This window comes from Mycolicibacterium sp. 624, from assembly GCF_040548615.1.
In the GTDB taxonomy this organism is placed as follows: Bacteria; Actinomycetota; Actinomycetes; order Mycobacteriales; family Mycobacteriaceae; genus Mycobacterium.
The window spans coordinates 113,171-341,541 of the sequence record NZ_JBEPRZ010000002.1; the positions used below are offsets into that span (position 1 = coordinate 113,171).

223 protein-coding genes and 1 pseudogene (1 of these 224 cut by a window edge) are annotated in these 228,371 nt (G+C 66.9%); 99 read left to right on the forward strand and 125 right to left on the reverse strand.

From position 1 onward, the window contains the following. Positions 1–1,637: the 3' portion of an NAD(P)-binding domain-containing protein gene (locus ABIA65_RS07675; protein ID WP_354523160.1), read on the forward strand. 202 nt of this gene lie to the left of the window's left edge; 1,637 of the gene's 1,839 nt are visible here — the last part of the coding sequence; the start codon falls outside the window, past its left edge; the stop codon is at positions 1,635–1,637. Between the two features lie 100 nt (positions 1,638–1,737). Further along, the gene (locus tag ABIA65_RS07680) at positions 1,738–2,208 is read left to right on the forward strand and encodes a DNA-deoxyinosine glycosylase (protein ID WP_502919537.1); all 471 of its coding nucleotides are present in this window, start codon (positions 1,738–1,740) and stop codon (positions 2,206–2,208) included. On the opposite strand, the gene ABIA65_RS07685 is transcribed toward ABIA65_RS07680, so the two are convergent. Continuing rightward, positions 2,205–3,404, reverse strand: a complete 1,200-nt coding sequence (locus ABIA65_RS07685) for an MFS transporter (RefSeq protein ID WP_354523162.1) — start codon at positions 3,402–3,404, stop codon at positions 2,205–2,207. The two genes, ABIA65_RS07680 and ABIA65_RS07685, sit on opposite strands and share 4 nt — an antisense overlap. 134 nt (positions 3,405–3,538) lie before the next feature. Between ABIA65_RS07685 and ABIA65_RS07690 the strand changes: the two genes are divergently transcribed. After that, positions 3,539–3,976 carry a MarR family winged helix-turn-helix transcriptional regulator gene (locus tag ABIA65_RS07690; RefSeq protein ID WP_241405538.1) on the forward strand — a complete coding sequence of 146 codons (438 nt, stop codon included), beginning with the start codon at positions 3,539–3,541 and terminating at the stop codon, positions 3,974–3,976. Positions 3,977–4,008: 32 nt separating this feature from the next. On the opposite strand, the gene ABIA65_RS33470 is transcribed toward ABIA65_RS07690, so the two are convergent. Next, the gene (locus tag ABIA65_RS33470; RefSeq protein ID WP_241403871.1) at positions 4,009–4,287 is read right to left on the reverse strand and encodes a ribosomal protein L7/L12; all 279 of its coding nucleotides are present in this window, start codon (positions 4,285–4,287) and stop codon (positions 4,009–4,011) included. An 87-nt stretch (positions 4,288–4,374) separates the two neighbouring features. On the opposite strand from ABIA65_RS33470, the gene ABIA65_RS07700 reads away from it, so the two are divergent. Next, positions 4,375–5,328, forward strand: coding sequence for an alpha/beta hydrolase (locus ABIA65_RS07700; RefSeq protein WP_241403870.1), 954 nt, complete (start codon positions 4,375–4,377; stop codon positions 5,326–5,328). On the opposite strand, the gene ABIA65_RS07705 is transcribed toward ABIA65_RS07700, so the two are convergent. Next, positions 5,321–6,712 (reverse strand): amidase, encoded by a 1,392-nt coding sequence (locus ABIA65_RS07705; RefSeq protein WP_241403869.1) that lies wholly within the window; start codon positions 6,710–6,712, stop codon positions 5,321–5,323. The two genes, ABIA65_RS07700 and ABIA65_RS07705, sit on opposite strands and share 8 nt — an antisense overlap. An 18-nt stretch (positions 6,713–6,730) precedes the next feature. After that, entirely contained in the window at positions 6,731–7,543 is an 813-nt protein-coding gene (locus ABIA65_RS07710; protein WP_241403868.1) for an AraC family transcriptional regulator, read from the reverse strand. Between the two features lie 86 nt (positions 7,544–7,629). Here ABIA65_RS07710 and ABIA65_RS07715 point away from each other — a divergent pair, with 86 nt between their 5' ends. Then, complete coding sequence (locus tag ABIA65_RS07715; RefSeq protein WP_241403867.1) at positions 7,630–8,109, forward strand: VOC family protein; 480 nt, start codon at positions 7,630–7,632, stop codon at positions 8,107–8,109. A 22-nt stretch (positions 8,110–8,131) separates the two neighbouring features. Next, positions 8,132–8,557, forward strand: coding sequence for an HIT family protein (locus tag ABIA65_RS07720; RefSeq protein WP_354523163.1), 426 nt, complete (start codon positions 8,132–8,134; stop codon positions 8,555–8,557). 22 nt (positions 8,558–8,579) lie between these two features. Here the strand turns inward: ABIA65_RS07720 and ABIA65_RS07725 are convergent, their stop codons facing one another. Genes ABIA65_RS07725 through ABIA65_RS07755 form a run of 7 tightly spaced genes read right to left on the reverse strand, consistent with a single transcriptional unit; the run spans position 8,580 to position 14,660 of the window. Continuing rightward, positions 8,580–9,014: a cupin domain-containing protein gene (locus tag ABIA65_RS07725; protein ID WP_354523164.1), complete on the reverse strand. Its 435-nt coding sequence runs from the start codon at positions 9,012–9,014 to the stop codon at positions 8,580–8,582. Positions 9,015–9,029: 15 nt separating this feature from the next. Further along, positions 9,030–10,244, reverse strand: a complete 1,215-nt coding sequence (locus ABIA65_RS07730) for an FAD binding domain-containing protein (protein ID WP_241403864.1) — start codon at positions 10,242–10,244, stop codon at positions 9,030–9,032. Further along, the gene (locus ABIA65_RS07735) at positions 10,237–11,229 is read right to left on the reverse strand and encodes an amidohydrolase family protein (RefSeq protein ID WP_354523165.1); all 993 of its coding nucleotides are present in this window, start codon (positions 11,227–11,229) and stop codon (positions 10,237–10,239) included. Before ABIA65_RS07735 ends, ABIA65_RS07730 begins: the two co-directional genes overlap by 8 nt. Beyond that, positions 11,226–11,963, reverse strand: coding sequence for an ABC transporter ATP-binding protein (locus ABIA65_RS07740; RefSeq protein ID WP_354523166.1), 738 nt, complete (start codon positions 11,961–11,963; stop codon positions 11,226–11,228). The genes ABIA65_RS07735 and ABIA65_RS07740 overlap by 4 nt, the downstream gene beginning before the upstream one ends. 26 nt (positions 11,964–11,989) lie before the next feature. Continuing rightward, the gene (locus ABIA65_RS07745) at positions 11,990–12,781 is read right to left on the reverse strand and encodes an ABC transporter permease (RefSeq protein WP_354523167.1); all 792 of its coding nucleotides are present in this window, start codon (positions 12,779–12,781) and stop codon (positions 11,990–11,992) included. After that, complete coding sequence (locus tag ABIA65_RS07750; RefSeq protein WP_354523168.1) at positions 12,778–13,614, reverse strand: ABC transporter permease; 837 nt, start codon at positions 13,612–13,614, stop codon at positions 12,778–12,780. The genes ABIA65_RS07745 and ABIA65_RS07750 overlap by 4 nt, the downstream gene beginning before the upstream one ends. Then, complete coding sequence (locus ABIA65_RS07755; protein ID WP_241403859.1) at positions 13,611–14,660, reverse strand: ABC transporter substrate-binding protein; 1,050 nt, start codon at positions 14,658–14,660, stop codon at positions 13,611–13,613. Before ABIA65_RS07755 ends, ABIA65_RS07750 begins: the two co-directional genes overlap by 4 nt. A gap of 112 nt (positions 14,661–14,772) precedes the next feature. On the opposite strand from ABIA65_RS07755, the gene ABIA65_RS07760 reads away from it, so the two are divergent. Together ABIA65_RS07760 and ABIA65_RS07765 are read left to right on the forward strand one after the other, a co-directional pair. Further along, positions 14,773–16,491: a helix-turn-helix domain-containing protein gene (locus ABIA65_RS07760; protein ID WP_354523169.1), complete on the forward strand. Its 1,719-nt coding sequence runs from the start codon at positions 14,773–14,775 to the stop codon at positions 16,489–16,491. A 15-nt stretch (positions 16,492–16,506) separates the two neighbouring features. Next, positions 16,507–16,953 (forward strand): nitroreductase family deazaflavin-dependent oxidoreductase, encoded by a 447-nt coding sequence (locus ABIA65_RS07765; protein ID WP_241403857.1) that lies wholly within the window; start codon positions 16,507–16,509, stop codon positions 16,951–16,953. On the opposite strand, the gene ABIA65_RS07770 is transcribed toward ABIA65_RS07765, so the two are convergent. Both ABIA65_RS07770 and ABIA65_RS07775 read right to left on the reverse strand, forming a co-directional pair. Next, entirely contained in the window at positions 16,950–17,999 is a 1,050-nt protein-coding gene (locus ABIA65_RS07770) for an LLM class flavin-dependent oxidoreductase (RefSeq protein ID WP_241403856.1), read from the reverse strand. The genes ABIA65_RS07765 and ABIA65_RS07770 overlap by 4 nt on opposite strands. Positions 18,000–18,091: 92 nt before the next feature. Further along, on the reverse strand, positions 18,092–18,913 hold the full coding sequence (locus ABIA65_RS07775) for a uracil-DNA glycosylase (protein WP_354523170.1): 822 nt from the start codon (positions 18,911–18,913) through the stop codon (positions 18,092–18,094). A 74-nt stretch (positions 18,914–18,987) separates the two neighbouring features. Between ABIA65_RS07775 and tap the strand changes: the two genes are divergently transcribed. Both tap and ABIA65_RS07785 read left to right on the forward strand, forming a co-directional pair. Beyond that, positions 18,988–20,241, forward strand: coding sequence for a multidrug efflux MFS transporter Tap (gene tap / locus ABIA65_RS07780; RefSeq protein ID WP_354523171.1), 1,254 nt, complete (start codon positions 18,988–18,990; stop codon positions 20,239–20,241). Between the two features lie 16 nt (positions 20,242–20,257). Continuing rightward, complete coding sequence (locus ABIA65_RS07785; RefSeq protein WP_354523172.1) at positions 20,258–21,622, forward strand: FAD-binding oxidoreductase; 1,365 nt, start codon at positions 20,258–20,260, stop codon at positions 21,620–21,622. An 81-nt stretch (positions 21,623–21,703) separates the two neighbouring features. Here the strand turns inward: ABIA65_RS07785 and ABIA65_RS07790 are convergent, their stop codons facing one another. The 6 genes from ABIA65_RS07790 to ABIA65_RS07815 form a co-directional block, all read right to left on the reverse strand. Next, positions 21,704–21,928 carry a hypothetical protein gene (locus ABIA65_RS07790; protein WP_241403853.1) on the reverse strand — a complete coding sequence of 75 codons (225 nt, stop codon included), beginning with the start codon at positions 21,926–21,928 and terminating at the stop codon, positions 21,704–21,706. A gap of 172 nt (positions 21,929–22,100) precedes the next feature. Then, positions 22,101–23,840 (reverse strand): ABC transporter ATP-binding protein, encoded by a 1,740-nt coding sequence (locus tag ABIA65_RS07795; protein WP_354523173.1) that lies wholly within the window; start codon positions 23,838–23,840, stop codon positions 22,101–22,103. Beyond that, on the reverse strand, positions 23,837–26,458 hold the full coding sequence (locus tag ABIA65_RS07800) for an ABC transporter ATP-binding protein/permease (protein ID WP_354523174.1): 2,622 nt from the start codon (positions 26,456–26,458) through the stop codon (positions 23,837–23,839). The genes ABIA65_RS07795 and ABIA65_RS07800 overlap by 4 nt, the downstream gene beginning before the upstream one ends. A gap of 139 nt (positions 26,459–26,597) precedes the next feature. After that, complete coding sequence (locus tag ABIA65_RS07805) at positions 26,598–26,837, reverse strand: hypothetical protein (RefSeq protein WP_241403850.1); 240 nt, start codon at positions 26,835–26,837, stop codon at positions 26,598–26,600. Between the two features lie 313 nt (positions 26,838–27,150). Beyond that, positions 27,151–27,651 (reverse strand): OsmC family protein, encoded by a 501-nt coding sequence (locus ABIA65_RS07810; RefSeq protein ID WP_241403849.1) that lies wholly within the window; start codon positions 27,649–27,651, stop codon positions 27,151–27,153. After that, positions 27,648–28,295 carry a GntR family transcriptional regulator gene (locus ABIA65_RS07815; RefSeq protein ID WP_354523175.1) on the reverse strand — a complete coding sequence of 216 codons (648 nt, stop codon included), beginning with the start codon at positions 28,293–28,295 and terminating at the stop codon, positions 27,648–27,650. The genes ABIA65_RS07810 and ABIA65_RS07815 overlap by 4 nt, the downstream gene beginning before the upstream one ends. A 98-nt stretch (positions 28,296–28,393) precedes the next feature. Here ABIA65_RS07815 and ABIA65_RS07820 point away from each other — a divergent pair, with 98 nt between their 5' ends. Continuing rightward, complete coding sequence (locus tag ABIA65_RS07820) at positions 28,394–29,632, forward strand: cytochrome P450 (RefSeq protein WP_241403847.1); 1,239 nt, start codon at positions 28,394–28,396, stop codon at positions 29,630–29,632. Then, on the forward strand, positions 29,632–30,207 hold the full coding sequence (locus ABIA65_RS07825) for a TetR/AcrR family transcriptional regulator (protein ID WP_354523176.1): 576 nt from the start codon (positions 29,632–29,634) through the stop codon (positions 30,205–30,207). Before ABIA65_RS07820 ends, ABIA65_RS07825 begins: the two co-directional genes overlap by 1 nt. 4 nt (positions 30,208–30,211) lie before the next feature. Here the strand turns inward: ABIA65_RS07825 and ABIA65_RS07830 are convergent, their stop codons facing one another. The 7 genes from ABIA65_RS07830 to ABIA65_RS07860 form a co-directional block, all read right to left on the reverse strand. Further along, the gene (locus tag ABIA65_RS07830; RefSeq protein ID WP_502919538.1) at positions 30,212–32,587 is read right to left on the reverse strand and encodes a sulfatase-like hydrolase/transferase; all 2,376 of its coding nucleotides are present in this window, start codon (positions 32,585–32,587) and stop codon (positions 30,212–30,214) included. Between the two features lie 123 nt (positions 32,588–32,710). Continuing rightward, positions 32,711–33,433 (reverse strand): siderophore-interacting protein, encoded by a 723-nt coding sequence (locus tag ABIA65_RS07835; protein ID WP_354523177.1) that lies wholly within the window; start codon positions 33,431–33,433, stop codon positions 32,711–32,713. Positions 33,434–33,505: 72 nt separating this feature from the next. Next, positions 33,506–35,119, reverse strand: a complete 1,614-nt coding sequence (locus tag ABIA65_RS07840) for an amidohydrolase (protein WP_354523178.1) — start codon at positions 35,117–35,119, stop codon at positions 33,506–33,508. Beyond that, positions 35,116–36,366 (reverse strand): M24 family metallopeptidase, encoded by a 1,251-nt coding sequence (locus tag ABIA65_RS07845; RefSeq protein ID WP_241403843.1) that lies wholly within the window; start codon positions 36,364–36,366, stop codon positions 35,116–35,118. The genes ABIA65_RS07840 and ABIA65_RS07845 overlap by 4 nt, the downstream gene beginning before the upstream one ends. Next, positions 36,363–37,493, reverse strand: coding sequence for a polyamine ABC transporter substrate-binding protein (locus tag ABIA65_RS07850; protein WP_354523179.1), 1,131 nt, complete (start codon positions 37,491–37,493; stop codon positions 36,363–36,365). The genes ABIA65_RS07845 and ABIA65_RS07850 overlap by 4 nt, the downstream gene beginning before the upstream one ends. 16 nt (positions 37,494–37,509) lie before the next feature. Further along, complete coding sequence (locus ABIA65_RS07855; protein WP_354523180.1) at positions 37,510–38,313, reverse strand: ABC transporter permease; 804 nt, start codon at positions 38,311–38,313, stop codon at positions 37,510–37,512. Next, entirely contained in the window at positions 38,306–39,169 is an 864-nt protein-coding gene (locus ABIA65_RS07860) for an ABC transporter permease (RefSeq protein WP_354523181.1), read from the reverse strand. The genes ABIA65_RS07855 and ABIA65_RS07860 overlap by 8 nt, the downstream gene beginning before the upstream one ends. Before the next feature lie 31 nt (positions 39,170–39,200). Between ABIA65_RS07860 and ABIA65_RS07865 the strand changes: the two genes are divergently transcribed. Next, complete coding sequence (locus ABIA65_RS07865) at positions 39,201–39,830, forward strand: Lrp/AsnC family transcriptional regulator (RefSeq protein ID WP_241403839.1); 630 nt, start codon at positions 39,201–39,203, stop codon at positions 39,828–39,830. 11 nt (positions 39,831–39,841) lie between these two features. On the opposite strand, the gene ABIA65_RS07870 is transcribed toward ABIA65_RS07865, so the two are convergent. The 3 genes from ABIA65_RS07870 to ABIA65_RS07880 form a co-directional block, all read right to left on the reverse strand. Further along, a complete protein-coding gene (locus ABIA65_RS07870; RefSeq protein WP_502919553.1) occupies positions 39,842–40,987 on the reverse strand; it encodes an ABC transporter ATP-binding protein in 1,146 nt (381 codons plus the stop codon). A gap of 441 nt (positions 40,988–41,428) precedes the next feature. After that, positions 41,429–42,568 carry an acyltransferase family protein gene (locus tag ABIA65_RS07875; protein ID WP_354523182.1) on the reverse strand — a complete coding sequence of 380 codons (1,140 nt, stop codon included), beginning with the start codon at positions 42,566–42,568 and terminating at the stop codon, positions 41,429–41,431. A gap of 10 nt (positions 42,569–42,578) precedes the next feature. After that, the gene (locus tag ABIA65_RS07880) at positions 42,579–44,249 is read right to left on the reverse strand and encodes a DEAD/DEAH box helicase (RefSeq protein ID WP_354523183.1); all 1,671 of its coding nucleotides are present in this window, start codon (positions 44,247–44,249) and stop codon (positions 42,579–42,581) included. Positions 44,250–44,322: 73 nt separating this feature from the next. Here ABIA65_RS07880 and ABIA65_RS07885 point away from each other — a divergent pair, with 73 nt between their 5' ends. From ABIA65_RS07885 to ABIA65_RS07900, 4 genes are all read left to right on the forward strand, one after another. Then, positions 44,323–44,889 (forward strand): LppP/LprE family lipoprotein, encoded by a 567-nt coding sequence (locus ABIA65_RS07885; protein WP_354523184.1) that lies wholly within the window; start codon positions 44,323–44,325, stop codon positions 44,887–44,889. Between the two features lie 44 nt (positions 44,890–44,933). Then, entirely contained in the window at positions 44,934–48,389 is a 3,456-nt protein-coding gene (locus ABIA65_RS07890) for a TM0106 family RecB-like putative nuclease (protein ID WP_354523185.1), read from the forward strand. Positions 48,390–48,397: 8 nt separating this feature from the next. Then, positions 48,398–49,762 (forward strand): FAD-binding oxidoreductase, encoded by a 1,365-nt coding sequence (locus ABIA65_RS07895; protein ID WP_354523732.1) that lies wholly within the window; start codon positions 48,398–48,400, stop codon positions 49,760–49,762. Between the two features lie 152 nt (positions 49,763–49,914). Then, positions 49,915–51,450, forward strand: coding sequence for an HNH endonuclease signature motif containing protein (locus ABIA65_RS07900; RefSeq protein ID WP_354523186.1), 1,536 nt, complete (start codon positions 49,915–49,917; stop codon positions 51,448–51,450). Between the two features lie 42 nt (positions 51,451–51,492). Here ABIA65_RS07900 and ABIA65_RS07905 read toward each other — a convergent pair whose 3' ends face one another. Together ABIA65_RS07905 and ABIA65_RS07910 are read right to left on the reverse strand one after the other, a co-directional pair. Beyond that, complete coding sequence (locus ABIA65_RS07905; RefSeq protein ID WP_354523733.1) at positions 51,493–53,544, reverse strand: MFS transporter; 2,052 nt, start codon at positions 53,542–53,544, stop codon at positions 51,493–51,495. Between the two features lie 283 nt (positions 53,545–53,827). Then, a complete protein-coding gene (locus ABIA65_RS07910) occupies positions 53,828–55,123 on the reverse strand; it encodes a multidrug effflux MFS transporter (protein ID WP_371746984.1) in 1,296 nt (431 codons plus the stop codon). Between the two features lie 161 nt (positions 55,124–55,284). Between ABIA65_RS07910 and ABIA65_RS07915 the strand changes: the two genes are divergently transcribed. Both ABIA65_RS07915 and ABIA65_RS07920 read left to right on the forward strand, forming a co-directional pair. Beyond that, a complete protein-coding gene (locus ABIA65_RS07915) occupies positions 55,285–56,028 on the forward strand; it encodes a hypothetical protein (RefSeq protein WP_354523187.1) in 744 nt (247 codons plus the stop codon). A 182-nt stretch (positions 56,029–56,210) separates the two neighbouring features. After that, entirely contained in the window at positions 56,211–59,975 is a 3,765-nt protein-coding gene (locus ABIA65_RS07920) for a multifunctional oxoglutarate decarboxylase/oxoglutarate dehydrogenase thiamine pyrophosphate-binding subunit/dihydrolipoyllysine-residue succinyltransferase subunit (RefSeq protein ID WP_354523188.1), read from the forward strand. Between the two features lie 84 nt (positions 59,976–60,059). Here the strand turns inward: ABIA65_RS07920 and ABIA65_RS07925 are convergent, their stop codons facing one another. After that, on the reverse strand, positions 60,060–60,443 hold the full coding sequence (locus tag ABIA65_RS07925; RefSeq protein ID WP_354523189.1) for a DUF732 domain-containing protein: 384 nt from the start codon (positions 60,441–60,443) through the stop codon (positions 60,060–60,062). 106 nt (positions 60,444–60,549) lie between these two features. Between ABIA65_RS07925 and ABIA65_RS07930 the strand changes: the two genes are divergently transcribed. After that, on the forward strand, positions 60,550–61,380 hold the full coding sequence (locus ABIA65_RS07930) for an SDR family NAD(P)-dependent oxidoreductase (protein ID WP_241403830.1): 831 nt from the start codon (positions 60,550–60,552) through the stop codon (positions 61,378–61,380). A 9-nt stretch (positions 61,381–61,389) separates the two neighbouring features. Here the strand turns inward: ABIA65_RS07930 and ABIA65_RS07935 are convergent, their stop codons facing one another. Both ABIA65_RS07935 and ABIA65_RS07940 read right to left on the reverse strand, forming a co-directional pair. Further along, entirely contained in the window at positions 61,390–62,220 is an 831-nt protein-coding gene (locus tag ABIA65_RS07935) for a glycine betaine ABC transporter substrate-binding protein (protein WP_354523190.1), read from the reverse strand. Between the two features lie 8 nt (positions 62,221–62,228). Continuing rightward, a complete protein-coding gene (locus ABIA65_RS07940) occupies positions 62,229–63,431 on the reverse strand; it encodes an NAD(P)-dependent malic enzyme (RefSeq protein WP_241403828.1) in 1,203 nt (400 codons plus the stop codon). Between the two features lie 140 nt (positions 63,432–63,571). Here ABIA65_RS07940 and corA point away from each other — a divergent pair, with 140 nt between their 5' ends. Continuing rightward, positions 63,572–64,675: a magnesium/cobalt transporter CorA gene (gene corA, locus ABIA65_RS07945; protein ID WP_241403827.1), complete on the forward strand. Its 1,104-nt coding sequence runs from the start codon at positions 63,572–63,574 to the stop codon at positions 64,673–64,675. Between the two features lie 18 nt (positions 64,676–64,693). Here the strand turns inward: corA and ABIA65_RS07950 are convergent, their stop codons facing one another. From ABIA65_RS07950 to ABIA65_RS07975, 6 genes are all read right to left on the reverse strand, one after another. Continuing rightward, positions 64,694–65,287 (reverse strand): suppressor of fused domain protein, encoded by a 594-nt coding sequence (locus ABIA65_RS07950; protein ID WP_241403826.1) that lies wholly within the window; start codon positions 65,285–65,287, stop codon positions 64,694–64,696. Then, entirely contained in the window at positions 65,287–66,456 is a 1,170-nt protein-coding gene (locus ABIA65_RS07955) for an ABC transporter ATP-binding protein (protein WP_354523191.1), read from the reverse strand. The genes ABIA65_RS07950 and ABIA65_RS07955 overlap by 1 nt, the downstream gene beginning before the upstream one ends. Before the next feature lie 3 nt (positions 66,457–66,459). Next, entirely contained in the window at positions 66,460–67,284 is an 825-nt protein-coding gene (locus tag ABIA65_RS07960) for a carbohydrate ABC transporter permease (RefSeq protein WP_241405530.1), read from the reverse strand. A 73-nt stretch (positions 67,285–67,357) separates the two neighbouring features. Next, positions 67,358–68,272 carry a carbohydrate ABC transporter permease gene (locus ABIA65_RS07965; RefSeq protein WP_354523734.1) on the reverse strand — a complete coding sequence of 305 codons (915 nt, stop codon included), beginning with the start codon at positions 68,270–68,272 and terminating at the stop codon, positions 67,358–67,360. A 38-nt stretch (positions 68,273–68,310) separates the two neighbouring features. Next, entirely contained in the window at positions 68,311–69,654 is a 1,344-nt protein-coding gene (locus ABIA65_RS07970; RefSeq protein WP_354523735.1) for an ABC transporter substrate-binding protein, read from the reverse strand. A gap of 232 nt (positions 69,655–69,886) precedes the next feature. After that, entirely contained in the window at positions 69,887–70,387 is a 501-nt protein-coding gene (locus ABIA65_RS07975; RefSeq protein WP_241403824.1) for a YflT domain-containing protein, read from the reverse strand. A gap of 129 nt (positions 70,388–70,516) precedes the next feature. Here ABIA65_RS07975 and ABIA65_RS07980 point away from each other — a divergent pair, with 129 nt between their 5' ends. The 3 genes from ABIA65_RS07980 (at position 70,517) to ABIA65_RS07990 (ending at position 71,652) form a co-directional block, all read left to right on the forward strand. Further along, complete coding sequence (locus ABIA65_RS07980) at positions 70,517–71,212, forward strand: DUF4190 domain-containing protein (RefSeq protein WP_354523192.1); 696 nt, start codon at positions 70,517–70,519, stop codon at positions 71,210–71,212. Further along, positions 71,212–71,346: a hypothetical protein gene (locus ABIA65_RS07985; RefSeq protein ID WP_354523193.1), complete on the forward strand. Its 135-nt coding sequence runs from the start codon at positions 71,212–71,214 to the stop codon at positions 71,344–71,346. The genes ABIA65_RS07980 and ABIA65_RS07985 overlap by 1 nt, the downstream gene beginning before the upstream one ends. Positions 71,347–71,424: 78 nt before the next feature. Next, entirely contained in the window at positions 71,425–71,652 is a 228-nt protein-coding gene (locus ABIA65_RS07990) for a DUF4190 domain-containing protein (RefSeq protein ID WP_354523736.1), read from the forward strand. A 12-nt stretch (positions 71,653–71,664) separates the two neighbouring features. Here ABIA65_RS07990 and ABIA65_RS07995 read toward each other — a convergent pair whose 3' ends face one another. After that, a complete protein-coding gene (locus tag ABIA65_RS07995; protein ID WP_354523194.1) occupies positions 71,665–72,621 on the reverse strand; it encodes an HpcH/HpaI aldolase/citrate lyase family protein in 957 nt (318 codons plus the stop codon). Positions 72,622–72,646: 25 nt separating this feature from the next. Here ABIA65_RS07995 and ABIA65_RS08000 point away from each other — a divergent pair, with 25 nt between their 5' ends. The 4 genes from ABIA65_RS08000 to ABIA65_RS08015 all read left to right on the forward strand — a co-directional run bounded on the left by ABIA65_RS08000 (position 72,647) and on the right by ABIA65_RS08015 (position 77,075). After that, the gene (locus ABIA65_RS08000) at positions 72,647–73,954 is read left to right on the forward strand and encodes a magnesium transporter MgtE N-terminal domain-containing protein (protein ID WP_241403820.1); all 1,308 of its coding nucleotides are present in this window, start codon (positions 72,647–72,649) and stop codon (positions 73,952–73,954) included. Next, positions 73,951–74,502, forward strand: a complete 552-nt coding sequence (locus tag ABIA65_RS08005) for a DUF1003 domain-containing protein (protein ID WP_241403819.1) — start codon at positions 73,951–73,953, stop codon at positions 74,500–74,502. The genes ABIA65_RS08000 and ABIA65_RS08005 overlap by 4 nt, the downstream gene beginning before the upstream one ends. Before the next feature lie 94 nt (positions 74,503–74,596). Next, positions 74,597–75,889: a lytic transglycosylase domain-containing protein gene (locus ABIA65_RS08010; protein ID WP_354523195.1), complete on the forward strand. Its 1,293-nt coding sequence runs from the start codon at positions 74,597–74,599 to the stop codon at positions 75,887–75,889. Positions 75,890–75,932: 43 nt separating this feature from the next. Continuing rightward, on the forward strand, positions 75,933–77,075 hold the full coding sequence (locus ABIA65_RS08015) for an Mrp/NBP35 family ATP-binding protein (RefSeq protein WP_241403817.1): 1,143 nt from the start codon (positions 75,933–75,935) through the stop codon (positions 77,073–77,075). Between the two features lie 34 nt (positions 77,076–77,109). Here ABIA65_RS08015 and tatB read toward each other — a convergent pair whose 3' ends face one another. From tatB to sigE, 4 genes are all read right to left on the reverse strand, one after another. Next, a complete protein-coding gene (gene tatB, locus ABIA65_RS08020; RefSeq protein WP_354523196.1) occupies positions 77,110–77,520 on the reverse strand; it encodes a Sec-independent protein translocase protein TatB in 411 nt (136 codons plus the stop codon). A 2-nt stretch (positions 77,521–77,522) separates the two neighbouring features. Continuing rightward, positions 77,523–79,019: a serine protease HtrA gene (gene htrA / locus ABIA65_RS08025; RefSeq protein WP_241403815.1), complete on the reverse strand. Its 1,497-nt coding sequence runs from the start codon at positions 79,017–79,019 to the stop codon at positions 77,523–77,525. Between the two features lie 86 nt (positions 79,020–79,105). Next, on the reverse strand, positions 79,106–79,501 hold the full coding sequence (gene rseA / locus ABIA65_RS08030; RefSeq protein WP_241403814.1) for an anti-sigma E factor RseA: 396 nt from the start codon (positions 79,499–79,501) through the stop codon (positions 79,106–79,108). A 90-nt stretch (positions 79,502–79,591) separates the two neighbouring features. Then, positions 79,592–80,395: an RNA polymerase sigma factor SigE gene (gene sigE, locus ABIA65_RS08035; RefSeq protein WP_371746983.1), complete on the reverse strand. Its 804-nt coding sequence runs from the start codon at positions 80,393–80,395 to the stop codon at positions 79,592–79,594. 178 nt (positions 80,396–80,573) lie between these two features. Here sigE and ABIA65_RS08040 point away from each other — a divergent pair, with 178 nt between their 5' ends. The 7 genes from ABIA65_RS08040 to ABIA65_RS08070 all read left to right on the forward strand — a co-directional run bounded on the left by ABIA65_RS08040 (position 80,574) and on the right by ABIA65_RS08070 (position 86,109). After that, positions 80,574–81,233: an O-methyltransferase gene (locus ABIA65_RS08040; protein ID WP_241403813.1), complete on the forward strand. Its 660-nt coding sequence runs from the start codon at positions 80,574–80,576 to the stop codon at positions 81,231–81,233. 81 nt (positions 81,234–81,314) lie between these two features. After that, complete coding sequence (locus tag ABIA65_RS08045; protein ID WP_241403812.1) at positions 81,315–81,968, forward strand: TetR/AcrR family transcriptional regulator; 654 nt, start codon at positions 81,315–81,317, stop codon at positions 81,966–81,968. Then, a complete protein-coding gene (locus ABIA65_RS08050) occupies positions 81,968–82,894 on the forward strand; it encodes an ABC transporter ATP-binding protein (RefSeq protein ID WP_241403811.1) in 927 nt (308 codons plus the stop codon). The genes ABIA65_RS08045 and ABIA65_RS08050 overlap by 1 nt, the downstream gene beginning before the upstream one ends. Next, entirely contained in the window at positions 82,891–84,537 is a 1,647-nt protein-coding gene (locus ABIA65_RS08055; RefSeq protein ID WP_241403810.1) for an ABC transporter permease, read from the forward strand. The genes ABIA65_RS08050 and ABIA65_RS08055 overlap by 4 nt, the downstream gene beginning before the upstream one ends. 10 nt (positions 84,538–84,547) lie before the next feature. After that, entirely contained in the window at positions 84,548–85,222 is a 675-nt protein-coding gene (locus ABIA65_RS08060) for a methyltransferase family protein (RefSeq protein ID WP_241403809.1), read from the forward strand. Positions 85,223–85,258: 36 nt separating this feature from the next. After that, a complete protein-coding gene (locus tag ABIA65_RS08065) occupies positions 85,259–85,432 on the forward strand; it encodes a hypothetical protein (protein WP_241403808.1) in 174 nt (57 codons plus the stop codon). Between the two features lie 92 nt (positions 85,433–85,524). Then, complete coding sequence (locus tag ABIA65_RS08070) at positions 85,525–86,109, forward strand: DUF4126 domain-containing protein (protein WP_354523197.1); 585 nt, start codon at positions 85,525–85,527, stop codon at positions 86,107–86,109. A gap of 21 nt (positions 86,110–86,130) precedes the next feature. Here the strand turns inward: ABIA65_RS08070 and glgC are convergent, their stop codons facing one another. Continuing rightward, positions 86,131–87,345, reverse strand: coding sequence for a glucose-1-phosphate adenylyltransferase (glgC, locus tag ABIA65_RS08075; RefSeq protein WP_241403806.1), 1,215 nt, complete (start codon positions 87,343–87,345; stop codon positions 86,131–86,133). A 137-nt stretch (positions 87,346–87,482) separates the two neighbouring features. On the opposite strand from glgC, the gene glgA reads away from it, so the two are divergent. Then, the gene (glgA, locus tag ABIA65_RS08080) at positions 87,483–88,646 is read left to right on the forward strand and encodes a glycogen synthase (RefSeq protein ID WP_241403805.1); all 1,164 of its coding nucleotides are present in this window, start codon (positions 87,483–87,485) and stop codon (positions 88,644–88,646) included. A 52-nt stretch (positions 88,647–88,698) separates the two neighbouring features. Here glgA and ABIA65_RS08085 read toward each other — a convergent pair whose 3' ends face one another. The 5 genes from ABIA65_RS08085 to folP form a co-directional block, all read right to left on the reverse strand. Further along, a complete protein-coding gene (locus tag ABIA65_RS08085) occupies positions 88,699–88,866 on the reverse strand; it encodes a DUF3117 domain-containing protein (RefSeq protein WP_127782270.1) in 168 nt (55 codons plus the stop codon). A gap of 179 nt (positions 88,867–89,045) precedes the next feature. Continuing rightward, positions 89,046–89,645, reverse strand: coding sequence for a DNA-3-methyladenine glycosylase I (locus ABIA65_RS08090; protein ID WP_371746982.1), 600 nt, complete (start codon positions 89,643–89,645; stop codon positions 89,046–89,048). After that, positions 89,642–90,073 (reverse strand): DivIVA domain-containing protein, encoded by a 432-nt coding sequence (locus tag ABIA65_RS08095; RefSeq protein WP_241403804.1) that lies wholly within the window; start codon positions 90,071–90,073, stop codon positions 89,642–89,644. Before ABIA65_RS08095 ends, ABIA65_RS08090 begins: the two co-directional genes overlap by 4 nt. 78 nt (positions 90,074–90,151) lie before the next feature. Beyond that, positions 90,152–91,093, reverse strand: coding sequence for a glucosyl-3-phosphoglycerate synthase (locus tag ABIA65_RS08100; RefSeq protein ID WP_241403803.1), 942 nt, complete (start codon positions 91,091–91,093; stop codon positions 90,152–90,154). Further along, on the reverse strand, positions 91,090–91,965 hold the full coding sequence (folP, locus tag ABIA65_RS08105) for a dihydropteroate synthase (protein WP_241403802.1): 876 nt from the start codon (positions 91,963–91,965) through the stop codon (positions 91,090–91,092). Before folP ends, ABIA65_RS08100 begins: the two co-directional genes overlap by 4 nt. A gap of 137 nt (positions 91,966–92,102) precedes the next feature. Between folP and gdhA the strand changes: the two genes are divergently transcribed. Next, positions 92,103–93,452, forward strand: coding sequence for an NADP-specific glutamate dehydrogenase (gdhA, locus tag ABIA65_RS08110; protein WP_354523198.1), 1,350 nt, complete (start codon positions 92,103–92,105; stop codon positions 93,450–93,452). On the opposite strand, the gene fadD6 is transcribed toward gdhA, so the two are convergent. Together fadD6 and log are read right to left on the reverse strand one after the other, a co-directional pair. Further along, complete coding sequence (gene fadD6 / locus ABIA65_RS08115) at positions 93,453–95,264, reverse strand: long-chain-acyl-CoA synthetase FadD6 (protein ID WP_354523199.1); 1,812 nt, start codon at positions 95,262–95,264, stop codon at positions 93,453–93,455. A gap of 33 nt (positions 95,265–95,297) precedes the next feature. After that, positions 95,298–95,888: a cytokinin riboside 5'-monophosphate phosphoribohydrolase gene (log, locus tag ABIA65_RS08120; protein ID WP_241403799.1), complete on the reverse strand. Its 591-nt coding sequence runs from the start codon at positions 95,886–95,888 to the stop codon at positions 95,298–95,300. A gap of 159 nt (positions 95,889–96,047) precedes the next feature. Between log and ABIA65_RS08125 the strand changes: the two are divergent. Next, positions 96,048–97,280: pseudogene (locus ABIA65_RS08125) on the forward strand (AAA family ATPase); the annotation flags it as partial. A 4-nt stretch (positions 97,281–97,284) separates the two neighbouring features. Here ABIA65_RS08125 and ABIA65_RS08130 read toward each other — a convergent pair. Continuing rightward, the gene (locus ABIA65_RS08130) at positions 97,285–97,503 is read right to left on the reverse strand and encodes a hypothetical protein (protein ID WP_354523200.1); all 219 of its coding nucleotides are present in this window, start codon (positions 97,501–97,503) and stop codon (positions 97,285–97,287) included. Between the two features lie 127 nt (positions 97,504–97,630). Between ABIA65_RS08130 and ABIA65_RS08135 the strand changes: the two genes are divergently transcribed. The 4 genes from ABIA65_RS08135 to ABIA65_RS08150 all read left to right on the forward strand — a co-directional run bounded on the left by ABIA65_RS08135 (position 97,631) and on the right by ABIA65_RS08150 (position 102,709). Next, complete coding sequence (locus ABIA65_RS08135; RefSeq protein WP_354523201.1) at positions 97,631–99,910, forward strand: TPR repeat domain-containing protein; 2,280 nt, start codon at positions 97,631–97,633, stop codon at positions 99,908–99,910. Between the two features lie 193 nt (positions 99,911–100,103). Beyond that, complete coding sequence (locus tag ABIA65_RS08140; protein ID WP_354523202.1) at positions 100,104–100,829, forward strand: hypothetical protein; 726 nt, start codon at positions 100,104–100,106, stop codon at positions 100,827–100,829. A 4-nt stretch (positions 100,830–100,833) separates the two neighbouring features. Next, positions 100,834–101,772, forward strand: coding sequence for a hypothetical protein (locus tag ABIA65_RS08145; protein ID WP_354523203.1), 939 nt, complete (start codon positions 100,834–100,836; stop codon positions 101,770–101,772). A gap of 97 nt (positions 101,773–101,869) precedes the next feature. Continuing rightward, positions 101,870–102,709: a type VII secretion target gene (locus ABIA65_RS08150; protein WP_354523204.1), complete on the forward strand. Its 840-nt coding sequence runs from the start codon at positions 101,870–101,872 to the stop codon at positions 102,707–102,709. Here the strand turns inward: ABIA65_RS08150 and ABIA65_RS08155 are convergent. Next, positions 102,698–104,311, reverse strand: coding sequence for an ABC-F family ATP-binding cassette domain-containing protein (locus ABIA65_RS08155; protein WP_354523205.1), 1,614 nt, complete (start codon positions 104,309–104,311; stop codon positions 102,698–102,700). The genes ABIA65_RS08150 and ABIA65_RS08155 overlap by 12 nt on opposite strands. A gap of 159 nt (positions 104,312–104,470) precedes the next feature. Further along, complete coding sequence (gene dapE / locus ABIA65_RS08160) at positions 104,471–105,538, reverse strand: succinyl-diaminopimelate desuccinylase (protein ID WP_354523206.1); 1,068 nt, start codon at positions 105,536–105,538, stop codon at positions 104,471–104,473. A gap of 34 nt (positions 105,539–105,572) precedes the next feature. Here dapE and dapD point away from each other — a divergent pair, with 34 nt between their 5' ends. Further along, positions 105,573–106,517, forward strand: coding sequence for a 2,3,4,5-tetrahydropyridine-2,6-dicarboxylate N-succinyltransferase (gene dapD, locus ABIA65_RS08165; RefSeq protein ID WP_354523207.1), 945 nt, complete (start codon positions 105,573–105,575; stop codon positions 106,515–106,517). Between the two features lie 93 nt (positions 106,518–106,610). Here the strand turns inward: dapD and ABIA65_RS08170 are convergent, their stop codons facing one another. Next, complete coding sequence (locus ABIA65_RS08170; RefSeq protein WP_354523208.1) at positions 106,611–106,961, reverse strand: VOC family protein; 351 nt, start codon at positions 106,959–106,961, stop codon at positions 106,611–106,613. Beyond that, on the reverse strand, positions 106,958–108,358 hold the full coding sequence (locus ABIA65_RS08175) for an acyl-CoA synthetase (protein WP_354523209.1): 1,401 nt from the start codon (positions 108,356–108,358) through the stop codon (positions 106,958–106,960). The genes ABIA65_RS08170 and ABIA65_RS08175 overlap by 4 nt, the downstream gene beginning before the upstream one ends. An 87-nt stretch (positions 108,359–108,445) precedes the next feature. Here ABIA65_RS08175 and ABIA65_RS08180 point away from each other — a divergent pair, with 87 nt between their 5' ends. Both ABIA65_RS08180 and ABIA65_RS08185 read left to right on the forward strand, forming a co-directional pair. Further along, entirely contained in the window at positions 108,446–108,946 is a 501-nt protein-coding gene (locus ABIA65_RS08180) for an NUDIX domain-containing protein (protein ID WP_502919554.1), read from the forward strand. 14 nt (positions 108,947–108,960) lie between these two features. Continuing rightward, positions 108,961–109,359 (forward strand): YybH family protein, encoded by a 399-nt coding sequence (locus tag ABIA65_RS08185; RefSeq protein ID WP_354523211.1) that lies wholly within the window; start codon positions 108,961–108,963, stop codon positions 109,357–109,359. 6 nt (positions 109,360–109,365) lie between these two features. On the opposite strand, the gene ABIA65_RS08190 is transcribed toward ABIA65_RS08185, so the two are convergent. Both ABIA65_RS08190 and pruA read right to left on the reverse strand, forming a co-directional pair. Continuing rightward, complete coding sequence (locus ABIA65_RS08190) at positions 109,366–110,328, reverse strand: proline dehydrogenase family protein (protein ID WP_354523212.1); 963 nt, start codon at positions 110,326–110,328, stop codon at positions 109,366–109,368. Then, on the reverse strand, positions 110,328–111,959 hold the full coding sequence (pruA, locus tag ABIA65_RS08195) for an L-glutamate gamma-semialdehyde dehydrogenase (protein ID WP_354523213.1): 1,632 nt from the start codon (positions 111,957–111,959) through the stop codon (positions 110,328–110,330). Before pruA ends, ABIA65_RS08190 begins: the two co-directional genes overlap by 1 nt. 84 nt (positions 111,960–112,043) lie before the next feature. Between pruA and ABIA65_RS08200 the strand changes: the two genes are divergently transcribed. The 4 genes from ABIA65_RS08200 (at position 112,044) to ABIA65_RS08215 (ending at position 117,064) form a co-directional block, all read left to right on the forward strand. Continuing rightward, positions 112,044–113,621: a PucR family transcriptional regulator gene (locus tag ABIA65_RS08200; protein WP_354523214.1), complete on the forward strand. Its 1,578-nt coding sequence runs from the start codon at positions 112,044–112,046 to the stop codon at positions 113,619–113,621. Positions 113,622–113,714: 93 nt separating this feature from the next. After that, positions 113,715–115,220, forward strand: coding sequence for a carotenoid oxygenase family protein (locus tag ABIA65_RS08205; protein ID WP_241403787.1), 1,506 nt, complete (start codon positions 113,715–113,717; stop codon positions 115,218–115,220). Between the two features lie 10 nt (positions 115,221–115,230). Further along, positions 115,231–116,409 carry a sensor histidine kinase gene (locus ABIA65_RS08210; protein ID WP_354523215.1) on the forward strand — a complete coding sequence of 393 codons (1,179 nt, stop codon included), beginning with the start codon at positions 115,231–115,233 and terminating at the stop codon, positions 116,407–116,409. A 31-nt stretch (positions 116,410–116,440) separates the two neighbouring features. After that, positions 116,441–117,064 carry a response regulator gene (locus ABIA65_RS08215; protein ID WP_354523216.1) on the forward strand — a complete coding sequence of 208 codons (624 nt, stop codon included), beginning with the start codon at positions 116,441–116,443 and terminating at the stop codon, positions 117,062–117,064. Here the strand turns inward: ABIA65_RS08215 and dapC are convergent. Together dapC and fdxA are read right to left on the reverse strand one after the other, a co-directional pair. Beyond that, the gene (gene dapC / locus ABIA65_RS08220) at positions 117,061–118,167 is read right to left on the reverse strand and encodes a succinyldiaminopimelate transaminase (protein WP_354523217.1); all 1,107 of its coding nucleotides are present in this window, start codon (positions 118,165–118,167) and stop codon (positions 117,061–117,063) included. The genes ABIA65_RS08215 and dapC overlap by 4 nt on opposite strands. Before the next feature lie 8 nt (positions 118,168–118,175). Beyond that, positions 118,176–118,499 carry a ferredoxin gene (fdxA, locus tag ABIA65_RS08225; RefSeq protein WP_241403784.1) on the reverse strand — a complete coding sequence of 108 codons (324 nt, stop codon included), beginning with the start codon at positions 118,497–118,499 and terminating at the stop codon, positions 118,176–118,178. Positions 118,500–118,802: 303 nt separating this feature from the next. Between fdxA and ABIA65_RS08230 the strand changes: the two genes are divergently transcribed. Together ABIA65_RS08230 and ABIA65_RS08235 are read left to right on the forward strand one after the other, a co-directional pair. Beyond that, positions 118,803–119,387, forward strand: coding sequence for a PadR family transcriptional regulator (locus ABIA65_RS08230; RefSeq protein ID WP_354523218.1), 585 nt, complete (start codon positions 118,803–118,805; stop codon positions 119,385–119,387). Beyond that, positions 119,384–121,405, forward strand: a complete 2,022-nt coding sequence (locus ABIA65_RS08235; protein WP_354523219.1) for an oxidoreductase — start codon at positions 119,384–119,386, stop codon at positions 121,403–121,405. The genes ABIA65_RS08230 and ABIA65_RS08235 overlap by 4 nt, the downstream gene beginning before the upstream one ends. Before the next feature lie 59 nt (positions 121,406–121,464). Here ABIA65_RS08235 and ABIA65_RS08240 read toward each other — a convergent pair whose 3' ends face one another. The 3 genes from ABIA65_RS08240 to ABIA65_RS08250 form a co-directional block, all read right to left on the reverse strand. After that, positions 121,465–122,013, reverse strand: a complete 549-nt coding sequence (locus tag ABIA65_RS08240; protein ID WP_241403781.1) for a YceI family protein — start codon at positions 122,011–122,013, stop codon at positions 121,465–121,467. A gap of 102 nt (positions 122,014–122,115) precedes the next feature. Beyond that, positions 122,116–122,580, reverse strand: a complete 465-nt coding sequence (locus tag ABIA65_RS08245; RefSeq protein WP_354523220.1) for a DUF2231 domain-containing protein — start codon at positions 122,578–122,580, stop codon at positions 122,116–122,118. Between the two features lie 111 nt (positions 122,581–122,691). Further along, positions 122,692–125,274, reverse strand: a complete 2,583-nt coding sequence (locus ABIA65_RS08250) for a bifunctional FO biosynthesis protein CofGH (RefSeq protein WP_354523221.1) — start codon at positions 125,272–125,274, stop codon at positions 122,692–122,694. A 181-nt stretch (positions 125,275–125,455) separates the two neighbouring features. Here ABIA65_RS08250 and ABIA65_RS08255 point away from each other — a divergent pair, with 181 nt between their 5' ends. Together ABIA65_RS08255 and ABIA65_RS08260 are read left to right on the forward strand one after the other, a co-directional pair. Then, the gene (locus ABIA65_RS08255) at positions 125,456–126,691 is read left to right on the forward strand and encodes a hypothetical protein (RefSeq protein ID WP_354523222.1); all 1,236 of its coding nucleotides are present in this window, start codon (positions 125,456–125,458) and stop codon (positions 126,689–126,691) included. A gap of 188 nt (positions 126,692–126,879) precedes the next feature. Further along, the gene (locus tag ABIA65_RS08260; RefSeq protein ID WP_354523223.1) at positions 126,880–128,055 is read left to right on the forward strand and encodes an NADH-quinone oxidoreductase subunit E; all 1,176 of its coding nucleotides are present in this window, start codon (positions 126,880–126,882) and stop codon (positions 128,053–128,055) included. Here ABIA65_RS08260 and ABIA65_RS08265 read toward each other — a convergent pair. Together ABIA65_RS08265 and mshB are read right to left on the reverse strand one after the other, a co-directional pair. Next, positions 128,052–128,480, reverse strand: a complete 429-nt coding sequence (locus tag ABIA65_RS08265) for a hypothetical protein (protein ID WP_241403776.1) — start codon at positions 128,478–128,480, stop codon at positions 128,052–128,054. The two genes, ABIA65_RS08260 and ABIA65_RS08265, sit on opposite strands and share 4 nt — an antisense overlap. Before the next feature lie 110 nt (positions 128,481–128,590). After that, positions 128,591–129,472 (reverse strand): N-acetyl-1-D-myo-inositol-2-amino-2-deoxy-alpha-D-glucopyranoside deacetylase, encoded by an 882-nt coding sequence (gene mshB / locus ABIA65_RS08270; RefSeq protein WP_241403775.1) that lies wholly within the window; start codon positions 129,470–129,472, stop codon positions 128,591–128,593. A 22-nt stretch (positions 129,473–129,494) separates the two neighbouring features. Here mshB and ABIA65_RS08275 point away from each other — a divergent pair, with 22 nt between their 5' ends. Beyond that, positions 129,495–130,748 (forward strand): chloride channel protein, encoded by a 1,254-nt coding sequence (locus ABIA65_RS08275; protein WP_354523224.1) that lies wholly within the window; start codon positions 129,495–129,497, stop codon positions 130,746–130,748. Here ABIA65_RS08275 and ABIA65_RS08280 read toward each other — a convergent pair. Beyond that, the gene (locus tag ABIA65_RS08280; protein WP_502919539.1) at positions 130,732–132,666 is read right to left on the reverse strand and encodes an ABC transporter family substrate-binding protein; all 1,935 of its coding nucleotides are present in this window, start codon (positions 132,664–132,666) and stop codon (positions 130,732–130,734) included. The two genes, ABIA65_RS08275 and ABIA65_RS08280, sit on opposite strands and share 17 nt — an antisense overlap. Before the next feature lie 632 nt (positions 132,667–133,298). Then, on the reverse strand, positions 133,299–135,197 hold the full coding sequence (gene typA / locus ABIA65_RS08285; RefSeq protein WP_354523226.1) for a translational GTPase TypA: 1,899 nt from the start codon (positions 135,195–135,197) through the stop codon (positions 133,299–133,301). A gap of 55 nt (positions 135,198–135,252) precedes the next feature. Between typA and ABIA65_RS08290 the strand changes: the two genes are divergently transcribed. Both ABIA65_RS08290 and ABIA65_RS08295 read left to right on the forward strand, forming a co-directional pair. Further along, positions 135,253–135,420 (forward strand): hypothetical protein, encoded by a 168-nt coding sequence (locus ABIA65_RS08290; protein ID WP_241403771.1) that lies wholly within the window; start codon positions 135,253–135,255, stop codon positions 135,418–135,420. Between the two features lie 60 nt (positions 135,421–135,480). After that, on the forward strand, positions 135,481–135,753 hold the full coding sequence (locus tag ABIA65_RS08295) for a hypothetical protein (protein ID WP_241403770.1): 273 nt from the start codon (positions 135,481–135,483) through the stop codon (positions 135,751–135,753). Between the two features lie 27 nt (positions 135,754–135,780). Here ABIA65_RS08295 and ABIA65_RS08300 read toward each other — a convergent pair whose 3' ends face one another. Both ABIA65_RS08300 and ABIA65_RS08305 read right to left on the reverse strand, forming a co-directional pair. Continuing rightward, on the reverse strand, positions 135,781–137,037 hold the full coding sequence (locus tag ABIA65_RS08300) for an HNH endonuclease signature motif containing protein (protein WP_354523227.1): 1,257 nt from the start codon (positions 137,035–137,037) through the stop codon (positions 135,781–135,783). A gap of 92 nt (positions 137,038–137,129) precedes the next feature. Further along, entirely contained in the window at positions 137,130–137,570 is a 441-nt protein-coding gene (locus ABIA65_RS08305) for a (deoxy)nucleoside triphosphate pyrophosphohydrolase (RefSeq protein ID WP_354523228.1), read from the reverse strand. A 26-nt stretch (positions 137,571–137,596) separates the two neighbouring features. Between ABIA65_RS08305 and ABIA65_RS08310 the strand changes: the two genes are divergently transcribed. Further along, complete coding sequence (locus ABIA65_RS08310; RefSeq protein ID WP_354523229.1) at positions 137,597–137,881, forward strand: 4a-hydroxytetrahydrobiopterin dehydratase; 285 nt, start codon at positions 137,597–137,599, stop codon at positions 137,879–137,881. Here ABIA65_RS08310 and ABIA65_RS08315 read toward each other — a convergent pair. After that, positions 137,859–139,004, reverse strand: coding sequence for a mannosyltransferase (locus ABIA65_RS08315; RefSeq protein ID WP_354523737.1), 1,146 nt, complete (start codon positions 139,002–139,004; stop codon positions 137,859–137,861). The genes ABIA65_RS08310 and ABIA65_RS08315 overlap by 23 nt on opposite strands. 188 nt (positions 139,005–139,192) lie before the next feature. Between ABIA65_RS08315 and ABIA65_RS08320 the strand changes: the two genes are divergently transcribed. Continuing rightward, on the forward strand, positions 139,193–139,819 hold the full coding sequence (locus tag ABIA65_RS08320; protein ID WP_241403766.1) for a hypothetical protein: 627 nt from the start codon (positions 139,193–139,195) through the stop codon (positions 139,817–139,819). 47 nt (positions 139,820–139,866) lie between these two features. Further along, entirely contained in the window at positions 139,867–140,871 is a 1,005-nt protein-coding gene (locus tag ABIA65_RS08325) for an Rv1157c family protein (RefSeq protein WP_354523230.1), read from the forward strand. A 94-nt stretch (positions 140,872–140,965) separates the two neighbouring features. On the opposite strand, the gene ABIA65_RS08330 is transcribed toward ABIA65_RS08325, so the two are convergent. Beyond that, positions 140,966–141,115 (reverse strand): DUF1059 domain-containing protein, encoded by a 150-nt coding sequence (locus tag ABIA65_RS08330; protein ID WP_241403764.1) that lies wholly within the window; start codon positions 141,113–141,115, stop codon positions 140,966–140,968. A gap of 33 nt (positions 141,116–141,148) precedes the next feature. On the opposite strand from ABIA65_RS08330, the gene ABIA65_RS08335 reads away from it, so the two are divergent. Then, complete coding sequence (locus tag ABIA65_RS08335) at positions 141,149–141,808, forward strand: nitroreductase family protein (protein WP_354523231.1); 660 nt, start codon at positions 141,149–141,151, stop codon at positions 141,806–141,808. 29 nt (positions 141,809–141,837) lie between these two features. On the opposite strand, the gene ABIA65_RS08340 is transcribed toward ABIA65_RS08335, so the two are convergent. Then, positions 141,838–142,413 carry an HhH-GPD-type base excision DNA repair protein gene (locus tag ABIA65_RS08340; protein WP_241403762.1) on the reverse strand — a complete coding sequence of 192 codons (576 nt, stop codon included), beginning with the start codon at positions 142,411–142,413 and terminating at the stop codon, positions 141,838–141,840. Between the two features lie 139 nt (positions 142,414–142,552). On the opposite strand from ABIA65_RS08340, the gene ABIA65_RS08345 reads away from it, so the two are divergent. From ABIA65_RS08345 to ABIA65_RS08390, 10 genes are all read left to right on the forward strand, one after another. After that, the gene (locus ABIA65_RS08345; protein ID WP_354523232.1) at positions 142,553–142,849 is read left to right on the forward strand and encodes a DUF732 domain-containing protein; all 297 of its coding nucleotides are present in this window, start codon (positions 142,553–142,555) and stop codon (positions 142,847–142,849) included. 57 nt (positions 142,850–142,906) lie between these two features. Continuing rightward, positions 142,907–144,118 (forward strand): sensor histidine kinase, encoded by a 1,212-nt coding sequence (locus ABIA65_RS08350; protein WP_241403760.1) that lies wholly within the window; start codon positions 142,907–142,909, stop codon positions 144,116–144,118. After that, the gene (locus ABIA65_RS08355) at positions 144,115–144,921 is read left to right on the forward strand and encodes a LytR/AlgR family response regulator transcription factor (RefSeq protein ID WP_241403759.1); all 807 of its coding nucleotides are present in this window, start codon (positions 144,115–144,117) and stop codon (positions 144,919–144,921) included. Before ABIA65_RS08350 ends, ABIA65_RS08355 begins: the two co-directional genes overlap by 4 nt. Beyond that, entirely contained in the window at positions 144,914–145,279 is a 366-nt protein-coding gene (locus tag ABIA65_RS08360; RefSeq protein WP_241403758.1) for a hypothetical protein, read from the forward strand. Before ABIA65_RS08355 ends, ABIA65_RS08360 begins: the two co-directional genes overlap by 8 nt. 10 nt (positions 145,280–145,289) lie before the next feature. Beyond that, positions 145,290–147,026 carry a sodium/solute symporter gene (locus ABIA65_RS08365; RefSeq protein WP_241403757.1) on the forward strand — a complete coding sequence of 579 codons (1,737 nt, stop codon included), beginning with the start codon at positions 145,290–145,292 and terminating at the stop codon, positions 147,024–147,026. 145 nt (positions 147,027–147,171) lie between these two features. Then, positions 147,172–147,534: a DUF485 domain-containing protein gene (locus ABIA65_RS08370; protein ID WP_354523233.1), complete on the forward strand. Its 363-nt coding sequence runs from the start codon at positions 147,172–147,174 to the stop codon at positions 147,532–147,534. Continuing rightward, positions 147,531–149,159 carry a monocarboxylic acid transporter gene (locus ABIA65_RS08375; protein WP_241403755.1) on the forward strand — a complete coding sequence of 543 codons (1,629 nt, stop codon included), beginning with the start codon at positions 147,531–147,533 and terminating at the stop codon, positions 149,157–149,159. The genes ABIA65_RS08370 and ABIA65_RS08375 overlap by 4 nt, the downstream gene beginning before the upstream one ends. 118 nt (positions 149,160–149,277) lie before the next feature. Continuing rightward, on the forward strand, positions 149,278–150,306 hold the full coding sequence (locus tag ABIA65_RS08380) for an SGNH/GDSL hydrolase family protein (RefSeq protein ID WP_354523234.1): 1,029 nt from the start codon (positions 149,278–149,280) through the stop codon (positions 150,304–150,306). A 152-nt stretch (positions 150,307–150,458) separates the two neighbouring features. Continuing rightward, positions 150,459–151,604: an MFS transporter gene (locus tag ABIA65_RS08385; protein WP_241405522.1), complete on the forward strand. Its 1,146-nt coding sequence runs from the start codon at positions 150,459–150,461 to the stop codon at positions 151,602–151,604. Positions 151,605–151,653: 49 nt separating this feature from the next. After that, positions 151,654–152,976 carry an acyltransferase family protein gene (locus ABIA65_RS08390; RefSeq protein ID WP_354523235.1) on the forward strand — a complete coding sequence of 441 codons (1,323 nt, stop codon included), beginning with the start codon at positions 151,654–151,656 and terminating at the stop codon, positions 152,974–152,976. On the opposite strand, the gene ABIA65_RS08395 is transcribed toward ABIA65_RS08390, so the two are convergent. Beyond that, a complete protein-coding gene (locus tag ABIA65_RS08395; RefSeq protein ID WP_354523236.1) occupies positions 152,906–154,351 on the reverse strand; it encodes a serine hydrolase domain-containing protein in 1,446 nt (481 codons plus the stop codon). The two genes, ABIA65_RS08390 and ABIA65_RS08395, sit on opposite strands and share 71 nt — an antisense overlap. Further along, positions 154,351–155,769, reverse strand: a complete 1,419-nt coding sequence (locus ABIA65_RS08400; protein WP_241403751.1) for an APC family permease — start codon at positions 155,767–155,769, stop codon at positions 154,351–154,353. Before ABIA65_RS08400 ends, ABIA65_RS08395 begins: the two co-directional genes overlap by 1 nt. 182 nt (positions 155,770–155,951) lie before the next feature. Between ABIA65_RS08400 and ABIA65_RS08405 the strand changes: the two genes are divergently transcribed. Continuing rightward, entirely contained in the window at positions 155,952–156,650 is a 699-nt protein-coding gene (locus ABIA65_RS08405) for a TetR/AcrR family transcriptional regulator (protein ID WP_241403750.1), read from the forward strand. 28 nt (positions 156,651–156,678) lie between these two features. Here the strand turns inward: ABIA65_RS08405 and ABIA65_RS08410 are convergent, their stop codons facing one another. Both ABIA65_RS08410 and ABIA65_RS08415 read right to left on the reverse strand, forming a co-directional pair. Next, positions 156,679–156,858: a DUF5302 domain-containing protein gene (locus ABIA65_RS08410; protein ID WP_241403749.1), complete on the reverse strand. Its 180-nt coding sequence runs from the start codon at positions 156,856–156,858 to the stop codon at positions 156,679–156,681. A 41-nt stretch (positions 156,859–156,899) separates the two neighbouring features. Next, the gene (locus ABIA65_RS08415) at positions 156,900–157,343 is read right to left on the reverse strand and encodes a PPOX class F420-dependent oxidoreductase (protein ID WP_241403748.1); all 444 of its coding nucleotides are present in this window, start codon (positions 157,341–157,343) and stop codon (positions 156,900–156,902) included. 68 nt (positions 157,344–157,411) lie between these two features. Here ABIA65_RS08415 and ABIA65_RS08420 point away from each other — a divergent pair, with 68 nt between their 5' ends. The 3 genes from ABIA65_RS08420 to ABIA65_RS08430 are packed head-to-tail and all read left to right on the forward strand — an operon-like array spanning position 157,412 to position 159,624. Then, entirely contained in the window at positions 157,412–158,233 is an 822-nt protein-coding gene (locus ABIA65_RS08420) for a class I SAM-dependent methyltransferase (RefSeq protein WP_354523237.1), read from the forward strand. Further along, on the forward strand, positions 158,230–158,754 hold the full coding sequence (locus ABIA65_RS08425; protein ID WP_241403746.1) for a DUF1697 domain-containing protein: 525 nt from the start codon (positions 158,230–158,232) through the stop codon (positions 158,752–158,754). The genes ABIA65_RS08420 and ABIA65_RS08425 overlap by 4 nt, the downstream gene beginning before the upstream one ends. 36 nt (positions 158,755–158,790) lie before the next feature. Further along, a complete protein-coding gene (locus tag ABIA65_RS08430; RefSeq protein ID WP_354523238.1) occupies positions 158,791–159,624 on the forward strand; it encodes a class I SAM-dependent methyltransferase in 834 nt (277 codons plus the stop codon). Positions 159,625–159,651: 27 nt separating this feature from the next. Here the strand turns inward: ABIA65_RS08430 and ABIA65_RS08435 are convergent, their stop codons facing one another. Further along, positions 159,652–160,017, reverse strand: a complete 366-nt coding sequence (locus tag ABIA65_RS08435) for an Rv1152 family transcriptional regulator (RefSeq protein WP_354523239.1) — start codon at positions 160,015–160,017, stop codon at positions 159,652–159,654. A gap of 37 nt (positions 160,018–160,054) precedes the next feature. On the opposite strand from ABIA65_RS08435, the gene ABIA65_RS08440 reads away from it, so the two are divergent. Next, positions 160,055–160,768 (forward strand): NAD-dependent deacylase, encoded by a 714-nt coding sequence (locus tag ABIA65_RS08440; RefSeq protein ID WP_241403743.1) that lies wholly within the window; start codon positions 160,055–160,057, stop codon positions 160,766–160,768. 21 nt (positions 160,769–160,789) lie between these two features. On the opposite strand, the gene ABIA65_RS08445 is transcribed toward ABIA65_RS08440, so the two are convergent. Genes ABIA65_RS08445 through ABIA65_RS08455 form a run of 3 tightly spaced genes read right to left on the reverse strand, consistent with a single transcriptional unit; the run spans position 160,790 to position 164,432 of the window. Beyond that, positions 160,790–161,443, reverse strand: coding sequence for a class I SAM-dependent methyltransferase (locus ABIA65_RS08445; RefSeq protein ID WP_354523240.1), 654 nt, complete (start codon positions 161,441–161,443; stop codon positions 160,790–160,792). Continuing rightward, the gene (locus ABIA65_RS08450; RefSeq protein ID WP_241403741.1) at positions 161,440–162,120 is read right to left on the reverse strand and encodes a TetR/AcrR family transcriptional regulator; all 681 of its coding nucleotides are present in this window, start codon (positions 162,118–162,120) and stop codon (positions 161,440–161,442) included. Before ABIA65_RS08450 ends, ABIA65_RS08445 begins: the two co-directional genes overlap by 4 nt. Continuing rightward, positions 162,117–164,432, reverse strand: a complete 2,316-nt coding sequence (locus ABIA65_RS08455; RefSeq protein ID WP_354523241.1) for an MMPL family transporter — start codon at positions 164,430–164,432, stop codon at positions 162,117–162,119. Before ABIA65_RS08455 ends, ABIA65_RS08450 begins: the two co-directional genes overlap by 4 nt. A gap of 134 nt (positions 164,433–164,566) precedes the next feature. On the opposite strand from ABIA65_RS08455, the gene ABIA65_RS08460 reads away from it, so the two are divergent. Both ABIA65_RS08460 and ABIA65_RS08465 read left to right on the forward strand, forming a co-directional pair. After that, a complete protein-coding gene (locus ABIA65_RS08460) occupies positions 164,567–165,112 on the forward strand; it encodes a DoxX family protein (RefSeq protein ID WP_241403739.1) in 546 nt (181 codons plus the stop codon). 83 nt (positions 165,113–165,195) lie between these two features. Continuing rightward, the gene (locus tag ABIA65_RS08465; RefSeq protein WP_090363461.1) at positions 165,196–165,318 is read left to right on the forward strand and encodes a hypothetical protein; all 123 of its coding nucleotides are present in this window, start codon (positions 165,196–165,198) and stop codon (positions 165,316–165,318) included. A 222-nt stretch (positions 165,319–165,540) separates the two neighbouring features. Here the strand turns inward: ABIA65_RS08465 and ABIA65_RS08470 are convergent, their stop codons facing one another. The 3 genes from ABIA65_RS08470 to ABIA65_RS08480 all read right to left on the reverse strand — a co-directional run bounded on the left by ABIA65_RS08470 (position 165,541) and on the right by ABIA65_RS08480 (position 168,491). After that, complete coding sequence (locus ABIA65_RS08470) at positions 165,541–166,536, reverse strand: NAD(P)H-dependent flavin oxidoreductase (RefSeq protein ID WP_354523242.1); 996 nt, start codon at positions 166,534–166,536, stop codon at positions 165,541–165,543. Between the two features lie 28 nt (positions 166,537–166,564). Further along, positions 166,565–167,317, reverse strand: a complete 753-nt coding sequence (locus ABIA65_RS08475; protein WP_241403737.1) for a 3-hydroxyacyl-CoA dehydrogenase — start codon at positions 167,315–167,317, stop codon at positions 166,565–166,567. Positions 167,318–167,396: 79 nt separating this feature from the next. Beyond that, positions 167,397–168,491 carry a CaiB/BaiF CoA transferase family protein gene (locus ABIA65_RS08480; RefSeq protein WP_354523243.1) on the reverse strand — a complete coding sequence of 365 codons (1,095 nt, stop codon included), beginning with the start codon at positions 168,489–168,491 and terminating at the stop codon, positions 167,397–167,399. 108 nt (positions 168,492–168,599) lie between these two features. Here ABIA65_RS08480 and ABIA65_RS08485 point away from each other — a divergent pair, with 108 nt between their 5' ends. Continuing rightward, positions 168,600–169,409, forward strand: a complete 810-nt coding sequence (locus ABIA65_RS08485; protein ID WP_354523245.1) for an enoyl-CoA hydratase — start codon at positions 168,600–168,602, stop codon at positions 169,407–169,409. Between the two features lie 135 nt (positions 169,410–169,544). Beyond that, positions 169,545–170,828, forward strand: a complete 1,284-nt coding sequence (gene tet(V), locus ABIA65_RS08490) for a tetracycline efflux MFS transporter Tet(V) (protein ID WP_354523246.1) — start codon at positions 169,545–169,547, stop codon at positions 170,826–170,828. Positions 170,829–170,831: 3 nt separating this feature from the next. Here tet(V) and ABIA65_RS08495 read toward each other — a convergent pair whose 3' ends face one another. The 3 genes from ABIA65_RS08495 to ABIA65_RS08505 are packed head-to-tail and all read right to left on the reverse strand — an operon-like array spanning position 170,832 to position 173,321. Further along, a complete protein-coding gene (locus ABIA65_RS08495; protein WP_241403733.1) occupies positions 170,832–171,527 on the reverse strand; it encodes a CPBP family intramembrane glutamic endopeptidase in 696 nt (231 codons plus the stop codon). Next, positions 171,524–172,672: an NAD(P)H-binding protein gene (locus ABIA65_RS08500; protein ID WP_354523247.1), complete on the reverse strand. Its 1,149-nt coding sequence runs from the start codon at positions 172,670–172,672 to the stop codon at positions 171,524–171,526. Before ABIA65_RS08500 ends, ABIA65_RS08495 begins: the two co-directional genes overlap by 4 nt. A gap of 52 nt (positions 172,673–172,724) precedes the next feature. Continuing rightward, the gene (locus tag ABIA65_RS08505; RefSeq protein ID WP_354523248.1) at positions 172,725–173,321 is read right to left on the reverse strand and encodes a TetR-like C-terminal domain-containing protein; all 597 of its coding nucleotides are present in this window, start codon (positions 173,319–173,321) and stop codon (positions 172,725–172,727) included. Positions 173,322–173,411: 90 nt separating this feature from the next. Between ABIA65_RS08505 and ABIA65_RS08510 the strand changes: the two genes are divergently transcribed. After that, positions 173,412–174,443 (forward strand): aldo/keto reductase, encoded by a 1,032-nt coding sequence (locus ABIA65_RS08510; protein WP_241403730.1) that lies wholly within the window; start codon positions 173,412–173,414, stop codon positions 174,441–174,443. Here the strand turns inward: ABIA65_RS08510 and ABIA65_RS08515 are convergent. Both ABIA65_RS08515 and ABIA65_RS08520 read right to left on the reverse strand, forming a co-directional pair. Next, complete coding sequence (locus tag ABIA65_RS08515) at positions 174,440–174,964, reverse strand: gamma carbonic anhydrase family protein (protein ID WP_241403729.1); 525 nt, start codon at positions 174,962–174,964, stop codon at positions 174,440–174,442. The two genes, ABIA65_RS08510 and ABIA65_RS08515, sit on opposite strands and share 4 nt — an antisense overlap. 55 nt (positions 174,965–175,019) lie before the next feature. After that, on the reverse strand, positions 175,020–175,976 hold the full coding sequence (locus ABIA65_RS08520; protein ID WP_354523738.1) for a GlxA family transcriptional regulator: 957 nt from the start codon (positions 175,974–175,976) through the stop codon (positions 175,020–175,022). A gap of 82 nt (positions 175,977–176,058) precedes the next feature. On the opposite strand from ABIA65_RS08520, the gene ABIA65_RS08525 reads away from it, so the two are divergent. Together ABIA65_RS08525 and ABIA65_RS08530 are read left to right on the forward strand one after the other, a co-directional pair. Next, on the forward strand, positions 176,059–177,360 hold the full coding sequence (locus tag ABIA65_RS08525; RefSeq protein WP_354523249.1) for an MFS transporter: 1,302 nt from the start codon (positions 176,059–176,061) through the stop codon (positions 177,358–177,360). A 138-nt stretch (positions 177,361–177,498) separates the two neighbouring features. After that, complete coding sequence (locus ABIA65_RS08530; protein ID WP_354523739.1) at positions 177,499–178,227, forward strand: fasciclin domain-containing protein; 729 nt, start codon at positions 177,499–177,501, stop codon at positions 178,225–178,227. 74 nt (positions 178,228–178,301) lie between these two features. Here the strand turns inward: ABIA65_RS08530 and ABIA65_RS08535 are convergent, their stop codons facing one another. The 3 genes from ABIA65_RS08535 to ABIA65_RS08545 are packed head-to-tail and all read right to left on the reverse strand — an operon-like array spanning position 178,302 to position 181,410. Next, positions 178,302–179,444: an acyl-CoA dehydrogenase family protein gene (locus ABIA65_RS08535; RefSeq protein WP_241405519.1), complete on the reverse strand. Its 1,143-nt coding sequence runs from the start codon at positions 179,442–179,444 to the stop codon at positions 178,302–178,304. 20 nt (positions 179,445–179,464) lie between these two features. Then, positions 179,465–180,268 (reverse strand): crotonase/enoyl-CoA hydratase family protein, encoded by an 804-nt coding sequence (locus tag ABIA65_RS08540; protein WP_241403727.1) that lies wholly within the window; start codon positions 180,266–180,268, stop codon positions 179,465–179,467. Then, positions 180,265–181,410 carry a thiolase family protein gene (locus tag ABIA65_RS08545; protein ID WP_354523250.1) on the reverse strand — a complete coding sequence of 382 codons (1,146 nt, stop codon included), beginning with the start codon at positions 181,408–181,410 and terminating at the stop codon, positions 180,265–180,267. The genes ABIA65_RS08540 and ABIA65_RS08545 overlap by 4 nt, the downstream gene beginning before the upstream one ends. A gap of 216 nt (positions 181,411–181,626) precedes the next feature. Here ABIA65_RS08545 and ABIA65_RS08550 point away from each other — a divergent pair, with 216 nt between their 5' ends. Next, the gene (locus ABIA65_RS08550; RefSeq protein WP_241403725.1) at positions 181,627–182,424 is read left to right on the forward strand and encodes a FadR/GntR family transcriptional regulator; all 798 of its coding nucleotides are present in this window, start codon (positions 181,627–181,629) and stop codon (positions 182,422–182,424) included. On the opposite strand, the gene ABIA65_RS08555 is transcribed toward ABIA65_RS08550, so the two are convergent. The 15 genes from ABIA65_RS08555 to ABIA65_RS08625 all read right to left on the reverse strand — a co-directional run bounded on the left by ABIA65_RS08555 (position 182,414) and on the right by ABIA65_RS08625 (position 198,550). Further along, positions 182,414–184,150 carry a DUF3556 domain-containing protein gene (locus ABIA65_RS08555; protein WP_241403724.1) on the reverse strand — a complete coding sequence of 579 codons (1,737 nt, stop codon included), beginning with the start codon at positions 184,148–184,150 and terminating at the stop codon, positions 182,414–182,416. The two genes, ABIA65_RS08550 and ABIA65_RS08555, sit on opposite strands and share 11 nt — an antisense overlap. 102 nt (positions 184,151–184,252) lie before the next feature. Beyond that, the gene (locus ABIA65_RS08560) at positions 184,253–184,786 is read right to left on the reverse strand and encodes a DoxX family protein (protein WP_354523251.1); all 534 of its coding nucleotides are present in this window, start codon (positions 184,784–184,786) and stop codon (positions 184,253–184,255) included. 71 nt (positions 184,787–184,857) lie between these two features. Further along, complete coding sequence (locus ABIA65_RS08565) at positions 184,858–186,138, reverse strand: DUF1298 domain-containing protein (protein ID WP_354523252.1); 1,281 nt, start codon at positions 186,136–186,138, stop codon at positions 184,858–184,860. An 8-nt stretch (positions 186,139–186,146) separates the two neighbouring features. Next, complete coding sequence (locus ABIA65_RS08570) at positions 186,147–187,049, reverse strand: alpha/beta fold hydrolase (RefSeq protein WP_354523253.1); 903 nt, start codon at positions 187,047–187,049, stop codon at positions 186,147–186,149. A 4-nt stretch (positions 187,050–187,053) separates the two neighbouring features. After that, the gene (locus ABIA65_RS08575) at positions 187,054–187,689 is read right to left on the reverse strand and encodes a hypothetical protein (RefSeq protein ID WP_354523254.1); all 636 of its coding nucleotides are present in this window, start codon (positions 187,687–187,689) and stop codon (positions 187,054–187,056) included. Beyond that, entirely contained in the window at positions 187,686–188,354 is a 669-nt protein-coding gene (locus tag ABIA65_RS08580) for an Rv1363c family protein (protein WP_241403719.1), read from the reverse strand. The genes ABIA65_RS08575 and ABIA65_RS08580 overlap by 4 nt, the downstream gene beginning before the upstream one ends. Then, entirely contained in the window at positions 188,318–189,820 is a 1,503-nt protein-coding gene (locus tag ABIA65_RS08585) for an MCE family protein (RefSeq protein WP_241403718.1), read from the reverse strand. Before ABIA65_RS08585 ends, ABIA65_RS08580 begins: the two co-directional genes overlap by 37 nt. 1 nt (position 189,821) lies before the next feature. Beyond that, positions 189,822–190,976 (reverse strand): virulence factor Mce family protein, encoded by a 1,155-nt coding sequence (locus ABIA65_RS08590; RefSeq protein WP_241403717.1) that lies wholly within the window; start codon positions 190,974–190,976, stop codon positions 189,822–189,824. After that, positions 190,973–192,316: an MCE family protein gene (locus ABIA65_RS08595; protein ID WP_354523255.1), complete on the reverse strand. Its 1,344-nt coding sequence runs from the start codon at positions 192,314–192,316 to the stop codon at positions 190,973–190,975. Before ABIA65_RS08595 ends, ABIA65_RS08590 begins: the two co-directional genes overlap by 4 nt. After that, positions 192,313–193,662 carry an MCE family protein gene (locus ABIA65_RS08600; protein ID WP_354523256.1) on the reverse strand — a complete coding sequence of 450 codons (1,350 nt, stop codon included), beginning with the start codon at positions 193,660–193,662 and terminating at the stop codon, positions 192,313–192,315. The genes ABIA65_RS08595 and ABIA65_RS08600 overlap by 4 nt, the downstream gene beginning before the upstream one ends. Continuing rightward, on the reverse strand, positions 193,659–194,699 hold the full coding sequence (locus ABIA65_RS08605) for a virulence factor Mce family protein (protein ID WP_502919540.1): 1,041 nt from the start codon (positions 194,697–194,699) through the stop codon (positions 193,659–193,661). Before ABIA65_RS08605 ends, ABIA65_RS08600 begins: the two co-directional genes overlap by 4 nt. A 35-nt stretch (positions 194,700–194,734) precedes the next feature. Beyond that, positions 194,735–196,186, reverse strand: coding sequence for an MCE family protein (locus ABIA65_RS08610; RefSeq protein ID WP_354523741.1), 1,452 nt, complete (start codon positions 196,184–196,186; stop codon positions 194,735–194,737). Positions 196,187–196,188: 2 nt separating this feature from the next. Further along, entirely contained in the window at positions 196,189–197,043 is an 855-nt protein-coding gene (locus ABIA65_RS08615; RefSeq protein WP_354523257.1) for an ABC transporter permease, read from the reverse strand. Continuing rightward, positions 197,040–197,807 (reverse strand): MlaE family ABC transporter permease, encoded by a 768-nt coding sequence (locus tag ABIA65_RS08620; protein ID WP_354523742.1) that lies wholly within the window; start codon positions 197,805–197,807, stop codon positions 197,040–197,042. The genes ABIA65_RS08615 and ABIA65_RS08620 overlap by 4 nt, the downstream gene beginning before the upstream one ends. A gap of 269 nt (positions 197,808–198,076) precedes the next feature. Further along, a complete protein-coding gene (locus ABIA65_RS08625) occupies positions 198,077–198,550 on the reverse strand; it encodes a VOC family protein (protein WP_241403713.1) in 474 nt (157 codons plus the stop codon). Between the two features lie 122 nt (positions 198,551–198,672). On the opposite strand from ABIA65_RS08625, the gene ABIA65_RS08630 reads away from it, so the two are divergent. Genes ABIA65_RS08630 through ABIA65_RS08645 form a run of 4 tightly spaced genes read left to right on the forward strand, consistent with a single transcriptional unit; the run spans position 198,673 to position 203,668 of the window. After that, a complete protein-coding gene (locus tag ABIA65_RS08630; RefSeq protein WP_502919541.1) occupies positions 198,673–199,527 on the forward strand; it encodes an alpha/beta fold hydrolase in 855 nt (284 codons plus the stop codon). Further along, entirely contained in the window at positions 199,524–202,445 is a 2,922-nt protein-coding gene (locus ABIA65_RS08635) for an aminotransferase (RefSeq protein WP_354523258.1), read from the forward strand. Before ABIA65_RS08630 ends, ABIA65_RS08635 begins: the two co-directional genes overlap by 4 nt. Before the next feature lie 20 nt (positions 202,446–202,465). Further along, positions 202,466–202,840 carry a nuclear transport factor 2 family protein gene (locus tag ABIA65_RS08640; RefSeq protein WP_354523259.1) on the forward strand — a complete coding sequence of 125 codons (375 nt, stop codon included), beginning with the start codon at positions 202,466–202,468 and terminating at the stop codon, positions 202,838–202,840. A gap of 39 nt (positions 202,841–202,879) precedes the next feature. Beyond that, positions 202,880–203,668, forward strand: a complete 789-nt coding sequence (locus ABIA65_RS08645) for an adenylate/guanylate cyclase domain-containing protein (protein ID WP_354523260.1) — start codon at positions 202,880–202,882, stop codon at positions 203,666–203,668. Between the two features lie 15 nt (positions 203,669–203,683). Here the strand turns inward: ABIA65_RS08645 and ABIA65_RS08650 are convergent, their stop codons facing one another. After that, a complete protein-coding gene (locus tag ABIA65_RS08650; RefSeq protein WP_354523261.1) occupies positions 203,684–203,845 on the reverse strand; it encodes a hypothetical protein in 162 nt (53 codons plus the stop codon). A gap of 42 nt (positions 203,846–203,887) precedes the next feature. On the opposite strand from ABIA65_RS08650, the gene ABIA65_RS08655 reads away from it, so the two are divergent. After that, on the forward strand, positions 203,888–204,565 hold the full coding sequence (locus ABIA65_RS08655) for a guanylate cyclase (protein ID WP_354523744.1): 678 nt from the start codon (positions 203,888–203,890) through the stop codon (positions 204,563–204,565). Between the two features lie 101 nt (positions 204,566–204,666). Here the strand turns inward: ABIA65_RS08655 and ABIA65_RS08660 are convergent, their stop codons facing one another. Then, the gene (locus tag ABIA65_RS08660; protein WP_241403707.1) at positions 204,667–205,122 is read right to left on the reverse strand and encodes a lipoprotein LpqH; all 456 of its coding nucleotides are present in this window, start codon (positions 205,120–205,122) and stop codon (positions 204,667–204,669) included. Positions 205,123–205,246: 124 nt separating this feature from the next. On the opposite strand from ABIA65_RS08660, the gene ABIA65_RS08665 reads away from it, so the two are divergent. Together ABIA65_RS08665 and ABIA65_RS08670 are read left to right on the forward strand one after the other, a co-directional pair. Beyond that, the gene (locus ABIA65_RS08665; protein WP_354523262.1) at positions 205,247–205,615 is read left to right on the forward strand and encodes a heme-binding protein; all 369 of its coding nucleotides are present in this window, start codon (positions 205,247–205,249) and stop codon (positions 205,613–205,615) included. 11 nt (positions 205,616–205,626) lie between these two features. Continuing rightward, the gene (locus ABIA65_RS08670) at positions 205,627–205,923 is read left to right on the forward strand and encodes a hypothetical protein (RefSeq protein WP_241403705.1); all 297 of its coding nucleotides are present in this window, start codon (positions 205,627–205,629) and stop codon (positions 205,921–205,923) included. Positions 205,924–205,987: 64 nt separating this feature from the next. On the opposite strand, the gene ABIA65_RS08675 is transcribed toward ABIA65_RS08670, so the two are convergent. The 4 genes from ABIA65_RS08675 to ABIA65_RS08690 form a co-directional block, all read right to left on the reverse strand. After that, complete coding sequence (locus tag ABIA65_RS08675; protein ID WP_354523263.1) at positions 205,988–207,073, reverse strand: S-(hydroxymethyl)mycothiol dehydrogenase; 1,086 nt, start codon at positions 207,071–207,073, stop codon at positions 205,988–205,990. Positions 207,074–207,201: 128 nt separating this feature from the next. Further along, positions 207,202–207,534, reverse strand: coding sequence for a cupin domain-containing protein (locus ABIA65_RS08680; RefSeq protein ID WP_241403703.1), 333 nt, complete (start codon positions 207,532–207,534; stop codon positions 207,202–207,204). A gap of 31 nt (positions 207,535–207,565) precedes the next feature. Continuing rightward, positions 207,566–208,657, reverse strand: a complete 1,092-nt coding sequence (locus ABIA65_RS08685) for an LLM class flavin-dependent oxidoreductase (RefSeq protein ID WP_354523264.1) — start codon at positions 208,655–208,657, stop codon at positions 207,566–207,568. 16 nt (positions 208,658–208,673) lie between these two features. Continuing rightward, positions 208,674–209,198, reverse strand: a complete 525-nt coding sequence (locus tag ABIA65_RS08690) for a flavin reductase family protein (RefSeq protein WP_354523265.1) — start codon at positions 209,196–209,198, stop codon at positions 208,674–208,676. A gap of 201 nt (positions 209,199–209,399) precedes the next feature. On the opposite strand from ABIA65_RS08690, the gene ABIA65_RS08695 reads away from it, so the two are divergent. Next, on the forward strand, positions 209,400–209,987 hold the full coding sequence (locus ABIA65_RS08695; protein ID WP_241403700.1) for a TetR/AcrR family transcriptional regulator: 588 nt from the start codon (positions 209,400–209,402) through the stop codon (positions 209,985–209,987). Positions 209,988–210,046: 59 nt separating this feature from the next. On the opposite strand, the gene ABIA65_RS08700 is transcribed toward ABIA65_RS08695, so the two are convergent. Continuing rightward, positions 210,047–211,567 (reverse strand): APC family permease, encoded by a 1,521-nt coding sequence (locus ABIA65_RS08700; RefSeq protein ID WP_241403699.1) that lies wholly within the window; start codon positions 211,565–211,567, stop codon positions 210,047–210,049. 454 nt (positions 211,568–212,021) lie between these two features. Here ABIA65_RS08700 and ABIA65_RS08705 point away from each other — a divergent pair, with 454 nt between their 5' ends. From ABIA65_RS08705 to ABIA65_RS08715, 3 genes are read left to right on the forward strand one after another with little or no spacing between them, the layout of a single operon-like run. Then, on the forward strand, positions 212,022–212,855 hold the full coding sequence (locus tag ABIA65_RS08705; RefSeq protein ID WP_354523266.1) for a mycofactocin-coupled SDR family oxidoreductase: 834 nt from the start codon (positions 212,022–212,024) through the stop codon (positions 212,853–212,855). 34 nt (positions 212,856–212,889) lie between these two features. Then, the gene (locus ABIA65_RS08710) at positions 212,890–213,963 is read left to right on the forward strand and encodes a 3,4-dihydroxy-2-butanone-4-phosphate synthase (protein ID WP_354523267.1); all 1,074 of its coding nucleotides are present in this window, start codon (positions 212,890–212,892) and stop codon (positions 213,961–213,963) included. 47 nt (positions 213,964–214,010) lie between these two features. Further along, a complete protein-coding gene (locus ABIA65_RS08715) occupies positions 214,011–214,787 on the forward strand; it encodes an SDR family NAD(P)-dependent oxidoreductase (protein WP_241403696.1) in 777 nt (258 codons plus the stop codon). Positions 214,788–214,795: 8 nt separating this feature from the next. Here the strand turns inward: ABIA65_RS08715 and ABIA65_RS08720 are convergent, their stop codons facing one another. Continuing rightward, positions 214,796–215,689 (reverse strand): LysR family transcriptional regulator, encoded by an 894-nt coding sequence (locus ABIA65_RS08720; RefSeq protein ID WP_241403695.1) that lies wholly within the window; start codon positions 215,687–215,689, stop codon positions 214,796–214,798. A gap of 124 nt (positions 215,690–215,813) precedes the next feature. Between ABIA65_RS08720 and gabT the strand changes: the two genes are divergently transcribed. Genes gabT through ABIA65_RS08740 form a run of 4 tightly spaced genes read left to right on the forward strand, consistent with a single transcriptional unit; the run spans position 215,814 to position 221,132 of the window. After that, positions 215,814–217,145 (forward strand): 4-aminobutyrate--2-oxoglutarate transaminase, encoded by a 1,332-nt coding sequence (gene gabT / locus ABIA65_RS08725; protein ID WP_241403694.1) that lies wholly within the window; start codon positions 215,814–215,816, stop codon positions 217,143–217,145. Continuing rightward, a complete protein-coding gene (locus tag ABIA65_RS08730; protein ID WP_354523268.1) occupies positions 217,142–218,419 on the forward strand; it encodes a Glu/Leu/Phe/Val family dehydrogenase in 1,278 nt (425 codons plus the stop codon). Before gabT ends, ABIA65_RS08730 begins: the two co-directional genes overlap by 4 nt. Continuing rightward, a complete protein-coding gene (locus ABIA65_RS08735) occupies positions 218,416–219,864 on the forward strand; it encodes an NAD-dependent succinate-semialdehyde dehydrogenase (RefSeq protein WP_354523269.1) in 1,449 nt (482 codons plus the stop codon). The genes ABIA65_RS08730 and ABIA65_RS08735 overlap by 4 nt, the downstream gene beginning before the upstream one ends. Positions 219,865–219,869: 5 nt before the next feature. Further along, complete coding sequence (locus tag ABIA65_RS08740; protein ID WP_354523270.1) at positions 219,870–221,132, forward strand: ATP-binding protein; 1,263 nt, start codon at positions 219,870–219,872, stop codon at positions 221,130–221,132. A 15-nt stretch (positions 221,133–221,147) separates the two neighbouring features. On the opposite strand, the gene ABIA65_RS08745 is transcribed toward ABIA65_RS08740, so the two are convergent. Continuing rightward, entirely contained in the window at positions 221,148–222,368 is a 1,221-nt protein-coding gene (locus tag ABIA65_RS08745) for a cytochrome P450 (protein WP_354523271.1), read from the reverse strand. Positions 222,369–222,560: 192 nt separating this feature from the next. On the opposite strand from ABIA65_RS08745, the gene ABIA65_RS08750 reads away from it, so the two are divergent. Then, entirely contained in the window at positions 222,561–223,109 is a 549-nt protein-coding gene (locus ABIA65_RS08750; protein WP_354523272.1) for a TetR/AcrR family transcriptional regulator, read from the forward strand. 14 nt (positions 223,110–223,123) lie between these two features. Here the strand turns inward: ABIA65_RS08750 and ABIA65_RS08755 are convergent, their stop codons facing one another. From ABIA65_RS08755 to ABIA65_RS08790, 8 genes are all read right to left on the reverse strand, one after another. Beyond that, positions 223,124–223,516, reverse strand: coding sequence for an SRPBCC domain-containing protein (locus tag ABIA65_RS08755; protein WP_241403688.1), 393 nt, complete (start codon positions 223,514–223,516; stop codon positions 223,124–223,126). Between the two features lie 17 nt (positions 223,517–223,533). Continuing rightward, positions 223,534–224,163 carry an FMN-binding negative transcriptional regulator gene (locus ABIA65_RS08760; protein ID WP_241403687.1) on the reverse strand — a complete coding sequence of 210 codons (630 nt, stop codon included), beginning with the start codon at positions 224,161–224,163 and terminating at the stop codon, positions 223,534–223,536. A 64-nt stretch (positions 224,164–224,227) separates the two neighbouring features. Next, positions 224,228–225,025 carry an SDR family oxidoreductase gene (locus ABIA65_RS08765; protein ID WP_354523273.1) on the reverse strand — a complete coding sequence of 266 codons (798 nt, stop codon included), beginning with the start codon at positions 225,023–225,025 and terminating at the stop codon, positions 224,228–224,230. After that, the gene (locus tag ABIA65_RS08770; protein ID WP_354523274.1) at positions 225,022–225,858 is read right to left on the reverse strand and encodes a MerR family transcriptional regulator; all 837 of its coding nucleotides are present in this window, start codon (positions 225,856–225,858) and stop codon (positions 225,022–225,024) included. The genes ABIA65_RS08765 and ABIA65_RS08770 overlap by 4 nt, the downstream gene beginning before the upstream one ends. Positions 225,859–225,870: 12 nt before the next feature. Next, positions 225,871–226,236: a nuclear transport factor 2 family protein gene (locus ABIA65_RS08775; RefSeq protein WP_354523275.1), complete on the reverse strand. Its 366-nt coding sequence runs from the start codon at positions 226,234–226,236 to the stop codon at positions 225,871–225,873. Positions 226,237–226,462: 226 nt separating this feature from the next. Continuing rightward, the gene (locus tag ABIA65_RS08780; protein WP_354523276.1) at positions 226,463–227,017 is read right to left on the reverse strand and encodes a GNAT family N-acetyltransferase; all 555 of its coding nucleotides are present in this window, start codon (positions 227,015–227,017) and stop codon (positions 226,463–226,465) included. A 29-nt stretch (positions 227,018–227,046) separates the two neighbouring features. Beyond that, positions 227,047–227,709, reverse strand: coding sequence for an AAA family ATPase (locus ABIA65_RS08785; RefSeq protein ID WP_354523277.1), 663 nt, complete (start codon positions 227,707–227,709; stop codon positions 227,047–227,049). Between the two features lie 100 nt (positions 227,710–227,809). Further along, positions 227,810–228,355, reverse strand: coding sequence for an OsmC family protein (locus ABIA65_RS08790; RefSeq protein ID WP_354523278.1), 546 nt, complete (start codon positions 228,353–228,355; stop codon positions 227,810–227,812). Positions 228,356–228,371 lie beyond the last annotated feature (16 nt).

Sequence of the window (228,371 nt, forward strand, 5' to 3'; positions counted from 1 at the left end):
TCGCGGCCATGCTCACCGAGCGGTTGGCGCCGACCGATCCGGCCCGCCTCCGCACCAGGGAGGCCCCTAGCGACGACGGTGACGGCGTGGTGTCGGCGTTCATCGAGTTCGAGACCGCCGTTGGCCGCGGTGTCGGGCACCTTCGGCTCAGGAGCGACGCCGACGGGGACACAGCGTGGACGCTGCTCACCACCATGCAGGAGCTCAAGGGCCACGAGGAGCGCAAGGGTGCGTCGCGTGTGTTTGGCGCGGTGCACGGCAGCGACCCCGACACTCGGTCGTGGGCGCAGAAGCGGGCCGATGAGGACGCCGCCCTCGGCTACACCGAGCAGCCCTATGTGGTGGTTGTCGGCGGTGGTCAGGGCGGTATCGCACTCGGTGCGCGGCTGCGCCAGCTCGGCGTGCCCGCCATCGTCGTCGACAAGCACGAGCGGCCCGGCGACCAGTGGCGCAAGCGGTACAAGTCGCTGTGCCTGCACGACCCGGTCTGGTACGACCACCTGCCCTACCTGCCGTTCCCGCAGAACTGGCCGGTGTTCGCACCCAAGGACAAGATCGGCGACTGGCTCGAGTTCTACACCCGTGTCATGGAGGTGCCGTACTGGTCGAAGACGTCGTGTCTGTCGGCGGCGTACGACGAGGCCGAGAAGCGCTGGACAGTTGAGGTCAACCGCGACGGCGAGCGCGTCACGCTGCGGCCCGCGCACCTCGTGCTCGCGACCGGCATGTCGGGCAAGCCCAGCGTGCCGACCCTGCCCGGGCAGGACGTGTTCCGCGGCGAACAGCACCACTCGAGCGCGCACCCGGGACCTGACCGCTACGTCGGCAAGCGCGCCGTCGTGATCGGCTCGAACAACTCCGCGCACGACATCTGCAAGGCGCTCGTCGAGACCGGCGTCGACGTGACGATGGTGCAACGGTCCTCGACGCACATCGTGAAGTCGGACTCGCTGATGGAACTCGGGCTGGGAGACCTGTACTCGGAGCGTGCGCTGGCCGCGGGCATGACGACGGAGAAGGCGGACCTGACATTCGCGTCGCTGCCGTACCGGATCATGCACGAGTTCCAGATCCCGATCTACGACGCGATCCGAGAGCGGGACAAGGACTTCTACGACCGGCTGACCGCGGCGGGATTCGACCTCGACTGGGGCGATGACGGCTCCGGACTGTTCATGAAGTACCTGCGACGGGGTTCGGGCTACTACATCGACGTCGGCGCGTGCGACCTGATCGCCGACGGATCGATCAAGCTTGCGCACGGCCAGGTCGATCGCCTCACCGAGGACTCCGTGGTGCTCGCCAACGGCACGGTGCTGCCCGCTGATGTGGTCGTGTACGCGACCGGCTTCGGATCGATGAACGGCTGGGCGGCCGACCTCATCGGCCAGGACGTCGCCGACAAGGTCGGCAGGGTGTGGGGCCTGGGATCGGAGACGACGAAGGACCCGGGACCGTGGGAGGGCGAGCAGCGCAACATGTGGAAGCCCACCCAGCAGGAGAACCTGTGGTTCCACGGCGGCAATCTGCACCAGTCCCGGCACTACTCGCTGTACCTGGCACTGCAGCTCAAGGCGCGTCACGCGGGTATCCCCACTCCCGTGTACGGCCAGCAGGAGGTGCACCACCTCAGCTGAGTGCCATGGCGATCTCGTGGAGCCACACCCGCCTCCCCCGGGTGTGGCTCCACCAGTTGCTTTGGTAGACAGTGGTGTGCGCGCACCCGAGGTTGCGGGGTTGCCTCCGATCGTCGGCGGGCGGCCCACGGTGCTCATTCTCGGCAACGCACCCAGCGTGCTGTCGCTACAAACCCAGCAGTACTACGGCAACCCACGCAACGCGTTCTGGCGTATCGCGGGCGAGTTGTACGGATTCGATCCGGCCGCCCCGTACGCCGAGCGCACAGCCGCCCTGGTGGAGCGCGGCGTCGCCGTGTGGGATGTCCTGCAGCACTGCCGACGAGTCGGCAGCCTGGACTCCGCTGTCGAACGGGACAGCATGGTGCCCAACGACTTCGAGTCCTTCTTCGATTCACATCCGGAAATCTCCCGGGTCTTCTTCACCGGTGGCGCAGCCGAGACCAACTACCGGCGCCTGGTCCGCGTGAGCGCCCGCGTGACGTATGCGCGGCTGCCGTCGACGAGCCCGGCACACACCAGGCCGGTGGCCGCCAAGCTGGCCGCGTGGCGGGAGATCCTTGAACTCTAGAGCGACGCCGGAACGCCTGCTGCGGACGCCGATTCCGGTCGGTTTGACGCCCGCCTGGCGCTCAGGGCGGTCGCGGTGAGGATAACGAGAAGAGCGGTGGCGGTCAGTGCGGCGCCGGCCCAGATGGGTGAGGTGTAACCAAGCCCGGCGGTGATCGTCAGACCACCTATCCAGGCGCCGAGTGCGTTACCGAGGTTGAAGGCGCCGATGTTGGCCGCCGACGCCATCGTTGGCGCGTCGTCGGCGAACGTCATGACACGCATCTGCAGTGCAGGGACACTGCCGAAACCGGCGGCTCCCATCAACAGCAGCGCGACGATCGTGGCGGGTCGGCTGTGCGCGGTGAGCGCAAACGCCACCAGGATGACAATCAGGGCACCGATGAACACGATGAGGGTTCGGTCGACCGACCGGTCGGCAGCCTTGCCGCCGAAGACATTTCCGACGAAGAGCCCCACGCCGAACAACACCAGCAGCCACGGCACGGTCGAGGATGCGAAGCCCGAGACCTCGGTCAGGGTGTAGGCGATGTAGGTGAACGCGCCGAACATGCCGCCGAACCCCAGGATAGTCACCGCGATCGACAGCCACACTTGAAGGCGTGTGAAGGCTCGCAGCTCACGTCGCAGACTGGCTGGTGCCTCCGATGATTCATCCCTTGGCACCAGAGCGGCGATGCCGACTACGGCGAGCACCCCGATAAGCGTGATCGCCCAGAACGTCGCCCGCCAGCCGAACTGCTGACCCAGCAGGGTGCCAAACGGCACACCGAGGACGTTGGCCGCGGTGAGCCCGGTGAACATGATGGCGATCGCACCCGCCTTGCGGTGGGCGGGAACCATATTCGCCGCGACCACCGATCCAATGCCGAAGAACGCGCCGTGGCACAGTGCGGCCAGAACGCGACCGCTCATCAGGACCGAGTAGCTCGGGGCCAGGGCCGACAGGAGATTTCCGGCGATGAACAACGCGAGCAGCCCGATGAGCACTGGTTTGCGGGGAAGGCGTGTCACCGCGGCTGTCACGATCAGCGCGCCGACGACGACCGCCAGCGCATAACCGGAGATCAGCCAGCCGGCGACGGCCTCGGTCACCGCGAACTCCGTGGCGATGTCCGGCAGCAGTCCCATGATGACGAATTCGGTCAGGCCGATGCCGAATCCGCCGATCGCCAGCGCTATCAGTCCCTTGGGCACCGGGCCCCTCCTTCGGTAGCGTCGCACGCCTCTATAGCGCGTGTGCAACTATCTTCGGTGATCGATAGTTGCACACGCGTGATATCGGCGCAAGCTGGTAGTGTGTGACGTGGTCAACACAGCTGGAGGACTCAATGGGCATCGCCGATGACGCCGTCGAGATCCGTGCTCGGGGATGGCGAACACTGGCGGCGCTGCACGGCCATCTGGAAGCAGCGCTGGAGAAGGTGTTACAGGCCGAGCACGGGCTGTCCGTCGTCGAGTACACGGTCCTGGATGCACTGAGCCGACAGGACGGCTGGCACATGAGAATGCAGCAGCTGGCCCGCGCGACGGCGCTGAGTTCGAGCGCGACGACGCGGCTGGTCAATCGCCTCGAGGAGCGTGGGCTTCTCGGGCGCTACCTATGCCAGGACGACCGGCGCGGCATCTACACCGAGCTGACGCCCGAGGGGCGGCAGCTTCTGGACCTGGCCCGTCCGCACCACGACCGTGTGCTGAAACAGGCACTCGGGGAGGCCGCCGAACAACCCGAACTCGCGCCGCTCGTCGACGCATTGCACAGCCTGTAGCGGCTTACCGCCGATCCACTAGAGCTGATCCCCTAGAGCTGATCCACGATGTCCTTGGCTTCCTTGAGACCCAGCCCGGACTGCTCGCGCAGCATCTTGATCGCGTTGATCTTCTTCCCGCTGGCGGCCAGGATTCGGACCTCGTCGCTGACCCACCCCTCGTGAAACTCACCGGTGGGCGCGGGCCGCGCAGGTTGGCCGGGCGCCGGCTGGCCTGACCGCAGCGCCGCGTGCTCGAGGGCCGCGACGCGCCGTTCGAGGGCATCGATGCGCCGCTGCAAGTCAGAGTCCGAGTTTCCGAAAAGTGCCATGCCGCACAGTGTCGCGCATCGCTGATGACCAACTTCGGTGTTCATACCGGTTTCGTTGTCCAGGGTTTGCGGGTAAGAACGAATGACATGACCAGCTTCCTCAGGAAACTGCTGGGCATCGGCCTGGCAATCACAGTCATGATCGGTCTGGCCGGCATCACCGGCCCAGGCGCCGCACAGGCATACTCCCGACCGGGTCTACCGGTGGAATACCTCGACGTACCGTCCGCCGCGATGGGCCGCAATGTGCGGGTCCAGTTCCAGCCTGGCGGCTCGCACGCCGTCTACCTGCTCGACGGCCTGCGCGCGCGAGACGACTTCAACGGCTGGGATATCGAGACCCCCGCGTTCGAGTGGATGCACGACTCCGGGCTGGCGACGGTGATGCCGGTCGGCGGCATGTCGAGCTTCTACGTCGACTGGTACCAACCCGCCGTCGGCAATGGCACCACCCAGACCTACAAGTGGGAGACCTTTCTGACACGAGAACTGCCTGCCTGGCTCGCGGAGAACAAGGGTGTCTCGCAGAGCGGCAACGCCGCGGTCGGTGTGTCGATGAGTGGGTCGACGGCGTTGAACCTCGCGACCTACTACCCCGAGCAGTTCCGGTACGCGGCTTCGCTGTCGGGATTCCTCAATCTCTCTGATGGCTTCTGGCCGACGCTGGTCGGACTCGCGATGAACGATGCCGGCGGGTTCAACGCAGGCGCCATGTGGGGGCCGCCGGGCGATCCGGCGTGGGCCCGCAACGATCCGACGGTCAACGTGGCCAAGCTGGTCGCCACGGGTGCACGCATCTGGGTCTACTGCGGCAGCGGCACCCCCAGTGATCTGCCGGGCGCCGTGGCGGGTATGCCGCAGCAGTTCCTGGAGAACTTCACGCTGGGATCGAACACGAACTTCCAGAAGGCCTACGTCGCCGCGGGCGGCACCAATGCGACGTTCGACTTCCCGCCGGACGGCACGCACTCGTGGCCCTACTGGGGCCGGGAACTCCAGCGCATGCTGCCCGACATTCAGCGCACGCTCGGCGCTAGCTGACCGGCGGGCGACGCTGCGCCCACGGGCGTGCGGTCTCGATCTGCGCGCCCAGCGACAGCAGCGTCGCCTCGTCGAACGGCCTGCCGACGAGCTGGACGGAGGTCGGGATGCCGTCGCCGTCGAGGGCCCACGGCACGACGGCGGCGGGCTGGCCGGTGACGTTGAACATGGCCTGGAACGGCGTCCGCGCGGCGACGAGCGCGAGGGTCGAGATCGCGCCGCGCCGCTGGTAGGCACCCACCCGTGACGGGCCGATCGCCGTACCTGGGGTGATGACCACGTCGACGTCGTCGAAGATCGCGTTGACCCGGGCAGTCACGTCGGACTCCCCCGCTCGCATCGCCGCCAGGCGCCGGTCCGACACCAGCGAGCCGATCCGGGCGAAGGCCCTGGTGCGGCGGTCCAGTCGTTTGGGATGTGGCAGCGCCCGAACGTCGTCGTACACGCCGCGGAAGTAGCGCGGCAGAGCCTGGCTGGAGACCGCGGAGGCCGGGTAGTCGAAGTCGCGCTCGATGACGGTGTGTCCGAGATCGCGCAGCAGGGCACCGGCCTCGGCCACCGCACCGCGCTGCGACCGGCCGACACGGGCCACCAGGGGCGGGGGAACCTTGGTGGTCAGCGCGATCCGCAGCCGTCCCGGATCCCTTGTGGCGGCGCCGACGAACCCGCCGTCGGGTGTCGGGAGGGTCGAGGTGATGTCGAGGAACAGCGCCGCGTCCTCAACGGTGTGGGCCAGCGGACCCATGACCTCCAGGCCGCACCACGCCCCGGTGTGCGGGTGGATTGGCACGCGATCACGCTGCGGCTTGATGCCGAACAGGCCGTTCCATGTGGATGGGATCCGGATGGAGCCCATGCCATCGGAGCCGAGCGCCATGGCGGCCAGGCCCGCACCCACGGCGGCGCCGCTACCCCCGCTGCTTCCGCCGGGCGCGAAGTCGGGGTTCCACGGGTTGCGCGTGGCGCCGAAGGTCACCGTCTCGGTGAACGGCCAGATCATCATCTCGGGAACGTTTGTCTTGCCCAGGATCACCGCGCCCGCCTCCCGCAACAGACGCACCACCTCTGAGTCCGAGGTGCGGGCCGGTCCGTGGGCGCTGCTGCCGAACGTGGTCACCTCGCCTGCGACGTCGGAGTCATCCTTGATCGCGATCGGAACGCCAAGCAGCGGTGAGCGCTCCCCCGAGTCCAGCCGGTCCTGTGCCAGTGCGGCGTCGCGACGGGCGGCGTCGGCGAGAACGACGCGGTACGAACGCAGTTCGCCGTCGAACCTGTCGATGCGATCGAGGTAGAGGTCGACGAGTTCCATCGCCGTGACGGTGCCCGCCGCCAATAGGCGGGCCTGTTCGGCTGCGCCGGCGAAGGCGAGGTCACGAGGGTCCATCTCGGTCAGCGTAGTGAGCTAACCGTGCCTCGTGGCGTATTCACCTGGCGTGCATCCGAGCATCGACCGGAAGTCGTTGATGAAGTGCGCCTGGTCATACCAGCCGCATCGCACGGCCAGATCGGCGAAGTCGGCGGTCGGGTCCGTCTCGATCGCGAGCGCCGCGTGCTGCAGTCGGTAGCGACACAGCACCCACTTGACCGGCACCCCGACGTAGCGGCGGAAAACCCGCTGGGTGGTGCGCGCGCTCCACGGCGAGAGGCGCATGACCTGCTCGACGCGGTGCAGTCGGTCGTCATCGCGGATGCGGTCGACCAGTGCCGTCAGCGCCCGGTAGGTCTCGTCGGGTCCGTGGTCACATGCCGAGATCACCTCGTCCAGGCGGCTCGCCGCGGCGGCGATATCGTCCTCGAAAGTCACTGGCTCGTTGAACAACTCATCAACGGTGGGCGTGACGAGCCCCGTGTACGAACTCGCGTCGCGGCCGAAGCGGGCGGCGAAGCCACCGGGACGGAAGCGCACGCCGACCACCGAACCTCGGCCCGACAGCGTCGTCGTGAAGACCTCGTCAACCACACCGTGAATGAGGGTGTTGGGCAGCGGAAACCCGTGCCGCGGCGAGTCGGTGCCCCACTCGTGGGTGATGTGCATGGCGGGGAAGGTGATGACCGCGCTGGTGTGTGAGGGCCGGCCGGTCAGATCCCAGTCGACCGACCAGAAGTGCTCGATCCACCTCGAGGCATCGGCCGACGGCGCCCACCGTGCGATATCGAACAGCGACGTCGTGTGGGCCCGCCCCACAACGCCGAGTTCAGGCGCGCTCTTGGCCATGTGCCAACCCTACGATGGCCACGGGTCGTACCGCGTGTCGCGTTTTTCCAAGCGTCCGCAGCGGGGCCAGCGCGACAGTGGTGGTCATGAGCGTTAAGCCAATTCCGGAGGGCTACACCAGCCTGACCCCCTTCATCGTCATCGACGGCGCCGCGGCGGCCATCGACTTCTACGTCGAGGTCTTCGGCGCGAAACTCCTGGAGAGGATGGACATGCCCGGCGGTGCGCGCGGCGATGAGATAGCGCACGCCGAACTCGACTTCGGCAACGGACGGTTACAGCTGTCGGACCCCAACACCGACTACGGCCTCGCGGCCCCGGCACGCGGCGAGACGGTCACGCACTCGATCGTGCTGTACTGCCCCGACGTCGACGATGTGGTGGCAGGGGCCGAGGCGGCGGGCGCGACCATCCGCGAGGCCGTGCAGACCTTCGTCACCGGCGACCGGTTCGCCTCGATCGTCGATCCGTTCGGGCAGCGCTGGGCGGTGATGACGCGCGTCGAGGATGTCGACCCGGCCGAGCGCGACCGCCGGCTGGCGCAGTGGGCAACGGAGAACGTCTGAGGTTGCCCGCTACGGTGGCGACATGTCATGTGTGTTCTGCGCCATCGTCGCCGGTGAGGCGCCCGCCATCCGGGTGCACGAGGACGACGACTACCTGGCGATCCTCGACATCCGGCCCATCGTCCGGGGCCACACCCTGGTGATTCCCAAGCGCCACACCGTCGACCTCACCGACACGCCACCATCGACGCTCGCCGACATGGTGCGCATCGGCCAGCGCATCGGCCAGGCCGCCCGGGCCTCAGAGCTGCGGGCCGATGGCAACAACATCGCCATCAATGACGGCAAGGCGGCCTTCCAGAGCGTTTTCCACGTCCACGTGCATGTGACGCCGCGGCACAACGGCGACAAACTGGCACTGGCCAAGGGCCTAGTGGTGCGTCGGGACCCGGACCGCGAGGCCACCGGGCGCATTCTGCGCGAGGCCTTGGCGGCCCTCGAGGCCTAGCGGCTCGGTGAGTCCGGAGCGCTCAGAGCGGCAGTGGCGGGTTCGCCGAGTCCACGTGCTCGACGGTGGTGAACACCAGGTCGCCACCGCCGACGTTCTCGATGTCGTGCAGCAGGTACTCACCGGCGCCGAATGTGAAGTGCCGCGTCTCACCCGCACCGTAGGACACCTCACGCGTCGTGCCGTCTGAGGTGTGCTGCCTGCTCCGCCCCGCGTTGATGGCGGTCCAGAAGTAGTCCAGCACGTGCCGGTGCGCGTGGAACCGCTCCCCCGGCGCCAGCCGGATCTCCCACACCCGCACGCGGTCGTTCTCGCTCAGCAGGCGCGAACCGACGTGACCGTCATGCGAGTGCGCATCGAACTCGGCACGCAGGTCCTCAGTCCATCCCTCGAAGTCCGTGCCGACCAACTCGCCCGCGAGCGGCGCATCGGTCAGGAAGTCAGGAGTACTGGTCATGTCATTCCTCCACTACTAGTGGCCCGGGCCGTACAGGCCGAACCGGTTGTCGGGGTCACCGGGCCACCAGGTGCAGTCCACCTGGGATCGCGTGCCCATGTCCTTGACGCGCTGCAGAAGCCGTTGGCCGAGTTCGAGCTGTCCGGGCTCCCACTTCGCCAGCGCCTCGGCGATATCACCGCTGTCGGACAGCGCGTCATACAGCGCCCACGCGTTCGCGGCGGCCTTGGCGGTACCCGCCGCGGCGTGCGGCCGAGCGGCGCTGGCCGCATCCCCGACCAGCGCGACGCGGCCCAGCGCCATCCGCTGCGCTCCGGCGTCGTACACGGCCTGCAGGTAGGGCTGCTCGGTGCGCAGCACCACCTCGGCAGCCGCCGGTGCGAGTAACTCGGTTGCTGCCGAGCGCATCTCGTCGACGAAGCGATCCTGCACCTGACCGGGGTGCAGCGACACTCCCGCCAGGAAACCGCGCTTGTCGGTCATCAGCTCGTCCAGTTCGTGACCCTCGGCCACGTTTCGATACCACACGTAATTCAGCAGTCGCTCGCCCACCGCGAGGCCGCCGTCGGTCGACGGAATCGGATACACGTTGATGTGCGTGTGAGGACCCACGCTGTACGTGATCGAGTCGTGCAGCAGCTCGAAGGTCTCCGGCGACACCTCGCGCTCGGGCACCGTGCCGCGCCAGCCGACGTATCCCGAGTACTCCATGCGGGTGCCCGGAGAGATGCGCCGCCGGCTCGGCGAGCCGATCCCGTCGGCGAACACCACGAGTTCGGCGCGCTCTCGGCGACCCGAGGTGAAGCGCACCTCCACACCGTCGGCATCCTCGTCGAAGCCCGCCGCGTACTCACCGAGGTGGTAGTCGTCCATCCCGAAGTCGGCGAGTAGCGCCCGGTAGAACGTCCCCCACGAGGTGTAGCTCCACGGCGCGTCGTCGCGGTGCACGATCCGGTTCGACCGATCCAGATACTGCACGTAATGCGTTGATGTACTGACCTGTTCGGGGTGCTGGTCGCTGCACTCGACGAACCAGCGCAGCGTGTCGGGCTGCAGGACAATGCCGCCGCCACGGCCGTCGAGGTTGGTCGGCGTGCGCTCGAACACCGAGACGTCGAACCCCAGCCGGCGCAGCAGAAGTGCCGTCGTCAGCCCACCGATCGATCCGCCGATCACCAGCGCGCGATGCCCCGACCAGTCCTGCCGAGTGTTCATGTGTCCGTCACTCATGCTTCTCTCCTAGGTCCAGGCCCAGAAAGGCTCGGGCGTTGCGCTCGAGGGCGACGTCGTCGATACCCCCGTCATGCGGCAGGTCGAGGGGGCGTGCCACCCCCATATCGAACGGATAGTCACTGCCGCACATCAGATGCGATGGGTCGGAGTGCGCACGCAGAAGATCGAGTGCAGGGCCGTCGTGAGTGAGGGTGTCGAACCACAGTGCGGCGAAACCCTCTCGCGGCGCGCGGGTCTGCCCACTGCGCACGTCCGCGCGCTGCTGCCAGCCGTGCTGCCAACGACCCACCAGCGCGGGCGCGCAGCCACCGCCGTGCAGCAGACAGATCCGCAGCCCGGGCAGTTCCTCGAGCACCCCGCCGAGCACCAGTGCCGCTGCCGCCGTGGCAGTTTCGACCGGATTGCCAATGAGGTTGGCCAGGTAGTAGGACGACCACTCGGGGCGCGGCAGCTGCATCGGGTGCACCAGCACCGCCAGGTCGCTCTCGACGGCGAACCGCAGCAGGTCGCGCATCGGCTCGACGTCGAAGGAGGTGTGCCCAAGCAGCGGTGGCACCGCGATGCCGCGCACCGACCCCGAACGAGCGAGCGCGGCCATCTGCTGTCGCGCGGCGTCGGGATCGTGCAGAGTCACCAGACCGAGCCCGAGCAGTCGGCCCGCGCTGTCACTGCACACCTTGGCGAGTTCCGCGTTGAACGCACCCACGTAGTCGTCGACGCCTGGGGCGGCCGCGACCGGGAAGGCGAACGGGGGCGCCGAGAGCACCCGGGAGCCGAGCCCGGCGGCATCGGTGTCAGCGATCACGCGGTCGATATCGCACATGGCGGCCGTCTCGATCGACAGCGGAAGGCCACCGAGGTGCAGTTGACCGTCGCGACCGTTCAGCGGCGGCACCGGAGAGCCCGGCGGCAGCCCGAACAGATCCTCGGGCAGCCAGTGGGCGTGGACGTCGATGGGGCCCTGCCGAATACGGGATGTCACGCCGCCGCCTCCAAAGTCTCGAAGCGAGCCAGCACCTCGGCCTGCAGAACCGCGACGGCCGGATCGGAGGCCCGGCGCGGCCGCGGGAGATCGACGTCGATCACCTCGTGCACCCGGCCACCAGGAGCGAGCACGACGATCCGGTCGGACAGTTGCACGGCCTCCGTGACGTCGTGGGTCACGAACATCACGGTGCGTCGGGACTCCAGCCAGATCCGCTCGAGATGCTCGCGCAGTGTGCGCGACGTCATCGCATCGAGGTGGCTGAACGGCTCGTCCATCAGCAGCACATCGGGTTCCACCGCGAAGGCCCGAGCGATGCCGATGCGTTGCTGCTGGCCACCCGAAAGCTGGGAGGGGAAGCGGTCCGCGCAGTGGCTCAGCCCGACCAGGTCCAGATAGTGCCTCGCACGTTCCTGCCAGCCCTCCCGCTCGTGCTGGACGAAGCCGAGATTCGCCATCACCGTGCGCCACGGCAGCAGCCGCGGATCCTGGAAGACGTACCCGACACGGGCGTCGCGGCCACCGGATTTCAGCGCCACCGTGCCCGACGTGTGCGTCTCAATACCCGACACTATGTTGAGCAGTGTCGTCTTTCCGCTGCCCGACGGGCCGACGACCGACACGAACGTCTCACCCGAGATCGTCAGGTCGATGCCGTCGATGACGCGGGTCGCGGACCCGCTGCGGTCGTGGAAATCCTTCACCAGGTTTCGGATCTCTATGGAAGCCATGGTTTCTCGCTCTCGTTGTAGTGGGTTTAGGCGGAGCGCCAGCGGGTGACGTAACGCTCGATGGGACCCAGGAGTAGTAGGTCGGCCACAACGAGCACGACGATGAAGACCAGCACCCAGGCGAAGAAGCCGTCGAGTTGGTTCGCGTCGTACCAGTAGCGCGACCGCCACCCGACGCCCGAGGTGGAGCCGAACCACTCCGCTAGCAGGAGCCCGTTCCAGGCGCTCATGATCGCGAACCGGACGGCAGCCACCGTCGAGCCGGCAACCGCTGGCGCGACGATGTGGCGCAGCACGTTTCGTCGGGGCACTCCGAAGGCGCGAGCCATCATGACCAGGTCGGCGGGTACCGCACGCGTCGCCTTGGCAATGTTGACCACCACGAACGGCAGCCCCGACAGGAACACCGTCACCACCGGGGTGAGCCAACCGAAACCGAACCACATGGTGGTCAGAAGTGCCCAGATCACGGCGGGGATCGCCAGAGCCGCCGCATTCAAATCCGAGAACGCGAGATCGGCCCACCGAGAAAGGCCCATCCAGACGCCGACGGCAGCCCCCACAACGAGGGCGAGTGCCAGGCCAAGGACGAAGCGGTTCATGCTGATGGCCAGGTTGTGCCACAGCTCGCCGATCGCGGCCTCCGATACGAGGCTGTCGACGGTCTGCGCAGGCGACGGTATGCGGTTGCCCACCACGACGGCCAGCTGCCAGGCACCGAGAATGGTGAGCAGCGCCGCGACGACGGCCAGCGCCGACGAGGTATGGCCGCGAAGTTGGCGTCGCCAGGTGGAGGACGTCGAGGTCACGGTGGTCATGCGATTTCCTTCCGCCATGCGAAGAAGCGGTTCTCCAGGTAGGCCAGGCCGCGCTCGATCAGCACCATGGCGACGATGAAGAGCGTCGTCCAGGCGAGCATGTCGTCGACCTGAAACTCCTGATAAGCCTTGCGAATCATGAAGCCGACGCCGTCGCTGGCGCCGAAGACCTCCGTGAGCGCCTCCACCTTCCACGCCATGGCGAAGCCGTAGCGCACACCGGCGAATACGAAGGTCACCAGGGCAGGCAGGTAGAGGTGGCGCAGCACGTCGCGCCTGTTGCGTTCGAAGGCACGGCACATCGCGAGCAGGTTGCCGTCGACCGAGCGCACGCCCTCGGCGACGTTCATCGCGATGAATGGCAGCGCCACCAGAGCCGACACCACGATGGGGCCGCCGGGGCCGACACCGAAGATCAGCAGCCCGAACACCGCGTACGTCAGGCCGGGCATGCTTCCGAGCACGAACAGCGGGAGCGAGAAGTACGCAGTCATGAATCTGCTTCGGCCCATGACGAATCCGATGATCAGCCCGCCGACCATCGCGATCGCGAAGCCCGCGGCGATCTTGCCGATGCTGGAGGCGAAGTTGGTGAGCGCCTCCCCCGACACGATGATGTCGACGACGCGTTCGAACACGTTGAGCGGCTGGGGCAGGATCGGGTCGTTGACCCACGCGGCGACGACCGCCCAAGCGGCGACGGCTGTGATCAGTGCGACACCGGACACGATCCACCGGCGCGGCCCCGCCGCCCGTGTCTTCCGCCTCCTCGAACCCGTGACTGGGTTCCGCGGTGCCGGTTCGGTGTCCGGCGGGACGATGGTCTGCGTCACTGACGGACTCCTTCGGTCGGGAGGAACTGAGGATCGGAGACGTCGTCGCCGATGACTCCGGTCTCCCGCATCAGGTCGAATATCGAACTCTCGTCATCGGCCCACTGCTGGTCGAATCGAACGTCCTCGACCACCCAGTCATGCTGAGCGACATAGTCCTTCATGAACGCGATGTCCTCGGGTGTGTCTACCGCGAAGTGCTGTGGATATCGCTCGATCATCTCGTCGCGGTGCTGCTGCCATTCGGTGAGACCGCGTTCCCACAGATCGAGGAAGGCCGAGACCTCGCCGGGATGTTCGTCGACCCAGTCCTTGCGAGCCACGAAGACGTTGCCCATGGGTCCGTCATGGCCTGGTGCCTCGAGTTCGGCGAACAGCTCGGCTGAGGACTTACCGTCATAGAGCGGTCGCACCGTGCCCTCGCGCAGATCGCGGGCCGACAGGTCCGGGTAGCAGATACAGGCGTCGATCTCACCGCGGGCCAACAGGTTCGAGAGGTTCTGGATGTCGGCGACGACGACTTGGTAGTCGTTCGCGAGGTCGATGTCGTGCATCTTCGCCAGTAGTGCGCTCCAGACCAGGGTTCCCGACACCGTGGTGAACACGCCGAGACGCCTGCCCTTCAGATCGGCGAGCGTCTGCGCGGGTTCGTCTGCGCGGACCAGGATTCGGCTGCGCTCGGCGTTGTAGCGACCGATGATGACCGTCTCGCGCCCTGTCTGCTCCTCGAGGCCGGGCACCTCGAATGACGCCGTCGAGATGATGTCGGCATGACCGCCTGCGAACAGGCCGAACTCATCCCACGTGGCGCTGGTCTCGATGGTGTAGCCGGTGTCGCGCTGCCACTGGTCGACGATGCCCGCGTCGTGCATGTAGTCCCAGATGGGGTCGGGCGCGAAGGTGAACCGGATGACGCCGTCGCGGGCGGCCCGTGATGACGCGGGCCCGCCGAGGCCGGCCGCGCACCCGGTGGTGAACGCGAGTGTTACCACCGCGATCAACACGAGCGCCGTCCGGATGAGCCGACGGCTTCGTGGGCTGTGCACTGGTGAGCCTCCTCGCTGTACTGCTGTGACGGCCCTCACCGTCCGAACAACACCATGCGTGGTGCGGGCCATATCAGGCAATGTCCTGCGAAACATACATATGCTGATCCCTATGTCATCAGGAACACTGCTCGAGCGGTGGCTCGATGGACTGGCGGACATCGGCGAAGCGGTCGGCGGCGACGAACCCGTGCCAGACCTGCTGGATCGCGTGGCCCGCACCGCCTGCACGCTGCTCGACTATGACTTCTGCGCGGTGTTCCTGCCCGACGAGAGCCGCCGTGCACTGACCATCGTCGGGGCACACGGTCTCTCCGGCGACTACATCGCGCAGGTCAACGCCGACCGGCCGATCCTGCTCGACGTCCGCGGCGAGGACGAGGCGCCGACCAGCGTCGCCTTCCGCGGCGGAGAGGTGGTGACGCTCGAGGACATCGACCTGACCCCCGGTATCGGGCCATGGGGCGGGGTCGCCCACGAACAGGGCTACCGCGCGCTCATCTCGGTGCCCCTGCGCCGCGCCGGTGTCGTCGTCGGCGCACTCAACGGTTACCGCAAGAGCGCCCACCGGTTCGACCAGGCGGAGATCAGCCTGGTGACCACGCTCGCCACCCAGGTGGCCATCGCACTGGGAACCGCGCAGCTGCGGGCCAGTGAGCAGAACACCATCCGGGAACTGCGTCGCGCCGAGGAGGTGCACGCCCTGTTGACCGCGACGGCGTTGCGCGGCGAGGGTGTCGCCGGCGTCGCCGTTGCTCTCGCCGAATTGCTGGGCCACCCGGTGGCGATCGAGGACGTCTACGGGGAGGCTCTGGCCGCTGCGGGTTGGGGCGACCGAGGCCACCCGACCGTGACCGATGACCAGATCGGCAAGGGAGAGGTCATTGCGAACGACTCCGTGACCACGGCCGGCGTCGTCCTCGACGGTGAGGTGGTCGCCCGCATCCACGTCGATGTCGAGCGAAACACGTTGTCCGGGATCGATATCCGTGCTGTCGAGCACGCCTCGGTGGTCACGGCGCTTGAGCTGTTGCGCGCCCGCACTGCCGCCGAGGTCGAGCAACGACTGCGTGGGTCACTCGTCGCGGACCTGCTCACCAGCGGGGCGGCCGATGTCGCAGACCTGCTCGACCGCGCCCGTCGGCTCGGCTGGGACCTGTCCGGCGGACAGGTGCTGCTCGCCATCCGCTGTGTGGACGAGCGTCGGGTGGACGGACCAGCGACCGAGCGGCTGCTCGCGACAGTCGACCGCTCGGTGGCAGGCGTCACGCCACGACCCCTGGTGTCGGTGTACCACGGCGATCTGGTGTTGGTCTGGAACCGCGGACGCGCCGAGACCTCGAACCTGGCAGACCGATTGGTGCAGGCGCTCACGGCCAACGGTGCGCTCGAGTACGCCGTCGCCGCCATGGCCTCCGCGCCGTCGGCCATCGGTCTTCCCGCCACGTTCCGCACCGTCCGAGGGGCGCTCGACCTCGGCGCGCAAGCAGGCGCCTCCACCGTGATCGATCTGCACGACCTCGCGATCGATCACCTGCTGCTGCAACTCGACGACCCAGTCCGATTGCGGGACTTTGCCGAATCCGTCCTCGGCCCGGCGATGCGCAACGACCGCGACCACGCGACGGAGCTGATTCACACCGCGCGGGTGCTCCTCGAGCATGACCTCGACCGGGCAACGACCGCCACCGCGCTGCACCTGCACGCCAACACCGTGCGCCAGCGGATCCGCCGGCTCGAGAGCCTCACCGACCTGCAACTTTCGCGACCACGCGACCTGCTCACGTTGACCGCGGCGTTGACGGTCTCACGAATCGCCGGTCTCGGGTGAGGGACACTGGATGGCATGAGCAATATGCCCCTATGGGAGCGCTACATCGGCGTCCCACTACTGCAGGTGCACGACGCGATCTACAAGAAGACCAATGGCCGCATCGGGCATCGCATCCCCGGCGCACCGCCGAGCCTGCTGCTGCACACCGTCGGCGCGAAGACCGGCATCCAGCGCACCAACACACTGAGCTACGCCGAGGACGGTGGCTCGTATCTGGTGGTGGCGTCCAAGGGCGGAGATCCGAAGGCACCGGGCTGGTACTTCAACCTCAAGGCCAACCCGAAGGTCGAGATCAACATCGGGCCCAAGCGGATGCCCGCAACGGCGCGCATCATCGGCGCCGATGATCCCGACTATCCGCGGCTGTGGAAGTTGGTCAACGACAACAACTCCAATCGCTACGACGGGTATCAGAAGCGCACGACGCGCAAGATCCCGATCATCGCGCTGACGCCCTAGAACAGCTCCTTGGCGAGCAGTTCCAGCGTCGCCTCGCGTGCGGGCGCCGTCGCGGGGTCCACACCGCGGCGTGCCGACCCGACGGGGTTGATCATCACCTCGTCGACGTCGAAGTCCTGCGCGATCTGCCTGACCTGCTCGGCAGCCTCGACAGGATCGCCAAGGACTGCGCTGTCGCGGCCCGCCTCGATGACTGCCTGCTGGTGGGGTGTCATCGTGAGGGCTTGCGCATCCTCGACCAGGTCCAGCGCCCGCAGCGGCTGGCCGGTGCGCAGCAAGGCCATCATGTGCAGGTTCGGCAGCATCAGCGCCTCGGCCTCGGCGCGGGTGGCGGCCACCGACGCGTTGACGGTCATGAACGTCGTCGGCACGGGCACGACGCCGGGCCGGAACTCCTCGCGGTAGACGGCAAGCGCCTCCTCGGTGCCGCGGCCCGCGAAGTGATGCGCGAAGACGTAGGGCAGCCCCTTGGCGGCGGCCAGATGTGCCGAGTACATCGAGGATCCCAGCAGCCACAGCCGGGCCTCACTCGCCGCCGCGGGTGTCGCCTTGAGGATGTAGTTCTCGTCGAACATGTTGCGTCCCCGGACCGCGACCGAGACGCCCGTCGCGCTCATCAGTGCGGCGACGTCGTCGAGGTACTGCGGGAACTTCTCGATGTCGGTGTCGTCACGGCCCGCGGCGCCGCGCAGCGCCATTGACGTGACGGGGTCGCTGCCCGGTGCGCGACCCAGGCCCAGATCGATGCGCCCAGGTGCGGCCGCCTCAAGCAGGGCGAACTGTTCGGCCACCGCGAGCGGCGCGTGGTTGGGCAGCATCACCCCGCCCGAGCCCAGCCGGATACGCGTCGTCTGCGCCGCCAGGTAGGCGATCAGGACGGGTGGACTGGTGGCGGCGACGGCGGGCATGTTGTGGTGTTCGGCCAGCCAGTACCGCGTATAGCCGAGGTCGTCGGCGGTCCGCGCCAGGCGCACTGTCGCTGCGAGTGCATCCGCCGTGGTCTGGTCGCTTCGGACGGGGACGAGATCGAGAACCGAGAGTCGCACGTCAGGGTCAACGCGATGAGCCCCTCGAACGTTCCTCACTGCCGTGATTTCGGCGCGCTTTCGCCCGCTCAGCGCTCCTTAGCGCGCCGAAATCACACGTGGGCGATGCGTTTGGCCTCGGCGAACACGTCATCGAGCATCGCCGGGGTCAATCGGCCGGTGAAGGTGTTCTGCTGACTGGGGTGATAGCAGCCGATCAGCGTGACGGCGCCGATCGGGGCCGTCACGAGGTGGCCGAACTTCGGCATCGGCTTGGGCACCGCCACACCGCCGGCCCGGAGCATGTCCAGCGCCGCCCGCCAGGCGAACCCGCCGAGGACGACGATCGCCTTCACGCTCGGCGCGAGCAATCGCCACTCGGCGTCGAGCCACGGCGCGCACGTCGCCCGCTCATCCGGCGTCGGCGCGTTATCGGGCGGCGCACATCGCACCGCCGCGACAACGCGGGTGTCGTTGAGCGACAAGCCATCCGCGGCGTCGACACTGTCCGGCGCGCTCGCCAGCTCGGCCCGGTACATCGCCGCGAACAGGAAGTCGCCACTGCGATCGCCGGTGAACACCCGGCCCGTCCGATTCGCGCCATGCGCCGCGGGCGCCAGACCGAGGACCAGAATTCCCGGTTCGGCCGCACCGAATCCGGGGATTGGCCGACCCCAGTACGGCTCACCCGCGAAGGAGCGACGCTTGGCCAGTGCGACGTCCTCGCGCCACGTCACCAGCCGTGGACAGGCCCGGCACACGCTGACCAGCGCGTCGAGGTCCTCGAGGCTGCGCGTCCGCCTGGCCAACGATCGCGCCCGCGCCGCCGTCGACGCCACCACGGTGTCGGGCGTCGCCGGATCCCCCGGCCAACCGGTCCCGGCGGGCACCGGCGAGTCGAAGTACTCGCCGGTTCGGACATGCGGCAGTCTCACCCCACCACTGTGCACGCCGGATAAATCTCTCGCGGCTCGGGCGGGCCCGCTGTTACATTCAGCCGCGATACCCCATGAACACAAAGAAGCGCCAGCCGCTGTTTCTGATCTTCTTCGCGGCGCTGACCGCCGGTGCGGGCAACGGGATCTCCATCGTGGCATTCCCGTGGCTGGTGTTGCAGCGCAACGGCTCGGCGGTCGAGGCCTCGATCGTGGCCATGGCGGGGACGCTGCCACTTCTGGTGGCCACCCTGATCGCGGGTGCGGCCGTGGACTACCTCGGCCGCCGGCGGGTCTCGATGATCTCCGATGCACTCTCGGCGCTCTCGGTGGCCGCGGTGCCGGTGATCGCCCTGACCTTCGGCGTCCATGCCGTCAACGTCGCAGTGCTGGCCGGTCTGGCAGCTCTTGGCGCGTTCTTCGACCCTGCCGGCATGACCGCCCGCGAGACGATGCTGCCGGAGGCCGCGCAGAGTGCGGGCTGGTCACTGGACCGCGCCAACAGCGTGTACGAGGCGAACTTCAACCTCGCCTACATCGTCGGCCCGGGTATCGGCGGCCTGCTCATCGCCACCGTCGGCGGCGTCAACACCATGTGGGTGACATCGGGATTCTTCGTGCTGTCCATCCTGGCCATCTCCGTACTGCGACTGGAGGGGACGGGAACTCCCAACCGCGAGCATCTGCCCCAGGTGTGGGCGGGCATCGTGGAGGGTCTCAAGTTCGTCTGGAACACACCGGTACTGCGCACGCTGGCGATTGTCGATCTCACCGCCACCGGTCTCTACATGCCGATGGAGAGCGTGCTGTTCCCGAAGTACTTCACCGACCGCAACGAGCCGGAGCAGCTGGGCTGGGTGCTGATGGCGTTGGCCGTCGGCGGGCTGGTCGGCGCGCTCGGTTACGCCGTGTGGTCGAAGTACTCGAACCGGCGGACGATCATGCTGATCGCGGTGATCACCCTCGGCGTCGCGATGACGGTGATCGCGTTCCTGCCACCGCTGCCCGTGATCCTGGTGCTGTCGGCGATCGTCGGCCTGGTGTACGGGCCGATGGCCCCGATCTACAACTACGTGATGCAGACGCGGGCGCCGGCGCACCTGCGGGGCCGGGTGGTCGGCGTCATGGGTTCGCTGGCCTACGCCGCCGGTCCGCTCGGACTGATCGTGGCGGGACCACTCGCCGACTACGCGGGGCTGCACACCACGTTCCTCGCACTGTCGCTGCCGATGCTGCTGCTCGGCGTGGTGGCGATCTTCCTGCCCGGGCTGCGACACCTCGACCATGCGGTGGAGACCGATACCGTCCCAGACGCCCGGGCGGGCTGACGCCTACGATCGTGCGATGGACTCCGCCCTGGACGCCCTGATCACCCAGTTGCCCGACGGCACTGTCATCACCGACCCCGACATCCTGGAGTCCTACCGCCAGGATCGCGCCGCCGACCCCAGCGCGGGCATGCCGTTGGCCGTGGTCCGACCCGTCCGCACCGAGGAGGTGCAGGCGGTGATGCGGTGGGCGACCCGACATCGCGTGCCGGTCGTGCCGCGCGGTGCGGGCACCGGGCTGTCGGGCGGGGCGACGGCGCTGACCGGTGGTTTGGTGCTGTCCACCGAGCGCATGCGCGACATCGTCGTTGACCCGGTGACGCGCACCGCCGTCACCCAGCCGGGCCTGTTCAATGCCGAGGTCAAGAAGGCCGTCGCAGCGCACGGTCTCTGGTATCCGCCGGACCCGTCGTCGTTCGAGATCTGCACCATCGGCGGCAACATCGCCACCAACGCGGGCGGCCTGTGCTGCGTGAAGTACGGGGTCACGACCGACTACGTACTGGGCCTGCAGGTGGTGCTGGCCGACGGCACTGCGGTGCGTCTCGGCGGCCCACGCCTGAAGGACGTTGCGGGACTGAGCCTGACGAAGTTGTTCGTCGGCAGCGAGGGCACGCTGGGTGTGGTGACCGAGGTGACGTTGCGACTGCTTCCGCCGCAGCATCGCGGCAGCACCGTGGTCGCCTCATTCGCATCGGTGGCCGCGGCCGCCGACGCCGTCGTGACGATCACCGGCAAGATCCGGCCCTCGATGCTCGAGTTCATGGACGCCGTCGCGATCAACGCCGTCGAGGACAAGCTCAAGATGGGCCTGGACCGCGGTGCCGCCGCGATGATGGTCGCCGCGTCCGATGACCGCGGCCCCGCCGGTGTTGAGGACACCGAGTACATGGCGTCCGTGTTCACCGAATTCGGTGCGACGGAGGTCTATACGACCGCCGACCCCGACGAGGGCGAGGCATTCGTCGCCGCCCGCCGATTCGCGATCCCGGCGGTGGAGGCCAAGGGCGCTCTGCTGCTCGAGGATGTCGGGGTGCCCCTGCCCGCGCTGGCCGAGCTGGTGTCCGGCGTCGAGAAGATCGCCGCCCAGCACGACCTGATGATCTCGGTGATCGCGCATGCCGGCGACGGCAACACCCATCCGCTGATCGTGTACGACGCGGCTGATGCGGCGATGACGGAACGCGCCAACGCCGCGTTCGGCGAGATCATGGACCTGGCCGTCGGACTCGGCGGCACCATCACCGGTGAGCACGGTGTCGGCAGGCTCAAGCGGCCATGGCTGGCGGGGTACCTGGGGCCGGAGGCGATGGAACTCAACCGGCGCATCAAGACAGCGCTCGACCCCGACAACATCCTCAACCCGGGCGCCGCGCTCTAACACCTCGGGTTCTCCCGCGAGCAGACACGGTGAAGGCCCTCCCCCGGGGATGTTCGGAGAGGGCCTTCATGTCCGTGGCGTCTAGCGCTGCGACAGGCCTGCGACGTGCTGCGGGCCGTGGTGGCTGTGCCAGCCGGGCTGCTGGCTGGGGGCCGGGTGGGCCTTGACGGCCGGGGCGTAAGAATAGCCGGGGCCGGTGGGGGCCTGGCTCTGGGCGTTGGCCATACCGGCCAGGCCGAGGGCAGCACCACCGATGATGCCGGCGGAGACGATCGGGAGGGCGATCAGGCGGGCGATGCTGGTCATGTCTTCAATCCTTCTGTCTGGGTTGACTTTTCGTTTCCCTGCCGGTGTTTCTCCGGCGATGAGATAACTATGTCGCGTTTCCAGAAGGACGTCTGTCGGGTGATCGGCCCAGACACCGGTGGAACCTCGTGTCCACCGATTGGGGGACGCGTGGCGGTCCCCGAAGAACGGGCTAGGTGGTGATCTGCCAGTCCGCGGCGGCGCGCTGCTGGTTCCAGAACTCCCGGAACCGGACGTAACGTCCACCCTCGGCGAGTAATTCGTCGATGGTGCCGTCCTCGACGATGCGTCCGTCGTCGACGAACAGAACCCGGTCGGCATGCCGGATGCTGGCCAATCGGTGCGCGACGATCACCCGGGTGCGCTGGCGCAGATCGGCGGTCAGGGCGTCGACCACCGCGGCCTCGTTCTCGGTGTCCAGCGCGCTCGTCGCCTCATCGACCAGCAGCACCGGGGCCGGTTTCACCAGCGCCCGGGCGATGCTGACACGCTGACGCTCGCCACCGGACAGCGCGGCTCCGGCCTCCCCGACCAGCGTCTGCTCGCCGTCGGGCAGGCGGCCGGTGAGTTCGTCGACGCGGGCCAGGCGCGTCGCCGTGGCCAGCGCGTCGGCGTCCGCGCCCGGGTCACCGACCAGGACGTTATCGCGCAGCGAGCCGTCGAACAGGTAGGGATGCTGGAACACCACGCTGGTGGCCGCACGCCGTGCCGCGGGGTCCAGTGTCGCGATGTCGACGCCGTCGAACAGCACCCGGCCGCTGGTCGGCTCGTGCAGACCCGCGATAAGCGCCAGGATCGTGCTCTTGCCCGAACCCGACGGGCCGACGATGGCCGTGGTGGTACCCGGCTCGAGGACGAAATCCAGTCCCTCGAACAGCTTCTCGTCACCATAGGCGAAGCCCACACCGTCGAACTCGATACGCGGCGCCGCGCCGGTGTCTGCCAGCGTGGCGGCGCCGGCGGCCATGGTCGGCGCGTCCAGCACGGCCTGGATCCTGCCGAGTGTGGCGCGCGTGCTCTCCAGCGCGGGAGCCAGTTCGCTCAGGCTCGCGAACGGCTCCAGGTAGCGGGCGATGACGACGATGAGCGCGATGGCCTCGGGCACCCCCAGCTCACCGCGCACCGTCAGCCACGCGGCCATGCCGGCGAACAGGATCAGTGCGAACTGACTGGCCAGGCTGAACAGCAGCTGGCCGGGGATCTGCATGGTGAGCAGCCGCAGGCTTGCACCGTGCTGAGCATCGAGGGCACCGCCGACGAGGCTGCGTGCCGGCTCCACCCGACGCGCGGCGCGCAAAGCCTGTTGGGTTCGGGCGAACTCGATGATGCGCTCGGTGAACGCGGTGTTGGTCTCACCGGCGACCGCGTCGGCGCGGCGGGTCAACCGCACCGAGATCCACAGCGCGCCCAGCAGTACCGCCACCCCGGCCAGCGCAGCCAGCCCCAGAGCCGGAGACACCGCCAGCAGCGCCAGTGCGATCGCGGCGGGCAGCAGCACGGCACCGATCAGCGGAGTCAAGAGATTGACGACGAGCCCGACCAGTTCCGGCCCGGTGGAGGCGATGGCCTGCCGCGCCGTCGCGGTGTTCTCCTGCGTCAGCCAGTTCAGCCGGATGTTCGGCAGTCGATCGGCGACATCGTGCTGGGTGTTGTCGAGCACCGCGAAGCCCAGATCGAAACCCATTCGCGCAGTGGTGGTGTCGACCACCCACCCGACGACGGTCACGGCGGTCAACCACCCCAGCCACACCCACGCGCGGGCCGGCGCACCGCCGAACAGTTCGGCGACCAGCGGGACGAGCAGCACCGTTCCCGCGGCCCGCAGCAGTACCGAGACGATCGTCAGCACCGTGTAGACGCCGACCTTGCCGCGGCGGTCGGCCGGAATCAGCGCAAGCAGTGTGCGGATCATCGGGAGACCTCCTGCGTGGTGCCTGCGCCAACCGGTGCGCGCATGCCCGAATCCCACAGCGTGCGGTAGCGCCCGCCCGCGGCCAGCAGTTGGTCGTGCGTTCCGGTTTCGGCGATCTCCCCGTGGTCGAGGACGACGATCTGGTCGGCGTGGGTGATGGTGTGCAGCCGGTGCGCGATGACCAGCACCGTGCGATCCCTGGTGAGCCGGTTGAGTGCCTGCTGGACGAGGTACTCCGATTCGGGGTCGGCGAACGCGGTTGCCTCGTCGAGGATGAGCACGGGGGTGTCCGCCAGGATCGCGCGGGCGATGGTCAGGCGTTGCCGCTCACCGCCGGACAGCCCGGAACCCGCCCCGAGCACCGTGTCGTAACCGTCCGGCAGCCGCATGATCCGGTCGTGGATCTGCGCGTCGCGCGCCGCGGCCTGCACCCGCTCGATGTCGGCATCGGGCACCGCCAAAGCGATGTTCTCCGCGACGGTGCCGTGCACCAGCTGGGTCTCCTGCAGCACGAAACCGATCCCCCGATAGAGCTCGTCGGCGTGCAGCGTGCGAATGTCGCGGCCCCCGACGGCGATCGAGCCCCGTTGCACGTCATGGAAGCGCGCGAGCAGCGCGGCCAGCGTGGACTTGCCCGATCCCGACGGTCCGACGAGCGCGGTGACGGTGCCCGGCCGCAGCGTCAGCGTCACGTCCCTGATCACCGGGACGTCCGGCCGGTAGCCGAACGTCACGCGATCGAAGACGACGGTGCCGTCGGTGCCGTCGGCCGGCGTCTTCGCCGCACCGACGGCGAGGTCCGGTTCGTCGAGCACTGTCTGCACCCGCCGAGCCGCCAGCATGCCGGCCTGGATGCCACCCAACCCGTAGCCGATGCCAAGCAGGCGGGCGCCGAAGGTGGTGCCCAGGAACAGGAATGGCAGCAGACTCACCGGATCCATCGCCCCGGCGACGATCATCGGGGTGCCGACGACCGCGATCAGCCAGAGGAACGTCGCGGGTCTGGTGACCAGATCCATCAGCGTCTTCTTGCCGACGAATGGGCGCTGCCAGGCCACCAGGAATCCGATGTAGCCGTCGAGTCGGCGCCGGAAGCTCGATGCGGCCGCGCCGCCGAACACGCGGACCACCGGTTGGCCCTCGAGGTAGGCGCCGGCCTCACCGCCCATCCGCTCGGCCCATCGCGGTGCCTCGCGGATCTTGGAGCCGGACTGAATTGTCATGGCGGACATCAACACCACGTAGGCGAGCACCGGCACGAACAGCACCAGTGCCAGGCGCCAGTCCACGACGAACAGGTAGACCAGCACCGCAGCGGGTGCGACAACGGCGGCGACCGCGTCGGGGATCGCGTGGGTCACCAGGTAGTGCAGGGCCAGCGTGTCGTCCTGCACTAGTTGTTTGACCGAGCCGGACCCGCGGACGGTGAACCAGCCCAACGGCAATCGGGACAGCTTGGTCAGCAGCCGCCCGCGCAGTTCGCGGGCAAAACGGGCGTCGACGCGGTGCAGCCAGAACGTCAGCGCGGCCGCCAGCAGGGCGCCGGTGCCGAGCAGCCCGACCGCGGCGGTGCCCAGGGTCCAGAGCCGCCCCTCATCGGCACCCGACAGCAGGACCCTGGCCAGCTCGACCAGCAGGACGAACGGCGCGAGTTCGACGAGGGTGATCAGCAACTGCAGGACACCGGAGACTATGAGCGGCGTCTTCAGCGGCGCCATCAGTCGTCCCGCACCCTGGCCGCGCCAGTTCCCGCGGGCCACGTCGGTCGGCGCCTGGGGCACAGTCGGTTCGGTCGGTTCGGTCGGCTCGACAGGGGTTTCGGGCTCGACACTCGCGGGCATCGCGACCGGTGCGGCGGGCTCGTCGCCGCGCCGCTTGCCCATCGCCCGACCCTCGGTCCAGTAGGCCTGGGCGTGGATCTCGGACTTGGGGAAGCCGAACTCGTCGCGCAGCCGGGCGCGCAAATGCTTGAGCGCGCCGGCCTCCGGCCCCAGCCAGGCGTACCAGTTCGACCAGTCGCGGGATTCGACTGCGGCGGCCAGCGAGGTCGCGTCGCGGCGGGCGACCCGATGCAGGGTCAGGCGCGGATGCTCGGCGACCCGGATCAGCAGATCGTCATCGCTGTGCTGTTCGAGGTAGGCCTCGATGGGGATGTCGTGCGGGACGGCGTTGATGATGCCGTTGATGGCGGGCGTCGACGCCGAGTCGCCGATCAGGAGGTATCCGGCGGGACGGTCGGCGGGGTCGTCGGCGACCGTGAATGGCGCCGAGCCCATCGTCATGACCGAGATCGTCGCCCCGGGTTCCACGGTGCGCGCCCAGGTGGAGGCGGGACCTGCGGGTTCGTGCAGAACGACGTCGACCGCGAAGTGGCCGGTGGCCGTGTCGGCCTCGGTGATCGTGTACGCCCGCTGGAACTCCGTATCCGAGCCATCGGGATCGGGAAACCAGAACCGCAGCCACGACGTCGGTTCGGCCACCGCATCCTCGAACAGCGTCGGCGAGACCATGCGTATCCGCAGGAAGTGCGGGGCCAGTTGCTCGGTTTCGCGCACTGTGGCCTCGTGATCGCGCGCGCCGAAGCCGCGCAGCATCACCCCTTGGAATCCGCGTGCCATCAGCGATCCTCTTTCCCACGACGTCAAACCCTCCCGGTAAGGCTAGCCTTACCACCTCCGCGCGTGGGATCGCCAGGTCCCGGCGCGAACAAGCCCTCCCCTGTGCCCGGGGAGGGCTTGTCGCTCCGACCCCCCGGGGTCAGTTCATGTGATTCGGTCCGTGGTGGTTCTGCCAGCCGGGGCCCTGCGTCGGGGCGGGAGTGGCGTAGTGCTCCGGGGAGTACTGGTAACCCGGGCCGGCCGGCGCCGGCGCGACCGTGGTGGTTGGGGTCATCGGACCGGGCGTCGCCGAGGCTATCCCGGCCACGCCGAGCGCGGCGCCACCGATGATGGCCGGCATTGCGATAAACCGGGCGAAGTTGCGAGCCAGGTTGCTCATATGATCAATCCCTCTGTCTGAGTGTCGTTTTCATGTGGCCGCCGAGTGCATTCCGGCGATAGGACAACTCTGTCGCGGCGCGGGCGCGGCGTCTGTCGGGTGAACGGTGGATACACCGGATGAACTTCGTGTCCCCCGATCGGCCGACACGCGCCGTGCGCACCCCGCGCCGACGACGAGCTGAGCGACCTTGAGCCAATGGCGTGGCGTGAGTGCCGCGTTCGCGTGGGACACGTGTCCACTCAAGAACAGTGGGACCAGCCGATTTCCAGGCTGGCCCCACTGATGATCGTTGTCGGGTGGTGGATATGACCTACACGGGGGTCGGAGGCATGGCAGCACCTTCGACAGTGATGACCGGTTCGTGGCGCACGGGGAAGTTGACCGAGCGAGCAATGAAGCACTTCGCGGGCACGTCGGCGTGTATCCGCAGAGCAGCCTCATGGTCGCTGTCGACGGTGATTGTGACGCGCGGTCGCAGCGTCACAGACTCGAACTGGCCGCCCCCCGCCTCGTCCTGGCACATGACGCCGTGGGCGTGATCTTCATAGGCGGTGACGACGACCCCCGCTGCGGCGGCGAGGTTGAGATACCACAGCATGTGGCACTGCGACAGTGCCGCCACCTGCAGTTGCTCTGGGTTCCACCGCGTGGGGTCCCCGCGGAAGGCTGGGTCCGCGGTGCCGAGAATGGCGGGAGCCGCCGGGGCGTGGATCTCGTGGTCGCGGCCGTAGGCCGTGTACCCGGTCGTTCCAGTTCCGTGGTTGCCGGTCCAGACGATGCTGACGTCGTACTCATGCGTCTTGCCGCTCATGCGTGGGTCTCCGTTTCGTCGATGCTGTTCAGGGAGATTCTTCGTGTGTGATCGACGTGGACTGACACAGCGCTGCGCGCCTGGTCCGGTCGCCCGCGGCTGATCGCTTGCAGAATGGCTTCGTGCTCGCGGTGGACGTCGTTCACTCGGGGCGTTGTAGTCAACCCGGCCCGGGTGGCGATGATGATCTGGTCCCACACCGCTGTCAGCAACGCGTTGATCTGACTGTTGCCTGGCAGTGCCGCGAGGGCCAGGTGAAACGTGCGGTTCTCCTCTGCTCCTGCCAGCGCGCCCGCCACCCGAGTCGCCTGGTCGCAGGAGACCGCAAGGCGTTCCACCTCACGCAACCGTGCTGGCAACAACAGCCCAGCGCGCTGGGCTGTTGCCGCTTCCTGTGCGGCAAAGCTCTCCAGCGCACAACGTGTCTCGAACGCCTCCGCGAGCTCCCGAGCACCCGGCACCCTGGCCCGCACGCCGCGGCCTTGGCTGACGACTAGGCGTTGTGCATCCAGAACCCGCAGTGCCTCTCTCACGGGGGTGCGACTCACGCCCAGCCGCGCCGCAAGCGACGCCTCGGAGACTTTGACGTCCCCGCGCAGCTCGCCCCTGCGGATCAAGCCCAGGAGGCCGTCGTATGCATCCATAATCCGATTATTGCATGCATTAATTTGATCAACGCCCGTTTGCGCAGTGGAGCGAGGCGATGGTTGACATCTAGCCGTCACTGTCGTATTCATAAGACATGTCAGCCACTTTGTCTCACAGCACGCCGGCGCGCTTCCAGCTGTCCACCCCCGCGACGTGGGTCGACCCGTGGCCGATGTACCGCGCGCTGCGTGACCACGATCCCGTGCACCACGTCGTACCGCCGGAGCAGCCCGAGAACGACTACTACGTGCTGTCCCGGCACGCCGACATCTTCAGCGCCGCGCGCGACCATCAGACCTTCTCCTCGGCGCAGGGCCTCACCGTCAACTACGGCGAGTTGGAGATGATCGGGCTGGCCGACAACCCCCCGATGGTCATGCAGGACCCGCCGGTGCACACCGAGTTCCGCAAGTTGGTGTCGCGCGGGTTCACGCCTCGCCAGGTGGAGGCCGTCGAGCCCAAGGTCCGCCAGTATGTGATCGAGCGAATCGAGCGCATCCGCGCGGCCGGCGGGGGCGATATCGTCGCCGAGCTGTTCAAGCCCCTGCCGTCGATGGTCGTCGCGCACTACCTCGGGGTGCCCGAGGAGGACCGCGACCAGTTCGACGGGTGGACCGATGCGATCGTCGCGGCCAACACCGCCGAGGGCGGCATAGGTGGAGCGCTCGAGACGCTCGGCGATGCGCTGGGCGGGATGATGGCGTACTTCACCGCGCTCATCGAACGTCGCCGCGTCGAACCCGAGGACGACACCGTCTCACATCTGGTGGCCGCGGGTGTCGGCGCCGACGGTGACATCGCCGGCGTGCTGTCGATCCTGGCGTTCACGTTCACCATGGTGACGGGCGGCAACGACACCAGCACCGGGATGCTCGGCGGCTCGGTGCAGCTGCTACACCAGCGCCCCGATCAACGCAGGCTGCTGGCCGAGAACCCGGACCTGATAGGCGATTCCGTCGACGAGTTGCTGCGCCTCACCTCCCCCGTGCAGATGCTCGGCCGTACCGTGACCCGTGACGTGACGATCGGCGACGTCACCATCCCCGAGGGTCGCCGCGCGATGCTGCTCTACGGCTCCGGCAACCGCGACGAGCGCCACTACGGTGACAACGCAGCCGATCTCGACGTGACGCGCAAACCGCGCAACATCCTGACGTTCAGCCACGGTGCGCACCACTGCCTCGGCGCTGCCGCGGCCCGCATGCAGTCCCGGGTCGCGTTGGAGGAACTCATGGCGCGTATCCCCGACTTCGAGGTCGATGAGAGCGGAATCGTCTGGGCCGGCGGCAGTTACGTGCGGCGCCCGCTATCGGTCCCATTTCGGGTCACCTAATGGCGGGCGACTGGCTGGCCTCCAACCGTGGTGACGTGGCGGCGGAGAAGATCCTGGACGCTGCCGAGGAACTCTTCGCTCGCCACGACCCCGGCAGCGTTGGCATGAACGATATCGCCAAGGCGTCCGGCTGTTCCCGTGCCACGCTGTACCGCTACTTCGAGAACCGTGACGCCCTCTACACGGCCTACGTGCACCGGGAGGCCCATCGAGTGTTCGCGGAGGTGGGCACACTGGAGACCGGCGGCGACGCCCGCACACCCGGCGAGCTTCTGGTCAACGGCATCCTCGCCTCGCTTCATCGGGTTCGCGAAAGCCCGGCGCTCTCCGCGTGGTTCGCCCCCGACAGGCGACCGATCGGCGGCGATATGGCCGAGCGCTCCGAGGTGATCCAGGCACGCACCGAGGCATATCTGATGGCGCTGGGAGTCGACGACGTCGAACGGCGCGCACGTTGGCTGGTGCGCGTCATGGTGTCTCTGCTGGTGTTCCCCGGACGTGACGACGCCGATGAGCGGGCCATGCTCGAGGAGTTCGTGCTGCCGACGCTCGAGCTGACGCAGCCCGTGGACTAGCCCGTTACTGCCGGGCCATCGCCACCCGGAAGCGCTCGTCGGGCTCGATGTAGTGATCGGCGTCCTTGGCGTCCTCACCCAGGTCGATTCGAACCCAGGCGATCTTGCCGTTGAACTTGCTGGTGTGCGCGGTGTAGTCCGGGCTCACCGTAGTCCCGGTCTCCCGGCCGACGTCGGTGGTCTCATCGGCCGAGAAGACGAAACCCTGGGTCAGTTCGACCCGCCCGGAGCCGACTTCGTTGCCATCGTAGTAGAGCGTCACGGTGCCGCCCTTGGCGAAACCGCCTCCGTCGTAGGCGAACTCCGTCCGTACCTGGGTCTTTCCTGTCGGAATGGGCTCGGTCGCATCGATGCTGAACGACTTGATGCCCAGCACGTTGTAGTGGAACTTGGCGCGGCCGTCCTTGGCGTACAGACTCCACCCGCCGAACCGACCGCCCTGGGCGATGATCACGCCCTCCGCGCCGCCCGCTGGCACCTCCAGTTCCGAGGTCACAGCGAAGGACTTGTTCTTGATGTCGAGGACGCTGTTCTCCGACAGCCGGCCCATATTGCCGAACAACAGCTGAGAGTTGCCCTTGATCAGGGTGGGCCGACCGGCCGAGTCGGCGTTGATGCGCTCGATCTGGCGGTCATCCAGCGGGAGCACGTTGTACTTGACCGCTTCGATCAGCCAAAGACGCTGCAGTTCATGCAGTTTCTCCGGATACTCCTTCGAAAGGTCGTTCGCCTGCGTCCAGTCGGAGTTACCGTCGTACAGTTCCCACACGTCGTCGTCCAACGCGGGCATCACCGCATCGGCCATCGCCCACGGCGTGCGGTGTTTGGTCACCGCACTCCAGCCCTTGTGGTAAATGCCGCGGTTGCAGAACATCTCGAAGTACTGCGTCGTGTGCCGCTCGGGCGCCTCGGCGTCGTTGAAGCTATACAGCATGCTGGTGCCCTCATAGGGGCTCTGCAGAACTCCGTTGACCAGCGTGGGCGCGGGAATGCCCGCCGCCTCCAGCACCGTCGGCGCGAGATCGATGACGTGGCTGAACTGGTTGCGGTGGCCGCCCTTCTCCTTGATCCCCTTGGGCCAGTGCACGATTGTGCCGTTGCGGGTCCCGCCCCAGTGCGATGCGACCTGCTTGGTCCACTGATAGGGCGTGTCCATCGCCCACGCCCATCCGACCGCGTAGTGACCGTAGGAGCCCTCGCCGCCGAACTCGTCGAGTTTGGACATCATGAACTCGGGCGTCTCGATGGCGGCCATGCCGTTGAAGTTGGCCATCTCGTTGAACGCACCCTGCAGCGTGCCCTCGGCCGAGGCGCCGTTGTCGCCGATGATCAGGTACACCAGTGTGTCATCGAGGATCGGCTCGATGGCGTCGAGCAACCGGCCGACGTGATGATCGGTGTGCTCCAGGAACGCGGCGTACACCTCCATCTCCCGTTCGAGCACTGGCCGCATCGCCGGATCCGTGTCCTCCCAGGCCGGAATCTCCGGGTCCCGCGGGGTCAGCACTGAATCGGGCGCGATGACACCCAATTCCCTCTGCCGTTCAAAGGTGATCTCGCGCTGGCGGTCCCAGCCATGGGCGAACTTGCCCTTGTACTTGTCGATCCACTCCTGGGGCACGTGATGCGGGGCATGCGTGGCGCCCGGTGCGAAGTACATGAAGAACGGCTTGTCGGGCAGCAGCGCCTTCTGCTGCCCCACCCAGTTGATCGCCTTGTCGGTGAGGTCCTCGGTGAGGTGATAACCCTCGGCAGGCGTCTTCGGCGGCTCGATCGGCGTGGTGCCCTCATACAGGGCCGGATCCCACTGGTTGTTCTCCCCTCCGATGAAGCCGTAGAAGTACTCGAACCCGCCACCACCCGTCGGCCACGCCGTGAAGGGACCGGCCGGGCTGGTCTGCCAGACGGGCACCTCGTGGCACTTGCCGAACTGCGCGGTGGAGTAGCCGTTGAGCTTCAAGGTCAAGGGCAGCGGCGCCTTGGTGTTGGGCAGCACCGACGTGTAACCCGGTGCTGCGGTGGCGGTCTCGGTGATGTTTCCCATGCCGACGGAGTGATGGTTCCGCCCGGTCAGCAGCGCCTGTCGCGTCGGTGAACACAGCGCGGTCGTGTGAAACCGGTTGTACTTTAGGCCACCCGCGGCGAGCCTCTCGAAATTGGGCGTCTGGCACGGGCCGCCGAAGGCACTGCTGGCACCGAAGCCGACGTCGTCGATCAGGATGACGAGCACATTGGGCGCCGTCGCGGGTGGTCGCACGTCCCTGATCGGCGGATAGCTGGTGTCGGGGTCCTTGGCGTCATAGGTCGTCAGGCCGACGTGCGGGACGTCGGGGATGGGGAGGATGTCACGCCGGACCTCCGGCTGCTCGAAAGAACTCACGATTGTCCATTCGCCGAAGGAACCGCCCCAAGAGCGGCCCGGACCACACTGCCTGGGCCCGAGGCGGTTAGCGTACCCCCGGCTCGCATGAGTTGATCATGAATGCCGGCCCATCCGCGAGGCTCACGCGCTCCAGTACGCCTGCGCCTTGGTGGATTTGCGCGCAATCCCGTAGTCCTCGCGGAGGATCTTGGCGACCGCGCGCGTGGTCCGGTTGTCGCACGCCACCCAGCCGAAGTGGTCCGGCGCGTCGAAGGCCGCCTCGGCGACGGCCTCCACCAGCGCCTCGCCGCCGGCCTTGCGATCGATCCAGGTGACCTCGGCGCCTGGGGCGGCCGTGACGGGCAGCTCGCGGTCGTCGTCGTGCGACGCCTCCAGGAAGACCGTGGCGGGGGCATCGTCGATGGCGGCCAACAGCGAGTTGATGGCGGGCAGCGATGCGGTGTCCCCTACGACGACGTAACCGGCCGGGGCCGGCTCGGGCAGGCTGAAGCTGCTGCCGAGCACCGTCACCTCGAGAACATCGCCGGCGCGCGCCTGCCTGGCCCACCGCGTGGCGATGCCGTCGTGCATGGCGAAGTCGATGTCCACGGTGCCTGCTGCCGGATCCGGGTTGACCAGGGTGTAGCCCCGCTGATGGGACTTCACCCCGTCAGGGAACCAGCCGCGCACCCACATCGTCGGGTGCAGCTCGCGCTCGGCGAGCAGTTCGGCGCCCGCGAAGTGCACGCGAAGGTAGTTCGGCGTCAGCGCGCTGCGCCCGGTCACAGTCAGCTCGTAGTCTCCACCGCGCCACAGCTTGACCATTGCGCCGGTGAACCCCCGTGAGGGCTTCTCGTTGGCCATATCCCACCTCTCGTCTCAACTTAGGTAAGGGTAACCTAATTGTTGAGCAGGGAGGGGCGCAGCAGGTCGCAGCTAGCGGGTGAACACGACTCGCCCTTGAAAGACGGTCATATCCGCCTCGACCGACGCCAGGTCGTGCGGTGCGACTGTGAAGGGGTCGGCATTGAGCACGACGACATCCGCGCTTCGGCCCGCCGACAGCGTTCCGGTCCGCTCGTCAAGGCCCGCGGCGTATGCGGCCTCACGGGTGAATCCCAGTAGACCGGTCGTCAGGCTCAACTCCTGCCCCTCACCGAGTTTGGCCGTGACGCCATCACCCGGCGGTTGCCGGGTGATGGCGACCTCGATCTGGGCCAGCGGTTGCGGCGTGCTGACGCGCCAGTCGCTGCCGAAGGCCAATCGCGCACCAGAGCGGGCAAGATCGCCGAAACGGTACTGCTGCTCAAAACGATCCGGACCCAGCCGCGGCGCGCACAGGCTGACGTTCTGTTCATCGCGGCACGCCCACAGCGCCTGGACGTTGGCTATGACATCGAGTGCGGCGAAGCGGGGCACATCGGTGTCCGCGACGACCTGTAGGTGACAGATCTGATGGCGCAGACCGGATCTCGCCGACTGGGGCCGAACGGCCTCGAACGCGTCGAGGGCCCTCGTCGTCCCCGCATCACCGACGGCGTGCACGTGGACGTTGAACCCCTCGCCCACGCAGCTGCCGATCGCCGCGCGCAACTCCGCGTCGTCGAACAGCGGTGCGCCGTGCGAGTGAGTGGCGACGTAGGGCTGGTGCAGTGCGGCTGTCTCGTTCTCCACGACGCCGTCAACGAAGAGCTTCACCATGCCCGCGCTCACCAGTGAGCCGGTGGCGAGGCTGCGCGAGTGCAACAGCCCGTCGATCTGGTCAGTCCCCTGGGCGGGGTTCCAGTGCATCGCGGCGGCGACGTACGCCGACAACCGGCCCTCCGACTCCGCGTCGAGATAGGCGCCCAGCATCTCCGGTGACAACCGGGCGTCCTGCCACCCAACGATTCCCAATGAGTGCAGGTATCGCTGACCCAGTTCCAGCGCTTGCGCCCACTCCGCATCGGTGATCACCGGAAGCTGGCTGGCGACAAGCTTCATCGCGGTCTCGTGCAGCGTCCCACTCGGCTCACCGTCGCCGTCGCGCTCGATCCTGCCGCCTGGCGGATCGGTTGTACCCGAATCAATTCCGGCGAGTTCCAGGGTGCGAGTGCTGACCCATGCGGTGTGGCCGTCGCGTGCGGTCAGATATGCCGGACGTCCACCGACGACGTCGTCGAGCCAACGCCGATCGGGGCTGCCCGCGGGGAATGCCGCCATGCTCCATCCGCCGCCGCGCACCCATGCCCCCGGCGGCAACTGCGCCGCGGCCGCACCGATCACGTCCAGGTACTGCGCGGGTTCGACGTCGTGGAGGTTGACCCCGCAATCGAAGAGTGAACCCTCGAGCAGATGGATGTGTGCGTCGTGGAACGCCGGCGCGATCAGTCCCTCGCACTTGACGACATCGGTAGCGGGACCGGTGTGGTCGGCGAGTTCGTCGGCGCTCCCGACGGCGGTGATGATGCCGTCACGCATTGCCACACCGTGCGCCATGGGCCGCTGCGGGTCGGCGGTGAACGTTCTCCCCAACAGAATGGTGTCGGCCGGTCGGAGTGCCTCGCTCACCCGGCACGCTCCACATCGAGAGGAAGACGCGACAGCGTGCGGGCGCCGGTCGACCCGAACACCACGGTGTCGATCATGGGATAGAGCACGATGCTCTCGTAGTTGGTCACCACGTTCTTCCTGAAGACGTCATCGGTGGACTCGCCGACGGTGAAGGTCCACTCGCCGACCCAGTCCGGCGGGAAGGACAGCCCCATCTCATAGCCGCCATTCCAGTTGTGCAGTCCCCACATGCCCGCATCGCGCAGGTGCGCCTCGATCCGTTCAGTCACGTCGTTGACCGCGGTCCCGTCCGCGGCGCCCGCGCACAGGAGTCGAAATGCCTCGGCCTCGATCGCGGCGAGCCGATACAGCTCATCACTTGGCTCCTGGCCGACGACGAACCACCGCTCGATGTTGGCGTGATACCGATTGACGACACCGCATGGATCGGCGCACAACACATCACCGCGCTCGATGACTCGGTCCGACGAATACGCGTGACCCATCTCGATCGGTCCAACTACCACCGACTCGTGCAACGCGGCTGGTTCACCACCGGCCTCGGCCATCGCCGAAACCATCAGTGCCCAAGCCTGTTTCTCGGTCATCCCCGGTACCACCTGGTCGCGCAGGCTGACCAGACCGGCGTCGCACACCGCCGCGGCCCGCTCGATCATCTCGATCTCGGCGGCCGACTTGATCTGCCGAACCGCCCGTGTCTGCACGCTGGCGTCGACGACGTGGCAGCCGTGTCGTACGAACGCGGCCTCGACAACCTCGCTCGTCGCGCGGTTCGGGACGTGACTGTGCATCTCGAGACCCACCCGACCGGACAACCAACCCCGCGCCTTGAGGTCCGCCATGGTGAAGTCCAGGACCGCTGTCCCGTCATCGTCGGTCGCCAGGCGTAGATCTTCGGCGACCGAGGTGCGTCGCAGCAGGTAGTGGTGATGCTCGACGTCGTAAACGGCGATGGCTCCCGACTCGACGTGCATCACGGTGCACTGGAACGGCGGCCACCGCAACGAGGACTGGGCCCGATACCACCGGGACTGATAACCGTGCAGCCAGCACATCGCGTCGGGCGAGCTGAGAACCAGCAGGTCGATACCGGCGCCCGCGGCCTCCGCTTGCAGGCGCAGCCGCCGAGATTCGTACTCGGCCAACGAGAACGCCGGCCGCGGCTCCTCCGCGGCGACGCGCGCATACGCCTCCCGGATCACTTCCTGCAGTTCCCTGGTGCCCTGATGAATGATCGCGTTCACGCGGTGGCCTTGACTCGGGTCCACGCCTGCGTCCACTTGGTCAACTGCGCCTGCTGCAGCGACGCCAGCCACACGGTCGGATCGGCCAGCACCTTGTTGTCGTAGACGAGGAATGGATAGCCCTTGATGAGATCCGCGTATGCCGACTCACCGGCCTTGGTTGCGACCGGGAACCCGACGAATTCCACGATCTTGCGCATGTTCTCTGGGCGCAACAGGAAGTCGCAGAACAGCAGCGCGGTGCCGGGGTGCTTCGCGGTCGACGGGATGGCCATGCAGTCGGCGTTGAACGCCAGTGTCTCCCTGCCGAACTCGAATCCGATGTCGTCGGCGAACGACGAATCCTTGAGCGTCGAGAACGTGGCGCCGGTGTAGTTCATCAACAGATCGGCCTCGCCGTTGGCGAGCTTCTCACCGGCCGAGCTGCCGAAACCGCCCAGGTTCTTTCGCAGTTCGATCAGCGAGTCGGCGGCCTGGCGCAGATCGTCGGCGCTATCGGTGTCTGTGGGCAGTCCGAGTCGACTCAGCGCCATCGTCATCGACACCGTCACGTCGTCGAAGATGTAGGTGCGCTTGTTCAGTCGTGGTGCCAGATCCCATAGGTCGTTCCACGACCCGGTGAGACCGTTGACCCTGCTCTTGCGATACGCCATCCCGACACCGCCCATGGCGTAGGGCCCCGCGAGATGTTTGGCGTTCGGCTCGAACGGCGGGTTGTGGAACAGCGACGAGACCTCACCCCAGTTCTTCATCCGGCTGTGGTCAATCGGCAACAGCAGGTTCGCTGCCGTGGCGCGGGCGAAGAAGTTGGACGGCATGAACGTGACGTCGTATGCGGCACCGGACCCGAGCTTCTGGATCATCTCATCGACGGTCGAGAAGTAGGTCTGGTTGATCGACACCCCATACTCACGCTCGAACGCCGACATCACCTCATCGGGTACGTATCCGGTTGGCGCGTAGTAGGCGAGGTCACCGTCAATGACCGGTTCGGGCGGTGTCAGCTCCGCATCCGAACCCGGTGCGCCGCTGCCGCATGCCGCGAGAAACAGTCCCGCAGCGGCGGCGCCACCGCTCATGAACAGAAACCTGCGCCGACTCGTCCGGGCAGTTGTCAACTGATGCATGTCGTCTCCTGGTATTTCACTGTGAACTGGGTCGGGACTTTGAACGTTGAATCCAGATTCCCGCGAGACCGAGCAGCACGGTGATGAGGATCATCACGGTGCCGACGGCATTGATCTCGGGGGTCAAGCCGAAGCGGAGCATTCCGTAGATCCGCACTGGCAGCGGCGCAACCTCGGTGCCCGACAGAAAGACTGACGTCACGAAGTCGCCGAAGGACAGTACGAACGCCAACACGCCGGCGCCGATGATGGCCGAACGCAGTTGCGGCAGAACGACGGTGACAAAGGTCCGGCCACGTCCGGCACCAAGATCACTGGCGGCCTCCTCGAGAGCCGGATTGAGACTGCGAATCCGATTCCCAACGAGCACGGTCACGTAGACCAGCGTGAACGTGGCATGGCCGATGATCAGAGTGACCGTCGACAACGGCAATCGCAGCGTCGCGAACCACGTCATCAAACCGACGGCGGTCGCCAGTTCCGGGGTGATGAGCGTGGACAGCGTCACCCCTTCGATCGGCCGGGTGACACGGCGTGGTCCGCGCGCGAATCCGTATGCCAGCCCTGTACCGAGCACCACCGCTATCGCAGTGGACGCGGTCGCCACAACGAGGCTCAGCCCCAGTGCGGACATCACCTCGGGATTGGTGGCGGCCTGCTCATACCAGCGGAAACTCAGTCCATCGAGCTCCGAGAGCGACTTCGAGGAGTTGAACGAGAAGATGGCGATCACGAACAGGGGCAGATCGAGAAACACCAGGGTCCCGAGGACTATTGCCAGCAGCCAGCCGGGCATCCGGCGGCTGCCCCCGCTAGCCAACGGTCATCCCGCTGAGTCGGCGTCGGTTGACCACGGCGCGCACCAGGGCCGCGAGCAGATAGATGACCGCCATGAAGGCGAGCATTCCCGCCAGCAGCGTCACCGTGAGCGCAGCGCCGAAGGGTAGCGAGCCCGCGGTTGCGAGTTGGTCGCGGATCAGATTCCCCATCATGTAGGTCGACCCTCCGAGGAACTGGGCGATCGCGAAATCGCCCAAACTGAGCAGGAAGACAAGTTGACATCCCGCGGCGATACCTCCCGCGGTACTCGGCACCACGATCTGAACGAACGTGCGTGCCGACCCCGAGTACAGGTCGCCGGAGGCCTCAATGAGGCGGTAGTCCAAACGCTCAACGGCCAGGTAGACCGCCAGGATCATGAACGGTAGAAAGCTATACACCAGGCCAAGATTCAGCGTGTAGGGCGTGCCGATCAGGTTCACCGGTCCGATACCGAGCCGCGCGAGCAGTCCATTGATCGGCCCGTCCCTGCCGAGGATCTGGACCCACGCATAGATTCGCACGAGGTAGTCCGCCAGCCAGGGCACCAGGATCGCCAGTAGCAGTACCGGTTTCCATCGCCCGCCGTATCGGGAGATCGCATACGCGCACGGATAGCCGATCAACAGGCAGAGAAGCGTCGCGATGGTGGCATAGGCGAAGGTGCGCAGGACAATCGGCAGGTAGTCCGGCTGGAACACCAGACCGAAACTCTCCGTGTACCAGCCATATATGGGCCGTCCGATGACGTCTGGGGTGGCCACCGATGCCGCCACGATGAGGGCGAGCGGCACGAGGTAGAAACAGGCGATCCACGCCGACCCAGGTAGGAGCCCGAGCCGCCAACCTATTCGCACGGGCCCTTCCGTCCTTTCGGAGCGCGATCTAGTGAGCGTCGACATGTTCGGTTTCCTCACTCTGAACGACGGAATCCGTGCGAAAGTTGCCAAATATTATCGATTTGAGCGCAACGTCGGTAGTATTCAATCGGATTCGTCGTCTAGAATCCCGAATGCCTTGCCGGACAACAGTGAAGGACCGAGGATGACCGAGGAGCCGACCCCCGCACTTGACCGGATATCGGCGGCGATTGTCGATTCGATGCGTTCGGACGGCCGAAAGCCCTACGCCGCCATCGCCAAAGAGGTCGGCGTGTCCGAGGCGACCGTCCGGCAGCGTGTCCAGCGACTGATCGAGCAGGGGCACATGCAGGTCGTCACGGTGACCAACCCCCTCTCCCGTGGCCACTACACATCGATGCTGCTGGTCAAGGCCGACGGCGACATCGAGCGGATCTCGCAGAAGCTGAGCGCCCTCCCGGAGGTCACCTTTGCCGTCGCGGTTGCCGGCGTGCATGACATCGTGATCGAGGTGATCTGCCGCAACGGCGAGCATCTGCTGTCGGTCATCAACGACTCCATCCGCACCATCGACGAGGTCTCCGCCGTGGAGACCCTGGTGTACCTCAAGCTGTTGAAGCTCTCCTACGAAGCCGGCGTCTGGCCGACCACTCGCTGAGCCGACACCGGTCACGACTCCACGAGGCTCTCGTCGAGGTCGCTCGCGGCGGGGATGTCGGCGGCGGGCAGAACGAGGGAGGCCTCAGGTGACCAAGAGGCATAGACAGGATCGCCCGGACGCAGCAGCGAGAGGCCGGCTTCGGGGCCCTCGGGAGTGATGTGCGCGATGATGGGCGAGTTGTCCGGAGCGACCAGGCTCAGGCGAATGACAGGACCCTGGAAGGTGACATCGACGACGGTCGCAGGGGTGCTGGCCATGTCCGCGCCAGTCGGTGACGTCGACACCCGGACTCGTTCGGGCCGCACCATGAGCGTGGCGCGCCCGCCATTCTCGATCCTGGTGGCGCCGCAGCGGGCGGGCAGCGTGGTGCCCAGTGCCGAGAAGTCAGCGCGGTTGCCGTTGACCGCGCCTTGGTGGCCGTGCCAGAGGTTGGCCTGGCCTATGAAGTTTGCGACGAAGACACTGGCGGGGCGTTCGTAAATCTCGGCGGGGCTGCCGATCTGTTCGACGGAGCCGACGTTCATGACCGCGATGCGATCGCTCATCGTGAGGGCCTCCTCTTGGTCATGAGTGACGTAGATGAAGGTGATCCCGACTTCCCGCTGGATGCGTTTCAGTTCGAACTGCATGACGTGGCGCAGCTTGAGGTCGAGCGCGCCAAGGGGCTCGTCGAGGAGGAGCGCGCTGGGGTAATTGACCAAGGCGCGCGCCAGGGCGACACGTTGTTGTTGCCCGCCGGATAGCTGGGCGGGTTTACGGCGGGCGAAGTCGGTCAGACGGACCACCTCGAGCATCTCGTCGACCCGGCGGCGAACCTCGGCCGCACCCTTCTTCGCGCTGCGAGGTCCGTACGCCACGTTGTCCCAGACGGTCATGTGGGGAAACAGCGCATAGTGCTGGAAGACCGTGTTGATGTTGCGCTTGTGGGCGGGAACGCGGGAGACGTCGACTCCCTGCAGCCGTACCGCCCCCTCTGTCGGGGCTTCGAAGCCGGCAATCATCCGCAAGGTGGTGGTCTTACCACATCCCGACGGGCCCAGCATGGAGAAGAACTCTCCTGAGCCGATCGAGAAGTGCGCGTCGGCGACCGCGACATAGTCGTCGAAACGCTTGGTGACATGGTCGATCTCGACTACGGGATCGGAAACGCTCAGATCCGACCCGCCGGGTCGGGCCGGCGCGTCGACGGTGGGATTGCCGGTCTTGCTCACGGCTGGGTCCTCCTCGTGCTGGCGTGACTGCGGCGTGGCGCCGATCACGTCGGTGTGAGTAAGACCATTGTCGATATCGTCGATCTACGCAAGCGGAATCAGTGAAAAAGTTGGAAATTGGCAATGAAATCGCTAGGACTTGCCCGAATTGCCACCGATTCCTACAGTGTGACCATCGGATTCCGCTGTACGTCGGTGAGGGCGACCGGAAACCCGTGACCATCCAGTCCAACAACAAGGAGTCTCAAGGCTGAAGTGTTCTGCAGTGGCGGCGCGATGCGCGGTGGCGTGCCGCAACACATTTGCGCCTCGACGTCTACCCCGACGGCGGGCTGTCGCGTCTGCGGCCGCTTGCCGAACACCGGGCCGCCATCCCCGCAGAAGCTAGGAACGAACTCGGGTGAAACGGTGCAAGAGCCACGCCAGTGGCACCGTCACCAGCATGGTCATCACGAACAGCCAGAACATCGACCCGGTGTAGATCGGGTAGTGCAGGACGTTGACCATGACGAGTTCCATTGTGACGAGGTGGATCAGGAAGATCTCATAGGAGATCTCGCCGAGGAAGACCATCGGCCGACTCGCCATGAAACTCGCATACCAACCGCGGTCGGCCAATGCCAGCGGCGCCACGACCAGGGTCGAGATAATGGCGTAGAAGCCCGCCTTGAACAGGCCCTCCCGCAACTCGGCTGGCGAGGTGGTGGGTTCGCCTGCGATCGGCGTGGACGCGATGAAGTAGCAGACGAGCGCCAGCGGCACGCAGACCATGGCGTAGCCGCGTACCCCCATCTCCCGTAGCGCGGCAAGGACCATGCCGCCCACGAACCACGCGAGGTATGTCGGCAGCCAGAGCTTGGCCCCATCGGGCAGGAAGTCCGTGACGTGCACCAGCGTCAGCCACGCCGGCGTGACGAGGGCGAGCACCATCAGACCCGCGAGCAGCAGCCTGGGTTGCCACCGGCGACGGCACAGCACCACCAGCAACAGGTAGGCCAGCACCGGAAGCGCGACGTAGAACGCGACCTCCACGGCCAGACTCCACATCTGCGTAAGCCCTTGGTGCAGATAGGAGAACAGGTAGTCATCGGTGTAGATCTGGGTCAGCGTCAGGTTGCGGAACAGACCCATCCAGGTGTGGCCGGGGTTCGGGCCCGCCGTGCGGAAGTGATACAGCAGATACGCCGCGAGCACCGTGACCACGTAGGCAGGCATGATGCGCCGCACTCGGTGCCACGCGTAGCGACGGACCGACGGCGCCTCGCGGCTCGCCGCGGCGGCTGCCCGCACCCACGGGCTGAACAACAGGAACCCGGAGAGCACGAAGAAGATCGGCACGCCGATCTCCATCCGCGAGTACACCAGACCGGGATAGCCGTGGGTGTACTTGCCCGTGGTGTAGGCCGCGTGCGTGAGCACCACCAAAATCGCCGCGACAGCGCGGATTCCGGTCAGCGAGTCGACCCGTGAGGCCGACACCGATTCCAATCCCCCCTGCGCGTCGAGTCCCTTGGACAGCGTCACTTCAGGAGGTCTACTTGGGGTTGTAGCGCGCCTTGGGCCCGCTATCGGGTTCGAGGTGAATGAGCTGGCCCTGAATGCGGGTGCTCGCAAGCTTTTTCATGGTCTCACCGGACAGCTTCTTCGGCAGCTCAACAAGCGAGTGATCGACCTTGATGGTGATGTGCCCGAAGTCGCTGCGGTTCAGTCCGCCCTCGTTGGCGATCGCGCCAACGATCGCCCCGGGTGCGACCTTGTGTCGCTTACCGACCGCGATGCGGTAGGTGGCCAAGTCGGTGCGCCGCTCGCGCGGCTTGCGGTCCGGACGATCGGGCCGGTCGGGGCGCTCGCGGCGCTTCTCCGGGGGCGGCTCCGTCATGAGGAACTCTTCGCCGTCACGACTCAGCAGCGCCAGCGCGGCGGCGATATCTGCCATCGGCACATCGTTGTCGCGTTCGTAGCCCTCGATCAGCTTGCGGAACAGCTCGATCTGGGGTGAGCCCAGCGCACGGGTGATCGAGTCGCGGAACTTCTCCACCCGCTGGGCGTTGACGTCATCGACCGACGGCAACTGGGACTCGACGAGCTTCTGGCGGGTGACGCGCTCGATTGAGTTGAGCAGATGCCGTTCACGAGGCGACACGAACAGAAGCGCTGTACCCGACCGCCCGGCCCGACCCGTACGACCGATGCGGTGGACGTAGGACTCGGGATCGTGCGGAATGTCGTAGTTCACGACGTGCGAGATGCGCTCGACATCAAGGCCACGGGCCGCGACGTCCGTCGCGACGAGAATGTCGATGGAGCCGTCCTTGAGCGCGGTGATGGTCCGCTCGCGGACGGCCTGTGCGATGTCGCCGTTGATGGCGGAGGCGGAGAATCCCCGCGCCCGCAGCTTCTCGGCGACCTCCTCGGTGGCCTGTTTGGTGCGGACGAAGACGATCATCGCCTCGAACGACTCGACCTCGAGCAGCCGCGTCAGCGCGTCCATCTTTCGCGGGCCAGCCACCTGGATGTAGCGCTGTGTGATGTTGTCGGCGGTCGCGGTCTTGGAGTCGACCTTCACCTGGACCGGATCGTGCAAGTACTTGGTGGTGATCTTGCGGATGGCGCCCGGCATGGTGGCCGAGAACAGCGCGACCTGCTTGTACTCGGGCGTGCCCTCGAGGATGCGCTCGACATCCTCGGCGAAGCCCATCTGGAGCATCTCGTCGGCCTCGTCGAGCACCAGGTAGTCCAGGTGCGACAGGTCCAGGCTGCCCTTCTCCAGGTGGTCGATGACACGGCCGGGCGTGCCGACGACGACCTGAGCGCCACGCTTGAGACCGGCCAGCTGCGGCCCGTACGCCGAGCCGCCGTAGATCGGTAGGACGTTGACGTGCAGGTGGGCGCCGTAGCGGCTGAACGCCTCGGCGACCTGCAGCGCGAGTTCGCGCGTCGGCGCCAGCACCAGGGCCTGGGTGACACGGCTGCTGGTGTCGATCTTGGACAGGATCGGGATCGCGAACGCCGCCGTCTTGCCGGTGCCCGTCTGCGCCAGACCGACGACGTCGGAACCAGCCAACATCGCAGGAATGGTGGCGGCTTGGATCGGCGAGGGCGACTCGTAGCCGACATCGGTAACGGCCTGCAGGACGGCTGGGTGTATCTGCAGGTCGGCAAAGGTCATGTCGGCGCTCTGGGCGTCCGATTCGGGCGAGGTCATCGAGGTTGCAGTCTACGTCCTCCAGCGACTCCTTCCCCCCTCGACGGTGTAGAGCCGGGTACCGTGCCCTGTTGTGAAGTGGGTCGCAGACGTTCCGGTGTTCGGAGCGGCAGTACTGGCGGCGGTGTTCCTGGCCGGATGCGGGGCGGGTGATTCGACCGTCTCCAAGACTCCCGAGGCCACCGGACCGGCCGCAGCGGGCACAACGACGGCCCCCGAGCCGACAATCGCCGCGGGCCCGACCACGAGCGCCGCGCCCGCCGACCCGTGCGCGGTCAACCTCGCGGCACCGGAGATCGCCAAGGCCGTTTCCGAACTCCCCCATGATCCCCGCAGTAACCAGCCGTGGAGTCCCGAGCCGGTGGCGGGAAACTACAACGAGTGCGCCCCGCTGTCGGTCGTGATCGTTAAGGCGAACACCAACGCCGGTAACGCCAACACCAGGGCCCTGATGTTCCACCAGGGCAAGTTCATCCCGTCGGGCGTCCCCGACACCTACGGCTTCAACGGCATCGACGAGGCGACGACCACCGGCGACACCATCGCCCTGATGTACGCCAACGACGCCAGCGGGCTGCGCAGCATCGTGCGGTTCCGGTGGAACGGCAATGGCGTGGAATTGATCGGCAACACCGGATAGCGAGTGCGCCCTCGTGTCGGCGCGCTCCCCTACAGTGGCGGACGATGTTCGTCCTCGACGACCGCGTCGTCTACAGCGCGTCTGATCTCGCCGCCGCGGCACGGTGCGAGTACGCGCTGCTGCGGGCGTTCGACGCCAAGCTCGGCTGGGGCCCGAAGGTCTCATCCGATGACGAACTGCTCGCGCGGACAGCGCAACTCGGTGACGACCACGAAGGCCGCCACCTCGATGAGCTTCGTGCCGACACCGGCGAGAACGTGGTGGTGATTGGCCGGCCCCGCTACACGATCGCGGGCCTGACCGCCGCAGCCGAGGCGACCCGCAGCGCCGTCGACCGACGGGCGCCCGCGATCTTCCAGGCCGCGATGTTCGACGGCCGCTTCCTGGGCTTCGCCGACTTCCTGGTGCTCGCCGATGATGAGACCGGCCAGCGGTACCGCCTGCGAGACACCAAGCTCGCGCGCTCGGTCAAGGTCGAGGCGCTCCTGCAACTCGCGGCGTACGCCGACACCCTGGCCAAAGACGGCATTCCGGTGCACCCAGAGGTCGAGCTGCTCCTCGGGGATGGCGTCATGACGAGCTACCGGGTCGACGAACTCCTGCCGGTCTACCTGCCGAGGCGCGCGGCGCTCGAGCGTCTGCTCGACGATCACTTCGCCGGCGGCACCGCCGTGTCCTGGGCGGATGAGAACGTCCGGGCCTGCTTCCGCTGCCCGGAGTGCGCCATCGAGGTCCGTGCGCATGACGACCTGCTGCTGGTGGCGGGGATGCGGGTGAGCCAGCGCGCCCGGCTGCTCGACGCCGGCGTCGTCACCGTGTCGCAACTGGCCGAGCACGCGGGCGCGGTGCCCGAACTGTCGTCCCGCGCGGTCAAGGCGCTCACCGCCCAGGCCCGGCTTCAGGTCGCGCCACGGGTGGACGGCAAGCCGCCCTATGAAGTCGTCGACCCACAGCCGTTGATGGTGCTGCCGGATGCGAACAAGGGTGATCTGTTCTTCGACTTCGAGGGCGATCCGCTGTGGACGCGCAACGGCCGGGAGTGGGGCCTGGAGTACCTGTGGGGCGTGCTCACCGCCACCGACGAGTTCCATCCGATGTGGGCCCACGACCGAACCAGCGAGCGCCAGGCCCTCGACGACTTTCTCACCATGGTGCGCAAGCGGCTCAAGCGCTACCCGGGCATGCACATCTACCACTACGCGGCGTATGAGAAGAGCACGTTGCTGCGGCTGGCGGGCCGGTACGGCGTCGGCGAGGACGACGTCGACGCGCTACTGCGCAACGGTGTACTCGTAGATCTTTATCCATTGGTGCGCAAGAGCATTCGGGTCGGCACCGAGAGCTACAGCATCAAGTACCTCGAGCCGCTCTACATGGGCAACGAGCTACGCAGCGGTGAGGTCACCACCGCCACCGACTCGATCACGCAGTACGCCCGCTACTGCGCACTGCGCGACGACGGGCACGCGGGTGAGGCGGCCGTGGTGCTCAAGGAGATCGAGGACTACAACCGCTACGACTGTCGCTCGACACGTCGGCTGCGCGACTGGCTGATGGCCCGCGCGATCGAGTCGGGTGTTCCGCCACGCGGGCCGCAGCCCGTGCGCGACGACGGTGCGCAGGCCCCCGTCGAGATCGCCGACGGTCTCGACCGCACGCTGCTGCGGTTCGCCGGGGACGGCACCGAGGAGCGCACCGCCGAGCAGACCGCCGTCGCGATGGTGGCCGCCGCGCGGGGGTTCCACAAGCGCGAGGACAAACCGTTCTGGTGGGCCCACTTCGATCGCGTCAACAATCCCGTCGACGAGTGGTCGGACAACAGCGACGTCTTCATCGCCGAGCGAGCCGAGATCGTCAACGACTGGCACCAGCCGCCGAGGGCGCGCAAACCGCAACGACACGTGCGGCTGACCGGCGAGATCGCCAACGGCGAACTGGGCCGGGACATGTTCGCGCTGTACGAACCGCCCGCGCCGCTGGGTCTCACCGACGACCCGGACCGGCGCGCGTTCGGCACGGTGACGGTCATGGAGTGCGACGACCCGGAGGCACCCACCGAGGTCCTCGTGTGCGAGAAGCAGCCCAAGGGTGGCGACGTCTTCGACCGGCTTCCGTTCGCCCTGACACCGGGGTCACCGATCAACACCAAACCGCTGCAGGAGTCCATCGCGGCGACCGCGACGCTGGTCGGCGCGGGGTTGCCGAACCTGCCCGCCGACGCCGTGACCGACATCCTGTTGCGGCGCGCGCCCCGCACCGTCAGCGGTGGCCCACTCCCCCGCGACGGCGATATCGCCGATGACATCACCGCTGCCCTACTGGATCTCGACTCGTCCTACCTCGCGGTGCACGGACCGCCGGGAACCGGTAAGACGTTCACCTCAGCCAAGGTCATCGCACGGCTGGTCAACGATCACGGATGGCGCATCGGCGTCGTCGCGCAGTCGCACGCGGTGGTGGAGAACCTGTTCACCGATCTCATCTCCGCGGGCGTCGACGGCGCCCGGATCGCCAAGAAGACCAACTCCGAGTGCAGGGGCTGGACCGAGATCACCAACCCGGAGTTCGCCGGTTTCATCAGTGACAACGACGGTGTCGTGGTGGGCGGCACGGCGTGGGACTTCGCCAACGACAACAAGATTCCGCGCCTCGCGTTGGATCTGCTGGTCGTCGAGGAGGCGGGCCAGTACAGCCTGGCGAACACCATCGCGGTGGCGCCCTCGGCGCGGAACCTGATGCTGCTCGGCGATCCGCAGCAGCTGCCACAGGTCAGTCAGGGCACACACCCCGAACCGGTCAACGAATCCGCACTGGGCTGGCTGGTCGACGGTGAGCACATTCTGCCGCCCGAGCGCGGCTACTTTCTGGACTACTCGTTCCGGATGCACCCGGCGGTGTGCGGGCCGGTGTCTCGGCTGTCGTATGACGGTCGGCTGCGCTCGCGCGAGGACGTCAGCGCCGCCCGGCATTTGGACGGAGTGGCGCCGGGTGTGCGGGTGCTGACGGTCGATCACGACGGCAACTCCACCGACAGCCCAGAGGAGGCCGCCGCAATCGTCGCCGAGATCGAGGCACTGCTCGGCACGGCGTGGACCGACGAGACCGGCACGCGGCCGCTGGAACCCCGCGACTTTCTGATCGTCACGCCCTACAACGCGCAGGTGGTGACGGTGCGGCGGCGTCTCGATGCCGCAGGTCTCGATGACGTCCAGGTCGGCACCGTCGACAAGTTCCAGGGCAGGCAGGCGCCCGTGGTGTTCGTGTCGATGACGGCATCCTCGACCGAGGACGCGCCGCGCGGAGTCTCGTTCCTGTTCAACAGGAATCGGTTGAACGTTGCGGTCAGCCGCGCCAAGTACGCCGCCGTCATCGTTCGGTCGGCGATGCTGACCGACTACCTGCCCGCCACTCCGGACCGCCTCATCGAACTGGGCGCGTTCCTGTCGCTGTCGAGCGAGTGGTCTGCCGACGACGAGCACTGTGGTACACCCACGGGGTGACCGAACCGCTGTCTACAGCACTGGCCGCCCGCCTGGTGGAGCTTGTCGGGGCCCGCCACGTCAGCACCGACCCTGACGTGCTGGCCGGCCGCTGCATCGACCACACCGGCCGCTACCTGGGTAGGGCAAGCGCGCTGGTGCGGCCGGGCTCCGACGAGGAGGTGGCGGCCGTGCTGCGCGCGTGCCGCGATGCCGGTGCCCGGGTGACGATTCAGGGCGGGCGGACATCGTTGGTCGCGGGCACCGTGCCCGAACACGATGACGTGCTGCTGTCGACCGAGCGGCTCAACGACGTCGGGGCCATCGACACCGTCGAACGGCGTGTCCGGGTGGGCGCGGGCGTCACCGCAGCCGCATTGCAGAGGGCTGCCGCGGGCGTCGGCCTGGTGTTCGGCGTCGACCTGGCGTCACGCGACAGCGCCACGGTCGGCGGCATGGCCTCGACCAATGCCGGCGGGTTGCGCACCGTCCGATACGGCAACATGGCCGAGCAGATCCTGGGTCTCGACGTCGCCCTGCCCGACGGGTCGGTGGTGCGCAGGCACAGCGAGGTCCGCCGCGATAACACGGGCTACGACCTGGCATCGCTGTTCGTCGGCGCCGAGGGCACCATCGGTGTCATCACGGCGCTCGACATCCGGCTGCATCCCACGCCCGCCCATCGTGTCACCGCGATCGCCGGATTCGCCGACCTCGACGCGCTGATCGCCGCGGGTCGTGAGTTCCGCGACGCCGACGGTATCGCCGCGTGCGAGCTGATCGACAGCAGGGCAAGTGCGCTGACCGCCGAGCACCTCGGTGTGGCCGCGCCCGTCGAGGGCGACTGGCAGCTGCTGGTCGAGCTGGCTGGCGACACCGATCAGACCGAACGCCTGGCCGACGCGCTCGAGCGTGCCGATGTGGTCGGCGAACCCGCCGTCGGCGTGGATTCCATTGCCTCCCAACGGCTTTGGCAGGTCCGCGAGTCAGTCGCCGAGGTGCTGGGGCTGTTCGGCCCGCCATTGAAATTCGACGTGTCACTGCCGCTGGCGAGGATCAGCGGTTTCGCGACGGCCGCCAACGCGCTGGTCGCCGAGCACGCGCCGCAGGCAATTCCGGTGCTGTTCGGTCACATCGGCGAGGGCAACCTGCACCTGAATCTGGTGCGATGCGCGCTGGACGGCGACAAGGAGAAGGCGTTGTACGCGGCGATGATGGCCTTGATCGGCGAGCACGGCGGCAATGTCAGTTCCGAACATGGCGTGGGCAGTCGCAAGCGCGACTACCTGTCGATGTCGCGGACCCCTGCCGACATCGCGGCGATGCGCGCGGTGAAGAACGCCTTCGATCCCGACGGCTACCTCAATCCCGCCGTGCTGTTCATCGAGCGTTAGAGGTTGGAGTAAGCCGGCGTAATAGCATGGGGCTCTGACATTTTCACCGGTTGGCGATGAGGTTATCCACAGTCGCGGATTCATCCACAGATCGCCACAACCAGCGACTTTCCTTCTCCCGCGAGCCCGGCGATCCGGGTAAATTCGCACACATGTTCGATGAATTGGTGACCGAGGCATCCACCGCCCGTGGGGGTGGCGCGGTCGCGGCGTGGGCCCGGGTGGAAGCCGCCGCGTGCGCACGCAGGCTCGCCGCGATGGTCGCGATACTCGACGCGCGCCAATCCGCCGACGACTCCGCCTCCCGCGAACAGTGGTACCTGGACAACTGGGCAGCCGTCTGCGCCGAGATCGGCGCCGCCCAACAGATCACCCCCGCAGCCGCCTCCAGCCAACTGCTCGTCGCGACCTCACTACGCGACCGGCTACCCAAAGTGGCCGCACTCCTCGCCACGGGCGCGCTGACCTACCAACTGGCCTCGGCCATCGTGTGGCGCACCGCCCTGATCAAGGACGCTGACGCCCTACGCGCCGTCGACACCGACCTGGCCGCCGCCATAGCGGACTGGCCGCCGATGTCCCAGCACACGACCATCACCACCATCGACACCTTCATCGAACGCCATGACCCCCACGCCATACGACGCACCCAGACCCGAGCCCGCGACCGGTCTGTGGACATCTGCCTCGACGACGCCGGCGGCCTCGGATCCCTGTGGGCCACCCTGTTCGCCCACGACGCCAAGGCCCTCGATCAACGCCTGCATGCGCTAGCGGCCACGGTGTGCACCCAGGACCCCCGCACCCGCGACCAACGCCGCGCCGACGCCCTGGGCGCCCTGGCCGCCGGAGCCGACCGGCTCGCCTGCCTGTGCGGGCAACCCGACTGCGACACCACAACACCGGTCCCGAGTTCGACTGTGATCTACGTGATCACCCACGACGACACCATCACCGACCACAACGACGCCATCGCACGCCAGGACGCCGCCCTCGACGGCGCACAGCCCCGACTGTTCGACAAGCCGGTGCGCGAACTCACCCTGACCGAGGCCCTGACCGACACCGACCCCGGCGAACCCGCCGCCACCACACCCGGGGTCATGATCGGCGGCCCGGTCCTGGCCGGCCCCATCATCCGCCGCCTCGCCCTGACCGCCGCGATCAAACGCATCATCCACCCCGGCAACAGACCACCCGAACCGCGCCACACCCCCTCGGCGGCACTGGCGAACTTCGTGCGCTGCCGCGACCTGACCTGCCGATTCCCCGGCTGCGATCACCCCGCCGATCACAGCGACATCGACCACACCATCCCCTATCCGACCGGGCCGACGTGTGCGTCCAACCTCAAGTGCCTGTGCCGAAAACACCACCTGCTCAAAACCTTCTACAACGGCCCCGACGGCTGGCGCGACCGACAACAACCCGACGGCACCATCATCTGGACCGCACCACACGGACAGACCTACCACACCCAACCCGGCAGCCACCTGCTGTTCCCATCACTGTGCGAACCCACCGCACCCATCACAGCCACGGATACGCGCACCGCCAACACCGGTCTCACCATGCCCCGCCGCGACACCACCCGGGTCGAGGACCGCAAACGACGCATCGACGAGGAACGCCGCGAGAACCAGCAGGCGGCACAGCTGGCGATGGCCAACTCGATCCCACCGTTCTGAGCTAGCCGGTGGGACGCGATCGAATGAGCTTCTCGGCGAACGCTAGTCGCGGAACCGCATCGAGTGCCTGCCGTAGGTGCCCGCATCGTCGTCGTCATCGCGGGAGTGCCTGCCGCCTGATCGACTCGGTGGCGCCGGCGGGGGTGGCGCCTGCACGGCCTCAGTGTCATCGACGTGGAACCCGTTGTGCTCGAACCAATTCGTCCGCGGTTCGGGGTCCTTGGGCGCCGCGTCGCCCAGCAGATCGTCGAGGATGCTGTGCCACGGCTCGCGCCCGTTGTGCTGAGCCTGGGTGGCGGGAGCGGGCAGGTCGTCTACGAGCGCGCTGGGCACGACGGGGTGAACCTCGGTGGTCGCGTCGACCTCGGGTTCGACGTCCGGATGTTCGTCAACCTCGGCGAGGTGCTGCCACGTCTCGACCGGTCCGCCGTGCCAGGTGTCCGCCGGAGCGTGCAGGGGATGCTCGACATGCACGGCGAGCGGCTCGGTTTCGCTGTCATCGGCGGGTGGCCCGGGTGTGACTACCGGTCGGGGCTCGGCCACCGGCTGGGGTCGCTCCCACGCGGTTTCCTCCCACGCGGTTTCCTCCCACGCCGGTTCCTCCGTTTCGATGACGTACTCGACGTACTCGTCATCGTCGGGGTAGTACTCATCGGGGAGGCGGTGCTCATCACGGTCCGACGATCGCGCCGCAGCGGTCGGCGCCAGCTCGTCGGCCCCGCGCAGGAACAACGCCGCGATGATGCCGAACAGCGCGACGAAGGCGGGCAGCAGAAGCGCCTGCGACAACGCCGCGGCGAAGGGCACCTGAAGAAAGTCGGGCAGCTGCGTTATCGAGGCGTCCGAGTCGGCTCGGGCACCGCTGCCCGGCATCTCGGCGCTGATCCGTGACGTCATGAACGCGGCGATGCCCGCGCTGCCCAGCACACCGCCGACCTGACGGGTGGTGTTGTAGACCCCCGAACCGGCCCCGGCCAGCGTGCCGGGCAGGTGCCGGGTGGCCGTCGCGGCCAGCGGTGACCAGATGAACGCCATGCCGACGCCCATCAGGGTCAGCGGCAGCACCAGACGCCAGATCGGCGTCGTCGTCGTCATCTCGAATGACAACCAGGTCAGTGCGATCGCCAGCGCCGAGAAGCCGAACCCGACAATTGGGCGCGGTGGCACCCTGTCGACGAGTTTGCCCACCACCGGGGCAAGCACTCCCGACGCGATGGCCATCGGCGCGACGAGCAGCGCTGAACGTGTCGGCGACAGCCCGCCGACCGCCTGCGCGTAGAACATCACCGGCAGGATCATCGCCGTGACGACGAACCCGATGACCGCGATGCCGAGGTTGGACAGGCTGAAGTCGTGATCGCCGAAGATCCGCAGCGGAATCAGCGGCTCACCGGAGTTGACCGACTGCCAGTAGACGAAGGCCGCCATGAACGCCAGGCCTGCGGCAATCGTGGCCCAGATTCCCGGCGACCAGTCGTGTGACTGGCCCTCCTGCAGCGCGAACACGATGAGAAACATGCCGACGCCGGACAGGAACACACCGAGCAGATCGAAACCGTGCTTCTCGGTGGGCAGATCGGGCACGAGCCAGTACGCCAGCACCAAGCCGATGACGCCGACCGGGACGTTGACGATGAAGATCCAGTGCCAACCCAGTCCGTCGACCAGAACACCACCCGCGAGTGGCCCGACGAGTGTCGCGACACCCGCGGTCGCACCCCAGATGCTCATGGCCACGCCGCGACGGTTGGCCGGGAACAACCGCGTGATCGCCGACAGTGTCTGCGGTGTCAGCAGCGCCGCCCCGATGCCCTGGACGACGCGGGCCGCGATCAGCATCTCGATGCTGCCCGCCAGGCCACACCACAGCGATGCGACGGTGAACAGCGCCAGGCCGACGAGGTAGAGGTTCTTGGGGCCGAACCGGTCACCGAGCCTGCCCGCCAGCAGCAACGGGACGGCATAGGCGAGCAGGTAGGCGCTGGTCACCCAGATGACGGCGTCGTAGTCCGCCCGCAGGCTGTCCATGATCGACGGATTGGCGACGGCGACGATGGTCGCGTCGACCAGGATCATGAAGAAGCCGACCATCATGGCCCACAGCGCGTGCCACGGGTTAGCCGACTGGGGGCTGGTGGCCCGCAGGCCCTTGAGGGTGTCGAGAAGTGTGCTCACCGGCGGACCTCGATCGGGTGCGACGGCGCGGCCGTCCGGCCCGCGAGGGTACGCGGGGCGGCCGGCGAGGGAGCGGGCACCAGCACCGCCCTGAACACGTGTTTCTGCAACATCTACTCGATCACGGGAAACGATTTGTTCCGCCGACGCTACGGACCGAGAAGTTCGGCGACAAGTCGGCGCGGCGGAGCGTCGGTGGTGCTTACGCGCCTTCCGTCACCACCGGGGCAACGCCCTGGTCGCCTCTGCCCGAACGCACCGCACCCATTGCGAGCAACGCGACGAGTGCGATCACGACACCGGCCGTCATCACCACCGACAGCGCTATCTCGTCATTGCCGAGCACGCCGACCAACGGGGCCACGGCCGCGCCGAGGCCGAACTGCGCCGCTCCCAGCAGTGCCGCCGCCGTGCCCGCCGCGTCGGGGTGGCGAGTCAGCGCCAATGCCGGGGCGTTCGGAATCACCAGGCCCATCGCACCGAGGATCAGCCAGACCGGGACGACGAACGCCGCCAAACCGCCCACGCCCGCGACCGATAAGCCGACGAAGACCAGCCCGATGACCGACGACACAGCCAAAGCACACACGGTGATGAACTGCGGTGAGAAGCGTCGCAGGAGCACCACGTTGAACTGCGTGGCGGCGATGAGGGCCACAGCACCAGCGCCGAACACCAACGCGAACGCCTGTTGATCCAGACCGTGCCGGCCCTGCAGCACGAACGACGCGCCCGCGATGTAGGCGAACAAACCGGACATGCCGAGCGCGGCGACCAGCACGAGCATGACAAATCGGCGATCGGACAGCAGCTCGCCGTAGGTCCGCAGGATGCCGCCCACCCGCAGCGGTCGGCGATGCGACCGCGGCAGGGTCTCGGGCAGGGCCAGCGCGGCGAGCAGCAGAAGTCCACCGGCCAGCACGACCAGCACGGCGAACACCCAGTGCCACGACGCGTGCAGCAGCACCGCTGCGCCCAGCGACGGCGCGATGACCGGAGCCACGCCCAGCACGAGCATCAGCCGCGACATCACCGTCGCGGCCGCCGAATCGGAGTACAGGTCACCCACGATCGCCAGGGCCACCACCATGGTCGCCGCCGCACCCATCCCCTGCAGGCAGCGCGCCACGCCGAGTACGACGATGTCGGGCGCGAACATGCAGATCACCGAGGCGATCATGTGCAGCACAATGCCCGCCATCAACGGACGGCGCCGGCCCAGTGAGTCCGAGAGGGGGCCGATCACGAGCTGACCCAGTGCCAGGCCTGCCAGCGTGCCCGTCAGCGTCAGCTGGACTATCGACGACGACACCGACAGGTCATCGGCGATGCGCGGCAGCGCTGGCAGATACATATCGATGGTCAGCGGCCCGAGCGCAACCAGCAAGCCCAGGACCACGATCATCTTGATTCTGTTGGGAGGCGCCGGACTGGCGACCACCACGCTGTCGGCTGTCGTTTCCGCGCTCCTGAGGTCCACGTGCTGCGATGCTGCCATGAACTTGGTTAGCAATGCATATCAATATTTTCTTCCCGAATCGGCGCCGCCCGGCCAACAGTGACCGCGATCACTCCCGGGCAACGCGCACAGACCGCCGTACGTTGGACAAGCGATAGCCTGAACGTTCCTGCGGTTCACACATGTGGAGGCCGACAACTATGAGTGCTCGCTCTCGTGCCAAGGATTTGCAGCCCGTCGGCGCCGACGAAGACCCGAGCATGATGCTCAAGGCGCTGTCCCAGATCATCGAACGCGGGTCACGGGTGCAGGCGCCCGCAGTGAAGGCCTACGTCGACCGGTTGCGCGACCACAGTCCGGACGCGACACCCGCCGACATCGTCAAGAAGCTCGAGAAGCACTACCTCTCCGCGGTGATGGCCAGCGGTGCCGCCGTCGGATCGGCCGCAGCCTTCCCCGGCATCGGGACACTGGTCGCCATGTCGGCCGTCGCCGGTGAGACCGTGGTCTTCCTGGAGGCCACCGCGGTGTTCGTGCTCGCGGTCGCCGAGGTGTACGGCATCCCGGCCGATCATCGGGAGCGTCGGCGCGCACTGGTCCTTGCCGTGCTTGTCGGCGAGGACGGCAAGAACGCCGTGGCCGACCTGATCGGTCCGGGGCGCACCAGCGGCACCTGGCTGGCCGAGGGCGCCGCGTCGCTGCCGCTGCCCGCCGTGTCTCAGCTCAACTCCCGCCTGATGAAGTACTTCGTCAAGCGCTACGCGTTCAAGCGCGGCGCCATCGCGTTCGGCAAGATGCTGCCGGTCGGGGTTGGCGCGGTCGTCGGTGGCGTCGGCAATCGACTGATGGGCAAAAAGATCGTCGGCAACGCCCGCAGCGCCTTTGGCTCACCACCGCTGAGGTGGCCCTCGACGCTGGTCATACTCCCCGCGCCCAAGCAGTAGCAAAGAAAACGTGTCCCGGCGACCGGTCAAATCTGGGGCCAAAATGACCATAAGACGGTTGTCGTGGCCCGCACCGACCGCGGGGGATAGCCTTTAGGGCGGCGCAAGGGCGGGCCGACACACTAATAGATGGCGAGTGCTCCGTAGCTCGTCAGGGCAGAGGAATCGAGGCGACGGCTGCAGTGAGCAGTTCACCTTCACCATTCGGACAAAACGAGTGGTTGGTCGAAGAGATGTACCGCAAGTTCCGCGAGGACCCCTCCTCCGTGGATCCGAGTTGGCACGAGTTCCTCGTTGACTACTCCCCCGAGCCGACCACAGGCACGACCGCTTCGGTGAGCACCAACGGCGCGCGCGAGCCTCAGGCTCCGCCGTCCCCCGCGCCCGCACCGCCCCCCGCCGCACCGTCGCCGGGCGCAAAGGCGCCAGCGACCACCGCAGCACCGAAGGCCCCGACCACGACAGAGCCGAAGGCCAAGACCGCCACCAAACCGGCGACGGCACCACGGCCCGCTGCGCCTGAACCCGCAGCAGCCAAGGCCCCCGCCGGGCCGGCTCCCACCGAGGACGAGACATCGGTGCTTCGCGGCGCCGCGGCCGCCGTGGTCAAGAACATGAACGCCTCGCTGGATGTGCCGACGGCCACCAGCGTGCGCGCCATCCCGGCCAAGCTGATGATCGACAACCGCACCGTCATCAACAACCACCTCAAGCGCACGCGCGGCGGCAAGATCAGCTTCACCCACCTGCTGGGCTACGCGATCGTGCAGGCGGTCAAGAAGTTCCCGAACATGAATCGGCACTTCGCCGAGGTCGACGGGAAGCCGAACGTCGTCACGCCGGCTCACACCAACCTGGGCCTCGCGATCGACCTGCCCGGCAAGGACGGCAAGCGCTCGCTCGTCGTGGCGGCCATCAAGCGTTGCGAGACGATGCGTTTCGGCCAGTTCATCGCCGCCTACGAGGACATCGTGCGCCGCGCCAGGGACGGCAAGCTCACCGCCGAGGATTTCGCTGGCGTCAGCATCTCCCTGACCAACCCCGGCACCATCGGCACCGTGCACTCGGTGCCGCGGCTCATGCGCGGGCAGGGCGCGATCGTCGGCGTGGGCGCCATGGAGTACCCCGCCGAATTCCAGGGCGCCAGCGAGGAGCGCATCAACGAGATCGGCGTCGGCAAGCTGATCACGCTGACCTCGACCTACGACCACCGCATCATCCAGGGCGCCGAGTCCGGCGACTTCCTGCGCACGGTCCACCAGCTGCTGCTCGACGATGAGTTCTTCGACGAGATCTTCCGTGAACTCGGCATCCCGTACGAGCCGGTGCGCTGGCGGACCGACAACCCCGACCCGATCTCCGACAAGAACGCGCGGATCATCGAGCTGATCGCGGCCTACCGCAACCGCGGTCATCTGATGGCCGATATCGACCCTCTTCGTCTGGACAAGTCCCGGTTCCGCAGCCACCCCGATCTCAACGTGCTGACCCACGGTCTGACGCTGTGGGACCTCGACCGCGTGTTCAAGGTCGACGGGTTCGCCGGCGCCGAGTACAAGAAGTTGCGCGACGTCCTGTCGGTGCTGCGCGACGCCTACTGCCGCCACGTCGGCGTCGAGTACACCCACATCCTGGAACCCGAGCAGCAGAAGTGGATTCAGGAACGCGTCGAGGGCAAGCACGACAAGCCGACGGTCGCCGAGCAGAAGTACATCCTGAGCAAGCTCAACGCCGCCGAGGCATTCGAGACGTTCCTGCAGACGAAATACGTTGGCCAGAAGCGCTTCTCGCTCGAGGGCGCGGAGACCGTCATCCCGATGATGGACACGGTGCTCGATCAGGCCGCTGAGCATGGCCTGGACGAGGTGGTCATCGGCATGCCGCACCGCGGCAGGCTCAATGTGCTGGCCAATATCGTCGGCAAGCCGTACTCGCAGATCTTCGGGGAGTTCGAGGGCAACCTCAACCCGAGCCAAGCCCACGGTTCCGGCGACGTGAAGTACCACCTCGGCGCCACGGGCACCTATCTGCAGATGTTCGGCGACAACGACATCGAGGTGTCGCTGGTGGCCAACCCGAGCCACCTCGAGGCGGTCGACCCGGTCCTCGAGGGCCTGGTGCGGGCCAAACAGGATCTGGTCGAGGACGCCGAGAGAGCCGGCCGTTTCCCCGTCGTGTCGATGATGCTGCACGGTGACGCCGCATTCGCAGGTCAGGGCGTGGTCGCCGAGACGCTCAACCTGGCGCTGCTGCGTGGTTACCGCACCGGCGGCACCATCCACATCGTGGTGAACAACCAGATCGGTTTCACCACCTCGCCGCTCGACTCGCGGTCCAGCGAGTACTGCACCGACGTCGCGAAAATGGTTGGGGCGCCGATATTCCACGTCAACGGTGACGATCCGGAGGCCGCTGCGTGGGTGGCCAGGCTGGCAATGGACTTCCGTCAGGAGTTCAAGAAGGACGTCGTCATCGACATGCTGTGCTACCGCCGCCGCGGACACAACGAGGGCGACGACCCGTCAATGACGCAGCCCGGAATGTATGACGTCATCGACACCAAGCGTGGCGTCCGCAAGACCTACACCGAAGCGCTCATCGGCCGTGGCGACATCTCGATGAAGGAGGCCGAGGACGCGCTGCGCGACTACCAGGGCCAACTGGAGCGAGTCTTCAACGAGGTCCGCGAACTCGAGAAGCACGACATCGAGCCCAGCGAGTCGGTCGAGTCCGATCAGGTGCTGCCCGCGAAACTCAGCACCGCCGTGGACAAGTCACTGCTGGCCCGGATCGGCGACGCTCACCTGGCGTTCCCCGAGGACTTCACCGTGCACCCGCGTGTCATGCCGGTGCTGGAGAAGCGTCGCGAGATGGCCTACGAGGGCAAGGTCGACTGGGCCTTCGGCGAGATCCTCGCGCTGGGCTCGCTGGTGGCAGACGGCAAGCTGGTGCGGTTCTCGGGTCAGGACACCCGGCGCGGCACCTTCACCCAGCGGCACTCGGTGATCATCGACCGCAAGACCGGAGCCGAGTTCACGCCGATTCAACTGCTGGCCACCAACGCCGATGGCACGCCGTCGGGTGGCCGGTTCATGGTGTACGACTCCGCGCTGTCGGAGTACGCCGCGGTCGGCTTCGAGTACGGCTACTCGGTCGGCAACCCGGACGCGATGGTGTTGTGGGAGGCGCAGTTCGGCGACTTCGTCAACGGCGCGCAGTCGATCATCGACGAGTTCATCAGCTCCGGCGAGGCCAAGTGGGGCCAGCTGGCCGACGTGGTGTTGCTGCTGCCGCACGGTCACGAGGGGCAGGGTCCGGACCACACGTCGGGCCGAATCGAGCGATTCCTGCAACTGTGCGCCGAGGGGTCGATGACGGTGGCGATGCCGTCGACACCGGCCAACTACTTCCACCTGTTGCGGCGACACGGGATGGATGGCATCCAGCGGCCGCTGATCGTCTTCACGCCGAAGTCGATGCTGCGCAACAAGGCAGCCGTCAGCGACATCCGCGACTTCACCGAGCAGAAGTTCCGCTCGATCATGGAGGAGCCGACCTACACCGACGGCGACGGCGACCGGTCGAAGGTCAAGCGGGTCCTGCTGACCAGCGGCAAGATCTACTACGAGTTGGCGGCCCGCAAGGTCAAGGACAACCGCGAGGACGTCGCGATCGTCCGCGTCGAGCAGCTCTACCCGCTGCCCAAGCGCCGGCTCGCCGCGACACTCGACCAGTACCCGAACGTCGAGCAGTACTTCTGGGTGCAGGAGGAGCCGGCCAACCAGGGTGCGTGGCCGACGTTCGGTCTGGCGATGCCCGAGCAGCTGCCCAATCACCTGACCGGCATCAAGCGGATCTCGCGGCGTGCCATGTCGGCGCCGTCCTCAGGCAGCTCGAAGGTGCACGCCGTCGAGCAGCAGGAGATCATCGACGAGGCGTTCAGCTGACCCTGTCCCTACCGCGAACGTGAAGAAATGCGCGAGATTTCATGGAAATCTCGCGCATTTCTTCACATTGGAGCGCGTTGAGGGCTAGATGCCGAGCAGTCCCAGCGGGATCGGCCCCAGCGGCGACTGGCCGTTGGCCAACGACGTCACCGCGGCCGGGCAGAAAATCGAGATCGCGATACCGGTGAACATGGTGGCCGGGCCCAGTGGCCTGCCGATGGCATCGGAGACGTCGGCGGCGACGTTGGCGACCTGCTGACCGGGCTCGGCGAGCATTGGGCACACCGACTGCCCAACAGAGACCGCGGTCGCCGTATCGACCCCGGACAGGCCGGCCGATGTCAGTGCCGCCACGAAGGCGTCGGCACCGGGATCGGCCGCCGCAGGTGCTGCCAGAGATGTCGCTGCGGCCATGAGGCCGGCCGAGACCGCCATGGAGGCGATGGTCGCGGTACGGATGAACGTCATGATGTGGGAATCGGACCCCGGCCCGGATTCGTTACCCGGCAAGCCCCGTGCCACCGGTACCGCCGGTACTGTCTAAGCTCGACACAAGTCGACGAGGAGTGTGGGTATGCAGGGTTTCGCGGGCAAGGTAGCGGTGGTCACGGGGGCTGGCTCGGGTATCGGGCAGGCACTGGCCATCGAGTTGGGGCGTTCGGGCGCCAAGGTCGCGATCAGCGACGTCAACACCGAGGGCCTGGCCGCCACCGAGGAGGCCCTCAAGGCAATCGGGGCACCCGTGAAGTCAGACCGGCTCAACGTCACCGAGCGTGAGGCGTTCCTGCTGTACGCCGACGAGGTCGCGGCCCACTTCGGCAAGGTCAACCAGATCTACAACAACGCGGGCATCGCATTCGTCGGCGACGTCGAGGTCACGCCGTTCAAGGACATCGAGCGGGTGATGGACGTCGACTTCTGGGGCGTCGTCAACGGCACCAAGGCGTTCCTGCCTCACCTCATCGCCTCGGGCGACGGGCACGTCGTCAATGTGTCGAGCATCTTCGGTCTGTTCTCGGTGCCCGGCCAGGCGGCCTACAACTCGGCCAAGTTCGCCGTCCGCGGCTTCACCGAGGCGCTGCGCCAGGAGATGTTCGCCAACGGCCATCCGGTCGCGGTGACGACGGTTCATCCCGGCGGCATCAAGACCGCGATCATGCGCAACGCGACGGCCGTCGACGGCGTCGACACCAAGACACTGACCGACTTCTTCGACAAGAAGCTGACGATCACCACGCCCGAGAAGGCGGCCAAGATCATCCTCGAGGCGGTGCGCAAGAAGAATGCCCGCGTACTCGTCGGCCCCGACGCGAAGGCGCTCGACGTCATCGTGCGGCTCACCGGATCGGGCTACCAGAAGCTGTTCTCGATGGTCACCTCGAAGCTGATGCCACCGGTTCACTGACCAGATGGGCTAGTGACCGAGCGGGTGCGAGGCCAGCCACTCCGCGGCCACCGCACCAGGTTCGGCGCCCTCATCGAGCTTGCGCAGCATGTCGGCCAGCGAGCCGGTGTCCAGTTCGCCCGCGATCTGGTTGAGCGCCAGCACCTGCCGTTCGGTCAGCTCGTTGCGCCGATAGAGCGGGACGACGTTCTCCGCCCGGATCAACGCGGTGCGGTCGGCAAGCACCACCACCTCGTCGGGGACGTCAGGTGCGGCGGTCGACGTCCAGGCGACGTCGATCCCACCCGCGCGAAGCGACGCGAAGAGCGCGGCCGAGTCGCCGAACTGACGCGGCGCCGCCAGCGTGCACGACCCCACGGAGCGGGGCGTGACCGCACCCTTGAGCGAACCGACCGTCAGCCCATCGCAGTTGCGCACCAATGCGGTGACATCGTGTCCGCCCCAGGCACGCTCGGTCGCCTCGGTGATCGCCACGGCGGGTTCATCCCCCGCGGACTGCGCGTAGTCCCCCGCGCCGACACCCTCGGGTAGCGAGGAGATCATCGACCGGTAGACCTGTTCGGGAGCCCGAGCCGTCGAGCCCGGGTCGAAACGCGCCAGCAGGCGTCCGGTCAGGCCGGGAACCACCAGGACATCGCCGGTGTCGAGATCGGCCACCGGATCGGGGCTGGTCTCGACGTGCGCGGGGCTGCCGTAGTACCGCAGTGCTGCCGCATACAGCTGACCGAGCAGCGCGGACTCGGAATCCTCTGCCGTGCCAACGGCAACAGAGGGCGCGGACGCCTCACCACCGCACCCTGCCAGCAGCAGCGCGACGAGCGCCACCGCCAGCCGGCGCATCGGACGACTCAGACCTTCGAGGCTTCCGCGACCGCTTGCGCCACCGCGGGTCCGACCCGCGGGTCGAGAGCGCCTGGCACGATGTGGTCGACCGCGAGATCATCACCGACGACCCCGAAAATGGCATGTGCCGCAGCGACTTTCATCGCCTCGGTGATACGCCGCGCACCCGCGTCCAGCGCGCCGCGGAACACACCGGGGAACGCGAGCACGTTGTTGATCTGGTTCGGGAAGTCGCTGCGCCCGGTGGCCACCACGGCGGCGTACTTCCTGGCGGCATCGGGGTGGATCTCGGGGTCGGGGTTCGACAGCGCGAACACGATCGAGTTGGGCGCCATGGTCGCGATGAGTTCCTCGGGCACCAGGCCGGCCGAGACACCCAGGAAGACGTCGGCACCGTCGAGTGCCTCGGCGACACCACCGGTGAGGCCCCGCGGATTGGTGCGGCCCGCCAGCTCGGCCTTGAACGAATTGAGGTCGCTACGACCGTTGTGCACGATGCCCTTGCTGTCCAGCACGACGATGTCGGTGACACCGCTGTTCAGCAGAATGTTGGTGCACGCGACACCGGCTGCGCCGGCACCGGAGACGACGACCTTGAGGCTGTGGATGTCACGGTCGAGGACCTTGGTGGCGCCCAGCAGCGCGGCGAGAACCACGATCGCGGTGCCGTGCTGGTCGTCGTGCATGACGGGGCAGTCCAGCGCCTCGATGACGCGTCGCTCGATCTCGAAGCAGCGCGGTGCCGAGATGTCCTCGAGATTGACCGCGCCGAACGTCGGGCGCAGGCGGACCAGGGTCTCCACGATCTCGTCGGGATCCTTGGTGTCGAGCACGATCGGGATGGAGTCGAGGCCACCGAAAGTCTTGAACAGCGCGCTCTTGCCCTCCATGACGGGCAGCGAGGCCGCGGGACCGATATCGCCGAGCCCGAGCACGGCGCTGCCGTCACTGACGACGACGACCAGGCGGTTGGCCCAGGTGTACTTCTTCGCCAGAGTCGCGTCCGCGGCGATCGCGCGACTGACCTGCGCAACCCCCGGGGTGTAGGCGATCGACAGCGCGCGCTGCGTATCGAGCGGCGAGTTCAGCGCGACCGAGAGCTTGCCGCCCTCGTGGGCCGCGAAGATCTCCGCATCGTCGATGACTACCTGTGGGGTGCGCACCGCTGACGAATGCTCGCGCGAGGAATCGATGGCTCCGTTAGACACGGCGCCAGGGTACTTCAGTCGACTTCTCACAGGTTCAGGTTCCCCGCTCGTGAGGAGCCGTGCCCTGTTTGGCGGCGTAGCATTCCGCCTGTCGTGTCGGGCCGGATCGGGTCGCCACGCCCGCCGAGGGAGGTTGACGTATGCCATCGTTCCGCGCGCTGCAGCCCTCGATGCTGCGCAACACCGGCCGCCGTCCTGCCGGCCCGGACGCCGCCTCGATTCACGTTCCCGTGGCACGGGCGATGGTCGACTGCGGCGTATATGCCGACGGCAAGAGGGTTCCCGGCAAGTTCACCCATTCCGCGGCATTGGCGAAGGTCCGCGAACTCCAGGCCGACGGTGTGAGCGCATTCGTGTGGATTGGTCTGCACGAACCCGACGAACACCAGATGCAGGCCGTCGCCGACGTCTTCTGTCTGCACCCCCTCGCGGTCGAGGACGCCGTGCACGCCCACCAGCGGCCCAAACTCGAGCGCTACGACGACACCCTGTTCCTGGTGCTCAAGACCGTCGTCTACGTCGAACACGAGTCGGTGGCCCTGGCCCGCGAGATCGTCGAGACCGGCGAGATCATGGTGTTCGCCGGTGCGGACTTCGTAGTCACCGTCCGCCACGGTGAGCACGGCGGGCTGGCGACGGTGCGCAAGAACCTGGACGCCTCATCCGAGACAGTCGATCTGGGGCCCTACGCCGTCATGCACGCGATCGCCGATCACGTCGTCGACAGCTACCTCGACGTCACCGATCTCATCGAGACCGATATCGACTCGATGGAGGAGGACGTCTTCTCACCTCGCGCTCACACCAACATCGAGTCGATCTACCTGCTCAAGCGCGAGGTGGTCGAAATGCGGCGCGCAGTGAGCCCGCTGACATCGGCACTGCTGAAACTGCTCACCGAACACGAAGATCTGGTCTCGATCGAGGTGCGGCGCTACATGCGCGACGTGCACGACCACAACAGCCGCGCGGCGGACCGGATCGCCGAGTACGACGAGATGCTCAGCTCCCTCGTGCACGCCGCGCTCGGCAAGGTCGCGATGCAGCAGAACGTCGACATGCGCAAGATCTCGGCCTGGGTGGCCATCGCCGCCGTGCCGACCGCGCTGGCCGGCATATACGGCATGAACTTCGACCACATGCCCGAACTGCACCAGGTGTGGGGCTATCCCGCGGTGCTGATGGTCATGGTGACCGTGTGCTCGCTGTTGTATGTGACCTTCCGCCGCAACAACTGGCTGTAATCCCTCTGCGGGTGGGGCCTAGCTGGGTTGTGCAGCCGGGCGACCGGGATTGGTCACGTCGACACCGTCGGTGCGCCACGCCTCGCGCATGGCGTCAGCGCCCTTGAGTCTGACCCACGCCGCCTCCGTGGCGGTTATCGGCGTCGCCGACAGCACGGCCACCGACTCATCGGAGCCGCCGATGGCGATGTCCGCAATGCCACTGTGGCCCATAAGCATTGCGGTGAACGGCGCGCCCGGCCACAGCGGCGTCTCGAGGTCCACCAGTGCGTCGGGCACCAGGATCAGACCCTCCACGGCGGGCGCAGAGGCGACCACGGCGATGGACCGGGCCAAACCCGTGGGCGTCGGACCTCGCAGAGCCACCACCACTTCGGCTCGGGGACCCGACGACTGATCGACGTGGAACTCCAGCGGGTCGACCATCGGGTGTCGCGAACAGCCAAGGGAGACATAGTGATAGATGCCCTCGGCGTCGGCACCGTAGCGCAGCACCGTCATCGGGTCCGTGCCGAGGAACGTCACATTCGCCGCCACCGGCTCACCCACCACACCCACGGAGGTGAAGTGGTCACGCAGTCCCGCGCGGACCTCGGCGAGGACGTCGGACACTATGCAGGTGGGATCGACAGGTTGGTACCTGTGTCCGCGTCGAACAGTGTGAGTTTCGAGGTGTCGAAGGCCAATTCGGCGGGCTGACGCGCTCTCAGCTTCGAATCAGTCGAGACCCTCGCCACGAACTCGTTGACGCCGCTGCCGGATTCCACCGCCAGCTCGGCCAGTTGGGCGGACTCCGCGCCCGCACCCTCACTGTGGAAGTGGACGTACTTCTCGGCGCCGAGTGACTCCACCAGGTCGACAGTGACCTCGAACGTCAGCGCCTTGATCCTGGTGTATGTGTCGATCAGCGCAGCGTCCTCGATGTGCTCGGGGCGGACACCGGCGATGAGGTTGGTCGCCTTGGGGTGCTTGGCGAGCATGTCGTGCACCTCCTGGGTCAGCGTCACCTCGCCGATGGGAAGCCGCACACCGACGTCGGTCAACTTCGCCGGGAAGAAGTTCATCGCGGGCGACCCGATGAAGCCCGCCACGAACAGGTTCGCCGGCGAGTTGTACAACTCCTCCGGGGTACCGATCTGCTGCGCCACGCCGGCCAGCATGACCACCACGCGGTCACCGAGCGTCATTGCCTCGGTCTGGTCGTGGGTGACGTAGACGGTGGTGGTGTTCAACCGATTCTGCAGCCGCGCGATCTCCGAGCGCATCTGCACGCGCAGCTTCGCATCCAGGTTGCTCAGCGGCTCATCCATCAGGAATGCCTTGGGGTTCCGCACAATTGCACGCCCCATCGCGACCCGCTGCCGCTGCCCGCCGGACAACTGCGCGGGCTTGCGATCCAGCAGTTCGGTCAGGTCGAGGACCTTGGCCGTCTCCTCGACCTTGGTGGCGATATCGGCCTTGCTCATCTTGGCGAGCGTCAGCGGGAACGCGATGTTCTGGCGGACGGTCATGTGCGGATAGAGCGCGTAGGACTGGAACACCATGGCGATGTCGCGGTCCTTCGGTGCGCGCTCGTTGACGCGCTCACCCCCGATCGTGAGTTCACCGGAGCTGATGTCCTCGAGACCGGCGATCATGTTGAGCGTGGTCGACTTTCCGCAGCCCGACGGTCCCACCAGGATGATGAACTCGCCGTCGGCGATGGTGAGGGACAGGTCCTTGACCGCTGTCGCACCGTTGGCATAGCTCTTCGACACGTGATCCAACACGATTTCGGCCATCGGTTATCCCTTCACCGCACCGGACGTCAAACCGGCGACAATCCGTCGTTGGAAGATTAGTACGAAGATGATGATGGGCACGGTGATGACCATCGCGCCCGCCGCGATGGAACCCGTCGGCTCCTCGAATTGTGAGCTACCGGTGAAGTTCGCGATGGCCACCGGTGCGGTGATCGCCCGTTCGGTGGCCGTCAGCGACAGTGCCAGCAGCAGGTCGTTCCACGCGAAGATGAACACCAGAATCGCGGCGGTGACGATGCCGGGGGCGGCAAGTGGTGCGATCACCCTGCGAAATGCCTGACCGGGTGTGGCGCCATCCATCTTCGCCGCCTTCTCGAGGTCCCACGGGATCTCGCGGAAGAACGCCGACATGGTGTAGATCGCCAGCGGCAGCGCGAAGGTGATGTAGGGAATGATCAGGCCGGGCCAGGTGTCGAACAACCCGATCCTGCGCTCGATGTTGAAAATTGGTGTCACCAGCGAGATCTGCGGGAACATCGCGATCAGCAACGCGACCCCAACCAGAGCCTTCTTGCCAGGGAACGCCAGTCGGGCGATCGCGTACGCGGCCATGCCGCCGACGATCACGGCGATCACCGTGGTGATCAACCCGATGCCGATCGAGTTGATCAGGGCCGAGCTGAAGATACTGCCCTCGAAGATCGCCTTGTAGTTGTCGAAGGTCACCTGTGTCGGAATCAGCTTGCCGTCCTTGACCGATGACGTCGGCTTGAGTGACAGCGACAGAATCCACAGCACCGGGAACAGCGCGTACACCACCACCAGCACGTTGATGACGGTCCAGCCCGTCGCGCGGCGCGCATCCACCTTGTCGCTCATCGACACCCTCTGCTCTTCGCGCAAGCGCTCATCGGTGCCCCTCTCCTCTTCGCGCAAGCGCTCATCGGTGCCCCTCTTGATCCGAGCCGGGAGCTGACGCACCGAAGATCTTGATGTAGATGAACGCGATCACCGCGACGCACAGGAACACCAGCACGCTGATCGCCGACCCCAGGCCAAGGTTGAACGCCTTGAAAAGGTTGTCGTAGCCCAGGATCGACACCGATCCCGTGTCGTTCGCGCCGCCGGTGAGCACATAGATGTTGTCGAAGATGCGGAACGCGTCCAAGGTCCGAAACAGCAGCGCCACCAGGATCGCGGGCTTGATCAGCGGCAGAATGACCTTGACCAGACGCTTCCAGGCGCCCGCGCCATCGATCTGCGCGGCGTTGAGCAGGTCCTGCGGGACCAGCGCGAGGCCAGCGAGCAGCAGCAGTGCCATGAACGGCGTTGTCTTCCACACCTCAGCCAGCACCACCACGGCCAGCGACGGAATCTGCTCGGTCAGTGGCGCACTGCCCTCGGGTAACAGGTTGGCCAGATAGCCCGTCCCCGGCGTCCACGCGTAGTACCAGCTGTAGGACGCCGCCACCGTGACGATGCCGTAGGGCACCAGGATCGCGGTGCGCACCACGTTCTTGCCAAAGATCGTGCGGTGCATGACGAGTGCCAGCGCCATGCCGAGCACGAACTCGATGGCGACCGAGACGATGGTAATCGCCAGGGTCACCGCGAACGCCGTCCACCAGTACCGGTCGGTGAGGATCGTCTGATAGTTCGCCAGCCCGACGAACTCGGTGTCGTCGGGGGCGGCGAGGTTGTACCGCTGCAGGCTCAACCAGACGGCGTAGAAGATCGGATACGCCGTCACCGCAAGCATGAGGAGCACGGCGGGACTGACGAGCCAGAACGCGAGCCTGCGCTCGGAGCGCTTGTCGTCGCCGGCGCGGGCAGCCTGGTCGGTCGCCGGCGACACCGGGACAGCCTGCGTCGAGGCCGTACTGACTGGAGGGGTCACGGGATCAGCCCCTTTCCGTCAATGGCCTTCTGCACCTGTTCGGCGAGTTCGTCGGCCGTGCGCTCGGGATCGATATCGGTGACGGGAGCCAGGGTCGCCGAGATACGCGTCGATACCGCTTGGTAGACGGGCGTCGCCGGCCGCACCGCGGCATTCGTCAACTGTTCGCGGATGATCGCGTACTGCGGGTACTTGGCCTGGAAGGCCGGGTCGTCGTAAAGCGACGCCCGCACGGCGGGCAGGCCACCCTCAACCGAGGTGTAGCGCTGGTTCTCGACACTGCGCAGGCAACGTATGGCCTCGAACGCCTCCGCCCTGTGCTGAGTGTTCTTGCCCACCGCCACATTCAGGCCGCCGAGCGTGACCTTGGCCGGTTGACCCGGCACCACTGCCGGGTAGTTGGCGAAGCCGAACACCTTCCTGCTGGCGTCATAGGCCATCTCGAACTGCTCGTCAGTCGGTGAGAACGTGCCGACGTCATTGATGCTGCCGCTCAGTTCCGGCTGCTCGTTGAGCGGCAGGAAGGAGACGCCGCCCTTGACCGCGTTCTCGAGCATGGACGGCAGCACGAAGGGCCAGTTCACCTCGAGTGCGGCTTTGCCCTGTTCGAGTGCCAGGCGCGCCGTGCCCTCGTCGGTCTGCGTGATCGATGGATCGGCGCCGGGCGCAGTGGCAACGGCCTTGATGATCTCCAGCGCCTTGACGGTCGCGGCGCGGTGCTCGGGGGTGTCGGTGAGCGTGACGGTCTTGCCGTCGTCGGAGAGCACTTGGCCCCCCGCGCTTTCCAGCAACGTGTTGAACCAGACCACGAGGCCCTCGTACTGCTTGGCCTGCACGGCGATCCAACTCGGCTCGCCAGCGGCGTGTAGTCGGGTGGCCTCAGACACCATTCCATCCCAGGTCGCCGGCGGCTCCGACATCAAATCCGGTCGGTACCAGAGCAACTGGGTGTTGGTCGTGATCGGCGCGGCGTAGAGCTGATCCTGCCACTTCGCCGTCTCGAGCGGCCCCGGCAGCGTGTTGGCCCGCGCATCAGCCTCCGCCTCACCCGACGGATCATCCGAAAGGGGCAACGCCCAACCAGCTTCGGCGAACTCCGCGGTCCACACCACGTCGAGTGCCATCAGGTCGAGCGTCTTGTCGTTGCCGGTGAGTCGACGCGCGAGCTGAAGGCGTTGGTCATCAGCACCCTTGGGCAAGCTGATCTGCTTGATGGTGAAGCGGCCGCCGAGTTCGTCGTTGCAGCGTTTCGCCACGGCAGTGAACGTCGCCATCTCGCTTGCCGGCGTGTAGTAGTTGATGACGATGCCCCCGCTGTCCGAACTGCACGCCGATACCATCGACGCCGTCGTCAGCGCAGCCAACGCCGCAGCCCTAAGCCGCAGAGCGCGCACCACTGCCTCCGTCCGAGGGGAACATCCCGCGCGCAAACCGTAGAGCCAAGGACGCGTGATGTGCAACACTATCGGCCGCGCGCCGAGATATCGGGCCGGAATCGTGACCTGTCACGCTCGCGTCAGCGCACTCCGCGCCCCCGGGGCGGCCACACAATTGGCCGCCGCGCGGCAACGGTCAGATCGTCAAGCGCGCCAGCAGATCCCGCCCCTGCTCGGCGCTCTTCGGGTCGCACAGCACGTCGTAGCGACCAGCGACGAGTTGCATCGTCGAGCTGAAATCCCTTGTGCCACGCGCCATCGCATACTGAATGCCGGATGTGATGAGACCGAAGAACACGCCGGCGACCAAGCCCGCGACCAGTGAGCCCCACGGGCTGGGGCTGAAGAAGCCAAGGACCAGACCGATGAACAGACCGAGCCACGCACCCGTCAACGCACCGCCGAGCAGCACGCGCGGCCACGTCAGACGGCCCGTGACACGTTCGACCTGCATGAGATCGACGCCCACGATGGTCACCTGCTGAACGGGGAACTCCTGGTCGGACAGATAGTCCACCGCGCGCTGCGCCTCCGCGTAGGTGGGGTATGAGCCGATGGGCCATCCCTTGGGTGGTGTCGGCAACCCAGCCGGGCCCCCGCGTCCCGACTTCGGCCCAGGTTGAAGCGGGCTGGTCATGGTTCGTCTCCTCCGACTCTTCCGTGCAGGTCCTACTGATCCTCAACGAGACAACGCCCCGATAGCGACCATCGTGCCCCGAATGCGCTTCGATCACCGAGTATCGGCCGTTGCGCTAGGTTTGTCGGCATGACGAGTGAGGGTTCTGACGCGGACAAGTCGCCGTCACCCGAGACCAGTGCGGGTGCATCGGAGCCGGTATCCGGCGGATACGAAGCGCGACCGATCGAGGACACCCAGCAACCGCCTGCGGACACCCCGCCCGCTTACGCGACGCCGTCGTATGAGCCTGCGCCGTCGTATGAGCCTCCGCCGCCGTACGACCCGAGCGCGTATGCGCCGCCCCCGGCCGACCAGGGTTACGGCGTGCCCGGATACCCCCCGCCGGCCGGCGATCCGGGTCTTCCTCCGGCTGGTTATCCCCCGCCTCCGCCCTACGGCGCCGCGCCGGGTTACCCACCGCCGGGATACGGGGCCCCCGGGTATGTGCCGCCGGGGTACCCACCGCCCGGCTATGGGGTTCCGGGCTACGGGGCACCCGGCTACGGGACACCGGGATATGCGGCCCAGGGCTACCCGCCGTACGGCGCCTACGGTGCGCCTGCCCCGAAGACCAACGGCCTGGCGATCGCCTCGCTGGTCGCGTCAGTCATCTCGCTGTGCGGTCTGGGTTCGATCGCCGGGATTGTGCTCGGCGTGGTCGCACTGAACCAGATCAAGGTCAGCGGCGAATCAGGCCGTGGCCTGGCCATCGCGGGCATCGCGGTGGGCGCCGTGACGCTGCTGTTCAGCTTGCTCTGGCTGGTGGGCGTAGCGGCCTCCTGATGACCGACGGCCCAGATCAGCCGTCGCGCGGCTCCGAGCCTGCGCCGCAGAGTTCACCGCCGGCCGTCGACCCGCACACCGCTGTCGACTACCCGCCCAACCCTGGCCTGCCGCCGCCGTATCCGCCGCCATAGGCCGGCGGATACGCCTACGGCCCCGACCCATACGGCCCGTACCGACCCGCGAAGCCGTACGGCACCAACGGCAAGGCGATCGCGGCCCTCGTCACATCCCTGGCGGGCCTGACGTTCTGCGGCGTGCCCTCGATCATCGGTTTGATAATCGGCATCATCGCGATACGCGAGACGCGGCGCACGGGTCAGGACGGCTATCGCCTGGCGTTGGTCGCTGTCATCATCGGCGCCCTGGTCGCGGTGGGCATCCTGCTGTACCTCCTGCTGATGCTCGCCATGTTCGTCAGCGACTATTCAGCGGTCTAGCGCAGAACCCGCCTACGCCGGCGGCTCGAACCGCGCTGCCATCCGGGCCATCCCGGCGGCCCGGCCCTTGCCCGCGATCACCAGCGCCATCTTGCGGCTCGCCTCGTCGATCATCTCGTCACCGAGCATCACCGCTCCCCTGGCACCGCCAGCGCGCGACGTGTGCCACTCGTAGGCCTCGAGGATCAGCTCGGCGTGGTCGTAGTCGTCCTGGCGAGGGCTGAAGATCTCGTTGCCCGCCACGATCTGGTCGGGATGCAGGACCCACTTGCCGTCGTAGCCGAGCGCAGCCGAGCGGCCGGCGATCCGGCGAAACGCCTCGACATCGCGAACCTTCAGGAACGGCCCGTCGATCGCGTTGATCCCGTGCGTGCGCGCTGCGACGAGAATGCGCATGAGGATGTGGTGGTAGGCGTCGCCGACGTCGTAGCCCTCGGGTTGCTCACCCACCACCAGGGTGCGCATGTTCAAACTCGCCATCATGTCGGCGGGCCCCAGCACCAGCGCCTGCACACGCGGTGCGGCGGCGATGGCGTCAACGTTGGTCAGCCCCTGGGCGTTCTCGATCTGCGCCTCCACGCCGATCCGACCGACGGGAAGACCGTGCGTGATCTCGAGCTGGGTCAGCAGGAGATCCAACGCCTGGACGTGGGACACGTCGGACACCTTCGGCAGCACCACGAGATCGAGCTGTGCACCTGCCGTCGACACCACCTCGATGACGTCGGCGTGCGTCCACGGCGTGGTCCAGTCATTGACCCGCACACCGCGCAACTGACCGGCCCATCCCGGCTCAGCAAGCGCCGCGGCGACGCGGGTGCGGGCCGCCTCCTTCGCATCCGCGGCGACGGCATCCTCGAGGTCCAGGAACACCTCGTCGGCGGGCAGCTGCTTGGCCTTCTCAATCATCTTGTCGCTACTACCCGGAACCGAGAGACACGTTCGACGGGGGCGATAGAGGTTATTCACGCCCATACTCTCTACCCTTTGAGACATGGCGGCGGTGAACAGGGTCTACGCGGCCCGGCTTGCGGGAATGGTGGTGCTCGGCCCCGATGGCGAGTCCATCGGCCGTGTCCGCGACGTCGTGGTCAGTATCAGCGTCGTTCGCCAGCAGCCGCGTGTCCTGGGCTTCGTCGTGGAATTGCTCACGCGCAGAAGGATATTCGTACCGATTCTGCGGATCACCGCCATCGAACCCAACGCGGTGACACTGACGACGGGCAATGTGTCCCTGCGGCGCTTCGCACAGCGGCCCGGTGAGGTCCTCGTGCTCGGTCAGATCGTCGACACCAGGGTCCGGGTGAAGGATCCGGAGCTGCCGAATCTCGAGGGCGTCGACGTGGTCGTCGCCGACCTCGCCATCGAACAGGTCCGATCGCGGGACTGGGTGGTGACCCGGATCGCGGTGCGCAGCCACCGCCGCATCGGCCGCCGCACAACGGTCCACGTGGTCGACTGGCAGAACGTCATCGGGCTGACACCGTCAGCGCTGGCGCTGCCCGGCCAGGGCGTGGCACAGCTGCTCGCGCAGTTCGAGGGCCAGCGCCCCATCGAGGTCGCCGACGCGATTCGTGACCTTCCCGCCAAACGCCGCTACGAGGTCGTCAACGCTCTCGACGACGAGCGGCTGGCCGACATCCTGCAGGAGCTGCCGGAGAGCGAGCAGATCGAGCTTCTCGAGCAGTTGGACACCGAGCGTGCCGCCGATGTTCTCGAGGAGATGGACCCCGACGACGCCGCCGACCTGCTCGGCGAGATCGGCGCCCCCCGGGCCGAGGCGCTGCTGGCCCGCATGGATCCCGAGGACTCCGAGCCGGTGCGGCGGCTGCTCAAGCACTCCCCCGACACTGCGGGCGGTCTGATGACGTCTGAACCGGTGGTGATGGCGCCGGACACCACCGTCGCCGAGGCCCTGGCCCGAGTGCGGGATCCCGACCTGACCCCCGCGCTGGCGTCGCTGGCCTTCGTGGTCCGGCCGCCGACGGCGACCCCGACCGGCCGCTACCTGGGCTGCGTGCACCTGCAACGCCTGCTGCGGGAGCCGCCCGCGGCCCTGGTCGGCGGCATCCTCGACGCCGACCTGCCCACGCTGACCCCCGACATGTCGCTGGCCGCGCTGACCCGGTACTTCGCCGCCTACAACCTGGTGTGCGGACCCGTTGTCGACGAGGAGAAACACCTGCTCGGCGCCGTCGCCGTGGACGACGTCCTCGATCACCTGCTACCCCACGACTGGCGCGTCAGCGCCGAGGAGCCCGAGCTGCCGACCAGTAGCTCGACGCCCGGAGGTCAGTCGTGAGCGACCTGTCGGCACGCCAGCGTCTCGACACGCCCCGCACATCGCGGCGACGGTTGACACCGCAGTTCGACGTCGAGGCGGCCGGCCGGTTCGGGGAGTCGTTCGCACGCTTCCTCGGCACCGGACGCTATCTGGCGATCCAGACCGTCTTCGTCATCGTCTGGATCCTGCTGAACCTCTTCGCAATTGGGCTGGCATGGGATCCGTACCCGTTCATCCTGCTGAACCTCGCGTTCTCCACCCAGGCGGCCTACGCGGCGCCGCTGATCCTGCTCGCCCAGAATCGGCAGGAGAACCGCGACCGCGTCTCGCTCGAGGAGGATCGCCGCCGCGCCCAGCAGACCAAGGCCGACACCGAGTACCTCGCGCGCGAGCTCGCCGCGCTGCGTCTGGCCGTCGGCGAAGTGGCCACGCGCGACTACCTCCGCCGTGAACTCGAGGACATTCGTGACCTCATCAATCAGCTTCAGCCACCCGTTGACGCGGCGACCAAGTCGAAGGACAAGAAGTCCAAGGGCGCTGCTCGGACCGAGCACAGCAACCCCTGACCCAAACCTGGTTGGGGATTGCTGCAACACGCGTCACACGAGTAGGTATGGTGACTTGGTTCACACGATGAGTTAGCTTGCGAGGACGGTCTAAGTGCACATTGGGGGGCGCGCAGCCATCACGACAGCGCGACGGTGCGCGAGTCGCGTAATGCGCACGCCGGCCTTCGGCGTAGCCGTCATAGCCCCACTCGTCCTCGTTGGGGCCGTCGGCGCGTCGTCGCCCATCCCCAAGCACGCAATCAGTGCCGACGGATACACGCCGCTGGCCGCCGTGGCGAACACCGGCGGCGGGCAGGCAGGAGCGGCCGTCGTCGCCGCCACCAAGCCGTTCAAACCGGTCCGGATCGCAGCCGCCAACGGATCGCCGCCCCCACCGCCCATCGTGATGGCCCCTGTCGGCAGCATGCGCATCCCGATCATGGCGCTCAACGCGTACCGCAATGCCGAACGCATGATGGCCTCGGCATACCCGGGGTGCGGCGTGAGCTGGAACCTGCTGGCGGGTATCGGACGCATCGAGTCGCTGCACGCCAACGGCGGCGCCACGGACTCCAACGGCACCCCCGTTCAGCCGATCTACGGACCGACCCTGGACGGCACACTGGCCGGCAACGAGGTCATCGTGCAGAGCGTGCAGGCAGGCCGGGTGACCTACGCACGCGCCATGGGCCCGATGCAGTTCCTGCCCGGCACGTGGGCCCGGTACGCATCCGACGGTGACGGCGACGGCAAGGCCGACGTGCAGAACCTGTTCGACTCGACGCTGGCCGCGGCGCGCTACCTGTGCAGCGGCAACATGAACCTGCGCGATCAGTCCCACGTCCTGGCGTCGATCCTGCGGTACAACAACTCGATGGCCTACGCCCAGAACGTCATGGGCTGGGCCGCGGCGTACGCCACCGGCGTGGAGCCGATCAATCTGCCCACGATCAGCGGAACTCCGCCCCCGATCTCCGACCGCCACCTCGACGCCCGGCCTGAGGGACTCGGACCGGGCCTGCCGTTCAACGCCACCGGCCTGCCTGCATCGGACCCGTTGGCCGTGACACCGCTGTTCGATATCGGGCGGGTCAACACGGCGGGCCAGATCGGCGTACCCGGCGCGGCCCCGGGACCGCTGCCCGGACCGTCAGAGAGCGCGCCGCAACAGAACTGCCAGGTGTTCTGCATCCAGAGCCGGACACCGGCGCCACAACCGGGCGCGCTTCTGCCTGCTGTGCCGCCACCGGCGGTGCTGCCACCGCCACCCCCGCCGGCTGCGCCATTCCTGCCGCTGTTCGCGCCTCCGCCGCCCCCGCCGCCTGCGCCGTTGTTCCCACCACCCCCGGCGCCCCCGGCAGTTGCTGTGGCGCCGCCGGCCCCCGGCGCACCGTCGTCCACCTGACCAGTTCGGAACCGGTCCGCGTGTCGGCCTAGACTCGCAGGTGATGTCATCTACACCCAGTGACCTGCAGTCAGCCGTCCGTACCGCGCTCGGCAAGGTGATCGACCCCGAGCTTCGCCGGCCGATCACCGAGGTCGGCATGGTCAAGAACGTCACCGTCGACGCTGATCACGGCGTGCACGTGGAGATCTACCTGACCACGTCCGCGTGCCCGAAGAAGGCCGAGATCACCGAGCGGGTGAGCCAGGCCGTCGCCGACGTCCCCGGAACCGGTGCCGTGAAGGTGACGCTGGACGTGATGGACGACGAGCAGCGCACCGAACTGCGCAAGCTACTGCGCGGCGACTCCCGTGAACCCGTCATCCCGTTCGCCCAGCCGGGTTCGCTGACCCGTGTGTACGCCGTGGCCTCCGGTAAGGGCGGCGTCGGAAAGTCCAGTGTCACCGTCAACCTCGCCGCCGCCATGGCCGCGCGTGGGCTGTCGGTCGGTGTGCTGGACGCCGACATCTACGGGCACTCGGTGCCGCGCATGATGGGCACGCAGGACCGTCCCACCCAGGTCGACTCGATGATCCTGCCGCCCGTCGCGCACGACGTGCGGGTCATCTCGATCGCGATGTTCACGCAGGGGAACACGCCGGTGGTGTGGCGCGGGCCGATGTTGCACCGCGCGCTGCAGCAGTTCCTGGCCGACGTGTACTGGGGCGACCTCGACGTCCTGCTCCTCGACCTTCCGCCGGGCACCGGCGATATCGCCATCTCGGTGTCCCAGCTGATCCCCGGAGCGGAGATCCTGGTGGTGACGACACCACAGCTCGCGGCCGCCGAGGTGGCCGAGCGTGCAGGCGCCATCGCGCTGCAGACCCGGCAGCGCATCGCAGGCGTGGTGGAGAACATGGCCGGCCTACTACTCCCCGACGGGACGACCTTGAACCTGTTCGGCGAGGGCGGCGGACGCCAGGTCGCCGAGAGCCTGTCCAGGGCCGTCGGAGCCGATGTGCCGCTGCTGGGTCAGGTGCCCATCGACCCGGATCTGGTTGCCGCGGGTGATGCGGGTGTGCCGCTGGTGCTCAGTGCGCCCGACTCCGTTGCGGGCAAGGAACTGCGCAAGATCGCCGATGCCCTTTCGTCGCGCAAGCGTGGGCTGGCCGGGATGTCGCTGGGACTGGACCCCGCGGGCCGCTAGGTCTGCCCGGGCTGGCCGCGATACGACCGGGACGTTAGGTCGCGTCGCTGTCGAACGGGGTGGTCTCCGGCGGCGCGACGGGCTTTTCCGGCGTCGTTGACGGCGTTGGCGTCGTTGGCGGCGGACCCACGGGCGGAGCCGAGACCGGCTTCTCGAAGTTACCGGTGAAGATCGAGTCGTCACCGTCCAACAGGTGCTTGGTGAGCGCGGCCCGCGGCGTCATACCGCGCAGCTTCTGCAGTTCGGATAGCGGCTGCCGCAGGTCCTCGAACTCCGGTCCGAGATCCTCGCGCAGCTGGCTGGTCGCGCCGGACAGGTAGTCGCGCGCCTGCTTCACCGCGCCGGTGGTCCAGCGGATGGCACCGGGCAACCGTTCTGGTCCGAGGATGACGAGGCCGGCGATCACCAGGACCACCATCTCACCCCAACCCACATTGGCGAACATGGTTAGGAGCTGGGCTGGTCTGAGTCGGAACCGGGCGTGATCATCAGCGTCACTGGACGCCCCTCGCGCATCACCTCGATGGGCGCTTCCTGACCGATCTTGAGCAGGCGCACGGCGACGACGAACTCGTCGGCGTCAGACACCTTGCGGTCACCGACCTTGACGACGACGTCGTTCTCGAGGATGCCCGCCTTCTCCGCTGGGCCGCCCACCGTGACGTTGGCGATCTGGGCCCCCGAGGCGATCGAGTTGCTGACCGACCGGGCGCTGAGGCCGAGGGTCGGATGGGCGATCTTGCCGTCCTTGATCAGGGTGTTGACGACATCCTTGACCTCGTTGACGGGGATCGCGAAGCCCAGCCCACTCGCGCTGTCCGACAACGACTTTCCAGCGGTGTTGATGCCGATGACCTCGGAACCCATATTGATCAGCGGACCGCCGGAGTTGCCGTGGTTGATCGACGCATCGGTCTGCACGCCGTCGATGACGGTCTCGGTGTCCGAGCCGTCACCCGATAGCGGGACCGGGCGGTGCAGCGCGCTGATGATGCCGTGGGTGACTGTGCTGCGCAGACCCAGTGGCGCACCGGCGGCGATGACCTCCTCGCCAACGGTGAGCTTCTCGGAGTCGCCGAGGCGGGCCACCGACAGGTTGTCGACGTTGTCGACCTTGAGCACCGCCAGATCGGTCTTGGGGTCGCGACCGACGAGGTTGGCGGGGACTTCCTTGCCGTCGTTGAACACCACGGTCAGCTTGTAGTCTGCGGGGCTCTTCGCGGCCGCCGAGATGACGTGGTTGTTGGTGACGATGTAGCCGCGTCCGTCGACGACCACACCGGAGCCCTGCGAGCCCTCGTTCTTACTGGTGGCCTCGATGGTGACCACCGAGTCGGCCACGGCCTTGGCCACGGTGGCGAAGCGGCCGGGCGGGGCCTCGGGGTTGTCATCGGTCTCCAGCGTCACCTTGGACGTGGTGAAGGCCTCCACCACCTCGGCGGTGGTGCGGCCGACCCATCCACCGGTCAACCCGAGGACGAGCGCGAAGATCGCCAGCAGACCCAGCGCCGTCCACGACACCTTCCGGCCGAACAGCACGTCGCGCACACCCAACTTGCCCACCGGCGCGGTGTGCAGGACGGGTGGGGGCGCAGGCATCGCCGGGGTTCCCAGCGACGGCACCGCCGATGGGTCACGCCACGGGTCTGGAGGCTGCTGCGAGGTCTGGTCGCGCTCGGCGTCGAGCGCGCCGGCATCCGCGGGATGGCGCTGCAGCGAGTCGGTGGCGCCATGGCGGCCGAACGCCTCGGCGAGCACCGGGTCCGGCGGCTGGTCCTTGGGCGTGTACTCACCCTGATCGCGATGCTGGTCGGCACCGAGGAAGGAACCCTTGAAACCGTCTGGCCTGCCGAATGCGCGGGTGGCCGCCGGGTCGACGGGCGGACGCGTAACCGGACGCGGTGCCAGGCGGTGGCTATTACCGGACTGGTCCTGGTTACTCACCCGTGTTCACTCCCCAATCAGGGCGTCCGCCATCGTCGGCGCACGCGGTCGATGTACTCAGCACGTCGATTTACTAGGGACCCAGCCTACCGGCGCTTGCGACGATCGCGCAGCGCGCTGTCAGCAAACTGTTGTCCATCTTCATCCACGGGCGGTTCGGGTAGTGAATGGTGCGGGATCTGCGATAAGGCGCCCAGCAATGCCGTCGGAATGGCAATCGGACACGATTCACGCAAAGCCGTTCGCGCCTGCCCCTGAGCTTCGATCTCGGCAGCGCAGTCTGGGCACTGCGACATGTGCCCCGCAGCGCGCAGGTGCCCCTTCATGCTGAGCTCGCCGTCGACGAACGCGGCGATGGCCTCGGTGGACAGGTGCTCGGTGGAGCCGAACTGTCGCGGGCCGACGGGCGCGCTGCTCTGTGAGGCGAACTGCGACGGCAACCAGGAGAATGCCCTGCGAAAGACGTGTCCGCGGTCAACCATCACCGAACTCCTCTCCGCGCTGCGCATTCTGGTGCGACGTGCACTACTTCGAATGTAGCGCGCGCGGGCGTGCCAGACCCCCATCAACGGTCAGGCAGACCGAGCGCGGTGGCCGCTGTACTCGGCGTCGGCGCTCGGGTGGGCGGCGAGGTACTGGCGCAGCGCCTGCCGGCCGCGGTGGATGCGGCTGCGGACGGTGCCCAGCTTGACGCCCAGCGTGGCGCCGATCTCCTCGTAGGACAGACCCTCGATGTCACACAGGACGACCGCGGCGCGGAACTCCGGCGGCAGCGAGTCCAATGCGGCCTGCAGATCGGCACCCAATCGCGAATCGTGGTAGATCTGCTCGGGATTCGGCTCGTCGGCCGGCACGCGGTCGTAGTCCTCGGGCAGCGCTTCCATCCGGATGCGGCCCCTGCGGCGGACCATGTCGAGGAACAGGTTCGTCGTGATGCGGTGCAGCCAGCCCTCGAACGTTCCCGGCTGGTAGTTCTGCACCGAGCGGAACACCCGGATGAATGTCTCCTGGGTGAGGTCCTCGGCATCGTGCTGGTTGCCCGACAACCGATAGGCGAGGCGGTACACACGGTCGGCGTGTTGCCGCACCAGTTCGTCCCAGGACGGCATCGTCGTTTGATCACCGGTCGCGTCGAACACCGCGGTGCCGGTCAACTCGTCGGTGGGCTCGACCCAGCCGGTCTGCTCGGAATCCGAGGCGGACTGCTCGAGGTGAGCCATGAATACGGGGGACGTGCTCGTGGTGGTCGTTGGATCCTCCAGATCATCAATGCAGCCACCATTGGTAGGCGACGGCGCCACACAGCCGACAACAAACTCCTGGGCCCCGACATTCCCGCCAGGTAGCCCCGCACTCGGGTTTGCGCCGACTGTCATGGGGATACCGTTCCCGATGCCGGTGAGGTTGGCATATGAGCAAACTGAGCTTTTCCTGAGAATGCTGACTACCCCCGGCGTGAAGTGCACAAACCGGCGCTCGAGTGTGCCATTCCCAACACGCCCGGGCGGGCGTGTCGCGACGCGGGGCCCTCCCGCTCCCCTCTACGCTTCTGGCATGGCCAGCACCGACGACGGTCAGGCACGGCCAAGTCGCGCCGAGTCGATCGTGAACCACGCCGAACAGTCGATCACCGAGGACGCGATCACCGCGGCCGCTCGAGAGCGTGCCGACGACAGCGGAGCAGGTGCCGTCACCCCTGCGGTCGGTGCCCTGCTCAGCGTGCTGGCGCGCCTCGCAGGCGCGAAGGCCGTGGTCGAGGTGGGCACCGGCGCCGGAGTGAGCGGACTGTGGCTCCTGGCGGGGATGCGCGAGGACGGCGTACTGACCACGATCGACGTGGAACCCGAGCATCAGCGACTGGCCAAACAGGCATTCAGCGAGGCAGGCGTTGGCCCGTCGCGGACCCGATTAATCGGTGGGCGCGCCCAGGACGTGCTGACCCGTCTCGCCGATGAGTCCTATGACCTGGTGTTCATCGATGCCGATCCCGTTGACCAACCACAGTTCGTCGCCGAGAGCGTGCGGCTGTTGCGGCCCGGCGGCGCCATCGTGGTGCACCGCGCGGCGCTCGGCGGCCGTGCCGGTGACGCGAGTGCGGCCGACAAGGAGGTCACCGCCGTGCGCGAGGCCGCGCGGCTGATCGCCGAGGACGAGCGGCTGACGCCCGTGCTGATCCCCCTCGGTGACGGATTGCTCGCCGCCGCGCGCGACTGACCCACCCCTCGCCGCGTTTTTATGACTTCTTGACGCGGCAGCCCTTGACTCGCCGCTAAACGCGCGTTTAGCGTTCTAAACATGCGTTCAGTTGATGACCTGACGGCGACGGCACGAATCCGCGACTCGGCGATCGAACAGTTCGGCGAGCACGGCTTCGACGTCGGGCTACGGGCCATCGCCACGGCGGCAGGCGTGAGCGCGGCGCTGGTGATTCACCACTTCGGCTCCAAGGACGGTCTGCGTGCAGCGTGCGACGCCTACATCGCCGAGTTCGTGAAGACCACGAAGACCGAGTCGTTGCAGAACGCCGACCCCGCCACCTGGTTCGCCCAGATGGCCGAGATCGAGTCGTATGCGCCGATGATGGCCTACCTGGTCCGCAGCATGCAGACCGGAGGCGACCTCGCGAAGTCCCTGTGGCGCACCATGATCGACAACGCCGAGGAGTATCTGGAGGAGGGCGTTCGCGCCGGCACCATCAAGCCCAGTCATGACCCGAAGGCCAGGGCCAAGTTCATTGCCATGTCGGGCGGCGGCGGCTTCCTGCTGTACATCCAACTCCACGACAACCCACGTGACCTGCGCGCGGTCCTGCACGACTACGCCCAGGACATGGTGCTGCCCGCGCTGGAGGTCTACTCCGAGGGCCTGTTGTCCGACTCGACGATGTACGACGCCTTCGCAGCACAACACGCCGACGGCACGCCCATCCCCACGTCCAAGGAGGACTGATGACAGCACCCACGGGCACCAACGCCATTGAGATCAACGGTCTGGTCAAGAACTTCGGGACGGTGCGCGCTCTCGACGGCCTGGACCTGACAGTCGCCGAGGGCGAGGTGCACGGCTTTCTGGGCCCGAACGGTGCGGGCAAGTCGACCACGATCAGGATCCTGCTGGGTCTCGTGCGCGCCGACGGCGGCAGCGCCCGACTCCTCGGCGGCGAGCCGTGGACCGACGCCGTGGACCTACACCGCCAGATCGCCTACGTGCCAGGTGATGTGACGTTGTGGCCGTCGCTGACGGGAGGCGAGACCATCGATCTGCTGGCCCGGATGCGCGGCGGTATCGACGAGGAGCGCCGCGCGGAGCTGGTCGAGCGGTTCGACCTCGACCCGTCCAAGAAGGCCCGCACCTACTCGAAGGGCAATCGGCAGAAGGTGTCTCTGGTCTCCGCGTTCTCCTCGCACGCCCGCTTGCTCCTGCTTGACGAGCCAAGCAGCGGCCTGGATCCGTTGATGGAGAACGTCTTTCAGCAGTGCGTAGCTGACGCCCGGGACCGCGGTGTCACAGTTCTGCTGTCCAGCCACATCCTCGCCGAGACCGAGGCCCTGTGCCAGCGGGTGACGATCATCCGCGCAGGCCGGACCGTGGAGAGCGGAACACTGGACTCGATGCGGCACCTGTCGCGCACATCCATCAAGGCCGAGATGATCGGCGACCCCGGTGACATAGCCACCATCAAGGGTGTCGAAGACGTCGTGCTCGACGGCCACACCCTGCACGCGCAGGTTGACAGCGAGAGCCTTGGCGAGGTCATCAAGCGCCTCGGCGACGCCGGCGTTCGCAGCCTCGTCAGTCAGCCTCCCACGCTGGAGGAGCTGTTCCTACGGCACTACGACACGGCCGACGACGAACCCGAGCGGGTGACAGCGTGAACGCCGTCCTCGATCGCCCGCATCGGCCCGCTCACCAGGCGCCGCAACACGGTTCGGCGTTCGCAGGCACATTCTATCTCCTCCGGCTGTACCTGCGGCGCGACCGGGTGGCGCTGCCGCTGTGGGTGCTGCTGCTGTCGGTGCCGCTGTCCACGGTGTACGTCGGCAGCATCGAGGCGGTGTATCCGACCCAGGCCGACAGGGCCACGCTGGTCGCGACCATCATGGCCAGCCCCGCGCAGCGCGCGATGTACGGGCTGGTCCACAACGACAGCCTCGGTGCGACGGGCATCTGGAAGGCAGGGATGTTCCACCTGCTGATCGCCGTCGCGGTCATCCTCACCGTCATCCGGCACACCAGGGCCGACGAGGAGGCGGGTCGCACCGAACTGCTCGACTCGACTGCCATAGGGCGCTTCGCGAGCCTGACCGCGGCTCTGCTCCTCGCGGGCGGCGGCTCCGTCCTGGCTGGGTTCATCGGCACCGCGGGCCTTCTCACACTCGACATCCCCGCAGCGGGTTCGGTGGCGTTCGGCCTGGCGCTGGCCGGCTCGGGGCTGCTGTTCACCGCCGTGGCGGCGGTGGCCGCCCAACTGTCGCCGAGTGCGCGGTTCGCTCGCGGCTTCGCGTTCAGCGCGCTTGCCGTCGCGTTCAGCCTTCGCGCGGTCGGCGATGCCGGATCCCGCGCGGAGTTCCTGACCTGGCTGTCGCCGCTGGGCTGGTCGCTTCAGGTTCGCCCGTACGCCGGTGACCGGTTCTGGGTGCTGCTGCTGCACGCCGCGCTCACGGTCGTCCTGGTCGTCCTCGCGTATCGCCTGCTGGCCCGGCGCGACGTCGGTGCGGGGTTGATCGCCGAGCGTCCCGGCCCTCCGAGTGCCGCGGCGGGGTTGAACGGTGTCACGGCGTTGGCGTGGCGGCTGAATCGCGGATCGCTGGTGCTGTGGACGGTCGGCCTGTGCCTCTACGGTCTGCTGGTCGGCAGCGTGACGAACGGCATCGGCGACGAGATCGGCAACACCGCGGTGGCACGCGATATGGTGACTCGCCTTGGCGGCACCGACGCTATGGAGCAGGCGTTCATCGCCGTCGCGTTCAGCATGCTGGCAATGGTGGCCTCGGCGTTCGCCATCTCGCTGACACTGCGCCTGCACCAGGAGGAGGCCAGTTCGCACACCGAGACGCTGCTGGCCGGCGCGGTGAGCAGAACACGTTGGCTGGCAAGTCATCTGGTGTTCGCGATCGGCGGGTCGGCCTTTGCGCTGCTCGTCGCCGGTCTGGTCACCGGCCTGACGTACGGCGCGAGCGCTGGCGATCTGACCGGGAAAGTCCCGACGGTGCTCGGGCTCGCCGCGGTTCAACTGCCAGCGGTGTGGCTGTTGGTGGCGGTGACCGTTGCGCTGTTCGGCGCACTGCCTCGCTACACGCCGACGGCGTGGGGGGTCTTGGTCGCGTTCGTGGCCGTGTATCTGCTGGGATCACTGGCCAACTCGCCGCAGTGGCTCATCGACCTCGTACCGTTCACGCACGTCCCCCATGTCGGGACCGGACAGTTCTCCGCGACACCGCTGGTATGGCTACTTGTCATCGATGCCGCACTGATCACCCTGGGCGTCATCGCTTTTCGACGCCGCGACCTGCGCTGAGGAGATGTCCATGAAGATTGCACTGCAAACCATCGCATCGATGCTGTTCGGCCTGGTGTTCTTCGGTGTCGCGCTGTTTCTGCCTGCGTGGACGTTCGACTACTGGCAGGCCTGGGTTTTCATCGCGGTGTTCATCTCGGCCAGTCTCATCTCGGGTGTCTACCTGGCCGTGCGGAATCCGGCGGCTCTGCAGCGCCGGATGCGGGCGGGTCCCACCGCGGAAACCCGCCCCGCCCAACGCATCATCATCTCGGCGATCGTCCTGTCGGTGGTCGCGACTCTGGTCATCAGCGCGCTCGATCACCGGTTCGGCTGGTCGACCGTACCGGTGCCCGTGGTCCTGCTCGGTGATGTGCTGGTCTTCGTGGGCCTGTCGCTCGCGCAGCTCGTGGTGGTGCAGAACGGCTACGCCGGGGCCGCCATCACCGTCGAGGAAGAGCAGCCGTTGATCTCAACCGGACTGTACGGAATGGTTCGTCACCCGATGTACTTCGGCACCCTGATCATGATGATCGGCACTCCCCTGGCCCTCGACTCGCTGTGGGGCCTGCTCGCCGTCGCCGCCTCGGTGCCGATACTGGCTGCCCGGATCCTCGACGAGGAGAAGATGCTCACCGAGGAGTTGGCCGGATACCGCGAGTACATGACCAAGGTGGACCGCCGGTTGGTGCCGTACCTCTGGTGAGGTCCCGCGCATGTCGACGGGGATAAGGTTCCGTACATGATCGAGAAGCCATGCCCTGGCGGCGGCAAGAGCTGGACAGTGGACATCGCCGGGAAGCCGATCTGCCCACGCTGTCGACGCGCGCTGTCCACCGTGGCGGGCAAGGGACGAACGCCGCAGAACACACCGAAAGTGCCCGCACACGAGAAGCCATCACGGCGCAGCCGCTAACGGCCCCCGCAAGCTGACGTTCGGACCACCCAAACCACCGCCGCTGCTGCGGTTTCCGCGCCGACCACGGTGTTCCCGCCCATACTGAGGCCATGGAACTGCTGACCGGGTTCGGTCTCGCGACCGCGGCGGGCCTCAATGCCTACATCCCGCTGCTGATGCTGGGACTGCTGGCGCGCTTCACCGATCTGGTGACGCTGCCGCACGGTTGGGCCTGGCTGGAGAACGGCTGGGTGATGGCGATCGTCGCGGTCCTGCTCGCGGTGGAGATCGTCGCCGACAAGATCCCGGCGCTGGACAGCGTCAACGACGTCATCCAGACCTTCGTCCGGCCGACGGCCGGCGGCATCGTGTTCGGTTCCGGAACCGCTGCTCAGACCGCGGCGGTCGCCGATCCCGGCGCCTTCGCCTCGTCGGGCCAGTGGATCCCGGTCGCCGTGGGCGTCGCGATCGCGCTGGTGGTCCACCTGACCAAGACGGCGGTCCGCCCGGTGGCCAACGCCACCACCGCGGGTATCGCCGCACCGGTTCTGAGCACCGTGGAGGACGCCACCAGCGTGGGCCTGGTGTTCGTGGCGATCCTGCTCCCGATCCTGGTGCTGGTCGTGGTGGTGGCACTGGTGTGGGCGGTGGCGATGCTGATCCGCCTACGTCGCCGCCGCGCCCCAGCCTCCTAGCCGCCCCGGCGGCGGGCGCCCTTAGATCCAGATGCCCTTACCGACAGCGACCACGCCCCCCGCGCTGATCGCGAACTTCTCGCGATCCTTCTCCAAGTCCACACCGACCATCTCGCCGGGCCCGACCACCACGTTCTTGTCCAGGATCGCGTGGCGCACCACCGCACCCCGGCCAATGCGCACACCGGGCATCAGCACGCTGCCCTCGACGATGGCGCCGTCGTCGATCACCACGTTGGACGACAGCACCGAATTGCGAACCGATGCGGCCGAGACGATGCTGCCGGCCCCGACGACGGACTCCTGCGCGGAGCCGCCGTTGACGAACTTCGCCGGTGCCAGGTTGGCCGACTCACCCATGATCGGCCAGCGCCTGTTGTAGAGGTTGAAGACGGGGTGCACCGACACCAGGTCCATGTGCGCGTCGTAGAACGCGTCGAGCGTCCCGACGTCGCGCCAGTACCCGTGATCGCGCTCGGTCGAGCCGGGGACCTCGTTGTCGTTGAAGTCGTAGACCGCCGCCATGCCGTCGGCGACCAGGCGCGGGATGATGTCGCCGCCCATGTCGTGGTCGGAATCATTGTCGTCGGCATCAGCGCGGATGGCGTCGACGAGCACCTTGGTGCTGAAGATGTAGTTCCCCATCGACGCGAAGGTCTGCTCGGGATCGTCGGGCGTGCCCGGCGGGTCAGCAGGCTTCTCCACGAATGCCCGGATGCGTCCCGACTCGTCGGCGTCGATGCACCCGAACGCCGTCGCCTCGGCCCGTGGCACCCGGATGCCGGCCACCGTGACGCCCGCGCCGGTCTCGATGTGGAACTGCAACATCTGTTCCGGATCCATCCGGTAGATGTGGTCGGCACCGAACACGACGACGTAGTCGGGGTCCTCGTCGTAGATGAGGTTGAGCGACTGCAGAATCGCGTCGGCCGAACCGGTGTACCAACGGGGGCCGAGTCGCTGCTGGGCGGGCACCGGGGTGATGTACTCGCCGGCAAGGCCCGACAACCGCCAGTTCTGCGAGATGTGGCGGTCCAGCGAATGCGACTTGTATTGCGTCAGAACGCAGATCTTCAGATAGCGCGCGTTCACCAGGTTCGAGAGCACGAAGTCGATCAGTCGGTAGGCGCCGCCGAACGGGACCGCCGGTTTGGCGCGGTCGGCGGTCAGTGGGTACAGACGCTTGCCCTCGCCGCCGGCCAGAACGATGCCGAGCACGTGCGGCAGTTCCCTCATATGTCAAACCTATCGGCCCCCGTGGGTCACTGCTACCTGTTCCCACTATTGACCGCGAGTTATGTGGGCGAAATCGCCTCGGCGGCAGGTCGAGACAATTGATGCGGCAAGCTCCTTCGGCCACTACCGTCAACGGCATGCGGGTGGCGATGATGACTCGGGAGTACCCACCCGAGGTGTACGGCGGCGCCGGGGTCCACGTGACGGAACTCGTCGCGCAGCTGCGGCACCTGTGCGAGGTCGACGTGCACTGCATGGGCGCCCCCCGAGACGGGGCGTACGTCGCCCAACCCGACCCCGCGTTGGCCGGTGCCAACCCCGCGATCTCCACGCTGTCGGCCGATCTGGTCATGGTCAATGCCGTGGCAGCGGCCACGGTCGTGCACTCACACACCTGGTACACCGGCCTCGCCGGTCATCTCGCGGCGTTGCTGCACGGCGTCCCGCACGTGCTGACAGCGCACTCGCTGGAACCGATGCGCCCGTGGAAGGCCGAGCAACTCGGCGGCGGCTATCGGGTGTCGTCCTGGGTCGAGCGCACCGCGGTGGAGGGTGCCGACGCCGTCATCGCGGTCAGCGCGGGTATGCGCAAAGACGTTCTCGCGACCTACCCGGCACTCGATCCGAACCGGGTGCACGTGGTGCGCAACGGCATCGACACCGACGTCTGGTATCCCGCCCAGCCGGAGCCCGAGGAGTCGGTCCTGGCGGCCCTGGGTGTCGACCCCACACGCCCGATCGTGGCGTTCGTCGGTCGCATCACCCGGCAGAAGGGTGTCGCACACCTGGTCGCGGCGGCGCACCGCTTCGCACCCGAGGTGCAGTTGGTGCTGTGCGCCGGCGCGCCCGACACTCCGGAGATCGCCGCCGAAGTGGGCAACGCGGTTCGTGAACTGGCGGCGGCGCGAACCGGCGTGTTCTGGGTGCAGGAGATGCTGCCGACGGCCAAGATCCGCGAAATTCTCTCGGCATCAGTCGTTTTCGTGTGCCCGTCGGTCTACGAGCCGCTGGGCATTGTGAACCTCGAGGCGATGGCGTGCGCGACGGCCGTGGTGGCGTCCGACGTCGGTGGCATACCCGAGGTCATCGTGGACGGCGAGACCGGCGTGCTGGTGCACTACGACCCGTCCGACGCCGAGGAGTTCGAGGCCGGGTTGGCGGCGTCCGTCAACGCACTTGTCGCCGACCCGGAAAGGGCCCGGCGCTACGGGGAGGCCGGACGCCAACGGTGTATCGAGGAGTTCTCCTGGGCGCACATCGCCGAACTAACACTCGAGATCTACCGGAGGGTCGCCTCCTAGCGACCTCCCCAGCCGGCCTCGCGTCCGCCCAATCGATTCGTCGAAACCAGAGCTAGCTGGTGACGCCCTTCAGCTCGTCGCCGAGGGCAGACGCCTCATCTGGAGTGAGTTCGACAACCAGTCGTCCGCCGCCCTCCAGTGGTACCCGCATCACGATGCCTCGCCCCTCCTTGGTTGCTTCGAGTGGACCGTCGCCGGTCCGGGGCTTCATCGCCGCCATCGAGTACTCCCTCCGCACCTGGCGATCCGCGGTGGCGGATCGATCGAACCGGGACTGTCCGCCCGTTGGCAGCTCCCGGTACTGAACTGCAACGTCACTTCCTACATTCTTCCCTATTCAGGCCGTTCGGTGTGCAAAGACCCGGGTAAGTGGGTCCTAATCACCTACTTGAGTCACGCTCACGGTGCTGCCGGCACCCAGCACGACGCCACGTGGTCGTCGACCATTCCAGTCGCCTGCATCAGCGCATACGCCGTCGTCGGACCGACAAATTTGAAGCCGCGGCGCTTCAGATCCTTCGCCATCGCCGTGGACTCGGGTGTGACGGCGGGCACAGCCGCCAGGTCGGTCGGGCGGGGTCGCGGGGGCGGGGCGAATGACCACAGCAGCTCACCCAGATCGACGTCGAGGTCAGCGACTGCGCGCGCGTTGGAGATGGTGGCCTCGATCTTGGCGCGGTTGCGCACGATGCCCTCGTCGGCCAGTAACCGCTCGACGTCGGAGTCGGTGAAAGCAGCGACCTTCGCCACGTCGAAATCCTCGAACGCACGCCGGAAGTTGTCCCGCTTGCGCAGGATGATCAGCCAGGACAGGCCGCTCTGGAACGCCTCGAGCGTCATCCGCTCGAACAGGTCCCTGCTGTCGCGCAGCGGAGTGCCCCACTCGGTGTCGTGGTAGGTGCGGTAGAGCACCGAATCCGGTGTTTCCCAACGAGGTCCGGAGAAGTCCGCCCAGCCGCAGCGCACCCGACCGTCACCGCCGGCCACGGACCCGGTCACTGCTCGTCCCCGCCGTCGTCGGGTCGCGCATGGGCGCCCTGTAGACGCGACTCGTCGTCGACGTCGTCAAGGGCGTCGAGATCGTCGATGTCCTCGGGCTCGTCGGGTGTCTCGTACACGTCGCGCGGGTCGACGATCCCGTGCTTCGCCCGCACCGCGGCGAGTTCACCACGGACGAGGTCGAGTTCCTGCCCGAGCCGGTCGAGTACCCAGTCGACCTCGGAGGTCTTGTAGCCACGCAGGGACTGGGTGAACTTCACCGCGTCGACGTCGGCGCCCGTCACTCCCGATGCGGGCAGCACTGTGGCCGTGGTGGCACGGGGTAGCGGAGGTAGCCGCTCGCCTCGGCCGAACAGCACGCTGCCGAGGCCGAACAGCACGGTGGCCACCAGGATCAGGACGACCAGGTACACCAGGATCAACGTCACGACATCGATACTGCCTGAGCCGACAGACAATGACGCAATGACCTGCGGGGCGACACAACGAGCCGGGTGGCCCCCCGGTTAGGGCCGCAGTGTGTTCATCGGCGGTCGGTCCACCAACGACACCGACGACGTCCGCGAGCTGTAGTCGTTGCCGTCGGCGTAGAACTGCGTCAGCCCAACGCCGGAGTCGTCGATGCCGCAGCGAGTGAGCAGCGTCGCGATGACCTGCCTGCTCATCGTCGCGAGTTCGGTCAGCGGTCGGTTTCGGTGCGTGCGAACGCCGAGGTTCACCTGCGCGATGGCGTCCAGGCCGAGTCGGTCGTAGGTGTCGACGAGCAGACCGATCTCCACGCCGTAGCCCGGGGCGAACGGGACCGACGTCAACAGCTCGCGGGTGCCGGCGTACTCACCGCCCAACGGCTGGAGCAGGCACGTGAGTTCGGGCCGCAGCGCGGCCAACAGCGGCCGAGCGACCAGTTCAGTGACCCTGCCACCGCCGTTGGCGTCCTCACTGCCGCTGACCTTCAACGGCCGGCGGTAGAACCCCTTGACCAGGTGCACACCGTCGGAGGTCAGGAGCGGGCCGAGCAACTTGGGCACGAACAACGGGTCGGGGTCGATCAGATCGGAGTCGACGAACGCCACGATGTCACCGGTCGTCGCCGCCAACGAGCGCCACAACACCTCACCCTTGCCGGGCTGCGGCTCCACCTCGGGCAGCGCCGCCTCGCGGCTGATGACGCGGGCGCCCGCCGCGATGGCCCGGATCTCGGTGTCGTCGGTGGAGCCGGAGTCCAGGACGATCAGCTCGTCGACCAGGCCGCCGAGCAGCGGGGTGATGGTCTCCACCACCGAGCCGACCGTCTGTTCCTCGTTGAGTGCTGGCAGAACCACCGAGACAGTGCGTCCACGCTTTGCGGCCTCGAGTTCGCTGACCGTCCACATTGGGCGACTCCAACTGTGATCGGACATCCAGCGGTGTCCCGCTACGGCGTCGGCTAGTTCAGGTGTCAAGCTCATGCCAGTCCCCTAATCGTCCGCGTCGGTGAACGCACGCCCTGGATCGACGCGACCATTTCGAGCACGCGTCGAGTGGGAGCGACCTCGTGCACACGGAACATGGCAGCCCCCGCCTCCGCAGCGAGCGCGGTTGCGGCGAATGTGCCCTCCAGGCGTTCGGTCAAGCCCACACCCAGAGTCTCCCCGACAAAATCCTTGTTACTCAGCGCCATCAGGACTGGCCATCCGGTATTTACAAGATCTTTTACGTGGCGCAACAAACTAAGACCATGGTGAGTGTTCTTACCGAAATCGTGGGTTGGATCGATCAGGATGGCGTCGCGGGCAACGCCCGCGACGACGGCTCGTTCGGCCGCTGCCGTCACCTCCGCGATGACATCGTCGACCACACCGCGTACCGACGTCCCGTAGTTGACCCGGAACGGCCTGGTGCGCGGCACGGCACCACCGGTGTGCGAGCAGACCAGCCCGGCGCCGAACTCGGCGGCGACGTCGACCAGGCCCGGATCGTGGCCGCCCCACGTGTCGTTGATGATGTCCGCGCCCGCCGCGCAGGCCTGCTTGGCCACGGCCGCGCGCCACGTGTCGACGCTGATCAGCTGATCCGGGTAGGCGCCCCGCAACCACTCGATGAACGGCACGACGCGGGCGATCTCCTCCGCGGCGTCGACCTCGCTGCCCGGGCCGGCCTTGACGCCCCCGACGTCGATCACGTCGGCGCCGTCGGCGATCACCCGATGCACGGCCGTCATCGCCGCCTCGTCCGAGAACGTGGCGCCGCGGTCGTAGAACGAGTCGGGCGTGCGGTTGACGATCGCCATGATCATGGCGCGGTCGCCTGCCACCGGTCGACCACAGAACGTGGAGGGCACGTCATCAGGCTAGCCGCGCGATTCGGGCGCGCTTTGTTCCTCGCGGCACTCGACTGATTTCGTCGCGGCAATACACCCGCCATACAGTGGTTCCAACTGTGGCGCCGACATGCGCCCCTTCCCTGATACGGAGCCAGATGCCTGACCTACACGACCACGTCGGCCGGATCTATGAGGAAGTAGCACGACGGAATCCGGGCGAGACCGAGTTCCACCAGGCCGTTCACGAAGTCCTGCAGAGCCTGGGCCCGATTCTCTCCAAGCACCCGGAGTACGTCGACTCGGCCGTGATCCACCGACTCTGCGAGCCGGAGCGACAGATCATCTTCCGGGTCCCCTGGGTCGACGACAGTGGTTCGGTTCAGATCAACCGCGGCTTCCGCGTCGAGTTCAACTCCGCGCTCGGCCCGTTCAAGGGTGGCTTGCGCTTCCATCCGTCGGTCTACCTGGGCATCGTCAAGTTCCTGGGCTTCGAGCAGATCTTCAAGAACTCACTGACCGGGATGCCGATCGGTGGAGCCAAGGGTGGAGCCGACTTCGATCCGAAGGGCCGCTCCGACGGCGAGGTCATGCGCTTCTGCCAGTCGTTCATGACCGAGCTGTACCGGCACATCGGCGAGTACACCGACGTGCCCGCCGGCGATATCGGCGTCGGCACCCGCGAGATCGGGTATCTGTTCGGTCAGTACAAGCGCATCACCAACCGCTACGAGTCGGGCACGTTGACCGGCAAGGGCCTGTCCTGGGGCGGGTCGCAGGTGCGCACCGAGGCCACCGGCTACGGCACCGTCTTCTTCATCGACGAGATCCTGAAGGCGCGGGGGCAGTCCTTCGACGGCAAGCAGGTCATCGTGTCGGGCTCCGGCAATGTCGCGATCTACGCCATCGAGAAGGTTCATCAGCTCGGCGGCTCGGTCATCGCCTGCTCCGACTCCAGCGGTTACGTCGTCGACGAGAAGGGCATCGACCTCCAGCTGCTCAAGGACATCAAGGAGACGCAGCGCGGCAGGATCGCGGACTACGCGCAGCTTCGCGGTGGTCAGGCTCGGTTCGTCGACACCGGCCGGGTGTGGGACGTGCCGTGCGATATCGCGGTGCCCTGTGCGACGCAGAACGAACTCGATGGTGACGATGCGGCACAGCTGGTGCGCTCGGGCTGCCTGATCGTCGCCGAGGGCGCGAACATGCCCTGCACGCAGGAGGCGGTCAAGGTGTTCGCCACCTCCGGCGTGACGTTCGCGCCGGGTAAGGCCGCGAATGCCGGCGGCGTGGCCACCAGCGCATTGGAGATGCAGCAGAACGCCTCGCGCGACTCGTGGACGTTCGACGAGACCGAGGCCCGACTGGCCGAGATCATGAGTCGCATCCACGAGCGCTGTCTGACCACCGCCGACCAGTACGACCAGCCAGGCGATTACGTCGCCGGAGCCAATATCGCCGGGTTCATCCAGGTGGCCGACGCGATGCTCGCCCAGGGCGTCATCTAACTAGTTCTTGGGGCGCTTGCCGTCGACGACCTCGGCCGGGTACTCGTCGTAGAACGGCACATAACCCTCATCGCGGCCGGCGAGCACGTAGATCGGATCCTCAAGCGCCTCTGGGCCGGCGCCGTAACCCTGCTTGCGCAGGTCGACCTTCTGGCTCTTGAACGTCGAGGTGTGTGCGAGTTCGCCGACGACCCGTGCGAACAGCGGCACCGCGTATCCGGGTAGGTGGGCGTAGGCGGCCTTCGCGAGCGCCTTGCCGTCGAACTCCTGACCGTCCTTGAGCTGGATGGCAACCATGCCGGCACGTCCACCGGCACCCTCCACCTCCACGCCGAACACCGTGGCCTCCTCGACCTGCTCGTCGAGCGACACCGCCGCCTCGACCTCCGTGGTGGCGACGTTCTCGCCCTTCCAGCGGAAGGTGTCACCGAGGCGGTCGGTGAACGCGGCGTGGCCGAACCCCTGTGAGCGCATCAGGTCGCCCGTGTTGAACCACACGTCGCCGTCCTTGAAGGCGTTGCGCACCAACTTCTTCTCGCTGGCCGACTTGTCGGTGTAACCGTCGAACGGCTGCAGACTGCTGACCTTGCTCAACAGCAGGCCCGGCTCGCCGCTCTTGACCTTGCGGACCCGGCCGTCGTCACCGCGCAGGGGTTCACCGGTGTCACCGTCGTACTCGACGAAGGCGATGGGCGACGGGCAGATGCCGGTGGTCTTGTCGATGTTGAACACGTTCATGAAGGCGGTGTTGCCCTCGCTGGCGGCGTAGAACTCGCACACCCGCGGAATGCCGAATCGCTTGGTGAACTCGTCCCAGATGGCCGGGCGCAGCCCGTTGCCGCAGATGACGCGCACCCGGTGTTGGCGGTCGGTGGGCTTGGGCGGCTGGTTCAGCAGGTACCCGCAGATCTCGCCGATGTAGACGAACGCGGTGGCGTCGTAGCGGATGACCTCGTCCCAGAACCTCGACGCGGAGAAGGACTTGCCCAGCGCCAGCGTGGCGCCCGCGTTGAGCACCGACGACGTCGCCACCGTCAACGCATTGTTGTGATAGAGCGGCAGGCAGCAGTACAGCGTGTCGTCACTGGTGAGCCGCATGCCAAGGCCACCGAATCCGGCGAGCGCACGCAGCCAGCGGTAGTGGGTCATGACGCTGGCCTTCGGCATTCCGGTGGTGCCGGAGGTGAAGATGTAGAACGCCTTGTCCTTGGCCAGTACCGCGGCGGTGGCGGCCGGGTTGGTGCTCGGCGCGGTCTCCGCGAGCTGCTCCAGTTCCTCGACGGTCATCAGACCCGCGGGCTCGGCGCCGCACTCGGTGATCGGCTCGATGAGATCGGTCTCGGCGACGACGGCGGCGGCCTGCAGCAGACCGAAGCTGTGCGCGAGCACCTTGCCGCGCTGGTGGTAGTTGAGCATGCCTGCGACCGCACCGCACTTGACGACGGCGAGCATCAGCAGCACCGACTGCGGCGAGTTGCGCAGCATCACGCCCACGACGTCACCGTGTCCGACACCGCGGGCCGCCAGCACCGCGGCGTAACGGTTGACGGTCTCGTTGGCCTCGCGGTAGGTGATCTCCTGGTCCTCGAACCGGATGAACACGTTGTTGGCGTATCGGGCGGCGCGGTCCTGAAACACCTTGCCAATCGACGTCTTCGCCGTCGGGCGAGCCATGAGGCCGGTGATCGCGCCCCGCACGATGGCGGGCGCATCCATCAGAAACCCGGGGATGCGCGGCGCGATGTCGAGCAGGCCGACGCTGCTACGGGTTCCCGAAGTGTCTTGGCCGCTGTCCTGCCTCGAGGCGCTCATGACAATCAACACTATCCGCGCGGGTCAAAAGGGTCAGCCCTGCGGGGCACATGCGTCCAGCGCCGCATCGACCTCGTCGACCACGATGAGCCGATCCAGTGCCACCGGGGACACGTACCCACTCTCGGCCAGCCCGCGGACCCAGGTCAGCAGGCCCGTGTAGTGGTCGAAGGGATCGAGCATCACCAAGGGCTTCTCGTGCATGCCGAGGTAGCCGGCGGTCCATGCCTCGAAGAACTCCTCGAGCGTCCCGATTCCGCCGGGCAGCACGATGAACGCATCGGCGCGGTCCTCCATTACCTGCTTGCGCTCACGCATCGTGTCGGTGACGACGAGTTCGTCGGCGTCCACGTCGGCCACCTCGCGATGGACGAGCACCTTCGGGATGACGCCGACGGTGCGGCCGTTGCGGGACCGGGCAGCACCTGCCAGCGCGCCCATCGCCGACACGTTGCCGCCGCCGGACACCAGCGTCCACCCGCGCTCGGCGATGGCGGCCCCGACGTGCGTGGCCAGGGCCAGGAGTTCGGGGTGCCGTGGTCCGGAGGCGCAGTACACGCAGACCGCCCAGCTGGGGTCTGCGTTGTCGGTCGCCCGGTCGGTATTGCTGCGATCTAGAGGCACGGGTGCAAACTACCGTTCCTCCTCCGCCGCCGAGACTGCGGGGAGATCGCGAATTCGACCGGAAATGCGATCTCCTTGCAGTTTCGGCGTGTGGGTAAGGTCCGGATTTCCCGGTGTGCCCGCGGTCCGCGGCCATACACTTCGGCGGTGCTCGATCGAATCGCGGCGGCATCGGATGCGCTGGGCCGGGGCGATCTCGAGGCGGCCGTGCAGATGGGGCGCGCAGCGCTCGCCGATGACGACTCCCTGGGTGCGCGCCTAGTCCTCGCCCAGGCACTGGCATGGCAGGGCCTGGGTCGCGAAGCCGCCGCGGTGCTCGACGACGTGGACCCGTCGACACTGGCTGAGGCCGATCTGATGGCGTGGGCGCTGCCGCGGGCGGCCAACCAATTCTGGATGCTCGACGAACCCGAACGCGCCACGGCGTTCCTGCGCACCACCCGGGGCCGCGTGACGTCCGGGCCGGCCGGAGCGACCGTCGACGCACTGTTGGGCACGTTCGCGATGAACGCGGGAAGCCCGCAGCGCGCCATGGAGATTGCGCATGCGGTGCTGGCCTCACCGGACTCCGACGACCAGGCGATCGGTTGGGCCGCGGCCGCTGCCGCCCTGTGCAACGCCCGGATGGGCTCCTTCACCGGCGTCGATGACCTCGCGATGCGGGCCATCGGCGCCGGCCACCCCGGCTTGCTGCGATTCACCAGCGGATTCGGGCAGACCACCGCCTTGGTGATGTCCGGAGCCCTGGACCGAGCGCACGCGCTGGCAACTGAACTCGCCGAGGCCACCGAGCCGGGACAGCCCGGCCACGCGATCGGCCAGTTGCTCGTCGCCGACGTGCTGATCTGGCGGGGCGACCCCAGCGCGGCGGTCGACCTGCTCGAGCGGGCCGCCGCGTCGCTCGCGCCGACGGGTTACTCGTGGGGTCCGCTGGCGTGGATGTTGTTGGCGCAGGGGCTCGGTCAGGTGGGCCGCACCGCCGACGCCGGCCGGGTGCTGGCGCGCGCCGAGGCCCGCCACGGTCTCAAGTCGATGCTGTTCGCACCCGAGCTCTCGCTGGCCAGGGCGTGGACGTCGGCGGCACGCCGGGACGCGCCAGGAGCCGTCAACGCGGCGCGGGAGGCGGCCCGCGCCGCCGAACGCGGCGGACAGTCCGCCGTCGCGCTACGCGCGCTGCTCGATGCGGTGCGCTTCGGTGACATCAGAGCCGCCGATGGGATCGCGCGGCTCGGCCTCGAATGCGTCGTCGGCCGGTTGGCACTGGACTACGCGCGGTCCTTCACAGCCCGCGACGCATCTGGGATGGACACGGCGGCAGCGTCTTTCACGGAGATCGGGATGATGGGCATCGCGACCGACGCGACGAGACAGGCCGAGGCTGCGCGGGCCTGACGCCTCAGCGGCCGTCGGGTCCGGTGTCGCGCGGTGCCTCGTCGTCGACCCAGCCGGGTTTCGGCATCGGCGGCATGGCGCCCCTGGCCTGGTTGAAGTGACTGGAGGACTCCTGCGTCGGAAACCCCTTGGCACGCGAGTTGCGAATGAACACCGCGACAATGACGACGGCGGCGAGCACGAGGAATGCGATGAGCACGATCTTCGCGATAGTCGGCCACATCGGGCCGAGCGTAGTCCGGTGATCTCGCAATTGCTGCGTCAACGGGTAGCCGGTGCAGCTTAGGATTGGCCTCGGACTGTGCTTTTCTTTCCGTGGGGGGTGTGCTGTGGGCGTGCTGGACGGGTTCATGTCGACCTGGTCGAAGGCGCGAGAGACGTTCGGGCAGGGCACACCTCAGACCGGTGAGTCGTTCGACCAGAGCGGGTCCTTGCGCCAGATGCAGACGACGGTGGAATCGGCCGCACCCGGCTCGCGGTGGACCGGCACCGCGGCGAGCGCGTATGACACGGCGAACACCAACCACGGCAAGGTCTTCGGCGAGCTGGCGTCGCTGGACCAGCGGCTGAGCGCCAAGGTGACCGAATCGGCCCAGGTCGTGTCGACAGGCCGCCAGAACCTCGACACGGTCCGGCAGTGGGTGCTCGACGCCGCGGCGTCGGTGCCCGCGGGAAAGACCCGCGAACAGATGCTGATGCCGATCGTCAAGAACGGCCTCGGCCAGGTCACCGAGATCATTACGACGTCGAACGCGGAGTTGAACCGGATCGGCGGTGCCATCAAGGGCATCGGCGGCGAGTATCAAGCGCTCAACGATCAGAAGTTCGCGCCACGAGAGGGCGAGGGCGACGTTCAAGGTGTCCTCGGCGAAGACGACAAGGATCTCCGGCCCGAGGACATGGAGGAACTGGCTCGCAAGACCCTCGCCGGCGACCAGGAGGCCGCTGCCAAGGTCGACGAGATCCTGAACGGAATCGACAACGACCAGCTGGGCCCGAACAGCACCGCTCACCCGCTGGACCCGGTGCAGGCAGAACTCGTCGGTCAGATGCAGGCCCAGATGTCGGACATGTCGATGAACGACGTGAACGCCGCACGCGAGCGACTTGGCGAGAACAAGGACGTCCTGACCAACGCGATGCAGGTCATGAGCAATCCGAATGTGGAGTACCCCAGACACGATGGCGACGGACCGCAGGTCGTCCCGTCGACCCCCGGCGGCCCGCTGCCGAATGACGGGGTGCTTCCCGGCGACACCGGAGCGCTACCAAGAGGTGTCCAGGACACGCTGAACATGCGATCCGACTTCGACGGGCCGCCTGATCCCCGGCCCGGATATCCGGGTTCCGGACCGGTGGACTGGGAGGGCGCCGAACGGACCAGGGCGGCCGACGGCATGAAGAATCTGGCCGACATCGTCGGCGATGGCGATCCGAGGTTCCAGCAGGGCACCGCGCTGGATCGCGAGATGATGTCAAATGCCAAGGACTGGCTGGCTTCTCAGGAAAGCCCGGATGGCAGGTCTCAAGAACACTGGGGCGATGAGGTCGTGGAGCGGGTCTTCGACACGGCTGGCCGTGACACCGTCGTCAACCACGACATGTTCACTTCCGACAAGGACTTCATGCAGGACGTGTTGACCCACGAATGGCAGGACAACGGTCAGTCGGCGAGCACGCTGACGGATTGGATCTCGCGAGACGCCTACTCGCTCGACCCGGCTGTGAACGAGCGGGCGGGCCAAACGGCAAGTGCGATAGCGGATTACCTCGGTGACCCCGCCAACAAGGACATCCTGATGAACAACAGCACCGGTAGTCAGCCAAACATGTCGCTGGGCCAGATGAATCCCGAACTGACTCAGAGCCTTGCGCAATCCATGAGCCCGTACGTCGATGAGATGGCGGGCCGTGACCTCGACGGCTCCTCGGGATGGAAGTCAATTGACGGCGATTCAGATCTGTCGTATCCCCACGCCACCAACGTATTCGGGGTGTTGGGAACAGATTCGGACGCGGCCAGGATTCTGGACACGCGGTCAGCCTCCGTTCAGGGGGCCTTCATCAACGAGTACGCCAACTCCGTCATCGAAAGCAACGGGCAATCCGGCGATTCAGCCGCCATCGAGGCCGCGGGGCGGCTGAAGGGGATCACTGATCAGGGCGCGTTCATGGCTGTGTCTGACGTCGAATCCGATGCCTCGAAGACGAGAGAGATCGCGTACAACCGGATGGTCAGCAATTACGACCTAGTGAAGGACATCGCAGGCACCGTGCCTTTCGCAGGTGACGCCTTGACCATTCAGTCCGCACTAATGAAGGAGGCGATCCTTGGTCCCCCTCCAGGATCCTACGAACCGGGCCAAGCCCCGATTGAAAGTTCGCTTGTCATGAAATCGGCGCTGGCGTCGGCGTTTATGGAGCACAGTCTTGGCGATCCGGCTCAGATTGAACAGATGAAGGACTATCTGCACGGTGACGCTCAACTCGACGTTCCCACCGATAACGTGTACGACCGTAGGCGGGCGGACTACCAGCGTTACCTTGATGGCTACTTCAACGGAATTGGCAGTGCTGTGACTGGTCCGCTGACGAAGTACGAGGACGCGTACCGCGATGCGCTCAGGTAATGGGCGCACTTGGGCCTACGCGCTGGGCCTGGTGATGGCAACGACGTTCACTTCCGCCTGCGACACCACAAGCGAGCAAGCCACTCCGCCAACGACGTCGACGACGGCGGCATTGCGAGCGCCGTTGTTTCCGAACTGGCCCGCAGAAGCGAACGAGTTCCGATTCCACTGGACGGCCACACCAGGAGTCGACTTGGAGGCGGGACCGGCCGTGGCACTCAGGGCCTACGTTGAGTCCTACCGCCTCGCGGGATTCGCAGGTGGCAATCTGTCGGTCGTCTATCCGGGGTTCATGCGAGCCACGCCGGAGAGCACAGGCCCCCTGACGGAACCGGGCAGCCTCCTGCAGCTGCGAGACATCCGGCCTCAGACCCGGGCAGAGCATGAGGCGAACGGCTGGAAGTACGTCGAGCGTCCGGTCTACGGTTACCAGCCAACCTATGTCCTGAACCTCTTGCCGCAGGGCGATGGCTATCGCGCCACGGTCTGCGTCGGCCTCTACTCGGTGTACCGCACCGCTGACGACGACCAAGACAAGTACTTCTCGACCATCGCAGATCCCGGCACTGGGCAACTTATGGACGGGGATGGGCGAAGTATCGAGATCTGGCGCGTCGAGTTGACCGAGAACGATCCACGGGCCGGCAGCGCGCCTACAGCGCCCGGAATCCCCCAGAACGGTCCTCTACCCGCCCCCGTGGACAACGTCTTCGGACGATGGTTCATCACGGGGAACAGTTCTGGTTTGTGGGGTCCTCTCGGCGAGACCGAGCGCATCGACACTCCCGAAGTCCGCCAGCAGTGCGAGGACGCGATGCCCGACGACGCGGCGGCCCGCATGGCGATGGCCACGGGCTTCCACAACGCGCCGCCACCGCATGGGGAGCCAATACCCGGCTGGCCCGCCGCGAACGGGTAGAGCGGTGTCTCGCGATGTGCTCAAGTACCGGCATGCCTCGGCCGGCGCGTTAATACTGGCGATCGCCATGGTGTTCGCCTCCGCCTGCGACACCCCAAGCGAGCAAGCATCACCAACGACGGCGCCAACGTCCGCGTTGCCCGCGCCTCTGTTTCCGAACTGGCCGGCTGTGGCGAACGACTTCCGGTTCCACTGGTCGGCAGCACCCGGGATCGACCTCAATTCCGGTCCCGCCGTTCCGCTCCGGGCATACCTCGAATCGACACGGCTTGCTGCGTTCGCGGGCGGTGACCCGTCGGTCGTCTATCCGGGGTTCATGCGCTCCACGCCGGAGAATCAAGGTCCCGTCGCAAACGCGGGTGAACTCTTTCAACTTGAGTACATCCGCCCGCAGACGCGGGCCGAGTACGAGGCGAACGGATGGACGTACGTTGAACGGCAGGTCTACGGCTATCAGCCAACCCACGTCCTCAGTCTCATTCCTCAGGGCGACGGGTATCGAGCCACCGTCTGTGTCGGCGCCTACTCTGTGTACCGCACAGCCGATGACGACCCACAGAAGTTCTTCTCGACCGCCGCCGATGAGCAGACCGGGCAATTGACCTACGGCGATCGAGACGAAATCCAGGTCTGGCGTGTCGAACTCACCGAAAATGACCCACGAGTCGCAAACGCCCCCGCTCCACCGACTGCCCAGCAACTCGGGCCGATGCCCGCGCCAGTAGATGACGTTTTTGGCCGGTGGTTCATCACGGGAGCCGGTACGGCCCTATGGGGTCCGTCGGGGCAGGGCGAGCACATCGACACCCCCGAGGTCCGACAGCAGTGCGAGGACGCTATGCCCGATGACGCAGCGGCCCGCACAGCTATGGCGACCGGGTTCCACGACGGCCCACCACCACACGGCGAACCTGTTCCCGGCTGGCCGGCCGAGACACAGTGAGTCAGCCATCTGGGCAGACCGCGCAGAATTACCGTCCACCGACCACCCACCACGCCCATAGACTTATGGGCAGCCAGCACCACGGGGAGGATCAACGATGGCGGGCGAATTCTATCTCGGCGACACCGGCCTATCGCCGCTGTCCGATATCCACACCCAAGTCGCGGGCGGGCTCGCGCAGCTGACCGGCGCAGGCGCGCCGCAGGCCGCCGATGTCGCCGCGTCGTTCGGCAACATCGCATTCAGCGTCAACAGCGCCCTCGATGGCGTCTCGCAGAGCCGTATGGGCACGATCCAGACCACGAAGACTTCCAGCGACACCATCGCGGAGCTGCTGGGCAAGGCGCAGCAGATGTACGCCCAGGGTGACATGGCCAGCGCCGACAAGCTCAAGGCCGCAGCCGATGCCCTGTCCGGACAGTCCGGTTCCGGTTCTGGCGGCGGCGGTGCCGCTACCGGCGGCGCCAGTGGTGCAGCATCAGGCGGGAGCCCCGCGGGGGCGGCGGGCGGCGGTCAGGCCGGCGGCGACATGGCGGGTCAGATGGTCGGCCAGATCGGCCAGCAGATCGGCCAGGCCGCCCAATCGGTCACCCAGCCTCTGCAGGGGCTCGCACAGGGCCTGCAACAACTCCCCCAGCAGGTCATGCAGGGTGTGCAGGGCATCGTGCAGGCCGCCACCGGGGCGGCGGCCGGCGCCGCAGGTGGCGCAGCCGGAGCGGCTACCGGCGACCCATCGGCCGACGAACCGAAACCCGACGGCGAGCCCCTCGACGAGGACAAGAGCCCGCAGGACTCAAAGCCCAAGGACGACAACGCGTCTCCCCCGCAGGCATCCGCGACAGACGCCCAGCAGGGCTCCGACTCGGCGGGGCGTGCACCCGTTGAGAGTTCTCCACCACAACCCGCGCAGACCCGCCCGCAGCAGTCACCGCTCTGACAACTGCCCCTCGGCGAGTACCAACCGGCGGTCGACGCCGATCGCGTCGAGGAACGCTTCGTCGTGGCTCACGACCAGCAACGCTCCACGGTATGAGTTCAACGCCGACTCCAGTTGCGCCACGCTGACGAGGTCGAGGTTGTTGGTCGGCTCGTCGAGCAGCAGCAGCTGTGGCGCGGGCTCGGCGTAGAGCACGCACATCAGGGTCGCACGCAACCGTTCGCCACCCGAAAGCGCCGACACCGGTAGGTGAATGCGGTCCCCGCGAAACAGGAACTGCGCCAACAGATGCATGCGACGGGTATGGCTCAGGCTCGGCGCGGACGACGCCAGGCTCTGCGCGACCGTGCGCTCGGGGTCAAGCAGATCCAGCCGCTGCGACAGATAGGCGATCCGACCATCGGCCCGTTGCACATCACCATCCGCGAGAGGCAGATCCCCGCTGAGAATCCGCAGCAGCGTGGACTTACCCACCCCATTACCCCCGGTCAGCGCGATGCGTTCCGGACCGCGGATGTCCAGGTCGATACCGCTGTCCGCGAACAGCTCTCGACCGCCGTGACTGAACCGGACGGACCGCATGGCGACGACCGTGCGGCCTGCGGGCACCTCGGTGTTGGGCAGATCCAGCACGATCGCGTCGTCGTCACGGACCGCGCGTTCGGCCTCGTCGAGGCGTTGGCGGGCGTCCTCGACGCGCTTGGCGTGCACGTCGTCGGCGCGGGCCGCGGACTCCTGCGCGTCCCGCTTGAGCTTGCCCGCCACGATCTTCGGCAGCCCCGCGTCCTTCAGGTTGCGGGCGGCGGTGCTCGACCGCTTCGCGGCGCGTTCCCGGGCCTGCTGCATCTGCCGTTTCTCCCGCTTGAGGAGTTGTTCGGTGTTGCGCACATCCGCCGCAGCCGCCGCCTGCGCGGCCTCGAGTGCCTCGGTGAAGGAGCTGAAGTTCCCTCCGTGATAACGGATTTCACCACCGCGCAGCTCGGCGATGCGGTCCACCCGGTCGAGCAGCACCCGATCGTGACTCACCAGCAGAAGCGTGCCGCCGAAGTCGTCGAGCGCGTCGTACAGCCGGTGCCGCGCGTCGAGGTCGAGGTTGTTGGTCGGCTCGTCGAGCAGGAGCACGTCGGGGCGTGTCAGCAGTCGTGCGGCCAACCCCACGGAGATCACCTCGCCACCGCTGAGCGTGCCGAGCCGGCGGTCCAGCGCGACATCCCCCAGACCGAGCCGCGCGAGCTGCGCACGCGAGCGCTCCTCGATGTCCCAGTCGTCGCCGATCGCGGTGAACACGGCCTCCGACGAGTCGCCGGCCGCCAGCGCGTCGAGGGCGTCGATCACCGGTGTGACGCCCAGTGCGTCGGCCACGGTGAGGTGCCCGTCAAAGGGCAGCGACTGCGGTAGATAGCCGAGCAGCCCGTCGACGGTGACGGCCCCTTCGGTGGGGGTGTACTCCCCCGCGATGAGGCGCAGCAGGGTGCTCTTGCCTGCGCCGTTGGGTGCGATCAGGCCGGTTCGGCCCTCGGGCACGGTGAATGACAGGCCGGAGAACACCGCGGTGTCATCGGGCCACGCGAAGGACAGATTGGAGACAACGATGGAAGACATGTGGGAGATCTCTCGATGAGTGCCCGTGAAACGGGCAGGGAGGGGCGACTCAGGACGTGCTCCGGGTTATCCGGAGATGTCGTCTCCCAGCAAGATTGCGGCCCACCTCAATCGACAGCGCGCAGATCGACTACGCGTACTCGACCCATCGTAACGACGTCACGCAAGCAGATATTTCCGCAGCGTCTCCGTGGTCGCGGTGATCTGCGCGGTATCGACGTGCTCGTCGACGCGGTGCGCCAGGTTCGGGTCACCCGGACCGTAGTTGACCGCGGGGATCCCGAGCGCGGCGAACCGTGCCACATCGGTCCAGCCGTACTTGGCCCGCACCTGACCCCCGGCAGCCGCCACCAGCGCCGCGGCAGCGGGTTTGGTCAGCCCAGGAAGCGCACCGGCCGCGGCGTCAGTCACCTCGAACGTGACGTCGAGGCCGTCGAACACCCGGTGCACGTGCTCCACCGCGGCGTCGACGGTGCGGTCAGGGGCGAATCGGAAGTTCACCGTCAGCGCCGCGGCGTCGGGAATGACGTTGCCCGCGATACCGCCGTCGACACGAACCGCCGACAGGCCCTCGCGGTACGTACACCCGTCGATGTCGACGTCGCGCGGCTGATAGTCCGACAGCCGCTGCATAACCGCGCCCAACTTGTGAATCGCGTTGTCGCCCAGCCACGATCGCGCGGAGTGCGCCCGGGTCCCGGTGGCACCGACGATGACGCGGATGGTGCCCTGACAGCCCGCCTCGATGTAGCCACCTGAGGGCTCGCCGAGGATCGCGACGTCGGCGGCGAGCCATTCGGGAAGCTCGCGTTCGATGCGACCCAGCCCGTTGGCCGACGACTCGATCTCCTCGCAGTCATACATCACCAGCGTGATGTCATGCGCGGGTTCGACCACGGTCGCCGCGAGGTGCAGAAACACCGCGTCGCCGGACTTCATGTCGGATGTGCCGCAGCCGTGCAGGACGCCGTCGACGAGGCGACTCGGCAGGTTGTCGGCGGCGGGCACGGTGTCGGTGTGGCCGGCCAGAAGCACGCGCGACGGCCGCCCTAGGTTGGTGCGGGCCAGCACGGCATCGCCGTTGCGGATGACCTCGAAGCCTGGGGCCTGCGCGCGCAGCGCGGCCTCGATCTCATCGGCGATGCGCTGTTCGTGCCGCGACTCGCTGGGGATGTCCACCAGCGCTGCCGTCAGCGCGATCGGATCGGCTCGTAAATCCAGGACCACGATCACCGAGGTTAGTCCAGTAACCTCTAGCACCGTGACTTCAGCATCAGGCTTGGGCGTGGCCACCATCGCCGCAGACGGAACTGTCCTCGACACGTGGTTTCCCGCCCCCGAACTCGGCGTGGACGGTCCGTCGGGCACTAATCGTCTGTCGGTGGCAGAGGTCTCCGAGGACCTAGCCACGCTGGCGGGACGCGATGCGGAGCGTGACGTCGAGGTCGTCCTCGTCCGCACCACGATCGCGTCGCTGGACGACAAGCCCGTCGACGCCTACGACGCCTACCTGCGCCTGCACCTGTTGTCGCACCGCCTGGTCAAGCCGCACGGCGCCAACATGGACGGCATCTTCGGCCTGCTGGCCAATGTCGTGTGGACGAGCCACGGGCCGTGCGCCGTCGATGGCTTCGAAGAGACCCGCGCGCGGCTGCGCAAGCGTGGCGCCGTCGCGGTGTACGGCGTGGACAAGTTCCCCCGCATGGTCGACTACGTGCTGCCCAAGGGCGTGCGGATCGCCGACGCCGACCGGGTCCGCCTTGGCGCGCATCTCGCCGAGGGCACCACGGTCATGCACGAGGGTTTCGTGAACTTCAATGCCGGAACGCTGGGCACGTCGATGGTCGAGGGCCGGATCTCGGCGGGTGTCGTCGTCGACGACGGATCCGACGTCGGTGGCGGCGCGTCCATCATGGGCACACTGTCCGGCGGCGGCAAGGAAGTCATCTCCGTTGGCAAACGATGCCTGCTGGGTGCCAACTCCGGGCTCGGCATCTCGCTCGGCGACGACTGCGTGATCGAAGCCGGGCTCTACGTCACCGGTGGAACCAAGGTCACCGCTGGTGACGGCGAGACCATCAAGGCGATCGAGCTGTCAGGGGCGAACAACCTTCTGTTCCGCCGTAATTCGCTATCCGGCGCTGTCGAGGTCGTCAAGCGCGACGGCACGGGCATCACCCTCAACGAGGCCCTGCACGCCAACTGAGATCGGGATTTCTCACCGCGAACGTGAACTAGTTCGCCAAATCTCGCGAATTCTTCGCCATCTAGTTCACGTTGGGCGGCTCGTTAGAGAGGGTCAGTCGTCGGCGGCGAGGATGCAGAACTCGTTGCCCTCGGGGTCGGCGAGCACCACCCAGGACTCGTCGCCCTGACCGATGTCCACGCGGCGCGCGCCGAGGCCGATGACGCGATCGACCTCGGCCTGTTGATCGTCGGGCCGGAAGTCGAAGTGGATGCGGTTCTTGACTACCTTGTCGTCGGGTACCTCGAGGAAGAGCCAGTTCGGTCCGGCGCCGGGCGGCGCGTACAACACCGCGTCACCGTCGGAGGTGATGCCGCTGTCCCAGCCCAGTACCCGCGCCCACCAGCCGGCCAGCGCAGTGATGTCGTGGGCGTCGATGCAGATCTCGTCGAACACCAGGGTCACGTCATCAGCTCCTTCTTGAGTACCTTGCCCATCGCGTTGCGGGGCAGGCTCTCGACGACGCGCACCTCGCGGGGGCGCTTGTGCACCGACAGTTGTCGGGCGACGTAGTCGATCAGATCGGCCGGGTCGGCATCGCCGACGACGAACGCCACAATCCGCTGACCCAGGTCGTCGTCGGGCACCCCGACCACCGCGGCCTCGGATACCCCGGCGTGGCCCAGCAGGATCGTCTCGATCTCACCGGCGCCGATCCGGTAGCCGCCGGACTTGATGAGGTCCACCGATTCGCGTCCGACGATCCGGTGCATACCGTCGGCGTCGACGACCGCGACGTCTCCGGTGCGGTACCACCCGTCGGTGGTGAACGCGTCGGCCGTCGCATCCGCACGATTCAGATACCCGTCGAACATGGTGGGCGACTTGACCTCCAACCGTCCGATGGTCTCGCCATCGTGGGCGACCTCGGCTCCGTCATCGTCGACGAGCCGGGTCTGCACACCCGCGAGCGGCAGTCCGACCCAGCCGGCCCGCCGTTCACCGTCGGCCGATGTGCTGAGGGTGATCAGCGACTCGGTGCTGCCGTACCGCTCGACCGGAGCGCGCCCGGTGAGGCGCACCATCTCGTCGAACACCGGCACCGGCAGCGGTGCGCTGCCCGACACCAGCAGCCGCGCCGAGGACAACGCCCGCGCGGCGTCCGGATCGCCGACAACGCGCGACCACACGGTGGGGACACCGAAGTAGAGCGTTCCCGCTGCCTTCGCGTATGCCTCAGGTGTCGGCTTGCCGGTGTGGACAAAGCGGTTCCCGATCCGCAGCGAGCCCAGCAGGCCGAGGATCAGACCGTGCACGTGGAACAGCGGAAGGCCGTGCACCAACGTGTCATCGGCAGTCCACTGCCATGCCTGCGCCAGCGCATCGATGTCGGCGGCGATCGCCCGTCTGCTCAGCACCACGCCCTTGGGCGGCCCGGTGGTGCCGGAGGTGTACATGATCAGCGCGGTGGAGTCGGGCGTGGGTTCGGCGTAGCGGTGCCAGGACCGAGCGTGCAGCCGAACGGGAATGTGCGGCAGGCCCTCCGCGTCCTGCGGCAGCTCTCCCAACCATGCCTGCGCACCTGAGTCGGCGAGAATGTGTCGGCGTTCGGTCTCCCCCACGTCGGCAGGCACCGGCACTACCGGCACCCCGGCGATGAGACAGCCGATGATGGCCAGCACGGTCGTGGCGGTCGGGGTGGCCAGCACCGCGACACGCTGCGCGCGGGCGACCCGTTCGGCCACCGAGGTGGCCGCGCCGACGAGATCGCTGCGGCTCAACGAGGCGTCCCCGATCCGAACGGCGTCGTCGAGGTCGTGTCCGGCGGCGACAGCGGCCGGGTTGAGCGAGGTGAGCAGCACGTCAGCGAGGCTACCGCTGCACGCGATACTGGACGGGTGAAGCCCATCGAACGCGTCGAGTCCCGCGAGATATATCGGAATGCGTGGATGGTCGTCCGGGAGGACGGCATCCGGAGGCCGGACGGCAGCCTCGGCATCTACGGGGTGATCGACAAACCGACGTATGCACTGGTCATCCCCCAGGACGGCGACCGCTACCGCCTCGTCGAGCAGTTCCGCTATCCGATCGGCATGCGGCGCTGGGAGTTTCCCCAGGGCACCGCACCGGGATCGCTCGACGGCGGCGAGCCGCCCGCCGAGGAGCTCGCCGCAGCAGAACTGCGCGAGGAGACGGGCCTGCGGGCAGAGTCAATGGTGGTGCTGGGCCAGCTCGACGTGGCCGCCGGCATGAGCAGCCAGCGCGGCTGGGTGTGGCTGGCCACCCAGCTGACCGAGGGCGAGCACGACCGCGAGTACGAGGAACAGGACATGCACAGCGCCTGGTTCACCCGGCCCGAGGTCGAGGACATGATGGCGAGTGGCGAGATCACCGACGCGCAAAGCCTGGCCGCGTGGACACTGCTGCGCCTGGCCGAGGACAGGGCCTGACGGAAGGAAGCACCATGAGCGCCGAAGCCGACGTCAGAGCACTGGTCACCCGGTGGGTGGATGCCGTGCAGGCCAAGGACCTGGACGGTGTGGTCGCCCAGCACTCCGATGACATCGTGATGTTCGACGTACCCCCGCCGCATCAGGGTGTCCGAGGCATCGTCGAGTACCGCGACAGCTGGGCACCGTTCTTCGACTGGCAGCGCAACACGGACGGGATCTTCGAACTCGTCGAACTCAACGTGGAGGCCGGAGCCGACGTCGCCTTCGCCTACGCGTTGCTGCGGTGCGGACCGCCCGCAGACTTCGAGACCGACCCGGACAGCCGGCTGCGGATCACCATGGGTCTGCGCAACATCGACGGGCAGTGGGTCGTGGTGCACGAGCACCACTCGTTCCCCATGCCGGATTGACGCCGGTTACCGCCGCTCGGTCAGCGCACGGAGAAAGAAGGTCAGGTTGGCGGGTCGCTCGGCCAACCGCCGGACGAAGTACCCGTACCACTGCGTGCCGAACGGTACGTAGACGCGCACGTGGTTGCCGCCGTCGGTCAGTCGGCGCTGTTCGGTGTCCCGGATGCCGTAAAGCATCTGATACTCGAAATCGTCGACACTGCGCCCGAATTCGGTGACCAAGCTCGGCACCGCGGAGATCACCGCAGGATCGTGCGATGCCACCATCGGATAGCCGCTTCCCGCCATGAGCACCCGCAGACAGCGCAGGTAGGAGTCGGTCACATCGTCGGGGTCACGGAACGCCACCGACGACGGCTCGTCATAAGCGCCCTTGCACAGTCTGATTCGGGCGCCCGATGCCGCGAACTCCGCGCAGTCGGCCTCGGTCCGTCGCAGATAGGCCTGCAGGACCGTGCCCAGCCAGTCGAAGTCGCGGCGCAGGTCCCGCACGATCGACAACGTGGAGTCCGTCGTGGTGTGGTCCTCGGCGTCGACGGTGACCCAGGCGCCGACGTCGCGGGCCCGCTGACATATGGCGTGTGCGTTCTCGTAGGCGATCTTCTCCCCGTCGCGAGGCAGCGCCTGCCCCAGCGCGGACAGCTTGAGTGACACCTCCAACGGCCGCGGGCCATCACCGAACTCGGCGATGTTCCCGAACGCCTCCAGCAGGTCCATGTAGGCCTGCACGGTGGCGTTGGCCGCCTCGGCGTCGGTAACGTCCTCGCCGAGATAGTCGACGCTCACGAAGCGACGTGAATTCCGCAGCACCGCAACTGATGACACCACGTCGCCGATGGTCACCCCCGGCACGAACCGGTTCACCACATGACGCGTGATGGGCAGCTCCTCGGCGATCCGGCGCAGCCGGTCCGAGCGGCTCGCCGCCAGGATCGCGGGCCGGGCCACGCGGCCGAACACCCCGGACATCAGTTCGCCCCCATGTGGGGATAGGCGTGGTCGGTGGGCGGGACGAACGTCTCCTTGATCGATCGGGCCGACGTCCAGCGCAACAGGTTCTGCGCCGAGCCCGCCTTGTCGTTGGTGCCCGATCCGCGAGAGCCGCCGAAGGGCTGTTGGCCGACGACAGCGCCGGTCGGCTTGTCGTTCACGTAGAAGTTGCCTGCCGCGTATCGCAGTCGGTTCTCGGCATCCAGCACGGCGGAGCGATCGTCGGCGATCACGGCGCCGGTCAGGCCGTAGTCCGACCCGGTGTCGACGAGGCCGAGGACGTCATCCCATCGGTCGTCGTCGAACACGTGCACGGCCAGGATCGGGCCGAAGTACTCGCGGCGGAACGCCTCGTCGGTGGGGTCGTCGGAGAGCAGCACCGTGGGCCGCACGAAATAGCCCTCGCTGTCGTCGTATTCGCCGCCTGCGGCAATCGTGACACCCGCCGCACCCTTGGCCCGCTCGATGGCCGCCACGTTCTTGGCGAACGCGCGGGCGTCGATCAGCGCGCCACCGTAGTTGGACAGGTCGGCGACATCGCCGTAGCTCAACGCCTCCGTCGCGCCGAGGAAGTCATCACCCATCCGCTGCCACACCGACCGTGAGACGAAGGCTCTCGACGCCGCCGAGCACTTCTGCCCCTGATAGTCGAAGGCGCCGCGAATCAGTGCGGTGCGCAGCACATCCGGGCGCGCGCTGGCGTGCGCGACCACGAAGTCCTTACCTCCGGTCTCGCCGACCAGCCGAGGGTAGGTGCGGTATCGGTCGATGTGCGTGCCGACCTCGCGCCACAGATGCTGGAACGTCGCGGTCGACCCGGTGAAGTGGATGCCTGCGAGCCGCGGATCGGCCAGCACCACGTCCGACACCGCGAACCCGTCCCCCGTCACCAGATTGATCACCCCGGGTGGCAGACCTGCCGCCTCCAGCAGCTGCATCGTGAGGTAGGCCGAGAACGTCTGCGTCACTGATGGTTTCCACACCACCGTGTTACCCATGAGCGCAGGCGCAGTCGGGAGGTTGCCCGCGATCGCGGTGAAGTTGAACGGGGTGATCGCGTAGACGAAGCCCTCGAGAGGGCGGTAGTCCGTGCGATTCCAGATGCCGCGCGTGCTGATCGGCTGCTGCGCCAGGATCTGGCGGGCGAAGGCCACGTTGAAACGCCAGAAGTCGATGAGTTCACAGGCCGCGTCGATCTCGGCCTGGTAGGCGGTCTTCGACTGTCCGAGCATGGTGGCCGCGGCGAGCCTCTCCCGCCACGGTCCGGCGAGCAGGTCAGCCGCCCGCAGGAACACCGCGGCGCGTTCGTCGAACGGCGTGGCCGCCCATGCGTCCTTCGCGGCGATCGCAGCTTCCACGGCTGCGGCGGCCTCGGTGGGCCCGGCGTTGGTCAGCGTGCCGAGCACGGCGGAGTGGCGATGCGGTTGCACCACGTCGATGCGTTCTCCCCCGCCCATCGCGTGCTTCCCGCCGATGACGTGGGGCAGGTCGACGGGGGTGTCGGCGAGCGTGTCGAGTGCGGCGGTGAGCCTGCTGCGCTCGGGACTCTGGGGGGCGTAGTCAAGTACCGGTTCGTTGACCGGCAGCGGCACATCGGTGATCGCGTCCATGCTCATTAGGTTCCCGCGTTCGCCGCGTTCAAGGATTAGCCAATCGGACAAGACCTGACGACAGCAACAGTAGAATCGGCCAACATGACCACATCCGGCGTGAGCCTCGGCCAACTGGTCCTGGCGCTGGACGCCACCATGGTGACGCTGGTGGAGGCTCCCCGTGGCCTGGACCTGCCCGTCGCCTCGGCCGCGCTCATCGACTCCGACGACGTCAGGCTCGGGCTGGCGGCGGGTTCCGGCTCGGCTGACGTGTTCTTCCTCCTCGGTGTCGGCGACGACGAGGCGCTGGCGTGGCTGGTCGGTCAGGCCTCAACGCGAGCGCCCGCGGCCGTGTTCGTCAAGGAGCCGTCCGACGCGGTGATCGCCCGCGCCGTGGCTGTGGGTACCGCGGTGGTCACCGTCGACCCGCGGGCGCGATGGGAACGGCTGTACCGGCTGGTCGACCACGTCTTCGAGCACCACGGGGACCGAGCCGACCCCATGTTCGACTCGGGCACCGACCTGTTCGGCCTGGCCCAGTCCATCGCCGACCGCACCCACGGGATGGTCAGCATCGAGGACGCGCAGTCACACGTGCTGGCCTACTCGGCGTCCAACGAGGAGGCCGACGAGCTGCGCCGCGCATCGATCCTCGGCCGCGCGGGGCCACCGGAGCATCTCGCCTGGATCGGCAAGTGGGGCATCTTCGACGCCGTCCGAGCGGGTGAGGTGGTCAGCGTCGAGGCGCGTCCCGAGCTGGGTCTGCAGCCGCGTCGCGCCGTCGGGATCCACCACGGCGCACCCGACCCGCGCAGGCCCCCGGTGTTCGCGGGCACCATCTGGGTGCAACAGGGCTCGCGCTCCCTGGCCGACGACACCGACGAGGTGCTGCGCGGCGCGGCGGTGCTCGCGGGGCGCATCCTGTCGCGGCTCGCGGCGACACCGTCGACACACGCCATGCGGGTGCAGGAACTGCTGGGCCTGCGCGATGACAGCGGCGCCGACGTCGACGACGTGGCACGCGAACTCGGCATCGTCGCCGACGGGCGGCCCGCGGTCATCGGCTTCGACGGCCCTGGCGCGGGCACTTCGCGGCTGGCCGACGTATTGGCGTTGAGCGCCAGCGCCTTCCGCCCCGACGCGCAGGTGACGGCGCACGGCTCACGGGTGTACGTGCTGTTCCCGAACACCGGCAAGGGCTCGGTGCCGTCGTGGATCCGCGGCACCATCGGCGGTCTGCGCACTGAACTCGGCATCGAGCTGCGGGCCGTGATCGCCTCCCCCGCAACGGGTCTGCGGGGTGTCGCGGCGTCGCGCGCAGAGGTGGACCGGGTGCTCGACAGCGCGGGCCGACACCCCGGGGCCATCGGCCAGGTGACGTCGCTCGCCGAGGCGCGTACCGCCGTGATCCTCGACGAGATCGTCACGATGATCTCGACCGACGATCGGCTGATCGACCCGCGGGTGCGGGACCTGCGCGAGAACGAGCCCGTGCTCGCCGAGACGTTGCGTGCCTACCTCGATGGTTTCGGTGATGTGGCCGCGGCGGCGGCCAACCTACACGTTCATCCCAACACCGTCCGCTACCGCGTGCGACGCGTCGAGGATGTCCTCGGCACATCGCTGGCCGATCCCGATGTACGGCTGCTGCTGTCGCTGAGTCTGCGCGCCATCGGGTGAGGCGTGGGCCGTGCGGCGTCAACCGATCGACTGACAGCAAATCCAACCTTCCGGGGGTCGCGCGGGCGGGGTGAGGTGGCGCACGCTCGTCATATGAGCCCAGACACCACGATCGACACCCCGCTGCGGCCGTCGACGAATCCGTTTCTCAGCGGGAACTTCGCCCCGGTCCGCGACGAACTCACGGTGACCGACCTAGACGTGACCGGCACCATCCCCGACTACCTGAATGGACGCTATCTGCGCACCGGCCCCAACCCGGTGGGCGAGCCGGATCCGGACCGCTATCACTGGTTTCTCGGTGCGGGCATGGCGCACGGGCTGCGGATCGGCGACGGCCGGGCCCAGTGGTACCGGAACCGGTGGGTGCGCTCGGGGGCCATGGCACGCACGCTCGGTGAACGGTGGCCGGGCGGAGCGCACGACGGCGGGTTCGACTTCGCGGGCAACACCAACATCATCGGCCACGCCGGTCGCACGTTGGTGCTCACCGAATCCGGTGTCCGACCCTACGAACTCGACGACGAGCTGAACACCATCGGCGGGTCGGACTTCTGCGGCACGCTGTTCGGCGGGTACAGCGCGCATCCCAAACGCGATCCGGCCACCGGGGAACTGCACGCGGTGTCGTATAACCCGATGCGCGGCAACCGCATTCAATACACCGTCACCGGCGCGGACGGGCGGGTGCGCCACAGCGTCGACATCACGCTGGACTCGCACACGATGATGCACGACTTCTCGCTGACCGAGAACTACGTCGTCATCTACGACCTTCCGGTGGCGCTCGACCTCGGGGCGAGCCTGACCAACCGGCCCGCCCGCGCGGCGGCCCGGCTGCTCAGCCGGTTCGTCGCCGTCCACGCCGCACCTGACCTCCTGCTGCGCGTCGCGATGCGGGGCTCGGAGCGGTTCGGTGCGCCAAACGGACTGCCCTACCGTTGGGCACCGGAGCGCCCAGCTCGGATCGGCGTGCTGCCGAGAACGGGCACGGCGTCCGACATCCGGTGGTTCGAGGTGGCACCGTGCTACGTGTTCCATCCGCTCAACGCCCACGAGGACACCGGCCCGAACGGGGCGACGATCGTGCTCGACGTGGTCCGTCACGCGTCGGTGTTCACCGCGGGCGCCGAACTCGCCCCGGGATCTCAGAGCCTGGACCGCTGGACCGTGGATCTGACATCGGGCCACGTGTCCGAGGTTCGACTCGACGACACGACGCAGGAGTTCCCCCGGGTCGACGAGCGCCGCGTCGGGCTTCGGCATCGGTACGGCTACGCCGTCGGCTGGGATTCCACCACCGCGGTCGAGGCGCACACACCGCCGACGGCGATCATCAAGCACGATCTCGAGGCGGGCACCTCGCGGGCCGCGCGCTTCGGCGCGGGTCGTGAGCCGGGCGAGTTCGTGTTCGTGCCGTCGAGCGCTGACGCCGGCGAGGACGACGGTGTGGCGATGGGCTTCGTCTACGACCGCGCCGAGGACCGCAGCGATCTGGTGCTGCTTGACGCACAGACGCTTGAGACGGTGGCCACCATCGCAGTTCCCGCCCGTGTGCCGCACGGATTCCACGGCAACTGGGTGCCTCAGGAGAGCTAGCATCAGCTCGATGGAGGACGCCGCGCAGCAACTCAACACGTGGCACGTCCTGTGGGACACCTACATCGTGGGCATGTGCGGTGTCGCCGTCATATCCGTGTTCCTGCTCGATGACCTGGTTCCCGGCCGGGCGCCGGGCGTCGCGGCCGCCCTGCTCGTCGCGTTGATCGCATGGCTGACCATCGCCGGGCGCCGTGTGCCCCGGCTGGGCGCGCTCACGGCGCGCTCGATCGTCTACGTCGTGGTCGCGACGATTCTGTGGGCACTGTCCATGGTGTGCGCCCCGGCGGCCGTTGCCGCCATTCCCGCGCTGTATCCCGTGCTCTTCTCGACGCTTCCGCTGACGGTGGCCATCGGAGCAGCCCTCGCGGTCACGCTCATGCCGCTGACCATCGACGTCGCGGCCTCCGGCCTGCAGTCACCGCACCTGCCGGTCGCGGTGGCCATGACACTGCTCGGCCTGATCGCCGGACCGCTGATCGGGATCATGGTCGTCACGACGGTGCGACAACGAATGGAGATGGCCGCCGTGGTCGCCGCACTGGAGGCCAGCCGGGCCGAAACCTCAAGGCTGTCCAGGGAAGCCGGCATCGCCGGGGAGCGCGAGCGGCTGGCCCGCGAGATTCACGACACCCTGGCGCAGGGTTTCACCAGCATCGTCGCGCTAGCGCAGGCCGTGCAGGCCGAACTCGACACCGACCCCGACACGGCCGCTGGGCACGTCGAACTGATCCGGAGGACCGCCCGCGCGAACCTGTCCGAGGCACGCACCATGGTCAGCTCCCTGACCCCGGCAGCGCTGGACGAGGGCTCACTGTCTGCCGTGATTCGCCGCCAGTGCGACGCGTTCGCAGCGGAGTCGGGTGTTGCGGTGAGAGTGACCGCCGATCCCGACCTGCCATCGTCGGCGATGGCGTCGAACGTCGTCCTGCTTCGCGCCGCCCAGGAGTCGCTGGCCAACATTCGCAAGCACGCAGGCGCCACCGAGGTGTCGGTGGACCTGGCCGCCGACGGCGATATGCTTCGGCTCTCGCTGTCGGACAACGGAACCGGGCTCTCCGCGCAGCACCATGACGGTTACGGACTGACCGGCATGCGGGCGCGCGCCGCCCAGGTCGGCGGGTCGCTGACAGTCCTGCAGACCTCGGGTGGCGGGGTCACGGTCGTTGTCGAGGTGCCCGCACTGTGACGCCCCAGCGAGAAGCGGAACGGGATCGCGCATGACAACGGTGCTGCTGGTCGACGACCATCCCGTGGTGCGGGAGGGCCTTCGAGGCATGATCGATGCCGAGCCAGACCTGAGCGTCGTCGGCGAGGCCGGCTCGGGCATCGAAGCCGTCTCGATGGCCCAGAGTCTGTGTCCCGACGTCATTCTCATGGACCTGCGGATGCCTGATGTCGACGGCGTGACGGCCACCGAGCGGATTCTGGCCACCTCACCGGGTATCCGGATCGTCGTCGTCACCACCTACGAATCGGACTCCGACATCCTGCGCGCGGTCGAGGCCGGCGCCGCCGGCTACCTGCTCAAGGATGCGACGCGGGCCGAACTCGCCGCCGCTGTGCGCGATGCCGCGGACGGCAAGACCGTTCTGGCTCCGTCGGTCGCGGACCGGCTGGTGCGGTTCGTCCGGCGCCCACCGCCGGCATCGCTGTCGTCGCGTGAGGTCGACGTGCTGGCCCTGGTGTCCGAGGGGCTGACCAATGCCGACATCGGTCGGCGTCTGCATATCAGCGAGGCGACGGTGAAGACGCATCTGTTGCGCGCGTTCAACAAGCTCGGGGTGTCCGATCGCACCGCGGCAGTGACGACCGCGATGTCGCTGGGGCTGCTCGGCGGTTAGGACGCCAGGCGTGCGACGGCGGCGTCGATGCGCTCGTCGGTGGCGGTCAGCGCGATGCGCACGTGGCGGCTGCCGCGGGGTCCGTAGAACTCACCGGGCGCGGTCAGAATGCCGCGCTGGGCGAACCACGTGACGGTGTCGCGGCAGGGCTCGTCGCGGGTGACCCAGAGGTAGAGGCCGGCCTCGGAGTGCTCGACGGTCAGTCCCGCGTCGCGGACGGCGCGCATCAGGACGCGGCGTCGCCGGGCGTAGCGCTCTCGCTGCGCCAGTTCGTGCGCGTCGTCGTCGAGGGCCGCGACCATGGCTGCCTGGATCGCGGTCGGCACCATCATGCCGGCGTGCTTCCGCACGGCCAGCAGTTCGGCGACGACGGCGGGATCTCCAGCCACGAAACCGGCGCGGTACCCGGCCAGGGAGGAGGTCTTGGACAGCGAGTGGATGGCCAGCAGCCCGGTGTGGTCGCCATCGCACACCGACGGGTGCAGGACCGAGACCGGCTCCACATCCCAGCCGAGCCCGAGGTAACACTCGTCGGAGGCAACGAGCACACTCCGCTCACGCGCCCAGGTGACGACCTTTCGCAGGTGGTCGACGCCCAGAACCGCGCCGGTGGGGTTGCTGGGCGAGTTCAGATACACCAGCGCGGGGTTGCGCGGCCCGAGCTGGGTCAGCGAGTCCGCACGCACGACCTGAGCGCCGGCGAGGCGGGCGCCGACGTCATAGGTCGGGTAGGCGAGTTCAGGGACGACGACGGCGTCATCGGGCCCCAGTGCCATCAGGGTCGGCAGCCACGCGATGAGTTCCTTGGTGCCGATGACGGGCAGGATCGCGTCACCGTCGAGGCCTGTGACCCCGTAACGGCGCTGCAGGGCGGCCGAGGCTGAAGCACGCAGGGCCGCGGTGCCCGCCGTGGTCGGGTATCCCGGAGCGGAACTCGCCTCGTACAGCGCGTCCCGGATCAACGGGGCCACCGGGTCGACGGGCGTACCTACCGACAGGTCGACGATGCCCCCGGGATGCGCTCGCGCCAGTGCAGTGACGTCGGCGAGCGTGTCCCAGGGAAAGACCGGCAGAGCTCCCGAGAGGGGCCCCGAACGGAACACAGGCGTCTTCAGTCCTCGCCCTGAGGCGGCAGATCCTTGATCATCTGCGGGTCATGCTCGGTCTGCCCAACCTTGGACGCGCCGCCGGGCGAACCGAGTTCTACGAAGAAGTCGGCGTTGGCCTGCGTGTAGCTGGCCCACTGGTCCGGGACGTCGTCCTCGTAGTAGATGGCCTCAACCGGGCAAACCGGCTCGCAGGCGCCGCAGTCCACGCACTCATCCGGGTGGATGTACAGCATGCGCGCACCCTCGTAGATGCAATCAACCGGGCATTCTTCAATGCACGACTTGTCCTTGACGTCGACGCATGGCTCGGCAATGACGTACGTCACTACTGTGTCTCCTGTCCAGCGGGCTGCTGATCGGTTCGGTCTCGTTGAGCTTTTCCGAGAAGTCGCCGCAAGTATGCCGTTGCTCATACTCCGACGTTCTTCTGAGTGTGTCCTAACTTTTGCCCGCCGCCCTCACAGGCGGCGCGGGGTTACTGATACTAGACGTTGCAGATAAAACCCGCTATGCGTTGCATCCCCCAGGACCGTTCCCATCCCCCGGCGTGTCGCGGGCGCTTGCCGGAGTCGAGAATCGACCTGTGCAACTCATTGCATAGGACCGCTGGTATCACATACAGTGCGGCAATGGCGCTACCCCACGCGATCCTGGTGTCGCTGTGCGAGCAGGCAGGGTCCGGCTACGAACTGGCCCGCCGCTTCGACCGGTCGATCGGGCACTTCTGGGCCGCGACCCACCAGCAGATCTACCGGACGCTGCGCACGATGGAGAACGACGGATGGGTGCACGTCGAGGTCGTTGCGCAGAGCACCCGGCCGGACAAGAAGGTCTACGACGTGACCGCCGCCGGCCGGGCCGAGCTGGCCCGTTGGATCAGCGAACCACTGTGCGGGCGCGGCAGTTCCATCACCGACTCGAGAACCCGCGAGCTGGCAGTGAAGATCCGGGGCGCACAGTTCGGCGACGCCGACGCCCTGCGCGCCCAGGTCGTCACGCTGCGCCGTGAGCGGGCCCAAACCCTGGACACCTACCGAGGATTCGAGAAGCGCCAGTTTCCCGACCCATCGACCCTGACCGGATCCGCCCGCAACCAGTACCTGGTGTTGCGCGGTGGCATCAGGGCCGAACAGGGTTCGGTGGACTGGCTCGACGAAGTACTCAGCGCGCTCGGGCAGGACGATCGCTGCCGCGATCGGGGAGGCGACCAGTGAGCAACCCGTACCCCAACCTGCTCTCTCCCCTGGACCTGGGCTTCACCACGTTGCGCAACAGGGTGGTGATGGGCTCGATGCACACCGGGCTCGAAGACCGTGCACGCGATATCGACCGTCTGGCAGCCTATTTCGCCGAGCGGGCGCGTGGTGGCGTCGGACTGATCATCACCGGCGGCTACGCGCCCAACCGCACCGGCTGGCTGCTGCCATTCGCCGCGCAGATGCTGTCGTCCTCCGACGCTCGACGGCACCGCTCCGTGACGTCAGCGGTGCACGACGAGGGCGGCAAGATCCTTCTGCAGGTGTTACACGCGGGACGCTATGCCTACCATCCACTTTCGGTGAGCGCGTCGTCGATCAAGGCACCCATCAACCCCTTCCGACCGCGCAAGCTGTCGACCCGCGGTGTCGAGGACACCGTCAGCGACTTCGTCAAATGCGCCGTGCTGGCGCGCGAGGCCGGTTACGACGGTGTCGAGATCATGGGCAGCGAGGGCTATCTGCTCAACCAGTTCCTGGCCCCGCGCACCAACAAGCGCACCGACGCCTGGGGCGGCACGCCCGAGAAGCGCCGACGCCTGCCCGTCGAGATCGTGCGCCGGACCCGCGAGGCGGTCGGGCGTGACTTCATCATCTGCTATCGGATGTCGATGGCCGACTACGTGGAGGACGGCCAGAGCTGGGACGAGATCACGGCCCTGGCCAGCGAGGTCGAAGCGGCAGGCGCGACGATCATCAACACCGGCGTCGGCTGGCACGAGTCGCGGGTGCCGACGATCGTGACGTCGGTGCCCAGTGGCGCATTCGTCGACGTCAGCAATGCGATCGCCGAGCACGTCAGCGTTCCCGTGGTGGCCAGCAACCGGATCAACATGCCGCAGGCGTGCGAACAGATCCTCGCCGACGGGCACGTCCAGTTGATCTCGATGGCTCGTCCCCTGCTATCGGACCCGGACTGGGTGAACAAGGCCCAAGCCGATGCCGCCGACGAGATCAACACCTGCATCGCCTGCAACCAGGCGTGCCTGGATCACGCGTTCGTCCACAAGACCGTGTCGTGTCTGCTCAATCCGCGAGCCGGGCACGAGACGAAACTGGTGCTCGCTCCGACGCGGCGAACCAAACGCGTGGCCGTGGTGGGTGCCGGGCCAGCGGGCCTGTCGGCCGCGGTCACAGCCGCCGAGCGCGGCCACGCCGTCACGCTGTTCGAGGCGGGTGGCGCCATCGGCGGCCAGTTCGACCTCGCCAGAAGGATCCCCGGCAAGGAGGAGTTCAACGAGACCATCCGCTACTACACGCGGATGCTCGACAAACACGGTGTCGACGTGCGGCTCGCCACGCGCGCTGACGTCGAGGAGCTGTCCGGTTTCGACGAGGTGGTGATCGCCACCGGCGTCGCACCGCGGATGCCCGACATCCCGGGCATCGACCACCCCATGGTGCTGTCCTACGCCGAGGCGATCCTGGGTGCACCGATCGGCGGCCGCGTCGCCGTCATCGGAGCCGGTGGCATCGGGTTCGATGTCAGCGAGTTCCTGGTCACCGACGAGTCCCCCACGCTGAACCTCAAGGAGTGGAAGGCCGAGTGGGGGGTCGCCGACCCGCAGGAGAACCGCGGCGCACTGACCACGCCGATACCGCTGCGCCCGGCGCGGGAGGTGTATCTGCTGCAGCGCACGAAGGGTTCGCAGGGCCGCACGCTGGGCAAGACGTCCGGCTGGGTGCACCGCGCGTCGGTGAAGGCCAAGGGCGTGCAACAGCTTTCGGGCGTCAACTACGAACGCATCGATGACGCCGGCCTGCACATCAGCTTCGGCCCGCAACACAACGAGCCCCGCGTGCTCGAGGTCGACAACGTCGTCGTGTGCGCGGGCCAGGAGTCGGTGCGCGATCTCGCGGAGCGCCTGCGGGACACCGGGGTGCAGCCACATGTCATCGGCGGCGCGTCCGTCGCCGCCGAACTCGACGCCAAGCGCGCCATTCGCCAGGGCACCGAACTGGCCGCGCGACTGTAGGCCCCATCGCGCGAGCAGTCCGCAAGCGGCTCCGCCTGCGGACTGCTCGGCAGAGTGTGTCAGGCCTGCTTGAGTGCCTCGATCTCGAGGGTGATGGTCACCTTGTCGCCGACGACGGCGCCGCCGGTCTCCAGGGGCATATCGATATCGATGCCGAAGTCCTTGCGGTTCAGCACGACTGACGCATCGAAGCCGGCTACCTCGCCGTGGCCCATGCCAGGGTTGACGCCGTTGAACTCGAGCCTAAGCTGGATCGGCTTGGTGACGCCCTTGAGGGTGAAGTCGCCGTCCAGTACATAGTCATCACCATCGGCGCGGACACCGGTCGAGACGAACGTGGCACTCGGGTACTGCTGGGCGTCGAAGAAGTCGGCGGCCTTCAAGTGTGCGTCGCGCTGCTCATTGCGCGTGTTGACCGAGTCGACTCCGATCTCGGCCGTGACCGACGGCGTGCCGTCCTCGGCGACCACGATCGCACCGCTGAACTCGTCGAAGTTTCCGCGTACCTTGCTCACCATCAGATGTCGCACCGAGAACGTGACGGACGAGTGCACGGGGTCAATGGCCCAGGTGCCTGCGCTGAGGTCGGTGGCTACCGCTGCGGTCATGTGCGAGTCTCCTTGATTGGGGCGCCGGCCTCTCCGACACCTTCAAGGAGATAAACGGACCTTAGTCCGGTTTCATTCCCGCACGCCCCACCTGCAGGACCCCTACTCGGAGGCGACGCCCCACTTGGCCTCGGCCCCCGAATGCCCTATCTGCACAACACCGACGATTGACGAGACCCCCACCACCACCGCGAGCACTGCGGCTACCACCGCAAGCACCTTTCGCGGCTCCGTGGAGCGTGACTCGAGCCAGTGCTGAACGGCCTGGACGATTGCCACGACCAGGAGCCCCACGGCGAAGTAGATCATCCACTCACCACGCTCTTGGTGGAGTTCGAGAATGGTGCTGTGCTGAGCCTCGCGGTTGTACAACCACTCTCCAGCCGACGTTGTCACTGGCGTGAGCACCGCGACTCCGACTGCAAGTGCCAGCACCAACCACACCAGCCGACGCCGTGCCGCTGGCCAGAAGGCGCACAAGATGGCGAGCAGCGCCGTGAGTGGCGTCAGCACGACCACGCCGTGGACCAGCAGGGCATGGGCAGGGATTCCGGCAATAGTGGTCATGGCGCTCCTGGGGCTCGGCGTACCTACAAGATATACGCGCCGCGAAATACCCAGGTTCGATCCAAACCCCCTTCGTCGCAAAATGTTTCGAGCGAGAGGACTAAGGAAAGGCTACGCTGCCAAGAACGGTGTGTAGGTGGTGCTGCGCTGGCGCGCCGGGCGGCCGATGCCCTCGGCGATGGCGATGAGTTCGTCGGCGGACTTGGCCGATCCGTTCTCCGAGCCCGCCATCCGCGAGATGGTCTCCTCCATCAGAGTGCCGCCGAGATCGTTGGCGCCGCCGTTGAGCATCACCTGAGTGCGTTCCACACCGAGCTTGACCCAGCTGGTCTGGATGCTGGGAATCCTGCCGTGCAACATGATCCGGGCCAAGGCGTGCACCGCCCGATTGTCACGGTGCGTGGGCCCCGGTCGCGAGCCGCCCGCCAGGTACAGCGGGCTGGACTGGTGCACGAAGGGCAGCGGGACGAACTCGGTGAAACCACCGGTGCGGTCCTGGATGCCGCGCAGCACGTTGAGGTGCCCCACCCAGTGCCGTGGCGTGTCGACGTGGCCGTACATCATCGTCGAACTGGAACGCAGGCCAACCTCGTGCGCTGTGGTGACGACCTCAATCCACGCCGACGTCGGCAGCTTGCCCTTGGTCAGCACCCAGCGGACCTCATCATCGAGGATCTCAGCCGCCGTCCCGGGAATGGACCCGAGACCGGCCTCGCGCAGATCGGTCAGCCACTCCCGGATCGAGATACCGCTCTTGGTGACGCCGTTGGAGATCTCCATGGGCGAGAACGCGTGAACGTGCATCGACGGCACCCGGGCCTTGACCGCCCGGACCAGATCGGCGTATCCGGTGACCGGCAGCTCGGGGTCGATACCGCCCTGCATGCACACCTCGGTGGCACCGGCGACATGCGCCTCCCACGCCCGGTCGGCGACCTCGTCGGTCGACAGCGAGTAGGCGTCGGCATCACCCTTGCGTTGGGCGAATGCGCAGAACCGGCATCCGGTGTAGCAGATGTTGGTGAAGTTAATGTTGCGGTTCACCACATAGGTGACGTCATCACCGACGACGTCGCGACGCAGCGAATCGGCAAGTGCGGCAATGGCATCCAATGCTGGACCATCGGCGGTCGCCAGCGCAAGGTACTCATCGTCGCTGCAGCCGGCGGGGTCACGCTCGGCCGAGCGCAGCGCCGCGAGCACATCGGTGTCGATGCGCTCTGGTGCCCGCGCCGCGAGTTCGCTGATCTTCTCGCGAATGGACTCCCAGTCGCCGAAGGCACTTCCGAGATCGCTGCGCGTCTCGGTGAGACGGCCCTCGGTGTCGATGGCGGTGTGCAGATCGGTGCGGCCAAGAGATTCGGTCGCCTCGTCGGGCTCCTGCCACGGACGCCCGACCGGGCTCACGTCGAGCGCCAGACCTGTGTCGGGGTCCGCCAGCGCGGCGACGTGACCCTGCACTCGGGGATCGATCCACGCCGCGCCCGCCTGCACGTACTGCGGCTGCGCCGTCAACCGCTGGACCAGGTCATAGCCGGCCTCCGCGGTGACGTCGGCGAGTTCGTCGAGCGCGGGCCACGGGCGTTCGGGGTTGACGTGGTCGGGGGTCAGCGGCGACACCCCACCCCAGTCGTCGACACCCGCACCGATGAGCGCGAGGCACTCCTGGCGCGACACCAGGTTCGGCGGGGCCTGGATGCGAACCTTGGGACCCATCACCAACCGGGTCACGGCCAGCGTCGCGAGGAAGTCATCGATACCGGTGTCGGGTCTCCCCGCCATCGCGGTGTGCTCCTTGGCCCGGAAGTTCTGCACGATCACTTCCTGGACGTGGCCGAACTCCTTGTGTGAGCGTCGGATTGCATGCACGGTCTCGGCGCGCTCGGTGAGCGTCTCACCGATCCCGACCAGCAGCCCCGTGGTGAACGGGATCGACAGCCGGCCCGCGTCGTCGAGCGTGCGCAACCGGACCGCCGGGTCCTTGTCCGGGCTGCCGTAGTGCGCCAGGCCCTTGGTCTCGAACAACCGGCGCGAGGTCGTCTCCAGCATCATGCCCATCGACGGAGCCACCGGCTTGAGCCGCGACAGCTCCGACCAACTCATCACACCCGGGTTCAGGTGCGGCAGCAGACCGGTCTCCTCGAGCACACGAATGGACATCGCACGCACGTAGTCCAGCGTGGAGTCATAACCACGCTCGTCGAGCCATTGCCGGGCCTCGTCCCAGCGCGCCTCAGGACGGTCCCCGAGGGTGAAAAGAGCTTCCTTGCAGCCCAACTCCGCACCGCGGCGGGCGACGTCGAGAATCTCGTCGGGCTCCATGTACATGCCCTGGCCCGCGGCGCGCAGCTTGCCCGGAACAGTGACGAACGTGCAGTAGTGGCAGGTGTCGCGGCACAGGTGCGTCACCGGTATGAACACCTTGCGCGAATAGCTGACCGGCAGCCGTCCGGTGGATCCGCGCCGACCGGCGGCCTCCAGACCGGCGTCACGCACCCGGGCGGCACTGGCACAGAGATCGGCGAGGTCATCGCCGCGGGCCGTCATCGCGATGGCGGCCTCGTCGACGTTGAGCGCCACGCCGTCCCTGGCGCGCCGCAACACCCGCCTCATTGCCGCGGGGCTGGGCGTTCCGGACCGTGGTGGTACCGCGGGGCTGGGCAGATCGGCACCGCGCTGGGGGTTCAGAGCCACTCCCCTTTAACCCCAAGGTCGTGAAGAATCATCCGCGCGTCTCACTATCTGAAACACCTGCGCCTCGCATAGGGGCCACAGTAGTCGCAGCCACACGCCGCCGGGCCTCCCATCTCCACACAGATCACCTGACCGCCACGTAAGTTCTTGCTGTCGGGTCTGTCGCGAGAGGTAGCAAGTTATGAGTGTGTCCCTGAGGTCCCATTTCGTCACCGGTGTGGCGGCCGTTGCGGCGGCGGCACTCGTCGCCTCGCCGACAACCGCGTCGGCACACCCCTTGATTCAGCCCACCGAGCGTGCCGTGACCGCACGCGTCGACCTCGCCGCGTCGGTCAAGCCGATCATCCTCGAGCCGCTGCGTCCCGAACAGTTGGCGACGGCGCGTGATGCCATCCGCCGGATCGACCCGGAGTCGACGTTCGCCACCGCTGCGGCCGCACCGGCGCCCGCACCGCTCAACGCCGCATCTGACTGGTTCACCAACGCCTACGAGTGGGTTCAGTACTGGGTGAGCTATGGCGTCGACCTCGCCGACTACGTCCTGGGGTTCATCCCGTTCGGATACTTCATCGGCGACCAGATCAACATCTTCTACGACTTCCTGATCACGCCGATCGCCGACAGTGTCGTGTACGGGTTGATCAATCCGATTCTCAACGATCCACTGAACCTCTCGACGTGGGTCAACGGTCTGGTCAACGTCGGCCAGACCGCGATCAACGCGGCGATCAACACCGGCATCGCCGAGTTCAACTACTTCTTCGGATGGCTGATCCCGCCGCTGCCTCCGCTGCCGATTCCGCCCCTTCCCCTGGCTGCCGTGCAGACCGTGACGCCGTTCGAGACCGTCGAGGACGTGTCTCTGCTGTCGACGGCGCTCGAGGAGGTGACCGACGAGAAGGTCGGCACTGAGATCGAACCCGAAACTGAGGTCACCGAGACTGAGGCGACGGATCCCGAGGCCACCACACCCGAAGTCACCACACCCGAAGTCACCACACCCGAAGTCACCACACCCGAGGTGACGGATCCCGTGGTCGTGACACCCGAGGTCACCACACCCGAGGTCGTGACACCCGAGGTGCCCGTGGACGAGACGACGCCCGTCGTCGCCCCCGAGACCGACGACGAGACCATCGCCCCGACCACGCCGATCAAGCTGACGCCGACGAAGCTCACGCCAATCAAGTCCACGTTGGGCAGCGTGTCCGCACAGGGTGAGGTGCGCGGTGGTGCAACCACCACACCGGCCACGGACACCAAGCCGGCTGCAGCTGCATCGTCGGACAAGGAGAAGCCTGCGCCTGAGTCGGCACCGTCGGGCGCCAGCGCTGAGCAGACGGACAAGACCAGTGCTACGGACAAGACCGACTCCGACAAGAACGAGAAGAACGACAAGAAGGCAGCGTCCGACTAGCTCCTCAGTCGCTACTTCGCGGGCGTCGTCTGGGGATCAACCGGCGATGAATTGCGGTGTCCCCGGCGATACCGCTAATTGAATTGGGTAATAGTCGGCGAGACGCGTTGTCGAATGCCGCCCAACACGTTTGACACGAGCGTAGGTTCGCGGCATTCGCAGTCGTCACGCGCAGAGGGTGGATTGCCATGGCTATTTCGTTGCGCCCATTGATATCCGCAACCGTGGTCGCGTCCGTGGCCGCCACGATTGCGATCGCACCGTCGACGCAGGAGCCGCGTCCGTCGCCATCGGCTGTCAACCTCCACGTCACGTCACAGGCACTGCAGCTCACCGCCGCGGTGCAGCCCCTTGTGGCACCGACCGAAGTCCCAGGGCTTCTCGCCGATTGGTTGAAGCGGGTGATAATCCCGCCAAGCGCCAGCGCACCATTCCCCACACCGCATTTCCCGCCGACCGTCTCACCCGTTTCGCTCGGTAGCAGCATCAAGTGGGTCTACGACGCCGTCGAGCCGTGGGTCGAGTGGGGCTTCGACGTCGCCGCGTACGCGGTCGGTTGGATTCCCTGGGTCGGATGGTTGGCGCCCCAGATCTCGATCTTCTACGACTTCGGCGAGATGATCGTCAGGAGCATCACCTTCAACATCGCCGATTGGCTTGATCGCCAGATCAGCTTCGGTCAGGGCCTGCGGAACGTGGCCGTCGACACGATCAACTCCTTCATCTTCCTGGCCAATGCTCAGCTGGATTTCTGGTTGCCGCCGCTGCCACCAATCCCGCCGATCCCCGGGTCGACGACGACCGTGCAGACGGTGGAGCCGCTCCAGACCGTCGAGGACTCGTCCCTCATGTCCGCGCCACCGTTGTCGGTGAGGCTCAAGGAAGTGATCGAGGGGCTCCTGCCCAAGGCGATCAATCCCACGGTCGTCACCGACAAGGTCGTCACCGACAAGGTCGTCGCTGATGAGGTAGTGACGGACCCACCCGCGGACAAGGTGAATGTCGAGACGCCGCCGGTCGACGCCACCGATCCGACCACCTCAATCGATCCCGTCACCTCACCCAAGCTCAATCAGCTGATCACGGCGGCCAAGTCCGCTCGCCTGATACCGACGGGCAAGTCGACGTCGGGCACTGTCTCGGCACAGGGTGAGGTCCGCGTCAGCCCCACGACCAAGCCCGACACCGACACCAAGCCCGACACCTACGGGGCATCAGACAAGGACAAGCCGGCGCCCGCGTCGACGCCGTCGGACACCGGCCCCGACCAGACGGGCACGACCAACACGCGGCACGAGCCTCACTCGACGACCCACTCCGGGAAGCCCGACAAGAAGACGGCGTCAGGCGACGCGTCGCGCTAGGCGTGGGCGGGCGTGCGCCGGTACAGCAGCAGCACGGGCGGCAGCGCACCGATCACGAGCAATAGCAGCGGTCCCAGCGCCAGGATGCCGGTGCCGCCGAAGACGATGTCGTTGCCGGGGCCACCGAGGGTCAGCCCCACCACCGTCACCAGCCATGCCCACAGCGGCAGCGTCGCCAACCGGGTTGACGATGTCCATTGCTGCGCAGCCCATAACAAGGCCAGATTGGTCACGCCGCTGATGAGCGCGCTGATGGGGAATGGAATCGTGCCGAGGTAGAGCGGCAGAAACAAGGCACCAGCCAGCGCTGACAAAACCCCGTTGAGGGTGAGGATCGAAAGGACGACGGGCCGCTGCCAGCCCGGAGCGTCGAAGATCAGGTCGGGATGCTGTCGATCAGAGCGACGAGCGAACCGGTTACCCACTGGAAGTTGTCCATGCGGTCCTGCCAGTGTTGCAGATTGGGATCCAGGTCCGGGTCCATCGCCATCCCTCCGTCGCGGTACTTTCGGCAGCCTACCTCGTCCCATCGCGTCTAACCGAGATTCAGGCCGGACAGCAGGTCGGTCTCCCACCCTCGTTCGTCGCGCTCACCCGGGACGCCTGCCGCCAGGACATAGTGCTCGGAGTCCAGCATGGGCAGAACGATGTCGTTCGACAGTGCGAAGGCCGCCCCGTCGGGTGAGACAGTGACCTGCGTGGCGTGTGCGCGCATCGCGGCGATCTTGGCTGCCCGGCTCTCGGGCGCGTGCACCACGGCGTCGATCCGGTCGTCGCTGTACAGGAACGGGAAGTCCCCCATGGGCAACCGGATCCAGTGCGATGGCAGGTCTGTGGATTCGATGGCCCGCAGCCCACTCTCGGCCGCCGAAGAGGACATCACCGTCCAGTAGAACTTCGGCACCTGCCACGCGTGCCCCGGGCCGTCGGTGCCCGCCGCAGCGACGATGGCGGCCGAGGTGACCTCGTGGGTGCGGATGTGGTCGGGATGGCCGTAGCCGCCGTCCGGGTCGTAGGACACGACGACGTGTGGGCGAACCGACCGGATGATCTCGACGAGCGCCGCCACTGCCTCGTCTGGGTCACCGTCGGTGAAGCGCTGATGCCCGCGGGCGGGTGTGCCCGCCATACCGGAGTCGCGCCAGTGACCCGCACCGCCCAGGAACACGGGCTCGGCGACGCCGAGACTCGCCAGGGCGGCCGACAGTTCACCGATGCGGTAACCGCCGAGCTGGTCGGCGCCATCGACGGCCAGTTGCGCCCACCGGTCGCCGATCACCTCGCCCTCCTCGCCGAGCGTGCACGTGACGACGTGCACCTGCGCCCCGCGCGCCGCATAGTGCGCGATGGTGGCGCCGGTGGTCAACGTCTCGTCATCGGGGTGCGCGTGGACGAAGATAAGCCGCGGAATCTCCATTGCCTCACGATAGATTCACCCGGTGTCGCGGCGCGCCGTGGAGTACTCGTGTGCTGTGGTCGTCATCGGGCTGCTCGCTGGGGCCGCGGGCGCGGCCACAACCCTTCTGTTGCACGCCGTGGAGCATCTGACCTACCACTATTCGTTCGGCACGCTGCTCACCGGCGTTGGTGACAGCAGTCCGGTTCGAAGGGCAGTCGGCCCAATGATCGGCTGCGCGCTGGCGGGCCTCGGTTGGTGGGCGCTGCGTCGGCGCGCCGACGTGCCGAGCCTCTCGTCGACTATCGCCGAGCATCGGCCGATCCCCCGGCTGCGCATGTCGATCGACGCGGGCCTGCAGGTTCTACTGGTGGGGGCGGGGGCCTCGCTGGGACGGGAGGGGGCACCCCGTCAACTCGCCGCGTCGTTCGGCGATCTGGGCATATCCCGCCTGTCGCTCACACCACGCGACCGCGAGATCCTGCTGGCCTGCGCGGCTGGCGCCGGGCTGGGCGCGGTGTACAGCGTGCCGCTGGGCGGCGCACTGTTCGCGGCACGAATCCTGTTGGGCACGTGGCATCCTCGGGCGCTGGGCACCGCGTTGATAACGTCGAGTCTGGCGGTGGCCGTCGCCTCGCCGGTCACCCACTTCGAGCGTTCGCTCACGTGGCCGGACCCGAGCCTGTCCTACCTGTTCGTCTTTCTGGCGTTGGCGATCGCGCCACTGTCGGTGGCGGTGGGCCTGTCCTTCGACAGGTTGATGTCGATGGCACGACCGAAACCCCAGATCCGTTCGTGGACACTGGTTCCTGCGATCGCGTTCGCGGGCCTGGCGACGGGTGTCTGCTCGATCTGGTGGCCCGAGCTCCCGGGCAACGGCCGCAGCATCCTCACCGTCAGCGTCAACGCGAGTCTGACGCTGGGCGGCGCAGCGGTGCTGCTGGCACTCAAACCCCTGCTGACTGCGCTATTCCTTCGCGCGGGCGCCGTCGGCGGCATGATCACCCCCGCGTTGGCGACGGGTGCGGCCGCGGGATCGCTGGCGACGCTGACGCTGAATCACCTGGCGGGCACCGACATTCAGGTGGCCGCCGTGTCGCTGACGTGCGCCGCGGGCGTCCTGGCGGTGACCCAGCGCGCACCGGTGTGGGCTGCGCTGTTCGTGTGGGAACTCGCGCGTCCGCCGGTGTGGCTGCTGCTGGTGTTCGCGGTCGCGGCCGCCACCGCGCACGTCATCCGGGTCGCGCGAGAGCGCAGGCAGGTGGCCCTGTCTGACAGTGCTACTGCGGAACCTTGATCCACTTTCCCGCGTCGCCGACGATGCCGACCGGGACCGCACCCGACAGGCTCACGTTCTGCACGCTGGGGCCCGCCGCGACGATCGTGGTGTCCTGCAGGATCGGCATCACGGTCCACATGTTCCACAGCCGGGGTTCAACGGCCTTGAGCACGTCGGCGATGTTCTCGGTGCCGTCGAGTGCGGCGTCGATCTTCGGCTGAATGCTGCGGTCGCAGATTCCGGTCAGGTTACTGGGCGCCTGAATCAGCTGGTCGGACTCGGGCGCCGGGGCGGGGCTGGTGACGGTGCTCGTCGCGCCCGGTGTCGGAGTAGGCACGGGCGACGCGGTCGTGGTGGTCGTTGTGGGCGTCGGATCCCCCGGCGGAACCGGTGGAGCCGTCGCGACGGCGGTGGCCTCCAACGCGGGGCAGCCGTAGCGCGATGCCAGCGCGGTGGCCAGATCGCCACCGGCCTGGTGCCAGCCGACGATCGCATCGACGCGGTTCTCGGCGAGCGCTTCGCCGTAGAGAACTGGCGGATCAAGCGCGACCACCGACGCGGCGATGCCGACGCTGCGCAGCTGGTCGGCGGCGGTGTTGGCGACGGCCACCGACGTCGGGTCGTTGGCGGCGACGCCCAGCGCCAGCGTGAGTGGTTGACCGTCCTTGGTGATCCGGCCGCGGTCGTCGTTGGGTAGCGGGTTACCCGGAGTGGACGGCGGCGCTGGATCGGCGAGCTGAACCTGATAGCCGGACTCGGCGAGCAGAGTCAGCGCCGCCTCCTTGGTCATCGCGGGCGGGGCCGTCGGGGTGTAACCCGGGTCGGACGGCGAGCGCACCTGCGCCTGGGCCAGCGTCACGGTGTTGTCGCTGCCCGCACCGACGGCGGCCAGCAGATCCACATCGATAAGCCCGAGGACCGCCTTGCGCACCTGCGGGTCGGCCAGCATCGGCTGCTGCGCGCGCAGCGTCAGCTGCAAAACCCGCGGCGTGACGATGCGCGCAGTCCTCACGTCGGGAATCGCGGACAGCTGGGCGAACGCTGCCTGGCCGCCATGCACCTGAGCCACCTGGGTGTCGCGGTTGCGGATCGAATCAGCCAGCGCGGCAGGCGCTCCCCCGCGCCGGAACAGAATCAGATCGGGCTTGGCGGGCACCGACCAGTAGCGGTCGTTGCGCGCCAACAGTATTTCGTCGCGCTGCGGATCGATGCTCTCCACACGGAACTGGCCGCCGGTCACCGGCATCACACGCGCCAGTCCCGCGGCGAACCCGCCTGGAATGTCCTTGACGATGTGCGCGGGAAGGATGTCGTTGAACAGTTCTCGCCACGCCGGATACGGCTGGGAGAACGTGACCACCGCGGTCTTGCCGCCCTCGACCGACTGCACTCCAGTGATCAGGTCATAACCCGCGGGGTCGACGACACCGGGCTCGCCGACCATCTGGCGCCACAGGTACCAGTAGTCGTCAGCGGCGATCGGTGCGTTATCGGTCCACGACGCCTCTGGCCGAATCTTGTACGTGACGGTGAAGGGGGCCTCGCTCGTCACCTCCGCCGACTCCAGCAGCGAGGTGTCCAGCTCCCACCGCGACCCGGTCGGCGTCGCCGGATCGGCGATGGGCCGGAACGAACTCGGCAGCACCAGCGAGGAGATCGCCGCGTTCACCGGCGACTGATCCGACATCAGGTGTGGATTGAACCCGGCGCCGATCGAGTCGATGGCCATGATGATCTGCGTCGCCTTCATCGGCGGCGGCGGAGTGCTCTCGGTGGTGTCGGTGCTCTGGGGCGCCGGGGGCGGGCTGACGGTGCACGCCGCCACCAACGTCACCAGCGCGGATATCGCGGCAATGACGCGTACGGGTCCTGGCACGGTGTTCAGGGTATCGGCAGGCCTCTGAGCCCCTCGCCCAGTGGCATCGGCAACGCACATCCTGGGTCGAGAGCTGGACGACTCGGCGCCTCATCGGACTTAGCTGGTGTTCGCTATACGACCCCTACATGTCGTTGCATGGATCCGATCTAGTGCCCTAGGGGTGGCCGGATTGAGCATCGTCTCGCGCCGCGGGCGTTCCGACGACGAACGCTCGATCTCCGCCAGAACTTGCATGGTCAAGGAGCTGATGAGACGTATGCCTAGGTCAACACGAATAGCGAGCGGACGGCCTGGAATACCTGGCGCCGGCCCGAGTGCCTAGTCGATCGCCGCGCTTCCAGATGGCATTTGCCGGACCCACACATTCCTAGCGCCTGCGAAATTCTTCTAGAACGTGTTCTATCTATTTGCCTGATATTTACAGCGGCGTCAAGTTAGGGTCTGCCGGAGTCGCGGCGGCCCGACAGGCAGGACCGGCTCGGACACGACGAGAGAGGCGACGTAGATGGATGTCGTGTGGTGGCTAATGCTCGCGATCGCGGCGGTTTGGCAGCTTCGCCGTGTCATTCGAGGACTACGAACCGCATCGCGGCGCATTGACGCCGACATCGCCGCCTTCAACCGCGAGCATCCCCGCATTGAGTTGCCTGACGCCTCAGTGCGGCTCGTCCCTCGCCGCTAGATCGTCGTCAGCCGCGAGTCTTGGCGCGAGCCTTGGCCCTGGCCCGCAGGCTGGCGACCAGCTCGACCTTGCGCACGCGCACGATCTCCGGCGTGACCTCAACGCACTCATCCTCGGCGCAGAACTCCATGGCCTGTTCGAGGCTCAGCTCCATCGGCCTCGCGAGCGTCTCGAAGACGTCGGCGGTCGAGGACCGCATGTTGGTGAGCTTCTTCTCGCGGGTCACGTTGACGTCGAGGTCCTCGGCGCGCGGGTTGATTCCGACGACCTGGCCCTCGTAGGTGTCATCGCCGGGCTCGACGAAGAACTGACCACGATCTGACAGCTGGGTCATCGCGAACGGTGTCACCGAACCGGTGCGGTCGGAGACCAGCGAGCCGGTGTGGCGTGCGCGGATCTCGCCAGCCCACGGCCGGTAGCCGTCGAACACCGCGTTGGCGATGCCGGTGCCGCGCGTCAACGTCAGGAAGTCGGTGCGGAAGCCGATGAGTCCGCGGCTGGGCACGATGAAGTCCATCCGGACCCAGCCCGCCGCGTGGTTGGCCATATCCTCCATGCGGCCCTTGCGGGCGGCCATCAGCTGGGTGACGGCGCCGACGAACTCCTCGGGACAGTCGATGGTCATCGCCTCGAACGGCTCGTGCAGCTTGCCGTCGATCGTGCGGGTAACCACCTGCGGCTTGCCGACGGTCAGCTCGAAGCCCTCGCGGCGCATCTGCTCGACCAGAATGGCCAGCGCCAGCTCACCACGGCCCTGCACCTCCCAGGCGTCGGGGCGGTCGATGTCGACAACCTTGATCGACACGTTGCCGACCAGTTCGCTGTCCAACCGGGACTTGACCATGCGCGCCGTCAGTTTGTGCCCGGACACCTTCCCGGCCAGCGGCGAGGTGTTGGTGCCGATGGTCACCGAGATCGCGGGCTCGTCGACGGTGATGCGGGGCAACGCGTGCGCGTGGTCCGGGTCGGCCAGCGTGTCGCCGATCATGATCTCGGGCATGCCCGCGACGGCGACGATGTCACCGGCGATGGCCTCGTCGGTGGGATTGCGCTCTACACCGACCGTGGCAAGCAGTTCGGTGATCTTGGCGTTGGTGATGACGGGATGACCGTCCACCTCGCGCATCCACGCGACCTGCTGGCCTTTGCGCAGCTTGCCCTTGTAGATGCGGACCAGTGCCAGACGGCCGAGGAACGCCGAGGCGTCGAGGTTGGTGACCAGCGCCTGCAGTGGGGCCTCGGGGTCCCCCTGCGGCGGCGGGATGTGCTCCATGAGGACGTCGAACAGCGCGTCGAGGTTCTCGCCCTCGGGGTTCTCCCCGTTGGCGGGCTCGACGGTGCTGGCGATGCCAGCGCGACCGGATGCGTACAGCACCGGAAGCCCGAGAGCCTCCTCGGCAGCCGTCTGCGCTTCCGCATCCAGATCTGATGCGACGTCGAGCAGCAGGTCGTGGCTCTCCGAGACGACCTCGGAGATGCGCGCGTCGGGACGGTCGGTCTTGTTGACCACCAGGATCACCGGCAGGTGCGCGGCCAGGGCCTTGCGCAGCACGAACCGGGTCTGCGGCAGCGGACCCTCGGAGGCGTCGACCAGCAGCAGCACGCCGTCGACCATGGACAGGCCGCGTTCGACCTCACCGCCGAAGTCCGCGTGCCCCGGAGTGTCGATGACGTTGATCACCGTCATCGAGCCATCGGGGTGCTGCCGGTGCACCGCGGTGTTCTTGGCCAGGATGGTGATGCCCTTTTCCTTCTCCAGGTCACCAGAGTCCATGAGCCGTTCGATGGCGTCATCACCGCGATGGGAGAGAGCGCCGGACTGACGCAGCATCGCATCGACGAGGGTCGTCTTGCCATGATCAACATGGGCGACGATGGCTACGTTACGAAAATCCACGTCGTTCATTGTCGCAGCGCGGGTAACCAATCGCGAAAACGAGTGATGAGCAACGAGAGGTCATGTGAAGGTCAGCAAGCTCGCCGGCGCCAAACCCAAGAAGAAGTGCTGTCGCTCCAAACCCCGCTGTAAGCGCTGCCCACTGGTGCTTCACAAGGTGCACAAGGCCGAACTGTCAGGTATTCGCGGCAAAGACCTCGAGAAGGTCTACAAACGTGCGCGAAAGGCTTGACGACCTCGACGAATACCGGCGTACCGTGGATTAGTCGGGCGGCGATTGGAGGCATCGAACATGGCGCTCTACGAAGCACTCACCGTCACGCTGATCGTCGTCCTGGCGTCGGCGACCACGGTGGCCATCTACCTGGGCATGATGAACTGGATCGGCAGCGCGTTCGTCGTGCGGTGTGCCGCATGTCACCACCTGACGGTCGCATCGGCCAACAAGGCGAAGGAATCCTGCCCCCACTGCCGCCATCCTGTGCTGATGCATCCGCTGTACACAGCGCAGCATCCGGAGAGCCGCACCGAGCCCCGCGTGGTGGGCGACCGGCTGCACTACTGACCGTGAACCATCCCCGGACGCGCGGGGTTAGTTCGTTGTTGGTGGGGGTTGTGGTTGGAAGGGTGTGTACCACCACCAGTCGGCGCGTTCGCCGGTCGGCCCGGGGTATGACGGCACGTCGGGCGGGGTCGTGGTTGGTGGGCGGGCCAGCGATGCCGCGTGCAGGGTTTGTCCCTCACTGTCGGTGATCACGAGCCGGTGTGCGGGTCCGGTGATGGTGATACCGCGCCGGTGATGCAGGCGGTGGTGATAGGGGCAGACCAGTACGAGGTTGGACAGTTCGGTGAGCCCGCCGTCCTGCCAGTGCACGATGTGATGGGCGTGCAATCCGCGGGTGGCTCCACAGCCGGGCACCACACACGTCCGGTCACGATGCTCCAGTGCGCGGCGCAGCCGCCGGTTGACCGTGCGGGTGGCCCGGCCTGACCCGATGACGCGGCCGTGGCGTTGGAACCACACCTCGCAGGTCGCATCGCAGGTCAGATAGCGGCGCTCGTCATCGGTGAGCAGCGGACCCAGATGCAGGGCGGCCACGGGTGTCTCGACGTCGACGTGCACGACCACGGTGGTGTGCTGCCCGTGCGGGCGGCGGGTGACCTCGGCGTCCCAGCCGGCCTCGACCAATCCCATGAACGCGTCCACACCGTCGGGAAACGGCGGCACCTGATCCCCAGCCTGGTTGTCGGCTTCGTGGTCGTGCTTCCAGGCCGCGATCAGCCCGTCGCGATGGGACTGTAGGGCGGTGTCGAACTTCGCGGCGTCCACGCGCGGCAACCGGATCCGCCACGTCGTGTGCGCATCATCGGGACCGGGAGTCTTGGTGATCGTCCGCTGCGGTTCAGGCTTCGGGTCGGGGTCGGGTCGGGGTTCGAGTTTGACCGCGGTGCGTAGTTGGCTGACGGTGGCCACCGCGGCCAGTTGGGCGTAGTGCTCATCGGAGCCGTCGGCTGCGCCCTCGGCGATGACCCCGACCTGATCCAGCGACAGTCGTCCCTCACGCATGCCCTGCGCGCAGCGGGGGAACTGGTCGAGGCGGTGTGCGACGGCGGCGATGGTGTGAGCGTTCTTCAGTGAGGTACCGGTCTTCCACGCCACCAGTGCCGGGACGGACTTCGCACCGGTGGAACCACACAAGTCGTCGCGGTCCAACTCGGCCACGATCTCCACGACACGGCTGTCGATGGCGTTGCGCTGACCGCACAGCTGCGCCAACTCCTCGAACAACACCTCAAGACGCTCATCGGGACGCACCTCACCGGCCAAAGAGGCTGCGGCTGAGGACATAACACCATTATCGCAACGGGGTCCGACAAACCCTGGGCCTACACAGCCCGCCGACGTCGCAACGTTGAGGTTCGGTGTGGAGGTCTCCCACCTCATGCACGACGGACGGCTGAATCCCATCCCGCGATCGTCGCGGCGAGTTCCGGCAACCATGCGGTGTCGGCGGGCACCCAGTCCACGTCGGCCAGCTCGTCGGCCGTCACCCATCGCAGGGCGCGATGGTCGTGCGGCGCGACGGTGCCACTGATCTTGGTGACCACATACGCCCGAAGCGTCATCGCGCCGTTAAGCGGGACGTCGGCACCGATGCGCGCGCCAACGCTCACCTCGACACCGAGTTCCTCGCGCAGTTCGCGCACCAGCGCCGCCTGCTCGGTCTCCCCCGATGCGACCTTTCCGCCGGGCAGCTCCCACAGGCCCGCCAGCTCGGGGGGCCGCTCACGTTGGGCGATCAGCAGCGCGCCGTCGGCGATGAGAGCACCCGCGACGACGACCTGTGTCGATTCGGTGTTTGTCGTTTCCTGGTTTGGCACTGCCGGCGACGGTATACCCAAGGGTCATGGCTGTACTAACGGACGAACAGGTCGACGCCGCACTGGCCGATCTGCATGGGTGGGAGCGCGCCGACGGGGTCCTGCGCCGGTCGGTCAAGTTCCCGGCATTTCTCGACGGTATCGACGCGGTGCGCCGCGTGGGTGCGCACGCGGAGAGCAAGGATCACCATCCCGATATCGACATTCGTTGGCGGACGGTGACTTTCATACTCGTCACTCATTCCGAGGGCGGTATCACCGAAAAGGACATCGCGATGGCGGGCGATATCAACGGGATCGTCGACCAGTAACCGCGATCCACGTCAGAGTCACTAGCGTGGCGACGATGTAGATCAGGCCCGCCCACGCGAGGTACCAGGGCCTGCTGATCTCCCAGATGCTCGGCTGCGCGAAGCTCAGCAGCCAGGGCACGCCGACCAGAATCAGGACCAGCCATCCCCAACCGAGCCAGCGTGCGCCCGGCTGGTTCCGCAACGCTCCGTACAGCAGCCAGAGGATGAGCGGGAGCAACCACACCCAGTGGTGCGTCCATGAGATGGGTGAGAGCAGCAGGCCGAACAGTTGCACGATCAGGATTGCGCCCAGCCGGTCCTGGGCTCCGCCGATGGCCCGCCAGGCGAGGACCGCGAGCACGGCCGTGACCACGACGCCAACCACCACTGCCGGGCCATACTCAGCGTCATGCCCCAGGATGCGGGAGATTCCCCCGCGCCACGACTGGTTGAACGACGTGCCTATCGGGCCGACGCGGTCGGCGTCGCCGAGCAGGTCGGTGAAGTAGTAGCTTGCCTGGCCACCCAGGACCAGTAGGGACACACCGACCGTGCCGAAGAAGACAACGGCCGAGAACAGGGCGGCGCCCCAGCGTCGAGCCCCGACGAAGTACAGGCCCGACACCGCGGGCGTGAGCTTGACGCCGGCCGCCAGACCCACCAGTAGCCCCGACAGCCACCACCGACTGCTGTAGACCGCGCCCAGCACGGCCAACACCAGGATGACGTTGACCTGGCCGTAGTCGAACGTGCTGCGCAGCGGCTCGGTCCAGATCCCGACGGCCGTCCACAGCATCGCCAACCGGTGATCGGCGCGGTCGATCAGCCGCAGGCTCAGCCACACGACGCCGTAGAGCGCGACGATCACGCTGATCTGCCAGATGAAGGCCAACACGCCGAAGGGCACCAGGTGCAGTGGTTCGAACACCACGGCGGCGAACGGCGGATAGGTGAAGGGCAGCGGGAAGTCAGGGGTCTGGTCGGCGTAGACGAAGTCGTACAGCGGCCGGCCCGTGCCGATGGTCGCCGCGCCCTCGACATAGACGTGCAGGTCGACGAAGTTGGCGCCGGCTGGCACCAGGTAGGTCCAGGCGAGGCGGGCGGCGACGCTCAGCGCGAGCAGCCACGGCGCCAGCGTCATCAGGCGGGTGGCAGCCGGCCGTGCCACTCGGGTGTCCAGTTGCTCGTTTATCCCCCGACTCTAGCGATCTGGTCACCGTATGCCGTCGTCCCCATAACGGTTGAGTAAATGCCACACGTGTCACTTGAGTAACTTCAGTAACTCCGTAGCTTCGGTGACAGACGTGCCGACAACGGATTGGGAGAACCATGCACACCGCCAGAAAACTGTTCGCCACCAGCATGATTGCCAGCGCTGGCGCGCTGGGAGCTGCGCTGGCCCTGAGCGCGCCGGCCATCGCCGAGCCCGCCCCCGCACCCCCGGCAATCCCGAGCGTGCCCGGGCTGTCGTTCCTCGACCCGGCCAACGCGCCGCTGTTGCTCCAGGGGCTCTCCTCGACGTTCTCGCAGATGACCTCACCGGCCACCGCGGTCGCGCCCGCTGCGCCCACCGCGCCCACGGCCACCGCATCGGTCAACCTGCCGCAACCGGCCGCGCTGCCCGCTCCGGTCAACGCACTGGGTCTCCCGACGGCCGCCGCGCCTGCAGCCGCGCCTGCCGCCGCGACCCCGGCGCAGGGGATCGTCCCGTCCGCTGAGGTCAGCATTCCTCAGGTGCCGGGATCACCGCTCCCGCCCCAGCAGCTCGCGTTCCCCGGCGCCCTGACCTCGTTGATTCCCGAGGGCGTGCCACTGGCGAACCTGCTGCCGCAGCCGGCCACCGCAGCGGCAGCCGCCGCGCCTGCAGCGGCACCGGCCGCAACGGCGACCGCTACAGGCGTTCAGAGCCTGGAAAGCCTTGCACCGCTGGTCTTCCCGGCCGCAGCGCTGCCCTGATCCAGCTCTGACCAGGCACACGGACCGAAACCACCACGGGGAGAGTCATGTCATCGATGAGGACGCTACTGATCGCCATCGGCGCGTCGGCCGCACTGACGCTGGGCGGCCAGACGGTCGCCCACGCTGAACCGGCACCGCCTGCACCGTTGCCGATCAACGGTCTGCAGGCACCCGGCCTGTCGGCGGTGCAGAGTCTGGGGCCCGCCATTCAGCAGGCGGCCGCGGATCCGACCAACGCCGCATCGATGCTCATGGCCGCCGCGGCGGCCTTCGCCGGTAACTCGGCGGCACCTGCCGACTCGAAAAACGTGGCGGCTGCGGTGAATCAGTTCGTCGCCGATCCCGCGGCGGCCCAGGTGGCGCACGTACCCGCCGCCGGGGCCGTCCCGGGCACCGAGGCCCATCTCCCAGCGGGTATCAACCCGGCCCACTCGGTCGGTCCGGCACCCGAGGCGGCCCCGGCAGCCGCGGCGGCACCCGAGGCTGCTCCGGCCCCGGCACCCGAGGCTGCTCCCGCCCCGACACCTGCTCCCGAAGCTGTCGTCCCCGCACCCGCGGCGGTCCCCGCCGCCGAGGGCGCGCCGGCCCCGGTCGCAGTACCCGCTCCGGGCCCGGCCCCCGCGCCGGGCTTCGGACCCGACGCGCCGGTGACGCAGGAGTTCATGTACCCGTCGATCAGCAACGGGTGCATGTCGGACGGCGGAAACGTGCTGGCGACCGCGATCTCAGTGGCAGGACCGGCGAAGATCCCCTCCCCCGGCCCCGTCGCCGGCCAGACCGCCTACGTGTTCACCGCGATGGGCACACCGGGTCCGGCCGCCGAGCAGAAGCTGCCGCTGAACGTCACCTGGGTCAACCTGACGACGGGCAAGTCGGGCACCGCCACGCTCAAGCCGCAGGCCGATATCAACCCCGAGGGTCCGACGACGCTCACCGCGATCGCCGAAACCGGATCGGGCAGCATCATGTCGACGATCTTCGGTCAGGTCACCACGACCGAGAAGCAGTGCCAGTTCATGCCGACCATCGGCTCGACGGTGGTGCCCTGAACATCACCGTCCCAACCCGCGGGCGTGCGTGCCCAACCCTGAGATACCGGAGCAATCCGGTTGGGGCGCGCACGCCCGCGGTTTTGGTTTCGGGTCAGAACGCCATGAACAGGATCATCTCCCGGTCGTACTCACGGCCGGGATGCGACTCCGACAGATGTGTCTGAGCCTTCTCGACTAGATCGTCCTCGTCGGACCCGGTGATCGCCTCGCCACAGGGGCAGTTCAGATGTGTCTTCGCCATACCCTCACCTTATCCACGTCCATGATGGTGAACATGGATTTGTACGCCGCGATGCGCACGACCGGAGCCGTCCGCCAGTTCACCGGCGAGCCACTGCCCGACGACGTCCTGGAACGAATCCTCGACAACGCCCGGTTCGCCCCGAGCGGCGGCAATCGGCAGGGTATTCGCGTCATCGCGGTGCGCGACATGACCACACGCGAGGCGCTGGCCGAACTGTCGGCGCCCGGCGCCCAGCGCTACACCGCCCAGATCGCCAACCGCGAATCGCCGTGGAACCCGTTGCATCCCTGCGGTGTCCCCGAGGAGACCATCGCAGCCACCGAGGTCCCGCGCGGCATGGTGACGCCACTGCTCAACGCCGAGGTCGTGCTTGCCATATGCCTCGACCTCGGTGTCGCGGCCGCACTCGACCAGGATCTCGACCGCATCGGTGTGATCAGCGGCGCGTCGGTCTACCCGTTCGTGTGGAACGTCCTGCTCGCCGCGCGCAACGAGGGCTTCGGCGGTGTGCTCACCACGATGGCGGTGGCCCGCGAACCAGGCGTTAAGGCCCTGCTCGGCATCCCCGACCAGTACGCCGTCGCCGCGTTGGTGCCGCTGGGCAAGCCGGCCAAGCAGGCCAAAAAGCTCACCCGCAAGCCCGTCGCCGACATCGTCACGCGGGAACGCTTCGACGGCGCCCCGCTCTAGGCCTTGGCGGCCTTCGCCTCATCCATGGCTCAGGCCTTCGCCTTCGCTGCCGCCTTGGCGGCCTTCTTGTACGACCGCACCTTGTCCAGCGAACCGGCGTCGACCACATCGGCGACCGACATGTGGACGTCGGCCTTGCCATAGTCGCCTGCGGCCTCGCGCCAACCCTGCGGCGTGACGCCGTACTGCTTACCGAGCAGAGCGACGAAGATCTTCGCCTTCTGCTCGCCGAAGCCGGGCAGCGCCTTCATACGACGCAGCACCTCGGCGCCGTCGGGGTCGCCGGCCGTCCAGATCGCAGCGGCGTTGCCGTCATACTCGTCGACCACAGCCCGTGCCAGATCCTGCACCCGCTTGCCCATCGATCCTGGAAAGCGATGCACGGCAGGGCGCTCGGAGAACAACTTGAGGAAGCTCTCGGGGTCGTACTCGGCGATCTCGCGGGCGTCGACGCCGCCCATCCGGTCGGCGATCTTCTTGGGACCGGCGAACGCCACCTCCATGGGGATCTGCTGATCGAGCAGCATCCCGACCAGTAATGCGAACGGATTCGCCTCCAGCAGCGCGTCGGCTTCCGGATCCTGGACCAGTTGCAAGGTGGGCATCCGGTCAGTCTAGGACGAATCGGTGCCGAGCGATCGGCCGCAGCGGGCTGGACCGTTCAGGCCGGTTCGGGCATCTGTGCCGCTGGGGTGTGCGATCGTAAGCGGCGATAACCGGTGGATTCGCCCTTAGGAGACGGACATGACACGGGTGCTTGCACCTCTTATCGCGGCGATTGTTGCCGCCATTGCGTTGGCCGGCGCGGCTCAGGCAATTCCCGACCAGGGCACACCGGCATTCGACGAGTACATGCAAGGCCTACAAGCCAATGGCTACAACCTGAATCCCGACACTGCATGGCGCGTCTCTCACCAGGCGTGTATCGGCGGCCTACCGGGATACATCAATTTGGAACTGGCTGCTCAGGGGGTCATCGGCCCCGGAGCACAGCAGAGGGTGATGGACGTGGCCAGAAAGTACGCCTGCCCCGTTCAGTAGGTGACGTCAACGGGCCCCGGTCACGCCAGCCCGCATAGCATTCTGCGGTGAGGTGACATGGCGATCGAGGTTGCGATAGCGCTGGCAGTGGCGCTGGTATTGATGGCGGTTGCCGCCGTCATGGTGGTTCGCACCCGCCGAGTGGTGTCCACCCCTACCGAACGCGCTATCCACGCCGCGCTGCACACCGCCTCACTGGCCGCGCACGCGCTGCGCCAGGGCCTCGACACCGAGTCGGCACAGACGGCCGCACCATTCCTGCGCGACCTGACCGGTACCGAGGGGCTGGCGTTATTCGACGGCGACGGTGAGGTGCTGGCGCGGGAACAGAGCCAGGAGTCGATCTGGCACCCCGACATCGTCGAGACCGCTGCCGCAACCGCGAGGGAATCGGTCGACGAGCAGCGTCGGGTACTGCGCAGCGTCCGCACCACGTCGGTGGTGGCCCAGCCACTGCTCACCGAGAGCGGCGACATCCTCGGCGTCTTGGTGGTGGTGACCGCCGGGACCCCGGGCCCCGGCATGCTCGGCGCCATCGGCGAGGTGGCGCGCTACGCCGCGAGCCAGCTCGAACTCGCCGACCTAGACACGTCCCGCGCGCGCCTCGACCGCGCCGAGGTACTCGCCCTGCGCGCCCAGATCAGCCCGCACTTCATCTACAACGCGCTCAACACGATCGCCTCGTTCGTGCGCACCGACCCCGACCGGGCACGCGAGCTGATCCTCGAGTTCGCCGACTTCACCCGCTACTCGTTCCGGGCGGCGGGGCAGTACACGACGCTGTCCGATGAACTGCGCAATATCGACCGCTATCTGACCCTGGAGCGGGCCCGTTTCGGCGAGGCGCTGAAGGTGCGGCTCCAGGTGGCACCGGAGATGCTCAACGTGGTGGTCCCGTTCCTGGCGCTACAACCGTTGGTGGAGAACGCCGTTCGACATGGGCTGGCCGAGCGCGGCGGCGGCTCCGTCGAGATCATCGCCCTCGACGAGGGCACCGACTGCGTCGTCACCGTCGAGGATGACGGCGTCGGCATGGACCCCGATGCGCTGCGGTCAGGACCCGCCGACGCGCTGGCGGACAGTGACGCTCAGTCGGCCGGGCACTCGGCACACGTCGGGTTGACCAATGTCGACCATCGCCTGCGCGCGGCGTTCGGCAACGATTACGGTCTGGTGGTCGAAACGGCGGTGGGCGCGGGCACCAAGGTCATCATGCGCGTTCCGAAATTCCGTTCGGGCGTCCGGGCCGGCGGAGGTGCAGTGAAGTGAACGACTCGTCAAGACCCACACTGACGGTGCTCGCCGTCGACGACGAGGCACCCGCGCTCGACGAGCTGGTCTACCTCCTCGGCGAACACCCCTGCATCGGCGAGGTGATCGCGGCGGGCGACGCCACCTCGGCACTGCGTGAACTGAACCAGCGACCGATCGACGCGGTGTTCCTCGACATCAACATGCCCGGCCTGAGCGGTCTCGAGCTGGCCGGGGTGCTGACCAACTTCTCCTACCGTCCCGCCGTCGTTTTCGTCACCGCGCATGACGACAAGGCTGTCGAGGCCTTCGACGTCGGGGCTGTCGACTACCTGCTCAAGCCCATCCGACAGAGCCGCCTCGACGAGGCCGTGCGGCGGGCACTCGCGGTGGCCACCGAGGCGCGGCGCGACGAGGAGGTGCCCGGCGACGAGGAGGCCGACATCCTGCCCGCCGAGCTCGGGGGCATCACACAGCTCGTACCGCGGGACACCATCGGCTGGGTGGAGGCCGAGGGAGACTACGCACGGCTGCACTCCGCGTCCGGCGCCCACCTGGTGCGCATACCACTCAGCACGCTCGAATCTCGCTGGCGCGACAAGGGATTCCAACGTATCCACCGCTCGTACCTGGTCGCACTGAAGCAGGTCACCGGCCTGCGCACGACGGACGGCTCGATGCTGGTGCGGCTGCGCGCCAACGGCGACTCGCCCGCTGTGGAGCTGCCCGTCAGCCGACGGCAGGCCAAGGAACTGCGCGATCGGCTCGTCCGGGACCCGATGAGAAACCTGCGGCCAAGTGACGGGGGTACCCATGACTAGGCCGCAGCGCCAACGCGTCGTACTGGCGCACCGGCGGGGCTCGCGCGTCATCAGGACTCGCGTGGAGGTCCAGGAGCAGACCCAGGTCGGCGATGCGCTGGTACGCGGTCTGGTGCGCGCTCAGCTCGGGCTGGCGCTGCGGCTGGCCGTCGTCGTGATCTTCGCCGTCGCTGCCATCCCCCTGGTGATCGGCCTGTTCCCCGACATCTCCGACGTCCGCATCGCCGGGATCCGGCTGAACTGGCTGATCCTCGCCGTCCTGGTGTACCCGGTGCTCTACGGGGTGGGGCGGCTGTACGTGCGGTTGGCCGAGCAGGGTGAGCGCGACTTCGTCCGCGTCATCGAGGACGAACCATGACCGGCGAACCGTGACCGGCGCGCCGCTGACCGCCGCTGCGCTGCTCATCTCGGCGGTGGCCACCATCGTCATCGGCTTCTACGGAATCCGGCTGTCCCGCACCACGTCCGACTTCCTCGTCGCATCCCGCAGCATCGGACCGAAGTGGAACGCGGCGGCGGTCTCCGGCGAGTACCTCTCGGCCGCATCGTTTCTCGGCGTCGCCGGGCTGATCGCCAAGTACGGCGCCGACGCCCTCTGGTACCCCGTCGGCTTCACCGCCGGGTATCTGGGGCTACTGCTGTTCGTCGCCGCACCGCTGCGGCGCTCCGGGGCGTACACCGTGCCGGACTTCGCGGAGTTCCGGCTCGGCTCGGCATGGCTGCGCAAGATCGCGATGCTCGTGGTGGTCGTGGTCTGCGTGTTCTATCTGGTCCCCCAATACCAGGGTGCCGGCCTTGCGCTGAAGGCACTCCTGGGATTCCCGGTCTGGGTCGGCCCCGTTGCCGTCGGCGCGATTGTCATCGTCAACGTGGTGGGCGGAGGCATGCGTTCCATAACGTTCGTGCAGGCCTTCCAGTACTGGCTGAAGCTCACCGCGATCGCCATCCCCGCGTTGGCCCTGCTGGCCGTCGTGATGCGAGACGGCACAGACCTCGGTGGTCCGCTGCCGCCACTGATCAGCCAGCAGACCACCGTCACCGTCGAGACGGATGTCGTCGTGCAGGTGGCAGCACCGGCGGGTATCACCGTGACGGGCACCGTCGACGGCAACCCCGTGGACGCTGCGCCGTTCGCCTCCCCCGGCGACTACACCCTGCAGGCCGGCAGCACGCTGACGCTCGCCGCCGGTTCGGCGACACCGGTGGTCGCCGGCGCACCCGGGGCTGGCGAGGACTGGATGGCCTCCGGCGGCGGGTTGGGCGGCAGTCACCCGCTGTACCAAGTGCTTTCGATCATCGTCGCGACATTCCTCGGCACCATGGGGCTGCCCCACGTGCTGGTGCGCTTCTACACCAACCCCGACGGAACGGCGGCACGGCGCACGGCGCTCGCGGTCATCGCCCTGCTGTCGTTGTTCTACCTCTTTCCGACACTGCTCGGGGTCTTCGCACGACAGTTCGTGCCGCAGTTGCTCATCACCGGCACCGCCGATGCCGCGGTGCTACTGCTGCCCAGCGCGGCGATCGGCGGGATGGCGGGCGCAGGGCTGGCCGCACTGGTGGCCGCGGGAGCCATCGCCGCGTTCCTCGCCACGTCATCGGGACTGCTGGTGAGCATCGCGGGCGCACTGTCGACCGACATTCTGCGCGGGCGGGTGCGCGACTTCCGGATCGCCGCTCTGGTGGGCGGTGTCATTCCCATTCCCCTTGCGCTGCTGGCATCCTCACTCGAACTGTCCCGCAGCGTGGGCCTCGCATTCGCCGTCGCCGCCTCGACCCTGTGCCCGCTGCTGGTGCTCGGCATCTGGTGGCGTGGCCTGACCGCCGCGGGTGCCGCGGCGGGGCTGGCGGTCGGCGGCGTCGCCTCCGGTGTGGCGACGACACTTGCCATCACCGGCGGCCTGGACGACGACCTGCTCGGCGGCTGGCCCGCCGCGATCGTCGGCTACCCGGCCGCCGTCACCGTCCCCCTGGCCTTCCTGACGATGGTGGTGATCAGCAAGCTCACCGCGTCATCGCGCCCGCCTGACGTGGCCAGGAGCTTCGCCCGCATGCACCTGCCCGAACGGCTGGGCATGGGCGTCGAGCGTCTGCCGGGCGGCTGAACCGCCGACCGTTCATCGTCGCCGACTGACCGCTCACCGCACGACCACCCGGTTTCACCGTCTGACGTGTGTTTACTCCACTTTTGTGACCTGAGTCTCAATAGGCTCCCGATCAGTTCCGGTTCACAAATGTCAGGAGTCCACGGTGCCCGAGACCATCGGATCCGATGCCGCCGCCGCGATCAGCGGCGACCGATATCTGGAAGTACAGGCAAGTCCCGAGTTTCAGGAACTTCGAAGTAGGCTGCGGCGCTTCGTCTTCCCGATGACGGCGTTCTTCATCATCTGGTACGGCCTCTACGTCATCCTGGGCGCCTTCGCCCACGACTTCATGGCCATCCAGGTGTTCGGCAATGTCAACGTCGGGTTGCTCATCGGCCTCGGCCAGTTCCTGACCACCTTCATCATCACCGGCCTCTACGTCCGGTTCGCCAACCGCGAACTCGATCCGCGGGCCGCCGCCATCCGCGCCGAACTCGAGGCCGAACTGGAAGGACAGACCGCGTGAGGACCTACCTCGCCGCCGAGGCCGTCGGCAACCCCGTCGCCAATATCGGCATCTTCTCGCTATTCGTCGTGGTCACCATGATCGTGGTGATCCGGGCCAGCAAGAAGAACGCCACCGCCGATGAGTTCTTCACCGGTGGCCGCGGATTCTCCGGGCCGCAGAATGGCATCGCGATCGCGGGCGACTACCTCTCGGCCGCAAGCTTTCTCGGTATCGCCGGCGCCATCGCGGTCTACGGCTACGACGGCTTCCTGTACTCGATCGGCTTCCTGGTCGCCTGGCTGGTGGCTCTTCTGCTGGTTGCCGAGCTGTTGCGCAACACGGGCCGGTTCACCATGGCCGACGTGCTGAGCTTCCGGCTCAAGCAACGCCCCGTCCGGATGGCGGCCGCCACCACGACGCTCGCGGTGTCGCTGTTCTACCTGCTGGCCCAAATGGCAGGCGCCGGTGGCCTTGTCGCCCTGCTGCTCGACGTGACCAGCTCGGCGGGACAGGCCATCGTCATCGCCGTCGTGGGTGTGCTCATGATCGTCTACGTTCTGGTCGGCGGCATGAAGGGCACCACGTGGGTGCAGATCATCAAGGCCGTGCTCTTGATCACCGGCGCCGCCCTGATGACAGTGATGGTGCTGGCCAAGTTCGGCATGAACTTCTCCGAGATCCTCGGTGCGGCACAGTCCGCCATCTCCGGCGCAACCACCGAGGGCGTCGCCAACCGCGACGTGCTGGCACCCGGTGCGCAGTACGGCGGCTCGTTGACCAGCCAGATCAACTTCCTCTCGCTGGCACTCGCGCTGGTACTGGGCACCGCCGGACTGCCTCACGTGCTGATGCGCTTCTACACCGTGCCCACGGCCAAGGAAGCCCGTCGCTCGGTGGTGTGGGCGATAGCGCTGATCGGCGCGTTCTACCTGTTCACCCTCGCGCTGGGCTACGGCGCCGCGGCGATCGTCGGACCGGACCGCATCCTGGGGGCGCCGGGCGGTGTCAACTCGGCCGCTCCTCTGCTGGCCTTCGAACTCGGCGGCGTGGTCCTGCTTGGCATCATCTCGGCGGTGGCGTTCGCGACGATCCTCGCCGTGGTCGCCGGTTTGACCATCACGGCGTCGGCCTCCTTCGCCCACGACGTCTACGCGAGCGTGATCAAGCGGGGCCAGGTGACCGAGGACGAGCAGGTGCGCGTCTCCCGGATCACCGCGGTGGTCCTCGGCGTGCTCGCGATTGGGCTCGGCATCCTGGCGAACGGTCAGAACATCGCATTCCTCGTGGCACTGGCCTTCGCGGTCGCCGCGGCGGCCAATCTGCCGACGATCGTGTACTCGCTGTACTGGAGGCGATTCAACACCCGTGGCGCACTGTGGAGCATGTACGGCGGCCTGATCTCGACGATCGTGCTGATCGTCTTCTCCCCCGCCGTGACGGGCTCGAAGACCGCGATGATTCCGGGCATCGACATCGCCTTCTTCCCGCTGGCCAACCCCGGCATCGTGTCGATTCCGCTGGCGTTCATCCTCGGCATCGTCGGCACGCTCACCTCACCCGACGATGAGGATCCGAAGATCGCCGCCGAGATGGAGGTGCGCTCGCTCACCGGGATCGGCGCCGAGAAGGCGGTCGCCCACTAACCCTCTGCGTCGAACGTGAAGAAGATTGCCAACTTCTTGAGAAATGTCGCCATTTTTTTCACGTTCGGCGCGGGGACTCCAGCAATGCCGAACCATCGATAACAGTGAAGGATTCAGAATGCCCGTATTGGTTCGCGTCCAGGCAGCGGTTGCTGCGGCCATGACGGTCGGCGCACTGGCGGCGTGCGGTGCCACCGAGACACCCGCGGCCACGACTCCGGCGCCCACCAAGTTCGGCGAAGCCGTGTTCTTTGGTGACAGCCTTACCGATGCCGGCACGTTCGGTGTTCGCTTCACCACCGGTACGGGCATGACATGGGCCCAACACGTTGCCGAACGGCTTGGCCAATCGACCGAGCCGAATGAGCACCTCGCCAGCTACAGCGATGCCTATCAGGGCAAGCCCGGTCTCAGTGGCCCCGGCGGGCTGAACTATGCCGAGGGCGGCGCCAGGGCGAACAGCCCCTATTCGACGGTGTCGCAGAACCCAGAGGGCGCCCCGATATCCACCGCGGTACAGCTGCAGCACTTCATTGATCAGCACGGCTCATTCAATCCGGACGAGCTCGTGACGCTCTACATCGGAACGAACGACGTTGCGTACAACTACGACCTCACCAAGGACCCGACACTGGCACAAGCTCTGCGCGACAACCACAGTCCGTCGCCGGAGGTAATGGCCGGTGAGCGGGCACGAGTGCAGAAGGCCGCCGAGGACGAGGCTCAGACTGCGTCGGCGATCCTGGCGAACGGCGCTCAGCACCTGGTTGTGTTCAAGCTCGCCGATCTTGCGGTTCTGCCCTGGTTCGAGTCCGACGCGGCACGCAAGTACGTGAGCGAGTTGACCGACGTCTACAACACGAACCTGGTGGACTCGCTGCCGAAGGACCCCAAGGTCCAGATCCTCGACACCGGAGCCTTCATCGACGACCTACTGGAGAATGGCGCCGAGTACGGATTCACCCACGGGGCCAACGAGGACGCCTGCCTGCAGCCCGGGCAGGACTTCTGCGGAGCCGACGCGTGGAAGTCCCCCGACGCCGACCGCACCTATGTGTTCGCCGCCGCCGAGCACCTCACCACGCATGCGAATGAACGGCTGGCCGACTACGTGATGCAGCAGGTCAGCGAACACGACGGACAGTAATCGCGCGAACGTGAAGAAGATTGCGACATTCTCGACCGAGGTCGCAATCTTCTTCACGTTGGGTGTTGAGGGAGACTCGACGCGTGACACCCGAGACCAAGCCGTCCCGAACCCGCGCGCTCGCGGTACTGACCTATCTGTTCGCGGCGGCCATGATGGGCACGACGCTGCCCACCCCCATGTACGCCCTGTACGCCGACCAGATGCACTTCTCGGTGCTCACCACGACGGTGATCTTCTCGACGTATGCCGTCGGCGTCCTGACCGCACTGCTGGTGTTCGGACGGTGGTCCGACGCGATTGGCAGACGACCACTGCTCCTGGCGGGCATCGGTTTCGCGGTGGCCAGCGCTGCGGTGTTCCTCGTCGCCGACAGCGTTCCGGTGCTGTTGGTGGGCCGACTGCTGTCGGGCTTCTCCGCGGGGGTCGTGACCGGCACCGCGACGGCCGCCATCGTCGAGGCGGCCCCGGAGTCGCGGCGTGAACTCGCCGCCATGGTCGCGACGATCGCCAACATCGGCGGCCTGAGCCTAGGCCCCCTGGTGGCGGGCGTTCTGGTCCAGTACGCGCCGCATCCGCTGATGGTGCCGTTCGTCCTGCACATCGGGCTCATGCTGGTGGCGGCCGTCGCTATGCTGCTGGTTCCCGAGACGTCGTCCCGTTCGGGGCGAATCGGATTGCAGCGGTTGTCCATTCCCTCGGTGGTGCGGCCTGTCTTCATCACCGCGGCCACCGCCGCGTTCGCCGGCTTCACCGTGACCGGACTGTTCATGGCCGTCGCGCCGTCCTTCGTGTCGAACGTCATCGGCATCGGCAACCACGCCGTCGCCGGCGCGGTGGCCAGCTCGATATTCGTCGCGTCCGCGATCGCCCAGGTCTTCGCGAGACGGATGCACCCGCAACGTGCCGTCGCGATCGGGTGCGCAATCTTGGTGCTGGGCATGGTCGTTCTGACTGCCGCACTGCACTATTCGTCACTTCCGACGCTGATCGCGGCCGCGGTGGTCGCGGGCATCGGGCAGGGCATCAGCTTCAGTCGCGGGCTGGCCGCGGTCGTCGAGGGCTCGCCCGCCGATCGTCGCGCCGAGGTGAGTTCCACCTACTTCGTCGTCGCGTACGTCGCGATATCGCTGCCGGTGATCGGCGCTGGGTTCGCCGCGCAGAGCTGGGGATTGCGCACCGCGGGGACCACATTCGCGATCGCCGTGGCGGCACTCTCAGCGATATGCCTGGTGGCGATCCTGATTCAGGAGTCCGGCCGCAAACGACGGTCGGCCTCCGAGGTCGCGGTGAATTGAGTGGTTCTACCTAGGGCCGGCGACGCTTTGCGCGCCTAGGTTTGAGGGTATGCCGCTGCAGTTTCCGACCGCCGCCGAGATCGAGGCGCGCACCCCGGCCGACCGTGACCGGGCCATCGACGTCATCCGCATCGGCGCGCTGCTCGGCGTCGTGGCGGGCCACACCATCATGGCCACCAGCATCATCACCGACGGCGTTCTCATCTGGGACAACCTGCTCACCAACTCGGTCGTTTTTCAGGCGTTCACCTGGATCTTCCAGATCATGCCGCTGTTCTTCTTCGCCGGTGTCGCGGCATCGGTGGACTCCTACCGGCTCGGCGGGAGCTGGGGCGGGTGGCTGCTCAAGCGCTGCACGCGCCTATACCGACCGGTGTTCTACTACCTCGCCTTCTGGACCGTGGCGCTGATCGTGTTGCGGCAGCTCCTGCCGATCCACGTCTACGAACCCATCGCGGGCATCAGCATCCAGTTGCTGTGGTTTCTCGGCGCCTACGTCTTGGTGCTGGCGGCGGTTCCCGCGCTGACACGTATCACCACGCCGACGCGGCTGATCGCGAGTGTGGTCGCGGTGTACGCGTTCATCGCCGTCGTCGACGCCGTCAGGGTCACCGAGCCCGGCTGGTCGCTGCTGGGCTACGTGAACTTCGTCGCGTGGCTGATCCCGGGCATGTTCGGGGTGGCCTACCGGCGTCGCCTGATCACGCCGCGCGCAGCGTGCGGGCTCGGTGCCGCGATGCTTGCCGTGAACGTGGCGCTGCTGCAATGGGGTCCCTACGAGCTGAGCCTGGTGGGTATCGAGTCTCAGCAGCTCAAGAACATGACGCCGCCGTCACTGCTTCTCGCCGGACACGCGATCATATTGTGCGCGTTCGCGATTGCCGCCGCGGGAAGCATCGACAGGTGGGCGCACCGACCGAGGGTGTGGCGAGCCACCGTCCTCGGGAACTCCGGTGCAATGACCCTCTACCTGTGGCACATGCCCGCACTGCTCGGCGCGCACCTGGCGTTCGACCTACTCGGGCTGCCGCGGTATCCGGGCCAACCGCACTTCGTCGCGCTCAGCATCGCGCAGGTCGTGTTGATGGCGCTGTTGGTCAGCGCGGCGTTCGTGGCGTTGCGGCCGCTCGAGAACGCCGAGCTGCCGTTCTGGGACGGCGGCCGCATCTCAGCGCCGGGTGTCCGCAGCGCCGCGGTCGGCACCCTGCTGTGTGTCGCCGCGACCGCCACCCTGGCCTCGGTGGGGTGGGGTCTGAAGGATTACGGGATCTACTGTGTGGCAGTGATGCTCGTAGCCCTGATCACCGCTCGACGGCTTGCACCGCAAAAGTGTGGATCCGAGGCGGGTCTGTCGGTGTCATTGCCACGCTGACGTCGAGTCGCCCCCGAGCCGCAGGCAGGCGGTACGTCGCCTCGGTCGGCGATCGCATCTCGATCTCGGCCTGGCCCTCGGGCTCGCCCACCATGCTGCGTGCGTCGGTGATCGCCGCGACGCGCTCACCTAGCGGAATGTCGAGCAACACGTTGCCTGCGAAGGCAGGCTCTTGCAGCGCAAAGGGATCGGCGATGACGCGCTCGACAAGACCCAGCGTGGCACGGAGTTGCGCCGACGGACCCACCCCGTCCCGACCGGGCCGGCATTGACCCAGCAATGCCTCGAGCGCGGCCCGCGCCGGTGCCGCCACCGGCGCGTAGGTCCCGTTCGCGAACGCCACGACGCCAAGACCGCTGCCCTGGTGCCAGCCCATGTACGACCCGAAACCGGGATAGCCGCCGAGGTGTTGGCTGATCGGACCCGACTCGGGGGCACTCTCGACGAAGAGCCCGTAGCCGTATCCGGACAAACCCCACGGAAAGCCCTTGCTCACCAAGCGATTGTGCCCGCCGGGACCCTCGACGACGTCGAAGGGCAGCAGCCGGTGTGACTGTTGCATCTCTCGTCGCGATGCCCTGGCGAGCACCGCGTCGTCAGACCCGTCGCGCGGCGGGAATGCGTCAGACAGCCACGCCGCCCATCGAGCGATGTCGCCCACCGTGCTCAGCAGGCCCCCGATGGCGGAGAAGCTGCCGGGTGCGGTGAACCTCTGCGGCTCCCAGTCGCCACCACGCGTCGGGCGATAGCCCTGCGCGAGGCACTCGGGCGACACGGTGCGGTAGTCGTAGGTTGTGTCCACCATGCCAAGGGGTTTCAGCAGCTCGCTGGTGACGTGATCGATGAACCGTCGGCCTGTGATCGCCTCGACGACGCGTCCGAGGATGGCGTACCCGAGATTGGAGTACGCGAACGCGGTGCCCGGGGCGTAGGCCCCCGCCACCGGACGTGCGAGCAGGTCGTCGAACGCGTCCTGCGGCATCTCCTCCTGCCTGTCGGCCCACGGATCGTCGCTGGGCAGTCCGCTGCTCATCGTCAGGCAGTGGCGCAGCGTGATTGGTGGCGAGTCGGCTGTCGGGCCGGATAACCCCATCGCCGCGGGCAGGTGCCGGACCACGGGATCGTCGAGTTGGAGCAATCCTCGGTCGCGCAGCTGCAGGATCGCGGCGGCGGTGAAGCTCTTCGACATCGACGCGATGCGAAAGACCGATTCCGCCCCGACCGAGGCACCGGTTGCGGCGTCGGCGATCCCGTGACCGCTGAGATGGAGCGCCCGACCCCCCGCGATCACCGCGACCTGCAGACCCGGAGCGTGCCGACGGTCGTGGAACTCCGCGACGATGTCGTCGACGACGGTGAAGTCGAGGTGGGGCATCAAGGGACCCCGACCGTCTGGTCGTCCCGGTCCTCGTCCGGCGGGGCCAGCATGAGGAAGTGCGTCTCGCCCCTTGGGCGCAGATAGAAGGTGTAGTAGCCAAGGGCAAGCAGCACACACGCCCCCGCCACGATGAGATCGCCGCGGACCTGCTGGCTCAGAACGGCAATCGACATGACGATTGCGATGACCGGCCACAGCGGCCACAGCGGCATTCGGTAGGGCCGCTCGAGCCCGGGCGTGCGGATCCGGCTCAGGATGGCGGAGCCGGCAACCAGGATGAACTCGACGGCCAGCAGGGCCCCGGTCCACGTCGACAGTGTCGCAACGTCCGAGATCAGGATCATCACCGCCCCGCCGATACCCACCAGAATCGTTGCCAGCCAAGGGGTGCCGTACTTGGGGTGCACCTTGGCCAGCGCCCGGCTGACGGGATTCGGCCACGCCATGTCCCGGCCGGTGCTGTACAGAATCCGTGCGTAGTAGGGCATGAGCGCGATGACGGCATTGAGCACGGCGACCGCGATGCCCAGGCTGATGATGGTGTTGAACGTCTCGCCACCGACCGAGGTCAGGAAGTACTGCCAGGGGTTGTCCGAGTTCGACAGGTCGGTGAGTGAGGGCGCGGCGAGGATCGCGGCGGCCACGGGGACGATCTCGCAGGCGACGGCAACACCAAGGGCGATGAAGACGGCGCGGGCGATATTGCGGCGTCCACCGACGGTCTCCTCCGAGAAGATCAGGGCGCCCTGGAACCCGTTGAAGGCGAAGCTGCCGACGGCAATGCCCGCCACGAGTGCGCTCAGCGTAAGCGGGCTGGCGACGCCGTAGGAGTCGAAGACCTCGGGACGGAACAGTGTGGTGACCGGTCGCTGCACCTTGACGAGCCCGACCACCGACACGACGACGACCGCCAGGATCTCGACGACGAGAAGCACCGTCACGGCCATCGCGTTCAGTCGGACGCCGAACAGCGCGATCGCGGCGCCACCGATGATGATGGCGGCACCGAGGAAGTTTGCGTCGACGTTGACGACGACCCGCAGGTAGTCAGCCATCCCGAGCGCAACGACGGCCGGGATCAGGACGGCCTGGACCGGGCCGGTGATGAACATCGAGACGAATCCGGGCGCGCGCCCCATGATGCGAGCGATGAAGGTGTAGTCACCGCCGGCGATCGGATAGGCCGCGCCGAGTTCCGCCCAGCAGTACGCCAGCGACAGCCCGAGAACCGCTGCGATGGCGAAGGTGATGGCGGCGCCAGTGCCGTTCAGCGCGAAGAGCACGGGCGCGATGATGAACGCCCCGGTCGCGGGTGTCGTCGCCGAGACGACGAGCGAGGCGTTCTCCCACAGACTGAGGTCGCGTTTGAGCTCTTGCTTGTACTTCTTGGGACTGCCGGACTTCGAGTCGCGCATTCGGCGCCTTTCTCACGACCACCCCGATGGAGGCGACGACAGTGTCGCTTGCCCGGCGGGTGCGAACGGGACCGTGTGATCTTCACCCCACTCCAGCCGTCTGTCAACACTGTTGACAACACTGCTGACATCGCCGAGCATGTCGCCACCGCCCTGGCTGTCGCGCATGCAATGCTTGGGCCGTGGACAGCAGCGAGCGATCCAACGGGCAGCGCACGACCGGCGGCACCGTCCGATTGGACCGTGCAGTGATCCTGCGAGCAGCGCAGGAGATCTCCGACCGCGACGGACTGCGCGCGCTCACGCTGCGGCGTCTGGGAATCGAACTCGGCGTCGATGCCACGGCGATGTACCGACACTTCCGGGACAAAGCCGAGCTGATCTCAGCGCTCATCGACGAGCTGTTCCGGCTCGAGGTGGACGAGCCGGACCCCGCCAAGCACTGGCGCACCAACCTCCGCACGCTGATGATCCAGTGGTGGCAGATCTATCGACGCCACGAGGGCCTGGCCGCCGCCATGGCCGGACAGCCCGACGACGAGCCGCAGCTCTTCCACCTCACGGAATGGACGGTCCGCGAACTCATTCGCGCAGGGGTGAGTGACGACGAACTGGGTCTGTACCACCAGACCATCTACAACCACACCGTCGGCAGCGGCTTGGTCGCAGCACTGTCACCGTGGCTGACCGACGCCGAGCTGCGCGATGAGCAGCGCCGGCAGTACGCCACTCTCGACGCGCGCCGATTCCCGTCGTCCGCCGCGGTGGCGCCGACGATCTATCCCGACACCGCGAAGGTCTTCGAGTTCAGCGTCGAGGTGCTACTCGATGCCATCGAGAATCGCGGGCGCCTCGGCCGGGGCGACGCCGCATCGGGTTGAGCGACAGCGGTTTTGACGCTCTGCGCCGCTACCCGCTCTTGCGGCGGAACTCTCGGCGGTTCTCCACCGGGCCGTGAACCTTGGGCTGCTTCTTGCCTCCGTCGCGGTGGGCGGCCCCACTGGCTGCGTTGGTGTTCTTGCGTTCGAGTGCCTCGCGGAACTTGCGCTTGTTGTCGTCTTCTTCTGGTGCGTCGGGTGCTTCGGCCATGACCGCAGAGTAACCGGCCGCCCCTGGCCACGTCGCACTGATTACCGGATGCCGGGCGGCAGACCGTAGAGATGCGATATCGGCAGCGTCAACAGGACGCGTCGGTCGTCGACCATGGCGCGGCGATAGTCGTCCCAATCGGGATGCTCCCCGGCGATATTGCGGTACAACGCGATCAGCGCCTCGACGGTGTCATCGTCAGGTGCGGCCGCGGGCGCGGTGAGAATCGCGTCGCCCTCTGCCACCGCGTAGGCCCACCCGTCGTCGGACGGCACATGCACCGACGCCCGCGGGTCACGTCGCAGATTGCGGGTCTTGGCCAGGGGTTCTCGCACCGACACCTGAATCGCCAGGTTCCGCGAGTCGAAGTGATACGACACGTTGGACAGCTGTGGTCGGCCGTCGCGCTTGATGGTGGCCAGAATCCCCAGCGAGTTTCCGCTGATCACTGCCAACAGCTTGTCGTCCAACACGTGCCGGGTCATGCCCGCCAGCCTACGACTGCGCGAGGGAAGGTGGCCGGGATTGCCATCACGGTCCCTACCATGGCCCCATGAGTGCCATCGATGGCAACACCCTGGAAGGCGTCTCGGCGACCACACTGTGGACGCTGCACAATCGGGGCACCGAGGCCAAGCGCTCCGACGGCGTCATACGCGACCCGTGGGCGGTCACGCTGCTCGATGCGATCGACTACGACTACCTCAAGTTCGGCAAGCCCGACCAGTCGCACGGGCTGCGCGCCGCGGCCTTCGACATCGAGGCGCGCGACTACCTCAGCGCCCACCCCAGGGCGGCTGTGGTCGCGTTGGCCGAGGGTCTGCAGACCAGTTTCTGGCGTCTGCAGCGAGCCGGCGTGGCCGACGAGTTGACCTGGTACTCCATCGATCTGCCGCCCGTCATGGACCTGCGCCGCCAGTTGCTGCCACGCGAGGACCGCATCGTCGAACTCGCCCAGTCCGCCCTCGATCTGTCCTGGATGGACCGCGTCGAGGGCTCCAACGGAGTGTTCATCACCGCCGAGGGCCTGCTGATGTACCTCGAACCCGATGACGCGCTGGGACTCATCCGTGACTGCGCCGCCCGCTTCCCCGGCGGCGTGATGATGTTCGACTCGATTCCCGGCTGGTTCAGCAGGCGCACGCTCAAGGGCTTCAACCTGACGAAGCGCTACGTCGCGCCGCCTATGCCGTTCGGACAGAGCGCCGACGACGCACTGACACTGGCGGGGAGCGTGCCGGGGGTACGGGCCGCCCGCGATATCGGGCTTCCCCCTGGTCGCGGGCTATGGAAGGCCGCCACCTGGCCGGCGCTGGACCGCATCGGTGTCCTGCGCCGCATCCGGCCCAGCATCACGCTGCTGGAGTTCGGATGACGCGCTACGCGGTGTTCCTGCGCGGGGTGAACGTCGGTGGGGTCACCCTCAAGATGGCCGACGTCGCGAAATCCCTCTCCGGCGCCGGGTTCACCGATATCAAGACGATCCTGGCCAGCGGCAACGTGCTGCTCGACAGCGACTCCGGCACCGCAGAGGTCCGCGCGAAGGCCGAAGCGGCCCTTCGGAAGACGTTCGGCTACGAGGCGTGGGTGCTGGCCTACGACCTCGAGACGGTGCGCGCGGTGTCGCAGAACTACCCGTTCGAGCGCGAGGTCGAGGGACACCACTCCTACGTCACCTTCGTCGCCGATGAGGACGTCCTCGACGAGCTCGCCGGTCTGGCGGAGGTCGCCGGTCCCCATGAACTGATCCAACGAGGCGATGGCGTCCTCTACTGGCAGGTGCCCAGATCCGGCACGCTGGACAGCGTCATCGGCAAGACAATGGGCAAGAAGCGCTACAAGTCCTCGACCACGACGCGCAACCTCCGCACCGTCGACAGAGTCCTCTCGGCCTGACGTCCTGTCCGCCTGGCCTTCGGTACATTCGCGACAGTGAGTTCAGAACCGAAGGTGGACGGCGCGACGCTGACCGGCGTCTCCGAGACCGCACTACTGACCCTGCAGGTACGGGCGAGCGAGGCCCGTCGGCCAGACTCGATCCTCGAAGACCCGATGGCCATCAAGCTTGTCGACTCCATCGACTTCGACTTCGCCAAGTTCGGCCCCACCCGCCGCCAGGACATGGCGCTGCGTTCGCTCGCGTTCGACCAGGCCACCCGCAAGTACCTGGCAAACCATCCCGCCGCCACCGTCGTCGCGCTCGCGGAGGGGCTTCAGACCAGCTATTACCGCATCCAAACCAGTAGTGTGAGCGATCAGTTCCGCTGGCTCACGGTCGACCTGCCGCCCATGATCGAACTGCGCGGCAAGCTGCTGCCGGAGTCCGACCGGGTCACGGTCTGCGCGCAATCGGCTCTGGACTACAGCTGGATGGACCAGGTCGCCACCGACAACGGCGTCTTCATCACGGCTGAGGGACTGCTGATGTACCTGCAGCCCAGCGAGGCGATGGAGTTGATCAGCGAATGCGCCAAGCGCTTCCCCGGCGGCGCGATGATGTTCGACCTCCCGCCCGCGTGGTTCGCCGCCTGGGCCCGCAAGGGTATGCGGACCTCACTGCGCTACCGGGTGCCGCCCATGCCGTTCTCGATGTCGGCCAGTGAGATCGCCAAGCTGGTCGACGTGGTGCCTGGCGTCCGTGCGGTGCACGACGTCCCGCTACCCCAGGGCCGGGGCCGGATACTCAACGGCGCGGTGTGGGTCATGCAGCGGTTCCCGCTGTTCGACCCCATTCGACCGGCCTTCACGCTGCTCGAATTCGGCTAGGCCACTACTGGCCGAGTGCGTCCTCGACTAGCCGAATGCGTCCTCGACGTAGCCGAGGGCGGCGGCCTTGCCGACACCGAGCGAGCGCGCCGCCGTCGCATACGCGTGCGCCGCGGTCGCCATCGCCGAGTCAGCGGGGTCGGCCCGGGCGACGAACGTCCCGAATCTCCCCCGCGTCTCGACGATCCCCGCCGACTCCAACTCCCGGTAGGCGCGCGCCACGGTGTTCACCGCCATGCTCAGCTCGGACGCGAGATCACGCACCGTGGGCAGCCGCGTACCCGGCGGCAGCCTGCCATCACGAATCCCCTCGATGACCTGAATCCGCAGTTGATCGAACAACGGTCTCGCCGCGTGCGGATCGACGCGGACCCATTCCCCCAAATCGGTCACCTGCCCAGTATCACAAAAAACGGCTAGTTTGGTGAGCGTGCAGGTGACCGTTCTCAGTGGAGCCGGTATCTCGGCCGAGAGCGGAGTGCCGACGTTCCGTGATGTGGAGACCGGTCTGTGGGCCAAGGTCGATCCCTACGAGATCTCGAGTTCGGACGGCTGGCGCCGCCACCCCGAGAAGGTGTGGGCGTGGTACCTATGGCGCCACTACATGATGAAGGGTGTCGCACCCAACGACGGACACCGCGCCGTCGCAGCGTGGGAGGACTACGCCGAAGTACACGTCGTCACCCAGAACGTCGACGATCTGCACGAACGCTCGGGCAGCACGAACGTCTACCACCTGCACGGCAGCCTCTTCGAATTCCGTTGCGATCGTTGCGATTGCGACTATCAGGGCCCGCTCCCGGCGATGCCTGAACCGGTCGAGATGGTCGAACCGCCGGTGTGCGTGTGCGGCGGTCTGATCCGGCCCAATGTGGTGTGGTTCGGCGAGGCGCTGCCCACCGATGCGTGGGACCGCTCCGTCGCGGCGGTCAGTGCCGCCGATCTCGCGATTGTCGTGGGGACGTCGTCGATCGTCTACCCGGCCGCCGGACTGCCCGAGATAGCGGTGGCCAATGGCATCCCGGTGATCGAGATCAACCCCGAGCCCACCCCGCTGTCGAGCGCCGTCACCATAAGCCTGCGCGAGAGCGCGGCCACGGCGTTGCCCACCCTGCTACAGCGCCTGCCCGCGCTGCTGGGCTGAGGTTCGCCCCGCCCGCGGGGTTCAGCCTGGCCTGACCGCCACACCGATCGCGGTCTCGGAGGCCGGCATCGGCACCCACGCGGGCAGCACCCATTCGTGACGGGCGCGCACGACCTCGAACCCCGCTGCGGCGATCGATCTCTCCGTGTGCCGGTGGGTGTGGCAGTTACCCAACAACCTGGGCCACACCGTGGCATCGGCAAGGCGTTGGAATCGGGCCCGCATGCCGGTCCCCGCAACGTGCTCGAGGAAGCGCAGTTCACTCCCCGGCCGCAGCATCGTGATCAGTTGTCGCAGAACGTCATCGGGGTCGGCGATCGAGCACAGCACCAGCGAGCACACCACCGCGTCGAACGGCTCACCCGCCGACGCGGCGTACCGCTCGACGGTCTCGGTGGACACTGTCACCGGCACCTTCGCGTTGACGGCCGCCTCGCGCGCCAAGACCGCCAGACGGTGCTCGGGTTCGATCGCGACGACCTCGGTGACGCTCGTCGGGTAGAGGCCGAAGTTGGATCCCGTGCCTGCACCGATCTCCAGCACCCGCCCGGTCAGGCCCTCGAGGTTCTCTCGGCGCAACACCCGGATGGACTCGGGTTCGCGGGTCGACATCGTCGACCACAGTCGGGCGAAGAACGGGTTATCGACCGAGTCCTGATCACCTGAGTCACTCATGTACCAAGCACCTTCAATCGTTCGAGGGTCTCCTGCGGCGGCACGTCAGGTCCGATCAGTGCCGATGCGACGTATCCGCACCACGCCGACCGCATGACGCGATCGGCGAACTCCTCGGCGTCACCGACCGGCAGATACGGCCGTGAGATGAGCAACGCCGCCACCCCGTGCACCACCGCCCATAATTCCAGAGCTGCGGCGCCGGAGTCACCGGGTGGGCAGATCCCCTCGGCCATCAACGCCCCGATGGAACTGCGCATGTGCACGAACGCGGAGCTGTTCAACGTGATGTCGACGTCGCTGCCGGGGCGCCCCTCGCCCATCGTGGCGATCCGGTATAGCTCCGGGTTCTCCATGGCGAAACGGACGTAGGCCAGGCCCTGAGCACGCAACCCCTCGATGGTCGAGGGCGCGTCGGCGGCCGCACTCTGCATCACCTCGTTGAGATGCTCGAAGTACCTGGCGCACACCGCATCCAGTAGCGCGTCCTTATCGGCGAAGTGCAGGTAGATCGACGGCGGGGTGATGCGCACGCGCTCGGCGACGGCTCGAATCGACACCGCCTTGGCGTGCCCGGTCTCCAGTAACAGATCGGTGGTGGCGTCCAGGATCTCGTCTCGCAGCTGGTCGCCGGAACCGCGGGGCGCGCGTCGGCGCTTGAGTGGCTGAGACGTCACGTCATTGACTGTCCCACGCGGTTGTCGCCGGCCGCTCCACCGCCTGCCGCATCGGCATCCTCGTCGGGACCGGACTCGCTGATTCCGATGCGCTGATGAAGTCGGACCAACGGTCTGGGCGCCCACCAGTTCCAGCCACCCACCACGTGCATGAAGGCAGGCACCAACATCATGCGCACCAACGTGGCATCCACCAGGACGGCAAGCGTCAGGCCGAGGCCGAACATTCTCATGAACGAGACCTCGGCCGCGATGAGCGCGGCGAACGATATCGACATGACCAGCGCCGCCGCGGTGATGACACGCCCGGTGCGTGCCAGGCCGAGCGCCACCGCCTCGTCGTTGTCGGCGTGGGCATCCTTGATCGCCTGACGTCCGGTGATCTCCGGTTTGCCCGCACGCAGCGTCAACCAGTACTCGCGGATGCGTGCGACGAGGAAGACCTCGTAGTCCATCGAGAGACCGAACGCGATGCAGAACAGCAGCACCGGCATGTTCGCCACCAGCGTTCCCGTCGGCGTCGTGCCGAGCGCACCGAAGTGGCCGTCCTGGAAGATCCAGACCAGCGCCCCGAAGGCGGCCGTCAACGACAACACGTTCATCACAACGGCTTTCAGCGGCAGGATCACGCTGCCGGTCAGCAGGAACAGCAGCCCGAAGGTGATCAACGCGATGAGGCCCAGCACCCACGGCAAGCGGGTCGTGATGGCCTCGACGCTGTCGCGGTTGATCTGCGCGATACCCGTCACGAGTACCGTCCGATCGCCTGGCCCCGCGATCTCGTGCAGGCGGTCGAGTTGGGCATCGGACGCCTCGGAGAACAGCGGCGCGCTGCTGCCGACGGTGAGGAATGCGCTGCCCTCGGCCACACCGGTCGCCGCCGTTGGCGGACCGACCCTGTCACCGGCGACGAAGGTGCCCGTCGGCGCGGACACCGCCGAGACGTCCGGGGTGCGGGACAGATCGGCGGCGTAGCGCTCGATTTGCGCCGGGGTCAACCCATCGGCGTCCGGGATGACGACGTTGATGTTGGTCGCCGAGTCGTCGGCGAAGTCGTTGCGAAGCTGGTCACCGACCTGGTGCGACGAGGCCGAGGTCGGTAGCACCCGGTCGTCGGGGAAACCCCACTTGACCGACAGGAACGGCGCACCGAGCGCGAGCAGCAGGACGACGACCGCCAGGCCGATCGGGACTGCCCTGCGCATCACGAGCTTCGCGCAGCGGTACCAGAACTGACGCTCCACGGGCTTCGGACCCGGATCAATCACCCGTCGGAACAACCGCCCCACGTTCAGTCCCTCGAGGCGATCGCCGAGCAGCCAGATCGCTGCGGGCGTCACGATAACCGCCGCGCCCGCCGCGAACGTGACCGTCGCGATGCCGGCGTAGGCGAAGGACTTCAGGAAGTACATCGGGAACAGGATCATCGCGCCCATCGACAGTGCGACCGTCGTGGCGGAGAAAAGCACCGTGCGTCCAGCGGTGGTCATGGTCCGGGTCAGCGCCCGGTCCCGCGGTACGCCGTTGGCCAGTTCGTCTCGATAGCGACTGATGATCAGCAGCGTGTAGTCGATCGCCAGTGCCAGGCCCATCGCCATTGACAGATTCAGCGCGAAGATCGACACGTCGGTGCTGAAGGTGATGAGCCGGAGCACCGCCATCGATCCGACGATCGCGAATGCACCGACCGCCATCGGCACCGCGGCGGCGATCAGGCCGCCAAAGACCCAGACCAACACGAGAAAGCTGAGCGGGATCGCGATCGACTCCATCAACAGCAGGTCGCGTTCGGACTGCGTGTTGATCTGCGCGTACACGATCGCGATGCCGCCGGCGCGAATGGTCAGACCGTCGCGGTCGTGCACCACCTCGTCGGCCAGCGTCTTGGCGTACTTCTGTGCGTTGTTCTCGCCGCCGGTGAGCCCCGCGACGATCAGTCCGGTCTTGCCGTCGCGGCTGGTCAGATCAGCGGCCGCCGCCGGCGGCACGGTCCAGGCCGATGTCACATTGGCGACGTACGGCGATTGACCGAAGTGCTCGACGATATCGGTGGCCGCCGCCCTGGCCGTCGGGCTGTCGAAACCGTCCGGCGAGGTGATCGTGATGAGCATCTGCATGTCGCCCTGGTCGAACTTCTCGGCGAGCAGCTGCGATGCCTGGGCCGACTCTGACGTCGGGTCCTGAAAGCCGCCGGCCGACAGGCTCTTGGCGACCGGTATCCCGAACACGGCAGCTGCGACGACCAGCACGGCTGCGATGCCGAGGACACGCCGAGGCGCGGCGATGGCGAGCAGGGCGATTCTACGCAGCACTTATGCCTCCATCCACGACAATATCGGCGCTAACTTATCAACGCTAACCTATGACCGTCAACGCATCTCTCCATCGAGACACGACCCCGTCGCGGCGATAGTTCACAGCACCGGGCTGCCAATATCCTGAGCGTATGGACATCACGGACGAAACGGACGTCTACACCTCGCGGACCTCCTCTCTCGCCGACTTCGGCCTGCTGGTCCTAAGGCTCGCCACCGGCGCGACGATGGTTCAGGCGGGGCTCATCAAGGCCTTCGACCTGCAGAGCGCCGTTAATTTCATGGAGACCGGTGGATGGCGGATGCCGCAGTTCGCCGCACTCCTGGTGACCATCGCCGAGACCACCGGCGGCATCGGCCTGATCCTGGGTTTGCTCACGCCCATCGCGTCCTGTGCCGTGATCGCCGCGATGATCGGCGCCTGGGCGGTCAACGTCTCCGGCGACGCATTCTGGTCGATGCCGTTCAACGTGCCGTTCATGGTCGCGTTCGCCGCAACGGCCCTGCTCTTCACGGGTGCGGGCGCGTTCTCACTGGACGCAAGAATCTTCGGCCGGGCGCGGTGGCCGGGATTTGTCGCGATCGTACTATTTGTCGTCGCTATCGCCGCGATACTCGCGACCTGGATCTTGCTGAATGGCACGAATCCGCTTCATCTGAGCGACCCGACGCCCTGAAACCTACCCCCGGGTAAGAATTGCCACCATTTTCCGAATCGTGACTCAACAAACTCTTAATAGTGATGGTTACTGTCCAGTACATGTGGATCGACGACACCAGTGCCGATGTCATCAAAGTTGATTTCGACGCCCTCTACCACGGGGACGTCCTGGTTGAGGGTGACACCTCAGAACAGTTCCCCGACCTAGCCGCCGCGGTCTAACCGCGGGTCGGCCCGGACGGGCCGACGCTGCATATGAGGTGACGCGCGGCGTGTCTGCGTCACGTGCACGCTCGACCGGAGCGCAACAAAGCCGCCGACCTACGTGTCGGCGGCTTTTTGCATGAGGCGCCCGACTGGAACGCCCGCACGAGATTGCACTGAGGGTCGTGAGCCGAGGGGAATCACGACCCTCAGCGCAATCTGAACACCCGGCTCAGCGGACTAGACGGCAGCGCTCGCGGTCTGCGAGACCATGCCGCCCAGTCGTGCGGCGATCAATTCCTCGGCCTCACGCACGATGCGTGAGATGAGTTCGTCGCAGGTCGGGATGTCGTCGATCAGCCCCATCACGGTGCCCACACTCCAGATACCGGCGTCCAGGTCGCCGTCTTCGAACACCTTGCGGCCACGCACACCCGCGACGAGATCCTTGACGTCGTCGAACTCACCGCCACCCTTGAGGATGTCCACAACCTCACGCGACACCACGTTGCTCGCGACGCGAGCGGTGTTGTTCAGGCTGCGGAAGATCAGCTCGGTGCCGCGTTCGTCGCCGGCCACGATGGCTTCCTTGACGTTCTGATGGATGCACGACTCGACGGTGCACATGAACCGCGAGCCCATGTTGATACCGTCAGCGCCCAGCGCCAACGCCGCAACCAGTCCGCGGGCATCGGCGAAGCCGCCCGAGGCGATCATCGGGATCTCGATCTGCTTGGCCGCCGCCGGGATCAGGACCAGTCCTGGGACGTCGTCCTCGCCGGGGTGGCCCGCACACTCGAAGCCATCGATGCTGATGCCGTCCACACCCAGGCTCTGCGCCTTGACCGCGTGGCGCACCGAGGTGCACTTGTGCAGCACCTTGATGCCGTTGTCGTGGAACATCGGCAGGTGCGGCGCCGGGTTGGATCCCGCGGTCTCCACAATCTTGACGCCCTCGTCGATGATGACCTGGCGGTACTCGTCATAGGGCGGCGGGTTGATCGACGGCAGGATCGTCAGGTTGACCCCGAACGGCTTGTCGGTGAGTTCGCGCGTCTTGGCGATCTCGCGGGCCAGATCGGCAGGGGTGGGCTGAGTCAATGCCGTGATGAAACCAAGGCCACCGGCATTGGCGACCGCGGCCACCAACTCCGCACGGCCGACCCACTGCATACCGCCCTGGGCGATGGGGTGCTCGACCCCGAAGACCTCAGTGAACTTCGTCGTGATGCTCATCTGTGCTCCTTGCTCTTCGCGCAGGCTCTCATCGCGGCGCCATCCGAATCGCGCCATCCAGACGGATGACCTCACCGTTGAGCATCGCGTTCTCGACGATGTGCACGGCAAGTGCGCCGTACTCGTCGGGATCGCCGAGGCGAGCGGGGTGCGGAACCTGCTGGCCCAGTGACTTCTGCGCCTCCTCGGGCAGCGAGCCCAGCAGCGGGGTCTTGAACAGCCCCGGGGCGATGGTGCAGACGCGGATCAGGCTCCGCGACAGGTCGCGGGCGATCGGCAGCGTCATACCGACCACGCCACCCTTTGACGCCGAGTAGGCCGCCTGACCGATCTGGCCCTCGAACGCCGCGACCGAGGCGGTGTTGATGATGACGCCGCGCTCCTCACCGAGGGGCTCGTTCTTGGCGATCCGCTCGGCAGCCAGACGCAGCACGTTGAACGTGCCGATGAGGTTGACCTCGACGACCTTCTTGAACCCATCGAGCGGGAAGGGACCGTCCTTGCCCAGCGTCTTGATCGCGTTGCCGATACCCGCGCAGTTGACGTTGATCCGCAGCGGTCCGAGCGACTCCGCGACATCGAGCGCCTTGGACACGCCGTCCTCGTCGGTGACGTTGGTGGCGACGAACTTGGCGCGGTCACCGAGTTCGGCCACCACTTCCTCGCCCTTGAGGTCGATGACGACCACGCTGGCGCCTGCGTCCAACAGTCGTTTCGTGGTGGCCAGGCCAAGCCCGGAGGCTCCACCGGTGACGACCGCTACGGCGTCTTTGATCTGCACAGATGCATTCCTTTCATGGGGGTGGCCGGCATCCCCGGCCAACTGACAGTTGGGGCTATGCCCAGTCGTGCTGTTGGGGCTATGCCCAGTCGCGCAAGACGGCCTCGGTGTCGGCACCGGGCACCCCGGGCGGGGTGGGTGTCGGAGGCTGGCTGCGGGAGAACCGCGGAGCCGGCATGGGCTCCAGGTTGTCGCCATCGGCGAAGAAGGTGCCGCGTTCGGTGATGTGCGGCTCGGTCTGAACCTCGGCGAAGCTCAGCACTGGTGTCACGCACGCATCGGTGCCGTTGAAAACCCTGGCCCAGTGGTCGCGGTCCTTGGTGGCGAACGCCGTGGTGAATGCCTCGCGCAGCTCGGGCCAGCGAGCCATGTCGTTCTGGCCGGGCAGCGTGGCGGGATCCAACTCCAGGCCCGCCAGCAGCAGCGCGTAGAACTGTGGCTCGATGGCGCCGACTGCGACGTAGCGGCCGTCGGCGGTCTCATACGTGTCGTAGTAGGGCGCACCGGTGTCGAGCATGTTGGTGCCGCGGACATCCGACCACATTCCGGTGGCGCGAAAGCTCCACATCATCTGCATCAGGACGCTGGAGCCGTCGACCATCGCGGCGTCGACCACCTGCCCCTTGCCCGAACTCTGGCGCTCGAACAGCGCGGACAGGATTCCCACGATGAGGAACATCGACCCGCCGCCGAAGTCACCGGCCAGGTTCAGCGGCGGCACCGGCTTCTCGCCCTTGCGGCCGACGGCGTGCAGCAGACCATTGAGCGAGATGTAGTTGATGTCGTGGCCGGCCTGCAGCGCGCGTGGACCGTCCTGCCCCCAGCCCGTCATACGCCCGTAGATCAGCCGCTCGTTGACCTTGGCGCAGTCATCGGGGCCAAGGCCGAGGCGCTCGGTGACACCGGGCCGGTAGCCCTCGATCAGAACGTCGGCCTTGGCGATGAGGCTCAGCACCAGCTCGCGGCCCTCATCGCTCTTGAGGTCGGCGGCGACCGAGCGTCGGTTGCGCAACATCGAATCGCGACTGGGCGCGGGTACGCCGCCACTGTTTCGGGGCGGCCGCTCGACGCGCACGACATCGGCCCCCAGATCGCCGAGAATCATCGCCGCATGCGGCCCGGGGCCAATGCCCGCCAACTCGACGACTCGCAATCCCTGCAGTGGTCCCGCCATCGCAACGCCCCTCACCAGTTGAATTGTTGACCGCCGACGTAGCTTACTTGTATAACCAAGTCGATTACGCTGCGGGCCGCAGGCTCGCCAAACGCGAACGAGGCACGCATGAGCACGACCGAGTCCTACACCGGCATCGACGATCTCACGGTATCCCTGTCGGACGGGGTGCTCTCGATGACTCTGAACCGTCCCGACAGCCTGAACTCGCTGACCGCGGCGATGCTGTCGACCATCACCTCGACCATGGAACGCGCAGGTGACGACCCGGCGGTGCGAGTGGTCCGGTTGGGTGGCGCAGGCCGAGGATTCAGCTCAGGCGCGGGTATCGGCGCCGAGGACCGCGCGAACCCGGGCGCGAGCGGAGCCCCCGGCGACGTGTTGGAGGCGGCGAACCGTGCGGTCAGCGCGATCATCAGTTCGCCGAAGCCCGTCGTCTCGGTGATACAGGGTCCAACTGCGGGGGTAGGCGTCTCTCTGGCCATCGCGGCCGACATCATCCTCGCCTCCGAGACGGCCTACTTTCTGTTGGCGTTCACCAAGATCGGCCTCATGCCCGATGGCGGCGCCTCGGCGTTGGTCGCGGCCTCGATCGGTCGCACACGTGCGATGCGGATGGCGCTGCTGGCCGAAAGGCTTTCCGCGGCTGATGCACTCACGGCAGGCCTGGTGAGTGCCGTCTACCCCGCCGACGACCTCGACGCGGGAGTCGACGCCGTCCTGGCGAGGTTGAAGTGGGGGCCCGCGGTGGCGCTGCGCAAGACCAAGCACGCGATCAACGCCGCCACGCTCACCGAACTCGACGCCGCGTTCGGCCGCGAGACCGAGGGCCAGATGACTCTGCTGACGGCCAAGGACTTTCACGAGGGCGCCATGGCGTTCCAGGAGCGCCGCGCGCCGACGTTCACCGACGACTGAGTCGCCGCTGTCCACGTTGAGATAGCGGTCAGCGCGCAAAGCTGCGAGAGACCACCACCGCCAGCGCTATCTCAACGGCTTCTGACGCCGAATAATCGTTCGACTCAGCGGGGGTCGGTGCCCGACCATTGATTGGTGAGTACGCAATTCGGCCTCGATCAGTCCGCGCAGAGGCGCGGCGGCTGGCGTGTGCTCGCACCCTTCTACACCCGCGAGTACCGCCTGCTCATTGGCGCACTGGCCATCTCGATATTCGCCGAGGGTATGTGGGCCGTCGTGATGGCACTTCAGGTCATCGCCCTGGACCCCGACCCGACGTCGCTGTCCCTGGTCGCGACATGTCTGGGCGCTGGCCTGGTCTCCTTTGTCCTGGTGGGTGGAATCGCCGCCGACCGGATCAACCAGCGGACCATCATCATCGCCGTCGAGACGGTCAACGTCATCACGGTGTCCACGGTCGCTGTCCTGGGTTCTGTTGGCGCACTGCGTATCTGGCACATGGCTGTGGCCGCCGGGACGCTGGGCATCGCCGCCGCGTTCTTCTTTCCCGCCTACAGCGCACTGCTGCCGCGCATCCTGCCCGCCGAGCAGCTGCTCGCCGCCAACGGCGTCGAGGGTGTGGTTCGGCCAGTGTTCCAGCGGGCGGTCGGCCCCGCGGTCGCGGGCGTCCTGATCGGTGCCACGTTCCCCGCGCTGGGCGCGTACGTGGTCGCCGGGCTCTTCGCGATAGGCCTAGTGCTCCTGATCGCGACAAGGCCGCCGGCCGACGCCGCGGCCATTGCCGACGTCAAGCGGTCCCATGTCCTGCGCGACCTGCGGGACGGCTTCACGTTCATGGTCGGCACACCGTGGCTGCTGTGGACCCTGCTGTACGCGAGCATGTTCGTGCTGGTGGTGATCGGTCCGATCGAGGTGCTGTTGCCGTTCATCGCGCAAGACCGCTTCGCCGACGGCGCCCGCGCCTACGGGTTCATCCTGGCGTTCTTCGGCATCGGCAGCGCCATCGGCGCGCTGGCCGTGTCCTCGGGCCGGCTGCCACGGCGCTATCTGACGGTGATGATGTCGATGTGGGGCCTGGGCTCACTGCCCCTGATAGTCGTCGGCGCCACCTCGTCGTTCCCGCTCATGGCGGCCGCGACGTTCATCGTCGGCGTCACCGACGGCGCGGGCATGGTGATCTGGGGGACGCTGCTGCAGCGTCGCGTCCCGAGGGAGATGCTCGGCCGCGTGTCGAGTCTGGACTTCTTCGTGTCTCTGGCATTCATGCCGGTGTCGTTCGCGATCGTCGGCCCGCTGTCCAAGGTCGTGTCGATGCAGACGATCTTCGTCGTGTCGGGTATCGCGCCGGCGGTGCTGGCCGCGGTCGCGCTGCTCGCCGCGCGGATGCCGCGCGACGAGATCGCCAACCCGCTGCGCTAGACGTTAGACGCCGAAGATCGGAGGCAGTGCGAGCACCATGGCCAGACCCCAGAAGAAGTGGGTCAGCATCGGTGCGAGCACTCCCCCGGTCACCCGGCGCTCATAGGCGCACACCCCGCCGAGGATGATGCCCGCGAAACCGAGCATGGGGTTACCCGCGGCCGACACCGCGATGGCGTACACCAGGGTCGACACCACCACCGGGTAGAACCGGCCCAGCGCGCTGTAGAGCGCACCGCGGAAGAACATCTCCTCTGCCACACCGTTGATCACGGTGATGAGGACGACCAGCAGGATCGGTCCATAGTTCGCGAACTCCAGCACCGCCACGATGTAGTCGCGCACGGGTGCGATCTCTCGGGCCACCAGCGCGCCGACGATGAACGCCGCGGCCACCAGCAGGCCGATGGCGACGCCCAGCACGATTGGCCGCCTGGTGCGGGCGCGAAAACGGATGTGGCCCAGGTGCAGTGGGCCTGAAGCCCACGCGCCCAGCGCCCACACCGCCGCCAGCGCCAGCGTCAGCCAGTAGAACGCGGTGTCGCCCGGTTGCCGAGTCAGGGAGAACCCGAGCAACACGGCACCGGCGACGAGAACGACACCAACGACGATGCGCCGGCGACGCACGGTCGACGGCGCTTCCTCGTGGGGTACCGCCCGGGTGCTGGCGATCGTTCCGATCTCGGCCATGAGGCTCATGCGGTGGCGCCCTTGGGAATCAACCCAATCAGGTGGTCCAGGCCGGTACGGACCGCTCCCGCAACGGGGCCAGGGACGGCGCCGAGCAGGCCGATCGCGGGCCGGACGAACGACGGTGTCACCGCCGCGGCGAGTCGCTGCAGACGGAGTCGGTCCCCGCCCGCCCAGTCGGGATCGGTGTCGGCCAGATGATGCGGATCGGCCAGGCCGTTGACCGGCATGGCACGGTCACCGCTTAGCGACCGCGTTATCGCGTCGTCGATCCCCACCAGTCCGCCGGGCGGATGGGCGACCTTGCCACACAGTCTGTCCTGGGAGGCCATCATCGGAAAGTCAAGGGAGTCAACGAGGTCGGACGCCAGGTTGCCGGGAACCGGAAGCAGCGCACCCGTCAGGAATGATGCCAGGCCGGTGTTGACGCCCCGCACGCGCACGCGCGCACGCCATGCACCGGCGATCCGGGCGTAAGACGCCAACAGGTCGCCGTATGAGGTGGTCTCGGGGCCGGCGATGTCATACGCCCCCGCGGGCACGACGTCACCGTCCGCCGCCGCGACGAGGTAGTAGAGCACGTCGCGGATCGAGATCGGGTCCATCGGATTGGCCGACCACTCCGGCATCGGGAGCACCAGGAAGCGATCACTGACGTAGCGCAGCATCTCGAACGACGTCGACCCGGCGCCGATGATCATCGCCGCACCCAGCCACACCACGTCGGGCCCACCCTCGACGCTCAGCGCCTCGGCCACCTCCGCGCGGCTGGCCAGATGCTCGGAGAGTTCGTCGTGCTCGGGGACGAAGCCGCCGAGGTAAACGATGCGACGCACACCGGCGGCCTTCGCGGCGGCCGCGGTGATCGCCGCGGCCCGGTTGTCCGCCTGGCGGAAATCGGGTTGCCCGATCCCGTGGACCAGGTAGTAGACGACGTCGATGGGGCCCGTGTCGGCGAAGGCACGGGCCGCGGATTCCGCGTCATGGGCGTCCAGAGCGATTGGGGTGACGTCGGAGAACCAGCCGAAGGCCGTCAGCTTCTGGGGGTCTCGGCTGGCCGCGACCACCTCGTGACCGGCGCCAAGGAGTTCACCGACTAGCCGCGAGCCGACGTAGCCGCTCGCACCTGTCACCAACGTTCGCATGCGCTTCACCGTAGGGCTGTACCCGGGCAGGCCCCACCGGAACCGTGATGTGGGCAGGCCCTCATCGGAATACTCCCGCATCGACCGCGGCCAACACCGCATCGGCCGCGCGGCGGGCATCTCTTGTGGTCAGAGGCGTTGTGCTGGTGAGAAATTGGTAGTACAGCGGAGCCGAGACCTGGCCGATCACCGCTGTCGCGTCGGTTCCAGTCGGTGCCTCACCTCGCCGTATCGCGTCCTCGACGCACGCCGCCCACTCCGCGATACGGCGCCGATAGAACTCCGCCAGCGCCTCGGCGGTCCGGTCGTCACAGGCCGCCGCGGCGATGATCGCCTTGAACAGTCGCCCCTGCCGCGGATCAGACAGCGTCCTGCGGACCAGTTCCGCGTTGGCGTGCAGGTCACCGCGCAGCGACCCGGTGTCGGCGCGGCGCACCGACGTCTCGGCCATGTCTCGCAGCAGGTCGGCGATCAGCGCCGGAACGGTTCCCCACCTGCGGTAGACGGTGGACTTGCCCACTCCCGCGCGCTCTGCGATGAGCGGGATCTCCAGACCGGCGAGCCCTGACGCGACGAGCATGTCCGCCACGGCACGGAGGACTGCGGCGCGCACCGCGGCGGTGCGTCCGCCTGGCCTGCGACCGGCTGCCGTCGTCACGACTACCACCTTAACGGGAATATCGTTTCATTAGCCGTAGTTGCACCTGCCGAACGCTAACAAGACCATGTTCCCATTAAGGAGTAGGCAATGGAGTATCGACGGGTAGGCGACTCTGGGCTCGTGGTGTCCGAATTGAGTTTCGGCGCCGCGACCTTCGGTGGGGTCGGTGACTTCTTCGGCGCGTGGGGCGACACGGGTGTCGATGCGGCGCGGCGGATCGTCGACCTGTCCCTGGAGGCAGGCATCACGCTGTTCGACACCGCGGACGTGTACTCCGACGGCGCCTCCGAGGAGGTTCTGGGCGCCGCGCTGCGGGGACGCCGCGAGGACGTGGTCATCTCGACCAAGGCAGCGTTGCCCACCGGGCCCGACGACTGGGGGACATCGCGGAGCAGGCTGCTACGCGCCGTCGACGCCTCGCTGCGACGGCTGCAGACCGATCGCATCGACCTGTTCCAACTGCACGCCTATGACGCGTACACACCGATCGACGAGGTTCTGCAAACACTGGAAACACTTGTCGTACAGGGCAAAATCCGGTACGTCGGCGTCTCGAACTTTGCCGGCTGGCAGCTGATGAAGTCGTTGGACCTCTCCGAGGCGCACCATCGCCCGCGCTATGTGGCGCATCAGGTCTACTACTCGCTGGTCGGTCGCGACTACGAGTGGGAACTCATGCCACTCGGTGTCCAGGAAGGTGTCGGCGCCATCGTGTGGAGCCCCCTGGGGTGGGGTCGACTGACCGGCCGGATCCGAAGGGACGCACCGCTTCCCGAGCGCAGCCGGTTGCACTCCACCGCCGACGCGGGCCCTCCGGTCGACGACAAGCGCCTGTTCGCGATCGTCGACGTCCTCGATGACATCGCCGCAGAGACGGGCAAGTCCGTTCCCCAGATCGCACTGAACTGGCTGCTCACCCGGCCTACCGTGTCATCAGTGATCGTCGGGGCGCGCGATGAACGACAACTCCGGGAGAACCTGGGCGCCGTCGGCTGGCGACTGGACGAAATCCACCTGGCCCGGTTGGACACCGCCAGTCGGATCGAGGCGCCCTACCCCTACTTTCCGTACTACCGACAGGAGGGGTTCGCGCGGCTGAACCCACCGCTGGTGGGTTAGTCGCCCGCTCCCCTGTGCAGCTCAATCAGATGCTGATACGCCTGCGCATTCAGCCTGTTGTGGTCGACCTCGGCGTCGGTCAGTTCGCGCCGGATCTTGCCGGGCACGCCAGCGACCATCGACCGTGGCGGAATCACCGCGCCCTGCGGCACGACCGCGCCGGCGGCCACGAGTGAGCCCGCCCCGATCCGCGCGCCGTTGAGGATGATCGCACCCATCCCGATCAGGCAGTCGTCCTCGACGATGCAGCCGTGCACCACAGCGTTGTGGCCGACGGTGACGCCCGCGCCGAGCCGGACGGGAAAGCCGGGGTCGACGTGGACGGTTGCCCCGTCCTGGACGTTGGACCCGAAGCCGATCTCGATGGGCTCGAACTCGGCGCGCAGGGTCGCGCTGAACCACACGCTGGCCTTGGCGGCGAGCGTCACCTGTCCGATCAGTGCGGCATTGGGTGCCACCCAGGACTCGTCGTGCAGATGCGGCGTGTGGCCGTTTACGGGCAGCAGAAGGGGCTCGGGCATGCGGAGAATCGTAGGCAGGGGCTCTCGTTCGTCGGTCACGTGCCCCGCACCCGGGTCACGCGCCCTGATAGACCTTGCGGTAACTCGACGGCGACATGCCGATACCGCGGCGCAGATGGTGTCGCAGGTTTCCGCCCGATCCCAGGCCGGAGAGGCGGGCGACCTCGTCAACGGGCAGATCGCGGGACTCCAGGAGTTCACGGGCGCGGTCCACGCGGCGGTTCCGGATCCACGTGCCGGGTGCCTGGCCGGTCTCCTCGCGGAAGCGGCGATTGAACGTGCGCGGACTCATGTGCGCGTGTCGCGCCAGCCGGTCGACGGTCAGTACCTCGTCGAGGTGTCGCAGCGCCCATTCCCGCGTCGCCGCGGTGGACGCACCGTCGTCAACCTGCAGGTGCCGGTCGATGAACTGGGCCTGACCGCCCTCGCGCCACGGCGGCACGACGCAGTAGCGCGCCACGTCGTTGGCGATCCGGGAGCCGTGATCCGAGCGAATGAGGTGCAGGCACAAGTCGATTCCAGCGGCCAGCCCGGCCGAGGTCAGCACATCACCGTCGTCGACGAACAACACATCCTCGTCGACGTTCACCCGCGGATGTAGACGCCTCAGCGCGTCGGCGAACTTCCAGTGCGTCGTGGCCGGCCGTCCGTCGAGGACGCCCGCCGCCGCCAGGACGAACGCACCGGTGCAGATCGACACCATCCGCGTGCCCGGTCGGATCGCGTCGAACGCGGCACGCGCGTCCGGTGCGAGCACACCGTCTTCACGGGCGGGCCGATAGCGGGTGCCGGGCACGATGACGGTGTCGGCGGTCGCCAACGCCTCGGCCCCCGCCGTCGGCACGACGTCGAAACCGTTGGCGCCGGGTACGCGCTCGGTCGTCAGACCGCAGACCACCACGTCGTAGAGCGGGCTGCCGTCCTCGTCCGTGGCGGCGCCGAACAGCGTCGGCGGGATCGTCGCGTCGAAGGCGACGACCGGCGGCAGGAGCAGGACGGCGACGCGGTGCACGTCTGCCATCTTGGCATGTTTTTGACGATTGGTGTCATTCATGCCACTGTCGCGCCGCCGCCCGCTGGGCGACAGTTGTCCGATGACGGTCGACTCGCCCGCCGCCACGAGCCGGCGCCCTCGTATCCACTGGGCGTGGGTGGTGACAGGTGTCAGCTTCATCGCGATTCTGGGTGCGGCGGGATTCCGTTCCATCCCCGGCGTGATGATGAACCCGCTGCACGACGAGTTCGGCTGGTCCCACGGCACCGTCGGGCTGGCGATGTCGGTCAACATGACGCTGTTCGGCGTCACCGCGCCGTTCGCCGCCGCCCTGATGGACCGATTCGGCATCAGGCCGGTGTTGACCGTGGCCCTCACTCTCATCGCGGCAGGATCGGCGCTCTCGGTCACGATGACGGCGAGCTGGCAGCTGGTGCTGTTCTGGGGTGTGCTCGTGGGCATCGGCACCGGGTCGATATCGATGGGATTCGTGGCGACGATCGCCACCCGCTGGTTCGAACAGCGGCGCGGGCTGGTGACCGGTGTGCTCACGGCCGCCAGCGCGACGGGCCAGCTGATCTTCCTTCCCGTCGTCGCCGAGGTGACCGTCCGGCACGGCTGGCGTTGGGCATCGCTGATCGTGGCCGCCGCCGCGCTCGCCGTCGTGCCGCTCGTGCTGGTGTTCATCCGCAACTACCCGGCCGACAAGGGCGTCACGGCCTATGGCGGATCGGCATCATCGGCTCCCGAGTCGTCACCCCCCGCGAGGCTCCAGACAGGGAGCTTCCGCGCCGCATTCGACGGGCTGCTCATCGGCGTCCGGGTGCCCGCGTTCTGGCTGCTCGCCGCGAGCTTCGCGATCTGCGGCATGACCACGAACGGGCTCATCGGCACGCATTTCATTCCGGCCGCCAACGACCACGGCATGCCGACGACGGTCGCCGCGGGTCTGCTGGCCACGATCGGCATCCTCGACGTCGCGGGCACGGTGTTCTCCGGTTGGCTCACCGACCGCGTCGACCCTCGACTTCTCCTCGTCGTGTACTACGCGGGCCGCGGCGTGTCACTGCTGCTACTGCCGTCGCTGCTGTCTCCGCATGCCAACCCGGGCACGTGGGTTTTCATCATCTTCTACGGCTTGGACTGGGTCGCCACGGTCCCGCCGACCATCGTTCTGTGCCGGAACTACTTCGGCACCCGTGCACCCGTGGTCTTCGGTTGGGTTTTCGCCTCCCACCAGATCGGCGCCGCCGCCGCGGCGGCGGGGGCTGGTTGGCTGCGCGATCTGCGGGGCGACTACGACCTTGCCTTCTACCTCGCCGCAGGCCTGTGCGCCGTCGCGTCGCTACTGTGTTGGCAGGTGCGCAGAGCGCCGGTCGACACTGCGGAAACCGGTGCCTGACGCTGTGGCCCACGTCACTGCGATTTGGCGTGTCACAGCGTTCTCCACATACCATTTTCGGGGGCGCCCGCGTCGGGGGATGCATTTCCGCCCAATTTCCGAGTAAGACGACGCGTCGTATGAGCTGAGGAATCTATGTTGAAGTCTCGTAGCAGCAAGGTCGTGGGGCTTTCCGCCGCGATCGCCGCACTGGCCATCTCACTGCCACTGGCAGTCACCGCCCAGGCCGACCCGCCGCCCACGGAGCCCGTTGCGGTCAAGCCGCCGCCGGACCCGCAGGGTGACTGCGACCCGCTGCGCAAGGAGCTGTCCACCGCAGGCACCAGCCTGGCGCAGCTGGACGTTCTGCCCGTCGGTCAGGCGCTGGCCAAGATCCCGTCGCTGAGCACTTTCACGTCCGCGATCTCCGGTGGTCTGAACCCCGAGGTGAACATCGTTCCCGTGCTCGAGAACGGTCCGTATGTCGTGTTCGCGCCGAACAACGCGGCATTCGAGAAGCTCGAGCCCGGACAGCTCGACGCGCTGAAGGCCGATCCGGCCGCGCTGACGTCGCTGGACTACTACCACGTGTTCCTCGGCCTCCTCGGCCCCGCCGAGGTCAAGGGGCAGCGGCCCACCCAGCAGGGTGCCGAGATCAAGGTCACCGGCAAGGACGGCGACATCAAGGTCAACGACACCGCCAAGGTGATCTGCGGCGGCATCCAGGCCAGCAACGCCCGGATCTACATCATCGACACCGTGCTCGATCCGGGCACACCGCCTGAGGCCATCACCCCGACGGCGACGTCGACCACCGCGACGACGAGCGCGACGGCCACCACCGAGCCCGCTCCGCAGCCTGCTGCGGAGGCCCCGGCCGAGGGCTGAGCCAACACCACACACGACGAAAGAGCGGCTCGGGACAACGTCCCGAGCCGCTCTTTCGTCGTCTGCGAGGCGCTCTAGAGCCCCAAGTCCTTGCCGATGATCTCCTTCATGATCTCGGTGGTGCCGCCGAAGATCGTCTGGATGCGGACGTCGACGTAGTCGCGTGCCACCTTGTACTCGTTCATGTAGCCGTAGCCACCGTGTAGCTGCACGCAGGCGTCGACGACGCGCTTGTTGAGCTCGGTGCACCACCACTTGGCCTTGGACGCCTGCACGGCCGTCAGATCGCCGTCAACGGCGGCGCGCAGGCACCGGTCGATGTACTGCTCGCCGATCTCGAGTTCGGTGTCCAACTCGGCCATCACGAACCGGTTGTGCTGGAAGCTGCCGATCGGCTGTCCGAACGCCTTGCGGTCCTTGACGTACTGCAGCGTCTCGGCGAATGTCGCGCGGGCGCCGGCGATCGCGGCGATCGCGATGGAGAGCCGCTCGGACGGGAGGTTGGTCATCAGGTGGTAGAAACCCCTGCCCTCCTCGCCAAGCAGGTTGGCGTTCGGCACGCGCACGTTCTCGAAGTGCAGCTCGGCGGTGTCGGCGGCGTGCAGACCCATCTTGTCGAGCTTGCGGCCGCGGGTGAAACCCTCCATACCGCGCTCGACGACCAGCAGTGAGAAGCCCTTGTGGCCGGCCTCGGGATCGGTGCGGGCCACCACGACCACCAGGTCGGAGTTGATACCCGCGGAGATGAACGTCTTGGACCCGTTGAGGATCCAGTCGTCACCGTCGCGCACAGCCGAGGTCTTGATGCCCGCCAGATCGCTGCCTGCGCCCGGCTCGGTCATCGCGACCGCTCCGATCAGCTCACCGGTGATGTAGCCGGGCAACCACCGTGCCTGCTGCTCGTCATTGGCCAGGTTCACGAAGTAGGGCCCGACGATGTCGTTCTGCAGGCTCAGTCCCGGTGTCGCGGCACCGAACTTGGCGAACTCCTCGACGATCACGGCGTTGAACCGGAAGTCGTCGGATCCGCCGCCACCGAACTTCTCCGGCAGGTTGAAGCCGATCAGGCCGTACTTGCCTGCCGCGACGTAGGATTCGCGATCGACGAGGCGCTCGCTCTCCCACTTCTCGACGTTGGGCGCGCACTCCTTCTCCAGGAACTGGCGTGCGGTCTCCCGCAGCTGCTCGTGTTCCTCTTCGAAGACCAGTCTCTTCATCTTTCTCGTCTTCCTCTCGCTTACTTGGCTTTCCAGACCGGCTGACGCTTCTGTGCGAAGGCCAGCGGCCCCTCCATGGCGTCCTCGGAGCGGAACACGACCTTCATCTCTCGCATGGTGCGGTCCCAGCCGGCCTTGTCGCCGGTGATGACACCGTCATCGACGCCGTGGGCCACCCGCTTGCTGGCCTGCACTGCCAGCGGTGCGTTGCTCGCGATGCGCTCGGCCAGCGCCACCGCGGCGTCGACCACCGTGCCGTCGGGCACCACCTGATTGATCAGACCCCACCTCAACGCGTCGGCCGAGCTGAGCGGCTCACCGGTGAGAATCATTTCGAGGCCCACCTTGCGCGGCAACTGGTCGACGATGCGGAACACGCCACCCGCAGCGGCGATGAGCCCCCGCTTGACCTCGGGCAGGCCGAACTTCGCCCGCTCCTCGGCGACCACCAGATCGCTGGCCAGCGCCAGCTCGGTGCCGCCGCCGAGCGCGGTGCCGTTGACGGCCGCGATCGTCGGCTTGTCGATGAAATGACTGACGTAACCCGCGAAGCCGTACTCCGGATGCTCGGGGTGAAAGAGGTTCTCGCCCCGCGAGATCGCCTTGAGATCGGCGCCTGCGCAGAACGACTTGTCTCCCGCGCCGGTCAGGACGACAACCCGCACGTCCGGATCCGCCTGGGCTGCCGCCAGTGCATCACCGACGGCGGTGCTCACCGCGGCGTTGATGGCGTTGCGGGCGTCGGGACGGTTGATGGTGATGATCAGGATGTTGCCCCGCCGCTCGGTGAGAGCGGCCGGGGCCTCCTGCTGAGTCTCGGTCACAGCAGCTCGAGGATCGTCGCGTTGGCCTGGCCGCCACCCTCACACATGGTCTGCAAGCCGTACTGAATTCCCTTGTCCCGCATGTGGTAGAGCATCGTGGTCATGATGCGGGCACCGGATCCGCCGAGCGGGTGGCCCAGGGCGATCGCGCCGCCGTTCGGGTTCAGCTTCTTCTCATCGGCACCGATGTCCTTGAGCCAGGCCAGCGGCACCGGCGCGAACGCCTCGTTGACCTCGAACACACCGATGTCGTCGAGCGACAGACCGGAGCGCTTGATCGCCTTCTGCGTCGCCGGGATCGGCGCGGTCAGCATGATCACCGGATCCGCACCGGCAAGCACCGCGGTGTGCACCTTGGCGAGTGGCTTGAGCCCCAACGACTTCGCCTTCTCCGCCGACATGAACAGCAGTGCCGCCGAGCCGTCTGAGATCTGCGAGCTGTTACCCGCGTGGATCACACCGTCTTCCTTGAAGGCGGGCTTGATGCCTGCCATGGACTCGATGGTGCCACCGCGACGGATGCCCCCGTCTTGGAGGACAGGATTTCCGTCCTGGTCCTTGATGGCCACGATCTGATCGTCGAAGGCGCCGGAATCCTGTGCGGCAGCTGCCTTCTCATGGGAGTCGAGCGAGAACTGGTCCAACTCGGTACGGCTGAGACCCCACTGCTGCGCGATCATCTCGGCGCCGGTGCCCTGGTTCGGAGTTTGCGAGTAGCGGGCGCGGAAGGCCTCGGGGTACGGATGCCCACCGCTGGCCAGCGACGCGCCCATCGGAGTGCGGGACATCGACTCCACACCACCGGCGACAACGACATCGTAATGACCCGCGACGACACCGGCCGCGGCGAAGTGCACCGACTGCTGACTCGAACCACACTGGCGGTCGACGGTGACACCGGGCACGGATTCGGGCCAGCCGGCGGCGAGCACCGCGGTACGGGCAATGTCGAGTGCCTGCTCACCGGCCTGCATGACGCAGCCCCAGATGACGTCGTCGACAAGGGCGGGGTCGATGCCGGCGCGCTGGACCAGACCGTTGAGGACCTGGGCGGACAGCTCGCCGGGGTGGACGCCCGACAGCGCTCCGTTGCGCTTTCCGACTGGCGACCTTACGGCCTCGACGATGACGGCTTCAGCCATGGAACTTCTCCTTCGAAGGGTGGTGGCGGCGTGGGAGCGCACCCGATCCGGTCATCACCGAAGGTAGATCAGTAGGTTTACTAGGTCAACCTACTGGTTGGTAGGGGTATTGGCGTGGTTCAGCTAGATCTTCCATGCAGGGACAAGGGCCCACACATGTTTTACTGAGTTGACTAGCTGGCCGCGCGCTCCGCGCGGCGGGACACAGGAGAACCATTGGCTTCCAACACGCCGCTGGCACCAATGATGGGACCGGACAATGCGGCGCACCGCAGCGGCGCGCCGATCCGGTCCCCGAAGACTGCCGAACTCGTCGCCGGAACGCTACGCCGCATGGTGGTGGACGGCCAGCTCACCGACGGCGACTTCCTCCCCAATGAGGCCGAGCTGATGGCGCACTTCGGCGTCAGCCGACCGACCCTGCGTGAGGCGGTCCGGGTGCTGGAGTCTGAGCGCCTGGTCGAGGTGCGTCGCGGTTCCCGCACCGGCGCCCGGGTGCGGGTGCCGGGGCCGGAGATCGTCGCGCGGCCCGCGGGTCTGCTGCTCGAGTTGTCGGGCGCCACCATTGCCGACCTCATGGTGGCGCGGGCAGGCATCGAACCCTTAGCCGTGCGGCTGCTTGCCGAAACCGGTACGCCGGAGGCTTTCGACGAGCTCGAGATGATGGTGGCCGAACACATCCCCGCCGGCTGGCAGTCCGATCGACTGGCCCAGACAACAGGCGATTTTCATCGTCGCCTGGTGGAGTTGTCGGGCAACACCACGCTCGCGATCATCGCGGGCATGCTGCACGAGATCACCGTGCGCCACACCGAGTTCGCCTTCAAGGAAGGCCGCCCGGTGTCGAAGGCGGATTACGACAAGCTGATGCGGTCCTATGGGCGCCTGCTGCGGTTGTTGCGCTCGGGCGACGGCGCCGCGGCCGAGGCGCATTGGCGCAAGCACGTTGACGTGTCACGAGAGCTGTCGTTGCAGGGACTCGAGGACGTCAAGGTCCGCGACGTCATGCGGTAGGCGTTCGCGTCCAGGTCACCTGCACCGGCACCGTGTCATCCCACGGTTGGCGAGTCACCATGTCGGCGACGCGGACGATACCGCGTTCGAACTCGCCCGTCGCGGCGTCGACGAGGCGGTACTCCTGCTGCTGCTTGTGAATCGGTTGCGCGTCCAAGATCAGCACGCGCACCTCGCCGGGCTCGAAGTTGCACCGCTTCTGCAAAGCGGCGATCAGCTGCTCATTACTCATGTGCCCGTCACCGAAGTTCCAGCCGATCGCCGTGCTGCAGATCCGCTCGCCGTCGGTGAGCGTGTAGTCGGCCTCGTTCTGACCCGCCATCGCCCGGTGGGCCAGGGTGAACATCGCTCGGCCGTGAGTGTTGAAGGCGCGGAACGCGTACCCCATGTACTGGTACATCTCGGCCGTCTCCCTGCTGCCGTAGAACTTCTCCATCTGCGCGGCGGGCATGCTCGCGATCGCCACGATGCCGTCGGCGATCTTCTGTTCGGCTGACGGCTTGAGGCACCACAGCGTGGTGTCCCAGTTGCCCGCGTAGTAGCGCATGCCGGGCAGGAAGGAGACCTTGCGCGGGAACAGGTTCCCCAGCACCACCGTGCCGGCGACCACGACGAACAGCACGATCGGCCACGGGCTCTGTAGGTCGCCAAGACCGATCCCGGCGTGCCCGACGAACAGCGCCAGCACGCTGAACATCATGAACACGTTCCACTCCAGCGGGACCCCCATCGGGATCGACGACAGGATGCCGAAGTGGAAGCACAGCATGACGAACGCGGCGATCGCCGTCGGCCAGCCACCGTGGGAGAAGAACAGCACCAACGGGACCAGACCCTCGATGGCCGTGCTGAAGTGCGCCACGAAGCGCGACAGCCGGCCCGGCCGCAGGTCATCGGGAAAGCGCTCGAAGAACTTGCGCTTGATCCATGGCGGCCGGAACACCGGGTTGTTGCTCATCATCGTGGAGATGACGAACGGGAAGTGCTTGTTGAGCTTGGACGTCGCGGCACCGATCCAGATCACCAGGCAGACGAGCTTGGCCGCGATGATGATGTCCGCGCCACCGAACAGGAAGCACACCGCCAGCGCGGCGTACACCTCACCGCGTGCGGCCAGGAAGATCACCTTGTCGCGCAGACCGGCCACGGCCAGGATGCCCAGGATGGTCGCGGTCTGCCACACCGGGAGCACGCCTATCTCGGTGCCGAGTTCGGGGATGGGGCCCGTGCCATCGGAGAAGAGCGCGATAACCAGGACCACCAACAGGGCCGCGTAGAGCACCACGTCGACAGGACCACGCGCGTCGCCCCTGGTGAACGGCACCCGGTTTGGCCAGGGTGGGAGCCGAATCGTATTGGGCCGCAACCAGTACAGCATCGAACCCATGGGCGGGAAGAACCGGTTGTTGAGCGGCCCGAACCCGCAGCCCAGCCCGACCACCTCGAACAGCAGCGTGTAGAACACGACCTTCTGGAAGACGATCGGTTCGGCGTACCAGTTGGCGACGTTGGTGAAGCCGTCGATACCGCTGGTGGTCAGCACGATCAGCCACGCCACCAGGACGTAGGCCAGGATCTTCACCACGTAGAACAGGTGCAGCACGACCGGGGTTCCGAAGCCGACCTCGGCCCAGTGCCTGGCCATCGGAACGATCTTCTCGGCCCGGGTGCCCTTGCTCCAGGTCTCGTAGTCCACCACGGGCGTGTTCTGCTTCAGAAAACCCATGGGCGCAAGACTAGAACGTGTTCTAACCCAGCAGCGCCGAAACTGCGGTCAGATCGCGAATTCACGGATTTCGGCGATCTCCCCGCAGTTTCGGCGAGAGACCTAGGCGTCCTTGGCCACCGGCGGGCGGAAGAAGATGACGAGCTGGCCGATGCCACCCAGCAGGCCGAGCACAACGGCGATGAGCAGGCCGCACCAGCCGTGCAGGAAATGGTAGAAGTCGGCACCGGAGAACAGCAGGTGATCCAGGCTGTACCTGCCCGCACCGGTTCCGGCGATGGCCACGGCAGCGACCGCGAGGACCAGGTTGTACTCCCAGCCCTCCTTGACGATGAAGAAACCGTTCTTGCGGTGCACCGTCCACGCAGCGACCAGCATCAGTGCGACGAAGCCGGCGGCGGGCACCGGTGTCAGCAGCCCGAGAGCCAGGCCGAGTCCTGCGGTGATCTCGGTGGTGGCGGCGATCCGCGCGTGGAACAGGCCCGGCTTCATGCCGATGCTGTCGAACCAGCCGGCGGTGCCGGGGATCCGGCCACCGCCGAAGAGCTTGTTGTATCCGTGTGCGGCCATGGTCAGGCCGAGTACCACGCGTAGCGCGAGGAGCGCGAAATCAGCAGCAGAGTCGTAGGCAGTCACGCTACAGAATCTAAGCCATCTGTTAAGCCGATGCCCAGCCCTATCCCCTTTGCGCGCACCGGCGCGCAGCGCTACGTCCCGCCGAGCGCCTGCTCAAGACGTGCGACGTAGGAGTCCAGGCCCGCCGGGAAGTCGCCAAGCGCGGACTCGGCGGCGCACACGGCGACCGATATCGTGTCGCCGATTCCCGATACGCAGTGCGTCAGGCCCATCATCGGCGACAACCCCGGGAATGCGGCGATGAGAGCGACCGGCACACCACCGAATCCGAAGTCAGCCGCTCCCCCGTTCACGCTGGAGACGACGGTGTTGCCGGTCACCTCGGCCAGTTGCACGTCGGGGTTGAACTGTCCTGTCCCCCAGCGCAACAGGGGTGCGGGCGTCGCGGCGAACGCGATATCGGCGGCTCGCATCGCGGGATGGGCGCCGCGTTGGCGCCGTGCGGCGATGTCGGCGGCGATCCGCGTCCCCCGCTCCCCGGTGGTCAGGTCCGGGTAGAGGCCGACACCGGCCGTGCCGAAGTGGTTGTACGCCCGTCGAGGCAGCGCCTTGGCCATCATCAACTCGGCGCCCAGCGTCGACGGGTCCTCGCCGAGGTCGCGCAGCTGCGCCGACAGTGCCGTCGAGATCGCGACCAGTGCGGACACCGTGACGGTCGGGCCGCTCAGATCGGCCCGTCTGGCGACCGCCGTCGCCATGCCACGTGCCCCGGCGGGGCGCGCGTTGGTCCGCAGCACGGGGCAGACGCGCGCGGGCGGCGGGACCAGCCCCGCCTCGGTGTCGGCGACGAGCTGTCGGTGCGCGCGGGCGGCACGGAAACCCAGCAGCGGCATGGCGGCCATGCTCGTCGAGAACGGCGTCACCTCGGGCATCGTTGCGTTCCGGCCGAACATGATGGCCGCGGAGTGCGATGTGCGGCCCCCGCCACCGAGCGCGTGCGATATCTGCAGCACGGCCACGGTGCCCGGCCCGCTGGCAGTGGGGACACCGGGTACACCCTCCACCCCGACGAACACGACCAATCGCCAGGCGGCCCGCCGCGCGTCGAGCTGGTCATCGACGAGCAGGCTCACCGCGCTCAGGCATCCGGCCCACGTCGAGTCCTCGAGATCACAGACCTCGACCTGTGCCGGGTCGACACCGCACTCGACCCAGCTCGGATAGGCCAGCCCGCCCGGGTCGTCGATGCGCACGCTGAGTTCGGAGCAGCCGCGCGCCCGCTCACGCACCTGCTCCAGTGCGTGATCCAGATCGTCCGGCACGCCGGCGAACCCGTACAGCAGCACGGTGTCGTTGGGGATCTTGGCCGACATCCAGAACGTCTGCGCATCGACCGCTGTCAGTCGTGGCATGCGTGACGTCAGGTTGCGACGAAGTCGAGGATATGGCGGGCGACGACGTCGGGCTGTTCGAGTTGCAGGAAGTGCCCGGCGTCCTCGACAAGGGCAGTGCGGCTGCCCTCGGGCAGCCCCTGCTGCACCCAGTGCGTGTAATCCGATGAGGCACAACCATCGTCGGTCCCGTGCAGATACAGCGTCGGCAGCCTCGGCGCCGACAGCCAGTGCCGGTGCAGTTCGGCGTAACGCTGCGGCGGCCTGCTGTTGCGGACGGTCTGGCGGTAGTACGCAAGAGCGGCGCGCCAATTGGCCGGCGCCCCAATAGCCGCAGTCACCAGGGCGACATCCTCGGTCGCGTCGTAGCCGGGCGACCACTGGCGCCACAGTCGCGGAATCAACCACGACGCGGAACGGTCAGGCAGCCAAGGCAGTTGGTTGTAGGCGATGTACCAACTGCGCAGCAGCTGACGCGGGATCTGCGCGATCAGCCGGCCCACGTCGGGCGGCACCTTGCCCGGTCCCCGAAACGACGACGAGGGGGGCACCGACATGATGACGGCCTTGACGAAGGGGCTGTCGGGCATCGCTGCCAGTCCGGTGGCCGCGATCGCACCCCAGTCATGACCGATGACGATGTCTCGCGCTGTTGCACCAACCGCCTCACGCACTGCGAGGGCATCGGCCATGAGTGCGCCGACGTGGTAGCTGCCGTCGACGGAGGTCGATGACGGCGCGTAGCCCCGCAGGTAGGGAGCGACCACCCGGTAGCCCGCGTCGACGAGCGCGGGCGCGACCTTGCGCCAGCCGTCTGCGGTATCGGGAAAACCGTGCAGGCACAAGGCCATCGGGCCGTCTTCGGGCCCCCAGACGAGAACCTTGAGGTCGACGTCCGGTGTCGCGACGTCGACCGTGCGAACCCCGGTCACGCGACTACACCGGGTCGAACGCGGAGATCAGCCACTTGTCGCCGACCTTGTCCAGCGTGACCCGCACGCTCGATGCCGTATCGGTTGGCGCCGAGGACCCGATGACCACGGTCTGGTTGACGAACACCAGAACCACAGCACGGTTCGACTCCGCCGAGACCGACGCCGCCGCAGGCACCGTCGCTACGGCCGAGATCTGCTGCTCTTTGGCCCCGGGGATGACGACGTCGTTGATGAGTTCGCTGTAGGAGTTCTTGAACTCACCGGTCAGAAGGTTCTGTGCATCGCCAAGCTGCTGCTCGACCTTGTCGGGCGTGTACGACAGCAGTGCGGTGGTGCTGTCCTTGGCCACCTGCATCGACTCGACGCGAGCGATATCGCCGTTGCGCACCGAGTTGTCGACGAACTTCAGGTAGCCCGCGCCCAGCGCCAGGATCAGCGCCAGGCCCGGCAGGATGCCGTAGGCGAGGACGCGGGTCCAGTTGATGCGCCGGGCAGGTTCCTGCGGCGACGTGTCGTCGGCATCAGCGGTCGTCGTCTCGGCGGCGGTCGTCTCGGCGGCGGTCGTCTCGTCGAGTTCGACCGCGCCGCTCTTCGGCTCGGAGGCCACCGTCGTCTTCTCCTGATCGTTGTCGGTCACGGCACGAACTCCACGTTGGACACCTTCACGTCCTCGGCGGTCTTCTCCACCGTGATCCGCATCCGCCACGCTCGCGGCGCCTGCTCGGGCTGGCCCTCCACCGTGGTGTTGACGGTCACCGCAACGAGTACCTGTGCACCCTCCGGTGTCTCGGACTCCAACCCGGCCTCGGTGACCTTGCCGACCGACTTGGACTTCACCTGCCGGACCACTTCGGCGAACGGCTGCGAGCGCTGCTGGAAGTCGTCGTAGAACGTGCCGGTCGCCGAATCGAGGATCCGCGCGACGTCGGCGTCGACGCTCTGGAAGTCAATGGTGGTGAGGTTCAGCGCACCCTGGCGCCCAACCTGGAGGAACACCTGCCGCTGATCGGCGACCTGGCGCGACTCGTACGCGCGGAAGCCGAGCCAGCCGCTCAGCCCGGCCAGCGCGATCACGGCGACCAACCCGGCGATCATGGCGAGCCGGACGTGGGACATCGGCTGGCGGGGCGCGCCTTCATCGAGGTCGGTCTCCGCCCCGTCGCCGGTGCCGTCGGGCACGACGGGGATCTCGGCTCCGGGCCGCTCCACCACGTCGTCGTCGTCGAGTTTCTCAGCCGGTTCGGCTGTCTCGGTTGCAGGCTTGCTCAGCTCCCCGGCGGGGGCAGCAGCATCGTCTGCCATGTTTGCTCCTCTGTGGCGTTGCGGGCCAGATTGGACTGCGTGTACACGCGCCCGTCCGGTCCAACGTACGTGCCGGTCGCTGGGTCGTATTCGGCGGCCGCTATCGGCGGCGGCACCGGACCCCGTGGTGACGCTTCTTCCGCAGGTGACACCGCCGGGGGCACATGAGGGATGTCCTGTCCCGACAGTGTCGCGTTGGGATCACCCTTCCAGTTGTAGCCGTCGTTGAGCGGCACGTATTGCTCGCTGCTCTCGCACTGCTGCCACGTCGGGGCACGTTTGCCTGGCACGGTGATGCAGGGAAGGTTGCGGGCGCCGCGCACGTTGAACGGCGCATCCTGTGGCACTCGACAGTAGACATCACCCGGCGGCCGGTCGGGATAGTCCTCGAAGGTGGGCACCCGCTGTTGCTGGGCGGGCAGGAATCCAGTCGTGCACGGCGGCGGCAACTGCTGCGGCGGCAGCGGTATCGGGGCCGGCAGAAGAGGAATCGCCAGATTGAGGTTGAACAGCAGGGCGTCACCCTCGTAGTCCTGCTTCGTGTTCCGCTTGTGCACGCCGACGGCCTGCGTGACCGCAGTCCCCTGAGGCAGTAATACCAGCAACTGTTCGAGACTCGGCTGGTAGGTGACGGCCACCTCCCCGACGCTAACAAGGTTGGCGAGCACGATCGGCAGCGTGGGACGCAGCCGCTCGAACAAGGCCCGCACCTCGTTGGCGGCCCCAGAGCCCTTGGCCAGAATCCCCGCCACGGCCGGATCCTGGCTCTGCAGCTGACCGCTGATACTCGCCAGATTCGCCGCCCACGCCTGGATCGAACCCGCCGTGTCGGTCTGGGTGTCCAGCACCGGCTTGGACTGGTCGATCAGCGTGATCAGGGAGTCGAGGTTCTTGCGGGCGTCGATGGCCAGGGTGGTGCTTCCGGTGACGAGCCGTCGCAACTCCGGCCCGAGCCCGCCGACAGCGACGTACGCCTCGTCTACGACGGTCTGCAGGTTGTCGCGCGGGATCGCCTCCAGGCCACGGTTCGTGGCGTCTAGGACAGTGTTGATATCGGTCGGCACCGTGGCGCGATCCACCGGGATCACATCACCGTCCTTCAACACCGGACCTTCGCCGCTGCGGGGCAGCAGCTGGACGAACTGCTCGCCAACGGAGGACACGCTGTGCACCTCGGCGTCGAGGTCGGCGGGAATCTCGACGTCGGCGTTCAGAGACAGCTCCGCCTCGACACCGGTATTGGTCAGCTTCACGCTCTTCACCTCGCCGACCTCCACGCCGCGGTAGGCGACATTGCCGCGCGGGTACAACCCGCCGGTCTCGGGCAACTGCAAGGTGACGCGGTACTGGCCGACGCCGAGGAGGGCAGGCAACCGCATGTACACCAAGACCATGATCGCCAGCGCCGTGGTCGCGATGACGGCGAAGATCGCCATCTGGATGAGGATCTGCCGGGTCATTCGCATGTCAAGGCCCCTGGTCCAAGCGGTATGGAGCGACCAATGGGTTGCCCGCGGTGCCCGGCCCACCCGCGTTGCACGGGCTGGGGAATTGGCCGATGGTCCGCCCCCACTGCAGCTCCAGCCAGGTGAGATCGCACTCCCACCGCGTTCCGGTGAAGAATCCCTGGTCGATCCGGCTCAACGTCAGGTCGACGATCAATGTCAGGTTCGCGTAGTCGCCGCGCATCCAATTGGTGAGCGTCTCCTTGGGGAACGGGAAGGTGGGCAGAAAACTCAGCGCGCGGGTCAACGCAGGACCGGCATTGGCCAGCTCCTGCAGGACCACGCCGAGGTCCTGCAGCTCTTGAACCAGTGCCTCCTTGGTCTGGTTGACCGAGTCGGCGGCCAGCGCGCTGAACTTGCCGAGCTGCGCGAGCGCCTCGGCCAGGTTGGTGCGCTGGTCTCTGAGCACAGCCAGCGCATCCGGGATCGTCCGTAATGCCTTGTCCACCACCGGCTTTTGCGCGGCAAACTGACCCACCAGATTGTTCAGGCTCTCGGTGGCGGCGATGATGTCCTGCTTTTGGTCGTCAAGGTGACCGATCGCTACGTCGAGTTGGGAGATCAGGCTGCGCAAATCGTTCTCGCGGCCGGTGAATGCGGTGCTCAACGCCTCCGTGATGTCCTGAATTTCGCCAATGCCGCCACCGTTGAGCAGGGTTGCAACGGCGGCCAACGTCTGCTCGGTGTTCGGATACGCACGCGATGATGACAACGGAATCCGCGAGCCGTCCTTCAGCTTGCCCTCGGGCGCCACGCCAGTCGGCGGCGCCAGCTCGATGTGCAGTGACCCCAACAGGCTGGTCTGACCGAGCGTGGCTGTCGCATTCGCGGGCAGCTCGACGTCACCGTTGAGTTCCATCGTCACCAGCGCATGCCAACCCTGACGCTCGATCCGCCTGACGTGACCGATATTCACATCACCCACTCGGACGCGGGAATTCGGCTCGATGTTGTCCACGTCGGGCATCTCCGCCTGAATGGTGAACGCTCCCGGTCCCGTGCCCTCGACGCCCGGCAACGGAAGGGAGTTAAGTCCCCGCCAGTCGGCACAGCCGGACAGCACCCCGGTCGACACGACCGCGACGATCACTCCGCGAAGGAACCTGCCCCGGATCATGGCCCAGCCCTTCCCGGCTCGCGCGGGGGCTCAGGTGGCACCATCAGCCCCTGCAGGCCGTCGGCCGGGTCCGGTGTGACGGGCGCCTCCGCCGCCAACGGTGGACCCATGGCCGGTGCCAACGGCTGCCCGTCCGCCGGCGGCAGTGGCTGCTGCGCAGCGGGTTGCGGCGGGATGTAGTCCGGCCGTAGCCAATCCTCGCTGTAGGTGAGCTCATTCGGTCGCGTGGTCGCACCGACGAAGACATTCTGCGCAACGGGCAGGAAGTTGTACTGGCGGTTCTTCACAATCGGCGCCATGTATTGCACGCACAGCTTCGCCGACTGCTCGGCGCCGAGCCGTGACGCCGCCTGAATGGCGCCGCACAGAAAGGCAAGGGGGTTGGCGAAATTGTTGAGCATCGGCACGCTGCTCACCGCACCCTGGGCCGGTTGCCAGATGTTCACGTAGTTCTGCAAGGTATTGGGCGCTACGTGCAGGACCTGCTTGATATCGCCCAAGCTGTCGGTCAGCGCCTGGGTCACGCCCGCCAACTTGTCGGACGTGGTGCCAAGCGCTTCGCGGTTGTCGGCCACGAACGTCTGGACCTCGCCGACGACGTCGTTGAGATCGTGGACAGCGTTGGCCACTTCGTCGGGATCGTTGGCGAGTGAGCCGGTCACGGACGCGAGGTTCTGGTTGAGTTGGCGCATCAAGTTGGTGCTGTCCTGCAGCGCGGACACCAGGATCGCCAAATTCTTGACGGTGGAGAAGATGTCGGTGCTGTGATCGCCGAGGGCCGAGAAGGCTTGCGACAGCTTGATCACGGTGTCCCGGATGTTGGCGCCCTCACCACGCAAGTTGTCCGCGGCGGTGTTGATCGCCGAGCCCAGCGGGCTCACGCCGCCGGGTTCAGTCGGCTGCAGCGACTCGGACAGCTTCTCCAACTGCCGTCGGACCTCGTCCCATTCCACCGGAACCGCGGTGCGCTCCCGCGGAATGACGGCGTCGTCGGCCATAACGGGGCCTCCGGTGTAGGCCGGGGTGAGCTGAATACTCCTCGCGGTCACCAAAGTCGGCGACAAGATCGCCGCCTTCGCGTCGGCCGGAACCTTGTACTTGCTGTCGAACCAGAGCGAGACCTTGACCGACGTGGGCTGCGGCTCGATGGACTCGATCCTGCCCACGGGTACTCCGACGATGCGAACGTCGTCACCCGCGTAGATGCCGTTGCTGTTCTCGAAATAGGCGACGACATGTGTGCGGTCGATCTGTTCGGTGTCGCGCAACAACACGACCGCGCCGCCCGCCGCTACCACCACCAGTGCAGCGGCGATGAAGTTCCGGGCGGTGTGTGTCATTGGCCGGCCTCCGCGGGAGGCGGCACCTCACCCGGCGCGGGCACGAAAACGGGCTTCGGCGTCGGTTCGGGTGTGGATGCCAGTCCGGGTGGGGCCTCGGCGGGAGGCCCGGGTGGCGGTCCACCGGGCGGCGGGGCGGGTGGGGGCTCGCGGTAGGGATAGCAGCCGGTGGGGCCGGGCAGCGGCAGGCCGGGTGGACCGCAGCCCGGATCGCCTGGGTTGCCGGTGATCGCGTCCGGCAGGTTCAAGCGCGGTTCGCCACCCTGCCCGGTGCGCGGATAGGGCACCGGCAGTGCCGGGGTCCCCGGCTGGCCAATCTGTGGATCGGTGAGTTCCGATGGCAGGCGGACGTTGGGGTCGAGACCGAGGTCGGAGAACGCGGCGTCGATGAACGGCTGCAGGAATTGGCCCGGCAGGAGGTTGGCGACGTAGGTCTTGAAGAACGGCCCCGATGCCACCGATTCGCCCAACGACATCGAGTACTGGCCGAGCAGTTTGATCGATCTCTGCAAGCGTTCCTTGCGGTTGTCGACGATCGTCAGCACGCCGTTGAGCTTGTCCAGGGCAGGTTTCATGGTGTCACGGTTCTCGGCGATAAAGCCCAACAGTTGATTGCTGAGCGCCGAGATGTTGCCGGAGATCTGATCCAGTGCGGCGCTTTGGCTTTCCAGCTCACTCAGCAGCGCGTCGGTGTTGGCGATAAGACTCACCACCTGGTTGCTTCGCTCGGCCAGCACCGTGGTGGCCCTGTTGGCGTCGACCAGCAGACCTCGCAGCTGCGTATCGCGCTCGTTCAGCGTCTCGGAGAACCGTGCCACTCCCTCGACCGCGATACGCAGCTCCGGCGGGGTGTCGGCGAAGGTCTCCGCCAACACCCTCAGCGAATCCGACAGCTGATTGGTGTTCAGGCCGCTGATCGTCACCGCCAGCTCGCCCAGCGCATCGGGCAGTTGATACGGCGACCTGGTGCGCTCGACGGGAATCGTGCCCTGCTGTTGCCCCTCGCCGCGGGAGGTCACCTCGAGAACCTTGGTGCCCAACAGCCCCCTGGACTTGATCGCCGCCTCGGTGCGATCCCCGAGCCGGATGTTCTTGGCGACGGTGAACTTCACCAGCGCCATCGGTCCGTCCAACTCGATCGACTTGACCTCACCCACCTTGAAGCCCGAAACCTGTACCGCCTCACCGGTCGTCAGACCACCCGCCTCAGCGAAGTGGGCCGAGTACTCCTTGCCCTGAAGAAACGGCAGCCTGTCGTAGTTCAGGGACCCCAGCACGATGCCGATCGTCAACGCCAGTCCGACGACGCCGATGACGAGCTGATTCCGTTCACTGAAGGACTTCACCGTGGCGCGCACCTCCCGGTGGACTGGCCGGCGACCTTGACGTACACCGGCTGGCCACCCTTGCCGTTGAGCTTCAGCACGATGTCGCACAGGTAGAAGCTGAAGAAGTCGCCATAGATGCCCTGCCGGCTCAGCGCCTGATACGCGTCCGGCAGGGTGTTCAGCAGGTTGTCGAAGTAATCATGATCGGCCACCACGATTCCCGCAGCGCGGTCAGTCTCGTGGATCGTCTTCGCAAAGGGGGGACGGGCCTGCGCCAAGAGGTCCGTGATGCTGGCGGCAGCGGCGTTGGTGTAGGCCACCCCGTTGGCGATGTCCACCCTGCGATCCTTGAGACCCTTCACCAGTTCGGAGAGCGCGTCGACGGCCTTGGCGAACTGGTCGCTTTGATCACCAAGTGATCCCAGAACGACATTGAGGTTGGTGATCACATCGCCGATCAATTGGTCCCTGTCGGCCAGGGTCGTCGTCAGCGCCGCGGTCTGGGCGAGGAATGAGTTGATCGTCGCACCCTGACCCTGCAGGGCCTGAATCAGCTGACCCGACAACGCATTTACCTGATCGGGATCCAGCGCCTTGAACAGCGGCCGAAAACCACCGATCAGGGCATCGAGGTCCAGTGCCGGCGAGGTGCGGGCGAGGGGAATCGTGTCTCCCGGCTTGAGCGTCGCGGTCCCGCCGGCACCTTCCTGCAGGGCCAGGTAGCGGCCGCCGATCAGGTCGTCGTAGCGAATGACGGCTCTGCTGCCCTCGGTCAGCACCACCGACTGATCTGCGGTGAACGTGACCAGTGCCGTCGTGTCGGGTTGAATCTCAACCTTTTCGACTTTGCCCACCTCCACACCGGCGATGCGGACGAAGTCACCGTTCTCCAACCCGGTCACGTTGGTGAACTCGGCTGTGTAGGTCTTGGTTTCTTCCCCGAAACGCAACTCCCCGAAGACCGCGAACAGTCCGAACACGCCGAGTAGGCAGACCACCAAGAACACGGCAAGACGCCACGCGTCGTGGCGAATCCGGGTGGTCAAGCCTGGCATGGCGGGTTACCTCTCGTGGTCTCTCTCGGTGTCGGTCATGGGCTCGGCACGGCCTCATGAGGCAATGGGATCGGCGGTAGTGGGGTCGGCTGCATCTCCGCGGGTGAGTGCACGATGAACGGCTCGGTACCCGGCCTCGGGCCAGGATCCTTCGGCGCCATCGGGGGCGGCGGGGGAGGCAGCCCCGGCCACAGTGGAGTGCCGTCCGGCGCGTACAGGTCCGCGCCGTACGCCGGAGCCCCCGGATACGGGATCGGCCCTGGTGCAGGACCGCCGAAGAGGTTGCGGATACTGGGCGGCTCGGGCACTCCTCGGGTGGTCGGGAAGTAATTGGCCCAGGCCGGGAAGCCGATGCCGGGATTGGGCCGCCAGTCCATGCCCGTGCCAAATCCGGTGTTCGTGACGAGATTTCGCACCGGCCAGTTCTGCGCGACATCGGGCAGCGAACCGCACCCCGGTTTGCCGCCCGGCCCGCCCTTGGCGCCGATGACCGGCAGGTTGTTCGGGTAGTGGTACGGGTCGTCCCCGAGCGCCAGCCCGACGTCCAGCACCAGTGTTCGCCCGTTTCCGCCGGGCGCTTCATAGCCACCCGTGTCCAGCAGGGTCTTCGCGCCCACCAGCAGGCAGGTGTACTCCGGGCTGTACTTGTACAGCAGGTTCGTCGTCGGCTCGAGCACATTGATGGCCCTGATCAGGTTGGCCTGGTTCGGCGCAAGCAGGCTGATACCACTGTTGGAGAGCCCAATGGTGGCCAGCAGCAATGCATCCAGCTGCTGGGCACCGCTGGTGATGGTGGTGCTGGTTGTGCTGAGCGCGTCGAGTGTGGACAGGATGTTCTGCGCCGCAACGCCGAATGTGTCGTTGAAGTCTCTCAGCGCTCGCAGATCGGCGGTGATCGTCTCATAGCGCGGATTCAGTTCGAGCAGAACCGTGTTCGCGTCAGTGGTCGCCTGACCGATCCGCTCGCCCTGACCGCGGACACCGTCGGCGAGCGCTGACAGCGTGCTGTTGAGCTTGGCCGCGTCGATCTTCTCGAGTACTGCGACCACGTTCTGGAACACCGTGTTGGCCTCGACGGTGACGTTGCGTGACTCGATCACCTGTCCGGGCGCCAGTCGCTGCGGGCTGGGGTCGCTGGGGTAGACGAGATCGACGAACTTGGCGCCGAAAACCGTGGTGGCCCGGATCTGGGCCTCGACATTCGCCGGGATGTACTTGATCTTGTCCTTGTCGATCTCCAGTTTCAGCGCCACCGGCTCGCTGCCGCCCTGGATGGAGGCGACCCGCCCGACCTGGACGCCACGCAATTTGACCCTGGCGTTGGTCTCCATCACCAGTCCTGACCGATCGGAGGTCAGCGTGACAGTCTCGGTCGCCTTGAAGGTGCCGAGGAACAACGAATACGTCAGCCAGAAGGCGACGCCTAGCAGGACCACGAGGATCAACGTCCACCACGCGGGGTGCAGGCCGTCGTCGTGTTGATCCATGGTCACCCGGCCAGGTTGAAGTTGCCGGATGCGCCGTAGACAGCAAGCGAGAGCATCACCAGGACGAACGCCGAGACGATCAGCGAGGTGCGCACCGCACGCCCGACAGCCTCCCCTACCCCCGCCGGCCCACCTCGTGCGGTGAAACCGTAGTAGGTGTGCACGAGCATGATCACCACCGACAGGGCGATGCATTGGCCGAATGACCACATCAGGTCGGTGGGGTTGAGGAACGTCTTGAAGTAGTGGTCGTAAACACCCGTCGATTGACCGTAGATGACGGTGGTGCCGAACCGCGCCGCCCAGAACGCCATCAGCACACCCACGCAGTACAGCGGGATCACCACGAGGAAGCCCGCGATCACCCGGCTGGAGGCGAGGAACGCGACGCTGCGGATACCCATGACCTCGAGCGCGTCGATCTCCTCGTTGATCCGCATAGCGCCGAGTTGTGCGGTGGCTCCGGCGCCGATGGTGGCGGACAGCGCGATGGCGGTGGTGGCCGGTGCGATCAGGCGCACGTTGAAGTAGGCCGATACGAATCCCGTCAGGGCCTCCACGCCGAGTTCAGAGAAGTCGCTGTAGCCCTGCACCGCCACGAGTGCGCCCGTGGTCACGGTCAAGAAGCCGACGATCGCGACCGTGCCGCCGATGATGATGAGCGCCCCCGCCCCAAGGCCCATCTGAGCGATGATCCGAATCAACTCGACCCGGTAATGGATCAACACGTAATGCATGGAGCGAAGGGTGCGGCCGTAGAACTTGGTTTGCGTTCCGATGAGGTTCCAGGAGTCGGCCGCGGTGCGGAACCGGGCTTTCAGCCAGGGGAACTGGGAGTGAGGCCTCGAGATCGTCATAGCGTGATCTTGATCGCTACGGCGGTTGCGACGATGTTGATGGCGAACAGCGCCATGAAGGTGAACACCACGGTCTCGTTCACCGCGTTACCGACACCGGCCGGACCCCCACGCACGGAAATCCCCTTGTAGCAGGCGATCAGACCGGCCGAGAGCCCGAACAACGCCGCTTTCACCAGCGCGATGATCACGTCGGGGGCGCCGATGATCGTGGTCAGGCCTGCGGCGAAGGCGCCAGGCGAGACGTTCTGGAGGTAGACGACGAAGACGTAGGCGCCTGAGAGGCCGACGATAATCACGGTGGCAGACAGCGCCAGCGACACAATGGTGGCGGCCAACACCCGGGGCACCACGAGCGCCTGAATGGGATTGATACCCATCACCCGTAGCGCATCGAGCTCCTCACGAATCGTCCGCGCGCCCAGATCGGCGCACATGGCCGTGGCGCCCGCTCCGGCGACCACCAACACGGTCACGATGGGCCCGATTTGCCGCACCGTGCCGAGAGCGGCTCCCGTACCGGAGAAGTCCGCGGCACCGAGCTCGCCCAGCAGGATGGTCGTGATGAAGGTCAGCAACACCGTGTACGGAATGGTCAACAACAGTGTGGGCACAATCGACACCCGCGCGACGAACCACGACTGAGCGATGAATTCACGCCACGCGAAGGGCGGCTTGAACATTGCCACGAACGTATCGAGCGCCATGGAGTAGAACCCGCCGAAGGCACGCACCGGCTTGGCAATGACGTTGGAGGCCACCACTAGTCGGCCCTTCCCCGCCTGCACCTCTCCGTCATGGGTCGTTGTTCCCTCCGACGTATTACACGCTCGTAGGAGGTGAGTGTGACATCGGGAACTCGTCCGAATCGCGAAATCACCGATTTCGGGGACCAACGGCCGGACTCCCCGGCCTATCCAGCCCACCATTCGTTGACTGAACGCCGTTGACTGAACGGTCGCGGTCTCGCCCATACGGCTGTCCGCACGGGGTCGGCATCAGCAAAGCGCCGACAACGCGCACGTCGCGCCGATCACGCACCATCGACTGCCGCGTCGAGATCAGCAATCACGATCCGCCGCATTCCCAGCATCGCGGTGGTCGCCGCGGCGGCACGGGCGGGGTCGGGATCCTCAATCAGTTCGTACAACCGCTTGGGCGTGATCTGCCAGCTCAGTCCGTATCGGTCCTTGAGCCAGCCGCATTGCGATTCCTGCCCACCCTCGAGCAGCGTGAACCAGTAGTAGTCCACTTCTTCCTGGTCGGCGCAGAGAATCTCGAATGACACGGCCTCGGTGAAGGGGAACAGCGGCCCACCGTTGATGCCGAGGAACCGATGGCCGTCGAGCACGAACGTGCCGTAGACGACCTCACCGGGCTTTCCGGGACCCGCGTCGGTGTAGCGGGTGAATCCCTCGATCGATGAGTTGGGGAAGACCGAGGTGTAGAACTCCGCGGCCTCCTCGAGGTTGTCGTTGAACCAGAGCGATGGCGTGATTGTTGGCATGTGGTGTGGACTCACCGTGTCCCCAGGATTCATCGCGCAGCGCTCAACGCAGGCCGGGGCAGCGGAGTTGGCGGTGAAGCCGCTGGGTAACGTGAGGTCCGGGGTCGGCCGAGAGGAATTCCGTGACCATTTCGAGTGCACCGCAGACGGTGACGTTTCGTGGCGTCGACGACCTGTCCCTGGTTGCCGACGAGTGGAACCGGGAAACACCAGGTGAGCACCCGACGATCCTCATGCTGCACGGCGGCGGCCAGAACCGGCACTCATGGAAGAACACGGGCCAGATCCTCGCCGATGCCGGCTTTCACGTGATCGCCCTCGACAGTCGGGGCCACGGCGACAGCGACCGCTCGCCCACCGCGACGTACGCGGTCGAGGCGCTGTGCGACGACACCCTGCAGGTGCTGTACCAGATCGGGCGGCCGGTCGTGCTGATCGGCGCCAGCATGGGCGGAATGACGGGGATCGCCGCCGCGCACGAGGCCGGGCCCGAGTTGGTGACCAAGCTCGTCCTTGTCGACGTCGTACCGCGGTTCGAGAAGGGCGGCAGCGCGCGCATCCGTGACTTCATGGCCAGCGGCCTGGACGGTTTCGACACCCTCGAGGAGGCCGCCGACGCCGTCGCCGCCTACCTTCCGCACCGCACCAAACCGCGCAGCGTTGAGGGCCTGAAGAAGAATCTGCGCGAGCGTGACGGCCGCTGGTACTGGCACTGGGATCCGGCGTTCCTGACCAAACCGGAGGACGATCCGTTCGTCCGCGTCGAGAAGCTCGAGCAGGCCGCAATCAACCTGGAGATCCCGATCCTCCTGATCCGGGGCAAGCTCTCGGATGTCGTCAGCACCAAGGGCGTGCAGGACTTCCTGGCCAAGGTGCCGCGCGCGGAGCTCGTCGAGTTGTCCGACGCCGGCCACACCGCCGCCGGGGATGACAACGACGCATTCACCGACGCCGTCGTCCAATTCGTCAGTCCGTGACCACCGGCTTCAACTTCCTCGAGCAGCCTGAGCTGCCTGCCCCGCAGGTCAGCGAGGCTGCGGCGCAGGCGCTGCTGTCCGATCACTACGGGCTGAGTGCCCGCGTGGAATCACTTGGCAGCCAACAGGACAAGAACTTCCTGGTCTGGCTCGACGATGACGCTCCTGGGGGCGTACTGAAGATCGCGAACCCGGCGTTCAGCGCCGTCGAACTCGAAGCCCAGGACGAGGCGGCCCGGTTGATCGCCGTCACCGAGCCCACGCTGCGGGTCGCGGCCCCCCTGCCGAATCAGGCCGGCGCCGTGTACACGACGGTGACCGGTCTGCTCGACGGCGACGCGCACGTGCGTCTGCTGCCATTCCTTGCCGGCGGCACCCTCGTCGCCGCGGGATACCTCTCGCCCACCGTTATCGCGGGCATGGGCGAGGTCGCCGGCCGAGTCAGCCGATCCCTGTCCGGTTTCACCCATCCCGGCCTCGACCGGGCCCTGCAGTGGGACCTGCGGTACGGCAACGCCGTCGTGACCGCGCTGGCCCGCCACGTGGCCGATCCTGCGCTGCGCGAGCGTCTGTGTGCGGCCGCGGCCGACGCATGGGAGCGAGTCGCCGCCCTTGCCGATGACCTCCCGCGCCAGGCTGTCCACCTCGACCTCACCGACGCCAACATCGTGATGGCACAGGACGTCGGTGCCGAACGCCCGGACGGTGTCATCGACTTCGGCGACCTGTCGCACACCTGGGCGGTGAGCGAACTCGCTGTGACGCTGTCATCCGTGCTGGGCCACCCGGGCACATCACCGACGTCGATACTGCCGGGCGTCAGGGCATTCCATGCGATCCGGCCGTTGTCGCCCGCCGAGGCAGATTCGCTGTGGCCCCTGCTGGTCCTGCGTAGCGCGGTGCTGATCGTCAGCGGCGCACAGCAGGCCGAACTGGAACCGGACAACACCTACCTCACCGAGCAAGCCGACGCCGAGACGCGCATGTTCACCCAGGCCACATCCCTGCCGATCGAGGTGATGACCGGCGTGATCCGCGCCGCCATCGGCCTGGGCGAACCGCCCGAGATCGTCACGAGTGAACCGATGATCTCAGGTGTGGCGCCGGAAACGGTGGTGGCACTTGACCTCTCGAGCACGTCCGCCGTCTTTGACGACGGCGTATTCGGTCAGCAGGTCGAGGACGAGGCTGCCCGAGATGCCGTCCGCGCCGGCGCGGCCCTGGTGGTCACCCAGTTCGGCGAGGCACGGCTCACGCGCTCACACTTCCTGAGCCAGCACTCCCCCGACGTCATCGCCACCGGTGTCTCGCTGTGGCCAGCCCGGACCCTGACGCTGGCCGCGCCGTGGCCGGGTCGGTGCAGCCGCTCCGGAGACACCGTCACCGTGCACGGCGCGCAGTTCGTCGTGACGGTGACGGGTGCTGACAGCGCATCCGGTGACAGGGTCGAGGCCGGGGCGCCGTTCGCCACCATCGAGGAGGGCGCCTGGGCGACGATCACGGTCACACCCGCGGATGCCCCGACTGTTCCGGCCTTCACCGCCGCCGACCTCAAGCCGGGCTGGCTGACGCTGGCCCGCGACCCCGGGCCGCTGCTGGGGTTGGCACCCGCCACCCCGGCGTCTCCCTCGGACACGGACCGAGACCTGTTGGCGCGCAGGGATGACAGCTTCGCCAGGGTGCAGGAGCACTACTACGCCGAGCCGCCGCAGATTGAGCGCGGCTGGCGCCACCACCTGATGTCGACGGACGGCCGAACCTACCTCGATATGGTCAACAACGTCACGGTGCTGGGCCACGCTCACCCCCGCGTCGCCGACGCGGCCGCACGCCAGCTTCGCCGCCTCAACACGAACTCACGGTTCAACTACGAGGCGGTGGTCGAGTTCAGCGAGCGACTGGCTGCGACCCTGCCCGACCCGCTGGACACCGTCTTTCTCGTCAACTCCGGTTCGGAGGCAAGCGATCTAGCGATCCGGCTGGCGACAGCCGCCAGCGGCCGACGCGACGTGGTGGCGGTCAGGGAGGCCTATCACGGCTGGACGTACGCCACCGACGCCGTGTCGACGTCCACCGCGGACAACCCGAACGCGCTGAGCACCCGACCCGACTGGGTGCACACCGTCGAGTCTCCCAACAGCTTTCGCGGCAAGTACCGTGGCGCCGATGTCGGCCGGTACGCGCTCGATGCCGTGCATCAGATCGAGGACCTTGTCGGTGCGGGTCGCGCGCCCGCCGGTTTCATCTGCGAGACCGTGTACGGCAATGCCGGCGGCATGATGCTCCCCGACGGCTACCTCACCCAGGTGTACGCGGCGGTGCGTGCGGCAGGCGGTCTGGCGATCGCCGACGAGGTCCAGGTCGGTTACGGCCGTCTGGGCCAGTGGTTCTGGGGCTTCCATCAGCAGGACGTGGTGCCCGACATCGTGTCGGTGGCGAAGGCGACGGGCAACGGCTCCCCACTCGGCGCGGTGATCACCAGCCGGGCGGTGGCCGACGCGTTCGCCTCGCAGGGCTACTTCTTCTCCTCCACCGGCGGCAGCCCACTGTCGTGCACGATCGGCCTCACCGTTCTGGACGTGATGGCCGACGAGGACCTGCAGGGCAACGCGGCCCGGGTGGGCTCCCATCTCAAGGAACGCCTCCTGGCACTGCGCGACAGGCACCCCATCATCGGCACGGTGCACGGCATGGGCCTGTACCTGGGCGTTGAGATGGTCCGCGACGCCGTCACGTTGACGCCCGCGCCCGAGGAGACCGCGGCGATCTGCGATCGGATGCTCGAGTTGGGTGTCGTCATCCAGCCGACCGGCGAGCATCTCAACATCCTGAAGACCAAGCCGCCGTTGTGCATCGATGTGCCGGGGGCGGACTTCTACGTCGACACGCTGGACCGCGTGCTGACCGAGGGATGGTGAACGGCGTTTAGGGTGCAGGGATGACATCCTCTGCCGACGCCGTGGTCACCGAGTTCTGCGCACTGTGGTCGACGGCTGACGTCGACCAGATCGTCGAGTGGTTCACCGAAGACGCGGTCTACCACAACATCCCGTTGGCAGCTGCCGTGGGCCGCGATGCCATCAGGGAGTTCATCGCCGGCTTTATCGCCGCCTTCGACGGTATCGACTTCACCGTGCACCGCCAGCTCGCGTCCGGTGATGTGGTGATGAACGAGCGGACGGACGTGATGAGGCGCAAGGACGGCGGCGAGATCGCGCTACCCGTGATGGGTGTCTTCGAGGTGCGCGACGGGAAGATCGCGGTGTGGCGGGACTACTTCGACATGGCCACGGTCACCGCGGCATTCGACTGACCTCCCCCGGTTGGCGGCCTCGGGGCCGATACTGAGTCCGTGACGCTCACGACGATCGCGCTATGCGTGCTCGCGACCGTCGCGGTCGCCGAGGGCATCGCTCTGATCGTGATGACGCGACAGCGCAAGCGTCGCGACGCCGAGCTCGAGGAGCTGCATCGCCGTTTGGACGCCCGCGCCACGCTGCTGTCGGGCGGGCGGGAGGCGGTCAAGCAGGTCTGGCAGACCGCCAACGTCCTGCGCAAGGAGGGTTTCGGGGCGGCCGTGCGGTCCTCGATCGAGGACCTGGCCGACTGGGCGGAGGTTGAACGCCCGGACCTGGCCAGGCTGGTACCCGACGGCCGGGTGGCGATCCTGTTCTCCGATATCGAGGGATCCACGGCGCTCAACGAACGCATCGGCGGCCGGGCCTGGGTGCGACTGATCGAGAGCCACGACAAGATGGTCGGCCGCTGCGTGAAACGCCATGGCGGCCACGTGGTCAAGAGCCAGGGTGACGGATTCATGATCGCGTTCGCACGCCCCGACGAGGCGGTTCGGTGCGGTATCGACGTGCAGCGTGAACTGGCCAGGCGACCCAACGGAATTCGCGTCCGCATCGGCATTCACGCCGGGAAGTCGGTGCGGCGCGGTGATGACCTGTTCGGCCGCAACGTAGCGATGGCGGCGCGGGTGGCCGCCGCGGCCGACGGCGGCGAGGTCCTTGTCAGCAAGTCCGTCCGCGACGCCGTCACCGATCAGGAGTTCGACGGAGGTCGAGAGGTGGAACTCAAGGGGTTCAGCGGCACTCACCGGCTGTATGCGCTGGTCCTCGACCCTGCTCGTTGACGGCTGCCCGGGCCGCTACTGCCCAGGTCCGGACTCGGCCAGCCGCTGGTGCAGACGCGCCCGGATGTCGTCGGGCGTGTAGGAATTGCGCTTGCGTTGATCGCGGGCCACGAGTACGCCACCTGCGACGACACCGGCGACACCGGCCAGTCCAATCCACTTCCAGATACCTCGCATGGGTCAGAGTCTGCCTAAGCTGCGCTGGTGAATGCGAACACGGTGACGTTGGAGCGCGCTCTGGCCGAGACCCGCACCGGGGATATCTGGCTCTTCCGAGGCGCGTCGGGGCCGGACCGGGCGATCCAGACGCTGACCAACGCGCCGGTGAATCATGTCGGCATGTCGGTGGCCATCGACGATCTCCCGCCGCTGATCTGGCACGCCGAACTGGGCGACAAGCTGCAGGACATGTGGACCGGCACCCATCACCGCGGCGTCCAGCTCAACGATGCCCGCCAGGCCGTCGAGCAGTGGATGCTGCGGTACGACCAGCGGTGCTGGCTGCGTCAGCTCACGCCGTATGCGACGCGTGAGCAGGAGGACGAGATGCTCCGCGTGATCGCACGCATGAACGGCACGGCCTTCCCGACGACTGCCCGGCTCACCGGGCGGTGGATGCGGGGCCGGATTCCGAGCGTCAGTGACTTCACCCGGGGGCTTCCGTTCGTGCACCGCAGGGTCCGCGATGCGGCGGAGCGCAAGAAGACGGAAAGCCTCAAGGCCGGGGTGCAGACGGCGTACTGCGCGGAGACCGTCGCCATCACCTACGAGGAGATGGGACTGCTGACCACCGAGAAGCACTACAACTGGTTCGATCCCGGCAAGTTCTGGAGCGGTGACACCCTGCCGTTGACCAAGGGCTACCGGTTGAGCGAGGAGATCGCGGTCACTCTTTGAGTTCGAAGCGGTTTTGGGGATGAACTACGGCGAGCCATGCGTTCTTGTGCATGATTCGGCCCGTCGATAATCATCCCCGAGGTCGGCGGGCCGAATCACTCTCACCCCATCCGGGGTCGCAGCGGCGTCTGCGGTGGCGCGTCGGTGACGGCGGGGCACGTCGTCTCGATCTCGAACCTGTGCGCCGCCACCTCACCCGGATTGGGCGGCATTCGGCCTGTGAACCGATAGGTGTCGTCGACCTTGGTCGCGTCGACCTCCATGGGGTCCGCGACGAACCCGGACAGCTCGTGATGCCGAAATCCCACTCTGTCCGCGATGATGTGCCCGGCCTGCCTGACCACGACGCGCACGACCTCGCTCTTGCCGCCGTCCACGAGGATGAGCAGCGTGCCGTTGTCGTAGGTGGTGCAGGTGACCTTGTCGGTCGAGATCGTGCGGGTCTGGCCGTCGAACACCACCGTGGTCTCGATCACGGGCCCGCGGCCGCACCCCACCAGGGTTCCCGCGACCGTGGCGCACGCGACCGCCACCAGGCTGGGCGACGCAACGCGCATGGCGCCAGTATGAGCCCCTCGAACGTCGCGCCCTGAGGAATTGTCACTCCCGATATTTTGCGCTGCCGGTGTGCTTAGCTTTTCTGAGCCGATGGTCGTCCGACCACGCGAAAGGAAGCACCTCATGTTCGTGTCAGGACGTTCTCTTCACAGCGCAGCGATCGGGGCGATCTGCGCAGGCGGCATGTTGTTCGGTGGCGCTCCAGTAGCCTCTGCCGAACCACCACCTCCACCGCCGCCCAACTGCACCGCAGGCGATCTGGCTGTTGCCTCGGGCACCGTCGGCACGGCGATGGGCGCCTATCTCTTCAGCCATCCAGACGTCAACAACTTCTTCACCAGCCTTCGCGGCCTACCGCACGAAGAAGTGCGCGGCCGGGTCCAGACCTACATGGATGCCAACCCACAGGTCGAGACCGAGATCAACGGGATTCGGCAGCCTCTCACCGATGTGAGAAATCGCTGCGACGTTCCCGAACCGCTGGGCTCGTAGGGACCGTGACCATGTCTTCCTGGAAGCGGTCATGGACCATCGCCGCGGCAAGCACCCTGGCAGTCGCCGCGATCCCCGGAGCGATCGTCACCATCGGATTGCCCACTGTCGCAAGCGCTGACGTGTGCGCCAGCGCCGGTCGTCGGGTGCAGGTGAGCGGCTGCACCAACATCGCCGATGCGGTTGCACCGTACGTTCCGCCCCCCGCGTACTACGCGCCGATGCCGTATGACCCGCCGCCGCCTCCGAACGTCACCGGATGCGTCAGCTACAACGGCAGATGGGTCAACGCCGGCGGCTGCAACTGAGGCCATTCGTCAGCGGCGTCAGAACCTGACGGTGCGGTCCCGGGTCACCGTCGGGGTGGGCGGCTTAAAGCATGACCACCGACCGCAGCACAGAACCTGCGTGCATCGCGGTGAACGCACCCTCTATGGCGTCGAGTGCGATGCGCTCGGTGACGAACTTCTCCAGCGGTAGGCGTCCCTGCAGGTGCAGGTCGATGAGCGTGGGGAAGTCACGCTCGGGGAGACAGTCGCCGTACCACGACGATTTCAGCGCACCCCCGTGCGAGAAGAAGTCCAGCAACGGCATCTCGAGCCGCATGTCGGGGGTGGGCACACCGACCAGAACAACCGTTCCGGCCAGGTCGCGAAGGTAGAACGCCTGTTTCCAGGTCTCTGGCCGTCCCACGGCGTCGATGACGACGTCGGCGCCGTGTCCCGCGGTCAGCTCACGAACGGCCTCGATGGGATCGGATTGTGTCGCGTCGATGGTGTGAGTCGCACCGATATCACTGGCCCACTGCAGTTTTCGGGGGTCGCGGTCGATGGCGATCACGGTCGACGCGCCGGCCAGCCGTGCCCCCATGATGGCGGCATCGCCGACTCCCCCGCAGCCGATCACGGCTACCGAGTCACCGCGGCTCACGTTGGCGGTGTTGACCGCCGCGCCAAGTCCGGCCATCACCCCGCACCCAAGCAGACAGGCGGCGGCGGCATCGACATCAGCGGAGACCTTGGTGCACTGGCCCTCGTGGACGAGTGTCTTGTCGGCGAACGCGCCGATACCCAACGCGGGGGTGAGTTCGGTGCCATCGGTCAACGTCATCTTCTGCGCCGCATTGTGTGTGTCGAAGCAGTACCAGGGCTTGCCGCGCCGGCAGGCCCGGCACTGACCGCACACCGCGCGCCAGTTCAGGACGACGAAGTCGCCGACCGCCACGTGCGACACATCGCTGCCGATTGACTCGACGATGCCCGCCGCCTCGTGGCCCAGCAGGAAGGGGTACTCGTCGTTGATGCCGCCGTCGCGGTAGGCCAGGTCTGTGTGGCAGACACCGCAGGCCTGTACCGCCACGATCACATCGCGGGGACCCGGATCCGGAATCACGATGTCAACGAGTTCCACCGGGGACAGCTTGTTTCGGGCGATGACGCCCCGAACGATCTGGGACACGACAAGTACTCCTCAAGAGATCAGGATGTGATGCGGCCTGGGTTCGGCCCAAATCAGCACGGAGAGAACGACGCAGGACCGCTGGGGCGGTGTGGGGCCGCCGCTCGGCGACCCCACACCGCGACAGCTCAGGCGTTGATGACGAAGACCTTGCGGATGGTCTCGTGCACCTTCCAGGAGGTGACTTCGCCAGCATCGATGAACACCAGGTCCCCGGCAGCGACATCGACACTGTCGCCGCTCTCGCCCGTCACGGTGGCCCTGCCACTGAGGATGACGACGGTCTCCTGACCGGGAATGTTCGCATGCGTCCCGGGCGCGGCCTGCCACACTCCGTGGTACTGGTTGCCCTCGTCGTTGGTGTAGAGCCGATTCGACCACACCTCGGCATCGCTGTCGTCGCGCGGCTTGGCCTCCACCTCGACGGTCTTGGGGTCGAACTTGCGAATGGTGGTTGTCATTTCTCTCTTTCTATCGTTGGTTGTGCGGGAGTCAGTGAGCGCCGGTGAGGTGGGCCAGCGCGGGTCGGACCTTGCCGCCGATCAACTCGAAGCTGCGTCGATAGGTTTCGGGGTCCTGGTCGTACTCGTGGGTGAAGGTGATCAGGCTGCCGAAGCCGCCGACGCTGTCGTAGAGTGCCTCGACCTTGCCGATGACGGTGTCCGGTGAGCCGACGAGCAGGAAGTTGTCCACCATCCACTCGATGGTGAGGTCCTCCGGCGGAATGGTGCCGCCGGAGAACAGATCTCCGATGCCCAGCTTGTTGACGAACAGCGGGATGTTGTAGTCGCCCCACAGTTTGCCCATCGCACCGTTGAAGACTCGGTCTCGCGCCTCCTCATCGGTTTCGGCGACGAAGAAGTCGCGGCAGATGTGCCAGTCAGCGCGCGACGGAGTGTGACCCGCCTCAGTGGCCGCCGTGGAGTAGGTCCTCCAGTGCTCGGCGAGCACGGTCTCGTGCACCTGCTGGCTCATCGGGATCGCGCCACGCCGCCCGGCTTCGGTGAGGCTGGGCGAGGTTGCCTGCATGCCGGTGATCATCAGCGGAATGCCCGGCTTCTGCAGTGGCTTGAGGTGCGGGCCGGCGATCTCGGAGTCGAACGCGGGCATGTCAACGGAGAAGAACTCGCCGTCGATCTTGAAGGGTCCGGTCTTGCTCCAGATGGCCTCGATAATGTCGAGTGCCTCGATGAGCATCTTGCCGTTGTTCTTTCCAGTGCCGAACAGTTGCGCGTCACTGGCGTAGGCGCCGGGTGCGACACCTGCGATGTAGCGGCCGCCGGTCATGTGATCCAGCCACATCATCCGGTGAGCCAGGGCCACCGGATTGTGGTACGGCAGCAGGTGAGCCGCAGCGCCGAGGGTGATGTTGGAGGTCAGCTGAGATGCCGCGGCGATCATCAGATCGGGTGCCGGACTGGGTTCGTCACCGAGGGTGTAGTGCTCGGCGAAGAAGGCCTCGTCCAGACCGTACTCATCGGCCCACTTCGTGATCTGCAGGTCCCAGTCGATGACATTGCGGGCGGTGCGCCGCCCCCCGGAGTAGCCGAGGGCGTAGGGGATGTTGAAGACTCCGAATTTCATTGTGCTCGAGTTCCTTTCAGGATGATGAGGAATGTCTGACCAGGCCGGGAAAGCCGGACCGGTGGAAGATGAGTGGCGCCTGGGCGTGTTCGGGACGTTCGGCGATCGCAGCGTCGAGCACCCGAGCGACGACGATGGTGTGGTCTCCGCCGTCGTGCTCGGCCTCGAGATCGCAGTCCACCCACGCCGAGACGTCGCCGAGAAGCGGCCCGCCGAGGTCACGTCGCGTCGAGAACGCCACCCCGGCGAACTTGTCGCTCCCCGACTTCGCGAACCGCCGCGCCAGTTCGGACTGCCCCTCGGAGAGGACGTTGACCAAGAAGCGACCCGACGTGGCGATCCTGGGCCAGCTCGTCGAACTCTTGGCCACCGACAACAGCACCAGGGGCGGGTCCAGGGACAACGACAGGAACGACTGCAGTGTCATGCCGACGGGATCCTCGCCCACGGTGCCGGTGACAACGACGACGCCGGTCGGGAAATGACCCAGAACGCTGCGCAGGACCACCTCGTCGGGGCACTGCGTGCTGTCTACTCCCATACAGGTCAGCACCTTTCGTGCATCAAGCGCGATTGACTGAGTATGAACATATGTTCAAGTTCGATTCGAAAGTACCCACCGCCGTCAGCTAATGTCAATAGGTACACTGGCATTAGCTGGCGGAGCGCGGCTGCTGGTGCGGCGATTCCGCGTTGTTGTACGTTCGTTTGGCAACATTGGCAGTGGCAGAACGGAGATCTGGTGGCACGCGCGGGAGTTCGCTCGGAGGCGACGCGGGCGACGTTGCGACAAGCGGCGCTCGACGTGGCCACGGAGTACGGAGTCAGGGGTGTCACCCATCGCCGAGTCGCTGCTGCAGCCGGCGTCGCACTCGGCTCGGCGAGCTACCACTACGAGCACATCGACGAACTGATGTATGAGGCGTTCGCGTGGTGGGTCGCGAGTCAAACTGCCGGTTTCGCACCGGGTTTCGCCGAGGCTCAGACAGAGGACGAGTTGGTCGAGGCCGTCCTTCACCTCCTCACCGTGATCCACGGCAGCCCGAGCGCCCGCATCCTGTTGTTCGAGATCTACGCGCAAAGCGTGCGCGACCCCAAGTACCACCAATTGGTCGAGAACTGGTCCCGGCAGACCAGGACCAGCCTGGAGCGCATGTACAGCAGCACAGTCGCCCAGCAGATCGAGGCCGCGTGGGAGGGCCTCGGCGTGCAGATCGTGATGGGGACCCTCGACTCCGTGGAGGATGCCGAGGCTTTGCTTCGACTGGTTCTCGAGCAGGAGCAGATGAAGACTGCCGCACCCGCCAAGCGCCGAGCCAGGAGTCGTTGACGGCCCACTGGAGCCGCCGTCGACGATCCTGCTCAGCCGCTCGATCGGGTGTTGCCGCGTCACGGCACCGGGTGACCGTTGGTGGTCTCACTGGTGTCCGTCTGGCCGCCGATCCGTGCGTAAACGTCCGGCCGACTGCGGCGCCACACCAGCGCCAGGGTCAGCCCGAACACGGCCAGCGCCAGAATGAACAGCTGCAGGATGACCGCGACCGCGGTGCTGCCTCCGACCAGTAGCGGGAAGTAGACACTGCTGATCACCAGCATCGTCACCAGGCCGGCAAGACCGAGACCGGGAGCGATGAGGGTGTTCCACAACCTCTCGGTGTGCTCGACGCGCCGGAAGTACACGATCACCGTCAGACACGTGAGCGCCATCAGGGTCAACATCGTGTAGGTGCCAACCCCGAACATCCACGAGTAGAACGTGACGGCGTCCACATCGATGAACAGGAACGGCGCGGTCAGGATCAACGCGATGATCGACACTGTTGCCGAGGCGATCGCGGGCGACTGATGCTTGGGATGCGCCTGTCCGAGCTTGCTGGGCAGTACACCATCGCGAGAGAGAGCAAAGGTGTAGCGAGCCAACGGATTATGCGCTGCCAGGGTGGCGGCGAAAAGGCTGGTGACGAGCAGGCAGTTCATGATCTCCGCCATCACACTGCCGGTGTAGAAGCGCAGCCCGGCGGCGAAGATCCCGGTGGAGTCCGCCTGTGCTGCGCCCACCACATCGTCGACGCCGTAGAAGGTCACCAGAGCCCACGCGGTGAAGACGTAGAACAGGCCGATCAAGCCGACGGCCAGATAGGTGGCCCGGGGAATGGTGCGCTGCGGGTCCCTGACCTCGGAGCGATAGATCGCGGTGCCCTCGAAGCCAAGGAATGTCGCGCTGGCGAAGAGGATCGCGATCCCGATCGATCCCGAGGTGATGTGGCCGGGGCTGAACGACTCGAACTGCCATCCGTGTGGTCCCCCGGTGCTGGCGACCGAGAAGTTGAACACCAGGACGATGACGACCTCGAGCACCATCATCACGCTCAGAACCTGACCGGAGAGCTCGATGTTGAAGTGCCCCAGACACGTCACGATGATCCAGAGTGCGATCCCCCAGACCCACCACGGTGCAATCGCGGAACCGAACAGCGATTCCATGAGCACGGTGACGGAATCCCCGAAGAATGCGTACGTGCCGACCAGAAGTGTGAGGTAGGCCAGCTGCGCGAGGAACGCCGCGGGTAGTCCGATGGGTCGCCCGAGCCCACCGGTGATATACGCGTAGAACGCCCCGGTACGCGGGAAGTGGCGGGCCATCGTGGTGAAGCCGACGGCGAACATCATCATCACCAGGCCGATGAGCGCATAGGTCGCAGGAGCTCCGGCCCCATTCCCCTGAGCGATGACCAGCGGGAGGATGCCCGCCACCGCCCCCAGCGGAGCAGACATGGCCAACACGGTCAGGATCAACCGTGTCGTTCCCAGCTTGCCCGACAGTGCGGCGTCGCGGGAGGACAGACCTCGGCCCGGTTCCGGCGAGGCGGTGACAGTTCCGAGCGACCGCTCAGACGGTGTATTGATCATGCACACTCCAAAGATCGATGGATCCGACAACTAAGGGGCACTGACGATTTCAGATGGGGTGTCGGTCTACACGGGTGCATGCCACAGCACTCGATCGTGCGTCACAGCAGACGTGACGCACATCGCAGACCCGAATCATTGAACATTAGTTCAAGACATGAGACAATATAAGTGGCACTTGTATCCGCGTCAACAGTTCAGCGATGCGAATCTTCAGCGCCGGGCAGGGCGGACCCCACACGGACGCCGAAGCCAAACTCCCCGCGCCTATTCATCGATTTAGCTCCACGGCACCGGGTTTCGTGGTATTGGCCGACTCTCCAGATGTTTTCACCCCAGGGTATTGACCCGGGAAAAACCACGGGCATACACTCACAACTTCCTTGAACGTTTGTTCAAAGCAATCGGTCTCGACTGAACTCACACAGACGACATGTGAAAGGAAGCTCCTATCATGGGACAACTGGACGGCAAGGTCGCGTTCATCACCGGAATCGCACGGGGGCAAGGGCGTTCACACGCACTGGCTCTGGCCGAGGAAGGCGCCGACATCATCGGTCTCGACCTCTGCGGGGAACTCGAGTCCACCGCCTACCCGGGTGCCACCCTTGACGATCTCGAGGAGACCGCACGCCTCATCAAGCAGACCGGACGCCAGGCGGTGCTCTCCCAAGCCGACGTCCGCAACTACGACGAGGTCAAGGCCGCATTCGACCGGGGCATCGAGCAGCTCGGACGCGTCGACATCGTCATCCCGAACGCCGGTATCTGTGCCGGCGGGAAGACCTGGGAGATCGACACCGCCGCGTGGCGGGAGACGATCGACGTCAACCTCACCGGCGTCTGGCACACGGTGAAGGCGGCAGTGCCGACCCTGATCGAGCAGCAGCAGGGCGGCTCGGTGGTCTTCATCGGTTCCACCGAGGCGATCAAGGGTGCGGAGAACATGGCCTCATACGTGTCCTCGAAGCACGCCATCACCGGTCTGATGACCACGTTGTCGCGGGAACTGGGCCGCCACAACATCCGCGTCAACTCGGTCAACCCGACGTGCGTCGACACCCACATGATCCAGAACCCCTACGTCTGGGGGTTGTTCCGACCCGACCTGGAACACCCGACCCGCGAGGCTGTCGAGGACACCTTCACCTCAACACATCTGCTACCCGTGCCGTGGATGGAGCCCATCGACGTCAGTCGCGCGATCCTCTACCTGGTCACCGACTCTGGCCGCTACATCACCTCGGAGGCCCTCAAGATCGACGCGGGATTCGTGGTCAAGTCATGAGCCCGCGGCGGGTCGACGTCAGTGGCGGTGATCGATGACGTCCTACGACTCCATCGACAGCGCTGTCGCCCGGATCGCCGCTGGCGCAGCAGTAGTCGTGATCGACGATCTCCGCCCCGATGGCGAGGGCAGCCTGGTTCTCGCCGCGGAGAGCTGCACGACCGAACTGCTGGCCTTCATGGTTCGCCATACCTCCGGCTACGTGTCCGCAGCACTGGACGCCAAGGCCTGCGAGCGGCTGGCGCTCGTCCCGATGGCGGCGACGAACCAGGACGGCGACGGCGCGGTGTACACCGTGACCGTCGACGCGAGCATGTCGATCGGGACCGGCATCTCTGCAGCCGATCGTGCCACCACCATCCGCCTTCTGGCCGACGACAGCAGTGCGGCAGACGATTTCAACCGACCTGGGCACGTGGTACCGCTGCGCACCCGCGACGGCGGCGTGCTCACCCGGCCAGCGCACCCCGAGGCGGCGGTGGACCTCGCCCGTATGGCGGGTTGCGCGCCTGCAGGTGTCCTCTGTGGCATCGTCGGCATTCAGGACCCCACGCGTATGGCCACTCCCGCCGAATTACGGTTGTTCGCTGACCAATACGGAATGCCGATGATCTCGATCAGCGACCTGATCGCGTGGCGTCGACAACACGAGAAGCAGGTCAGGAGGGTGGCCGAGAATGGCATTTCGACGGCGCATGGCCAGTTTCGGGCCATTGGTTACCTCACCGACGACGGACGAGACGAGCACACCGCGCTGACGCTCGGCGACATCTCCGGCGCGAGCGGAGCGGTGGCGGTGGCCATCCACACCCAGTGCTCGCTCGGTGATGTCTTCGGCTCGCTCGGGTGTCACTGTGCCAGTCAACTCGAAACCTCAATGGCCCAGGTCGCGTTGGCCGAGTACGGCGTCGTGGTCTACCTGCGCGGGCCCTGCGGCACGTCGCAGCACGGGCACATCGACCCGTCGTCCTACGTCATTGCCGGTCAGATCCTGGACGATCTCGGGGTCACCGACGCCCGATGCACGCGTGCCGGGCAGGACCGTCATCTGGTCGAGGCCGGGTTCCTACTCGCCAGCGCTCGATACCAGCATGTCCACGCGTCGTAGTTCTCGCACAGATGTTCATATTGTAGGTACTCGAAAGGAAATCCCCTGTGGCACACCAGTTTGATGAAAAGACAGTACTGATCTCCGGATCAGCGCGGGGCCAGGGCGCAGCTCACGCACGTCGGTTCGCCGAAGAGGGCGCCACAGTAATCGTGACCGACGTGCTCGACGATCTCGGCGAAGCCGTCGTCGAGGAGATCCGCGGCAAAGGTGGACAGGCCGCGTATCGGCATCTCGATGTCCGCAACGGCCAGGAGTGGGCCGAGGTGGTCGATTGGACCGAGCGAGAGTTCGGTCAGCTGAACGTGCTGGTCAACAACGCCGGCATTGTGGATTGCGCACCCGTGGTCGAGTGCACCGACGAGGTGTGGGCCAACGTCATCGAGACCAACCAGAGCGGTGTCTTCCGCGGCACTCGGGCGGCAGTACCGGCCTTCAAGCGGGCGGGCGGTGGCGCGATTGTGAACATCTCGTCGATCTACGGCATCTCCGGCTCGTGGGGATATGCGGCATACATCGCCAGCAAGTTCGCCGTGATCGGACTGACCAAGTCAACCGCCCTGACCTACGCCGCCGACAACATTCGGGCGAATGCCGTCGCCCCGTCTTCGGTCGACACCCCCATGCTCGACGCGGAGCGCCTCATCATGGCCGAGAATCCGTACTTCGACTTCGACGAATGGATTGCGTCCCAGCCCATTCCCACGATCGCACAGCCTGAGGAGGTCAGTGAGCTGGTGCTGTACCTGGCCTCGGATCGCGCCCGCTACTGCACCGGCGCGGTGTACCCGATTGACGGTGGAATCCTCGCCGGCGCGGGGTAGGCATTCGATCACCGCTGGGGGCGGGCGGCCTCGCCATAGTGTCCAATGATGTACTGCGAGAGCCGCTGTGCGAAGGCCCGCAGCGTGGGTGCTCCCACGTGGTGGTGGTCCCACGCGGCGTAGAGGCGGATACTGAGTTCGCCCGTCCCCACGGCGATTCGCAACGGGTGCAACCCGAAACGCGGGTCATCGGTGACCACCGCGATGCCCCGGCCGGCCGCGGCGAGCGCCTGCGCCACTGCTCCGCTACTCACCTCGATCTCGACGCGCGGCGCTAGCCCGGCGTTGAGCGCGGCGGCATCGAGCATCTGCCGAGCGCTGAAGGTCAACGGGAGGCCGATAATCGGCTCCCCGAGTACCGCGGCGATGTCGACGGTGCCGTTGTCAGCCCACTCGTGCCCGGTTGGCACGTATGCCCATACCGGCAGGACCGCCAACGCGGAGTAGTCGACGGTGTCGCCGGGCCGGCCGTTGGTGATCACCAGGTCGGCGCCACTCCTCAGTGCCGCCGCCGGCTCGCGGCCATCACTCACCACCACCGATGGCGTCGGGTCATCCGCACCGAGGGTGGCGATGAAGGGTGAGACCACCTCGGTCAGTGTCGTGGTCGGCGCGGCGATCGTGAGGTGATCGAGCCTGCCGGTCGCCAGGGTCTGGGCGTTCTGAACCAGGCGATATGCGCCGGCCAGTACGTCATGCGCCTGGGGAAGCAGATCCCGGCCCGCCGCCGACAACAGCAACCGACCTTGGACGCGATCAAAGAGTGTCACGCCGAGGTCGCGTTCGAGTTGGCGCAACTGCCGTGACAGCCCCGGCTGAGTCACGTGCAGCACTTCAGCCGCAGCGCTCACCGTGCCCGTCTCAGCGATCGCGACGAAGTAACGCAGTGTCCGTAGCTCCACTTCTGGCCCCAGCTCCCTATGCCTGCAAGGCATCAATTGATTGCCCAACAAGTATTGGACGGCATGGCTGCGTCTAAGACAAGCTGAGTGCCGCCCAAGGCAGTAAGCGCACCCGGAGGATGCTTTGACCAGTCAGATTGCCCAGGAACGTCGTCTCGTCACCGCCGTGCCCGGCCCTCAGTCCCGACTGCTGGCGGATCGCAAGTCCGCGGCCGTCCCCGACGGTGTCGGTACGACGATGCCGGTGTACGCCGAACACGCGGGCGGCGGCGTCGTCGTGGACGTCGACGGCAACAGCTTCATCGATCTCGGATCCGGTATCGCGGTCACGAGCGTGGGCAACAGCGCACCACGTGTCGTCGAGGCCGTGAAGGCTCAGCTCGAGAAGTTCACCCACACCTGCTTCATGGTCACGCCCTACGAGCTGTACGTCGATGTCGCCGAGGCGCTCAACGAGCTCACCCCGGGAGATCACGACAAGCGCACCGCGCTGTTCAACTCCGGGGCCGAGGCCGTGGAGAACGCGATCAAGATCGCCCGCTCCCACACCAAGAAGTCGGGGGTCGTCGCCTTCGACCACGCGTACCACGGACGAACCAACCTCACGATGGCACTCACCGCCAAGGACATGCCCTACAAGCACGGGTTCGGCCCCTTCGCCCCCGCAGTCCACCGCGCTCCGCTGTCCTACCCACTGCGCGACGGCCACACGGTGAGCGGGCGTGACGCCGCCAACCGCGCGATCGCACACATCGAGGACACGGTCGACGTCGGCGATCTTGCCGCCATGGTCATCGAGCCGATCCAGGGTGAAGGCGGATTCATCGAGCCGGCGCCGGGATTCCTTCCCGCCCTTCTCGAGTGGTGCCGCGCCAACAACGTGGTATTCATCGCCGACGAGGTGCAGACCGGATTCGCCCGGACCGGCGCCATGTTCGCCTGTGAGCACGAGGGGGTCGTTCCCGACCTCATCGTGACCGCCAAGGGCATCGCCGGCGGACTACCGCTTGCGGCAGTGACGGGAACGGCCGCCATCATGAACGCCGCCCACGTCGGCGGCCTGGGCGGGACCTACGGTGGCAACCCCATTGCGTGCGCCGCCGCGCTCGGGGCGATCGAGACCATCCGCGCCGACGACCTGGTGGGCCGCGCGCAGAAGATCGAGCAGCTCATGAAAGACAGACTGGGACAACTCCAGTCAGGCGACCCGCGGATCGGCGAGGTCCGCGGACGCGGTGCCATGATCGCGGTGGAACTGGTTAAGCCCGGTACCACCACGCCCGACGCCGATCTCACCGCGGCCATCGCGGCAGCGGCTCGCCTGCGCGGTGTCATCGTGCTCACCTGCGGCACCTACGGCAACGTCCTGCGCTTTCTGCCTCCCCTGACCATCGGTGACGATCTACTCACCGAGGCGCTTGAGGTGCTCGCCGAGGCATTCGCGGCGACATCGTGACCGAACTACTCGATGACCGCCCCACGCTGACAACGCCGTCTCCCCTCGACGACGCCCGCGGTCAGCTGGCCGACGCGATCGCGGTGCTCGGATTGGGTCAGGGCATGTTCGACCTTCTTGCCGCCCCTCGCCGCGAGCTCACCGTGAGCATTCCACTGCGCCGCGACGACGGAACTGTCGAGATCCTCACCGGACACCGTGTGCAACACAACTATTCGCGCGGTCCAGCGAAGGGCGGCCTGCGTTACAGCCCGCATGTGGATCTCAACGAGGTCCGCGCTCTCGCCATGTGGATGACGTGGAAGTGCGCACTGCTCGACGTTCCCTACGGCGGGGCAAAGGGCGGGATCGCCATCGATCCGCGTCTCTACTCGCAGGCCGAACTCGAACGCGTGACCCGGCGCTACACCTCGGAGATCATGCCGCTGATCGGCCCCTCCCACGATATTCCCGCTCCCGACATCGGCACCGATGAGCAGACGATGGCGTGGATGATGGACACCTACTCCGTCAACACCGGCCACACCGTCCTCGGGGTCGTCACCGGCAAACCGATCAGCCTCGGCGGGTCGCATGGTCGCGCCTCGGCCACCTCCCGGGGTGTCGTGCACGTCGCCCTTCAGGCGTTGGACTACCTGAAGATTCGGCGCGAGGGCGCTTCCGCGGCGGTGCAGGGTTTCGGCAAGGTGGGCCGCGGCGCCACCCGGTTCCTGTGGGAGGCCGGCCTGCGCATCGAGGCAGTCGGCGATCAGTACGGAGCCATTCGCGCCGATAACGGCATCGACGTCGCCGCCCTGGAGGCTCACGTCGACGCCACGGGCACCGTTGTCGGCTTCGCCGGTGCCGATCCGATCGACGCGGCGCATCTGCTCGAACTCGACGTCGACCTGCTGGTGCCTGCCGCGATCGAGGGTGTCCTGCATGCCGGTAACGCAGCACAGGTGCGCGCCCGCCTCATCGTCGAGGGCGCAAACGGTCCGACCACGACCGAGGCCGACGGAATCCTCAATGATCGCGGCGTCACCGTGGTGCCCGACATCCTGGCCAACGCCGGCGGGGTGATCGTGTCGTACTTCGAATGGGTCCAGGCCAACCAGGCGTACTGGTGGACAGAGGATCAGGTCGAGGCACGCCTGAGTGAGCGGATGATCGGCGCCTGGCAACACGTCGTCAACCACGCCACCGCCCGTGGTCTCACACTCCGTGCCGCCGCGACATCACTTGCCGTACAACGCGTAGCCGAAGCTCACCGTCAGAGAGGCCTGTACCCGTGACCAGTTACCTGGATTCCCTCGACCCGACGCATGCCGTGCTCATCGGCGGTACCGCTCGACCGGGCGGCGGCGGCACCTTCGACGTCGAGAACCCGGCAAGCCGTGATGTCATCGCGCGGGTCGCCAACGCCGACAGCGCCGATGCCACCGCCGCGGTCGATGCGGCCAACGCCGCACTCCCCCGCTGGCGAGCGACGCCTCCACGAGCCCGATCGGAGATTCTCAGCCGCGCCTTCTCGCTGATACTGCGTGACCGAGAGTCACTCGCCGACCTCGTTGTCGCGGAGAACGGCAAGTCACGCACCGACGCACTCGGCGAGATCACCTATGCCGCCGAGTTCTTCCGCTGGTTCGCCGAGGAGGCGGTGCGCTCCGGCGGCGACTATGGCGAGGCGCCCAACGGCGGCGCGCGCACCATCGTCACCCACCGGCCCGTCGGAGTCGCCGCTCTGGTGACACCGTGGAACTTCCCGGCCGCGATGGCCACTCGCAAGATCGCCCCGGCGCTGGCTGCTGGTTGCACCGTCGTCCTCAAACCCGCTGCGGAGACACCGCTCACCGCTATCGCCATCGCGCGCCTGCTGACCGAGGCCGGCGTTCCCGATGGGGTCGTCAATGTCGTGCCGACGACCGATGCTGGCGATATCGTCACAACCTGGTTGCAGGACGACCGGGTCCGCAAGATCTCATTCACCGGCTCGACGAACATCGGCCGCGTCCTGCTCCGCCAGGCAGCCGACCGCATCGTCAACAGCTCAATGGAACTCGGCGGCAACGCACCGTTCATCGTCACCGAGGATGCCGACCTCGAGGCGGCCGTCGCGGGCGCGATGATCGCGAAGTTCCGCAACGGCGGTCAGGCGTGTACCGCCGCGAACCGCTTCTACGTCCATGCCGATGTGATCGCTGAGTTCACCGAGCGTTTCGGCGCGGCCGTTGAAGCGCTCACCGTGGGTCCGGCCGAGACGGGCTCAGACATCGGCCCGCTCATCTCCCAGAAGGCCGTTGAGAACGTCGCCGCCCTGGTACGTGGCGCGGCCGCTGACGGCGCCACCGTGGCCCACACGGCAGCCATTCCTGAGAGCAAGGGTTGGTTCTACCCGCCCACCGTGTTGACCGGCCTGCGCGCGGACGCCGAGATCCTCAACCAGGAGATCTTCGGACCGGTGGCCCCGATCGTCGCCTGGAACAACGACGCTGAGGTGATTGATCTCGCCAACAGCTCCGAAATGGGCCTCGCCGCCTACGTTTTCGCCGGGAAGCTGCAACGCGCCATACGACTCGGCGAAGCCCTCGACGCCGGAATGGTCGGCATCAACCGTGGGCTCGTGTCCGATCCGTCCGCCCCGTTCGGCGGTGTCAAGCAGAGCGGCCTGGGCCGTGAGGGAGCGCGCCAGGGTCTCGAGGAGTTCCAAGAGACGCAGTACTTCAGTGTCGACTGGTAGGTGAAATGAATTGGCACGTACGTGACTTCCACCCCGAGGACCTAGAGGCGGCCATCCGGCTGGACGCGGCGTCCACCATGACGGCGCAGCAACCGCTCTTTGATGCCTCAGATGTCGTGACGAGTCTGCAGGAGCGCCATCCAGCCGTGGTGGCCGTGGTACACGGCGCCGTGGTGGGCGTGGCCGTGAGCAGAGTCGATGCCGACCGGGCGTGGGTGCTTCGGTTGTCATTGGACCCTGCCTGGCGAGGTAAGGGGCTTGGGAGCACCCTTCTCAACGAACTGGAGCATCGCCTCCTGGCCCGTGGTGTCCGACGCATCACGGCGATACTCCCCGACGGCGAAACGGGCTCTACGGCTTTCGTGAACTCGGGGTTCATCCAACGCAGCGGTATCGCGCACTTCGACAAGCACGAGACGATGTCACCGCGGTCCGCCGCGGTGCTCACTCGCCTCGGCGGTTCCGTCCCACCCGCGGGCCAATGGCAACAGATCGCGGGCATGGTGCGCGAGAAGACCCTCATCGAACGTCGCATCGTGCTGCCACTCTCGCTCCCAGAGCAGGCAGCGGAACACGGCGTGGTGCCACCGCAGGCGATCGTGCTCTTCGGACCGCCCGGCACGGGAAAGACCACGTTTGCACGCGCGATCGCGAGCCGGCTCGGTTGGCCCTTTGTCGAACTGTTTCCCTCTCGGTTGGCCGTCAACGGCGGCGGCCTCGCGGCCGGTCTCAGCGAGGCCTTCGGTCAACTTCAGGAACTCGACAACGTCGTCGCCTTCATCGACGAGGTCGAGGAGGTCGCCTCCCACCGCGGTGCCGGTTCTGCCGCGGCGACAGCTGTGGTCAACGAACTCCTCAAGTGCCTGGTGCAGTTTCGCGACAGAGCCGGCCGACTGCTGGTGTGCGCGACGAACTCGATTCGGGACCTGGACTCCGCGTTCCTGCGTCACGGCCGCTTCGACTACGTCCTGCCGATCGGCCCACCCGACGACCAGGCCCTCGACGGTCTGTGGCGGCGCTACATCGCCGACGCCGACATCGACATCGCCGCACTCGTGTCAGCCACCGGTGGGTACACCCCCGCCGACGTCGCCCATGCGGCGCGCGCCGTCGCTCAGGCGACGTTCGAGAGGAGCGTCGACACCGGTGTGCGGTGCCAGGCGACGACGGCCGACTACCTGCACACGGTGACGATGACTCGTCCCACCCTCACGATCGAGCAGGTGTGCGATTTCGACACCGAGATCAGCGCGTTCGCCCGAACCTGAGGTGAGTGCGGCTCGTCAGCGGACGGCGAGTTCCAGATGTTCGAGGCGACGCACCAGCAGACTCGGAAGCCAGCGCCCGGTGGCAGCGGGTTCAATCATCGAGGTGCGCGACAAGAGGTCACCGAGCACGATCTTGGCCTCCAGCCGGGCCAGCGCGGCTCCCACGCAGAAGTGCGCACCCTTGCCAAAGCTGATGTGCCCCTTGCCCCCAGACCTGTCGAGCCGGAACCGTTCGGGGTCCTGGAAGTGCGACGGGTCTCGGTTGGCCGCGCCCCACAGCAGCAGTATGCGTGAACCGGCTTTGAGGTCGACGCCAGACAGGCTGGTGTCATTGACGACGTGGCGGTAGTGACCACGGAACGGCGGTTCGTAGCGCAGTACCTCCTCGAGGAAGGCGCCAAGCAGTTCTGGCTGATCCCGCACCTGCTGTTGGACGTCGGGGTGGGTCGCCAGCATCCACGCCGCGGAGCCGATCAGCGAGGCAGTGGACTCACCCCCGGCGCTGAACAACGTGATCATGATGACCAGCGCGGCGATCTCGTCGATCTCGCCGGAAGTGCACGCCGACGCGAGGTCGCCGAGCAGGTTGTCACGCGGGCTGGCGGTGGCGCTGCCGAACTGTTCGGTGATGTATCCGCTGAGTTCCAGCACCGCGACGCCCGCGGCGCTGAGTTCGTCCTCGCTGGCCAGTCCCTCCATCACCTGAGTTGCGGAGTAACCCCATCGGACGAGCTGGTCGACATCCGTGTCGGGGACACCGATGATGTTCCCGACAATCATCATCGGTAGTCGATTGGCCATCGCGCTCATCCACTCGATGCGCCCGTCGACCACGCCGGTCTCCCAAAGGTGCGCCGAGGTCGCGGTGATGAGCGGCTCAGAAGCGAAGATGCGCCTGGCCGCGAGTTGCGGTATCAGCGCCTTGCGATGGACGGCGTGCACGGGGTCGTCGGCAGTTGCCAGCGCCTGTGTCGGTCCGCCGAGATCGCCCATGGGGAACGGGGCCACCGAGCCGTCGGGCTGGTAGGACATCGTCGCCGTCAGATTCGACGAGAAGTCGTCGCACCGTGTGACCGCCTCGTTGACGGCGTCCCAACCGGAGACGGCGAAGAACTCGGAGTCCCCGATCCGGTGGACGTGCCCGGCCATGTGCATGCGCTCGTACAGCGGGTACGGATCCTGGATGAACTCCTCGTCGAAGAGTGCGATGCCAAGGGCGCCGTCGGGCTGTGTCATGTCTCAACCTGACCGGAGACGACTGGCCGGCGTCAACCAGGGATGACGAAGTTGAAACCGGCCGTCCGCGGTCAGCGCATACGCCGTCTCACGTGCACGGACCACACCAGCGGCGATGCTGAGAATTCTTGATCATTCTGTCTCAAACTTGCGACAATCGTTCGAGACCGTCCAGGGAAGGTGGGCATCCGAGTGGTGCGAGACGATTGGGTTGTCGGCGGGGATCGCCGGGCCGCCGCGGCAGAACGCATCTACGCGGCCGCCGCCGATCTCGTGATTCACGACGGGTTGGACGGCCTCGACATCGACGTGTTGGCGGCACGCGTGCACTGTTCGAGGGCCACCATCTACCGCCATGCCGGCGGCAAGGCGCAGATCCGCGATGCCGTTCTGCTGCGCGTGGCCGCACGCATCGTGGACACCGTTCGACACGCGGTCGACGGGCTCGAGGGCCCTGAGCGGGTACTGACGGCCATCACCGTCGCGGTCGACCAGATCAGAGCCGACCCGGTGCGCCGCCTGATGATGAGTTCGGGCACCGTTCCCGGGCTGAGCGAGCTGCACTCATCGCCGGTGCTGAGCAGTCTCGCCGCGGAACTCTCCGGGCTCACCGATGAGGACCCCCAGGCGGCACTGTGGATCGTGCACGTTGTCCTGTCACTGGCATTCATGCCGATCGGCGACAGCCGAACGGAACGAGAGGTGTTGCAGCGGTTCGTCACACCGGCATTCGCGCGGTGAACGCACCGGTCGCGTCACTGTGCGGTCAGGTAGGCCGCGAGGTTCGACAGTGACGAGTTCATCCCGGACGCGTGGTCCTCGGCAGAGATCCCCGGCGGCACGTCGTCGGCGCGCATATCGACTCGTGTTCCCTCGGGAACGCGTGTGACCGACCAGGTCATGGTCATCGTTCCGGCGAAGGCGGGGTCATCCGAGTCAGCACTCGTCTTACCACCCGAGGCGGGCACATCGGCGTAGGTCAGGACCAGCCTGTACGACCCGCCGGGACGGGCATCGAAGCGCTCAAAACTGCCGGTCATACCTGTCGGCGGCAGCCACTCGGCGAGGGCATCCGGATCGGTCAGTGCCGCGAAGACGCGAGACACCGGAGCCTCGATAACCCGAGATGCGCTGTCTGTACGAGACATACCGCCCTTGTCCCCTCTCAGCTCAGGCCGGGCAGACGGCTCATTTCACAGGCCACCGCATCGGCTCCGGCCTGATTCTCAGCGTGCAGGCCGGCGATGACGCCACGCTGATCGTCTTCCGACTTGTTCTGGCTGAGCTTGGCCTTGGCGTCCACTCGGATGACGGAGATCTCCAGCCCGACTATGCCACCGAGTTGACCGTCGATGTAGGCGTCGGGAGCGTCGGCCACCCGCCACGGTTGGCGACGCTGGCCCTCGTGGAGCGCGGTGAGGTCCTCGACTGCCCCGCGTAACCACTCAGGGTCACTATGCACGCGAACGGTGCCCGTCAGGTGCACGGCGCTGTAGTTCCACGTGGGGACCACTCGACCGTGTTCGCCCTTGGAGGCATACCAGGACGGACTGATGTACGCCTCGGGTCCTGAACAGATGAGCAGAGCCGGACTGTCTCCATCGATGTTGCGCCACTGGGGATTCGCCTTGGCCATGTGGGCGATGACGGTGTCACCGATCCAGATGATGGGCAGCAGGGTCGCGACGGGGTAGCCGTCTGTTCCCGTTGTGACAAACTGCGCCGACGCCGCTGCGGCGACCATGTCGCGAATGGTCGCCTCATCACCCACGACGTTCGGTTTGGGTACGTACATACGACAAGCACCTCACACAGGTTGAAGCGGAACCCCACCACATTGTGTCACCGATAGGCCGTCCTCAGATAGTTCGTGTGCTGCCGCCGTCGATGAGGTACTCCGCGCCAGTGAGGTAGCCGGCCCTGTCGGAGACGAGAAAGGCAACCAACTCCCCCACATCGTGCGGCGTACCGGGTTGGCCGAGTGGGATTCCGCCGATCGATTCGATGATCTCCTCACGCGCCGCGGCAGTGCTGATCTGGCGGGCTTCGGCGTGTTGGCTGGTGAACTCCTTCGCGGCTTCGGTCTCTATGAAGCCAGGCGAGACGCTGTTGACGCGAATGCCGTACTGCGCCAGATCGTTCGACAGTGACTTGCTGTAGTTGGCGAGAGCTGCCTTCGCCGCTGCGTAGGGTGCTGTGCCGGGCATGGGGCTGCGGCGCTGAACCGAGGTGATGTGGACGATGGCTCCACTCCTGTTCTCGATCATGGTGGGTGTGAGCGCCCGGTCGAGTCGCACGGCACCGAAGAAGTTCGTCTCGAAGCCCTGCTGCCAGTCGTCATCTGTCAGTGAGACGGTGCCGCCGGGTTTGATGTCGGAACCGCCGACGTTGTGAATCAGGATGTCCAGGCCGCCGAGTGACTCCAGAATCTGCTCGGCGAGAGCGGACGTCCCGCTGACAGTGGAGATGTCGGCCTTGACGAATCCCTCGATGGGCACGTCGGGTGTGGTGCGTGCGGCGACGATGACGGTGGCGCCCGCCGCCCGTAGCTGATCGGTGATGCCCTTGCCGATGCCGCGGGTACCGCCGGTGACGAGGGCGCGTTTCCCAGTCAGGTCTCCCGACGTTTGGGTGCTGGTGGCGGTGGCGGATGTCATGGCGCTCCTGTTGTTTGGTGTGGGAGGACGTCGGTGATGGGCCAGACGACTTCGGTTCTCCATTGGGTGGTGTCTGGCGTGTGCGTGTGATCGCAGTGGTAGTACTCGCGGATGCGTGGTCCGACGGCCAGCGCGTGGCTGGCGATGTAGCTGCCGAGCTCGGCGTACGCGAGGTCGATGTCGACCGCTGAGCCGTGGTGGGTCGTGACGACAACCTCCGCAGCGGGCACGACAATTGGATTGACGCGCCCCAATTGCCGTGGGGTGGTGACGGGGATGAAGACGGTGGCCTGGCCCGGTTCGTGTTGGAACAGCCTTTCGTCGTATATCCCACCCGCAGGCCCGGTTTGGTCGAGCCGACCAGTCCGTACGGCCTCGCGAACATCGTGTAGGGCGTCGCTCCACCAGTTTCCGATGTTGACGGGATCGACGGTGTCGGTGATGGCGACCGCCGGGGTGGTCGGCTCGGCGCGTCGGCGCACGGGCTGCGAACTGGCCGCGTTGTTCAGCAGCGCGCGAAGCGAATTGACGGCGGCCTTTGTCTGGGCCAGCTCTGCTTCGAGGTGGTCAATGTGGGCTGCGATCAAGGATTCGCGGTCGCTGGGGTTCTGCGCGACAAGGACATCCCGGACGTCGGCGACGGGCATGCGCAGGTCGCGTAGTCGGCGGATCAGTTGCGCGGTGGGCAGCTGGTCGAGCGAGTAGTAGCGATAGCCGGTCGCGGAATCGACGTGCACCGGCTCGAGTAGCCCGACGTGGTGATAGTGGCGCAGCGTCTTCACGCTGAGGTGGGTCATCGTGGCGAATTGCCCAACGGAAACGGTGATGCTCATGGCGACTCCGGGTCAGTACTGCGGTTCGGCGTTGTTGATGACGAACAGGCTGACGATCTTGCCGTCCCGCAGGCGGATGTAGCTGGTCATGACCAACGGATCCGGCAGACCGGTCTTGTCGTAGTCTCCGTCGTAGCGGCACCGTACGCACCACATGCCGGCGTTGTCGACGACCTCGACCGGTTCGATCGTGACGTGGTCGCCAACGAACTCCTTGGCGACGAAGGCGCGAATGTGGTCACGTCCCCAGAACTCCCGCTGGAAGTCGTTGACCAGGGCATCGTCTGCGAAGGTGTCCATGATCGCGTCCACGTCGTGGCTGTTGATCGCGGTGATGTGCGCGGTGATCGCGGGGTCGAGTGTCAGCTGTGTGGTCATGGCTCTCTCCTTGTGTCCTGACGTCGGATGACTGTCGGACACCAGCCTCTGCCCTCCTGTTAGGGGAGAGTCAAGCCGTTGAACGGAGGCCGTGCGCATGAGGCCAGTCGTCGCCGACTTCTGCGTGAGAGTCGTGGTCCACGGTGTTCCCACGACAACCGTGCAGAACTCGCGGAGATAGCGCCGACTTCTGCAAGAAGGTCGTTGGCCGCCACGTTGAACTCACCTAGACATTGAACCTGAACTCCACCACGGAACGTTCGAACGTCAAACCGGTCACCTTCTCTCCCGAAGGAGCGACGTGCTCACCGGGCGCACCCGTCTGAACGAAACCAACGCCCTCCAACACCCGGCGGGAGCCCTCGTTCTCCTGGGCCGTCCAAGCGTCCAAGTGGGTCAGCCCCGCATGCGCTGCCACGCGTGCGACGGCTCGCAAGGCCTTCTGCGCCACACCCCGGCCTCGGGCCTCAGGAGTCAGCCAGAACCCGACTTCTGCACGGTCTTCGCGGAAGTCGAACAGCACGATGCTGCCCAAAAACCTGTCGGACGGCGCGTCCGCGATCCCGAGCACCGCGAGCGAGCCGTCGTTCAAGCCTTGAGAGATCACACCATCGATCTGTTCGCGCACGATCTCAGCGGAGTACTCAGATAGGGGAAGGTGCCCATGCTGTCGAACGGCGGCGTCCCTGGTACCGGCGGCGAAAGCCTCCGCATCACCATGGCCCAACCGCCGCACGATCACATCGCCTTCGCCGCAGGGCAAGCCATCGGCAATCGTCACTTCATCTCCTAACTGGTCCCTCGCAGTGGCTACGCGATGCGGGCCGAGGACTCCAAATGCCCATGAATGTCAGCCACCGTGTCCGCAACGCTCAGCTCGGACGTATCAAGCCAGTAGCCGATTCGCGGGGTGGTCGACCGGAGGGTGTGATCAAGCATCGCGATGTCCTCGTCACCCGGCCTGTACGCAACCTTTGCGCGGCCCAATTGCCGTTCACGGTCCCGATCAACGACGGCGGCGACTGAGGGGGCCAACACCACAACGAAGAGTGGACGCGTTCGGATGTGGTTGACGACGTCTTGCAGATATCCGCCAAGGATGATGTCCTGCAAGACCACCGTGAACCCGGCTTGCGCGTAGCGATCTGCGGTTTCGGCCGCCAACTCGTACCGCAGCGCCAGTTGCTCCAATGCCTTGGGCTCTGGAGTCGCGGGACCCATCTCGACCCGACCGTTCACGATCATGCGGCGGAACACGTCCCCCCGAACGTGGACGCTGTTCGGAAGGCTCTCTGCCAGCGCCTGGGCAATTGTCGATTTGCCGGCCGCTTGGATGCCGGTGATCACGATGATGGGCACACTCCAATATTGCTTGGCCAGTCCGTCGGATTGCGAACGGTTTTGGCCCAGCTCACTAGACGTGAAGTGGAGCTCCACCCAATTTCGTCGCCGATAAACGTCAGAGATCGTCACCGAATTCAAAAGTTCGACGACGGACTCACACCATCGGCGCGGGCAAGATCGCGCTCGCACGCCGACTCAGCAGTGAGATTGATGCCTCCGATCTCGAGGACTACCCGACTTCCAACGTCGCGTGCACCGGCGTCGTATTGCGGGTCAGATCCAGCACCGGGCAGTGCGCCTCGACGGCCTCATGCAGTTCGCGGTAGCGTTCCTCGGTTTCCGGCCCGGTCACCGTCACCACCACCCGGACCTCGCCGAAACCCGCCCGCACACCCTCGTCCAGTCCGAAGAAGCCACGGACGTCGAGATCGCCTTCGGCGCGCGCGGAAATGTCGTCGACTGCGATATCGAGCTTCTCCGACCAGAATCGCCACGTCACGATATGGCAGGACAGCAGTGAGGCCAGGTAGAACTCCATCGGATTCGGGGCCGTGTTCTCCCCACCCAACGCCGGCGGCTCGTCCACCTCAACGCGGTACTTCCCCAGCGTGACTGAGGAGGCCACCGCACCCTGCGCCTGCGCGGCCGCCCGGAACACCACCTTCGCATTGGCTTCGTTTGCCGTGACCGCATCGGCGGTGGCGGCGAATATCCCAGCGAGGTGATTGGTCGTTGTCTTCACAAGGAGGCGATAGTAACGACCGGCAAACGGCATTGGGACCGAGCGTGTG

What these genes read in the sequence shown, in the direction of transcription:
- ABIA65_RS08310 (WP_354523229.1), top strand. Translation starts at nt 137,597, where the DNA reads ATGGCTGTACTAACGGACGAACAGGTCGACGCCGCACTGGCCGATCTG.
- ABIA65_RS08155 (WP_354523205.1), bottom strand. Translation starts at nt 104,311, where the DNA reads ATGTCTTCCATCGTTGTCTCCAATCTGTCCTTCGCGTGGCCCGATGAC.
- ABIA65_RS07915 (WP_354523187.1), top strand. Translation starts at nt 55,285, where the DNA reads ATGAGTGCTCGCTCTCGTGCCAAGGATTTGCAGCCCGTCGGCGCCGAC.
- gdhA (WP_354523198.1), top strand. Translation starts at nt 92,103, where the DNA reads ATGCCTGACCTACACGACCACGTCGGCCGGATCTATGAGGAAGTAGCA.
- ABIA65_RS08300 (WP_354523227.1), bottom strand. Translation starts at nt 137,037, where the DNA reads ATGTCCTCAGCCGCAGCCTCTTTGGCCGGTGAGGTGCGTCCCGATGAG.
- ABIA65_RS07725 (WP_354523164.1), bottom strand. Translation starts at nt 9,014, where the DNA reads ATGACCAGTACTCCTGACTTCCTGACCGATGCGCCGCTCGCGGGCGAG.
- ABIA65_RS08410 (WP_241403749.1), bottom strand. Translation starts at nt 156,858, where the DNA reads ATGGCCGAAGCACCCGACGCACCAGAAGAAGACGACAACAAGCGCAAG.
- ABIA65_RS08260 (WP_354523223.1), top strand. Translation starts at nt 126,880, where the DNA reads ATGGCTATTTCGTTGCGCCCATTGATATCCGCAACCGTGGTCGCGTCC.
- ABIA65_RS08280 (WP_502919539.1), bottom strand. Translation starts at nt 132,666, where the DNA reads ATGTGCGTTGCCGATGCCACTGGGCGAGGGGCTCAGAGGCCTGCCGAT.
- ABIA65_RS08255 (WP_354523222.1), top strand. Translation starts at nt 125,456, where the DNA reads ATGAGTGTGTCCCTGAGGTCCCATTTCGTCACCGGTGTGGCGGCCGTT.
- ABIA65_RS07910 (WP_371746984.1), bottom strand. Translation starts at nt 55,123, where the DNA reads ATGGCAGCATCGCAGCACGTGGACCTCAGGAGCGCGGAAACGACAGCC.
- ABIA65_RS08545 (WP_354523250.1), bottom strand. Translation starts at nt 181,410, where the DNA reads ATGGCTGAAGCCGTCATCGTCGAGGCCGTAAGGTCGCCAGTCGGAAAG.
- ABIA65_RS08330 (WP_241403764.1), bottom strand. Translation starts at nt 141,115, where the DNA reads ATGGCGAAGACACATCTGAACTGCCCCTGTGGCGAGGCGATCACCGGG.
- sigE (WP_371746983.1), bottom strand. Translation starts at nt 80,395, where the DNA reads ATGACAGTCGGCGCAAACCCGAGTGCGGGGCTACCTGGCGGGAATGTC.
- typA (WP_354523226.1), bottom strand. Translation starts at nt 135,197, where the DNA reads ATGAACGACGTGGATTTTCGTAACGTAGCCATCGTCGCCCATGTTGAT.
- ABIA65_RS08775 (WP_354523275.1), bottom strand. Translation starts at nt 226,236, where the DNA reads ATGACCACACAGCTGACACTCGACCCCGCGATCACCGCGCACATCACC.
- ABIA65_RS07850 (WP_354523179.1), bottom strand. Translation starts at nt 37,493, where the DNA reads ATGCATCAGTTGACAACTGCCCGGACGAGTCGGCGCAGGTTTCTGTTC.
- ABIA65_RS08060 (WP_241403809.1), top strand. Translation starts at nt 84,548, where the DNA reads ATGAAGATTGCACTGCAAACCATCGCATCGATGCTGTTCGGCCTGGTG.
- ABIA65_RS07730 (WP_241403864.1), bottom strand. Translation starts at nt 10,244, where the DNA reads ATGAGTGACGGACACATGAACACTCGGCAGGACTGGTCGGGGCATCGC.
- ABIA65_RS07805 (WP_241403850.1), bottom strand. Translation starts at nt 26,837, where the DNA reads ATGAGCAACCTGGCTCGCAACTTCGCCCGGTTTATCGCAATGCCGGCC.
- ABIA65_RS08595 (WP_354523255.1), bottom strand. Translation starts at nt 192,316, where the DNA reads ATGACACACACCGCCCGGAACTTCATCGCCGCTGCACTGGTGGTGGTA.
- ABIA65_RS08065 (WP_241403808.1), top strand. Translation starts at nt 85,259, where the DNA reads ATGATCGAGAAGCCATGCCCTGGCGGCGGCAAGAGCTGGACAGTGGAC.
- ABIA65_RS08555 (WP_241403724.1), bottom strand. Translation starts at nt 184,150, where the DNA reads ATGGGTTTTCTGAAGCAGAACACGCCCGTGGTGGACTACGAGACCTGG.
- ABIA65_RS08680 (WP_241403703.1), bottom strand. Translation starts at nt 207,534, where the DNA reads ATGACAACCACCATTCGCAAGTTCGACCCCAAGACCGTCGAGGTGGAG.
- ABIA65_RS07970 (WP_354523735.1), bottom strand. Translation starts at nt 69,654, where the DNA reads ATGGTATCGGCGTGCAGTTCGGACAGCGGGGGCATCGTCATCAACTAC.
- ABIA65_RS07715 (WP_241403867.1), top strand. Translation starts at nt 7,630, where the DNA reads ATGAGCGTTAAGCCAATTCCGGAGGGCTACACCAGCCTGACCCCCTTC.
- fadD6 (WP_354523199.1), bottom strand. Translation starts at nt 95,264, where the DNA reads ATGAGCGCCTCGAGGCAGGACAGCGGCCAAGACACTTCGGGAACCCGT.
- ABIA65_RS08460 (WP_241403739.1), top strand. Translation starts at nt 164,567, where the DNA reads ATGGACATCACGGACGAAACGGACGTCTACACCTCGCGGACCTCCTCT.
- ABIA65_RS08360 (WP_241403758.1), top strand. Translation starts at nt 144,914, where the DNA reads ATGACTAGGCCGCAGCGCCAACGCGTCGTACTGGCGCACCGGCGGGGC.
- ABIA65_RS08485 (WP_354523245.1), top strand. Translation starts at nt 168,600, where the DNA reads ATGAGCACGACCGAGTCCTACACCGGCATCGACGATCTCACGGTATCC.
- ABIA65_RS07935 (WP_354523190.1), bottom strand. Translation starts at nt 62,220, where the DNA reads ATGCGCCGGCTGGCGGTGGCGCTCGTCGCGCTGCTGCTGGCAGGGTGC.
- ABIA65_RS07790 (WP_241403853.1), bottom strand. Translation starts at nt 21,928, where the DNA reads ATGACCAGCATCGCCCGCCTGATCGCCCTCCCGATCGTCTCCGCCGGC.
- rseA (WP_241403814.1), bottom strand. Translation starts at nt 79,501, where the DNA reads ATGGTTGACCGCGGACACGTCTTTCGCAGGGCATTCTCCTGGTTGCCG.
- ABIA65_RS07690 (WP_241405538.1), top strand. Translation starts at nt 3,539, where the DNA reads ATGGGCATCGCCGATGACGCCGTCGAGATCCGTGCTCGGGGATGGCGA.
- ABIA65_RS08565 (WP_354523252.1), bottom strand. Translation starts at nt 186,138, where the DNA reads ATGCCACGACTGACAGCGGTCGATGCGCAGACGTTCTGGATGTCGGCC.
- ABIA65_RS08705 (WP_354523266.1), top strand. Translation starts at nt 212,022, where the DNA reads ATGGGACAACTGGACGGCAAGGTCGCGTTCATCACCGGAATCGCACGG.
- ABIA65_RS08190 (WP_354523212.1), bottom strand. Translation starts at nt 110,328, where the DNA reads ATGTCCGGGGTGTTCGGCCGCGTGGCCCGGCCCGCGATCCTGGCGGCG.
- ABIA65_RS07710 (WP_241403868.1), bottom strand. Translation starts at nt 7,543, where the DNA reads ATGGCCAAGAGCGCGCCTGAACTCGGCGTTGTGGGGCGGGCCCACACG.
- mshB (WP_241403775.1), bottom strand. Translation starts at nt 129,472, where the DNA reads ATGGAGATTCCGCGGCTTATCTTCGTCCACGCGCACCCCGATGACGAG.
- ABIA65_RS08245 (WP_354523220.1), bottom strand. Translation starts at nt 122,580, where the DNA reads ATGACCACTATTGCCGGAATCCCTGCCCATGCCCTGCTGGTCCACGGC.
- ABIA65_RS08590 (WP_241403717.1), bottom strand. Translation starts at nt 190,976, where the DNA reads ATGATCCGGGGCAGGTTCCTTCGCGGAGTGATCGTCGCGGTCGTGTCG.
- glgC (WP_241403806.1), bottom strand. Translation starts at nt 87,345, where the DNA reads ATGAGGGAACTGCCGCACGTGCTCGGCATCGTTCTGGCCGGCGGCGAG.
- ABIA65_RS08685 (WP_354523264.1), bottom strand. Translation starts at nt 208,657, where the DNA reads ATGAAATTCGGAGTCTTCAACATCCCCTACGCCCTCGGCTACTCCGGG.
- ABIA65_RS08135 (WP_354523201.1), top strand. Translation starts at nt 97,631, where the DNA reads ATGTCGACCTGGTCGAAGGCGCGAGAGACGTTCGGGCAGGGCACACCT.
- ABIA65_RS08210 (WP_354523215.1), top strand. Translation starts at nt 115,231, where the DNA reads ATGGAGGACGCCGCGCAGCAACTCAACACGTGGCACGTCCTGTGGGAC.
- ABIA65_RS08240 (WP_241403781.1), bottom strand. Translation starts at nt 122,013, where the DNA reads ATGACCGCAGCGGTAGCCACCGACCTCAGCGCAGGCACCTGGGCCATT.
- ABIA65_RS08650 (WP_354523261.1), bottom strand. Translation starts at nt 203,845, where the DNA reads ATGCGAGGTATCTGGAAGTGGATTGGACTGGCCGGTGTCGCCGGTGTC.
- ABIA65_RS08445 (WP_354523240.1), bottom strand. Translation starts at nt 161,443, where the DNA reads ATGAGTGACTCAGGTGATCAGGACTCGGTCGATAACCCGTTCTTCGCC.
- ABIA65_RS08040 (WP_241403813.1), top strand. Translation starts at nt 80,574, where the DNA reads ATGGCCAGCACCGACGACGGTCAGGCACGGCCAAGTCGCGCCGAGTCG.
- ABIA65_RS07980 (WP_354523192.1), top strand. Translation starts at nt 70,517, where the DNA reads ATGACGAGTGAGGGTTCTGACGCGGACAAGTCGCCGTCACCCGAGACC.
- ABIA65_RS08185 (WP_354523211.1), top strand. Translation starts at nt 108,961, where the DNA reads ATGAGCGCCGAAGCCGACGTCAGAGCACTGGTCACCCGGTGGGTGGAT.
- ABIA65_RS08345 (WP_354523232.1), top strand. Translation starts at nt 142,553, where the DNA reads ATGACACGGGTGCTTGCACCTCTTATCGCGGCGATTGTTGCCGCCATT.
- ABIA65_RS08385 (WP_241405522.1), top strand. Translation starts at nt 150,459, where the DNA reads ATGATGGGCACGACGCTGCCCACCCCCATGTACGCCCTGTACGCCGAC.
- ABIA65_RS07925 (WP_354523189.1), bottom strand. Translation starts at nt 60,443, where the DNA reads ATGACGTTCATCCGTACCGCGACCATCGCCTCCATGGCGGTCTCGGCC.
- ABIA65_RS08535 (WP_241405519.1), bottom strand. Translation starts at nt 179,444, where the DNA reads ATGAAGAGACTGGTCTTCGAAGAGGAACACGAGCAGCTGCGGGAGACC.
- ABIA65_RS08205 (WP_241403787.1), top strand. Translation starts at nt 113,715, where the DNA reads ATGAGCCCAGACACCACGATCGACACCCCGCTGCGGCCGTCGACGAAT.
- ABIA65_RS33470 (WP_241403871.1), bottom strand. Translation starts at nt 4,287, where the DNA reads ATGGCACTTTTCGGAAACTCGGACTCTGACTTGCAGCGGCGCATCGAT.
- ABIA65_RS07700 (WP_241403870.1), top strand. Translation starts at nt 4,375, where the DNA reads ATGACCAGCTTCCTCAGGAAACTGCTGGGCATCGGCCTGGCAATCACA.
- ABIA65_RS08180 (WP_502919554.1), top strand. Translation starts at nt 108,446, where the DNA reads ATGGTCGTCCGGGAGGACGGCATCCGGAGGCCGGACGGCAGCCTCGGC.
- ABIA65_RS08525 (WP_354523249.1), top strand. Translation starts at nt 176,059, where the DNA reads ATGACGGTCGACTCGCCCGCCGCCACGAGCCGGCGCCCTCGTATCCAC.
- ABIA65_RS07835 (WP_354523177.1), bottom strand. Translation starts at nt 33,433, where the DNA reads ATGGCCAACGAGAAGCCCTCACGGGGGTTCACCGGCGCAATGGTCAAG.
- ABIA65_RS07705 (WP_241403869.1), bottom strand. Translation starts at nt 6,712, where the DNA reads ATGGACCCTCGTGACCTCGCCTTCGCCGGCGCAGCCGAACAGGCCCGC.
- ABIA65_RS08215 (WP_354523216.1), top strand. Translation starts at nt 116,441, where the DNA reads ATGACAACGGTGCTGCTGGTCGACGACCATCCCGTGGTGCGGGAGGGC.
- ABIA65_RS08640 (WP_354523259.1), top strand. Translation starts at nt 202,466, where the DNA reads ATGACATCCTCTGCCGACGCCGTGGTCACCGAGTTCTGCGCACTGTGG.
- ABIA65_RS07745 (WP_354523167.1), bottom strand. Translation starts at nt 12,781, where the DNA reads ATGACCACCGTGACCTCGACGTCCTCCACCTGGCGACGCCAACTTCGC.
- ABIA65_RS08390 (WP_354523235.1), top strand. Translation starts at nt 151,654, where the DNA reads ATGCCGCTGCAGTTTCCGACCGCCGCCGAGATCGAGGCGCGCACCCCG.
- ABIA65_RS08230 (WP_354523218.1), top strand. Translation starts at nt 118,803, where the DNA reads ATGGCGCTACCCCACGCGATCCTGGTGTCGCTGTGCGAGCAGGCAGGG.
- ABIA65_RS08000 (WP_241403820.1), top strand. Translation starts at nt 72,647, where the DNA reads ATGGCGGCGGTGAACAGGGTCTACGCGGCCCGGCTTGCGGGAATGGTG.
- ABIA65_RS08495 (WP_241403733.1), bottom strand. Translation starts at nt 171,527, where the DNA reads ATGAGCCTCATGGCCGAGATCGGAACGATCGCCAGCACCCGGGCGGTA.
- ABIA65_RS08295 (WP_241403770.1), top strand. Translation starts at nt 135,481, where the DNA reads ATGGCGCTCTACGAAGCACTCACCGTCACGCTGATCGTCGTCCTGGCG.
- ABIA65_RS08085 (WP_127782270.1), bottom strand. Translation starts at nt 88,866, where the DNA reads ATGGCGGCGATGAAGCCCCGGACCGGCGACGGTCCACTCGAAGCAACC.
- ABIA65_RS08670 (WP_241403705.1), top strand. Translation starts at nt 205,627, where the DNA reads ATGTCTTCCTGGAAGCGGTCATGGACCATCGCCGCGGCAAGCACCCTG.
- ABIA65_RS08770 (WP_354523274.1), bottom strand. Translation starts at nt 225,858, where the DNA reads ATGAGCATCACCGTTTCCGTTGGGCAATTCGCCACGATGACCCACCTC.
- ABIA65_RS08325 (WP_354523230.1), top strand. Translation starts at nt 139,867, where the DNA reads ATGTCATCGATGAGGACGCTACTGATCGCCATCGGCGCGTCGGCCGCA.
- ABIA65_RS08415 (WP_241403748.1), bottom strand. Translation starts at nt 157,343, where the DNA reads ATGACCCGGCACGTGTTGGACGACAAGCTGTTGGCAGTGATCAGCGGA.
- ABIA65_RS07975 (WP_241403824.1), bottom strand. Translation starts at nt 70,387, where the DNA reads ATGACCAGCCCGCTTCAACCTGGGCCGAAGTCGGGACGCGGGGGCCCG.
- ABIA65_RS07955 (WP_354523191.1), bottom strand. Translation starts at nt 66,456, where the DNA reads ATGGCCGAAATCGTGTTGGATCACGTGTCGAAGAGCTATGCCAACGGT.
- ABIA65_RS07800 (WP_354523174.1), bottom strand. Translation starts at nt 26,458, where the DNA reads ATGGCACGCGGATTCCAAGGGGTGATGCTGCGCGGCTTCGGCGCGCGC.
- ABIA65_RS08610 (WP_354523741.1), bottom strand. Translation starts at nt 196,186, where the DNA reads ATGGATCAACACGACGACGGCCTGCACCCCGCGTGGTGGACGTTGATC.
- ABIA65_RS08755 (WP_241403688.1), bottom strand. Translation starts at nt 223,516, where the DNA reads ATGTCTCGTACAGACAGCGCATCTCGGGTTATCGAGGCTCCGGTGTCT.
- ABIA65_RS08605 (WP_502919540.1), bottom strand. Translation starts at nt 194,699, where the DNA reads ATGCCAGGCTTGACCACCCGGATTCGCCACGACGCGTGGCGTCTTGCC.
- ABIA65_RS07785 (WP_354523172.1), top strand. Translation starts at nt 20,258, where the DNA reads ATGGACTCCGCCCTGGACGCCCTGATCACCCAGTTGCCCGACGGCACT.
- ABIA65_RS08050 (WP_241403811.1), top strand. Translation starts at nt 81,968, where the DNA reads ATGACAGCACCCACGGGCACCAACGCCATTGAGATCAACGGTCTGGTC.
- ABIA65_RS08480 (WP_354523243.1), bottom strand. Translation starts at nt 168,491, where the DNA reads ATGGCGGGACCACTGCAGGGATTGCGAGTCGTCGAGTTGGCGGGCATT.
- ABIA65_RS07820 (WP_241403847.1), top strand. Translation starts at nt 28,394, where the DNA reads ATGTCAGCCACTTTGTCTCACAGCACGCCGGCGCGCTTCCAGCTGTCC.
- ABIA65_RS08315 (WP_354523737.1), bottom strand. Translation starts at nt 139,004, where the DNA reads ATGACGCTGGCGCCGTGGCTGCTCGCGCTGAGCGTCGCCGCCCGCCTC.
- ABIA65_RS08425 (WP_241403746.1), top strand. Translation starts at nt 158,230, where the DNA reads ATGACGCGCTACGCGGTGTTCCTGCGCGGGGTGAACGTCGGTGGGGTC.
- ABIA65_RS07720 (WP_354523163.1), top strand. Translation starts at nt 8,132, where the DNA reads ATGTCATGTGTGTTCTGCGCCATCGTCGCCGGTGAGGCGCCCGCCATC.
- ABIA65_RS08470 (WP_354523242.1), bottom strand. Translation starts at nt 166,536, where the DNA reads ATGAGCATCACGACGAAGTTCACTGAGGTCTTCGGGGTCGAGCACCCC.
- ABIA65_RS07930 (WP_241403830.1), top strand. Translation starts at nt 60,550, where the DNA reads ATGCAGGGTTTCGCGGGCAAGGTAGCGGTGGTCACGGGGGCTGGCTCG.
- ABIA65_RS07740 (WP_354523166.1), bottom strand. Translation starts at nt 11,963, where the DNA reads ATGGCTTCCATAGAGATCCGAAACCTGGTGAAGGATTTCCACGACCGC.
- ABIA65_RS08400 (WP_241403751.1), bottom strand. Translation starts at nt 155,769, where the DNA reads ATGCGCGACTCGAAGTCCGGCAGTCCCAAGAAGTACAAGCAAGAGCTC.
- ABIA65_RS08130 (WP_354523200.1), bottom strand. Translation starts at nt 97,503, where the DNA reads ATGTGGCCGACTATCGCGAAGATCGTGCTCATCGCATTCCTCGTGCTC.
- ABIA65_RS08320 (WP_241403766.1), top strand. Translation starts at nt 139,193, where the DNA reads ATGCACACCGCCAGAAAACTGTTCGCCACCAGCATGATTGCCAGCGCT.
- pruA (WP_354523213.1), bottom strand. Translation starts at nt 111,959, where the DNA reads ATGGACGCGATCACCGATGTGCCGCTGCCGGTCAACGAACCGGTACTT.
- ABIA65_RS08625 (WP_241403713.1), bottom strand. Translation starts at nt 198,550, where the DNA reads ATGCCAACAATCACGCCATCGCTCTGGTTCAACGACAACCTCGAGGAG.
- ABIA65_RS08585 (WP_241403718.1), bottom strand. Translation starts at nt 189,820, where the DNA reads ATGCGAATGACCCGGCAGATCCTCATCCAGATGGCGATCTTCGCCGTC.
- ABIA65_RS08420 (WP_354523237.1), top strand. Translation starts at nt 157,412, where the DNA reads ATGAGTGCCATCGATGGCAACACCCTGGAAGGCGTCTCGGCGACCACA.
- ABIA65_RS08615 (WP_354523257.1), bottom strand. Translation starts at nt 197,043, where the DNA reads ATGACGATCTCGAGGCCTCACTCCCAGTTCCCCTGGCTGAAAGCCCGG.
- ABIA65_RS08580 (WP_241403719.1), bottom strand. Translation starts at nt 188,354, where the DNA reads ATGGCAGACGATGCTGCTGCCCCCGCCGGGGAGCTGAGCAAGCCTGCA.
- ABIA65_RS08015 (WP_241403817.1), top strand. Translation starts at nt 75,933, where the DNA reads ATGTCATCTACACCCAGTGACCTGCAGTCAGCCGTCCGTACCGCGCTC.
- ABIA65_RS08515 (WP_241403729.1), bottom strand. Translation starts at nt 174,964, where the DNA reads ATGCCCGAGCCCCTTCTGCTGCCCGTAAACGGCCACACGCCGCATCTG.
- ABIA65_RS08350 (WP_241403760.1), top strand. Translation starts at nt 142,907, where the DNA reads ATGGCGATCGAGGTTGCGATAGCGCTGGCAGTGGCGCTGGTATTGATG.
- ABIA65_RS07765 (WP_241403857.1), top strand. Translation starts at nt 16,507, where the DNA reads ATGAGCAATATGCCCCTATGGGAGCGCTACATCGGCGTCCCACTACTG.
- ABIA65_RS08150 (WP_354523204.1), top strand. Translation starts at nt 101,870, where the DNA reads ATGGCGGGCGAATTCTATCTCGGCGACACCGGCCTATCGCCGCTGTCC.
- ABIA65_RS08690 (WP_354523265.1), bottom strand. Translation starts at nt 209,198, where the DNA reads ATGGGAGTAGACAGCACGCAGTGCCCCGACGAGGTGGTCCTGCGCAGC.
- ABIA65_RS07815 (WP_354523175.1), bottom strand. Translation starts at nt 28,295, where the DNA reads ATGGATGCATACGACGGCCTCCTGGGCTTGATCCGCAGGGGCGAGCTG.
- ABIA65_RS08765 (WP_354523273.1), bottom strand. Translation starts at nt 225,025, where the DNA reads ATGACATCCGCCACCGCCACCAGCACCCAAACGTCGGGAGACCTGACT.
- ABIA65_RS07880 (WP_354523183.1), bottom strand. Translation starts at nt 44,249, where the DNA reads ATGACCTCGCCCGAATCGGACGCCCAGAGCGCCGACATGACCTTTGCC.
- ABIA65_RS08465 (WP_090363461.1), top strand. Translation starts at nt 165,196, where the DNA reads ATGTGGATCGACGACACCAGTGCCGATGTCATCAAAGTTGATTTCGAC.
- ABIA65_RS08395 (WP_354523236.1), bottom strand. Translation starts at nt 154,351, where the DNA reads ATGCCCCACCTCGACTTCACCGTCGTCGACGACATCGTCGCGGAGTTC.
- ABIA65_RS08070 (WP_354523197.1), top strand. Translation starts at nt 85,525, where the DNA reads ATGGAACTGCTGACCGGGTTCGGTCTCGCGACCGCGGCGGGCCTCAAT.
- ABIA65_RS08745 (WP_354523271.1), bottom strand. Translation starts at nt 222,368, where the DNA reads ATGACACAGCCCGACGGCGCCCTTGGCATCGCACTCTTCGACGAGGAG.
- corA (WP_241403827.1), top strand. Translation starts at nt 63,572, where the DNA reads ATGCCATCGTTCCGCGCGCTGCAGCCCTCGATGCTGCGCAACACCGGC.
- tatB (WP_354523196.1), bottom strand. Translation starts at nt 77,520, where the DNA reads ATGTTCGCCAATGTGGGTTGGGGTGAGATGGTGGTCCTGGTGATCGCC.
- ABIA65_RS08760 (WP_241403687.1), bottom strand. Translation starts at nt 224,163, where the DNA reads ATGTACGTACCCAAACCGAACGTCGTGGGTGATGAGGCGACCATTCGC.
- ABIA65_RS08790 (WP_354523278.1), bottom strand. Translation starts at nt 228,355, where the DNA reads ATGCCGTTTGCCGGTCGTTACTATCGCCTCCTTGTGAAGACAACGACC.
- ABIA65_RS08510 (WP_241403730.1), top strand. Translation starts at nt 173,412, where the DNA reads ATGGAGTATCGACGGGTAGGCGACTCTGGGCTCGTGGTGTCCGAATTG.
- ABIA65_RS07890 (WP_354523185.1), top strand. Translation starts at nt 44,934, where the DNA reads ATGTTCGTCCTCGACGACCGCGTCGTCTACAGCGCGTCTGATCTCGCC.
- ABIA65_RS08200 (WP_354523214.1), top strand. Translation starts at nt 112,044, where the DNA reads ATGACCACATCCGGCGTGAGCCTCGGCCAACTGGTCCTGGCGCTGGAC.
- ABIA65_RS08710 (WP_354523267.1), top strand. Translation starts at nt 212,890, where the DNA reads ATGACGTCCTACGACTCCATCGACAGCGCTGTCGCCCGGATCGCCGCT.
- ABIA65_RS08380 (WP_354523234.1), top strand. Translation starts at nt 149,278, where the DNA reads ATGCCCGTATTGGTTCGCGTCCAGGCAGCGGTTGCTGCGGCCATGACG.
- glgA (WP_241403805.1), top strand. Translation starts at nt 87,483, where the DNA reads ATGCGGGTGGCGATGATGACTCGGGAGTACCCACCCGAGGTGTACGGC.
- ABIA65_RS07795 (WP_354523173.1), bottom strand. Translation starts at nt 23,840, where the DNA reads ATGATCCGCACACTGCTTGCGCTGATTCCGGCCGACCGCCGCGGCAAG.
- ABIA65_RS08665 (WP_354523262.1), top strand. Translation starts at nt 205,247, where the DNA reads ATGTTCGTGTCAGGACGTTCTCTTCACAGCGCAGCGATCGGGGCGATC.
- ABIA65_RS07760 (WP_354523169.1), top strand. Translation starts at nt 14,773, where the DNA reads ATGTCATCAGGAACACTGCTCGAGCGGTGGCTCGATGGACTGGCGGAC.
- ABIA65_RS07825 (WP_354523176.1), top strand. Translation starts at nt 29,632, where the DNA reads ATGGCGGGCGACTGGCTGGCCTCCAACCGTGGTGACGTGGCGGCGGAG.
- ABIA65_RS08045 (WP_241403812.1), top strand. Translation starts at nt 81,315, where the DNA reads ATGCGTTCAGTTGATGACCTGACGGCGACGGCACGAATCCGCGACTCG.
- tap (WP_354523171.1), top strand. Translation starts at nt 18,988, where the DNA reads ATGAACACAAAGAAGCGCCAGCCGCTGTTTCTGATCTTCTTCGCGGCG.
- ABIA65_RS08340 (WP_241403762.1), bottom strand. Translation starts at nt 142,413, where the DNA reads ATGCCCACCTTGCAACTGGTCCAGGATCCGGAAGCCGACGCGCTGCTG.
- ABIA65_RS07810 (WP_241403849.1), bottom strand. Translation starts at nt 27,651, where the DNA reads ATGAGCGGCAAGACGCATGAGTACGACGTCAGCATCGTCTGGACCGGC.
- ABIA65_RS08660 (WP_241403707.1), bottom strand. Translation starts at nt 205,122, where the DNA reads ATGCGCGTTGCGTCGCCCAGCCTGGTGGCGGTCGCGTGCGCCACGGTC.
- ABIA65_RS07985 (WP_354523193.1), top strand. Translation starts at nt 71,212, where the DNA reads ATGACCGACGGCCCAGATCAGCCGTCGCGCGGCTCCGAGCCTGCGCCG.
- ABIA65_RS08700 (WP_241403699.1), bottom strand. Translation starts at nt 211,567, where the DNA reads ATGATCAATACACCGTCTGAGCGGTCGCTCGGAACTGTCACCGCCTCG.
- ABIA65_RS07905 (WP_354523733.1), bottom strand. Translation starts at nt 53,544, where the DNA reads ATGATGGTCGGCTTCTTCATGATCCTGGTCGACGCGACCATCGTCGCC.
- ABIA65_RS08740 (WP_354523270.1), top strand. Translation starts at nt 219,870, where the DNA reads ATGAATTGGCACGTACGTGACTTCCACCCCGAGGACCTAGAGGCGGCC.
- ABIA65_RS08100 (WP_241403803.1), bottom strand. Translation starts at nt 91,093, where the DNA reads ATGAGCTTGACACCTGAACTAGCCGACGCCGTAGCGGGACACCGCTGG.
- ABIA65_RS07900 (WP_354523186.1), top strand. Translation starts at nt 49,915, where the DNA reads ATGTTCGATGAATTGGTGACCGAGGCATCCACCGCCCGTGGGGGTGGC.
- ABIA65_RS08335 (WP_354523231.1), top strand. Translation starts at nt 141,149, where the DNA reads ATGGATTTGTACGCCGCGATGCGCACGACCGGAGCCGTCCGCCAGTTC.